The sequence below is a fragment of the Mucilaginibacter flavidus genome (assembly GCF_024055575.1).
Lineage (GTDB): Bacteria > Bacteroidota > Bacteroidia > Sphingobacteriales > Sphingobacteriaceae > Mucilaginibacter > Mucilaginibacter flavidus.
The window spans coordinates 1-230,686 of the sequence record NZ_JAMXOE010000008.1 but is presented as its reverse complement, the minus strand read 5'-3'; the positions used below and the strand labels follow the sequence as shown (position 1 = coordinate 230,686).

Below are 230,686 nucleotides of genomic sequence, written 5' to 3'. Positions count from 1 at the left end.
AACTGGGTGAGCATATCAGGGGTTACGATCATGTGCTGCTCTTTGGCCCCACTGATGCCAAAGTGGAGTTACTGAACAGTTTAAGAAAGGACCATCGTTTTGCAGATATCGTGATTGAAGTAGAGCAGGCCGATAAAATGACCCCCAATCAACAGCACGCGTATGTTAAGGCCTATTTTTCAAAAAGACTGGCACTCATTTAAAAGATAAGTTATTCATGCACATGAAAAAGGTTTCTTGTTGTAGGCGATGATTTTGATACGACTAAATTTTTGGATTTTCTTATGCGTGATTTGGGATATGAATTTATCCCCTCTCCCGCGTATGCAGCGACAGGTCACAGAGTTGAAGTACTAGTGCGCCGCGTTTAGGAATCACCGTGCAAAGTCGTACCCAGCTGTCCGAAATTTGCAAACTTCGGACGAGTATGCCGGTAGTCTGTGACTCCAATACTAAAACCCGAAGTTTTCGCGCCGGTAGATGAGGCGAACACCCGAAGCAGGTATTACTGGTAAAAACAGCAAGATGAGTATGGATATTATGAATTGATTATCTTAGCGTATATGAAGTATGATTTACCAGGAAATCAAGCAGAGGTATTGCCCAATATTCTTAATTTGACATCGAAGGAAGAGGTTGGATTATCTGAGTTTGAAGGTTTTTTAAGGACGGAAATTATTCTTTCAGAGCAGCTAACAAGCAGAACCAAATTTAATTCAAACTACATTCTTAAAATACACAGGCTTTCCCTGCAACATCTATACAGTTTTGCCGGAAAACTGCGCGATGTAAATTTTACGATTTATGTTAAGGCAATACAAAAATCGGCCGAAAAGGATTATCGGCTGATGATAAAATTCATCGGTTCTATTTTTCCAGGCTAAGGGATACTTTCTTTAAAGATGCAACGGCATCTGAATCGGAAATATTTATGCCTTCAATTTTGAATGAAGCAACCATCGACTTGAGAATTTTTTCTCTCAACAAAGCCGTGTCTTTAACAACGCTTTTTGATTTCTTGTTCATAATAACAAAAATACAGAAATTTTAAACAAATACCATCCCGAAGTCGCGTTGTATCGATTTATCCTCACATAGGCATTTTTCCTTTCCCAACTTATCACTCCCCAACATACCGCCAGATCCCGGCCCTCACATCCAAAATCCAGGGCTTCGGTTCCGGCAGCCACAGTTTACCGTCGCCAATTTCTACAGGTATCCACAAGTAGCGCGAATCCCACAATTTAGCCGGGTCCCATTTATCGCCCATAAAAATTACGGTGGTATCTTTTTTACCGGTTACTTTAATAAACATGGTTGATTGTGCCCCGTAAGTTTTGGCAGCAGGGGGCGCTATATCCGTAAACGCACTCCATGGCCCCGCCAGCGACGGCGCCGTAGCCACCTTATTCGGGTTTGGCGACCACCCGGTTAGCGCGGAACCCACCGCATAGTATAAGCCCTTATAATGTACTATGGCCCCGCCCTCCAAAGGCAGGTGTATAAACGAAACCTCTTTCTCCACATTCAAAAAATCGGCAGAAAGTTTGGCAATATAAAAACCACCCGAGGGCCGGCACTCAAACACCAGGTAAGCGCTGCCATCATCGTCGATAAACTGCCCAATATCGCGGCTCTCTTTTTCCAGCGGCCTGAACGAACGTACAAACTTAAACGGACCCGTCGCCTTATTGCTTACGGCAACTCCCACCCGGGCGTAATCATAGGCCCATTTATTATGCGATATCCCTTTAATGCCCCCGTCGAGGTGCATATACATCACAAACTTTTTGGTTGTGGCATTGTAAAAAACCTTGGGCCTTTCCAGCACCCACCGGCCGGTGAGCATGGAGTCGGGTTTGGCCAGCGCGATGGCATCGCCGTTAAACTTCCAGTTCATTAAGTCGGTTGATGAATAGCAGCTTACATAGCGGTAATTGGTATCCAACCCCTCCCGGCGTTCTTCGCCATACCAATACCAGGTATTTTTCAGCTTTATAATGCCACCACCGTGCGCCTGTATATGATGACCATCGTTATCGGGCCAAATTTCGCCGGGCCTTATCGCCTGTTGCTTTTGGGCTATAACGGGTAACACACACACCAGGGTAAGTAATAGGCAAAATATTCTTTTCATCTTCTTTTAGTTTGAGGGATGGAGATACGTTAACAAACCGTACCCCACAAAGATAGGGGCAGGGGGCATTACTTTATGTACTGTCTTTGTGACAATTAATAAAATAATTTACAGGTTGTTTCAACGCAATTTGTTTTGGCAGGGCCTTTCCGGTTGCAAATTACTCTTCTGCAGTCTGCACTTTTTTCTTCCGGGTGGTCAGTCTCCTGGCTAACTTGTTTTGTTTTTTTTCTTCGTCTCCTAAAATAATGCCCCAGGGGTGCAGGCTTTCCACCCGATCGAAAATGATCTTGAGCACCGCAATAACCGGGATGGAGAGGAACATGCCGGAAACGCCCCAGAACATTTCGCCGATGACCACCCCAAGGATAGTAACCAGGGCGTTGATCCGGACCTTGGAGCCCACCACCAGCGGCAGCACAATATTACTGTCGACCAGGTGTGTAATCACAAAGGCTATCAACACATAAATTACCACCGTGCTGTCCTGCGAAGTGCCCAGTGTTACGGTGGCGCTTAATACCATCGAGGAAAAAATACCGAAATAGGGTATGAGGTTAAAAATGCCGGTAATCAGTCCCAGTAAAATAGCGTATTTAACGCCCAATATAGAAAGCGTAACACTCACCGCTATAGCTACTATAGCCATTTCTATCAACAGGCCGGTAATGTATTTACGGATGATCATCTGTACCTGCTCTATAATCTCATGTACCTTTGCCTTATTTTCTTCCAGGAACACCGACTCCAGGAATTTCATGATGAGTTTGCGGTAGAGCAGGAAGAAAAAAGTATAGATAAATGTAAATACCAGGAATAAGATCATAGACGAAAGCGAAAGCAACGTGGTACCCACTGCGGCTGCGTCGGGTGCGGTTACTTTGCTGGTGGCGGTATTAACCACGTTCAGCTGTTTGCGGCGGGTGATATGAAAATGCTCGGACACCCAGCCCCTGAAATTATACATAGACCGGCTGATCTGCGCCTGGAAAGCCGGCCAGTCCCTTAACAAGTCTGCTATCTGCGAACCAATGACATAAATGATGAGCCCCACTATGGATAAAAATAATACCACGGCGATCATCGAAGCGGCGCTTCGGGGCAAGCGCATTTTTAGCTCAAAAAACCTGGCCAGCGGCAATAATAATATGGAGAACAAACAGGAAAATAACAAAGGCGACAGGATTTCCTTCCCCAGGATGACCAGGCAACCGATGGCAAAAAGGCTAAAGAGCACACAAGCCAGTTTGATATAAAACGGTAGTTGGGTAAAAGTTTTCAGGTCCATATAAATAATGTTGATGATGTATTACGCTTTGGTAATGAAATTGTTTGCCCGAATTTATAAAGCCGAACTTAGTTTGCCGTCGCAGAAATTTTCGCCAATAAACAAAGCGGGCTTAACCACTAGTAAATCTACCTGTTCTGCTCGCTCAGCCAGTGAAACTGCCTTTCAGCCAGCTGGAAATGCCGTTTTGTTCGTTTAAGCTCCACGTAACAGGCTGTCCCTGCCACGCAATCCTGCCAGCGTAATTGTGCTGCTATCCGGTGTTGTGTATTTAAACTCAATCATATAATTTTTGGCGTCAAATTTCTTTTTGAAGCCAAGCATATGTTTGGCGCTGTCTAATCCATATAAAAAATATCCCCGGTTATACCGCTGTCTGAAAAGCGTATCGTTTGATTTTACACTGCCTAGCCCGTCCTCAAATATCAGGTCCTGCCAGCGTAGTGTGTCAAGCGGCGAGAACGGTATGTCCTGGTTGTTCAGCCGATACCTGGTAACGGCGTACACGCCGTTTTTTACGGGTTGCTTAGCGACGGTATTTGATGTTGATTGGCTATAGCTTTGGTAAAAAGGCATTACTGCCGCCACTATAATAATCAGGCATTTTAAAACCACCCGGGTTACGCGCATCCACTTTTTTGTGTACCTGAAGTGGTATATGGCGCCGACAGGTGCGGGTTTGTTTAGTATAAAAAAATCAATGAGTCGCCCGCTTTCATTCGCCAATAAAAACAGGCAGGTAAATACCATCTGCATCGAAAATATTTTTACCGGAATATCGTAGCACAGGTTCAGCATCATTACATTCAGGAACACGCCGGTGGCCATCAACACACCCAGCGAAGTGGTGCGGCGATTAAGCAGCAATAGCGCGGCTATAAACTCCATCAATCCTGAAAAAAATTGGTATGGCTGCGAGTATCCTATAAAAAACCACGAAAACCGCATAGGTAACAGGTCGCCAAGCGGTGTGGCCAACTGGTGCAGGTTCGGGAAAATCATCTGCTGGCCAAACAGCTTAATGATGCCATAAGTAAACGCCACCAGCACCACGTAGTAGCGGGTAAACAGGCAAAGCCAATAGTTTAGATGGGTGTAATTACTCCGCTTTCTGTCAAATACCGACCAGATGATAGCCCCCAGAACTGCCAAAGCCAAATAAGTCCATAACCGGGCCCACCCCATGGACGTATCGCCGCTGCCATTTTCGGGCACCAACACCGGCCGCACATGGAAAAACAGCGCATTGGCCCCGGTTGTCAGCCAGTCAGTAAGTTTGCCATAGTACTGGGTTACAGTACTTACGAAAGGGATACTGTCGAACCAGTTGACAGGTGAAATTTCTAAAGCGAGGTAGATAAAAAAGAACCGGAAGATTATTTTTCTCCAAAGCGGCCAGCGCGTGTTTTCGGCAGTTTGCATAAATTGTAAAAGGTTTTATAGATAAATTAAATCTCACCCAAAATAGAAATTTATTTTAATAATAGTGTATTCGCTGTTAATGAGCTTTTTAGCAAAAAAAAAAGCCCCGCAAATCGCAATTTCCAGGCTTTAAAGATAATTTGATAGGGAAATCAACTGAGTCGGAGTTATTTGCAGGGCCTTCGCCGGGCTGTACCCTTTAACCAGGTGTTTTACAAGGTTCTACACAATGCCATTAATTGCCAATTTTAAAGTTCTTTTACATACATCGCTTTCACGTCGACAACCGTATATCGCAGCTTGCCGTGGCAAAGCTGGAGGCCTATATTACCATCCAAAAAGCCAGCATCATGAACAATGTCTATAGTTTTAACGCCATTTAGCCATGCCTGTATATAGTGGCCTTTTGCGACGATGTAATAGTGGTTCCATTCATTGGCTTTTACCAGTTTGGCAGCCAGTGAATCGGGGTATTTTTGAACCATTTCTGCACGGTGCTCTTCCCAAAGCGAGCCCCAGTAACCCTTTCCCATGTCTACCTGGTAGCCGGGTACAATATCGAAACTGGCCGGGTGTACCCGGATACAAACACCGGAGTTTGCTTCTTCGTTACCCGTCATTTTAATCAGCACGTTCAGTTCAAAATCCTTGTAGATTTTTTTGGTATAGCCATAGTGATGCTGGTCCTGCGCCTTAGTTTCGCCATGCAGCACGCCATTGGTCAACTGCCAGTATTGAGCTTCGGCATTCCAGAGCGTGGTGTCCAGTAAATTTACCCACCCCTTGCCCGCAGGTTTATCGTTATAGAACTTACCCGCAGCGTGCATGGTTATTTTTAAAGTGGTATCCTTTTGGGCAGACGCCGTAGAGCAAATGGCGGTGATAAAAAGGCTTATTGCACACAACTTTACAACGGCAGTTTTGATTGATTTATACATCGTTAAGGTTGAATTGGTTTACGATTTATGTTATATGTGTAAAATTACCCTTTTCAGTTGTTTTCCATCTCCATTTTTATCTTAAATCTCCTCTTAATTATCTTAAACCTTGTTTTTTGCTTTTTTGAGGGGCGACTAGTTAAATCCAGCTTTTCATGCAATTTGTCTATAGCTGCCCGATAGTCATCGAGTATGCCATTTAAAATTTTATTTGGAAAAGCATCCTTTATCGAGTAGTCTTTCCGGAGTTGTTTATCATTTACAAAATGTGCCGTATCAAGATAGTCATTTTCCCCATTGTGAGTGACACGGATTGTTACATTACAAGTGCCATCCGTTTTTTATGATGCTTGAAGATTTTAATGCCTACAGTGTCCATAATCAATGGTTTAAGGCGCAAGTCGTTGTAACGTATTTGTAACGTAGATGCGCTGAATTCAACAAAAAATTATGTAAAACCAGGCCCGGATCGAACTATCCGTCAAGCAATGCTAAAGTCTAAAAATTGCCTTTAAGCATAAAAAAAGGCCTTTTCTTTATGGAAAATACCTTTTGAATGTTGTGTCCCCGAATCTTGTATATCAATCAGTTGATTATCAATGTAATAAATGCGTTTCTTCTATTCTGGTACTCAGATTGGTATTCTGCTCGTTTGATATCTAAATATAGCGAATTCCGTAGTTTAAGTAAAATTATATATAAATTATTTTGGTATAAAATGGGGTCTTGGTACTTAGGAGGTAGGGATTTGAATCTTATCCGTTATTTATTTGATAATCAGAAACTTGTGTCAATTTTCTTTCACTAGTCTACAAATCACGCAATGAGATTAATAGCTCTACTTGTTAGATTAAAATATAAGCATAATTCCGTCAAAAAGGAACGTGACAGTACGTTAGCTGGGTATTTCGGCATGATTGACCATGGTATTCGGTGCGCATTAGATCAATGTTGTGATCAGGGTACAGTTTTGGCAAAGCTACTTTCCTGTTCTCCAGGAACCTGGAAACAGCCGGTGTTAACCAGCTAGTGAACTATTATGGTAATAACGGATTGCTGGATGCCGATGTCTGGAAGGTCAGCCACCATGCCGCGGTTATAATGGTACCAGTGCAGCCTTACTAGCTGCAATTACTCCCGGTACGCCGTTATCCTTTGTGGTCAATGGAATTACGGTATCGGGCCGCCGGTGCAGACTTTTTCTACGAACGCATACGGCCATCCGAGGATTGTGACGCTTGATGCGCTGCAACAAAGCATCCCAGGGTCAAGTCCGCTGCCGATTACCGTGAAAGCTGCCAGTGCGCAATATACCTTTAGCGATTACCAGGTGACTAAAAATATTTATGCGACGGCATGGGATGGGGATGTCATCAACAAAGCAACAAGTGCCGGGATGTATACTGTATTTACGAACAGTCAATAACCGGCTTTAGCAACTGCATTCATTTTGCCTTACCCGCTATCCAGGATTCGAATTCTGCCGGGCCGCCTTCTTTGCCGCAGCCGAAGCATTTAAACAGGTTCTTTTCGGGTGAGACCATGAAGGAATCGGATTGGTCGGGGTGAAAAGGGCAGGTGCCTTTCAGGGCTTTACGGCCTTGTTGAAGCTTAACGTGTTTGGATATGATGGCGACGAGATCTGACATTATATGGCAAACATAGTTAATGCATACATATGGTGAATGATTGTTGAAAATTACCTTAATGTTAATTAAGACAGACCGGCTGCTAAACGCGGCTTTACATTTACCTTTGACAATAGTTATCGCCTGAATCAATTATGCGTTTTTTAGGATATGCCTTTATTGTAGTATTGCTGTTTGGCATTCAGGCGGTTGACTTATAATGACGGTGGGTTGCGTGACTTGGGGCCGTTCTGGAACTTGGTGTTTGACCCGGTGCGTTTTGAGTGTGTTGAGCAATACAACGGTTATTATTGTGGTATAAACATCCTTCGCGAGGAAATGGTCGTGGAGCGTAAACCTTATGGTAAATGTGCAAGGTCTTTGACATAAAGGATTTCGGCAGTATGACACTGGTAACCTCGGCGCTGTGTACCAGAAGCGGCTGGCTACTGTGGTGGTATTGAAAGGTGAAGCAAAAAAGCATTTTTGAAAAGATGTCATTGATGGCAAAGCGCTTTACGGTTGTTGGTATAACGACGGCGTTTAAGGGAAAATCGCAGATTGTGATTACAGAGCGTAAGCAGTTGCCGGTGGGAGCGGAGTAAACCTCGGAGTTGAAAAGGCTCATGGCTGGTAGTCTCATTTATATTCGACTTTTTTTAATTTTTATACCACCGCGGTAATGCCGCCAGCGGAACTGTTGCGCCCTGCAACCGGGGATCCGGCAACTTGTGTCTTCAAGGGAATGAGCGGCTGCTCTAAACTTTGCCTTCGCCTTCTTCGTCTATTTAGTGGATCAGCAAGCAACCAGTACTTAGCATTGGTGGCTCGCCTGAGGTAATTTCTTTAACAGGGACGTAATTGAATAGCGGTGTCGCGAAATTCCTGTTAATTATTGAAAAACAATTACTTATGGTTTTGATTTTCCAAATTTTCACGCTAGTTTAGAGACAGCCAATAAATCTGATCTCCAAATTTTTGCCAATGAAACGTTTTATCACCATTGTGCTGGTTGCATTATCATTGCATGTATTTGGGCAGTCATACCCGGTAAAAAACATTAAAATTTCATTGCCGTCAAATCCGGACGCCAACACGTTGAATTGGGGTAATAGTAATTCATTTACAATTTCGGCGATGGCCGGCGAAATTGGCCCTGATGTACAGGTAAAGCTGCTGGCGGTGATTAAAAAGGATGGTGTTATAACTTGCGGCGCCTACAATAGCTTGTCTGCGCCTAAGGTGAGTTTTGACAAGCCGGTTAAAACATGGAATGGCAAGGACGCTGCAGCTTTACTAATGGAGGGGTGTACCCTGCCTCCCGGGGAATATGAACTCAGTGTGCAGTTTTTTGGTTACCGCGACGGCAAGACGGCCACGTTGAGTGAGGAAAAGATAAAGAAATTCTCTGTCAATGCCGGTGAGGTGAATAACGGCAAAAAAGGCGTAAGCTTAAATATAGGCGGGCTAGGCATCACTTTTGGCGGCCGGCAGCAAGCGGCAGATGCTTGCGGAACCATCACCAGTTTTACAAAGGTTGCTTGCGCGGGTATGGATGGTCAAACCGGGCTTCAGCAGTACGCCATAACCGTGAAGATGGTTAACAGGCCGGTTCAAAAGGACAAGGCCTGTACGTTTATTTTAAACTCAGTAAGCGCGTTGAGTAAGGGAACGACTGTACCTGGCGGCAGGCAGTCGCTGCCTTTAAAAATTGCGCCGAATGACAGCGCCGCTTATACTTTTATTTATACGCCGGTTGCGATAAGTTCACTGGATGCGAAATTCAATATCAGCGGCAACTGGAACGGCGACAAAAACTCCGGCATAGAAATGCAGCCCGCTATGACATTGCAGCCATGTGCGGTCTGCGGTTGCGGTAACTGGACTAATTTAATGGTGGATAACACCGCTGTTGCCGCAAGCCTCGAGTTTGAATGCGGCAACAATGTGCAACTACCCTGGAAGTGCGGGCAGGCCTTCAGCTTTACCAGCACTTACCAATGCGCAGGCGCCGTAAAATGCGATGCGGTAACTGCCTGGGAAATTCAAAAAGATGGCGTCAGGATTAAAATAGGCAATGGCGGGATCAAGGTAACAGATAGCTTTATACCAACAGGCAATGGCCTATATACTTTAACCTTAAATGCAACTTGTAACGGTGTAAAGTGTCCGCCCTGTACATATTCAATAGTTGTAGTAGATTGTAAAATCATTACCCCCCCGCCGGTAAGCGTACCCGAAGTGACAACTACGATAAGTGTAACGCCCGTGATAGTTGTAGTGAAAAATAAGGATACCGCCAAATCCGCACCTACAGGAGACAAATACTATTATGACCTGGATACCGACCCGACCCACACCACTACCGAAATATATGATAATACACTAAACGTGCAGTTTACCAACAACTATGCCTCAGTTGAAAACATAAAAGTAAATATTTACAATAGCTCATCCGGTGCCTTACTAAGACCGGCGGCCTCAAAAAATGCAAAGCTGATCAGTACTACCGGCTTGAACCGGATGACAGTTAACCTTAACGATTATAAGCTTGAGCCGGGCAGGCCATATTATTTCATGGTTTCTGTTTTTAGCCACAATTATCATTTAAACTTTAAAGTTATGGGCGATCATGAAAAATAAAATAGCCGTTTTATCGATTTTTATGTTATTCGCTGCCGGGCTGAAAGCACAGACAGGCGGACCGGGCCAGCCTGAATTTATGCAATTCCAGCAGGCGGGAACGTCCAATTTGGTTAATCCCTCGTCGGGGACATTCTCTTACCAGGTGCCATTGTTTAAAATTGGCGGTTACCCGGTTAATTTAACCTACCAGGCCGGGATACAAATGGAGGATGTTTCTACCTACGTGGGCCTTGGCTGGGCGCTGAACTTAGGCAGCATTGTGAGGACACAAAGGGGCCTGCCTGACGATTTTAATGGTGATGTAATTATCAAACAATATTCGGTTAAACCGAACGAAACCTACGGCGGAAAAGTTGGAGTAGACCTTGAAATTGCCGGATTGCCGCAACCCATGGGCGTTAATGTGGGTGCAAGCCTCGGTGTTTTTTATAATAACTACAAGGGATGGGGGCTTGAGCCTTCGTTAAACGGTTCGGTGGGCGTTAGCGCAAAGGCTAATTCGGGTGTTGGCGGCACTGCTTCGCTGGGTATGGGCATTTCTATCAATTCGCAATCGGGGGTGGATAAGTATCTAAGCCCAAGCGTTGGGCTTAAGCTGGGCAAGGGTAATGACAAATTGGCAATATCGCTTGGCAAAACATGGTCCGTTAATTCTAACGAGGGGTTAAAAACAAGCATGAACGTTGGCTTGAGCTATGTGCGGTCAAGCGATGTTACGCGCAGTGGTATAAAGGACGGATGGAAGGTTAGCGAACGGGCTACCGACCAAAGTTCGATGTCGCTGCTGGGCCTGGCCGTTAGGTCGTATCTTAATAACTCCTTTCAGCCAGACATAGATTACCCTTTTGAAAATAGTTCAGGCACCTACTCGGGCGCTTTCGGTTTCGATGGCTTTTATGTCGACCCCAGCTTTCGCGTAACCGGTTATTATTCAAAACAGGCGCTTGCCACGACCACGCAGCAATTTCCGGCTTATGGGGCGATGTATGAAAGCGCGCAGGTAAGCACAGGCGGGTTGATGGATATCAGCGAGGAAAAAAAACTGCCTTATTTTATCGGTGAATCGAAAATATTGCCGATCAGTTTTAAAACACCAGATATATTTAACCTTAACGCACAGGGGCTTTCTATGTCGTTTTCGGTCAGCAAAAATGATATCGGTTTAGTGGGTGACGCCGAGGCTATTATCAACTCCAACGGTACCCAGGGCGGAGCAGAGGTGAATTTAGGTGAGCTTTTTAAGGCAGGCGCCAATTTCGGCACCACCACTTCGTTTCAAAAGAGCGGGAGATGGAACCCGACGAACCTGGCGTTCAAAGCAGGGCAGGACATTATCGGGAACCAGCTGTACCAGCAATTCGTCTTTAAGAACCAGGGCGAAATAAATAAATTCGATTATTCTGCTTTTGCCCAGCTTGGCGGTTACAGCCCGGTAAACTTTACCCTGGCGAATGCATCAGCAATCACACAGTCTCTAAGCAACGGCAGCCAGCTTACAGCTAACGTTGTGAACACCAACCAGGCTGTGCGGCAATCAACCATCAGCTATTTGACGGCAGGCGAGGCAGCGGTAATAGGTTTCGACAAACAGCTCACTTATTACAGTTTTAGTAACAACGCTCCTGCTTTATTAAACAGAGTATCGGAATACCGCAGGGGGCATCACCTTTCCGAGGTGTCGGTAATACAGCCCGACGGGATGAAATATATATTCGGTATCCCGGTTTATAACAAGGTTCAAAAGGAAGTGAATTTTGCTGTAGGCGCAAACGCTATTATAGACCAGGCTAAAAACCTGGTTAAGTATATGCCGGGCCAGGAAAATTCGGCAGGAAATACTAAAGGCATCGACCATTTATTTGAAGCGACGACGACACCTGCCTATGTAACCCAATTTTTGATTACTGCTGTATTAAGCCCCGATTACCGCGACATGACCAATGACGGCATCACCGACGACGACTTGGGCAATTATGTGAAGTTCAGTTATTATAAGGAAGAGTCGGCTTATAACTGGCGGACACCGTTTGCAGAAAATATGGCAACTTACAACAGAGGGTTACGGAGCGATGACCAGGACGATAAAGGCACTTATGTATATGGTGAAAAGGAACTTTGGTACGTACGTTCGGTTGAATCAAAAACAGAGATTGCAGAGTTTCATTACAGCAAGCGGGATGACGGCTACGGCGCGGCCGGCGAGAACGGCGGTATCGATCATGGCAAATTTTTGAGAAAACTGGATTCCATCGTCGTTTATTCCCTTCCGGACCGCAGAAAGAACGGTAATAGTGCCACGCCTATAAAAACCATTCACTTCGATTATGGCTATTCTCTTTGCAAAAATATTGATAACGGTATTTCAGCGACCACCGGCAAACTCACCTTAAACAGGGTTAGCTTTACCTATGAGCGTTCCCGGAAAGGTAAATTTGCGCCCTATGTTTTTGGATATGGCATCCGGTCATTAATCAATACTGTCAACCCGCCTTATGACCACAGGAGCGTAAACCGCTGGGGGTACTACCAGGACAACGGTAATAATTACAGCGATATCCTTGACAGCTCGCCATTGTCGAACGTCGATTTTCCTTATGCCCTGCAAGACACTGCGGCAATGAACAATAATGCCTATGCCTGGAATTTGACCGATATTTATATACCCGGGAATGGCAAGCTGAAGGTAGATTATGAGGCCAACGACTATGGCTACATCCAGGATAAGACTGCCGGGCAAATGTTTATGGTGACCGGCCTGGGTGATGCAAATACCGCCAGCATTACGGACAATAAATTTTACTATCCCTTAGACCCGATCAATCCTTTAAATACCGGCATAAAGGATAGGTTATATTTCAAACTTTCACACCCAATCAATAATAGTAACCCTGCCGCGGCAAAACAGAAATTGGCAAGAGCCTACATACAGGATATAAAGGATGGCTTTTTGTATTACAAGTTTTATGTTAAGCTGTCGGGTTCCGGTAATTACGAATATGTAACCGGTTATACCAAGATAAGAGATTATGGCGTCGCAGCCGATTCCAACTATGCTTATATACAGCTGCCGACCGTAGCCATTGACGATGAAAACAATATCATCAAATGTAACCCGATATTAAAAGCAGCATTCCAGTACATGCGTATCAACCGGAATGCCCTGTTATTTGATAATACCGCATTGGGTACTCCGGCAACCTTTGCTGCGTTTGTTAGCTCCTTGCCGAGCATCGTCAGCCAATTGGGCAGCCAACTTGCTGCCTCGGCGATGGGGGTAAATTTATTTTGCCAGTCGCAGGGCTATTGCCAGGATGTAAACCTAAGCAAAAGTTTTATCCGCCTCTATACCCCGTCGAAAATGAAAATAGCGGGCGGCAGCAGGGTAAAGCAAATTAGTATTAACGATAACTGGGATGCGATGACAGGCAATACGCATCCGGGTAAATCGTATACCACTACTTATGATTATACCACTACAGAAACCGACCCGGTAACCAATGCCAAAATAAGTGTAAGCTCGGGTGTGGCGGATTATGAACCGCTGGTTGGAGGGGATGAGATATCCTTAAAGCAGCCGATATTTTATTCGGATGTAAAAAAGCTGGCGCCTGACAACGATTACTACGTGGAGGAACCGGTGAACGAATCTTTATTCCCGGGCCCGCATATCACATACGGAAAGGTAACCCAAATAACCAATCCAACCAGCTTTGACGTTGGTAAAACCGGCAAGGTGGTCAATGAATACTTTACAGCTAAAGATTACCCGGTAAAGGTGAACCGGACCGCTATCGACGAAAAGCGGGATAAATCCAACTTCAACCAATTTCAGCCGCCTTTTGTGGCGATAGACCAGCAGCACGATTTTGCTACGGTTTCCCAGGGCTATTCCATCGAATTGAATAACATGAGTGGCCTGGATAAAGCCATGTGGGTTTACAATCAAAACGGCGACCGGGTTTCCGGCGAAGTCTCTGAATATTTCCCTGACAACGACCATTTTACACTGATAGACCACCGGGGGAATATCAGCAAAAATAAAAGACTAGGGCTTTCGGTTGAATATACTGTTGCCGGGAAAAAGAGCTACGACCATTCGGTATCAACCAGCTACAATGCCAATTTGAACATGGCGATTTTTGGGATCGTACCTGTTCCGATTGTAATGCCGCTGTTTTCGCAGATGACGGAGGAAAAGCAATTCCAGTCAATTGTTTTTGACAAAGAGATACACCGGACAGGACTGTTAAAAAGTAAAACTGTTTACAGCCAGACGGCATCGGTAAAAACCGAAAACCTGGCTTTTGATGAGGTTACCGGCGAAGCATTGCTGACCAAGGCGCCTAATGAATTTAACGATACGCTTTATTCATTTAAATACCCCGCCTGGTGGATGCATGACGGTATGAGACCTGCCTATGCCAACGCAAAGCTAAATGTTAATATAACAAACCTGCCTGCTGTAAAGCAATTTTTAAATCCCGGCGATGAATTGCATTCCGTTAGTAACGGGACCCGGGTATGGGTACAAAGCGCCTTTGCCGGAACATTTGTGAATGAGACAGGCCTCCCCCAAACACTCACCACCGGTACTGACTATCAGTTGTATAACGCTGCGTCAAAAAACATGCTGTCGGATGCCGCCGGGAAGGTGGTTACATGGAAATACAACCCGCTTAGCCTGGGAACAAAGATCAGTTTTGGACAGTTTAATATCCTCAATAGCTCGGCTATTCAATATGACGATGCCGCAGTAGCCTATTGCGATTCCTGCGCAACCATTATGAGCAGGCTCGGCAAAAACGAGTTTATTTCGGGCAGGAGGGGGAATTTTAAAGCGAGGCAGACCTGGTTTTACCTGGCAGACAGAACGCCGGGCAACCTGACCACAGGGATTACTAATATTCAAGTTCAGGGTTTGTTTAAAACTTACAGCGACTTCTGGCAGCTGTCATCAAATACCGCAACAGGCTGGGTACCAAATTTTACCAACTGGGAGTGGAAGGAAAAAGTGAACCTGGTTGATGTTGAGGGTCAGGCTTTAGAAACTGAAGACAGGATAGGCCGAAAGTCGGCGAACTTGTTGGGTTATCAAAATACGCTGATTGCTGCGCAGGCTAATAACTCGGGTTATAATGAAGCTTATTTTGACGGGTTCGAGGATTATTATTGCGCTTTTTGCCCGATAAAGCCGGATAAGACCGGTCAGCGCGGTGTGTTAAGCGGCCAAACCGGGATGAAAAGGGTGAAAATAGTATCCGGCAATGTTATCATTTCGGTCGCCGAAGCACATACGGGCAAATATTCATTACAGGTGCCCGGTTGGCTCTCCTTCACGGTAGTCCCCCCGACAAATTGCAAGGACCGGCCGGGTTTGTCAGGAAAGACGGTTTGCACGGAATGTACCGGCGGATTTTATCCGGCAGGAAATAAAAAATATATCTTCTCCTGCTGGGTAAAGGTGAACAGCCAGCAGCCGGTTTTATCATGCAGCGATGCTTCAGTTGCCATTTCGAACATCAGTTCGGCGGTAACGCTGCGTTCTGAAGGCCCGGTTATCGAGGGTTGGCAAAGGGTTATGGGCTCCTTTACCACGGCCGCCAATGCCAACCTGGTAACAGTTCGATTAAACAAGGGTAATGGCGATACCTACTTTGACGACATTCGAATATTCCCGGCCAATGCCAACATGGTATCATACGTTTATGACGATGTGAACCTGCGGCATACTTACACACTCGACGAGAATAATTATTTCAGCAAGAACGAATATAATAACCAGGGCGAGCTGATTCGTACAAAAAGAGAAACAGAAAAAGGAATTATAACGACTAAGGAAAGCAATACTTCCCTGGCAAAAGTGCATTAACGATTATGGCAAAGCGAAAACACATCCTGTTATGCCTTATGCTGCTTTTGGGGCTTATTGCAGCCGCGAAAACCTATCCTAAAGTCAACTTTCCGCTATCAGGTACGGCATTAATGGGATATAACGGCAACGTCATAAACTTTTCTGCCACCTACCCGGGAATGACCCCAGGCAATTTAAGCCAGTTGAATACTGCGAACAGGATTACTGCCATTCAAAACACTGTCGAGCTGGTTTTAAAAAACAATTATGCGTTTGGCGCCAATGCAAAAGTAACGGTTACAGCAAGCATAAAGTACTATCCTATTGATAATTCGCAGCCGGTCGTAAAAGCGATAACACTGGAAATTGATTATAAATCCGGCGCGCTTACAAAGGCAGGTATCTCCAATATTTATGCTTTTAAAAATGCTTATAAAGTTGAGCTGACCGTCAGCAATGTTGTAGTTACAGGGGACGCTGGCGCGGATATTACGGCACTAAAAACTAAATTGAAGGATTTTGTGGAGTTGAATACCGGCTTTGTCCAGGACCGGACCACGCGCATAAATTATAGTACCATACCTGTTGCGATAACCGCTTGTGATGACCGGGCGACAGATGAGCTGGTGATCAGCTGGGATTCATTGCCTGATGCAGAAGCTTACGAATTAGAGTACACTTTTGCCGACGATTATGGCGATTACTACAACACTCCGCTAAACAGCAGCGCTATTACTTTTAATTTTAAAGACAACAGCACCAGGGTATCTTTAAAGGATAACTATTACCGGCTTCCGCTGGTTTTCGAGCGGGGATATATTTTGTACCGGGTGCGGGCGATAGGCTGGGGCAGCAGCAACCTTGATCAGAAGGTTTATTGCAAATGGAGCGGTGCGGAGCAGGGGCGGGTAAATACGTTTGCCAATGCCTGGTATCATAATGCAGGTCATGTAAGCGATGTGATCAACTGGCAGGCCTCAGTTACATTTGCCGAGGATGGTAAACGCAATGATGCCGTAAACTATTTCGATGGTACATTCCGTTCAAGGCAAACGGTTACCGCAATGAACCTGGAACGGCAATTGCCGCATGATTTGCCGCTGATATGGTCAGATTTACACTTAGGTACCCTGGCTTGTATCCGGCCTGGAAGCGACAAAGAACGCGAGGTAATAGCAGGCGAAACGATTTATGACTACCAGGGCCGGCCTGCCGTAAATATATTACCGGCTCCAAGCAATTCGTTAAAGCTGGAGTATCTGCCCTTGCTGAACATCAGCAATGCAACGCAAAAACCCTATAGCTGGCCCGATTTCGACAAGCCGAACTTTACCTGCCCGGCCACGGCCCCCCTTTCGAACCTGCCGAATTCAAGTACGGGAATTATGGGCGCTGCGGCCTATTACTCGCCCAATAATCCCAATAAACCAGGTTTCAATGCTTTTATACCAGACGCCGGGGGCTTCCCCTTTACCCAGATAAGTTATTTGCAGGATAATACTGGCCGCGTTGCTGCGCAAAGCGGGGCGGGCCCGGTGTTTAAATTCGGCAATAATCACGAAACGCGTTTTTATTATGCCGCACCTAACCAGGAGGAAATTGACCGTATGTTCGGGACGGAAGCAGGGGATGCATTAAGGTATCAAAAGAATGCAGTAGTGGACCCAAACGGGCAGGTATCGGTTACTTATATCAATCCCGAAGGAAAAACGATCGCCACGGCGCTGGCAGGCTTAAACCCAACCAACCTGGACCAGTTGGATAACCTGGGCAACAATACCATCGATGTTTCACTGATGAGTAAAAATGTGGTGAACATTAGCGATAAAACACTGATTGCGGAGCACCAGTTTGTGGTGACTACCGACAATACCGATTATACATTTGATTATAGTATCGACCCTAAAACTATTGATACGCTAACCTGCGCCGGTGTGCACGTTTGCCTGGATTGTATCTATGATATCGATATCACGCTTAACCATGTGGAAAGCTGTACCAGCACCACTTTACCAATCTACACAGGCACTATAGGTAATCTGCTTAGCAGCAACGGGCAGGTGGACCTGAATTGCGATAACAATAGCAGCACGGGAGCCTACCCGCGTCATTTTGTAAAAACGCTGGGCATAGGCACTTATGTGCTTACTAAAAAAATCACCGTAAACCAGCAGGCTGCGCTGGCTTATGTGGCCCAGGTATTTAAAGATACGTGCAAAGCAAAGTGGGACGACATTATGCACGACGAGCTGTCCCGCATCGACACCTTAAGCTGTTACAAAAGCTGCACCAGTTGTTCTTCGCCTCCCGCTCCAACTGCTACCTGCGATACCGCTTTTTGTAAACCAAACCCTAACCGCTGCGATAATATCCGTTCGATGATGCTAGCCGATATTTCGCCGGGCGGGCAGTATGCGCAGTTTGTAAGGAGAGCTGACGGTACTATTGATGCCAGCACTTACCCGCTGTCTGTATTTAACCCGGCAAACTTGCTGCCTGTTCAGGCCATCGATTTTTCTTTATTCCCCGGTATCAACAACATAAACGACCTGGTAAACCACTGGCTGCCTGAATATGCCGAAAAGCTGCTGCCCATGCACCCGGAGCATTGTATGCTGGGCTGGTGCAGCTCGCCCAATATAGATGCAACGCTGGATTTTGATATGAATATCCTCTCTACCCAGCATTTTACCGATGCCGTAGCTAAAGGATATATAACCACCGGCAGCATCCTTCCTAATAATAATACGAAGCCCTACGAGCAACTGCTGAACAACGACCCATGGTTCGCAAATAACCAAAACGCAAATATCAAAGCAACTTTGTTAGCAAAGCTGCAGCATTACGGTTGCTCCACCGCACCTTTGGGCGCCGACGAGCTGGCTATGCAAATGGCTTACTGCGCACATAATAATCCGCAAAACCAGCAGGGAACGCCTGCCATCAATGCCAGCGGCCAGCAGTGTTCCTTGCCGCAAGGGTACCTTGGCACACATGCCTTCGGCAGCGACCCGGCGCTCACAGATATTGAATGGACCTTTCTCCGCTCGCTATACCTATCGGCCAAAAATGAAGCTGTGCAAGCCAGCATGGATAGCTATGCCGATGCCAATAATTGTAATTCGCGTTGCATCGGCTCCAAGGATTACTACGACTGGGCGCAGTTTTCAGGCTCTTTGCCGCATTATGCAAATGTGCAGCCCTGCCAGTCTGCCTCGCAGCCTTTTGTATGGATGTTTTATAAAGAAAAGCAAAGCCGTTTTGGCTCAGGCATCGATAATGTTTTGAATGTGATGACCGATGCTGGTATCAATATTAGTACAAGCGGCGTAACCAATTATAGTGACCCTTGCCAGTTTGCCCAGGCCATAACCAGCCAGGCCACCGGCATTAACCAGCAGGCTGCGGCTAATTGCAGCGGCGGAAGTAGTTCAGGATGTGCGGTGGAATTGTCGAACGCACTTGTGGACTTATTAAACAACGTCATTACTTCGCTGCATACCAATTCGGCAGTTACGATCGCAGGTGCGCAATTACCGCCGCTAATAAGCGGAGCCGGTGTGTCGCAGGTAACGGGCGCCCGTATTACCGATGCCACAGGATTACCAATGCTGAATATCAGCCTGGACCGGTGTGCAAATTTTCAGATTCCTTGCAGAAAGACAGCGGCCGGGTATATAGCCCCTGCATCGGTATGCTGTATCAGTAATATTGTGTGCCCGGGCAATGCCAATTGCAGTTTCGATGTTAATGTTTTGTATCCCGGTAACTTAAGCAACACATTGCACATCGTTACCAAATGTAACCTTTTTGCTAAGTGCAAAGATACCGGGAAGCCTGTTTGCGCGCAGCCTTCGCCTTATGCCAGCGCCATAAAAGATTTTCTTGGCGATATTTTCAACTACCGGGCGACATACGCTGCTTACCCTAACCATGTACAATTGGTTAACATGCTGCCTGCCGTTCTTCAGCCTGGAAATGGTGTAACATTAAATATCAATGGCAATCTGGTTATCAGCCTGCCAGGACTAAGGAAGGACTGTGGGATCATCCTGCAAAATAGTATCGCTATCGGCAGCTGGGCAAATGTAAAAAATGTTATCAGTATCAGTCCTGATCTATCTCTTGCACAAAACGGCATTACCAGGAATTTTACGCTTAAAGTGCTTGCAGGAACCACGACCGCGAACCTGGTAGCTGTCGACATAAAAGGCAGCGCTACCTGCTGGGATATGAACCAATGTCCGCCTGCGGTAAACTTATGTACTACACCCCAGGTTTCGCCGCCAGTCACAGTTGTTAACGACTGCGTACAGAACCAGCTTGCTATAGCAAACACCAATACCAGCATCCGGTATAATGCCTGGGCCGACAGCATGAAAAACAACCTGCTGCAACGCTACTATGCCAAATGCCTCAGCGCCGTTGAAACGTTAAATATGCATTATGACGACCGCCAGTACCAGTACACGCTATACTATTACGACCAGGCCGGCAACCTCGCTAAAACAGTGCCGCCGGCAGGAGTTAAGCTTTTGGATCACGCACAGGTATCACAGGTAACGGCATCACGCGCGGCAGGATACAATATGGCTATCCCGGTAGGACACATTAAAACAACCACCTATCGCTACAATACACTGAATCAACCTTTATGGCAGCAAACACCCGATGCCGGCGAAAGTAATTTCTTTTATGACGGTTTGGGCCGCATAGCGGCTTCGCAAAATGCACGGCAGCACCAGAGCGGTAATTTTTACAGCTATACCCGGTACGACCTGCTTGGCCGTCCTGTTGAATCGGGCGAGGTAAAGCCAGCCGTTGTAATTAACAGCCAGCTTACCCGCGACTTTAACGCATGGACAAGCTTTATCAACACGGAGTCCAACCGTACACAGATCACACTTACCCGGTATGACGAGGCTTTTTCAACTGCGATATCGCAAAAATTTGGCGCAGCCGGGCAGCAAAACCTGCGCAAACGCGTGGCGTCGGTTTTTATGTTCGATAACAAGCCGCACCTCGATAACCTCCAATACAGCCATGCCACTCACTTCAGTTATGATATCGAAGGCAACGTAAATAAACTGGTGCAGGACTACCCCAACAACATTATCGGCGACAAGGTTGTTGATTACGACTTCGACCTGCAAAGTGGCAAGGTTAACCAGGTTACCTACCAACACGGCGCCGCCGACCAGTTCATCCATAAATACACCTACGATGCCGCCAACAGGATCACACAGGTTAAAACAAGCCCCGATGGCCTGGTGTGGGAGACCGATGCTACTTACAAATACTACCGGCACGGCCCGGTCGCACGCCAAGAACTCGGCACCGACAAAGTTCAGGGCCTCGATTATATGTACACCCTGCAGGGCTGGATAAAAGGCGTTAACGGCACGGCGCTTTCGCCCGAGACTGATATGGGGCAGGACGGTACCACCATGCCGATGCCGCAAGCAACGCAGCAAACCCCCATAATGGTTTACACGCTTAGCGGCATAGCCCATTACCTGTACCCGGCGATTCAGCTATCCGGCAGCAATTTTAACGGGCCCGGATATGGCGCTTTGAATAACCCGGTAGCGCGTGATGCATTTGGCTACGTGCTCGATTATTACCAGGGAGACTATACCGCCATTCAAGGTAATGGTAATCTTGACGGATTAAATCAGCAGGCAGGCTTCGTAAAGCCGTTATATAACGGCAATATCAGCCGGATGTACACCCAGATTCAGCCGCTGGGCAATAACGGGTATAATTATACCTACGATCAGCTGAATCGTATCCGGTCACAACAGGCCTGGAACCTAAGCGGGAACAACATGGCATTGCTCGCAAACGATGCTTATTTTGGTAAATACAGTTACGATCGCGACGGCAATATCGTTAATCAAACACGAAACGGCACAACTGCAATGCCCGCTATGGATAACCTAAGCTTTTTTTATTACGACGCAGCTAATAATGTTTACAATCCTGCAGTATCGATACCTTCCGGCGCAACTAACAAATTAGCTTATGTTACCGACCAGGTGCCTGCCGGAAATTATACAGAAGATATAGATAATCAATCGCCGAATAACTATAAATACGATGCTATTGGCAACCTGGTAAGCGATGTCGCCGAGCACATTACCAATATAGAATGGAACCTGAAAGATAAGATCAGCAGGATAACAAAAAGCACCGGGCTAAATCTCGATTTTCAATACGATGCCTTTGGCAACCGCGTAATGAAAGGATTAAGTGATGGAACAGCGACATTTTACATAAGGGATGCGAAGGGGAATATTATGGCAACTTATGCCTACAAAAGATACACTACTTCGGCGGAGCTTTATTGGAGCGAGGCCGAAATATATGGTAATAGCCGGATTGGTGCCTATCAGCCAAACGCATTAATACCGATGGCTAGTAGCACCGGAATTGCAACTACTAGTCCTTATATTACTGCGACCCGCGGTTATAAGCAATACGAACTAGTGAATCATCTTGGTAACGTATTAGCCACTATTACTGATCGGAAGCTCCTTGTTACAGGCTCTGCAGTTACGTATACTGCCGATATAGCCAGCGGACAGGACTATTATGCATTCGGTATGCAAATACCGGGAAGGAAGTTTACCGGCAGTCCGTACAGGTTTGGGTTTAATGGTAAAGAAAATGACAATGAAGTAAAAGGCGACGGAGACCAGCAGGATTATGGTATGCGGATATACGACTCAAGGCTGGGAAAGTTCTTGAGTACGGACCCGCTGACGAAGAGATATCCGGAGTTGACTCCTTATCAGTTTGCAGGCAACACACCAATCCAATCAATTGACCTTGACGGGAAAGAAGAAAAGAAACAAACAAAATCTCTCCCTTCAAATCCGTCAGACGGACAAGTGTTTCAGGTTGACGAAAAAAACAAACTGACTTATAATTCTGAATTGAAAAAATGGTTTCATGATGAAGTAACCGTTAGAGTAAATGGTGGTTATGCAGGCCCTCTCGTTTTAAGTCAGACAAATAAAACATGTCAGTTTATAGGGGCGGTGGCAGGCTATAGAAATTTTGACGAAACCGGTGGTTTTGCAGTAGAAGCCAGTAGTTTTAGAGGGGAAGTGTCAAATTTTACAGGAACAGGTAGCCTTCCCCTTGCTATAGTCGCAAGCGCAAAGCTTACCGCAATTGAGGCCAAAGCTAGTGGCAAAACCGGAAGTGAAGATTTTAACATTAATGGGAGCGGCCAGGCAAATGTTCTCAAAGCAGAAGGCAGTACAAATTTAGGGGTACTAACAGGCGAAGACAACAACTTTGGAGTTGCGGCTAATTTGGAAGGACAAGCAAGTGTGTTTAGCGCCAATTCGAGCCAGGGTGTTACATTATTTGGATACAATTTTAGTATTACGGAAGACATTTCTGCTATTTCAATAGGTATTAAGGCAGGAGGTCAGGTAACTTATAATAAAGAGACAGGAGGATTTAAGGCCGAAGGCAAAATCGGAGCTGCCTTAGGTTTTGGAGCGGGCGTTTCATTAAAAATAGAGAAAAAATAATAGATAAAATTAAAAATGCTTCGATTAAGTGAACATTCCTGGGCGATTGACCAACTCAATCCGAGATATCAAACAGTTTATTCCGTAACACTTTGGCCATTAATTGCATTTTTTAATTACTTACACAAGTCGGTGCTCCATGGAGTCCGGAATGCCTTGATCAAACCTCCCGATAAACAAAATGGAGTACTTAAGAATGCCCAAAATAGGGTTTGAAAATATTTATAAATGCCTGGTTTTTATTGAGTTAATAATATATATATTAATCAATCACATTATCTATTTACAATCAGCAAATGAGGCAAGTATTGTTTTTGATTTTGACTGTTTTTATCGCGAAGTACGGCCTTGCACAAAAACTTGCCTCTTTACAATTGCGCTTTGAACATATCACCGATAAAGACGGCCTGAGCAACAACTCGGTTAAGTGTATTTATAAGGATAAGGATGGCTTTTTGTGGTTCGGCACGCAGGATGGGTTGAATCGTTACGATGGCACGACCTTTAAAATCTATAGGCACGATAAAAACGACAGTACATCCTTATCGGGTAACCCGATAGATAATATTACTGATGACAGGCATGATGGCCTGTGGATAAGCAGTCATTGCTGGGGCGTAACTTTGCTGAACAGAAATACAGGCAGAGGATATTCCTTAAAAGTGGAAAAAGGGAACCCTAAAGCCTTACAGGCTAATTGCGACGTAGGGGTTTTTTACGATGAATATGGCCAACTTTGGATCAAGAACAAACAGTATTTATCCAAATATAATCCCGAGACAAAAACCTGTAGCCAGGCCTATCAATTGCCCAATAGCCAATCGCCAGTATTTTATTGTACTTTGTACCATAAAAATAATATATGGCTGGGTACTTCTCAGGGTATCCGAACCTATGACATCAAAACAAAAAAAGTTACCGATTTCAGTCAATGGGTTGATCGCGCGGATGCCTGCTCGCCCTATTTGTCTACATCTCACGACGATATTTTTGTTGGTACATTTAAGAACGGCCTTTATATTATTAATCCGAAAACTGGGCTAAAAAAGCATTTGCTCGTAAACAGTTGTATACACGATATTAAAACTATAACTATTGGCGGGCGGAACCAATTGTGGATTGCTACCCAAAACGGCCTTTTTGTAGCCGAATGGCCGGCTGATATTTCCCGGTTTACAGATGCTTCGTTTACGCGCTATCTACCAAATAGCGGCCAAGCGTACGCTTTATCCTCTGAGTCCATTTTTTGCATTTATCAGGATAATAATGGCATTATTTGGCTTGGTACCGATAACGGCGTCAATAAATTAAATCCGGCTTACTTAAGGTTTGAAAAAAAAGAATTTAAAAAGAGCCTTTTTAAAAATATCCAACTCGGTTACGATCCTGTAAATGTTTATATCCATCATAACGCGAATGGCTCATATAGTTATTGGTTCCCCTACTGGCATGGCAAGGGTTTAATTGAAAGCGATACCAATTTTAACATTATAAGCCATTTGAAGTTTAAACACTGGAAAATGCCGCCCCCAGCTAACAGCCATGTGTCAAATGTTTTTGCAGGGTCTGGCGATACACTTTGGATATGCACCTGGGATGGGCTATGGTCTTACGATGGCTTAAAAAAAAAACTACTACACAATAATAAATTAAAAGGTGACGATAAAGTCCCCCGGACTGTATCGGCATTTGATTATGCCGCAGCAGATAAAAGAGGTAAAATTTGGGTAGGAACCTACGGATTAGGCCTGTGTGTGTTTGATACGCGCACTGGTACATGGACAAGGTATAAAAGTGGCACTGGTTCGCTTGAAACCAAAGCAAGCAGATGCGATATCTTATTTCTGGATGCCGAAGGCAGGATTTGGTTATCCGAAATGTCATACTTTGATTTTGAAAAAAAGCAATTTTTTAAACTGCCGTTTGAGGCAGAAGCCCGAAAGATAGTTGAGGATAAACAGCATCATATATGGATGGCTACCGAGGCGGGGCTTGCTTTATATAACCCGGCAAAAAAAAGTTTTACAACCTTTGGCGTTAAGGATGGCTTTGGCAGTAACAATATACAATCTATTGAACTTGACGGGAATGATAAACTTTGGGCAACCAGCCTTGGCGGTTTAAGTTACCTGGATACTAAAACATTTCAGGTTCGTACTTTCACTTTATCTGATGGTTTGCCAACCAACCAATTAGGCGATGTTTTACAGCTGCTGCCAAATGGAAATATGCTGTTTAACTACAACACCTCAAATCGCGGCGGGTTTGTCACTTTTTCGCCGCGTAAACTTATAGCCGACCAGGTTGCTACCCCTTTTCACTTCACCTCATTTTGGGTATTGGGAAAGGAACTAATTTTCGATAAACCACTTGATAGCGTCGCCAACCTGCATTTAAGCTACGAGCAAAACCTGCTTACTATAGGTTTTAAGGCGCTGGCTTTTACTGGTAATATCAATATCCGCTACCGATACAAGTTAAACACTACTAATAGCCCATGGATTGACATTGGCCGCGAAAGCAGTATAACTTTCTCAAACCTGCGGGGTGGCAACTATAAATTACAGGTGCAATCAACTGATGCGGGGGGCAACTGGATGCCCCACGTACTACACCTCAATATCTTGGTCGATCCGCCTTTTTGGCTAACCTGGTGGTTTATTGCAACGGGTATTGTCCTATCAGGTTTAATCGTAGTTTACGGGGTGCGCTACCGTATTAATATCATCAAATCAAAAGCAAGCATTAAACAGGAAATGGCCGAATTGCAAATGAAAGCCCTGAAGGCCCAAATGAACCCGCATTTTATTTTTAACTCACTCAGCTCGATACAGGAGAGTATTGTGATGGGTAAAACGGCGGTGGCATCAAAATACCTCGGGATGTTTTCTAAACTCATTAGGATGGTGTTGGAAAATTCGGACAAAAAATTAATTACCTTACAGCAGGAAATTGACTACCTGCAATTGTACCTGCAACTGGAGTCGTTTAGGTTTGATGATCTTTATTTTGACATACAGGCCAATGATGTTGCCGACGCGCAGTTTATCAGGATCCCCGCTATGCTGATACAACCTTATGCAGAAAATGCCATAAAGCATGGTCTAAGCCATAAACAGGGCAGTAAAAACCTCTCGATTATATTAAATGATATAGGTGAAGGTTTCTTAGAAGTGGTTATTGAAGATAACGGCATTGGCAGGGAACAATCGGCAATTATTAACAGATCGGGCAATTTGTCGCACCAATCCATGGCAATGGATATTACCGCCGAACGCCTTCGCCTGTATGATAAACAAATAAAAGAAAGTGTTATTATTACCGATCTTTTTGATGGGGACGGCAAAGCAAGCGGTACCCGGGTTACTATTACCATCAGCATTAAAAACAAATGATAAAGTCCATAATTGTTGACGACGAGAAGAAATGCATTTCGCTTTTGCAGAAAATGCTGGCCGATATTTTTCCGGAAGTTGAAATAATTACGGCTACAACCCAGCCTGCCGATGCCATAAAAGCTATCCGCACCCAGCAACCTGATCTGGTTTTTTTGGACATTGAAATGCCCAACAAAAATGGATTCGAGGTTTTAAGCGCTACGCGCGATGTTGATTATACCGTAATTTTCACCACCGCTTACCACCAATATGCTATAAAGGCCATCAAATTTTCGGCGCTTGACTACTTGTTGAAGCCCATTGATGCCGACGAGTTACGGGATGCGATCATCAGGTTTAAGTTGAAACAAAAAAACGATCGGCACGATACCCAACTTAACCTGTTGTTTGATAATTTGAAAAACCAAAGCGGCAATTTTAAGCGCTTATCCTTGGCTACCAGTCAGGGGGTTATTTTTATCAATACTACCGATATTATTTATTGCGAGGCAAGCGGCGGCTATACCTACTTCCACATGAAAAGTGGCGATAAACTGATCACCTCAAAAACCATGAAAGATTACGAAGATGTGCTGACCGGTAACGATTTCTTCCGTATTCACCATTCCTATCTTATTAATACTGCCCAAATTAAACGCTACGTAAAAGGCGAAGGTGGTATAGCCGTAATGAGCAACAAAGCCGAACTGCCTGTTAGTAAACGCAAAAAAGAAGAGTTTATTAAAACGCTGGGATTGTAGATATTAACTTATTTTTCCTGCCACTTATTCCCACCATCCCGCCACTTGTTCCCCAGTTCCCGCTAACCAACAGATATTCGTTTTAAGCGTGTTATTAAACCTTAACTTGGTATTTGGCAAATATTAAAACCATATTATTATGAAACGGATCATCGTACTTGTTGCCTTGCTATCGGCCATGGCAACGCTTAATGCTAACGCGCAACTGCTTAAAAAATTTACTGATAAGATAAAAGACAAAGCCGCCCAAAAAGTTGATGCTGCCATGGATAAAGGTGCTCAAAAGGTAGTTGACTCGCCCGATTCGATAGCCGCAACTGCTTCACGGACTAAAAAGAATCCTAAAGCGGCAACTACTAAATCAACCTCTAATGCCCCAAGTCAGGCTGCGGCTTCGGCAAGCAATAGCTTAAGTCCATCGTCAGATCCCGGCGGTGTTGTTCCTGCGTTTAAGACCTATCAGAACTATGATTTTGTGCCTGGTGAGCAAATAGTTTTTGAAGATAATTTTACAGATGACACAAACGGAGAATTTCCGTCGCATTGGAAATTGGTAAATGGCCAGGCAGTAATGAATAGGGTAGATGATAAACCCAGTTTACTTATAACTGACGGCAATTATGGCGTAGTGGCCCCCCGAATGAAAAAAGATCATTACCTGGGGGATTCATTTACCCTCGAATTTGATTTTATTTATAAAAAAGTAACTGATATAGGTTATGGTTCATACAGCGATGCACCTGGGGTGGATTTTTATTACAAAGACCCGGCCAGCGGCAACGAATGGCAGTTCAGGGTGGTTATTGGCCATGATAACGTGCATGTTGGCGAAGTGTTAAAAACTTTCCCAGAAGCGCTGGCCACCAACTTCGACGATAAATGGCATCACGTCGCCCTTATTTACAAAGAGGGACAGATGAAAACCTATGTTGATCAGTACCGCGTTTGTGTGAACCCCAATTTGGAAAACAAGCCATACCGGTTGGTTTTTGATGGTATTGGAAGTGAAAATGCCCCTATAATTTTTACCAATGTTAAAATTGCCAACGGCGGCGGTATGAACATTATCGGTAAAAAATTCACCGATACCAAAATCGTCACCCACGGAATCAACTTTGATATTAACAAAGCCAATATCAAACCCGAAAGTATGGGTACGCTAAACGGGATAGTGCAGATACTAAAAGATAATCCCGAAGTGCGTTTTGAAGTGGGCGGCCATACCGATAGCGATGGCGATGACGTGGCAAATGTAAAACTATCGCAAGCCCGGTCTGACGCTGTTCGAGCGCAATTAATTACCATGGGGATTGATGGTGGCCGATTGACCTCAAAAGGCTACGGTAAAAGCAAACCTATTAGCGATAATACTACCCCCGATGGTAAGGCCAATAATCGTCGTGTAGAGTTTGTGAAACTATAACTTAACCTAAAAATAGTTTATATGAAAATGATGACAGTGTTTTTAATGATGACAATACTGGCTTTTGCCTGTAATAATAATAAGAACACCAATAGTGGCAATATCACAAATGAATCCGGCGCAAGTATAAGCAAAAGTGAAATATATGGTAAATGGAAACTTGATAACGCGTTAATAAAAGTTGGTGGTCCCGATGGCAAACCATTGATGACGGATACCATGAAAGGCGCGACGGGTGATTATTATTTAATTGATAAAGATGGCACAATTATAAGCCATGTGGGCACCAGGCAGGATACCGGTAAATTTCATTTTATTAACGATCATGAATTAGTTGGTGGCAAGCAAATGGAAAAAGACAGTGCCCATATTAATATCCTTTCACTTTCAACATCCGCCTGCACCATTTCTTTTAAGCAAAAAAAATCTACCGGAAGCGTGGATATGACTATGTACCTTACAAAACAGTAAAAGCACACTGTTATGAAAAATCTTAAATATTTGGCATCCACTGCCGCCCGCGCGATATCACCCAACAATGGATCACTGAGCTGAAATAAACCACCATCGCTATGAAAAAATTAATTGCCGCCCTGCTGATTGCCCTGCCAGGATTTTTACAGGCGCAAGTTTTAACCATTAACTTAGCGTTTAAACACGCCCAAAGTGTAGTTTTTCCGGGCGAAGAGTTGACCATAACGGTACAGACAAAAGAGAACGGTAAACCCTTGAACATTTTGCCCGATGCCCTGATGATAAATGGTGTAAACAATGGTAACGCCGAGTTTGGCACTGTCATCAAAACGGGCAATAGTACTTATAAATACGTAGCCCCGTTAACCATGCCATCCAAACCGGTAATAGCTATTGCGGCCAGTATTAAAGATGCAAAGGGCAAAAAAATTATCGCCACCAAAAGTATCAACGTGATTGCCCCAAAATGGGAATTAAAAACCATGGAGAGCACCATATATTCTTGCGGATCAACCAACGGCGGTGTTGCTTATACCATGGTGCAAATGGATATATGCAAATTTGAACTGGGCGCTGACCTGTTTGTTAAGGCTTCGACAACGCCATCTGCCAGGCTTCCGCCCAATATTCGTGATGTAAGCAGTTGCAACCCACAATTGTTTTCTTTCGAAATAACACCCGGCAGGGGTGAACTATTAACCATCACCAGCGGCAAACTGAATACAACAGGCGGTAGCATCAGCTTTATGCTAAATGGAAAAATAGAAACATCGGATATCGGTAAAAAAATATCGCTAGGCGGTGTTGTGAAGGAAGACAGCAAACCCGACGAGGATGTTACCACAGTTCCATTGTCATTTCCAACCCCGCCGCTTGACCATATGACCCCACATGGATTTGCTCCGGGTGCCGATGTGAATTTTTGGGACCAATACACCGATAATGTTTCGGGCAATATGCGTACCAGACATTGGGTTTATTTAACACCGTTGAAGTAACGTCAATCGTAAAACAAAAGGCAATTATCATAGCCGATATGAAAAAAATATTGTTTTCCTGTTTTGCGTCTGTCCGTACCTGCTATTGGCACAGATCAGCCCACCCATTTATACCGGAACCGTCCATGTGAAAATCACCATTAAAAATGGGATAACAGATGCCGATTTGGCACCAGGTGCTTACGAGGTTGAAAATAGCTATATCAACGCGCGGGGCGATCACTTCATTAACATAGCTATGGTAGGCAAACATGCAAATCGCACTTATACCATTTAGTACCTCTGTAGTTAATTTTCATCGATTTAGGCGATTCTTAATTTTTTACCAAGGTAAGCATTCACATATTATAAGTATAGATTAATTTGTAGCTGTCTTGTTCCTTTGAGTTCGCTCTTAAATACAGTATTTTTAAACTTTTAACCATTTTTAGACTAATTGCAATAGAACTCTAATTTTATGAAGAAAAGATTTATTGCGTTGTCCCCAATAGTGTCCCCTAAATAAAAGAACCACCTGTAAAGTATTAATTTACAGGTGGTTCTTTTAATGAAAAGTGGAGCCGGAGGGATTCGAACCCTCGTCCAAACATGGTATAAGGTAAGCTTTCTACATGCTTACTACTTTTTCTGTTTTTTCCTTGTCAATGTTTTATACCTGTATTTTTGTTGTTATTTCCCTGTTTTTCCCATTGTAATTCGGTATTTTGGCTGTCAATAAGGCATAACTCAAATAAATATGAGAAAATGTTTTACAAATGTTTTACAAAAACCATGGCCACATTCAACGTACTTGTACTCGAACATCAAGAAAAAAAGGACGGAAAATTTAATGTTAAAGTTCGGATAACACACAAGAGAGTTACTGTTTACAATAATACTACCTATTTTGTTACTAAGTCTCAACTGAAGGGTAACTTCGAGTTTAAAGATCGAAATATTATAAACACTAAGAACGACCTGGAAAAATCATATTACCAGGAAGCTAACAAAATGGGGGAGGAGATCAACCTTTATAACGCCAGGGAGCTTGCTGACCAACTTCAAGCAAGAGTATCTAAGGCGGGTGATGGTACCATTAATTTTATTGCTTTTGGTAAAACCTATATAGAAAAACTTATCAAGCTTGGACGAGGGAGTTACGCTGCAAAATTTACACGCGCTATAAATAACCTGGTTGATTTTTTTGGCAGAGACAATGTGTTGACAACCGAGATTAATCATAAAAACCTGGACAAGTTGGAAGAGTTTTTAAAAACTCCCCGCGATTACACTCGAATAAATCAATTCGGCAATGAGGTTACCTATCACTCTGACGGTGCTAAAAATGGTATAATTGATACAATGAGCTGTATTCGAAAGTTGTTTAATGAAGCTAAAAATGAATTTAATGATGAAGAGCATGATGATATAAAAATAAAAAACTCACCATTTAATAAATATAAAGTTGGTAAAGCTATTGGGGATCCAGAAGAGAAAAGTGTGAAACCCGCCCACATAAAAATGATTAGGGATTACAAAGATATTCGGCCAGGTTCCCGGATGGAACTCGGCAGGGATTTATTCATGTTGTCATTTTATCTCATAGGGATGAATACCGCTGATATGTTTAATGTTACTGAAGTTAAAAATGGCAGGATCGATTATATGAGGGCTAAAACAACAGGCAGAAGAAAAGATAAAGCGTTTATTTCTATCAAAATTGAACCAGAGGCACAAGAACTGATAGATAAATACAGAGATTTAACAGGCAAGAAAATATTTAGATTTCATGAAATGTACTCCACGAGTAAGGTATTTAACAGTATGTTAAATGTTGGATTACTACAGTTAGTAGCAAACCTGAAAATAGCAGAAGACGTTAGATTATATTATGCACGACACAGCTGGGCAACCATTGCCAGGAATGTATGTAGGGTTTCAAAAGACGATGTTTCATTAGCAATGAATCATGTTGATCGTGCCCACGCTGTTACCGACATTTATATCAAAAAAGATTGGGATATTCTCGACGAGGCAAATCTCAAAGTACTGCAGTTTTTTCGTGAGTCAGAAGAAAACTCAACGGATTTTTTAGCTCTACTATGAAAAAGATAGGTCAATCATTTTATGACTAGGTACACTACAGCTATTAATTTAATCTTTAAACAATTTTGATTTTGCACATTTGAAAAAAAAAACTATTTATCCCACACAGACTCACTAAATACAACTTATTATTCTCAACACAACTGGTAAATATACCACGTAATATTTGTCTGGTGCCGAACAAGGATATTGCAATGACGCTGAAATACGTGGATTCAAAACATAAAGTAACAGTTTCTTGTCTTGAAACCGCTGGAGTATTATTGATAAACCTTAAGGTGTTAAATTTATTTCGGCCAAAATTAGTGAAAAAGACCAAATCCAAACGTTGATCAATTTTTAGAGGACAATCCTGATGTATAAAATAACATTGATGAATACCTATAAAAGCCTTTTAGAAATTAAATTTTTCCTTTTAAATATGACGTTAATACTATACTCAATCGGTATTATATCCCTCGATCCCAAGTTCGATCAACCGAAGATTTGACATCTATGATCAATAACGATGTGATGTTGGGATGAAGTTTAACAGATCCAGAATATTATTATTAAGATAAATCTTCACTCAAACAATTTGTCTGTCGAAATTTAATATCTCCATTCCGTAATCTCACCTTCATAACATTTTTTTTAATTCAATATTTTAACCTTGCGCATGTTTGGCGCTTCCACCAACCAATATCCCTATGACAGAATTATCACCTTTAAGGTTCAGCGGTCCAATACTATTCCCTGGATTTGATGCCGCATCCACCTTAAAGAAACTGATTCCTTGGTAGTTATCACTGTTAATGCTATCTTTAGTAAAGGCACAACATCTTCGGGGTAGCATACTAGCAAAACTTCGGTCAAGATTATTAACCACGTTCGATCGGCCAAGTAGTCCGGGCCGGATCTCAGTTATTCACTCACGTCCAAGATGGTTATATCTGTCAAAATATATTCGACGGGTACAGTGTTATTCACCATATAAATCGCTGATGGACGAAAAAAATTACTTTTCGCCTTGGATTGTAGCTAAGATGATGAACGTTCAATGTTGGATTATCCACGTCTTTCGCATCTACAGGTCACTGATTTTCTACTGTAGTTTGATTTCGACTTCATCATGTGTCCGGGGATGTACAGTGTTTTCCCACACATATGGCGGGTGATGGACAATGAGTTTGTATTCTGGCCGGCGTTCTGAAGGCGGGATATTGATGTTGAATCGCCCGTCTGCATTCGTATAAAACACTTTGTCACCGATGCTAAGCTTAACTCCCGCGAGGTAACCTGTAGCATCCTTGACCGAACCAGTTATACAACATTCGCTGTCATCAGGTACCAACGGGATACTTATACCGACGCCATGTAACCGGATTTTGATCAGATTACTATAATTCTTAAAACGCCAGCCCTCCAATTGAAGTTGCAAGCTGATCACGGAATCGCGCAGCCCGCCGCTAATATTTTTAAACGTGGCCGAACCGTTCTCATCAATCGTGACGATTTTGGCCTCGCCGTTAACTTGTGTTAGCAACCGCCCTCCGCTCCCTGTCCTAACATTTCCCAAAGTGTCATGCAGGCTGACAGTAAACACAAAGTCATCGCAGTAATTGCTGTGAGCGATTACGGAAGGAGTATAAAAAAAGGTTAAAACTAGCACCCCCAGCGCGCCCCCCGCTTTGATTGTGTTACTATAACGTACGTTCAGGAAGCCAGGGATTACGGCAGCCAACGCAGCGACACTGACTGAAAGCACGATCCGTATGATCATATACTGATTGTCATTCAAACAAGGTTTGAAAAAGGTCAAGTAGAGGAGTAGTAGAATCAAGGAAAATCCTAGTACGGCGGTGATTAGATTTTTGTTCATTGGACTGGAATGGTTTTTAGTTTTTCGTTGATGCGGCGGATGGGGCTCGCATTCTTTTCTTTATGTCGCGTATAAACGGCAAGAGCCAAGCGATAGTAATTCTTCGCGGTCTTGTATGACTTATCCTGAAGCGCAATATCACCTCTGACGGCATTGATTCGCGCCGGTAAAGTTTCAAATTCGGGATCGTTGGCCGATAAACGTTGAAAGCTGGACTGCGCATGCTCAAGTGAAGTATTGGCGTGTTCGCGATTTTGTTGTTCGGTATAACATTCCGCCAGATTGCAATATGCCTTACCAAGGTGAAAAACGATATCTGGGTCTACTGATCCCGCCGCGTATGTAACGACTTGCTGATAATAGAAGATTGCCGAATCCAGTTTGTGTTGTTGCTGTTGGAGCCAGCCCAACCCATCATAAACGGTCATGTATTCAGACGGATCTTTTGTGGACTGGTGATTCGCAATGTTTAAATCTTTCATATAATAAGCAGTGCTTTTCTCAAAAGACTGATTTACAGAGTAGTAATTTGCTAATTCATTATAAGCCAAATCGGCATCGTCGGCAAATGCGCTGAAATCATCTTTCAGAAGTTGGTCAGACAAGCTTGCTGCTAATAATAAATGAGGCAATGCATCGGAATCCCGCCCTAACTCAATATAGCATTTGCCCAAGAAACAATGTGAAATATTTAATAGGGAATTATATATACCTTGCTGATCGCGGTTCATCCGTTCAAATATACCGATGGCGGTTTGAAAATACCTTATAGCCAAGGCATAATCCGAACGACGGTAACAGGTAATGGCATAATTGGTAAGTAATTTTCCATATAATTGAGCGTGGCGGATAGTGTCTTCCCGATAGGCCTTTACACCGGCAGCTAAATATTTCTCCTCGTAGAATTTCTGATCGGGTGTCTTCAACTCATCGGCTATATTGGCTAGCAAACCGTAAACAGTGCCTAATAATTCTGGTTGGTTCAAGCGGTGGGCGGTTTTGAGCCGGTCAAACCACTTTAAGCTCGACAATAAATAGGGCTTGGCTTTTTTGTAGTAACCCTGCCGAAAAAGGCTGTTGCCCAAACTATAATAATCGGATGGAAGATCCAGTTGAAAAGACTTTGGGTTTTTAACAGCGCTTTTTAAATGAGCGTCTAACACCAGGCGGGCATAGTGTTCGTTGGTCTTGTAATCATTTTTCAATATGGCGATTAACCCTAACTGGGAATAGGCATCAGCTGGATCAAGGGCTGATTGTTCTTTACTTATCGGTGTTTTAGCCTGAAACTGAAGCGCTGAGTTCGCCCAGTATAAGGCACTATCTGCTCTGTACTGGCACGCATAATACTGAGATATTCCCAATAGCAATTGATATTCTAGATCGGCAAAAGCGGGATCGTTCTGCTTCTGACATCTTTGGAGCGCTTGGAAATAATATCGTTTTGCGATAGGGAATTCCTGTCGGGAGAGGTAATTTTCAGCCAAGTGCCTTTCAATCGAAACCATCCTAGGTTGATAATAATAAGGGTCAATCAGCAGTACGTAGTGTGACAAACTTTCTGCGGCCCGATAGTTCGCTAAATAAGAAGTATCATTGGGTATTTGTTGATGAAGTTCACCTTTCAACTGATAATAAATCATCATTTGCACGCTATCTTTAACCAGCGGCCGGCTTCTTTCTAGCCATGTCAAGGCTTCTTGTGTGTCATTTTGGTCGTTTAAGAACATTGCGTAATGGTAGACAGAGCCAAAGCTATCTGGATCATAAGTGGCTATTGCCAGATAAACTTCTTTAGCTTTCGCATAGTCAAAATGTAGCAGATAATAACCGGCCAGAGATTTAGATTCTTCTAGGTGAAGAAGGAACAGTTTCCGCTGAGCGTCAACGACTTTTTGTGCCTGATCCATCGTATTACGTGCGATCTTCATTCCCTGGATCGGTTTGCCCTGTTCTAGTAAGGCAATGGCTTTAGGTAGATTACCTTGGAGGAAAAAATCAAGCGAACGTTTCTCTAACACGCTTGCTCGGTCATAGTTCTTGGTTGCATAGGATTCTGCATAAGAGAAGAGCTGTTGCGTCAGGCTGGCATATTCTTCGTCAATATTTTTTTTACGGGCCGCAAAATCTTTCCGAGTCGGGTCCAGCGCATTCAATCTTGCCTTATATGTTTTAGCGACACTGGCCACAGAAATATTATAATAGCTGGCGCGTTTTTCGTCTATTACCTTTTGTGAGCACATAAAATAACTGATCGTATCGAGGCGATCATCTGGTATTTTGGTGACTCGTTCTTTGTCGTTAATGACCCTCCAGTCGCCGTAGCTTAAAGAGATCATCACTGTTCGTCCAGGGGGAATCTGATCGAAACTCAGGTCAAAAACTCCTTTCGAATCTGTTGTTTTAGAATTGGCACCAGACGCAGACACCTGAGCAGCAAAAACCGGTTTATTGCCGCTGTTTATCTCGTAAACTTTACCCAAAATCTCATTGTTGGGCTTAGTTTGCGCAAAAATAACAGGCGATAAGCTCACCGCGCCCAATATTAACCAAGCTAATCTTCTGTTGTTCATTGAGTTAAATTGAAAGCAATATCCACATAACTTTCGGTTTTTCAAACACAAAGCATCGAAAAAATGGTCTTTGTATCCTTGAAATACAAGTTTACTTTTTTATTTCTGGTTTAGAAACCATCTTAATGGCTGTGTATGCCTCCGGTGGGAATAAGATAAACTTCAACAACTATTAATTTGTGAATCATTAGTAATGCTCCTGAATGAAAGTGTTAATTTTCAGCTCCTACACACCTTTGCAATCCCGTTAAAATCAGCTATCGCCTTTGCGGAAAAAAACGCTATTAACCTTCAAATACGTAGTTAAGTAAAAACTTCCGGCCAAGCCTACTGGAATATTGAATTTGGCGTTCGATATCTTTATCGGGAAAATGGGGATAACAAAATCTTAAAAAACTGTTATTGAATATTGTATAAAAATGTTCTAAAAAATAATCAGTCATAATTTATGAATAGATAAAATTGCATCGGGAACAAATTGTCTTTTTCTTTATTCGGAAACTATATTTATTAGGCTGTATTTTATGAAAGGATAGCTTTATGCTATCGATTTCTGCTGACATGCAGGCCCTCCCTCGTCCGGTAGGTAGGTAGGTAGGTAGGTAGGTAGGTAGGTAGGTAGGTAGGTAGGTAGGTAGGTAGGTAGGTAGGTAGGTAGGTAGGTAGGTAGGTAGGTAGGTAGGTAGCCAAAAAGTTAAAAAAGTCTGCCGAACCAACTTTATAGCTCGGCAGACTTAAGGATTAGTTTAGGTGAAAACTTCTTACCTTACCTACCGTCTATCCAAATAGCCCTTCAACAAGATTCTTTGTACTTAAGGAGTTAGTAGTTGGTAGGTTTGGTACATGGCATATTTCCTTTAAGGCGTATACATACCTGTCGCGACGTTTAAGCCGAAGAAACCCGCATGCCCTTAACGCTTTCCCCATTTTTATTTTTGAGCCTTCTGAAAGGCTGATTTTCGCTTTTAATCCGAGCCAGTTTATTACTTCTGTTGCGCTGTAAAAATAGTCAGCTTCATCTTCTGCACAGGATTCAAAATATAACGTTAACAGCTCTTCTTCAACAGCCAAACTTCTAAACTGTTCATTGTTTTTATTAATCTCCGCAATTTCAATCGGGTTAAACCAGTGCTGGAAGCCGCTATTAAATAACTGCAGGGCCTGAGCATACACATCCTCTAAGGAGATGTTATGTTTATAGTCAATAGAAGTCACTTCAAAAGTAAGGAACCTCCTGTTTCCCGATGTATCGCTTAAAAACTCTTTTCCATTAACGGAGCCCGCAAAGGACGCTCTTCTTGGCATGGTTTCATGGTTGGTGCCAAAAGATCGGCGTAGGCGGATGCTTGATTTTGTTATAAGCTCTTTTAAAGCACCGATTTCAGCTGACTTAAGTGTTTCTAACTCATCCATATTTATTAGTATAGTTTCGCTCAGGTTTATTACGGTGTCTTTGTTTTTGGCATCTATTGTACCGGAATAACAATACTGCTTTAATGCAGCTGGTAATAAATTCAATATCCAGGTTGTCTTGCCCAGTCCTTGTTTTCCTGCGAATACGATTGCCGTATGGTTAACCACGTCATCTTCTAAGGCGCAACCAACCATTGCCACTAACCATTTACGAAAGCAGGTATGCCATAAAAAATCGTCCGTGGTAGTTACTGTCTTTGATAGCTCCATTATATGGTCCGTGTGACCATCCCATGCAGGTAACCCATTAAAGTAAGTTTCGAACGGATTGTATATGGGTGAGTAATCAGATTTTAAAGTTTTACGTAACAACGTAACGTTACAAGGAATTCCATCCAGTATCATTTCCCGTTCAAGGCTATTGGTTACATAGTCCGTAATCAACACAAATTTGCTATCGCACTTGCGCTTGTATTCTACCATTCCTAATACCTCGTTATAACGAATGTCATAGTTAGTACTTAAATAGGTTTCGACTTGCACTTTAATGTTATCGGGCTGCGTGATCCCAACAGGCGCGCTGACGCCTGTTAATATAGTTTTAGTTGTTTTAGACATGTTTTTGATTGATGAGAGTTTTAATAAGTGTTATTCCAGCTTTAGAAAACAAAGGAACCGTAGCGTAGCTCCTAATCCCGCCGTTAAAATATAATATGGGTTTGTAAAAAACGTCACAATGTCCGGATACTATATATTCAGGATGCGGGGTGTTGTTTCCTGATAGGATGTTTTGGTCACGTAAAAAGGCTAGCAGCTTACTGCGACCTAAATTTTTCATGTTGAGCAAGTCTGAAACTTCCAGGGAGTTGTACCATATTTGATTTCTCATGCGGCATTCCTCCTGTTTGACCTGAGTTGCCTAACATAAGCATCTGCCTCAACACTAATGTCTGGGTTGTTATTCTGACGTGCGGTCTTAATCCAGATGTTTAAGACAGATTTTAAATTGTGCAATCGTTTTCTAATCTTGAAAACGGGTATTCCTTGGCGGTGATTAAGCCCATAGAGGGTGCTTAAAGCAAGGCTTAAATGTTCAGCCGCCTGTTTAGTGTTTAATAGGAGATCAGTTTTTGGACGTGTAAAATCTTGATGATTCTTTTCCTCTAAAAACGACCGCGACTTCTGCGGAAATAATTCTCTTATTTCTGCGAGTGATAGTTGGTTAGAAATTAAATTTGTCATTTTGTGTTATAAATTGATAAAACACAAATGTGCGGTTGCTTTTCAAGATTGGGGCACCCAATTGGGTGGGCCTATATTTTTAACTAAATATAAATCAGTTACTTAATTTTCCTTTCGGTGAGCAGTCTTGATTTCAGTTTCGATTAATTCAACAATTTCTGATAACTCAACATCTTGAAATAGAGTCTTAATTACCTCCAAATCTTGTATGAGTGGTTTGTTTGATCCGAAATTAGGTGCTTTATTTAACTTCTTATAAAATTCCGAGTTCGCGATTTTAGTAACCCTTTTGCCTACCACCAGGTGAATAAATTTCGCCAGTGTTGTTTTATCAATGATTACACTTTTAAGCTTGCAGTACTCGTAGAAATAATGAAATATTAAAACAACTTGTGCATTCGAAAAGTCATTTAATCGGTTACTTGGCGTTATCTCAGGATTGGGATTATTAACGGTGCCTATCCTTTCTAACTTTCTTATTTCCAAATCGTACTGTTTAACAACAGACTTGTCTATCGGAAAACCCTCATGTCCAAGATGTTGATATTCTGTTGATATTTCAATCAAGTATTTTATTTTTTCATCCCCGTGTGATAATTCTCCTAACTTTTTTGTTACCTCGCTAAAGTTGAATTTTCTATCTAAAAAGGGAGGAACATCCCTATATGGTAAAATACTTCGGTTAATCTTTCGGTATGGTACGAAAAACGCCTTCCCTGAAGTCGGAATAAAAGTTGGGTCTTCAAAAACAGTCGGAGATAGTTCTTCTCTAAAGGGAAATATCTTATTATCTATTTCATCATACAATTTTTGGATGATTGAAATGGACATTGTTTCATGGTCACCACAATAGTTATCTTCATTATAAAAATGTCTTTTTACAATTACAATTAAAGTGTGAAGTAATAAATATCGTTGTTTATCCTTTAGGGTAAGTTTGAGAAAGTGCTCTTTAACACTTAAATAATTGGAAGCATGTTCTATGAAAAATGAAACCTCTGAATACAGTTGATTAAAATATTCTAATGGGTCAAATATTCCATTCCAGAAGGGTTCGTCTGTTAACGCGGTATATAATATAATACTATCCCGATCCTGTAAATATTCCTTAATGTCAGTCTTAGCAACGAAAATACTACTCATGAAGAGTGGTTTTAATTATAGGGGTGAACGAAGTAAAAGGCTGGTGCAATTTACCATTAGTTAGTCTTCTTAAAGGCCTTCGCCATCGCTTTGTTTACAAAATCATCAATATTTGTAACGTGTTCCAGGGTGATATTGCTACCTGTTTTATTGGCCAGTTCTTCAAAGTGTTTTTTGCCACATTCTATTTTTCCCTGCTCTGATGGGCGAAGAAAGTCATATCCCATAGAGCCCTTGCTTTCAACTACAAAAAACAGCTTTTCTACACCTTCAAGCTCAAATAACACTGCCCAATCCGGATTGTATGTCCCCAGCGGTGTATCAATTTTAAACCAGCCGGGTAGTTTCGCATATACTTTAACATTACTATTTCTTTCGAACTCACTTGCCAGGTCTGATTCTATACCGCTATCGTAAACAACATATTCATAGGGGGACCTGGTTGAAGCAATCATATTGCTTTTTAAATAGCCTGATAACTCCGCTTTTTCAAAAAGTTCCTGGCTGTAAACATCGTGTTCACCAATCTTTGTGTACACAATGCCATCCACTATATGCAAGTGCATTTGTTCGTTGATGATTTCAATACAACCCTCTATAAACTTTTGGGGATTTATTTTAAAGTATTTGAGATTGGTGCAGCCTTTTAGGATCTGAACTATTGATTTTCGAGTTAGCTGAGTTTCATTCTGCAAATATGTGACAATGTCCGGCAAAATTTCTACCTCTTGATTGACCACGCCGTACTCAACATCGGGTTCGTTTAAAACATTGACCCCTCCAGTTGTGATACTTAAACTTGCTTTTTCGTACACCAGTTTTCCACGGCTTACAATTACCCGGTTACTAATCTGTTGTTGACAAGCTGCTGTAAGTTTATTGGAATCAAAATCCACTGCATATGTGGTTTTGTATTTTATTTTATCCCAAAGTTCTTTAAAATCAGGGCTTAGTAGTACCGCTTTGTTTACCTTTATGGTCTCCTTATCTTCGTTGCGCTTAATTTCAAGCTTACCGGCTGTTTGTTTCAATACAACAGTAACCTGGGACTTAATATGCTCCTCCAGATGTTCAGGAAGCGCTAAATTTCCTGTACGCAAATCGTCTTTCAATAAATCCTGGACCTTGCCATGTGGGTTAATATACCCCTTTAGCATTAAGTAATCAAAAAGGATAGCTGAGTTCTCCTGACCAAAAAATACAGGATCAGTTCCCTCCATGGCTACGATAATGTTATTGAAGCTGTGGGTCTGTAACAGGCCAAAAACTATTCCTGTTTCTTTCTCAAAATCCTTTTGGAGATTATCTACAAAACTTTCGTATGATTCACTGGCCATTACTGTAAGGGTATTAATATCGAAGCCCCTGACCCTTTCACCATCCTGATTCACCGCTAAACGCAATCCACGACCAATTTCCTGGCGACGTCGAATCTCGGATGATCCGGCTTCTTTTAGTGTACAGATCTGGAATACATTCGGGTTGTCCCACCCTTCTTTCAACGCTGAATGTGAAAAGATGAAGCGCAGTTTTGAATCAAAACTCAGTAGCAGCTCCTTATCCTTCATGATCAGGTTATAAGTGTCTTCATCAGCAGCTACCGTGCCCGATGTATCCTTATAGAATTCAAACTTTTCTTTTTTATTACTGGCTTTAGCTTTTTTATCAATTGAAAAATACCCGTTATGGACCTGGTGGGCGTTTTCGTCAACATCCTTGATCTCATTAAATAGCGACCGATATCTTGGGTGATTGATCAGCTTCTTGTATTCTTCTTCAAAAATGTTGGCGTAATCACCATTCTGCATATTGCCATCTTCGTCATAAATCCGGTAATGTTTCACCGCATCAATAAAAAACAGGCTCAGTACCTTAATCCCTAAGGGATTTAACTTCAACTCCTTATCCAGGTGTTCCTGTATTGTTTTACGGATCATCATCCGCTTTATTAAAGTTTCATCAACAGCGCCAACAGTTTCACCTAATTTTAATACCGTTCCATTAATAAATTCAACATATTCATTCCCTTCTTCGGTGTAAATATCGTTTACCTGGAAGCCATCATACTCCTGGATATGGGTGCTTTGCAACAGGTCCTGAGGTTTCTTTATCTCAATAACTTTTCTGGTCCGGGAGCCATTGTGTAAAACATCCACCTCAACTTTTGCGGAGATGCCTTTTTTGTTTTGAACCGAGATCAATTTTACATAGGCCCCATTGCTGGCCGCGCCTTCTACCTTTACCGAGGCTACCTCAATCTGTTTTACTAATTGCTTGTTATAGGCATCGATGGCATCCAGCTTGTACATCTGGTTAAGTTTCTCCTTGTGCGTAGCCGAATAGCGCAGAATGGCCATCGGATTTAAACCCTTCACTGCTTTTTTTGCGAGTGGGGTACTGATGGTTGATTGTGGCTCGTCAATAATAACGATTGGCCGGGTATCCTGGATCAATTGTAACGGCTTATAGCCTAACTTATCGTTATATCTGTGGATAATATTGGCCGTTTTCTTTTCATCCTTTTCATCTTCGAAACTTTTGCGAAATGCATCAATGTTGATAACCATGATCTGTAATAAGGGGTTAGTGGCAAAATCACGTATATCAACTAATTGCGAACTATCATAGATAAAATACTTGTAGGGGATGTTGTTATAATGCTCCTTAAAATGGGTTTCGGTGATCTGTAAACTTTTATAAACCCCTTCTTTTATTGGGATTGAAGGCACAACAATTATGAACTTGGTAAAGCCATATTGCCTGTTCATTTCCATAATGGTTCGCAGGTAAACGTATGTTTTACCTGTACCCGTTTCCATCTCTATCGAAAAATCAAGATGCTTAATATCCACTTCCTGTTTTACGGATGGCTTTAAACCGTTGCGGAGCTGGAGTTTTTGAACATTATCCAATATCTGCCCGTCGGTGAGTTGCATTTTATTGGCATAACCTATTTGGTTAAACTCCATGGTTTTTTGCTGGGCGAGGTAGGCTGGTGAGTAAACAGTAAAGTTGCTGGTACAAGTTTCTTGCCCTTTAAAAATATCGGCAATAGCATTTATAGCATCATGCTGGTAATCCAGTTCACTTTCAAATTTTATTTGCATGGATGTTTGCTGATATTTATATGGAGTTAACTTCGGTTATACCGTAACGTTTTAAGACCTGTACAGAATTGGTTTTGTCCACATCTGTAAAGCCGCTATCTTTAAATATCACTCTACAGGTTGATGGCTCCAGTTCGGCTTTCCATTGACCTATGTGTTCTGCTACCTCGGTATTTATATTGTCTGCCAGGCAAATAAAGAGCGCACCCAAACCTATGCTAAATATTTTTTTACCGGCAATTACTTTTTCGTCAATAGGCTGGGATAAATCTAAACCGGTTTTTAATAAAACTTCATAAAGTATATCATCTTCAGTCCGCCCCTCTTTGATATTGCTGGCCGAATTGAAAATATTTCGTTCAAAGTTTTCTACACTACCATCCCATGAATTTAAATTGGAAGTATCCAGTTTGAAACTCTTAAAACCAATATCCAACTTGAACTCAGAGACATTAAATAAGTTAATTTTAGTTCCAGATTTGATTTGATCACCTGCTTTCCGAATTCGATCCTTGGTAACATCCGCTATAGTATTATAACCAGCTTTTTGAGTTTGTGTGCCAGGTTTAACTTTTTCTGGCAATTGCACACAAATGAATTTACGGGTACCATTATCCTCGGCATTCAGTTGCATAGTAGCATGTGCTGAAGTACCTGACCCAGCAAAGAAATCCAAAACCGTATCTTCCTTTGTCATACCTTGTTTCAAGAATTCAACAATGAAATCTTTTGGTTTCGGAAAATCAAAATATTCATTGTCGTCGAATAGTTGCCTTAACTCTCTTGTCCCTTGCGTATTAAACACAGTGTTTAATATTGTTGAAAAACCTGTAAACTCGCTTTCCAAATCAAGCGAAAACTTCTTCCTTCGTGGTCGTCCTTCTTCTTTATTTGGAAATAAAATTTCATTTTTGCTGAGTAGTTCAGCCATTCTTGATTTTTCATACCTCCAACCTGTCGGTGGGCATTTATAAACAATGCCTTTTTTAGGGTCTATTAGATCGTAGTGCAAATTCGGGCGTTGATCTGCTGTTGCAAGTCCCGTCATATCAGCACTCATCCAATCACCCTTTGGATCATTGTCTGGATTAGCGTATTTGGTCATATCTTTGTCAGCGCCCCTTATGCCATTTTCTAAACGTGAGTAGGATAGAATATATTCATGATCAACGGATGCGCCGTTCTTGGAGCGGCTATCAACATTTTGCCTTCGTTTCCATATAAAAGTTGCTATGAAGTTTTCTTCACCAAAAATTTCATCACATAGCTTCCGAAGATTATGGTATTCATTTTCATCTATACTTATAAATATTACACCTGTATTTTTTAACAAATTTCTTGCCAATTTAAGACGCGGATACATCATATTCAGCCAGTTGCTGTGGTAACGTCCATCGCTTTCAGTATTCGTACTTAACTTTCGGCCCTCTTCGTCCGCCTGGCCACTAATGGCAAGATAATTAGCTAAATTATCCGCGTAGTTGTCTTTATATACGAAGTCATTACCGGTATTATAGGGCGGATCTATATAAATCATTTTGATACGACCGCCATAACTTTTTTGAAGCAGTTTCAGCACTTCGAGGTTATCACCTTCAATAAAAATATTTTGTGTGGTGTCCCAATCTTTGCTTTCTGCAGTATTAGGCCTCAAAGTCCCGGTACTTGGCTTATTGGCCTCTTGCCGGGCCTTGTTTTTTCCTGCCCAGGTAAAGCGATAAAACTCATCCCCGGTTTCTACTTCGTCACCCAACAAAGCCTTTAATTCCTCAATATCAACTTTACCTTCTTTCACGATAGTAGGGAACAACGTTTTTAAAGTTTCCAGGTTTTGTTTTACAATATCTTCACTTTGGCTTAGCGGATGGCCGGCTGTAATCTTTTCCATTAATATATTAAATTAACGCGGTTAAGCGTTCTATTTCTTTTCGTTTATCGTTTATCGCAACATTCAATTGAACACGTTGGTTCAGTTGAGTTTCCTTTTTAGCCCGATTTTGCAGGCTGATTATCTCTTTTTTTAACTCCTCAATTCGCTCTAACCTTTTTAAGTCTTCCTGAGTACGGTTATGCGTTCGTGGTATATATACACCCGAAAGGCTGGCTACCTGCAAAGATATGATACGCTGCGTATAGGCATTGTAATAGGTTTGCAGGTTAGTTTTGTCTAAGTTGGTGAAATTAATACTATTTAAAAAATCCTGCTGGTTTTTTGTTGGGGTACTTTGTGAAATATCCTCACTAAAATATCTTTTATCGATGGTTCGCCTGCTGCTATCATTTTGGTTTATCTTTTTATCGAAGGTGTTAAATACAAAAGCCTGGTCATTATAAATGCAAAGTATTATTGGATACGGAATATACTTTTGTATCAGTTCAGCAATTTTTTGCTTGTTGCGTACAAAATCATCAACAGTTGTTTGTACAGTGATCACCTGTACCTCTTCATAAATATACTGTTCGTCTTTCCAGGCTATAATATTTGAGTTTGCCGGGCTGATGGTGGCTACCCAGTTAATCGCCTCAATAACATTGTAGTCGTCTAATAATGATCTTTCGGCACTGGTAAGGTCAAAATTACGTTTAAAAAAAGCCTTGGTTATTTTTTTGTTTAAAAGGCATCTTTCAGGTAACTGCAATATCCTATTTATAACGTCCATTTATTTTATCACTAAAAAAGAGATCAGTTCAAAATAATTCTCCTTACTTAGTTTGCTCATTTTAGTGCCTCCAGGTATTGCCAGCGTATCCAAGCCAAGTTCATCTTCCACGCCGTTTAAGTTAGCTATAGCTGCCGTTAAAAGCACTGTATAAGCCTCCATTAACCGACTGTCTTTAGTTTCCTTGTTAAACGCGGCAATTAGGTCATTTAAAAGCTCATTATGACCCAAACATAGCTTTTTAAAATAATCGAGGCATTTTTTAGGATTGTTTCCCGGGATGAAAATTTTGCCGTCCGTACCCACGTAACATAAGTGGTATGGGTAAATGGCATTATTGCTGAAGGCATCGGAAACAGCCACACCGGTGTTCTTGAGGCAAAAAATCACGCCTTTAACAGCATCAGTTAAGTTTACCTGTGTTATTGCATATATGCCTTTGGGTAATAAGTTATAATTTTCCCTGTCTTCTAAAGTAAGGCGATCAGCATCAATCTTAAAGTCATTAAAAGTCAGGTCAGTAATGCTGATACCGCCTTCGATATCTTCCAGATCAAGCACTTTTTCTTTAAGCTGTTTGAGCTGCCGCTTGCGATATTCCAAGTCCTGATTTTGTCCGGATGTTTCATCGATTATATTGTCATCACCGGTTGCAGAAACATCCAGTATTTGCATGCGGCCTTGTACGCGGCTGATAAGGTCGATATAATTATCCAGGTCGAGATTAGGGAAAAAGTTAACGAGTTTGATCCGTTGGTTTTTTGAGCCTATACGGTCTATTCGGCCAAAGCGCTGTATAATCCTTACAGGATTCCAATGGATATCGTAGTTTACCAGGTAATCGCAATCCTGTAAGTTTTGCCCTTCAGAAATACAATCCGTGCAGAACAAAATATCTATATCTGTTTTATTATCCGGAAATACCTGATCCCTTCTTTTTGATAGTGGTGAAAAGTTGGTTAATACTGAACTTAGATCTGTCCTGCAATTAGGTAAATTGGTTCTATTGGTATCTCCACCGGTAACCTGAGCAGCATATAAGCCAAGATCGTCCCTGATCCATTGGTGCAGGTTATCATAAAGATAAATGATGGTATCTGCAAAGGCGGAAAAAATAATTATCTTATTATTACCGGGATTAATAGGGTTGCCTATTTTATCACCAATCAGTTTTTTAAGGTCTATGAGTTTTGCATCTCTATCTATATCAATCACTTTGGTTATTGATAACAATGCGGTGATCCTCTTTTTATCATCAATCAATTCTTCACGGCATCGGATTAGGTCAATATCCTGTAGTAACACCTTTACCTTTCCGCCAACCAGCAAATCCTCCAGCAGGTCATCATCAAAATCAATATCATTGATATCCAGATTGGCATCAAACAGGCTGTTGCTTTGGGCATGGTCAACTTTTTCAAGCAAATAGTTTATCTGTCGTAATAACGACTCCAGGGTAAGGTAAAAGGAATGAATTGAGCTCTCCAGGCGCTTTAACAGGTTTACCCGCATCAGGTGGATCAAACTGCTTTCCCGTTCTACCTGTTTAAATATGCTTCCCGTTGAAGTAGTAATATCATATTTAGCCGCATACGTTTCCTTACGGTCTTCCCGTACGTATGATAATGGTGAATAGAACTTTAGATTTAACGCATTAAGCTCGTTATTTACGATATCAATTGCAGGAAACTTTCCATTAATGTCAAAATCTGAGGTTTTTGTTTCAGGAGCCATCCGTTCAGGAAACTTTCCGATATCGGTAACATCATAGTATTTTTGGATGTGCTTCCTGGAACGGGCAATTGTAAGCAGGTCGAGTATTTTAAAATATGAACCGTCGAGACTCTCAATCAAAGAATCCCGGTTAAATTCGTCGCCATCTCTGGCTTTAAGCCATTGGTTAAACTTATGCTGCGCTTTCCGTAGGGTAATATCAATACTTCCTATGCCAAACGGCGCCAGGGCTGTATCATTTTGCTCAGTAATAAAGGCTATTTGATTTTTAATATCATTCATCCTGGTGTTCACCGGCGTGGCCGATAACATCAGTACTTTGGTTTTTACACCTGATTTTATAATATCGTTCATCAGCCGCTGGTAGCGGGTAATGCCTTCCCTTTTGGGCGGGTTATTCCGGAAATTGTGCGATTCATCAATCACAATCAAATCATAGTTACCCCAATTTACTGTTTCCAAATTTATATCACCTGAATAACCAGACTCCCTTGATAAATCAGTATGGTTCAAAACGTCAAAATTAAACCTGTCTTTTGTAAGGATATTCCGTACATCATTTTGGGCATATACTATCCAATTATCCCTAAGCTTTTTGGGGCATAGAACCAGGACACGGTCATTTCGCATCTGGTAGTATTTCATTACAGCTAATGCCTCAAACGTTTTTCCCAGGCCCACGCTATCGGCTATAATACATCCACCGTATGTTTCAATTTTATCAATAGCCCCGAGCACCGCATCCTGCTGGAAATTATAAAGCATACTCCATATGAGGGTGTCTTTAAACCCAATCTTTTTCAGCCGTTGTTCGGATGCTTCATCAATAGTCGCATTCTGAAAAATATTGTAAAGACTAAACTTGTAGATATCCTCCGGTTTGTGATTTGAACAGGCGTTTTGAATTATTGCAATTACAGAATCTTTAATATCCTTGGTGCTATTACTCCAGAAACGGTTAAAAAGACTATGATACTGATCACCTACATCCTCAAATGACGTAGTAATAACGGGAGATGTCGAAGGCAGTAATCCGAAACTGATTAAATTCAGGTCGTGTGGGGCTATTGAAAAACAATGTGTTGAATTTCCGTTTTTTATGAGAATAAACTTTTGTCCACCCATGTTGCCATAGCGAATCTCGCATTTGTCTTTTACTACAGCTAAGGTTCTTTCGGCTATATACTTCGCTCTCAGATGAAGGTAAGTGCTGAATTCTCTTTCATCATAAGCAAATCTGATATCCTGGTTTACATCACCGTCAATCAAAATTTGGATTTGCTTTACCTTATTCAGTTCAGGCACTAATTCAAAGATGGCGTTAACACTGAAATAAGAAGTACTTATAAAAACTTCAGATCCTTCAACCAGTTGTTTTTTTACTTCATCAAATAAGCGGGTTTCCTGGTTGTTTATAAGTTTCACGTTTGCGAATGTAATAAGGCTTTAAAGTTGGTTAATTAAATAAGAAGTTGGTTAATTAAATAAGACTTTTGGCTCTGTAAATATATTATTGATAACCGGATTTCAAAATAGGATTTTGCTTTTTGCGTTTGTTGGTTAACTATCACGTCTTCAATTATTTGTGTGATAACAATAGTTTTTTCAAAAAAATATCGCTGGCTTACTGAAAATTAAAGATTGAAATTCTATTGGTGTATCCGTTTCAGTATCATACTCGCCTACACCCACCGTTTTAATTATTTTGAAATTTTATCAAATCCTCCTCGCCTAATATAGGATTAGATAGCTATGAATGGTAACATTTGTCGACAAACCCCGTAAGTTTAGTTAAAGCCGGTAGGAGGGTTATCTTTGATAAAGCTTTTTTTTCAAGTTTCAGGTTCATTATACGGTGAAGACTCATAAATCTTCACATTGCTCAATTTTGAGCGACGTGTTTAGTGATTTTCTCGAAAATAAATTATCCTTTATAAAAGACACTAATTTAAACTTCTAACAATCTGGTCATCTGTTTTATAATAGCTGAAATGGCCTTTTCAAAAATTGTATTACATAGCTATAACTTTCAAAATATTTTTTTCAACCCAAATTTTCCACTTATACATCACACGCTGAAAGGTACTTCATTGAGTACCCCCCACTCTGTTCCGGCGCGCCCTGTACCCCATACCTTGTTAAAATCGTAATGTCTGAACAGCATTCGGTTTTTGTTTTCAGTCTTGCAACATAGTAGCTCATTTTTTAAAAAATCCGGGTACGTCATTATTAACAAAATATTTCACCTTAATCCACCCAAAATGGTATCATTTAAATCCGTAAACCTTCGCCACGATGAAGAAGGTAAAACAATCCTTGACCTTGAAGTAACCGTCAAAAAAGATTCTCAGACAATTATCCTGATGTTCAGTCTCCCAGCAACTGCCGATCTGATAACAGGGATCCTCAAACAAGCGCTAAACATCAATGAACACTTTGACACCGCAATCGAAAGGGTAGGAGTGGCAGCATCCTCCAGCGGCAATATGTAGTACGGTGGCCTGGCGATGTAACAGTGATTTAAACCCGTGAAGTTTAAATCACTGTATTAAACTTTAAACATTTATTAATCAAACTTTTAAAATTTATCAACAAAAAAACATGGAAACAATCGAAGACAACACGCAATTAATACCAAATGAGTTGTTTACAGCTGCATTTATTAAACATTTTAAGTGTAAACGAAAAGAATTTGAAATTGAGATGCTCCTGGATAACGAATCCGCATTTGTCATCTATCAGCAACAGGGGTATAAAATTGAAACCTTTGACTGCCTGAAGAAAGGAGTTGAGTATATGTTAACTGATAAAGATAGAGCCCAACATATTGATCTCTCGATCTGGAACGAAGTCTCCGCTCCAATGCTTAAGAAATCGAAATTCTACATGGAAGTTATTGATGCATTGGACAATCAGGAACAAGCTAATTTATTTAGACTTGCAGTTACATTTGGTTCCTATACGGAAAATGTAGAAGAGATTTTTTGGTATGCTTTGCAAGAATTGGATAGAACTGGTGAGGTATTTGGAAATGCAATAGTGGCGGCAGCAAAGTCACAGAACTTCGAAAGGTTAGCCGATGATTTGACTAACCACCAAATTATGTATGGTGACACTGTGTACAACGACTTCGTTGGGGGAATATTTGAGATAGTTTATTTGGAAAATTCGGACCACACATTCTATATTTATTCTGCGGATCATTACAAATTGAACCAGGCGCTAAAATAATCTACCTGGAGACGTGAAGTAGTTGTCCAGTTATGAAAATCTATGAAAGGGGATCACAGTGAAATCAAATATTCAAGGACATTCGGTTAACAGGTTTTGCTTTATATAACTGGATAATTAATAAGAGGCTGGTCATAAATGTGACACAGCCTCTTATTTTGCAAAACTATCTATGGCTGATTGCACCACGTCTTCTTTTTAAAACTCCCACAGACTATTTAAGTCCTGATCAAAACTCCTTAATCCTCATGACTACTCAAATTTGAGTAACTCCAGCCTCTCGCGAAAATAACCTTGCGCAGTGTGACTGAATGGGTTTCCAAAAGCATCGTCAATAATCGTTATTTGGTGGTCTGCTGCCGGATCGTGAATTAGCTCATTAACTGAGTTAAAGTAATGCCGAGCAATGTCCCCTTTGTCAGTACGCTGTAAGAGGCATATGGACGCCGCACATCCCAGGGTAAGTACATAATCAGAGATAGTTCTGCCAGCTAAACCTTTATATAGAACGTGCGAATATTCATTCGTTTCGTCAAAGCTAAACTCTGAGGTATAATCCCACCATTTATTAAAAGGCGTTTTAATGTCAAAAAAGTAGTGAAGTGTTCGTGCCGATACCATTTTCATACTCGGTTCCTCCTCTGAAAATTGAGTTGCATCTGTGTTTTTGTTATTCATTTAATTATTACTGTTGTGATTTTCTATACATCAAATATACAAATAAAACTTTGTATATCAAATAGTTATGATAATAAAATGTAATTATTTTATGCGCTAAAGTTAGTGTAGGAACACCTTGGTTGACAACCAACCCTTACGGGATTTTATTAAAAATGGGTGTATTCAGAGTAGATAGATTTGTCCTTTGGTTAGGCTGCTTATCATAACTAAAGGACTGTTAAATAGGGAATCTGGTGACGGACTTTTTTTAGAATTATTTATTAATAAACATGCCGCTATTCCGTTGATAAAAGATTTGAAGGGGCAACATCAAGAGCTTTTGCAAGAGCAAATATCACAGAAACGCTTGTATTTAAAAGCCCCCGTTCAATTCTGCTGACAGTACTTAGCTCAATACCGGATAAGTTCGCCAACGCTTCTTGAGAAAAATCACCAAGCAAACGGTATTTCCTTACATTTTTAGCAAGAAGTTGCATTGCATATGGATCGCGGAGCTGTGACACGCTCCAAATCTTGAATATATTTTTATTTTAGATATAGGCTAATTAGCCTAATAGTTATTATACCTTTACCGATCAGGAAGCCAAGCATTACTTAAACCTTTTGTCTTGCAAAAAAACTTTTATAATAATGTTACGTGAGCTGTGATTAAGCAACAGTTTAAGCAAGTAAAAACAAATTCAAAAATACCGTAATCGATCATGATTATTAATTTAACCTTCTTATCTCTAATTTATACATAATAGTTCTATAGGTAATTACTTGACTGTAGTTATCTAATCTCAAGTTGTGGGCTCTATACGAGGTGGGTAAATCTTTTTTACTATAACTAGGTGAGTTACTGTCCGTATTTAGATGTTTCAGGAATGTGATCTGTTACATCCATAGGGTACATACGCTTGGTTCTTGCAATCAAAATTCGAATGAAATATTTTGAGAAATAACTTTTGATAAACTCAAAACCAACTTATTTAGCCTCATTGTCGATTACAGGGTTAATCGACCTAGTTGTTTATTTTATTAATAACGGTTCTATATATGCTGTATTATTATCTTGAAGGGTTTGAAAAAAAAGGGCCATATACGATTAGTGATTTAAGAGCCCTTAATTTAGATCGAGAAACCTTGGTTTTTACAGAAGGCATGGATAATTGGAAACCTATTAAGGACTTGGAAATTTTTAATCAACTAGAAGAAAAAGCGGTTTACCAGAGTAAAAATGGTGTAAATGAAAACATTAAAGAAAATATAATAAATGCCGAGAACATTACTGAGAACGACTTTTTTCGTGGACCAAGTAAAATCGAAATTCCCTATATCATCGTACTGTTGGTTTTTTACTTTGTGATTGTTGGTGTGACTTTTTTATATATTACCCACAAAAAGGATGATGATTATACTCAGGTAAATGATAAAATTAGTAAGGTTTTTAATGGTAAAAACACTATTGCTGATTATAGTTATGAAAAACCACGAGGAGAATTATATAAAGTTTTTTATGATGACAGTTTTCTAAAAGGTAATTATTACTTAAAAAAGGAAAAATTACCAGGTAAAAGTGAGTTAGTGGAAGTTGAACACGTCCTTGGTTCGAAGCCTAACAACTATTATGATAAAGATTATCAAAAAGAAGAGGCTATAAGAAAATGGGACTTTTTTAAGCAATTTGTACATTATTACGAAATTGATACAACAAGCAATGGTTTTAGTATCCTTAAATTGGAGAAAATATCAAATGAGCATTTTAGATTATCTGAAATATGGGCGGAAAATGTAGCATATAAAGTTAATGACAGCATTTATTATCCTGGTAAAAATTATGATTATGGCTTTTCTACTCCAAGTTATAGTATTTCAACCTATCGGCCTTCAATTGATACCTGTTACCAGGTTGCCGCTAGATTTTTAATGACTAATAACAAGATAAGTTTTTACGAAGCTGCTTCAATGGATAAAATAAATGCTTTTGTAAATACTAAATCAGAATTTTTCGAACTTAACCATTTGGAAACTGATACATATGTACGCCGTTACCACACTGCTTATATAGACCACGGAAATAATTCGCAATATAAAGAAAGAGTCAACAAGACATATTATACAACCGGCGACCATTACCTCGAAAATCAAAAATTTATTGTATGGTATAATGATCTTGATAAAAACGATTATCATTTGGTAGAGATTAAAGGCGTATTCATTAAATACTGGATAATATACTCCATTAGCTTCATGACACTCTTTTCTCTGATTTTCTTTGCTGTAAAGTATGGACGAAGAATACAGCTTAAATGATTCTTATACTCTGAAAGTTCCAAACTCTAAGTTTTAATAAACACTATTTTAAGGTTAAATATATGTCTGATTTGATGGAACTTTTTCAACACTGGTTGAGTTATGGATTTATGTACGGCATAATCCTATTAGCAGGGTTTGGTCTTTACGTCATCGTTGAAGACCGGAAAAGACGGAAAGGATAGTAAGCACAGATAACTGTTAGAATAGATATTTTTTAAGATATGTAATGAACGTAAATCAAACTTTCTTGATGACTTAATTTTAGATTACAAACTTTTTCAGTTATTAAATTCATAGTTGCACAGCAAATCCAATCTCAAAAACGCCATGCGTTCAAAATCAGGGGAGTATACAAAATTCCATTATCTAAAAATGAAGGAATTTAGGTCCCGTTCAGAATGTATAACGCATGGTAGGACAGTTTCTCCAAGTCCTATATAAGAAAATGTTACTTTTCGGATAAATAATCACAATTTTGGTTTAAACCCTAGGAATACAATAGATGCCTCCAACTGAACATTTAAGATTATCCCAGCTTGCTGACAAGGTCGAACAGACATTAAATAACGCCTTTAACGGCATGCACTTTTGGGTAATTGCTGATGTAACCAACCATAACCATAAAGCAGATTCCAACTACCATTACTTTGAACTTGTTGAAAAAACGTCCGGTACGGATAAAATATTAGCAAAGTTTTCAGCAAAAGCATGGGGTAACGGGTCCCGGGAGCTGGCGCTGTTCGGAACCCGTACCGGCCAAAAGTTCACCAATAATATTCAGGTATTGTTGCAGGTAAAAGTTACATACCAACCGACTTATGGGCTCCAATTAGAAGTCACCAGCATAGATCCGAATTTTACTTTAGGAGTTATTGAGCAGCAGCGTCAGCAGACTTTGGAACGTCTGTGCATTAATAATCCTGAAAGCATCCAAAAGCGGGGAGAGGAATACTGGACCAGGAACAAATCTTTGTCCATGCCCCTGGTAATACAACGCATGGCAGTCGTATGCGCCACAGGGTCTGCGGGTTGGCAAGATTTTAAGCACACACTTGACAATAACCTATACGGTTACCGGTTTGAGATCAGCCCATATTTCACGCAAGTCCAGGGAGAAACAAATGCGATAGCAATGGAGGAAAAGCTGATAGCTATTTTTCAATCTCCTATTCGTTTTGACGTTGTCGTTGTAATTCGTGGGGGTGGTGCACAAACTGACTTTCTGATATTTGATCATTACCGAATAGGTCGGGCAATTGCTCGGTTTCCCATACCGGTCATAACGGGTATAGGTCACCAAAAAAACATAACGATTGCCGATCAAATGGCACATACATCTGTCAAGACACCGACAAAGTCCGCTGAGTTTATAATAAATCATAATCGTACCTTTCAAGAGCAGCTCCTAAATATTCGTAAAAACCTCCTCATTAAAGCACAGCAAAATTTATCGGCCCGGAACAGTGAGTTAAATATTACCAAGACGCACATCACCAATGCCGCTTACCAGATGCTCTCATCGGAAAAAACCTATATCAGCGACATCGTGCAGGTTATCACCGGCAAAGGCCGCTCTATACCATATTTAAATCGTATAGCACTGGCTAATATTTCGGCAACATTGTTAACCCGACCTAAAATTGTTGTTTCAGAGAAATCCAAAGACCTTCAGAACTTGAAAATAAATATTATTCATTATCAAAAGAGTTTGTTAACGAATACCAAGGGGTATCTTAATCATTCTATATCTATATTTAAAGCTTACTCGCTTGAAAATACACTTAACCGAGGTTTTGCCGTAGTCAGTTTTAACGGAAGGATAATTAGTGATCCGGGAGTTTTGCAGAAAGGTGATAACTTTACCGTGCGTTTAAAGAAAACCGAACTATCCGTTACCTTACAAAATAAAACGAGCTACGATGGAAATTAACATGTCATACGAAGATGCTTTTAAGGAGCTCAGACAGATTGAGGCAGACATTCAAAACGAAACAGTGTCTGTGGACGTTCTTGCTGAAAAGATAAAAAGGGCATCTGAGTTAATAGCACTCTGTCAATCGAAGCTTACAAAAACCGAAGCTGAAGTCAATAAGATCATCAGCCAGATGGAACAGAAACCGGCGAATGGTTAAACCTGTAGGGACAGATATTGCGAATTTCTCCTGTCGTAATGCAAATAAAATCCCGAGGACCTGTCAAAGCAACGTTGGTCTTTTCACGTCCACGCCCAATTTCGCATTTAGCTGTTGTATTAGATAGTCACACATCACTGGGGTTAATCTCTCATTATGCTGATGCACAAAGAACCATACCGACTTTAGACCTTGATCTCTCCAAACCTTCAATCGTTCCACCCATTCATCAATCCTCGTGTAGTCAACTTCGTGTGGCTTGCTACGTCCTAGACTGGTATCTCCTTCAACTTTAACATTTATTGGCGAAGCTCCGACAAATCTGATTATAGCATCAGTAGTAGATAAATTCATATGAAGAACATCCCTTCGACCTGGTGCATCTGTTATCACCCATGGTATATCTAATCGGCTCAATAAATTGAACAGATCTATCCGATTAGATTCGATTGCAAACCAATCTCTGTGACGCACCTCTACCGCTACTTTCAAATTTCGGGGCATTGACTCTAGATAAGCCTTGAGTTGAAGATAGCTTTTTGGTGTAATGTTGTCCGGCAGCTGCAACAACAACGGGCCCACGTGACTACCAAGCCCATTAAGGCTTTCGTAAAACTTTGTTGTAACTTCCTCTGCATTGACAAAACGTCGGATATGCGTTATGTGCTGTGGGAACTTAGGGAGAAATTTGAAATCAGGTGATCCTGAGACCTGTTCTTTCCACTTACTGAGTTCTTCAGCTTTATAGATATTATAGAATGTGGGACCGAACTCAATGGTATTAAAATTCTCGGAATAGACTTTAAGATATTCGTCTTCTTTCAGTGTATTTGGATAGACTACTCCCTTCCATCGTTTGTCAGCCCATTTAGCTCCACCGATACGTATTTCTAGGTTAGCACCATTCCTTTTATCTTGTAATGTCTTCGTTGTCGCTTCAGGGTCTGGCGGTAAAGCAAAATTAACACCTTCAAACTCGCCGTTTAAATTTCCAAATTCCATAAAGCAAAGTAAACATTTATTGCATGAAGTTGTGTATAGCGACGTCTAAAAATCCACATGCTTTTTATAATTTTAAACACGGGAATTGGTGCTCGTGCAATGTTAAAACAAGCAGTCGTCCGGTTTATCATTAAACCAGTCTCTAGACTTATTAGTGGCCTTTCCTACTGATTTACCTACTTCACGCTTGAGTATGTAGCTGTTCTCAATAGGCTGCAATACCTTCGCTCGCTCTTCATACGGTAAAGTAGTATCCAACCATATTTTCATTTGCTCTTTGGTCAAAATAACGGGCATTCGGTCGTGCACTTCACCAATAATTTCGTTCGGCTCTCTGGTTATGATGGTACAACTCAATACCGGCGGAATGAGGATTTTATTATAGTCCCATAATCCTGCAAACATCATTTGGCTTCCGTCTGCCATAGTGAAATAAAAAGAACGATTCTCACCTTTTCGTTCCCACTCGTAAAACCCATTGACAGCGACTATACAATGACGTTTGCCCAAAAGTCCCTTGTAAGCGGTTTTTTCGTGCATTTCTTCACTTTTTGCATTACTTGTGTTAAACTTTGGGTACTCCTTACTCCATGACGGGACCAAAGGCCAACCCATATGCATCAATTTGTTAGGATTCCTGTCAAGAATTCCGAATACTACGGCTTTACTATAAGGGGGTAAGTTAGGGTCACCATCTCTTAAGCCATCGGAATCTTCTACACCAAGCTTCGCAGCTACTTCAGCGCTGCTACCAAAGTCTAATCTACCACACATATTTTAGCTCAATTTATTTCCGGTTAGGCAGTCCAAATAAGTCTTGATCGCCTGGGTTAATAATTCTATTAATTCATCAGTAACAAACATTTCGGTATCCTGTTTGGCTACCGGGTGCAGATCATCAACGATATATACGCTCCACAATCCGTTTTTAAACATCATGAGCAAGATACATATACCGCCCTGTATTATCTCAAAGTTCCTCGTTCCGTCACTCGTGTAAGCCTCTCGAATATCGAGTTCACACAGAGTCCCCCGATATTGTAACTCGATGTTAAAGGTATTAAATAACATATTAACGAAGAAGTGGGCTTTCGTTCCAGTCTGTAAAATACTTAGGGCTTGGGTATTGTTGCCGCATTATGTAAGCTTCTAAGTTATCATGTTTCCACGCCTTTAAGTTGTTTGCGAAACAAACTTTACCCTTGCCCATTTGTAGGTTGATATCATCTATTACCCGACTTAAGCGGTTCTTTGAGCCTGCGGCATAGCTGTCATTAATGACAATCTGATTTTCGTTTTCGGGGAGGAGCCCGGATGCGAACACTTCAATCTTCATGTATTTATAGGATACCTTATTTCGTAAATTCTCATCAATAATAGATTTGATAGCATGCCTGGCATACCTCGTAACGTCAATCATATTGTTTATACCCGTATCCAGGTGAAATATTCGTCGGGGCTGATGCTGCGCAGTATCTACCTTCCATTTATTCGTACGTAATGAAACCTGTAAAACTGTGGCAACCAACTTTTCCTCTCGTAATTTCTCAGCTAGGCGATAGCCATAAAACGTTGACGCATCGATAAGCTGTTGGGCATCTGACGTGGTTTTCTTAAATGACCGGCCTACACCAATATTCTTTTTGGGGTCCATTACTTCTACTAATTTCAAGCAAACGTTACCTCGTAACTCCTGTTGAGTCCGCCAGCCTACAACAGTCATTTTTTTGCGTACCCACCATTCAGGTGTTATAGCTAAGCGTGCAGCGGTATGTATGCCATTACGGTGTAGCATATTTGCATACTGCCGGCCAACGTTCCACATATCTTCAACGGCAACCCGTTGTAACGCGGTATCAATTTCAGATTGATTGTTAATAATAAAGCTGTTGGTAGGATCCTGCTTCGCGAGATGTATCGCAACTTTAGCTAATGTCTTCGTTGGAGCAACCCCTATGCGAATTTGTATGCCAGTAAGTTTTTTAGTTTCATTGATTATAAAGGGTACAAGCGTGCTCAGATTCTGTACTCCCGACATATCCATCCAACATTCGTCGATACTGTAGGTTTCTAATCGCGGAACGAACCTCGCCAATATCTTCATTAACCTTTTGTTCATTGCCTGGTACTCCCGGTAATTGCTGCTGTAAGCAACCATTCCTAAAGGAACGTATTTATCCATCACAAAATGCCAGGGCTCCGTACGTGACGCGCCAAGTGCTTTAGCTTCCGGACTAAGCGCTATCATACAACCATCGTTATTGCTCAACGACACCACCGGTACACCTTGTAACCAGGGTTCTGTACTTTGATGCCAGGCGGCATAGAAACCGACACAATCTGCTATTGCTACCATTGTTTTACAAGGGGAAACATTCGGGGGCACAAGCATTTATTTGCCCACGTAACCACACCAATAAATTTTAATTCACTCTCTACTTGTATAGACGGATAACCAGGGGTAGCCGCGTACAATGTTATTTTTTGACCATGCTTTTCGTAAAACCTGATTAGCTTTTCATTGTCATACCATACGTAAACTATATCGCCATTCTTCGGATCAATGCCCCTGTCGAATAAAAGATACGAACCTTCCGCTATTCCAGCTTTCTCCATTGCTTTACCCTGCATTCTTGCCGGATAGGTTGCTTCGGGATCACGAATCATTAAATGGTCGAGCCGTAAATCGGGTACTGCATATTCTTCTGCAGGAGAAGTAAAACCACTTTGTATAAATTCCTTTGGGTCAACCAGCGTTCTGCGCATTCTTACCGTATTTATTTAATACCCAATTAATTTAAATTAGCGTTAACTAAGTCTTTACCATTTAAAACCCTCATTACCTGTGTCGTGTCGTTCAGTTTTGAGTAATCGTATTCATACCCATATGCATTTAACGCGTAAAGTGTTTTATTTAATTTCAGCTGGCTGTAGTACTCAATCGCATCCATCCACATATTTTTGTTGCATTCTGGTACATCATTGTCATCGAAAAAAATATCGATTCCTTCGAATTCATAATGATCCAATGTAAACTTTGAGCGGCGACCGGGTAACGCCCCCTCACATTCGTCATCATCTTTAAAATCTGAACAATCCGGCCACGCTAAATCTATATCCTCCAGGTAAATAGCTGCAACCTCTTTTCGTGGGGTATAAATGTGGCTTTCTTGTTTTCCTGGTGGGATTACCTTCAAGGTAAAGCCGTACTCATTAGAGACGATGTATTCATCGCCATCCCTTGTTTCGATACTAAACTTTTCCATAACATATTAATTTTATACAAATCTATGCTAAAAATATTAGTAAATGCAAGCACTTGTTTTAATTTTATAATTTAGCGTCATGGATGATACAGAACACCCGGTTTTTGGATTCGGCATAGAATACGCTAACGAGTTAGTATACTGTGAAGCTGTCATGCAAAACGATCACTATGAAGTTCTTTTTAACGGCGTTTGGATCGGTACAGTCGCCCACACAGAAAATTTCGAATGGATTCAAGCGTCAGGCGCTATATTACCACAATCAATAGTGGATGAGATAGGCTGCCGGATTGAGAGCCAATATAAATAACACTAATACATTGATATGCCAGAAATACCAGATCTAAATATATTCAGCAAAAACCTTACCAAGCGGCTTGTAGGGAAAAGGCTTAGTCATATAAAAATTATTATCAATAGGAAACTTAAGGTGCCGGAATCTGCTCTTATAGAAGCCCTTGAAGGTCAACGACTCGATGGAATTACCAGGGAAGGTAAGGAGCTACATTTTGCATTCGAAAACGGACATGTGCTCGGACTTCATCTCATGCTACATGGGACGATGTATTGGTATGAGGGTAATAATGAAAATCGATTTACTATCGCTGAACTCATGTTTTCTGACGGCAGCGGATTGGCGATCACTGACTGGCAGAAGGCCGTAACCCTCACACTTGATCCGATAAAAGCAAAAGTACCCGATGCAATGCGTATGCCGGACGGTTACCTGATAGGTGCATTGAAGCAATCGTCACACCATATTAAAACCGTTTTGACGGAAGGAAAGGTTATTCGTGGCATTGGTAATGCTTATGTAGATGAAATCCTCTACGCAGCTAAGATATCACCGTTTTCAAAAGCCGATAAAATTCCAGGGGAAACGATTGACGTCTTAACCAAAGCTATCACTAAGGTGCTCGTCGATGCCGAAAGACATATATCAAAAAACTTTCCAGATACCATAACGGAGAAGGAAAGAGACTTTCTCCAGGTGCACCTGCCCAAACATAAGCTGACTCCGGTTGGAGAAACAATCCTTAAGGCTGAAATTGGTTCACGCAAGACTTATTATACTGCCGATCAAGTATTATTTGAATAGGTTGTAAACCTCGCCGAAACTAATCTCTATCTTGCGACATGAAAAAACCTATTCTATTGTCTTTGTTTATTTTAGCCTCATTAATCTACTCATGCAAAAAAGGTGGAGTCAATCCCAAAGAAACATCCCCAACAATTTCCGGTTCTTATAAAGGATCTGTTAATGTATCATTAAATGGGACAGCAATGGCGACCCTATACGATCATATAATCACAATATCTTCAGGCAGCAATAGCTCAGCACTGATCCTCAATACAAATCTCATTCAGTCCGGTGCAGCGACTGTATCGGGTAACACACTAACTATTGCACGCCATACCGTCAACTCTAATTCAAGCTTCTACACAGTTGAATATGGAACCGGAAAATTCAACAACGGCACATTTACTTTTGATTTTCACCAGGATATAATCGTCTCATCAACCAACGCAGTAGGTGGTTCGGGAGAATGGACTGGTACTATGACTAAGGAATAACTTGTTTTAGCGAAGATTTACATCAGTAAAACTAACCTTAATTACACTTAATCTCGATATTTTATTATCCCAGACGTTTCATCGTAAATAGGATATACAAAGGTTGTCAACGCCTTTAAAGGTTTGGAATCATGCTACAGACGCTTTACAAATAGGAGTGAATCCATTTGGCTCGGACCGACAAACGGCTTATTGTAAGAAATTACCAAAATATGGCGGCTGAAGGTGATCATATTATTCTGCTAACAACTTTTTCTTTTGCGCATCGTATTCAGCTTGTGTAATGGCTCCACTGTCTAAAAGGCTTTTTAGCTTTTTAATCTTATCAAGATTGTCGCCAGATTGCTGGTTCACGACATTTACGTTGACTGGTTTACAGTCCACAATTTCACAAGTAGCAATAGCGTCTTCAATAAACAAATCGAAGTTAGTTCCATAACCTAAACTAACTGCGAAAATTACCTGCTGGAAGCCATGAGCTTTAGAGCTATGTATTTTCTTTATGAAAGCACCTCTTCCAGACGCGGATTTAAGCGTATTTCTTGAATCAGATCCTTTGTCGTTTGAAAGTAAAGCCCAACCCCCCATCTGAATGTATCTAAAGTCACCATTAGGAGCAGAGCCGCGACCCAGTTTAATTGTATCTCCAATATGGTACGTTTTCCCGTTAGACGCTTTGTATTCGTTAAGTTTTTTTCCGAAACCAAGAATTTGCCCATAACATACAATGGGTGATAGCAGTATAATAAACAATAAGGCTTTCATAAAAATAGGTTTAGAGGTTGACTAATAAAGATTTAGTTGATAAACAATCCAATTTACCGATATCGAATTGATTTCCAAATAAAAAGATTGTTTAGGCACTTGACTTATGTCGGTGAATAGGACGAAGAGGCCATAGGTCTCGAAGTTATGCTAACCCTTGGAACAAAAGTCGGCGAATGGTTAACCCTGTAGGGACAGATTTTTCGAATATTTGTTCTTGCAATAAAAACCCCCTAAGACTCGCTCCTCAGGGGTTTTAACCTAAACCTTATCACAATAGACCGACAGAAAGCCGGTCAATGAACTGCAAATATATTGCAATTGTAACATATTTGTTACTATTTCACAGGAATAGGAGAAATTTTGCGATCAGCAACGCCATTTTTAGGGATCTTCTGTCAACGCAGTTTTGCGTACACGCACCTATAGCCGATTGACAACATGATGATAACGTTATTCAGTTTTTCAGATGCAGGATATTCCTATTGTTTTACAAATGTTTTACAGAACCGCAAACAACAAAGGCATCACAATTATTGCGATGCCTTTGATTTAGTTTGCAACATACTGTAATTTAGTATGTTATGTGGAGCCGGAGGGATTCGAACCCTCGTCCAAACATGGTATAAGGTAAGCTTTCTACATGCTTAGCTTCTGTTTAATTGTAGGGAAGGGGAAGGCCAGTCGCTTGCCTGTACCGTCTTCCTTAGGTGCTCTATCTCGCCCGCTATGCACACCTTAAGCAGGCCAGTTTCATCTTTCGATGCCCCTGGTGCCGGCCCGATGAAACGGAAAACCGGCGGGACAAAAGCTAGCTAAATTCTAAATTAAGCAGCTAAGGCGTAGTTATTTTCGCCATTTGTGATTTTGAGTGTTCTGATTAGAGCGCTAATTCACCCAACGCGCTGCATGCTTACTTACTTATCTCCATCCTGTCAATTCCGGTCGACCCCATTTGGTGGAAGTCTTAAGTACTGAGTAGATAGTCTTAAGTCAACTGCAAATATAATATTAATTAGTGGCAGTGGGTAGTGGCAGTAGCAGTTTTTGACATAAACAAAGCAAAACTGCTATTCAACACCGTTACTGATACTATTTTCAAAGACTACTACTTCCAGCTGCTACAGCTACTAATCTACCCGGGTACACCTTCAGCGCTTCATCTAAACAAATCATGGCTTTTTCAATATCATTGATATTCAAAACGTAGGCCATCCGCACTTCGTTGAGGCCTGCGCCGGCAGTGCTGTAAAAGCCGGTTGCGGGCGCCATCATCACAGTCGAGTTATCATGGCTGAAGCTTTCCAGCATCCACTGGCAAAATTTGTCGGCGTTGTCAATTGGCAACTGGGCCACCACATAAAATGCACCGCCGGGGTTAGGGCAGTAAACGCCTTCCATTTTGTTTAACGCATTTACAATGGTATCACGGCGGGCGGTATACTCTTTGTTTACAGTTTTAAAATATTCATCGGGGGTATCCACGGCTGCTTCGCCGGCAATTTGTTCCACCATGCCGGGGCTAAGGCGGGCCTGGGCAAACTTTAATCCTGCGGCAATTACTTCCTTGTTTTTAGTGATCAAACAGCCTAAGCGGGCACCACAGGCGCTGTAACGCTTGCTTACGGTGTCCATCACGATGACGTGCTGATCCAACCCCTCCAAATGCATTGGCGAAGTAAATGTCTGCCCGTCGTAGCAAAACTCGCGGTAGGCCTCATCGCTGAATAAGTAGAGATCGTATTTTAATGCAAGTTCCTTTAGGGCTTCCAGTTCTTCGCGCGAATACAGGTAGCCGGTTGGGTTATTGGGGTTGCAAATGATAATCGCCTTTGTTTTGTCGGTGATCAGCTTTTCAAATTCGCTGATAGCGGGCAGGGCAAAACCGTTTTCGATGTAGGATAATATGGGCTTTACCACAATATCGCTCTGGCAGGCAAAGCCATTGTAGTTGGCGTAAAATGGCTCGGGGATTATTACCTCGTCACCCGGGTCGAGGCAGGCCATCATAGATATGGTTATCGCTTCAGAACCACCGGTAGTAACAATTATGTTATCTGGGGTGATGTTATAACCCAGTTTGTTATAATATTCAACAAGCTTTTTACGGTACGATAACGTGCCTTCGGATGGCGTATAAGCCCAAACTTTAAAGCTGATGTTCTTAATAGCATTCAGCATCCCTTCCGGTGTTTCAATATCCGGCTGGCCGATATTTAAATGGTAAACCTTTTTACCGTCCAGCTTTGCTTTATCGGCAAACGGCGTTAATTTACGTATAGGCGATGCGGGCATTTGTAGCCCTTTGTGCGATATTTTTGGCATGGGACAAAGGTATGAAAAGAGTCCGAGAGTCCGAAAAGTCGGGAAAGTCCGAGAGAAAAAAGGTCTATCTCATTTAGCGCAGGCCTGTGATCTGGGTTGACGGTAGTCGCCCCCCTGGGGCTGGGTGAATTCGCTTAATTTATGAAGCACAGAATCAAATTGTTAATTACAAACGTCGGCTTTTAAACTGGAGAAAACCTTCAGGCTCCAAAGGGGCGCTATTCATCAGCGCAGGTCGCAGGCCTGCGGTAAAGGTATTGAGTCAAAAATTTGTAAAAATAAAAAAGACACGATTGCTCGTGTCTTCAAATATTTCAAAAGATTCCCCTTTGGGGAGGATGGGGTTACTTACTGCTACTCGCCGGTTTTGCTACAACTTCGCCAACAATATTTAATGTTTTTTGCGGGATGGAAGCGTTAGATGTAACTACGATACCTTTATTAAACGGAGCTGCAACAGCTGCATTATAGGTAATTTTGATAGATCCCTTTTCATTGGATTTAACCGGGGTTTTAGTAAAGTCGGCAATGGTGCAACCACAGGTTGGCCTTACGTCGGTTATAATAAGCGGCTCTTTACCAACGTTAGTAAATTCAAACACGGTGGTTACAGGAGTACCCTGCGGAATTTTACCGAAATCGTGTTTTTCTTCGTTGAATTTAAATACAGCTTTTTCGCTATCTTGTGCCGAGGCAGTAAAGGCAAAGCCTAAAATTACTGCGCATACTAATAATATTTTCTTCATAATTACATGTTTGATAATTACAAATATAAAAGGTTTAACCTAATAATAAAACTATTATGCAAACTGTATGTTTTATAAGCAGACTTGCCAATTACAGAATAGAATTTCTTAATTTTACCGCCCTAACAAAATAATATATGCCCGAAAGCGCAATTAACACTACAGGACAGCTGACAACCGCCGAACTGAGTTTTGATGATTTTAAAAAGATTGTAATAAACGATTACCGCATTGGCTATGAAAGCAGGCAAGCGAGTTTGATTGGTCGCCGTGAGGTGCTTACAGGTAAGGCGAAGTTTGGCATATTTGGTGATGGTAAGGAAGTTGCGCAATTGGCTATGGCTAAAGTCTTTAAAAAGGGCGACTGGCGCGCAGGCTATTACCGTGACCAGACTTTTATGTTCGCCACCGGCATGAGCAACCTGCATGAGTTTTTTGCGCAACTGTATGCTTATCCCGATATAGAAAAAGACCCCGCATCGGCAGGAAGGCAAATGAACTGCCATTATGCAACCCGCTTTGTCGACGCCGATGGTAACTGGACAAACCAGGCCGAAAGCATGAATTGCTCGGCCGATATTTCTACAACTGGTGGCCATATGCCAAGGTTGCTGGGTTTGGCCTACGCATCAAAGTTATACAGGCAAAATAAACAGCTGGAATATTTAAATAATTTTTCGGTAAAGGGTAACGAGGTAGCATTCGGCACTATAGGCAACGGCTCAACATCTGAAGGCCTGTTTTTTGAAACATTGAATGCCGCAGGTGTTTTACAGGTGCCAATGGCCATTTCTGTTTGGGATGATGCCTATGCGATTTCAGTTCCTGCCCGGCTGCAAACTACCAAAGAAGATATATCCGAAATATTAAAGGGATTTCAACGCGCGCCAGGCACCAACGGCTACGAGATATTTAAAGTAAAAGGCTGGGACTATGTGGCCCTTTGCGAAACTTACGAGCGTGCCATAGCGGTCTGCCGTGCCGAACATGTGCCGGTTTTAATACACGTAATTGAAATGACGCAGCCGCAGGGACACTCTACCTCTGGCTCGCACGAACGTTATAAATCGAAAGAGCGCCTTGCCTGGGAAGATGAGCACGACTGCCTTTTACAAATGCGCAAATGGATGATCGCATCGGCAGTAGCTACAGAGGCCGAAATGGATGAGATGGAGGCCACGGCAAAAAAATATGTACGCGAGATTCAGCGCCAGGTTTGGAACGAATTGAGCGAAGAAATAGCCTATGAATTAAACGAAGCTTCGCGACTTATTGAGCAACTGGCCCGTGAATCGCAATTTCAGGATGAACTGTTGGAAGTTGTTACCGAGCTGAAGGAATGTATCGACCCCGGTCGTAAAGATGTTGTTGCAGCTATACGCAAAGCTTTGCGCATTACTGTGAAACAACCAACCTCACAGCGCGACGTTTTGATAGGCTGGCTGGCCAGCGAAAATGTTAAAAACGAAATACGCTTTAACTCTAAATTGTTTGGCGATACCCAGTATTCGCCGTTAAGAGTTCCGAATGTATCGGTAAGATACTACGAGGACTCGAAATATATTGACGGCCGCGAGGTGTTGAACGCCTGTTTTGATGCCAATTTTGAACGTGATAAAAGCATTGTTGCTTTTGGTGAAGATGTAGGTGCTATTGGCGACGTAAACCAGGGATTTGCGGGGCTCCAGGCAAAATATGGCGATTTGCGTTTAACTGATACTGGTATTCGTGAAGCTACAATAATAGGGCAGGGTATGGGCCTTGCCATGCGCGGCCTAAGGCCAATTGCCGAGATACAATATTTGGATTACCTGCTCTACTCTATAAACGTTTTGAGCGATGATTTGGCAAGCTTAAGCTATCGTACGCGCGGCGGCCAGAAAGCACCTTTAATAGTCCGTACCCGAGGTCACAGGCTCGAAGGTATCTGGCACTCAGGTTCGCCGCTTGGGTTGATATTAAACTCAATGCGGGGCCTGCATATTTGCGTGCCACGCGATATGACCCAGGCTGCCGGTATGTACAACGTACTGTTAAGAGGCGATGAGCCGGCGCTGGTAATAGAATGCTTAAATGGCTACAGGTTAAAAGAACGTTTGCCAGCTAACGTAGGCGAATACACCGTTCCGCTTGGCAAAGCCGAAATACTGAACCAGGGTACCGATATTACTGTTATCTCATACGGATCAACCCTTCGTATTGTATTGGAAGCTGTTAAAGAACTCGAAAAACTGGGGATTAGCATAGAAGTTATTGATCCGCAAACCTTGTATCCTTTTGATATCGACAACGTTTGTGGCAACTCGCTGAAGAAAACCAGTAAGCTACTGATAGTTGATGAAGATTTGCCGGGCGCAGCGTCTGCGTATATCCTACAGCGCGTGCTTGAAGATCAGAAAGGCTATTACTCACTCGATGTGCAGCCTAAAACACTTACAGCCAAAGCGCACCGGCCGCCTTATGGGTCCGACGGCGGATATTTCAGCAAGCCATCGTTAGATGATATTATAGAGGCGGTTTATAGTTTGATGAACGAAACAGATCCGCATAAATACCCTGCTATATTTTAATTAGTGAATTGTCAATGATGCAGATAATGTAAAGATTTGCTAAGTTTTCACACCTCTACAAATCTAAAACAACAATAATCTTACTTTTGCGTCCTGGTCATTTTGGCCGGGACGTTTTTATTTATAAAGATATGGATACCGAATTTTCAGCAATAGCAAATACAATTAAAAACCGCCGCAGCGTTAAGGCTCAGGCCATGAATGGCAATGAAATACCAAACGGGCATATAGCCGCTATATTGGAGCTGGCCAACTGGGCGCCTACTCATGGTAACACCGAGCCATGGCGTTTTATAGTTTACGAAAACCCAATTGAGTTTTGTCTGCAACACGCTGAACTATACAAACAAAACAGCATGGGCGACAACTTTTTGGCTGGCACTTACAATAAATTGTTACACCAGGGCGATAAGGTCTCACATGTTATCGTAGCCGTTATGAAACGCGGTAATTTGCCCAAAATCACACCTTTAGAAGAAATAGCAGCTTCATCATGTGCTATACAAAATATGCTGCTGGGCGCAACTGCTTTAAATATTGCCTCGTTTTGGAGTACAGGTGGCATGGCGTTAAAACCCGCTTTAAAAGAGTATTTAGGCTTTAATGAGCATGATTTGGTGATGGGAATTTTATATTTTGGTTATGCAAATGAGTACCCTGCCGGGAAAAGAAACACCAGTATTGAAGAAAAAATAACCTGGGTTAAATAATAAATTAACAATTGTGGAGTTTATTACCATAAGTCGTTAGTATTAAATGGTATAAATTGTTGTTTAATATTTTCAATTAAATTGTAATTAAAGATAAATTTTGTAATTATTAATTATAATTTCTTTTGTAACAAATTGGATTAGTGATAAAAAAGCAAAACCTAATTTTGTTTTTTACGTAGAAAAGGTCACTAATTAATTTATTGATTTAAATCCGGGAAACGAATGAGAAAACCTCTTGGCGGGCTCGTATCTATTTTATTGATACTTGCGATAACTACCATCAGCTGGAAAAGCGCGAAAATCACCAAAGAAAGAAATTTTAAAAATGGCTTTTCTGCCAGGGAATTACTGCAAAAATACATCAGTAATATCTACGAATCAGCCCATTTACAGGAATCAGGCCTTGGGCTTGAAGTGTTTAATAAAGCCGTAACCGGTTTTATGAACTTAAAAGCGGGCAACATGGTGCCCCAAACAAGTTTTATCCTTACTGTTGTCGATCTTGCAAAATCGAGTCACCAAAAACGGATGTGGGTAGTAGATTTACTTGATAAACAATTGATTTTAAACACATACGCCGCGCATGGCCATGGCAGTGGAGATGATATGGCAACCAGTTTTTCAAACAAAATTGATTCGCATCAAAGCAGTCTCGGCTTTTATATTACAGGCGAAGTTTACCACGGCGGCAATGGTCGCTCGTTAAAACTAGACGGTGTGGACGCCGGTTTTAACTCCAACGCCCGCGAACGTGCCATAGTTGTACATGGCGCCGATTACGTTGGCGAAAACGCAATATATTCAATTGGTCGCCTTGGCCGTAGCTATGGATGCCCTGCAGTACCGGTAAATATGGCGGAACAGGTTATCAATACCATTAAAGATAAAACGGTAATGTTTATTAATGGTAACGACAGCCGGTACACATCAAAATTTTTAGACGAAGAACAAGCTGCTAATTATGTTTTTCCTGAATCATCAAACGGGAACGTGTTGGCATCGATGTAGCGTATAATTTGTAACTGACTATAACGAATGCGCTTTATTGGTTTTACCAGTAGGCGCATTTTACTTTTAATAACAAGGGCGATTCGCCTTATCGTTCAAAAATCAATAAAGGTTCTATTAGCAGGCATTAAAGCAACCCGACTTAATTGTTTGTAGCCATGCGTGTCTCTATCTTTGCAGGATGGAGCAGCTTTTGTAATTGTTCATATAATACAATATCTTGGCCGTATACGTCATCCCTGAATTGCAGTTTGCCGTCTTCATCGGCCCAGCAGGTAACGTAAGTAATGTAAACGGGTGTCTTTTTAGGCACATTAATATCCGATGGGTCTGGATTATTGTCATCCATATCCTGTACAATTTCGTCGTATTTGTCGCCTGGGCCAAACAGGTTTAAAGCAAGTGCTTTAGGGTCGCCCAAACGAACACAGCCATGGCTCACAGCCCTCATCTTTCTAAAAAATGCCGACTTTACCGGTGTATCGTGCAGGTAAACGTTGCTCCGGTTTTTAAACAGGAACTTTATTTTACCCAGTGAGTTATCTTCGCCGGGTTGCTGTTTAAAATCATAGTCCGAGTTGTCTTTTGTTACCGTTGTCCAGTCGATGCTCTCGGGGTTCGGCACCAGCTTACCATCTTTAAAAACATTTATGCCTTTGTTGGCTAAATAATACCGATCATCAGCGGCCTCTTTAATAATCTCTTTATTGGCTATGCTCTGCGGGATGTTCCAAACAGGATTCACCTCAACATAGTTTATCATGCTGTTTAGCAAAGGTGTTTCGTGTTCATTTGGCCTGTCAATTTTACAAGTATCGTTATAGGCGGCCAGTGTATTGGCATTATTCATATTGCGGCCCTGGCCAACGCAAACCTTCATTTTAAGGACAGATCTGCCGCCGCTGTCAATCACATTCAGGTTAAAGTCGGGGATGTTTACGATAACATACTTCTCCTCTAAAGGCTTGTTGCGCCATCTTAAACGCTCAAGGTTAACCTGTAGCATTCTCCGGCATTCCTCGGCCGGTCTACCTTGCGCTACATATTTGTCATTCCACGCTTTTTGCAGCGCCAGGTATTGGGGGCTTTTGGGTTGAATGCTGTCAAGATAGGCGCGCATATCAGCAATATGAAATACTTTAAGCATAGCCGCACTGTCAGGCTGCTTTGTTACCAGGAAATACCGTTGGTAAATACTCTTTGGGTTAATAACGCCGTATTGCAATGCGTTTGAATAGGCAATTAACGAATTTGCAGCAGCAACTTCAAGCTCGGCAATCTCCTGATAGGCAGTATTAATATCTTTAATCTTTTGCTTGTCGTAAAACTTATAGACCAGGGCGCGTAGTTGGTCAGCGTTAAACATTTCAGGGTTGAGCCCGTGTTCGTCTGCCTTTAAGTAATAGTCGGATGCGGCAAGTAAATCATTGTTAAACAAATGATTCATTACCAGCACAGGCTGATAGTTGTTTTTTTTGTAGAATGCTGTTATTACTTCGGAATGAGAAAGATTAGTTTTTTCATTTCTCAATACTTTTTTCATCACCTGGGTAAACGCTTCGGGTGTGTAATCCTGGTAAATTTTATTGTGGGTTTTCTTAAAAAAGAAAGTTGCCTCTTCGGAGCGCTTTTTTTTACAGCTTTGAAAGGTGATAAGCAGGGCGCAAATTATTAACAGGGGCGCGGCAATCTTTTTTGCCGTTACAAGTTTAGTCATAATAATTAATCGCCTCAAAGATAACGCTTTGTTTGAAAATGCCATTTTTAAGTTAATAATAGATTTTTGTTAGTTTTGAAAAGCTATTCATTTGTACAGTTTAAGTCAAGACAAAAGCATGCCAACTAAAGGGATTTTCGCGTTTATTTTATTATTGTGTATAAGTTTCTATTCAAAGGCGCAAGGTTATAGGCCGGTAAACGAAAATGCATCAGCAGGAGCGAAGAAAACGCTTAAGCTACTGTATGATATAAAGGGCAGGTATATCATGTCGGGCCAGCAGAATTACAATAGCGACAGGAACGTGTTTTCAGATAGCGCCCATAACATCACCGGAAAATACCCGGCTGTATGGGGAAGTGATTTCATGAACTGGGGCGATAAGGACCTGGGGCTGCAGATAGTTGAAGAGGCGATAAAAAAATCGAAAGAAGGGTACCTGGTAACATTGATGTGGCACGAAGGAAACCCAACGCAAGATCCGCCATACGATTTTGAAAAAAATGTAAAGGGAAAGTTAACCGATGCCGAATGGAATGACCTGACAACCCCGGGGACTGATTTGTATAAAAAGTGGCTGGGGCAAATTGATGTGGTGGCGGGATACCTGAAGCAGCTGCGCGATGCTGGCGTCACCGTGTTATGGCGGCCTTATCACGAAATGAACGGGGTTTGGTTTTGGTGGGGTAATCGCAAAGGCGAAAATGGCATAGCCAAACTTTGGAAAATGATGTACGACAGGTACACAAATTATCATCATTTAAATAACCTGTTGTGGGTTTGGGGTGCTAACGGGTTGAGGGATATTCCCTACGATGAAGCTTATGATTATAAGGATTATTATCCCGGCGCTAACTATGTGGATATTTTGGGGGCGGATATTTACCATTTTGACTATGAGCAAAAGGACTATAATGACCTGCTTGCCCTGGCAAACGGAAAACCAATTGCACTAACAGAAACAGGCGAATTACCTAACCCGAAAATATTGAAGGTACAACCGCAATGGACCTGGTTTATGGTTTGGACAAGCTGGCTTTGGACAGATAACAGTCGCGACCATGTTCGCGAAATTTATAACCTGCCCCAAACGCTGAGCCATGATGAAGTGAAGGCTAAGATCGATTCAATTAAATAAAGATGGCAGATAAGGAACGAAAGCCCGAAGTTTGGTTACGCGGCCCATTAGCCGGCGTACCGGCACTGTTGCAGCCTGTTGCCCATGCGCTATTGCAGGCCCGCGAAGAAATTAATGAGTTGATGGCAGGATTTCATGATAGCTTATTGTGGGAAAAACTTGCCGGCATGGCATCGCCGGGCTTTCATCTGCAGCACCTTGCCGGGGTGCTTAACAGGTTGTTTACTTATGCAAAAGGGAAACAGCTTAATCAGGAACAATTAGATACATTAAAAGCGGAAGGGATACCCCTTAGCGGGGAATATATCGTCGATACACTAATAGCAACCTTTAATAACCAGGTAGATAATTGCATTGCACAATTAAAAGATGCCGACGAAGCAACGTTAACGGAAAGCAGGGGAGTAGGGCGGGCACAATTGCCGTCGACAGTTATAGGGCTGTACACCCATGCTGCTGAACATACCATGCGGCATACCGGGCAGTTATTGGTTACTGTAAAGGTGTTAATTGATAAATATTCGAACGATACAGATTCAAGGCTGATTACTTAACACTTTCACCACCATAACTAAAATTTTCAAAACGGTGTTCAACCCCGGCCGGTACAAAAAGTACATCGCCCGGACCGAAAGAGTTGCGTTCGCCATTATTTAAAAAATCGCCTTCGCCACTGATGACAACATACAACTCGTCCTGTGAATGCCGGGTTTGTCTGTATGTTTCAACCGGTCGATAAATCTCGACCGAAATAGACCCGTGCTCCATCAATTTGACGAACAAAGCACCGTCGCCGGCTGCTAATTTTTGTAACGCGTCATCTACCGTTGATTGCATAAATCAAAGGTAAATAATAAAATAACCGTCTTCTAAAATCCGTTGATTTTACGGGGCTGTTGCTGAACCGCTACAGGCTGAAGTTGCATTGAGCGGGGCTGTTTTTGAAAAAAGGCATTTAATTTTAAACGATGTCCAAATTTTTTGTACAAATAAGCCGTAAGTAATATTACCATAAGTTTGATTTTGTTTAATTGATATTTTTTAAAATATATTAATAGTAAACATTCGTGTTCGAAATATAACCGCGTGTTGATAACTGAGCTACCTAATGAGGGCAAAGGGAACGATACTGCGGCCAAAACCTAACAGATTGGCGCAACACCGGTTGCTCCGCTTAAAATGCAGGCAAACAGATTCAACAGGTTTAAATTTTTAGTTTTTATCTATATTCAATTTGTTAAGTAAATATTCAAGGCGTTAGGAATTGGTGGCTCTTATATTTTATCAATATAATCTGCTATGTCCAATAATTTTATTTTCAATTACTTATACGGTATATTTATAAAATAAGATGTGTTACAATTATCGATTATAATTGTCTGTATGGGAAAAGAAACTGTAGATGATTTAGTGAAATTTTTACTGACTTATCCCGACAGTGTTAAGGGAGCGGCACTATGGCTACGCGAATTTGTTTGGGATTTATACCCCGAAACCAATGAGCTTATTTACGACAATTATAACGCCGTAGCGTTTGGCTGGTCGCCCACCGATAAGGCAGGGGACGTGTTTTGCAGTATAGCCGTAGTTAGCGATCACGTTAACTTTGGATTTAACCGCGGGGCCGACTTTCCCGACCGGCAAAAACTATTGATAGGTAACGGCACACAATACCGCTATTTCCAGGTGCGGCAGAAAGACGATTTTCCGGCGGAGTATGTGAAGGAGTTGCTGGCTATGGCTTATGAAAATTCAGTGTCACGCCAAAAGCCGGTTAAAGTGCCGATAAAAGGGCAAACAATTGTTAAGTCAATTTCGCCGGTAAAAAGACGGTCGGGTATTAGTTAATTAGCGGTTAGGTCTCCTTCCTGATCTCTAATTAGACTTTGCCGCTGCTTTATCAAGTTGTGCCTGTTTCTTTGGATCTACGTACTCTTCATCGCGGGCCTCGGGCATATTTCTCAGGTCGATATTATCAACATAAACCCACCTTCCGTTTTTTAATTTATAGCCGCTGTAGGTTAAATCTGGGCCGTAGCTTGAATGTTGCGCCTTCAATTTAGGGTCGGGCGGAGCAAGATGATCAAAAACTATAGTGTTATTTTCAGGAACATATCTTAACAGCATGGAGACTTCGCGGTTGTATTCAAAAACAACCCGTGCCCGCGTTTTACCGTTACCATCGAAAACATGCAGGCCGAGTTCGGGCTTGTCGCCGGTAAATGACAGCACGTCAATTACTTTTTTGGTTGATTCAACGGTGTAACCTTTCCAGCCAACTAATATGTAATATGGCTTGGGCGCATAAACAGGTACTATTTTATAGTATTGGGCGCCATACCATTTGCGGTTGTCAGTAACAGAATCTTCAGGGTTTTTCAGTAAAGGCGAATAATCTTCAAGCGGGTACATTTTTAATTTACCACCGGTGTTAAGCTGTATGGTGCCATAAAAACGATAACTGCCATCATTGTGTTTTATATTCCAGGTGAATATGCGAAAGCGATTGTCGGGCGAGTTTATTACTTTGATGCTTTTTACAGAATCGAAGCCGAAAAGAAATGAATTTGGAATTTTTAATGCATTTACTAATGTTTTAATAAATGCGTAATTAGCATTTTTACGTTCGAGGTCGTCTTGGTCGTTTATAAACTTTTTGCCAAGTTCAATCAGCGTGTCCTGGTAAAGGTTTAATTGTTTAATGCGCCCGTTTTCGTCGGAATGCTGGGCGAAAATAAGGCGTGGCATTGCAGCCAGTAAGAAGCAGGTAACAACGAGGGATTTCATCACCCCTAATTAACGAAAATTTTCTATAATCATTGCGCTTGCACCACCGCCACCATTACAAATTCCGGCAGCGCCATATTTTCCATTATTTTGCTGCAACACGCTTAGTAATGTTACTATAATACGCGCTCCCGAAGCACCGAGCGGATGGCCAAGCGCTACGGCACCGCCGTTTACGTTTACCTTTGCCGGGTCGAGCTTTAAAAGCTGATTGTTGGCAATAGCAACTACAGAAAATGCTTCATTTATTTCGAAGAAATCTATTTCGTCTGAAGATAGTCCGGCGCGATGCAAAGCCAGCGGGATAGCTTTTGAAGGTGCCGTGGTAAACCATTCAGGAGCCTGTTGGGCGTCGGCATAGGCAACTATACGGGCCAGCGGTTTAATACCCAGTTCATCGGCTTTTTCTTTACTCATCAAAACAACTGCGGCTGCACCATCATTTAAAGTTGATGCATTAGCGGCTGTCACTGTGCCGTCTTTTTTAAATACCGGTTTTAACGACGGAATTTTATCAAACTTAACTGCTTTTGGCTCCTCATCATCGGCAAAAAGGGTTACGTCGCCTTTTTTGTCTTTTAATTCAACCGGAGTTATTTCCCTCTTAAATTTACCTTCGGATTGTGATGCCAGTGCTCTTTTGTATGATTCTATCGCAAACGCGTCCTGTTCTTCGCGACTAACATTGCATTCGACAGCACACAACTCTGCAGCCGAACCCATGTGGTAATCATTGTAAACATCCCACAGGCCATCTTTTATCAGTCCGTCGGTAATTTGCCCGTTGCCAAGGCGATAGCCGTTACGGGCCTTATCAAGGTAGTAAGGCACGTTGCTCATGCTTTCCATACCGCCAGCAACCACAATGTCATTTTGCCCCAGGGCTATACTCTGGGCAGCCAGCATAATTGCTTTCATGCCCGATGCGCAAACTTTGTTCACCGTAGTAGCGGGTAACGAAGGCAGGCCTGCAAATATCGCGGCCTGAGTAGCAGGGGCCTGGCCTATGTTGGCAGATAAAACATTGCCCATATAAACTTCCTGCACTTGCTCGGGCTGTAATCCTGCTTTCTCAACGGCTGATTTAATTACGATACTACCTAGTTGTGTTGCCGAAAGGCTGGCTAAACTGCCGCCAAAACTGCCGATAGGGGTACGGGTTGCTGCTACTATTACTACTTCTTTCATTTGGGATGCTTGTTATTTTTGGTGCCGCAAAATTAATAAATTTTATTATGCATGCATAGTTTTTTACTTGTAGAGACGCAATATTTTGCGTCTCTAATCTTTTTTCTTTCTATCCCCTCTTTTACGCGCGTTTAAAGCCTGCTGCAGTAAATACTCAACCTGGCCATTGGTGCTACGAAACTCGTCGGCGGCCCATTGCTCAATTTCTTTAAGCACTTCGGGATTGATGCGTAATATAAATGCTTTCTTTTCGGCCATAATTAATGCGCTGCTTGTCTTCGCCTCCTCAAAACTGTTAAAAACGAACCAAAAAAGATTAATAAAGGAATTAAATTCGTGGGTGCTTTATTTGGGTCTATATGTATAAAATCAGTTAAGCAAAAAGGATTGCTTTTAATATGCATTATTTCTCCATACCCGGTTGAGTTCCAGATACCCACCCGCGACCAAATCGACGGCCTGTTAAATTCGGCACTAAACCCGGTTTGCAATGTTAGTACCACTTTTCGGCTAAACAACGCCTGTGTTGCCCGACCTATTATGGCCATATCCTCGCCAGTAATTAATAACGTCCGGCTAAAAATGCCTTCGCGCTTAAATATCCATGTACCGGTTGCTGAAATCACGGTTGCCTTACACATTGAAAGCCGGTGATAAGTAATTTTACCGTAGCTGTAAATCTTGTCGGTCAATTCATACTCGTGGCTAAACCAACCCTTTCTCACCATGAAAAGGTCGTCCGTTTTGCTTGTATCAAGTGTGTTGAACATATTATTAATGATATAATGTACCTGTGTTAACAACCGGGTTTACGCTGCGGTCGCCACATAATACAACCAGCAGGTTGCTTACCATAGCGGCTTTGCGTTCCTCGTCAAGTTCAACTATTTTTTTCTCTGATAATTTGGCCAATGCCATTTCAACCATACCAACCGCTCCTTCAACAATCAACCTGCGGGCCGATATAATGGCAGATGCCTGCTGGCGCTGCAACATGGTGTGAGCAATTTCGGGCGCGTAAGCCAGGTGTGATATCCGGGCTTCCAACACTTCAATGCCTGCGCGGTCAAGTCTTTCGTTCAGCTCTTTTTCCAACAAAAGGCTTACTTGTTCGGCCCCGCCACGTAGGGTAATGTTTGCCCCTTCATCCTCCATATTGTCATAAGGAAATGAATTGGCCAGGTGCCTTACTGCGGCTTCGCTTTGTATGTTTACATACTGAAGGTAATTTTCAACCGCAAAAATTGCACTCGCGGTATCTTTTATCTGCCAAACAATTACCGCGGCAATTTCAATTGGATTGCCCACACTATCGTTAACTTTAAGCTGTTGTCCGTTTAGGTTAAATGCTTTTAAGGATACTTTCTTTTTAGCGGTAAAAGGGTTTACCCAAAAAAAGCCATCCTGTTTTACCGTGCCTACATACTTGCCAAAAAGGGTAAGTACTTTTGATTCGTTGGGGTTAACGATAACAAGGCCCGGCAACACGAAAATAAAATTAATTAAAATACTAGCAACGCCTGCGGCGATGTAATGAAGTGCAAAAGATACTATCGCTGCAGCAAGCAACAACAAGAACAAAAAGAACGCAAGGTAACCTGAGGGTGGGTTGATGGTTTTTTCGGTATTCATGGTTTTTGTGATTTTAAAATGATATCATAAAGATATCATTTTTGATTTGACAAAAGCAAGAAAAAAAACATTTAACCGAAACTTATATTAATTTTGGTGTAGAAACGTATAAATGGCAAAACTATCCACTTCGCGCCAAAAGGCTTTATTCCGCAAATACTCGCGTAATGTTAAGTTTTTAATGATGCTGGCAAGTATTTGCGTAATTGTATTTACCCTGCCCAAACAGGCTAAATTCAGCTACGATATTGAGAAGGGACGCATCTGGAACCAGAAGGAGTTAATCTCACCTTATAATTTCGCGATATTAAAAACGCAGCAGGAGATTGAGAATGACCAAAAAACTGCGCTGGCAAGTATTACGCCTATTTACCAGGCCGATGCTGATATGCCGGGGCATCAGCTTGAGGGATTTAAAAACGATTTTGAAATAAAATGGCACAACGCAGGTATTCCTGATAACAAGAAGGCGAAATACGAATCCGCAGGATATGATTTACTAAAATCAATTTATGATAAAGGCGTTTTAGCGCTAAATCCTAAGTATCAACAGAATGCCGAAAATTACAAGATAACGATATTAACCTTTAACCTGGCAACTGATAAAAACACTGCCGACCTTTATACCAAGCAAACAGCCCTGGCGTATTGCGACCAGTTTTTAAGTGCCAATAAAGATTTGGATAAAGCTTTTTTGCTCGACCTGATTAATAACCGGCTGCAGCCCAATCTAATTTTTGATAATAAGCTAACATCCAGATTAGAAAAGGAAGCTGTTGATAACCTTTCTACAACGCGGGGCATGGTCCAAAAAGGAGAGGTGATCATCGCGAAGGGCTCAGTCGTTAGCGATGAGACTTACCAGAAGCTACAATCGTACAAGAAGGCTTTTGAGGACAATGCCCGGATCAACGGCGACAGGCGGCTGGTGCTGCTCGGCCAGTTTTTGCTTGTGGGTATCACTATTACTTTACTTATTGTATTTCTATACCTTTTCCGCAAGGATATTTACGCTGATAACCGCCTGGTGACCCTGATATTGCTGGTTATTACCGCCATGCTGTTTACCTTATCAATAGCTATAAAACTGCAGCTGCCCAATTTATACTACATACCCTATTGTATTGTACCTATAATTATCCGCATACTGTTTGACACCCGATTGGCGCTAAACATTCACCTGCTGGTAGTGTTGATAGCGGGATTTTTTGTGCCCAACAGCTTTGAGTTCGCTTATTTTGAAATAACTGCAGGGATGGTATCCATCTACAGCATCAAAAACCTGATACGCCGCGAGCAATTTTTAATATCGGCGCTGATTATCACTTTTACTTATTTCGTTGCTTTCCTCGGTATTTCGTTTATTCGCGAAGGCAGCATCAGGAGTATCGACTGGATGGATTTTGTGCCGTTTATAGTAAGCGTATTGTTAACCTTACTGGCTTATCCGCTTATTTACATCTTCGAAAAAATATTTGCCATAACGAGCGACATCACTTTAATAGAGCTCACCAATACCAACGCGCCTTTGCTGCGCGAAATGGCATTTACTGCACCCGGCACGTTCCAGCACTCGCTGCAGGTGGCTAACCTGGCCGAGAATGCCATATACAGCATCGGTGGCAACGCATTACTGGTTAGAGCAGGAGCATTGTACCATGATATCGGTAAGATGGAGAACCCGCTGTTTTTTATCGAGAACCAAACATCGGGCTTTAATCCGCACGATAAGCTGCCGTACCAGGAGAGCGCCCAAATAATAATCAGGCACGTAAGCCAGGGTATTGAGATGGGGCGTAAAGCCAACCTGCCCGAGATTGTGGTGAACTTTATCCGCACACACCACGGCGACACAAGGGTGGATTATTTTTACCAGTCATTTTTGAAAAATTTTCCTGAAAAATTCATCGACGAGAACACTTTTAGGTACCCGGGACCTATTCCTTTCTCAAAAGAACAGGGTGTTTTGATGCTTGCCGACTCAGTTGAGGCCGCATCGCGTGCATTAAAAGAGCCGGACGAACAATCGATAAGCAACCTGGTCGACAGGATAGTAAAATACAAACTCGATCAAAACCAATTGAAAGACAGTGATATAACCCTTAAAGATATCGAAACCATCAAGGTGATTTTTAAGCGGATGCTGATGAGTATTTACCATGTGCGGGTAGATTACGATTAAAAAGAACTTTTTTTTTGAGGGATAAGCCTAATTGCTATATTTGCAATCCCGAAAAAAAGGGAATTATTGGAATGCCGGCCGAAAGGCTAAACATGGTGAGGTGCCTGAGAGGCCGAAAGGATCAGTTTGCTAAACTGACGTACGGGAAACTGTACCGAGGGTTCGAATCCCTCCCTCACCGCCAGTATAAAAGGTCCCGTAGGTTACGGGATTTTTTATTTCTGAATAAAAAAGGAGAGGTGTCAGAGTGATCGAATGTGCCTGATTCGAAATCAGGTGTACTGCAAGGTACCGGGGGTTTGAATCCCTCCCTCTCCGCCAAGTTCAATATGAAAAATAGATAGAAGCCTGCAAATCAAATGATTGCAGGCTTTTGTTTTTAGGTTAAATGACTATAATATTCACCAAATCGCTACATAAGAGGTTATGCCCTGAAATTCGGGGCAAAGACCATCTACTGTAGCCCGTTTTAACGGGCTATTTTTTTATACCCCGAACGGATGACTACTGGTAATCCGGTATAAAATCTTTTTCATTCTTATACAGCGTATAGATCAGTATCTGTAGTTTTCTCTCCAGTGAAACGATCCCCGTTTTTTCGGGTTTGCCATTGTCTTTAAGCCTGTTAAAATAAAGCTTCAGCGTTTTATTGTGAATAATAGAACTGACGGCGGCCATATATAAGCCAGCCCTGATATAGGTATTGCCCCGTTTGGATATGTGGGGCCGCCAGGAAAGGGTGCCTGACTCTTTCATAACCACATCGAGCCCGACATAACTGACCAGCTGGCGCCGGTTACCGACATTAGGTTATGAACAGTACCATGGAATAGACCGATAGAAATTAATAATCAAAGGAAGAATGGGCGATACTTTGCTTTGCTTTTGTGAAAATAGCACGACTTTATGATCTTTGCCACTGTAAGCGAAAAAACAATATTTGGTGGACTTGATGACCTGATTGCTATTTCGGCAAATCACTTTGAGTTGCTTTGTCATCCGCGAGAAGGAATGCCCTGATACGGTCAATATGTACCTGGGACAACTTTGCCCGCTCTGCCGCCGATCGGGCTTGAGCTCCGCTTTGATCTTTGGAAAGTGTGGTAAGAAGGTTTTTTCTTTCTTCAAACATCCGCAGTGCGGTCCACATTGTTTCTTCAATTTTTTTGGTTTGCTCGGCCAGCAGGGCGGCAGCTGTGTAAGCGTGGCCGGTGTGGCAACGATACCGTAATTGGGATCCCTTAGCTATCTTCCATAGAACGCCGCCGCAACCAGGACAATTGAACGGTACCTGTTCACCGAGGGCGTTTACCGACGCCAGATCGCTCAATACTCGCCCGGCAATAATCAGTTCCCGCTGAATATCCTTAGGAATCATTTTTTGCTTGCCAGGCTTCCCAGCGACCAATTTAACAAGAATGCCACCCATTTCTGCTATGGAGACACAATAATCCATCTGGAGCTGGTTGAGTGCGTTTTTCGGCATATCGGGATAATCAGCCTCATTGGGGTCTTGCACGATACAGGTTCCCCCACACCGTCGAATGGCAATCATTCCGGCCGTTCCGTCATCCAGGTACCCGGTCAGTATAATGCCGGTCACGCGGTTTCCGAAAGCGACTGCGGCGGAGCGGAAGAGCGGGTCAATTCCAGGTCGGGATCGGTTTTCCTGCGCCCCCTTTGTGACATGCAGCAAACCTTCCTTTTCCAGCAGCAGGTGATGATCCGATGGCGCCAGGTAAACGTTACCCGCTTTAACCGCCTCTCCATGAACAGCGTGCGCGCATTTTAATTTTCCGTATTTATTTAAAGCATTCAGTAGCACATCGCCCGTGGCATCCGGGGATATATGCATTACAATAAGCACAGGTGCTGGGAAATCTTCGGGTAACTGCTGAACCAGGGCTGTTAAGGCCTTAAGCCCACCGGCAGAAGCGCCCACAACAATGACTTGGCCGGTTTTAGGATGGAATCGGGCTGAATTGGTTTTCATAATATAAGGAGAACATAAATAAGTCGGAATAGTTCCTGATATTAAATAAATACTCGTAGGTTTGATTTATTATTATACTTACCTTCCTAGAATTTTCAAAGATTCTAGTTTCGCTCTTTAAAATCCTGCACTATTGAAAGCCGCCCCCCACCATATTATTGCTATTGGCGCCTCTGCGGGCGGCATGGAAGAGATCAATTCTTTTTTTGACCATACGCCTTTAGACGGAGTTTCTTACGTTATTGTTCAACATTTATCTTCTGATTTTAAAAGCAGGATGGTTGAGTTGCTGGCCAAGCACAGTAAACTTGTTGTCGAGGAAGCTAAAAATGGTATGCAGGTCAAAAGCAACCAGGTATACCTTATCCCCAGCGATAAGTTCATGACCATAAGCGATGATACGCTATATTTGACAGGTAAGGAAAAATCTCCAGGCCCTCACCTTACCATCAATACATTTTTTAATTCCCTTGCCGCTGATTGTGGCACAAAAGCGATTGCTGTGGTTCTTTCCGGATTAGGCAGTGATGGCACCCAGGGTATAAAGGCAATTAAAAAAGCAGGCGGAATGGTGATAGCCCGCAACCCGGAAACAGCAGAGTTCGCCAGTATGCCTTCTAACGCTATCGCTACAGGTATGGTAGATTTTATTTTAGAACCTGAATTAATGCCTGGTACTATTGAAGATTATGTAAAACACGAGCGGGAATGATTGCCTGATACTGCTGACGACCAAAAAAACCTTGAGGCTATTATACATCTGATCAATGAACAGCTACCGCTTGATTTTTCGGATTATAAGCAAACTACTATATTAAGAAGAATTAAAAGGCGGGCGGCCTACAATAATTTCACTCGATTAGAAAATTACATTGACTTTTTGAAGGCAACACCGGTAGAGATAGCCGCTTTGGCCAAGGATTTTTTAATCAGTGTTACTTCATTTTTCAGAGATAAAGAGGCCTTTAACTTTATTGAAAAAAAGGTATTGCCAGGCATATTGGAAAAGCTTGCCCCGGATGAAGAGTTAAAATTGTGGGTAGCTGGCTGCGCGACCGGCGAAGAAGCTTATTCACTCGCTATATTAATAGCGGAGCAATTAACTGGCAAACTTAAAAATACCGTTGTAAAGATATTTGCTACAGATATTGATACTGCCGCGTTAGTGCAGGCAGGCAAGGGGATTTACAACTTGAGCATTGCAAAAGATGTATCCGCAGGACGGCTCGAAAGTTTCTTTTCAAAAGAGGGGAACAATTATAGGATCAGCCCGGAAATACGTAAAATGGTAATTTTCGCAAAGCACGATCTGGTGAAAAATCCACCCTATTGCAACATGCATTTTATCAGTTGCCGCAACCTGCTGATCTATATGACACCTGTATTGCAAAAAAAGATATTTACCATGCTGCTTTTTGGGCTTAAAAAGGATGGTTATCTATTTTTAGGTTCCAGTGAAAACCCGATGCCTATCATCAAAAACCTGGAAATTGCTCATAAGAAATACAAGATATTTAAGAATCTTGAAACAAAACGGCTGTTACAATTTGATACATTTTCATTACCTGAACTAGTTGATCCAAAACGTAAAACGTCCTCTCTTTCTCATGAGGATACTTCCCAAAGTGCAAATAATTCACAGGCAGAAAGAATGCACATTAGTTTAGCAGAAGACCTGGATTACCTGGCCGTTTGTATTGACGAAAACAACAATGTTGTCAAATCATACGGGGATACGACAAAATATTTTTTACAAAAACATTATACTTCAAACCTGGAAGAGCTTTTGCCAAAACCGCTTGCCATTGCATTTAATACATTAAAAAACAGCGCCTTAAAAACAAACAAAAAAGCTGCCCTTACCGGGATAAAAATTAAAAACAGTCAGTCTGTAATTAAAGTAAGCTTATCCGTCCGTCTTTTGACCGGAAAGAAAGGTGAGCAAACATTATTAATGGTAACTTTTACTGAGGATAGATTGTTCAGTATTGAACATCAGGAAGATATGGTGTTTGATGAAAAAATATACCACGGTGAATACACCATGAACCTGGAAGAGGAGTTGAAGGAACTAAAAGATAAGCTTCTATCTGCTCATGAAAAGCTGGATGCTTCCAATGAAAATATGCAGTCTTTTAATGAAGAACTTCTTTCGGCCAATGAAGAAATGCAAAGTACCAATGAGGAAATGCAATCAGTTAACGAAGAACTGCACACCATTAATGCAGATTACCAGTTGAAAAATAAAGAGCTGCTCGAAATCAATGATGACCTGAATAACTATTTCCGGAGTAATATCAACGGCCAGTTGTTTATTGATAACGAACTGCGCTTAATGAAGTTTTCGCCCGGTACTGTAAAACAGATCAACTTACTGGAAACGGATATCGGCAGGCCGCTCAGTAATATTTCTACCAATATCAAATTTGCAACCATTATTGAAGACGTAAAAAAAGTATTAGCTGATGGAAGCATAATTATAAAAGAAGTTGAAACCAATAATGGCAAATGGTATCAGGTTATGACGATGCCCTACGTTCAGCAGGCCGATCATAAAAATACCGGCGCTATTATTACTTTTAATGATATTACGGAATTAAAGAAAATACAACAGGAATTAAATACCAGTAATAAAATGCTGGGCATAGCTATTGACTCTGCCGCAATGGGTATCTGGTCTATTGACCTCAAAACCCGTGAATTTGTTCCATCCCATCGGTTAAAGGAGATATTTGGCTTTCATCCTGATGAGCAAATGACCTATGAAGCGGCAATTGCCCAAATTGATAGTAAATACCAATCGTTAGTAACCGATGCCGTGGAAGCCAATATCAGCCAGGGTGTAAAATATGACATAGAATATCCCTTACGGGGATTTCACGATAGAAGACTTCGCTGGGTTAGGGCTAGTGGGGACATTTCTTTTGACCAGGAAGATAAGCCAACGTATTTTACGGGGGTACTACATGATATTACTATGCATAAACAGGATGAAATCCGGAAAAACGATTTTATCGCTATGGTAAGCCATGAACTTAGAACTCCGCTTACTTCACTCCTGGGCTATATACAGCTTTTAACTTCCAGAGCAAAAAAAGACGAGGATACCTTTAGCTTGGTTAAACTGGAAAAGGCCCAAACCCAGGTAAAGAAAATGACCGCCCTAATCAACGGTTTTTTAAATGTTTCAAGCTTTGAAGCCGGTAAGATTTATTTGAATGAGCAGACATTTGAGATGAATGCGCTAATGGACGAAATAGTGGAAGAAGTTACATTGGTAACCGCAAGCCACAATATTGTAGTGCTGCCGTGTCCAGCGGTATCTGTTAAGGGAGATAGGGATAAGATCGGCCAGGTGATCAACAACTTACTGAGCAATTCTGTGAAGTATTCACCGAATGGCAAAAATATTGAGATCTCCTGCAAAAAGGTGAAGGGGGATATACAGGTAAGTGTAAAGGATGAGGGGATGGGCATAAAACCACAGGATCAGGAAAAGTTATTTGATCGCTATTACAGGATAGAAAATATGGATACTCAAGCCGTTTCCGGCTTCGGCCTTGGCCTTTATCTTTCTGCTGAAATCATCCAGCGCCATAATGGTAAAGTATGGGTGGAGAGTGAAATGGGTAAAGGGTCAACTTTTTACTTCAGCTTACCTCAATTGCAATAGGCTTAACTTTAAGCGTTACAAATAATAATCGAAACAAACTTTTAAATAAGCTTGATACTGGCACCATATTAGCCATACCAATGGCTGCAAAGTCTTTGTACTACACTTATTTATGAGAAAAAAAATACTGATCCTTGACGATGATCCTGACATTTTGGAAATACTTTCTTTCCTATTAGTTGAAAACGGTTATGAAGTACGCACACTACATTGTGGCCATACCGTATTTGATGATATAAAAGACTTTCAACCACACCTGGTATTAATGGATGTAATGCTTGCCGAAATGGATGGCCGTGCGATTTGCAAAAATATAAAGGAAAATTATTTGACCTGTTTTCTACCTGTTATTTTGATTTCCGGGACACATAACCTTGCCGAATCAATGCACTTGCCCGGCGCTCCCAATGATTTTTTAGCAAAACCTTTTGATATGGACGATTTGCTTGCGACAATAGAAAAACAACTGGTTTCCTGACCAACGGGATTACTTAACTCACGCGCGATTTATTTAGGACCCGGCTTCGAGTTTAAAATCTGTTATAACATACATATCTGTCACAACATAAATGGATATATATTTCCTAATGCCTTACGTGTGCCGGGTTATCTTCTCCCGTTACGAATATTATCTGGGCACCTATAAATATGACAAGCGTGTGTTTTATTTAATCAGGGAAAATTCTTTTGAATATAAATATTCCGCGGGTGTTATTTATTCAGCGGTTAGGTTTTATTTAGTTTGTTGTTAAGCCTACGAAGCCCTACGGTCGTAATAGATATTGTGGAATTAAAATTGCAAAAATGCCATTGCCTTAATCACCAGTACCGCTGAGATAGCCCACCACCGTAAGACCCGTCTTTGACAAGGTATTAGTTAATTTCGATTTGTTGTCCTTTTGGAATAGATGGTTAGGATCCTTATAGCGAAATTGTACCGCATACTGCTCGGCTGTAAAATAATCACAACGTATTTAATTACAAATAATAAAGATTCGTTTATCAAGTAACAATAACCGGGAATAAATTAATGTGAAGTAAATACTTTTACGTAATCTACGTACATAGTTCCTGTTTGAATGTTTCCTGGGATGAGGTTCTCATAATAAAGACCACCTATAGGTACGCTCAATGCAATATTTTCTGATTTTCCAAAAAGGAACGGAACCAAATCGCTCGCTGTTTTGGATTCAACCAACTTGCCGTCGAGGTAGTAATTTAGCGAGTTCTGCGTCCACTCCGTCATGAAAACATGCCAGCAAGTAGATAAATCCTCGTCAGCGGGATTGGCATAAAACCCATTATTCACAAGGTTTTCACCGGTGTGTTTGCCATAAAAGTAATTGGTAAAGTACTCCTTTGTATCATTTCCTTCGACCTGAAAATAGTTAATCTGACCGTTGGTTGGCCAGTCGGTTCCGTACGACTCGAAAATAGAAACAAGCCCGTATCCCGAAGCTACCTTCACCCTGGCAATTATCCGCACTTTTGGGGTGGCTGAACTTGCCGAAAAAGTTGAATTACTTACAATAGACCCCGAAGTAAAGTTATAGGTTTTTTGCACGGTACTGTCTTCTCCTGACTGAGCGGTTACGGCTTGCTGTTTAACGGAAAGTTGTAAAACTCCATTAACTATCTGCGCATTGTCAGGCTTATAATATTGCAGCTCGTTTCTTACCGGGCCGGTGTAGGCGTACCAGTTCGACAAGTCACCGGTAAATTCATCGTCAAACACTTTCGTCCAGCCATTAGTACTAAGGGTTGTTTCATCAAAGTCATAATCACAAATGGTAGTTGCAATTTGAGGATTTACATCGGTTTGTGTCTTTTTTGGAGTGCCCGGGTCAACTGAAGCAACCTTTTTGCATCCCAGGAAGGATACAAAGGAAACACTCAATATTAAAAACAAAGATTTGGTAGAAGTTTTCATTTTGTTAGATATTATTATTTAAACTGTTTATCCGGTCAATGGCCGGTAATTGCATTATCACACATTTAGGAGGCGCTATCATCCGCCGGTGGCTAATCAGGCACCTCAGGCAGTAATCTCCTCAGTTGCTGTATGGAGTGATTCGTAAACGAATAACTTAATTTCCAACACAGGTTTCGAAATATATTCTTCACCACATACTGAGCACGACGCTTCCTCTACTAAAGCCTTCACAAGAGTCGTTTTAATACCCGAGAATGTTAGGGCATTAAAGATTGACACGCTGCAACACGGGTTGAAGCAATAACAATTGACATAATCGGGGTAATTCATTTTGTAACTTATTATATATATTAATTCATTAATTTATTAAGACCATATTGCAGTTTTACGGCAAAATCTTCAACGTTAGGATGCAAAAGCATTGATAGATGGTCGCCGGATACCTCACAGACTTCAACACCTTTTTTAGCATATTTTGTCCAACCGAGGAACTCGACGTCATCAACATAATGTGTACACGTCTTCGCTTTATACAAGTACACTTTATCGTCAAAAGGTTGAATTACATAATTTTTCAACGCAACGCGAAGCTTGTTCTGTATCTTCTTTATCTGCCGGTAAAATTCTTTCGAATCTTGTTTTAAAGCTCGCTTTGAATGTATTTTTTTGAGGGACTGCTGTAAAGTTCCCTTAGGGTCTGCCAATGTCGATTTTGCAAGGGAAATAATCCGCGGCAGATTCCTTTTTACTTTCCTTGGTATAAGATAGCCCAAGCTTTTGAATTCGGATTTCTCGGCATCACTATCAAAAATTATCACTTTCACATCTTTACCCATTACTTTAAGCTGTTTTCGCATCTCTATGGCTACGTAGCCCCCGAAAGAATACCCTGCCAGGCAATATGGACCTTCGGGGTTTTGCTCCAAAATCTCGTTAACATAATTTGCGGCTATTTCTTCCATAACTTCCAGGGGCTCTTCGCCTTTAAGGCCCCGTGCCTGCAACCCATAAACAGGCTGGTCCTTATCCATGTTTATTGCAAGATCATTGAAATACAACACATTTAAACCTTCCCCATGTATAATATAAATAGGAGGCTTAGACCCTTCCTGCCTGATGGCAATCAGCGAATTCCACCCGTTTGTAACTTCATCCGAATTGAGATATGATGCCAGTCTGGCGATGGTAGGGTTATTTAACAGGGTTGAAATTGGCAAACGTTTACCTGTGATTTTTGCAACCCGCGCCATTATCTGCACAGCGAGTAGTGAACGGCCCCCCAACGCAAAAAAGTCGCTATCTATACTAATTTGCTTTATTCCCATCGTGTCCTGCCACATTTCGGTCAACTGTTTTTCAGTTTCTGTTCCAGGTGCGACATACGTTTTTTTAAGCTCTATGTTTTGAGTTATCGGGTTGGGTAAAGCGTTTCTATCAATCTTACCGTTGGGTGTAACCGGTATTGACGATATAAAAATGATGTCATTAGGTACCATGTAGTCCGGCAACATTGATAACAACATTTGTTTTAATTCGATCTTAACGAACTCTTTATTGCAATTGTCTGCAGGTACGATGTAAGCAACCAGGCAGGGATCGCCGGTTTCGGTGTTGGCAACTGCAACAGCCTCTTTCACGTGGTCGCTTTTCAATAAAGCGTATTCTATCTCCCCCAGTTCAATACGAAATCCTCTTATTTTTACCTGGTGATCCAATCTGCCAAGGCATTGAATTTCTGCATTTGAGGTAAACCGGCCCAAATCGCCTGTACGATACATTCTGGCTCCGGGGCTGGTCGAAAACGGATCATCTAAAAATCGTTCGGCCGTGAGTTCCGGCCGGTTTAAGTAACCTTTTGCAACTCCTTTTCCGCCTATAAATATTTCGCCAACCACACCATCCGGTTGCATATTCAATGATTCGTCCAGGATATATACCTGGGTATTATCTACCGGTTTGCCAATGGTGATTTCTTCTTCGCTGGTAATAAGCTTTTGCGTTGAATACACCGTTGTCTCCGTAGGTCCGTATTGATTCCAAAGTTCGTTGCATCGTGATAAAAGTTTTTCGGCGAGTTCTTTGGATAAAGCCTCTCCGCCTGTAATTACCCTAACCGGCAGAAACTCTTCCCAACCGGCCGCAATAAGCATCCGCCAGGTATATGGAGTAGCCTGCATGATGGTTATTTTTTCCCGCTTCATCAGCTCCAGTAATAACCACCCGTCCTTTGCGGTTTCACTGCTCGCTAACACAATCTCTGCCCCGGCAGTAAGCGGCAGATATAATTCAAGCCCGGCAATGTCAAAAGAAATTGTTGATATTGCCAACAGGCGGTCACCCGGGTTAATGCCCGGCGCCTTTTGCATGCTAAGCAATAAATTAGCAAGGCTTTCGTGGGTGACCACAACACCCTTTGGTTTTCCGGTAGATCCAGAGGTATAAAGTATATAAGCTGCTTCGTCGCCAAAAATGACTGTATCCAACTCATCTGTACTTATGTGCTCAAATTGCGACCAGGCTTCTTCTATCAGTAACTCCTGGGCTCTGGAATTAAAATATTTTTGATATTTTTTTGATGTTATGAGCAAGCTAGCTGAAGAATCTGAGATCATGAATTCTATCCGGTCTTTTGGATATGTAGGATCGAGCGGAACATATGTAGCGCCTGATTTTAGAATAGCAAGCAGTGATACGATCATTTCAGGTGAACGATCCAATGCCAGCGCTATGATGTCTCCCTTCTTTATACCTCTATTTATCAAAAACCTTGCAAATTGGTTGGCATTGTCTCCTAGTTTTTGATATGACCAACAGGTTTCATTGAATTTAATGGCTGTACGATCTGGATATACCTGCGCACATTTATCTATAAGATAGTAGAACGGCTGAAATGAAATGTCTTCGAAAACTTGCTCAAGATTAACATTTTTTTCATCAACGTATAAAGATGTTTCAAACTTCATTTGTATCTAATAATGTATTTCAAACCCCGTTAACTTCCGTCAAAAGTCAGTAGTGCAAATTTCCAGCACTGATTTCCTTTGGTCATGTTGCAACACCTGATGCATCTCGCGGTACCCTTTGTCCGACTATAATACCGGTTCTTATGGGTGTTGCCTACAACTAATAGTTACCAAGTTTTATGCCGAATAATTCTGGGACAAGCAACCGGGTGATATTATTAATTACAGATTTATTTCGACTAACGAAACCATGCAGGGGAATTCATAAGGCCACAATTTTTAACAAGACGTAAACTTTTATGCGAAACCGGGATAGTTTAAGTCAATATCCGAATAGATAACGAGACAAGTATCTGATTAACAACAAATTGAATTTTACTCTTATCAATTACCTTGCGACTGTTTTCGGTAAGCCAGACAAACAAAAACCAACTCTAAATGTTCGAATAGATACGACCATCTTATTTTACTATGAGGAAATATTTACCAACTTATAATAAAAATTTCTCTCTTTATTTTTTTAAAAGGAGAAAGGTGGGTGCGTTTTGGAAAAATAAGAGATGCGAGCCCAACTTAGGTTTTAGTGCAATTACAAAATATGCACATTTTAACAGACAAATATTTTTCAATTTTAGTCATTTTGCAGTTTTGGTGCTTTTTTTGGTTTGCTCAACAGGGGCGGCCGCCTCATCAAGAACGCGGAACATAAAGCTTACGCCAACAATTAATGAAACCGGTGCCCCAAACTCAGTAAACACTGCCTATGGTACGGCATCGGCGTCTTCAAATTTTTCAATATCGGGATCCAATATGCAGCAAGGTATATTGGTTACATCGCCGGCGGGTTTCGAGGTTAGCACCAACAATGCAACGTTTTCGGCAACAGTCACTGTAGGCAGTGCCGGCAATATTCTACCTGCTACAATTTACATCCGGTTGGCGGCATCAACCGCAGCCAACAATTATTCCGGTAATATTATTTTGAGCAGTCCGGGAGCTTCAAATTTAAATGTCACGATGCCTAACAGTACCGTATCTCCCGCACCATTAACGGTAACCGCTACAGATGCCGTTAAAACCTACGGGCAAACACTTACGGCTGGGCCGGGCTCAATTGCATTTACTGCCATGGGTTTACAAAATGGGGAAACAATAGGAAGTGTAACCAGCGGTTATGGTCCGGGCTCAGCAGGTACGGATGTTGCAGGAACCTATGGGGGCTGCGTTACAGCTGCCAATGCAACCGGCGGAACATTTAATCCGGACAACTACAACATCAATTACGTGGGGGCGCAAATAATTGTCAACCCTGCACCTTTAAGTATAATTGCTAATGATGTGACTAAAGCTTATGGGCAAACACTTACCGGTACATCCGGTTCAGCCGCGTTTACATCTGTCGGGTTGCAAAATGGCGAAACCATTGGTTCTGTTACCATTGCATACGGCACAGGCGCCGCCGCAGTCGATGGTGTCGGCACTTATATAGATTGTGTTACCGTAGCAGCCGGTACCGGTGGGAATTTCAGGGGGCACAACTATACAATTATACATGTTTCAGCTAACATTATAGTGGAGCCGGCGCCATTGACCATTACAGCCGGGGATGTTACCAAAACTTACGGGCAAATACTCACTCAATATTCAGGCTCTACAGCATTTACAGTTACCGGTTTGCAAAACGGGGAAACCATTTCCACTGTTTCAATATATTATGGTACAGGCGGAGATGCAAGTTATCCACTGCAACCGTGTGACCAGTGCGTAACCGCTGCAAATCCTGTTGGCGCATTCAATCCGGACGATTACCTTATCAACTATATCCCGGGGAACATTTATGTTACTCCTGCACCCTTAACTATCACAGCTGATAACCAGTTGAAACTTTATGGCGCGCCCAACCCGGAACTCACCGTAACCTATTCCGGGTTTGTGAACGGCGAAGGGCCGGCGCAAATAACTGCGGCACCTGCCATATACACAACTGCAACAACGAATTCTCCGCCGGGCCAGTACCCGATTATGGTCACAAGCGCGTCGGATCCGAACTATATTATTACTTATTTACCGGGTGAACTCACGATAACTGCATCGTACCATATACCAAATGCCTTCACCCCAAACAACGATGGAATAAATGATACCTGGCATATCCAGTTTCTGGACAACTACCAAAATTGCGCGGTGAGTATTTTTAACCGGTTGGGTCAGCGCGTTTATTTCTCAAATGGCTACGGCATCCCCTGGGACGGCACCTACAACGGGCAAGCCATGCCTACCGGCACCTATTATTATGTCATCGATCTAAAAAACATCGATAAAGTACTATCGGGATATGTATCGTTGTTACGGTAGTTAACCTACTTTATCCCACTCTTTTGTATTGTACCGTCCATACCACCGGTTGAGTAAAGCCCCAGCTAATAGCGATGTTTTTTTAAACGGCCTGGTTTTAAAGAAGCTCAGCGTCTGTAGCAGCTCATTTCCCATATAATTAAAATCCATTTGGCTAATTAATTCAAGCGACTTTAAAGACATTTTCTTTTTAACAAATTCGGGCAACCTGATAAATTCCAGCAGTTTTTTCTGCAGTATGCCGGGCTCATAGGGATCAAACAGGTAGCCGTTTTCCCCATCCTTCAAAAGGGTGAATGCGGCGTTTATTTTGGTGCTCAATAAAACAGGCAGGCCCGCGGCCATGGCCTCGTTAACAACAAGTCCCCAGCTTTCATATAAACTGGGCGATACAAAGGCATCTGCATCAAACAAAATCTTTGGGATCTGTTCATTTGCGGCTACCCCCAAAAAATTCACGCGTTTTAACCCCTGGCTCTTTTGGTAGTCCTGCAACTCGCCAAGCAGGGGGCCGTCACCCACAATTATAAGGGCATAACTGTCATCATTATCCTCTACAAATTTCCATGCCTCCAGTAAGCTTATTACATTCTTCTTTTCAACAAGGCGCGACACAGTAATGATCTTTTTAGTATCCACGCGTTTAGCCCCATCAACCCGAAAAAGGTCATTGTCTATGCAATCGTACCCATATAGGTACTTTATTTTGTTTTTGCTATATAACAGGGTGTACTCTGCGTCATACTCGTCAGAGGGCAGCCACAGGGCGTCAATCTGGTTGGTGATCAGGTCTTTTACGCCTTGTACAATTAAATTTCTTTTCACCCATGACGGCTTTGCATCATCAAACATGATGAACTTCTTTTTATTGCGTTTTGCCCATCGAAGGCCTAATGCGCCCGAATAAAAAACGATTGACCCGCCAATCACCACATCGGGATCAATTTCGTCAAGCTTGCTAAATATCTTATCTTTTATTTGATGCTTTGTAAGATCGGCATCGCTCTGATCGGGAAAAAGGCAATCCCACCACGATTCTGTTTTGTTAAAAGATTCGAAATTGTAAGGTGAGCCTTTTCCAAATAACTCCACTGCGTAAAGTTCAATTCCTTTTGATCCAAGAAAATCCCTCAAAAAAAATAGCCGCCGCCGCCAGTATACCCGCAGGTCGTTGTGAATAATTAAAACTTTCATGTTGTTATCGGTTTTAAGCAAACCATGGCGCGGTTTAAATGTTTGCCATATAGACAAATATGGATCGAAACGTCAAAGCCTATATTCCCTTAATCGGTTTAAAAGATGTAAAACAATGTGATTAGATATTAGTTGACTGTTTGAAGTTTACACGAAAAATGATCGATAAGGACAAGAAAATCCTCTTAAATAATATTTCCAGCTTATTTTCAGTACAGGTAGCTAATTATGTGCTGCCTATGATAAGCATCCCCATAATAGTAAGGATAATCGGTCCGGATAAATACGGTGTTATCAACTACGCAAGTGCGATAGTAAGTTACTTCATACTGATAGTAAATTATGGCTTCGACCTTACTGCTACCCGCGAGGTAGCTCAAAACAGGAATGATAAGAAACACATCGAGGAACTTTTCAGCATAGTTTTATGGAGTAAAATATTACTGTTTTTGCTTACGCTAATAGCATTTTTAGCTTGTTTTGCCATTTTTCCATTGTTCAGAAATGAATGGAAAATAATGATATACAGCTATGTTGTACTTCTATCATGGGTTATTACACCCAACTGGCTTTACCAGGGCATGCAGGATTTGCACAAGATTGCGGTATTTGATGTTATAATAAAGCTGATTTTCACAGTGGTTGTTTTGTTGATGATAAGACAAAAATCTGACTATCTCTATCAACCACTGATAGCGGGTGTCACACAAATTATTATAGGCTATTATTCGTTCCACTATGCCATGCACAAATATGGCCTCAAGATAATCAGGATATCGTTAAACCAAATACTTACAGTTTTAAAAAACGAGCGTATTGTATTTTTCTCTTCGATAGTAATAAACCTGTATACCACTACCAACACGGTACTACTTGGAAGTCTGGCAGGAGATATGCAAGTAGGTTATTATACTGCCGCTATCAGGTTTATACAGATAGCCCAGGCCATTATCACGCTTCCATTGTCCAACTCATTTTTTCCTTATGTGGGCGCAGCATTTGGCAAAGGGAAAGACGAAGGCATTGCCGCAGCGCGAAAAGTGCTGCCAATAGTTACAATAGTAGGATTATTTTGCTTTTTGGGCATGATTATCCTGGGGCCGTGGGTGCTTGGCGCTTTTTATGGCGCTAAATTCGCCCCCAGTATACCCATATTTATTACCCTGTCAGTTACACCGCTTATAATAATAATCAGTAATGTGTATGGCATATTGGTTATGATGAACCTTAAAATGGATAAAGCGTTCCTGCGTATTACTGCGTGTGGCGCCGTTGTAAGCATTGCATCTAATTTATTGCTGGTGCCCTGGGCTGGTGGTTTGGGTTCGGCATTCAGCTTGCTGATTACGGAGAGCTTTATTATCGTGGCTATGGGTTTTATTCTGCTAAAACAAGGCATCAATTTATTTGACCCGGCAGGTTTTCATCCTAAAAAAATCATGTTACAGTTTCAATCCGTTTTTCCGCGGTTTAACAAAAATTAATGCATTTATAAATTAATAATGAAAAAATATTTAATAGTAGGGGCGGGATTTTCAGGCGCTGTAGTAGCCGAACAGCTAAGCAAAACTGATTGCGAAATACTTGTAATTGACGAACGGGCGCATATTGGCGGGAATTGCTATACCGAACGTGAAAAAGATACAGGCGTGATGATACACAAATATGGTCCTCACATATTCAATACGGATAATAAAGAAGTTTGGGAATACATCCAGCAGTTCTGCGAAATGATGCCTTATACTAATAGGGTAAAGGCGGAATACAAAGGCAATATTTACTCGCTGCCAGTAAATTTGCATACTATAAACCAATTCTTTGGTAAAACGCTGAATCCAAAGGAAGGCAAAGAATTTATTGAAAACCTGGGCGACAAAAGTATTGTTGAACCTAAAAACTTCGAAGAACAGGCACTCAAATTTTTAGGTAACGATTTATACAATGCTTTTTTTTACGGGTACACAAAAAAGCAATGGGGCTGCGAACCAACAGAGCTGCCGGCTTCTATTTTGAAGCGCTTACCTGTTCGTTTCAACTATAATGACAACTATTACGCTTCAACCTACCAGGGGATACCGAAAGACGGCTATACCGCAATTTTTGAAAAGATGCTGGACCGGCCCAATATTGAAATACAATTGAATACGAAGTTCAACAAGGATTTTGATACAAGCGAGTATGACCAAATATATTATACCGGCCCGATAGACGCCTTTTTTGATTACAAGTATGGACGATTAAGCTATCGTACTGTATTTTTTGAACGCGGAGAAGTTGAGGGTGATTACCAGGGGAATGCGGTAATCAATTATGCCGACCCTGAGGTTCCGTTTACAAGGGTGCACGAACACAAGCACTTTACGCCCTGGGAACAACATGAAAAAACGGTGTATTTTAAGGAGTACAGCAAGGAAACTGAGGAGCAAGATGTGCCCTATTACCCCAAGCGTTTAAAGGATGACATGGTAATACTGGAACAATACCAGGAAGAAGTTAAAACGCTGAACAATTATGTTTTCCTGGGCCGGTTGGCCACGTACAGGTATATGGATATGCACCATGTAATTGGTGAGGCGTTGGGGGTTATAAGAGATGCCGGAGATAATAAATAAAGTTAAATAGGAGTGTTTAAAAAAATGAGCGAATCAATAGCCATAGTAGTTGTAACTTATAATAGGTTGGAGCTATTTAAAAAATGCATAGATGGGGTACGGAGGCAGACGTTGAAGCCTGATGCAATTATTGTGATAAACAATGATAGCACAGACGGCACAGGTGAATGGCTAGCATCGCAAACTGATTTGATAGTTTATAATCAACCAAACCTGGGAGGTGCCGGCGGCTTCCACCGGGGGATCAAAGAGGCTTATGAGGGTGATTTTGATTGGATATGGGTGATGGACGATGATGTGGAACCCCTTGAAAACGGGCTTGAACTGCTAATGAACTATAAGCACGTTTCCAAATGCATTCATGGTTTAAAGGTTACAAGCGGCGGCGAATTGCAAATAATCGAACGATTCATGGATTTTAAAACCGCTTTTTGTTACGGCAGCGATGCTTTGTCAGACCTGGCAGAAAAAGAATACTTCTTTATAAGTGTAGCTTGTTTTGAAGGTATGCTGATCCATAGGTCAATAGTGGAAAAAATCGGCTATCCTAATCCCGATTTCTTTATCAACGGCGATGATACACTTTACGGATTTCTCGCTTCCAGGTACACCAATGTTATCAGTATTACTAAACCTGTATTAATCAAAGATTATTTCCCACCAATAATAAAATCCCGTTTTGGTCCCTGGGTCACGCCGTCTCCAACCAGTTATTACTATTATTTTAGAAACAAATTTATTATTCGAAATGAATTGAGAAAGAGATTAAACGAGCCGGTAGCGGATTTCGCCCGGGAGTATGGCTTTCATTCGTTTAAGTTTATTTTCAAGTGTTTATTGGCTGGTAAGTTTGCCTATGCACAAAATGTCATACTTGGAACTTATCATGGCATGATTAATCGGTTCGGTAAAAAGTGACCTGTATTTATTCCCCGAGTGAAAACCGATGTAAATGAAGACGCCCCGATGTGTCGAGGCGTCTCGTACGATTTCCTTCAATAATTTTCAAACAGGCCCTAAGGAGATAACTTAATCTTCTTATCTTTTTTAAATACATCGTACATAATCGGGAACAATGTTTTTACCCAAAGTTTAACGTGGGTTATGGGTACCGATAATGGAAAATGCCTTTTAACATACACCATATGCTCGTTATATGCCAGCCCTTTCGGGCTGTATAAATATTCTATTCTTTTTTTCAGCGGTGTGCGTTGCGGAAGCCAGGTAATTACATGGTCGTTATCGCAGATGCCATAGTATCCCGGGCCTATCCACACTTTTAGGCCATTCCTCAACGCGGTTAAAGTATAATCGTAGTCGGCAATGCCGTGTGTGTACGAGCTGGATAATATCCCTATAGTATCCACAGTTGTTTTATCCACCAGCATAATATTCGCATTGCCTATTTCGCAGGGTACAAGCATATCAGCAGCCGGAACTACGTTAGCCGTATCTCCGGTCATCCTGTTGATGATTTTTTGGCCGCCATAGGTAATCATGCTGCCTTCGCTATCCTGCACGGTTCCCAAAATAATATTGCCCGGGTGTTCGGATAAGCTATGCGCTTCAAGCAAACGCGCAACAGCACCGTCAAACAGCACAACGTCATCATTACAAAGCAGGAAGAAATCGTATGTTTCAAGGTTTAAAACATGTTGCCACAAGGTACGCATCCCCCCGGCCCAAAATAACGACCCGGATCCCCTAACGAGGTTTACAGAAGGGAATTCCGCCTCGACATAATCACCCGTTCCGTCCGGAGAATTATCGTCGAGCAGGTAAATATCCATCTTGTAATTTGAGGGCACTTCCTGGTTAACAAGGCTGGTTAAAAACCGCGTAGTCTTTTTCTTACGGTTATAGGAACAACCGAGCACGGCTATTTTCATTTGTTTTGACTGAAGTATCATTTACCCATCATTATTATTATCGATTTACCTTCTAAACCCATCAAATCACCAGTTGTTTTAAAATAGCGTTAATTTACTGTCGTATTTTCAAAATATTGAACCATAATCAATTATGAATTCCCTTTTAGTTCAAGAACTGCTGTTTCGTTAAGCACAGCATCATATATTTTTAACAAATCATCGGTAATTTTCTCCTGGTCGTGCCGAAGCTGTGCCTTCCGCCTGGCGTTTTTACCATAGGTAATAGCCTGGTCGTAGTTCTCATTCATTTCCAATATGGCGCCAGCCATTGCGTACGGGTCGCCATCCTGTATCAATATCCCATCCTTGCCATCCTCCAGTAAGGTATTGGTGCCGCCCGCATTGGTTGCTATACAGGGTAACCCCAACATCTGGGCCTCGCATAAACTATTAGGACTATTTTCTATATGCGACGCCATAACATAAATACCCGCCTCCAGCAACGCCTGGGCCAATGCCTCCTGGCTAAGCATTCCCATAAATTTGATATTCTTTGAGATCGGCCTTTTAGTGTTTTTAGCAGCAATCCTTACCACTTCATCGTTTGGGTTAAGGCCTGCAATGTGCCATTCGTAATCAAGGTTACTGGTATCAAGTAAATTTGCGCAATCCAAAATTGTTTCCAATCCCTTGTAAATATTTAGCCATGTTGTGGTAAATATAATAAGGCGCCCTGTTTTGTTGTATTCACCTTCATATTTGTAAAATGCATCTCTCAATATCTCATCATTGTGAAAATATTTTGCCGCTGGCGCTAAAATCTTAGTCACCCTTCGGTCCCACGCAGTGCGGCCGATAAAATTTTTGGAATGCGAATATATTTCCTGCTCTCTCTCCGCAACCTTCGCAAATACTTTATAAACATTCAGGAAGGATCGCGATAGCAGAAAACTTTTGAAATAGGAGTACCTAACAATATCTGTACGGGATATTCTCGAAAAAAACTTATATCGATAAACAATAATTGTCCCCTGTATCGATATCACCGTGGGGATATCGACATATTTTTGGATTAGGCCGAATGGACCTTCTGTGCCATGAATATGAATGATATCGGGCTTTGCCTCTTCAATTATTTTCAAGAATGCGTTTATATCGCTATCGGGTTCAGTACCATTTGTCAACCGCCTGAATATTTTTGACAGCTTACCGCGGCGGTATTGTTTAATGGGATAATACCTTGTTGCACCATAGGTAAATGGGGCTATATCAGCGTGGTGATAAAATGCGACTGAAAGCTCCACTTTGTCCTGAACATTGCGCTCGAGGCTTTTTACCCAGCCAATGCCTTCGTAATTGTTGTTCAGATAGGCATCAGCTAAACCCGGTGATAATGAGAACCATAAAACTTTCATAAAATATTAATTCTTAAAATTATAAGTTGTATGCCGGCCTTTCGGTGGTTGCGTATTCATAAGTATCGTTTTCTGAAACTTCTTCCGTAGTAGTTTCCGGTCGTGCGTAATGATATAGAAAAAGGAAGGCAAGCAAAAGCGACGATAAATAAATACACTCGCCAAACCCAAGCACCAATATCACGATTAAACAATATATTGCCAGTTCAGCTGTAATGTACTTTCGAAAGAACTTGTAGGCCCGATAAAAAAGACAGCCAAGGCCTACCACCCCGAACTGGGCGCAAAACGCAAAAATTCCATTAGAGATGCTGATATTATGCAATAGCTGGACAGTCTCTTTATATGAATTAGAGACACCGAAAAACAACTTATTACCAAATGTATCAATTAGAAAAAGCATACTGCCAAACCTGTTGAGCGGCATCACCCGACCCATTTCGATATAAGTTGCACTAAGTGTATGGATATTCTTAATATCCAGCATATCTTTATTATAGGTATCCAAAATCTTGTCGAACAAAAATGGCAGGGAAACAACGGCAACACATAAAAAAGGCGCAATAAAAATTAGCAGTGTAGTAATGCGAACGCCTTTTGCCCGGCAATAAATCAAAATCATAATAGCAAAAGCTATGTACGTTGTTGTTGACAGCGTAGTAATAATAGCTATGGTTACCAACTTTGCCCTGGTATCATATTTGAAATTATTATTAAGCCAATGCAGCATGAGCATCATTATCAGCATAAAGCCGAAGGCCCCCGGCTCCCACGAGAAGCCTGAATTGCGGATAGCATGATTTTTTACATAGGTAAACACAAACATATTAACATACCCGTTGAAGTGGGCATAAGGCAGGTTGATGGCTTTGCCAATGTTGTAAACCAAGTCGCCCGATATAAGCTGCAGGCAATATAGCGGCAAAGATAAAATGGCTAAATCTATCATCACCTGCGTTAAATAGTAAACCGCCTTTTCTTTTAAAACAGCGCAAAATAAAAAACTGGGAAGGATGAACTTAAAAAGAAATACGACATCGTTAAGCCAATATTTTATAGGCAAGCCGGTTAAAAAAAACGACCTGAAGGTACAGAAACCCACGTAAAGCAGCGCGAACTTAACAAATAGCTGCACATCATTTTTCGTTATGCGCTGTTTGTGGAGCCCTACCCACAGAATAATGCCTTCAATAATAAACCAACAGGCGTTAACGTCGTCGAAAAATGTGGCTTTTCCGGCAAGCAACACAAAAAGGAAGGTTATAAAGTAATACATCCTTAACTCGTCGGGCGTTTATAATAGTTTTCATACTTAAATCCCTCGCCGTCGCGCCCGTTTACCAGGCCATTAAAAACAATTTTCATGTTCGGCAAACTTTCATTTGCATTAAGTTTGTGTATAAAAGGCAAAAGCGAATTCGACGTATGGTTAAACCGTACAACATATAAAGTCAGGTCACAATGATTGGCAATAATATAAGCATCGTTAATAGCGTGAACCGGGGGAGTATCAAATAAAATATAATCGTACACTGTTCTAAGTTTAGTTACTAAATCGCCAAACAAGTCCTGGTCTAATAATTCGGAAAAATTATCGACAAATGCACCGCTGCCGATAATACTCAAATTAGGGTAAAGGGCCACAGGCTGCACCAGCTCTTTAAGGGTGGTGCGGCCACTTAAGTAGCCGGTTATGCCTCCTGACTGCGACAACCCGAATATTTTGGAGATGGCAGGTTTATAAATATCCATTTCTACCAGCAACGTTTTTTTACCGGTACTCGCCAGGGCAACGGCCAGGTTGCTGCCAACCATGCTTTTACCCTCATTTGCCACACTTGAGGTCAACAAAACAACGTATCCCTTATCGGACATATCATTCAGCAGGTTAATTTGTGTACGCAGATGCCTGTATTGCTCAATCAAGGGGAAACTTTCGGGATTTTCCCTGTTTGCGAAAGCGATTTCAGAAGGCAACTTTATGAAACTAAATTCAGCAATTACCGGCACCGCCGTAGCTTGTTCTATCACTTTGCGACTGGTAACACTATTCTTGATTAAATCCCTGCTATAAATAAAACCTGCGGGAAAAATCAATCCCATTAACAGCGCTATGCCAAATGGTATAAATCTTTTCGATGCTTTTACCGGCAGGATATGAGCTGCATCCACTAAACGAACTGCTGATGCGGACGATGCGTAGGTAAGCGAGATGGCTTCACGTTGCTGCAATAAATAATCGTATAACGATGATTTGGTTGACTGCTGGCGGCTCATGCCGGCCAACTGGTGTTCCTGTACAGGCACCGTTTTTATAGACGACTGAATATTTGACTTATATGATTCAACCGACTTTTGCATAGTGCCAAGTGAAGATTTAATTCCTGCTATGCCGTCTTTAATCTCCTGCTTCAAAAGCGTTATCTGCTTATTTATCGGGTCGAAGGACGGATTTTTTTCAGGAGTGGTAGCAAGCATTCTGTTTCTTTCCAACTCCACGTCAGATAATTTTTGAACCAGATCAGATAAATGCTGGTCAGCGATACCTACAGTCGATGGGATGCTGCTATTGTTATTTCCTGCGTCATTCAGGTAGTTTTCTAGTTTATTAATCACGTTTAGCTGCGTGTTAATCTCGTTCAATTTTTCGCCGTTTGATTGGATGCCCTGGAGATACATTTGCGATTGGGCATTAATATCAGTCAAACCATTTGCGCTGCGGAACCCTTCGATGTTAGTTTCGGCGCTATTTAGTTGCCCGGACAGTGAAGCAATCCTGTTGTCGATAAATTCGAGAGTGCTTTTTGTGATTTTACCTTTCTCGGCTAAATCTGCTTGTTTATAAAAATATATCAGGTAATTAATAAAGTCTTCTGCTTTTTTAACATTAGGGTCGCTCAGGGATATATTAACAACAGTAGCGGGTTTTTCCTGTGATTCAATTTTCAGGCGATTTTGGTAACCCAACACCGTTGCTTCCGGATCAGTAGCCTTTACCTGGATTTCATCGCCAATATAATGAACGAGATTAGGGGTTTTGGTTATTGTCCAGGTACATCCCAAGTTGCTTATGGTATCGCTGTAGCGATGTTTTGTTGTTTTGCCATTGACTCCTAAAAGTAAATAACCATTTGTATCCGAAACGCGCAGATTGATCTTTTGCGTGGGGACAGGGGTGCTGCCTTCAATTAAATTAATCTTTACCGGGCTTTTTCCGTAAAGGTCCTGATCCTTAATAATGCCACCTTTTAATTTATAGTCAGCCCACAATTGAAAATAATTTACAACGTCTTTTATCAATTGATTTGACCGTAACACTTCAATTTCGTTTTCAACCACTTTTGGTGCGTTAACCTGTTCAAGTGCCTGAAATTCGACAAGTGACGATTTTTGTTCATTGGGTTGTGCATTATGGTCCTGGATCATCAGCGTTGCCATGACGTCTGATGGGGATGCGTCATATTTAGTATAAGCAAAAGCAATTGCCAATGCAACCACCAAACAAATAGCAAACAACGGCCAATAACTAAAATATCGTATTAAAATCGCCCGTATATTTATAGGCTCATCGCCCGGCGCAGGTTTCGGCGCGGCATTATTTCCAGATTGCTTATTATTCATAACTTTTAAATTGAGGATATAGAATGATAATAAGCTATTTATGATATACAAAAAACGCAGATGCTAATATTGCCAGCACAGCAACGGCTGATGAAATAACGAAAGTGTTGGTTTTATAGCTACGCGCAACGTTATCATATTTCGTTTTGTCTGCATCTACATAAATAACATCATTGTTATGCAAGTAGTAATAAGGTGAGTCAAAAACATCCTTTTTCGTTAAGTCAATAGTAACAAAATGGCGTTGGCCATTCTCCTCGCGAACCAGCAAAACATTTGTTCTTTTAGCGGTAATGGTCAAGTCGCCCGCCAGGCTTAGCGCCTCGTTTATATTTATGTGTTCATTTTGTATGGTATAACTGTCGGGTTTCAGCACGTCCCCAAGAACGGATATTTTAAAATTGAGTACGCGTACATTTACAATAGGGCTTTTAAGGTAGTCTTGCAGCTTAGCTGTCAGATTCTTAGCTACATCATCAGTCGTTAAGCCCGCTACATGCATTCCCCCTACTAATGGTAATTGTACCTGCCCTGCGGCATCAACCCTAAAACCATATATGGGGTTTGCGGTGGCTGCATCAAGGCCATTACCATTCACGCGGTTTATGCTGGTGTTAAATACCGAGGAAGATTCGCTTAGGCTATTTACGTTAATTCCCAATAAATCTCCTGTCTGAATTTTCAGGGGCTGAAAATTCGTAATAGCTTCAGTAGTTTCAGTGCGGTTAACGTCTTGGTAATAAGAAACTTGTTTATATCCTTTATCCCTGTAAAGTCCACAGGACGAAATAAATAATATTAAAACGATAAGAGCGGGGAGCGGAAAATTCTTTTTCATAGGATTGTGCACATGTATTATTTTACTGAGATATATGGCGGTAATGCCTTATATCTTAGTAAGTAATTAAATAATTTTTATAAGTAGTTGTTGCCAATATGTTAAACAAAGGATGTGCCATGTATAGCGTGCTTGCACTTAACAGCCCTTTATCGACTCTATTGGGATTTATCATAATATTTGCCTGCCTACAATATTTTGTTGCTAAATGCTTTCTGCATTTTTTTATGTCATATGGTATTTAATTCTATACGTAGTCCTGCCTTTGAATTATTAACCTTGAAGTTGCTTAAACATAAAAACATATTGTTCTGCGGTTGTATATCCCGACTTATCATAAAATTTATAGGAGGGCATATATTTACTCGTCATTAACACAACTGAACTGATTTGATTGGCAGACGCATACTTATCGCAGTGCGCCAACATTTGCTGGCCATAACCCATCCTTTGTTTTTCACGTGAAACAAAAAATTCGTCTATCATAAGCTGTTTGTCAGTCCACCATGTTTTACCGTGGGCAAATACTGCCGCAACAACCGTATTTTCTTCGTATAAAGCAAAGCCCACAAATTGCTTACAACTCATATATTCCAAAAGGTACTCATTGGCCTTTTCGTGGGTCCAATGATAGTTCCATGGGGGGCAGTTATATGCCTTTAAATAAGCTAAAACACAGTCGTCAAAATTTCCTGTGGTAATGGGTACAATCATTTTGATTTAATATTATGCGTTAACAATGTGCATTCCATTATAGTGTTTCAGTTCGCGGCCAGCGCCATCATATTTGTCTAACGTTTTTTCTAATACACCGGCGAACTGTTCCACCTGAGGCGTTAACAACATGGAAAGGTGGTCGCCGGGTACTTCAAAAAGTTCCACGTCCTTTTTAGCGTAATTTTTCCAGCCAAGAAAGGCGGCATCATTAACATAATGAACGCAAATTTTTGCTTTAAACAGGTAAACTTTATTGTTGAACGGCTCCATTTTATAGTTCCGGAATGCTACCAAATGCTTTTCCTTTATTTTTTTAATTAGTTGAAAAAAGCCTTTTGAATCCTTTCTATAAAAGTAGTTTGACAGAAAACTGGGTGGATGGTTTGCAAACTGCCTTTTAAATGTTGCGACAGGGTGTTTCAAAACCGACTTAAGGAAGGATATGAAGATGGGAAAATTCCTTTTTACCTTTCTTGGAAAAAGATAATACCAATCTTTATATTCCGTCTTCTCAGCATCAGTATCAAACATAATAAGCATCTGGATAGTTTTACCCATAGCCTCCATTTGCTTTTCTATTTCAACCGCCACATAGCCCCCGAAAGAATAGCCTGCGATTAAGTAAGGGCCATTGGGATTATGTTGCAATATTTCGCCCAGGTAATATGCTGCTATCTGTTGTATCGTTTCCTCCGGCGCATCTTCGCCATTTAACGCTCGCGCTTGTAATCCAAATATTGGTCGTTCTTCGTCCATATATTCAGCCAGGCTGCTAAAATTGAGCACGTTTAAACCCTCACCATGGATGATGTACAAAGGGGTTTTGCTTCCTGACGGTTTGATAGCAACCAGGGATTTATAAATTATCTCCTTTTTTTCATTCTCTATAAAGGCTGCTAATGAACGGATATCCGGATGCTTAAAAAGAACTGCCAACTGCATTTTTTTTCCTATCTTTTTTTCAATTTTTGATAGGATTTGAACTGCCATCAGCGAGTGGCCCCCCAACGCAAAAAAGTTATCGTCAATACTGCATTCACTAATCCCTATGCAACCCTTCCAGATAACTGTCAGCATTTTTTCTGTTTCGGTGGCAGGCTCCAAAAGAATTTTTCTCGCATCATGTACTTCCCGGTGTTCGGGCAATGCTTTTCTGTCTATTTTGCCGTTTGAATTTAATGGCAGACTTTCCAATTCCACCCATGTACCTGGTATCATATACTCAGGCAGCTTGGTTCTTAAAAAATCCGCAAATAGCTGCTTTTCAAACCGTCCCTTGGGCATAACATAAGCTACCAATCTTTTATTGCCATCTGTTCCTTCATTTGCCAGCACTATAGCATTGTAAACGGCTTCACAGCTATTCAGAACGCTTTCAATTTCGCCTAACTCAACACGGAATCCGTTTATCTTAACCTGGTTATCTTTTCTGCCTAAAAATTCCATATTGTAATCAGGCATCATTCTCCCCAAATCGCCGGTTCGGTACATCATCCCGCCAGCCGTATCGTTAAACGGATCAGGCATAAATGACGCATCAGTTTTCTCGGGATCGTTAGCATAGCCGCAGGCAACACCTGCACCACCAATGTATAAGTCTCCTGTTTCGCCCATCTGTACCGGGCTTAAGTTGTCATCGAGTATGTAAAAGAAATTATTGTTTATAGGTCGCCCGTAAGGAATGCTTTTCCAATCCTTTTTTGTTTGTTCAACTATAAAATAATTTGACCAAACAGTTGCCTCGGTTGCACCGCCGAGGCTAACAACCTGGGTCTCCGGAAAAAACTTCTTTATGCGGGAGGGTAAGCTCACAGGGATCCAGTCGCCACTCATAAAAATTGTTTTCAACCCATTGTAGCGATACCCCTTTCGATCTTGTTCCAGGTTCCTGACCAGGTAGTCCAATGTTGTTGGTACTGAGTCCCAAAAAGTTATGTTGTACCGAACAAGCATATCCTGGAGTACCCTGACATCTTGAATCTCGGCATTTTCAGCAATTACCACCTTGCCCCCGGCCGCCAACATGCCAAAAATATCATATACCGACAGATCAAAACACATTGACGTAATAAACAAAAGACTGTCGTCGGAGCCAATGCTAAAACGCTCATTAACCCACGAAATTAAATTGATAGCCGAATGGTGCACAATCATAACGCCTTTAGGACGGCCAGTGGAACCCGAGGTATAAATAGTATAGGCCAGTTGCGAGCTATCTATAACCAGGTTCGGATTAGTATTTATAAACGTATTTTGTTCGCTTTCACCAATGAGCAAAAGTTTTTCGGGGCCAATTACATTTTTTAAGGGGTAAGCTTTGTCTGCTACTACAAGTCTCAATCCCGACTGCCTGACGATGTATTCCTGCCTGTCTACCGGGTATTCCGGATCGATTGGCACATAGGCAGCCCCGGCTTTTAATATACCCAACATTCCGGTTATCATGTCGAAACCGCGTGACACAAGAAGGCCTACGTTTGTCCCAGGGACTATACCATTCCCGATAAGAAAATGCGCTAAACGATTTGCAGCATGGTTTAATTCCTGGTAAGTAAGGCTGTGCTGGCCTTTTCGTAAAGCGATTGAATCAGGTGAACGAAGCACCTGCTCTTCAAATGGCTGGAAGATCGTTTTTTCTTTGGGATACGGAACGATGGTGTTATTGAAATCGCTTATAAGGTGATCGTCATCAGTGTTGGTATTTAAGATAGCAGTTAACATGCGTGTAAATAATAATGTAATAATTGCAGAAAAATAATTTGCGCGTTTTTTACTACTCGTATTGATTTTTAATAAGAAAGCCTGAATTCTTCAGCAATTTTTCTCTCTCAAATAACTCAACATCCGCATTGACCATTTCATTTACCAAACCTTTCAAATCGTACTTTGGCTTCCATCCTAATTTTTGCTGGCACTTTGTGGGGTCGCCAATTAAGAGATCAACTTCTGTCGGACGGAAATATTTGCTGTCCACGCAGATTACTTCTGTACCTTCGGCCAGTAAATAGTCAGGATTGCTGCAAGCGGCGACATAACCTTTTTCATCAACCCCTTCGCCCCGGAAATCAATAGAAATACCCAGCACTTCAAAGGCTAACCTTACAAATTCCCTTACGGTAGTTGTAATACCTGTTGCAATAACAAAATCTTCCGGTGTGTCCTGTTGCAGTATTAAATACATGGCTTCCACGTAGTCTTTGGCATGTCCCCAATCGCGTTTTGCGTCAAGGTTACCCAGGTAAAGCTTCTCCTGCAAACCCATCGCAATTTTCGCCGCGCCCCTCGAGATCTTGCGGGTAACGAAGGTTTCCCCGCGCAACGGACTTTCGTGGTTAAATAATATGCCATTACACGCAAACAAGCCGTATGCCTCTCTATAATTTACAGTAATCCAATAGCCGTAAAGTTTTGCAACCGCATAAGGTGAACGGGGATAAAACGGCGTTGTTTCGCTCTGAGGAACAGCCTGCACCAAACCATACAATTCAGAAGTGGAAGCTTGGTATATTTTGGTTTTTTTAGCCAACCCCAAAATCCTTACCGCCTCTAAAACGCGCAGCGTGCCTATACCGTCAACATTTGCTGTATATTCCGGCGTATCGAAACTCACTTTAACGTGAGACATCGCGCCCAAATTATATATTTCGTCGGGCTGCACTTGCTGAATAATCCTGATGAGGTTTGTCGAATCGGACAGGTCACCGAAATGCAAAATAAAATTCCGGTTGGGCTCATGCGGATCTTCGTATAAATGGTCAATCCTATCGGTATTAAACAGGGAGCTTCGTCTTTTAACGCCATGTACTATATAACCTTTCTGCAGTAGGAATTCCGCTAAATATGCGCCGTCCTGCCCGGTTATGCCCGTGATTAATGCTACTTTACTCATTTTTATTTTGTGTAATTTTTTCTATCTTAAAATAAATTATTTTATAAACAATACATATACCTATATACTTAGGTAATTGTTTTAACGTAAACAATATTATTTTTACAAAATCACTAATCGCCGGCTTTGCAATTCCACGTATGCAAAATTGGGGGATAAGCATGTTTTGATGATAAGGGAATAAACAATAATGGCAGTCTACTTATTAAAACGCATTTTCATCGCCGCTTAACGTTTTAAATGCGGTTAAGTAAACAATTTTAAAGTCAAGCCAAATATTCCAATTCTCGGCATACCACAAATCGTATTCGATACGCTTTCTTAATTGTTCAGGCTCCTTTATTTCGCCCCTGTAGCCGTTCACCTGGGCCCAACCGGTAATTCCCGGTTTTGTGTAATGACGGAGCATGTAATTATCAAAAAGCTGGGAATACTCCAGCGTGTGTTTTAACATGTGCGGGCGCGACCCGACAACTGACATATCGCCGACTAATACGTTCAAAAATTGCGGTAACTCATCAAGGTTCGATTTTCGTAAGAAGGCGCCAAGCCTGGTGATCCTGCTGTCGCCGCGGCTAACCTGCACGCTGTCAGCATCCGGGTTTACGCTCAAGGTTCTTAATTTCAGAACCTTGAAGGGAACGTTGTTCTTTCCAGAACGTAACTGGGTAAAGAATACCGGCCCTTTTGAGTCGAGCTTTATTAATATCGCAAGAATGGGAATAAGCCATGAAAGGATGAATATTGTCACCAAACTCGAAAATACCATGTCAAATAACCTTTTTACTACCTGGCCGGATACATCAGCTAGTGGTTCATTTCGCAGCGATATCACAGGTGTGTCTTCAATAAATTCGATTCGGCCTGTTTGTCCGGCAAATTCAGTCAAATCAGGTACGAATTTGAACCTAATAAATGATTTCTCTGCAGTTTCGGCAAGTTGGTAAAGGGCCGGATATGTGGTTGGCGACAAAGTGGAGTAAATTTCGTTTATTTTATTCTCCACTGCATAACTCACGCAATCCTTAATTGCTCCCAAAAGTGGTATACCCTGATTATTGTCGCTACTTTCGCCGAAAATACCGGCAATGACCGTCGAACCGTGATTTTCCCTGAAATGCTCGATAAGTCTTGTTACGTTTTTATTAGAGCCTATAAATGCAATCTTTTTCCTGTATTCACTAGTATTTAAAAGATAGTTCATAAATAGAATATATGACAAGCGACTTATGAGTAAGAATAAGGCAAAACCAAATTGATCAAAAATGATGTAGGTATTCGTAAATTTGTGCAACCCCACATAGGCAAAGACTATTAAAAAACAGTTATAAAAAATGAAGGCGCCCAACGTCTTTGTCGCTAACCGCCTAAAATTTGATAACTTGTTATTTTGATACATCGCCGATGAATAAGAACAAATCATCCATACGAGGTTGGAAAAGATGCAGAATATGGTAAAAAGGTAGAGATCTGTTGTGTGTTTGTTTACATAAAACAGTAAAGTAAGATTTAAGATATTTAATGCAACGAGGTCTGCTAACGCTAAAAACGATTTTTGCAAACTTTGATTCTTGGGGTTCATGACGATGTTTTGTTAGAATTTTTTTTAAAGTTTTATCATAATATTTTCAATATAACAAGACAGGCTATTTAGGTTCTTTGCTGTAAATCAATGGCATTTCTTGCAAATCAGCTGTTAACTTTTCTTTCAGCAACGCCCATGCAAAAATGGGACCGTAGTAAACGTATCTTTTCCACATTCTTTTTGGTTCTTTGCATAAACGTATAAACCATTCGAGCCCGAGATTGATCCAGAATTCCGAAGGCCGTTTAACCGTGCCCGCGTAGAAATCGAAAACCGCGCCGATAGAACAAATAATTTTCGCGTCGATTTCAGTTTTATGTGCTGTCACCCATTTCTCCTGTTTGGGCGCAGTCATACCCACAAATAATACGTCAGGCTTAAATGCATTTATAGCCGCTATCATTTCGCTATTTTCTTTTTCACTGAATTGATCTTTATAACTTGGGGAAAAGGTTTCGAATGTGATATTTGGATATTCAACCGTAAGCCTTTCTCTAATTTTATTCAAAGTATTCTCGCTAGATCCCAGATAAAAACATCTTCCTTTCCGGCCATCCATTCTTTCCAGCAGGTTTTCGTGAAGATCGGTGCCTGATATCTTTTTTAAATTGTAACCGGTGATGCTTTTTACTGCTGCTACTATTCCAATACCATCGGGCAAAAGGATGTCGGAGCTTTTAAGTGCTTTCATAAATTCCTCATCGCGTTCTGCAACACAAAAGGAATATTGATTAATAGTATTGATAACTGTTTTGGTTGAATCGGGTATGCTATTTAAATTACCGCTAAACAGATTATAGCCCATAAAGGAATTTGGTAGATAGTACATGGCAGATATAGTAGGTTATGTTAATGTAATTGGGTGATTGTTTTTTTAGTTTCATTTAACTCATCGTTTCATCGATTTGCTAATTTATTAACCCAATTATTAAAATCATTTTTATTATTTGAAATTATTATATCTTATTATTAAATGATTTTATATTTAGTTAATTATTGACACAGGAATACAAAAAGTGTTCCACAAAATTTCCAAATTTTCCCCCACAGCAGTTATCAACAGTTTCCATTGAAGAAAAGCGGCGTTAACGACGTAGCTGGCCGGGAAAAATTAACGGTAAACAATTAGTAAAACGAGATGTCTCGTATGAATTAAATAGCGCTGTCAGGCATCTGCTTCAGGCAGGCAGAAGGCTATAAAGAGAGCTTTAACCTTTCTGTAGTCGCTGTTTACAAGTTGAAAGCTATCGAGTTATCTTTTTCACGGAGGGAAGCTAATCATTTAGCGAACTTATTAACGACATTACTGGGTTGGGTTGTGTGGGATATTTGGTTTATAAAGGATAGCGCTAAAAAGCAGGCAAAGTATGTTGCGTAAAATAAAAATAGAAGAGTTTCTTTTTTTTTATTCACATTGGCGAATAATGGCAATGACTGTTGAATTACACCACACATATACGCTAAACAGCCAATAACCCAACAGGTCTTAATTACCCCATTGCGATGGCGGATCGAGCTGAAACATTAATACAAACCACGACAGACATAGTGCAGATAATGTCAGCAGCGGGCACTGTAAAAAGATGACCACGAAGGCAACAATAAATACTACAACCATTAAGGCCCTTAAAAATATTTTCAACATTAAAATTTTGCTCATATAATTATGCCTGTGTTATACGAAAGTTTGAAATATAATGTTCAAAAAAATAGAAATAGTGACCAATATTTAATACTAAGGAAAATCAATTGTGTAAAGATTAAGACAAATTCATTTCTGTTGTTTTAATTTCTAATAAAGTTAATTACCTGAAAAGCAAATACATTCGCAGTTAAAACCTGCGCGAAAACAAATTTTACGTATACATTTATAATATAATCAGGCAAATTAGCTGACAAACTGTTGTGGTATTGAAAAAATACCTGCAATACATACTTCACTTCCTGGATAGTTCAGGTTTTAAACTCAATCAATGGGCTCCAGCCTTCTGTGCACTACGCTGATGTTATCGTATTTTTCGTCCGGCTCGAAGCGAATTATTATTTATTACTGCATTAAAAAAACAAAAAAAGAGCTGTTGAAATTTGCGAGCAATTTTAGAACTATTTATTCAAAATAAAGCCGGGCTTGTACCCGGCTTTTAATTATCGTTCGCAAATAATTTTCTTTAAAACCGAGATTATAACCCTATCCCAGTTTCACAGGTCAACTTGGGTATTTATTGCCCCGGATCAGTCGCGGCCGTCCCTTATGGTCAAGCCGGTTTAAAGAGAAACTATGCTTGAAGGTAATACTGACTCGTCAATATCGGCTCCCCAGGTGTTTGAATCCCATCCGGACGGCGCGGGTTGCCCATCCGCCAGCCATTTATGGTTTTCGTAATTGCTACTATTAGTAAAATTGACCTTATTACCACTAACCACGCTACCTGTAATAGCGCCATTTTGCCCCCACACAAAAACACCCACATTGGTGAACGACTGCCGTTTGCCGTACACCGTGTTATTAGTAATCGACATATGACTACCGCCAATTATAGCCATTCCGAATTGTCCCGGGTCAGCCAAAATGTTATTTTTAGCCAGTTGGTATGATCCACCGCCTTCACCCAGGCAAATGCCGCCGCCGGAGCTATTTGGCCCGCCCCCTCTTATCCAGTTACCATCCAGTGTTATGGGATTAGTGGACGTACCATTACTGTTAACCAGGTCAATCTCGTTTTGCGAATCGCTGCTCCCCAAAACATTTTGAAGCTTGTTATAGCTGATATTATTGTTACCGCCATTTACGTTAACAAACTGAACAAAGGCGCCGCTATGCGCAGGGCCCTGCATGTTCTGCATTTGGTTGGTATAAATACTAATACCTCCACTCGGACAGTTGTTGGCGACGATTCCTGCCGCCACGTTTGAAATATTGTTTTTTTCAATTGTCACATTTGCGCAGTTATTCAGTTCGATACCTACATCGGTTGAATTTTGAAGATTACAAAGCGTTATGTAAACATTCATACAATTTGTTAATTTAATACAGGGGGAACTGCCACCGGTAATTGTAAGACTTGTTATGGTAATATTATTTTTACCGCTCATTACGATAGGTGCAGAGGCTGTTCCGGAAGTTAATGTCCCGGAACCTGATGTACTCCCAGTGCTGGCAGCCTGCAAAGGTGCAGTTGCTGCGGATGCCGAAATTATATTTGAAGGCAGAATAGTAGAACTAATACTTGCGCCCCATGAGTTTGTTCCCCATCCTGCAGGCGTCGGATTTCCGGAAGCTATCCAGTTATCATTTTCAACATTACTTGAATTTTTAAAATTAATTTTATTGCCACTAACCGTTGAATTGGTAACCGAAGAACCTGCCTGGCCCCAGACCACAATACCTACATTGGTAAAGTACTGCGCTTTGGCGTAAACTGTATTGTTAATAAACGAAATATGGTCGCCACCGGAAATTGACAGCCCCATTTGCCCGGGATCGACGATAATATTGTCGGAGGCCACCTCATATGAACCGCCCGTGTCACCCAACTGAATTCCGCCACTGGCGCCACCGGGGCCGCCGCCCCTTATCCAGTTACCAACCACTTCGATAGGGCTCGAGGCCGTACCATTAGACATGTACACATTTATCGCCTCCTGGCTGAAGCTTTTTCCTAATACATTTTGCAATTTATTGTATTTAATTTGGTTACCGTCACCCTTTACGGTGTTAAACTGTACGAATTGCCCGCGGGGAAAAGGCCCAACCATGTTTAACATTTGATTATTGTTAACAACGGTCCCGCCGCCGGTAGGATGATCGACATAAACGCCTGTTGAAACATTAGCTATATAATTATAGTCGACCGTGATGTTATAGCAATGATATAGGTAAATTCCAACGTTTGTAGAATTAGATAACGAATTTTGGGTGATATGTATGTCGTGACAGTTGGTTAGGGTGATAGCTGGGGCCGACCCACCAATGATTGTTTTGCCGCTAATAGTAATGTTATGCGCACCGTCTATATTAATCACACTCGATTGCGTGTAATAGGTTGCGTTAAGGGATTGTGCAATTGAAGGGAATGTGATGGACTTAAGTGACGAATCGGTTTGAGGATTTGATTTGGGACCGATTTGGTTTTTCGAGCAGGAATAGGTTGCTAAAACTGCGACCAATAGAAACAAGCATTTTCTTCTCATAAGTTACATTTAAGTTTATCAAAAATTTATCGATACAAATGTACCTTAAAATTGTTTTATTTCGTCATAATTATTTATTTTATATTTTTTGAGAAATTTTACGCTATTAAATTAACTATTTATTAATTACTTGCCTTAAACGGGTGAAATTTAAAAAAATTGTGTTAGTCCCAATTTTCCGGGGGATCAACGAAAAACATGAATGTAAGCCAAAAGACAAATATGACAACTATAGAGATAATCGGGTGGTACCATATTGCCGCTCCTGCTAAAAACAAAATAGTTGTAATAAATACCGCTCGTCCGAATGCTTTTAACATGCGCTTAAGTTTGAGGATAATTGGGTTAACGGATGGCAAATATCATTTAATAATTTATCATTAAATTATTTTCCCGATATTTATGGTGCTATAACGCAGTGGAATAACGGTTGTAGCTGGTTGAGAAACAGTTAAACTAAATCCATTTTTGTGTAAAACTTAAAAACCATCCTGGTGAGCCCCCAAAAAATATTCTTCAGACTTGTCCCGATTTTGGTGCTTTTTGCCGTAGGTGTTTTCTTTTTTTTATCAGGGGCGACTAATGCAATTCATCAAAAAGGCTCGAGGACACCGGTTGCAGCCAATACTACCCCCTCTCCACATACACAGGCCACTATTTTTCATCACCCCCGCGACCACTCGAAAGGAATTCGGCTTACAGGTGCGCATGACCTCATCATAAAAGGCGAAAATATTATCGGCGGGCCAATCCCATGTATCGTATTGTATAAATGTTACAATATTACAATTATCCACAATAAACTTTCCTGCTCCGCTCAAACGGGTATTAGTTTATTCAATTGCTACAGCGTTAATATACAGAACAACCAATTCAGGAATGTAAGCACCGGCGTGTATGTCGAGAACGTGTACCAGGGACGAATCATCGTCGACAACAACCAATTTCTTAACATGCAGGGACCCTATCCGCGCGGGCAATGCGTGCAGTTTAATAATGTAAACGGGCCCGGTAACGAAATTTACCACAATAAGTGTGAAAATATCGCTGGAAGAAGCAACCCGGAGGACGCAATTAATCTCTACAAAAGCAACGGCACATCCTTGAGCCCTATTATGGTGAAAGGCAACCGGATAAGAGGTGGCGGGCCGAGCAAAAGTGGCGGCGGCATAATGCTGGGCGACAGTGGCGGATCTTATCAAATCGCTCTAAATAATATACTTGTCGACCCCGGGCAATACGGAATCGCAATTTCAGGAGGCGACAGAAACTCCATAATTGGAAATATTATATACGGCCGTGCGCAGCGGTTTACAAATGTGGGACTATATGTAGCGGGATATAATGGCGCCGTATGCACAAATAGCACAGTAAAACTAAACAAGGTTAATTATTTTAATAGTAACCAAAAGTCAAATAACTCATGGATCGGGCCTAATACATCAACGCCGGCCGGCTGGGAAACAAATACCTGGGGAGCACCCATTGGTTCAAATATTCTTCCGAAAATAATAATCAATTAAGTTAATTCATTTTCTCAAAATTTAAACCATGTATACTGGTAAGAAAATTGATATGTCCTTTTTTTAGTTTTTATGTAGCTCAAACAATACACATAAATTTTTTCTCAGTTAACTATTCTCAATTGTTGTGAGAAATTATTTAACTCAAAATCAACAATTTAAACAATTTTTAAGAAATAAAATTAAAAAAAGTGATATTTTATTAACTTTTGGCATGGACAAATCGTAGAAGGTTCATTATATTTGTTAAACTAATTGATTTAAACATGAACCCAAAAAATCCATGCTGGCACCGCTTTGTGCCGTTAGCAGTCGTTTTTTTTACGACCTTTTTGTTCTCTTGTAAAAAAGAGGATGCGGTGGTTCCGCCAATTTCAACCGCAGTTATTTCAGACACCGGAAGCGCCGCCAAGCTATCGGTTTCCCTTGCCACCAGCAGCACAGGCACTCAAACCTATTTGGCATCACCCGTAATTACACTAAACAATGTAAGTAATATTACAATAAACGGTAAAGCGATAGTAGGAGGCAACGCTATAGCAATTTGTTTAAACAATTGTCACGACATTCAGATAACCAATTGTAAATTATACAACTCCACCAACGTGGGTATAAACCTTTATAATTGTTACAATATCACGGTCATGGGCAATTATTTCACTAACGTAAGCACCGGTGTTTATGTTGATCATGCGTCGAAAGGCGGTATTGTTGTTAACAGCAATCAATTTTTAAATATGAAAGGACCATCCCCCCGCGGGCAGTTTATTCAATTTAACAATGTAAATGGCGCTAATAACCAGATAAACAGCAATAAATGCGAAAATATATTAGGACAAAGCAATCCTGAAGACGCGATTAGCTTGTACCAATCTTATGGAACAGCCACAAGCCCTATTACTGTGTGCGGTAACCAGATACGAGGCGGCGGACCCAGCGCCAGCGGTGGCGGTATAATGCTTGGAGATTGTGGCGGTGCATACCAGAAAGCTGATGGCAACACCCTAGTTAACCCCGGGCAATACGGAATAGCAATTTCAGGAGGCAGCCTTAATGCTATTACCAATAACCTGGTATATGGTGTTTCGCAATCATTTACCAATATCGGCTTATATGTGGCGTCATTTAGCGGGGCGTTAATATCAAGTCCCACAGTTTCCGGTAATAGGATTAAATTTTACAATTCGTCGGGCGCTATCAATGGCGGCTGGTTCGCTTCTGCTTTAGTCATACCCGGCGGATGGAATACCAACAACTGGAACGCAAATATCGACGCTTCGATTTTGCCGGCCGTTTTGATTACCAAACACTAAAACTTAATCCCCAATAATCCAATTAAAGGGGAGGCGAAAGCCTCCCCTTTTTGCATTCGAAAATATTTAATATCGAAATTAACTTAATTTAAAAACAAATCAATCTATTCTACAGTTTTTATAGCACAACGGCGAAGTAATAGGGCAATCCTACTTGTACCAGCAAAATAAAAAAGTTAGGAAATGACAATTTTTAATACCAAATCTATATTAACGGAAAAACGCTGGGTGTGGATTGACACTGACAAAGGCATCAGTATACTGCTGGTGGGTTTCGGCCACTGTCTTTTAGTAATGCAAAACCATGGGCTGGACTTGAGTTCTTATCCGTTGATCAATTATATAAGTGTATTTTTATATGGCTTTAGGATGCCGCTGTTTTTTATAATATCAGGGATTTTTATTTCGGGCAGTTTAAAACGTAAAGGGCTTAACGGTTATGTATCGTATCGGGCCGACACAATATTATACCCGTTATTAGTTTGGGGATTTATTGAGGTATCATTCCAATTACTGGCTGGACGGGTCACCAACAATACTGTCAGCCCCATGAATTATATCAATTTACTTATTGACGCCCGGAAAACCGGACATTTTTGGTATTTAAATGCGCTGTTTTTTATAGGTGTAATATATTCATTTTTTAAGGCTTACGTAAAGATAAAACCCTGGCAACAACTCACGCTGGGTGTTCTACTATATGCTATATCACATATCAACAACCTGAATGCGGGTTCGCTCACAGATATTTGTGAATACTATTTATTTTTTGCAATAGGTGACGTAATATCCAACCTGGCGTTAAGCGAAAGAAATTTCAATCGCTTTGCATCGTTTAAAATATTCTTTCCTTTGTTAGCAGTGTTTTTAGTATTACAATATCGTTTCGCGTATTATAATTTGCACGGGGGGGGTGAAGGAATAAATTACGTAGAGCATAAGATGCCTTTTTTCTTTCTGCTCGAAGCGCTCGTTGGGTGTGCTATATCTATGAATTTTTCGTTCCTGCTTCAGAAATACGATGTCTTGCGTTTTCTGCGTGTTATAGGCTTTCACTCGCTGTATATTTATTGTATGCAGATCATCGTAATGACAATCGCCAGGATAGCTTTGGTAAACGCGCTGAAAATTACGTATGTGCCAGTTTTAATTGGGTGTATTTGGTCGGCCGGCATATTTATTCCAATCGTATTTTATAACTTTTGCTTGAAGCATAACATGTGGTGGCTATTTACTTATAAGAAGCCAAAGAAACAAAAGAAGGTAATGGCGGCGGTTACCGCTGCGCCGCCAGAAGTAGCCGAAAAAATGGCGATCTAACTATTTATTACACCCTGTTTGAGCGCATGCAATTCCTCATACAGCCTGATAATATATTCTTGCAGCTTATTGATCTTCGCGTCCTGCGTTTCCACAGTTTCCTTTGTCTTTTTTAACTCATCTACATATTCCTTGGAAGGAGTAGCATTGTCAGATAACAATTCGATCATCTCTACGCCGAAAATTGCAGCTATTTCCCTGAGCCGCGAAATATTAATATCTGTAATATCCGACTCAATCTTTGAAAACGCAGGGATCGAAATATTTAATTTTTTGGCAACATCGCCCTGTAGCCAATCCTTTTGCTGGCGTAAGGCTTTAATTCTTTTTCCGATTGAATCCATGCTCATAGTTGCATTCGCCACAGGAATGCCTACTGTCGTTTATCATTAAATTATTTAATTAGAAGGCTTCGCGAATTAAGCGCACCATCAAAGATACTTAAAAATTTATTTTCAATTGCACAAAGTTAGTTTCATGCAAATATTTTTTCCTCCTCTGCTTATACGTTGAAAAAAATCTTTTGTTGCACAAAAACCATTTACATGTGCAGCTCAAATTTAGCACCATGGCAAGCAATCGGCTTACATAATTTTTAATATATCAATTTATTATCTCAAATAGAATATTAATTTAATAAAAGTAAAACAATTTAATAACATATGTATTCCTATTTTAAGAAACCAGCTATAAACAATGTATAGTTCTATATAAAAAAAATCATGAAAGCGCCCTATTTACAGTTAAATGGCAATAAGTTTTTGTTGCTTTTTTTCATTCTGCTGCATATCCCCAATTTTTCATCAGCTCAAAAAAAGAAAATTGGCACGTTAGAATATTTAAAATACAGTAACGGAATCCAGGGCTTAACGTTAGGTGCAGATATAAATACTTTAAATTACTCAAATTTAAAATATTTGGATGATGATAATAAATTTGATGCAGACAGTTGTTTAAAATTCGCAATTGGCGACACTACTGTTTTAAAAATCAATGGTGATCTAAATTTAGATTTGATAGGTATTCGAACTTATAAAAATAAAATAGTAAACATATATCTTTTTTTCAGGAAGACAGATGCATACATACTGTTACATAATTTTCTTTCGACTTATGGTGTGTTCACATCTAAACCTGTTGAATATTCAAACATGTATAATTGGGATTCGGGGACTGTAAGCCTTTCTTTAATGTACCAGGCCGATGTTGACGATGGAGTGGCAGTATTTACATGTAATCCACTCGTCCATCGCATAGCCGAAGTAAAGGAATTGGCAGCAATGAAGGAAAAAACGAAGACGAACGACAAATCTACAATGCTGTTTTCGTCCACAAATCCGTAAGGTTCCGGCCGTTAATATCTGCGATTATATAATCGGAAAATCCGTAATAACATCGCCATTCTAATTGTTTTCAAGACTTATTTATCTAATAAATCAAAATTCACTGAATGGCTCGTGTAAAAGACTTAAGTGATTGCTCACAGGTTACATACCACGTCGGTTTATCTTAACATTTTTTTTCTAATTAAATGTGTTCAACCTGTCGATGCAAATAATCATTATACGCCAGCCGTATTCCTTCGGTTAATTCTATCTTGTGCCGCCAGCCGCGTCTGTGTAATTTGGTAACATCCATTAATTTACGTGGGGTACCATCTGGTTTAGCGGTGTCAAAAAGAATTTCGCCGTTAAAACCAGTAATTTCTTTTACCAGAACTGCTAAATCTTTAATAGCAATATCGTTGCCTGTCCCAATGTTTATTAATCCCGGTTCGTTATATTCCTGCATCAAATAATAGCAGGCATCTGCCAAATCATCGGCAAACAGAAATTCCCGACGTGGAGTACCGGTCCCCCAGATTATTACTGATGGAGTATTTTGTTCTTTACCTTCGTAAAAGCGCCTAATTAAAGCCGGTAATACGTGAGAATTTTGGGGATGGTAATTATCGTTGTAACCGTATAGATTTGTCGGCATAACCGAAATAAAATTGCAGCCATACTGAGATCGATAGGCATCACACATTTTTATACCCGCAATCTTTGCAATAGCATAGGGTGCATTGGTCGACTCAAACGGACCAGTTAGTAAATATTCCTCTTTCAATGGTTGTGGCGGCATTTTAGGATATATACAGCTGGAGCCCAAAAACATTAGTTTTTTCACTCCGTTTAGGTAAGAGTTATGAATGACGTTGTTCTGTATTTGTAAGTTATCATACAAAAATTCCGCCCGATAGGTATTATTAGCTACAATTCCGCCGACTTTGGCTGCAGCCAAAAAACATAATCTGGTTTTTCTATTTCAAAAAAAGACGAAACAGCTTGACTATTGCGGAGATCGAGCCCGTCTGATGTACGGGTTAACAAATTGCTGAAACCTTCTTTTAATAGTTTGCTGTAAATAGCCGACCCAGCCATACCACGGTGGCCAGCGATATAAATTTTTGAGTTTTTGTTCAACTGGTAAATTTTAATAACCATTAAACTTTCTCATCTTGAATTAGTTTTAAGAGAATCAAAAAAATTTAAAGATCGCTGCACCTTCGGTGTTCAAAATACGTTAAGTGGAAATCGGTTTACCACCTATCAATCATTGCAACATACACGGAGCTATCACTACGGCACACGTCAATTACCTTTTAAAAAATCGATGCCATCGTATTGTAAGCTCTGCATTTCACAGGATCATTTATTCGGTAAAATCATTTTTGAATTTTAATTAATGTAATGCTTATTGCATAGTTTATGAACGATATTGTAAATTCTTTTGTCCCAATCAAACTAAAGTAATTACCTTTGACCATTGAGATTTGCAATTATTCATTTTAGAAAGTGGTGAGTATTTCGGTGAGTAAGAAATAAAGCCCACATATCACATTGAAATTCAGCTAGCTTTGAGGATTATACAAATCCCTCCCTCTCCGCCAAGTAGTTTACAAAAAGGATTAAAAACGCTTTAAATCAATGATTTAGAGCGTTTTTTATTTTCAGGCATATCAAATTCGACCATAATTTCTCAATCTGATCGAGACCTCTTGCGAGGCTTATCCGGTATCTCTAAATTAGGTCTCGCTGAACCGATAAAAGTTTATTGTTTAACCTTTTAACCGCTAAATGCGATGATCAGAACACTTTGTATCAATTTCACCCTGAAGAAAACCAAAATCCTGGCAAATGGAACAGCGCCAATTTATCTGCGAATTACGATCAATGGAGGACGAGTAGAATTCACCACCAAAAGGTACATTCTTCCGTCCCGATGGAATGCCCAAATGCAAAAAATGACCGGCACCACAGAAGAAGCCCGGATTTTTAACACTTATTTAAAAACCCTGGAACAGCAGATTTTTGAAACGCACCGGCAAATGATGGAATCCAAAATCAATATTAGTGCCGAGGCTGTCAAAAATCGTTTGTTGGGGAAATCTGAAGCAGTACAATCGAGAATGCTGGTCCCGATCTTCAAAGAGCATAACCGCCGCGTGGCCGCATTAATTGGAAAAGAATATGCGGCAGGCACATTGGAGCGGTATGTTACCAGCCTAAAACATACCGTTGAATTTCTTAAATGGCAGTACAAAGTATTGGATATCGATATCCGGGAAATTGACCATGAATTTATTACTTCTTACGAATTTTACTTTCGTTCAGAAAAGAATTGTTGTAACAATACCGCCATTAAATATTTGAAGAATTTCAAAAAGATCATCAGGATCTGTTTAAGTAATGGTTGGTTGGATAAAGACCCTTTTGCAGCCTTCAAGCCTAAACTAAATGAAGTTATTCCTGCTTATCTAACTAAAGAAGAGCTCGAATCAATTTCAGCAAAACAGTGCACGATGGAAAGGATTAACCAGGTCCGGGATATATTTCTGTTCAGTTGCTATACAGGGCTCGCTTATGCAGATGTCAAGAAGTTGAAACGGTCAGAAATATCGATAGGGATAGACGGCCAGCAATGGATATTTACTAATCGCAAAAAGACAGATGTTGCTTCACGGATTCCATTACTTCCCATTGCGATGTCTATAATTAACCGTTATGATGGCCACCCGCAATGTGAAAATGAAAGCCGGCTGCTTCCTGTTTTAAGCAATCAAAAAATGAATGCATACCTGAAAGAGATCGCTGATCTATGTGGAATAAGCAAACTGTTGACCTATCATACTGCAAGGCATACCTTCGCAACAACGGTAACGCTTTCCAACGGCGTGCCGATCGAAAGCGTCAGTAAAATGCTCGGGCATAAAAATATCAAAACTACGCAGCATTACGCGAAAATATTGGATAGCAAAGTGAGTAAGGATATGGAAGCATTGCGGCAGAAAATGTTGTTTTAACAAAACCTGGTATATCTCTTTGCAGGCTTATAATTAACGAATGCTTTATATACCAGCGCATAACAAGCCGCTTCAACAAAGTACGGGTGGTAGAAGATTCAGCATTAGAGAAAATATTGAAGGTATTCGGTAATAAGCTTCCAAACTTGAGCGAAATCTGGAATGATTATGTCAAACTAAGGAGATATAAACGCTGCAATTCCCCCGCCGACCTTGCCACACCATTGCAATACGTAAACAACCGCAGCAGCAAGCAGGAAAACTGTCAAGGACAGGGCTTATCTTTCCAAAAAATAAAAGCCCTGTATATATCCTTTACTGTTTTCCTGCGGTGATAATTTTGTGAAAGTGGTGCAATGGTTCTGCCATACCGAAAATCCAAAAGCAGGTGTGCGGCGAGGAAGGAGCTGCACTCCTGCACTAAACAGGCAGCGAAGCTGGCGGCGCAATGGAACCCGGCGCATAGCGCGAGGGGCAATACAGCCGCCTGCCGCAGCTGCCCTTCCAACGGGGTGTTTATTTTAGATGCTATTTTAAAATTTAAGGCGTAGCAATCAGTTTTAAATAGAACACTTCAATCTTTTTCACCAAAAGCTGAACTTTCAGCAATAAGAGTTTTGCAGGCTGTTCATCCAGCCAAAAGTCGCTTTTATACCTCGCCTCCGAATAAGCGGACTGCAGCAAATTAAAAAGCTTTGCCTCTTCTGTTTTCTCCAGCTCCAAAACATCCATTATCTCATCTGTGAACAATAGCGTAAACCGCAACATCCGCATAAGGTTATGTGATGAAGTCCTGTATCCTGACAATACCCGCACAATCCCGATCAAACAACTTTCCGCTGCCTGGTGCAGCATAAAGGCAGCAATTCCATAATGCTCATCTTCCATAAACCGCTTAGCGCCCTTTAAAAATTGCAAACCCTGTTTCCCCCAACGGTTCCAGTCTTTTCCCGCCGTTTCCATCCATATATCCTTTCCAATCGCCCGATGTTCCGGCGACGTAAACCCTTCCGAGGTATATACTTCTGTACCGTTATACAAAGCATTGTTCCAAAAATGGTCCCCGGCTACGATCTCCTGGCTGGCCCATGCCGCGCTATGTACTAGCGCGAATACAGCAACCAGTTGCTTACAAATATCCTCGATCTTATTCGTTGCCTCATGTTCCGGCGTCTTATCTGAATCATCGATAACTACCAGCAGGTAATATGTATAAGGTTTAGGGTGCATCCCAATCAAAACTATCTTACGAACCGACGGTACCGCCTTTAGAATTATCGCCGTTACTTCATCAAGCCCTAATTCTCCGGCTCCCGTTAATCCTGAACATAGCGCACGCATTGTTTTGAAGAAATCCAGCTTTATTAATGGTTCTGGTTCTTTGGCCTCAACGGGAAGCGCTGACCTAAAAAAGATTTTTCATACAGAAAGGAGAATGGTCGCGCCGGAAGAGGCGGTTGCAGGACACCCGGGTATAGATTTCAAAAAGATTAACTAATTAAAAAAGACCTCAGCTATTGATAGCGAAATTTATGGTGCCGACATTGAGAATACGTTAATTCAGCGTTCCGCTTAAACCCGGCGTTTTTTTTATAATATATTTTACTTATAGTTTAAACTAACTAACGCAGTGGTTATTCATTTCTTGACAATTTATTGACATTGAATTAACTTTTGATAATTTGTATTTAATGTATTGATAATCAATAGATAAATTTTGGATTTCCCAACTCAAATTGTAATATTCTTAATACAATGCTAGAGTCAGTTTAATTTCACCTTTTTATAACAGTACGATAATATTCTTTTTTTATACTTTTAGTACGTAATTAAACTAAATAAATTTATGAAAAAACTTGTACTTGCATTTTTGTGCTTTAGTATGTTGTGTGTAACACAGATATTTGCACAAAGCCATTTAGTAACCGGTGTGGTTACAGGCAAAGACGATGGAAAGCCTATCCCCGGGGCAACCGTGCGGGTGAAAGGACAAACCACCGGTTCACAAACAGACGTTAACGGTAAGTTTTCATTAACGGTGCCGGATAATGCCAACTTATCTTTCTCTTTTTTAGGGTATTTAACACAAGATGTTAGCGTAGCCAGTAAATCATCACTGACGGTTGTGCTGGTGCCCGCCAATCGCGAGCTTGATGAAGTGGTGGTTACGGGTTACCAAACCAAAACCCGGGCAAATAATACTGCAGCGATCTCAACCATATCGCCCAAAGAAATCGCCGACAAACCCATCCCCGGTATTGATAACCTGCTGCAAGGCAAGGCAGCCGGTGTGCAGATCACTACTGAAAATGGCCGCCCGGGCGCAAATGCATTTATCCGGATCCGTGGCACGGGCTCAGTTAATGCCAGCCAGCAGCCGCTCTTAGTGGTTGACGGGGTGCAGATCCCGGATGCAGCCGCCCCTGAGTTTTACAACACCCTTAATGCCAATGATGTTGCCAACATCTCCGTTTTAAAGGATGCGTCAGCTTCTTCCTTATATGGCGCACGTGGCTCAAACGGCGTGGTGGTAATTACCACCAAGAACGGATCAGAATCTTCAAACCATATTTCTTATACCTTCCAATATGGTACCAACCGCAAAATTCCTGACAACTTTCAGATGATGAGCGCTGCACAAAAACTGCAGTATGAGTATGACCTTGGCTACACCAACGGCGATTTGGCCAATTATTTATCAGCCAATAACCTGCCAACTGACGTTACCCAGATTACTGACGCGCAGCGACAAACAGCATTTAATGCGCTGATTGCACAATCACATAACTGGCAGGATGATATTTTGCGCAGCGGTAAAATTAAGCAGCACCAGCTGGTGATCAGCGGGCACGAGAACAAGACCAACTATTACGCATCGTTTCAGAAATATGATGAAGATGGTATTGTTGTTGGATCAAACCTGAACAAATACAATGGCAAGCTTAACCTGAGCACAGAAGTTAAGCCTTATTTAACGTTGAGCAATAACCTGAGCCTGGGCGAAAGGTCAACAAACGAAACCAGGGACAGGTATAATGCACAGAACCCGTTTTATGCCATTTATGCTTATAATCCTTACGAAAAGGTTTACAACGCAGATGGCTCTTATAACTTAACCAGCCAGGGATTTCCTATTTTGGAGGCTTTAAAGAATAACCCCGAAAATCAGAAGTATTTAAACGGTTACAATACCACTACCGTTGATTTTCATCCTATCAAGGGGCTGAGCATCTCGAGCCAGATTGGTTTAACGCTTAATGATTATACCCGCGAGTATTTTATCAAACCCGGATCGATCCTGGATAACTATGTTGGCGACCCTGCGGCTCCAGGCGATAAAACGGATAATGGATCGCGTGATTTTAATTACGACTGGATCAATAAGGCCATTTATAGATTTGATGTCAACAGCGACCACCATTTCACCGTGTTGGGTGTTCAGGAATTTCAGAAGGATGTATTTACATCATACACCCTGGAAAGCAAAGGCTTCCCAAGCCCTGACCTGCCTACTCAGGATAACGCTTCGGCAAATTCAGGTAAAAACAGTACTTCTTATTCTGCATACACCATCGCCTCGTTGTTAGGTGAAATAGATTACAACTACAAAGGCAAATATTTTGTTACCGGAAGCATCCGTAATGACGGGTCATCGCGATTTGGGGCCAACAACCGTTATGGCGCCTTTGGCGCAGGCAGCATCGGCTGGCTGATCACTTCCGAAGATTTTGCTAAAAATATTACGTGGTTAAATGTATTAAAACTGCGTGCCTCAATAGGTAACACTGGTAATTTTAGCGGGATCAGCAATTACCAGGCTTTGGGATTATACGGCTTTGGGAACTATGGCGGTAAATCAACTGCAATACCTACCCAAATCCCTAACCCTAACTTAACCTGGGAAAAGAAGCTGAAACGCGATGTCGGTATAGATTTTGAACTATTTAACAGCCGAATTACAGGTTCATTTGAATATTATAACGAAACTACCAGCGGTTTACTGTTCCAGCTACCGGTATCACAAACCACCGGGTTTTCAGCAGTGTACAAAAACGTAGGTGGTTTATATAATAAAGGTATTGACCTTTCGCTAAACGGCGACATTGTTAGAAACAAGGATGTTAAATGGAGTGTTTACGGAAACATCAACTATAACAAAAACAAGGTAACCTCTTTATATAGCGGCGCAAATGAAATTGCTAGCAACGGCGTTGGCGTTGTTAAACCGGGCGAGGCTATTTACACTTATAAGGTAGTAAGGTATGCCGGGGTTAATTCACAAACCGGCGCTGCGCAGTTTTTAGATAAAAACGGTAACATTACAGAAACCTATAATTTTGATAATGCGGTGGTGGAATCGGGCAAAAGCCCTAACCCTAAATTCTACGGTGGCTTCGGTACCAGCGTATCCTATAAAGGATTTGAACTTACCGCCGACTTCACTTATTCTTATGGCGGATATACCTATAATAATGTGTACCAGAATTTAGATGCATGGGGGTCAAACTATTACCAGGCGCAATCAACCCTGGCGTTAAACTATTGGAAAAAACCGGGGGATGTTAATGTACTGCCAAAACCTGATGCCGCCGGTGCAGACCAAACCTACGTAACCGATCAATACCTGCAAAAGGATGATTATATAAGGTTTAGAACATTGCAGCTGGCTTATACCCTTCCTAAAGCTATTACACAGAAATTTAAAGTGTACTCTTTAAGGGTGTTTTTACAGGGCCAGAACCTGCTGACCATTAACCCGCACCATTTTTTCGGCGATCCGGAAGTTGGGATAGGAAGTGTTGAATCGGGCTTATTGATTCCCGGTCAGAACACTTTATACAGCTACCCAAGTACCCGCCAGTTTACATTTGGTGCCAACATAACCTTTTAATTGAACGCTAAAGGATAAAAAAATGAAGAGAACATATATATATGCATCGCTAATGTTGTTATCATTAGCCGGATGTAAAAAGGAATTGATACAAAACCCTACTAATGCTATCCCGGCGGGTAATGCATTTGTAACCCCTGCTAACTTTACCAATGCCATACTGGGCACCTATTCAGCGCTTAAGGGCGGCAATTATTACGGCGGTCAGGATGGCGGCTCAATGGCCACTACGCCTGATGTACTGTCAGACAACCTGATCATTTGCTCGCAGGGCCGTAAGTCTGAGCAGGTATTTTTTAATTTTACTTTTAACTCAAACAGTGTTTGGAACATGTGGCCCGACGCTTATACCACCGTGTTGCGGGCAAACTATATCCTAACCAACCTGGGCCACCTCTCGGCGGGTACTTTTAAGGATAACGTTCAGGGTGAGGCGCTGGCCTTAAGGGCGCTGTCGCACTTTGACCTGTTGCGCCTGTATGCCAAGTCGTACGCATCAGCGGGTGCGCAGGATCCGGGGGTGCCTTATGTAACCTCAACCGACCCAACGCTGCTGCCATCAAGAACGCCCGATAAGGCTGCTTATGATATGGTAGTTGCAGACCTGTTGCAGGCGCAGCCTTTAATAGCTGCTGACAATGGAGAGGGACGTTTAAACAAGGCGGCTGTAGAAGGATTACTTTCGAGGGTTTATTTATACCGCGGCGAGTGGCAAAAAAGTGCAGATGCGGCAACCGCCTGTATTAATGAAGCCGGCGCCAACGGGCACGTGCTTGCAAACACCGATAACTTTGGATCGATATGGCTTGACGGCGATGACCCGGCTACATCCGAAGTTTTGTTCAGGGTAAAAATTATTGATGCGGACGGAATTCCGATCGGGGTTGGCTATGAGCAATCAAGCCCGCAGGGCGTTAAGCCGGAGTACGTGGTTGACAATGCGTTTTATAACCTTTTTGCTGCCAATGATGTGCGTAAAGCAGCTTATACCGGCACCACGGTTTTTAACTCCGAAAACTTTGTTTACATAAAAAAATACTTCGGCAGGGCAACTGGTGCAGCAAATACGGTAGATTTTAAAGCATTAAGGCTGGGCGAGGTGTATTTGAACCGGGCCGAAGCATACTATAACCTGTCGCAGCCGGCAAATGCGCTGGCCGATTTGAATACGCTGAGAGCAGGCCGTTACACTGGTTTTGCTGCCGGTGCCGAAACGGGCGCTAATCTTTACAATGCTATTTTATTGCAGAGGCGGTTAGAGCTGGCGTTTGAAGGATCAAGGTTCTTTGACTTAAAAAGGCTCAACGCAGCCATCCAGCGGTCAGATTTTGGCGACCAGGCAGGAGGCGCAGGTCCGCAGGCCCCTGTTAAACTCATTCCGGCAGGCAGTAACCTGTTTCAAATGCCTATTCCGCAGTACGAAATCAACGCCAATCGAAATATTACTCAAAATCCATAAGTACCTTAGTTAATAGTTCATGTTAATACTTATGTTGATAGGTCCTGCCAGCAAATGCTGCAGGGCCTTTTTTCTTTATGCCGCCCGGTCAGGGTATTCAATCAAGTGTTGAAAGCCGATCAGGCTGCTGAATGGAAAAAGCTAAAAAGGACATCGAACCCGTCGGATTAGCGAGCCACTCGAACTTAAATTACAGATTAAAAGGCGTTTACAAAGTGTATAAAAAAAGCTAACTTTTGATAACCTTTCCCCTCTGGTAGCCCTTAGGTGAATAGCCCCCCTACATTAAGCCACCTTTAATTTACCCAGAATCCTTAAGTCTTCTAACAAGAGGTTCGAATTCCGTCCAGTCTGGGGACTATCCAAAAATGGAAAGTTAATCCAGCCCATAGTCAGTGTTTTCACCGCACTATTCAAATATAAAAAAAGGGCTCAAATCTTGCGGGGCGACTTCGGTTTAATTGAATATATTTCTTAAGTTCACGATAATTTATTGCCAAAAAAATCTCCTTAAAAATAAATGAAGAAGTTATTCCTATTACTTTTTATATCCCATAGGGTATTCGCGCAAGGCAATCATACTGACGGGGCAGTCAAGCATGAGTATGTTATAAATAATTTTAAAACTGAAAGTGGTGTTGTATTACCACAGGTGCATATTATTTATGGCACTTACGGCCATCTGAATGCCAAGTATGATAACGTTGTCTTACTGCCCTCGCATTATATGGCCGACTATCACGGTTATGAGTGGCTGATAGGGCCGGGCAAGGCGTTGGATACCAGTAAACTTTTCCTGGTCGCAAGCGAGCTTTTTGGGAACGGGCGATCTTCATCGCCCAGTAATACGCCCGAACCTTACCATGGCCCGCGTTTCCCGGTAATGACCATACGCGATAATGTGGAAGCGGTGCACCGGCTTTTAACAGAAGAATTTAAAATAACCCATTTACGCGCGCTCATCGGTTTTTCGATGGGGGCACAGCAGGCATTCCAATGGGCTGTGAGTTACCCGCAGTTTTGCGATCATATTGTGGCCACCTCGGGTACTGCTAAGACTTATGGGCATGGCGTGGTACGCCTGGAGGGCCAGATTGCAGCTTTAACAGCAGATGACGCATTCCAGAATGGCGATTATAAAACGGAACCTCAAAAAAGGATAGAGGCCTTTGCAGTGGTATGGACAGGATGGCTCTATTCGCAGGAATGGTGGAGAAAAGAACTGTGGCGCGATCCGGCAAAGCCAAACCTGACCCTCGAACAGGTGCTGAATGATTACAGGAAAAACTTTATCCCCGGTGCCGATGCGAACGACCTGATCTTACAAATGCGCACCTGGGAGCACCATGACGTGGGCGCGACACCGGGTTTTAACGGCGACGTGACCAAAGCGCTGGCCTCTATTAAAACGCCTATCTTGTACATGCCCTCGGCAACTGACCTTTATTTCCCGGTAGGCGATGCGCAATTTGAGGCCGCTTATATACCCGGTGTTGTGTTGTTGCCAATTCCCTCTCTCTGGGGGCATACCGCCGGTGCGGGCAGCAGCCCTGCGGATGAGAAATTTTTAAATGATTGCATTAGCAAATTTCTGAAATGAAATAGATATGGCTATTAACTTCAAGATAAAAGTTCCAAATCTTCCGACTTGAGAATTTTTATTTTCTGGTAGCCTGAATAGGACTAAAATCGAACCAATTTGAAGAAAACTTAGGATCTACATGGGCATTCCGGAGCTATTAATCACCTCATTCCGAAAAATACAAACAGGCGTATTCAAAAGGCGGTCGGCCAGCTTAAAGACTTTATCATTGAAAATCAATTTGCAGACCAGGAAAAGGAAATATACTTTTTTAAGTATGAAAAGCCCCGGTTTACTGCAGCGCATTTTTTCGCAATGGAAATGTTTACCATAGAGACTGCCCGGCCAATCAACGACACAATCTCATTAAAAGCTTTTTATGAACAGGAAATAAGATACATCAAACGTTTTCATGATACCAATAAGTTCTTATATGCTTATTATGAGTTTGATATGAAAGAGCTAGATCATTTGCTATTTGTAAGGGGTGCGAAGCCTGCGAATATTCCTGTGCCTGATATAATTGGTTTGGATCCTTTATTTACCACATGCTGCGATAACTTTTGGGGTGAATTTATGGCTTTCGAGCGGCTGGAGGGCTGGCTTCATGAAGAAATTAAATGCTTAGATAATCAAACATATACCAGTGGAGGAATAGGGCTTTCTTTTAAGGAAGGGTTTGCCGCAGACCTTAAATGGACAGGTGACAGTATTAACCTGGTAGAGTTAGCTTACGGAATTTGGCTAACCGGACAACTGAATGATGGGAATGCCGGGATTGCCGAAATTGTCAATTGGTTCGAAGTGCATTTTAAAACGAAGCTTGGACGGCCCTACCGCAGGTGGCAGTCGATAGCTAAACGGAAACGAGTTGCTGTGACAAAATATACGGATGAAATTAAAAAAGCGATATTAAGAAGGCTTGATGAGGAGAATGGGAGATGATTTGATCTTTTCATTTGTAAATTCGCCGTGTTATAAGTTACGGGAGCCGATTTCAAAAGTTCGCTATCAGCCAAGTATTTTCATAATATATTGGTGCATTTATCACACATCCGTTGAGTATTTGTATTTCTTCGTTGTCTATAGCAGTAAACAAAGTCCAATACTTTTAACAGTCTTCATCGGGGTTATCCGGTTGTTGCTTTTTTTCGTCAGGTCGAGTACAATAACAGGTCTCTATTGTAGTGCTAACGGTTGTTTTTATAAATTTAAGGGTACGACCCTCCTGCAAGTCTCTTGAATTAAATTCATCTCACCATCATTGTAGTTTTCACCTACAATATGAATACTCCTTTCAATAAAATCACACCCCAGCAGGCAGTTAAAATAGTAAAGAAAAATGGCATTGAAATAGATGAAAATGATTTCAAAAAAATTCTTGGAAATAATGTGTTTTTTAGCTAAATTGATTGTAAATCAAAACTTTAGTAATAAAAAACAACCCTTATGAAGGGTCTCGGATACAGCAGGTTTGGTACCCAAATCCAATCGGCTTTGGATCAGGATTATAACCCTCAGAAAACCGCAATTGAAGCCTACTGCCTCGAAAACGGCATTGAATTATTGTGCACCTTTAAAGACTTCGGAAGCAGCTTAGTTACTCAACAGGAAGGTTGTACTGAATTGATAACCTTTATTTCAGCCAGGAACAACGACATTAAGTTTTTAATTGTGTCGTCCATTCACCGGATAATTCGGAATATTGAACAGGTAAAGGCGCTCGTCTCATTCCTTGAAACTAATTATAATATTTCTTTAGTAATCCGTGATAGTCATTTGTGTGTTGATAAATTGCTAGGGGAGGTCGCTTTATGAAAATAGCAAATTTATATGTTAGAGTTAGTACCGACGAACAAGCCGACAAAGGATATTACCAGTGAAACCAGGAAGATGTACTGAGAAAATATTGCGAAAGCAACCGGATTGTGATCCGAAAGGTTATTTATGAAGATTATTCAGCAAAAACTTTTAAGCGCCCCGAATGGACAAAATTTATTTTGCATTTGCGTCGCTACCGGAATAAGAGTGAACTTGTGTTATTTACCAAATGGGATAGGTTCAGCCGCAATGCGCCGGATGCTTATCAAGTGATTACCACGTTAAAAAGTCTTGGGGTAGAACCACAAGCCATAGAGCAACCACTTGATATGTCTGTTCCGGAAAATAAGATGATGCTTGCTATTTATATTACTGCTCCGGAAATCGAAAACGACAGGCGGGCATTGAATGTGTTTTTATGGTATGCGTCATACAAAGAAAGAAGGGCGCTAAATGGCTATGGCACCTCTTAGTTATATCAACCGGACACTCTTGAATGGAAAAAAACAAATTGTATTGCGAGGGCCGCAAGCCAGTATTTTAAAATGTTTTTTTGAATCCATCAGCGAGGGAACCTATTCCACCGAATAAATTTGGAATGCCGCCACGGGGAAAGGGTTGACCTGTAGTAAGAACAATTTTGGACAGCCATTCGAAATCCCGCCTGTTGCGGTAAAATCGTTAGTCGTTAAGGTGATCCGGCAGTTTGGTATTCAGTTGATGAAAGAAGATGGCATTGATTATGACAGGCTTCACCAGCGATAAGGATATACAGGTCGTCTAAAAAATTGATCACATGTATCGATAATTCCCGTCACAAGATAAACCAGGCTGTAACCCCACTTAAAGGATTGTTCCGGATTCCTATTTCACCATGGTGGTTTTTAATAATCTGTGACGAAATATATAAGCCCAGTCCAATCCCGGCATAGTTTTGCGAGGTGTTTTCCGCCCTGAAAAAACGGTCAAAAACATGGTTGATTTTACCTTCCGGAATGCCGATCCCCTGGTCGGATACACTGAGCCTGATTCGGCCGTCTGTTAATTGCTCAAAATCAATCTCAACCTTGCTGTTTTCCGGAGAATATTTAAAAGCGTTCGTTAAAAAATTGCATAAAACCTGGTCAATGCGGTCATAATCAGCAAAAAGTGTCAGTGAATTGTCGCCCGTTATAACAACCTGATGTTTACCGTCCACCGAGCTGCATTGGTCAACGCATTCTACAACCATTTCCATCAAATTGAATTCCTTTCTTTTTACTTGAAGTTTTCCGGCCTGTATCTGCGCAACATCTAATAATTCATTGATAAGGCTGGTTAATTTGTTCACTTGTTTGGATGAGCGCATGACGAAAGGCTCAATGACCGCCAAACTTTCATCTTGAGAAACTATTTTCGCCAGCACTTGGAGTGATGCTTTGACTGTCGTAATCGGCGTTTTTAGCTCATGGCTGGCTATGCTCATAAATTCATCTTTTTTAGCCATCAATTCTTCGGTCGCTTGTTTAGATATCTGCTGGAGACGTAGTTCTTCCTCGGCTTTTTTTCGTTCAACGATCTCTGCTTCCAACTCATCCAGTGTGCGTAACCGATAGATAAGCGGCAATAGTTTATACAGGGCGAATACGGTGAACAGGGAAACGACACCGGTTACAAACCGTATCAAAGCACTCAGCCGGTAAGCAGGCCACCAGAAAATTATGGCGTCAAGCAGATGGGTGGTGCCGCACAACAGGATAAATGCAATGAACAGCCACAGAATCTTTGGAAAAGGAATATCCTTACGTTTACTGATGATAAGGAAAAGCAAAACAGGGATGGCAAAATATGCGAGCCAGATAGCAATGTCCGAAATAATGTATAACCAACCGTGGAACTGTGTCCAGTTGCCGCAATGCCACCTTGGGGGCCAGTCGGCCGTTTCAAATAATCGGGCAAAAAATCCTTTAACCTGGCCCCATAACCCCTCACCGGCGGTTTGGCCGGGAATACTTTTCGATCCGCAAAGGGGCCCGCACCTGGCGGGCACTTGTACCGGCAAATTCTTATTGTTCATCTCTAAAATATAAACCCAATATACAATTTGTCAAAAACTTCACGGCTAATAATGAATAGCCGGAACAACCGTAGCCTTACATTTAAACTATGAAATGCATATAAATATATATCATTTAATCCTGCGAATCCATAAGTGATTCGGGAGTAAATTGTAAAAGCAAGTAAGTTTTCCTGATAAAACTCCCGTCTAACAATTATTTACCTGTAAAGTTTTGTTATATTTTTGCTCTCGATGAACCAACGACTTTGAATTAATGGGCATAAGGTTCCTTCTGATGTCCGGTTTGTCCGGAACTATATATATTTTATCGACGGTGTAATTTTAATCGCGGTAATTACACTAATTGTGGACGAAAGTGTATAAGGATTTCGACTATTTGCGGAAAACTACCTGTTTGGCTGCGGGAACCAACAGGTTTTCCGCGACAAGGTTGCTTACGGTGCACAACCGGGTTGTAATTCGTACTTTAAAGCTGTGAGCGTGAGTGAAAAAGAGTTCTTACAACAAATCAGACAAAACCAGGGTATTATCTACAAACTGGTAGGCATCTATGCGCAGGACGCTGAAGAAAAAAAGGATCTTTATCAGGAAATTCTGCTTAACACCTGGAAAAGCTGGCCAACCTATAGGGGAGACGCCAAATTCAGTACCTGGCTTTACCGCATCTGCCTTAATACCATATTTGTTCACAAAAGAAAAGTCAGGCGTCTTGATTACCGGGAATCTTTAATTGAGTATGCATCGTTGCCGGATGGTGACGTACTCCTAAATGATGATGTTATCCGTTTGCGGCAGGCCATCCGAACATTAAGGGAGACCGACCGCGCTATAATTTCTATGCACCTGGATGGTTATGAAAATGGGGAGATTGGCGAAATTATCGGCATCAGTAATAACCTGGTAGCAGTAAAACTATTTCGCTGTAAAGAACAGCTGGCTAAACTATTAAAATTACATTTATGAGCACAGCAAATAAAAATTGGGAACAGCTGGAAGACTTCGTCGATCAAGATCTTTCAATCCTGATCGACAATGCCGTTATTCCTAAAATGCGATCACAAAATCCGCTAATAAAGATCAGGCGAAACCTGCTGATTAATTTGATATTGGGGGTATTAATCTGCTGTTTCTACCTCATCCTGCTGTTTGATCTTACCTACTGGGAGGTCCGCGGCTGCCTGGCATTGGTCATGCTGTTTTCTTTATGGGCATTAATTACTGCTTTCATCCGATATCAAAATTTAAATATCGCCGTGCTTGCCGATCGGTCGTTACTGGCGGAATTGAAAAGTCAACGGGAAAAAATAATCAACTGGATGAAATCACAGGCCAGGGTCGCCCTGTTCGTGTATCCGGTGAGTGCGGCCGGGGGCTTTATGCTGGGAGGGGCGATCGGTTCGGGGAAGCCTGTTGCAGGCTTTATGAGTAAGCCGCTGATCTGGCTGATTTTCGTGGTGGTTGTGGCCATCCTGGTTCCGTTATGCCACCATCTGACCAAATGGATGTACCGCCAAAGTTTTGGTAAACACCTCGATGACCTTCAGCGCTTTATTAGCGAACTGGAAAATGAAAAATAATATTGCCCTGTAATTTTTAGCGGCCAGATGATACTAATAGGTCAAAAACTTTTAAAAATGGAAACAACAAATCAAATCAGCACCCGCACTATTCAAATTAACCGTCCGTGTTATATCGCTTTTACCGCGGCAGGGATTATTTTTTTCATCTTGCATGACTTTTCGCAAGCTTCTGTTTTTTTCGGGCTTGGGCTTGTATTTGACCCGTTTGACCTGAAGCAGCCCTTTCCTCAGCGGCCTTTTTACCAGCGGGCATTGCTTGTCGTACAGCTCATTCTTGTGATGACTTTATTAATCCTGAGCATTATAAAATAACGCTATTATCATGTCGAGGCATAGTCCCCGGCTTTTTTTAAATTTAATCGGTTATATTAGAGTTGTCTAACAGAAATGATCGATAAACTAAGACAGCATATTATTAAAAGGTTGAGTAGTGATATTCCCAACCTTGAAGAAGTTTTAGGCTTTTTTGAAGAACAGCATTTTAAACGGGGTAGCCTTCTCTTAGAAAAGGGCCGAAAATGTGACCGGGGGTATTACATTGCGAGCGGTTGTTTACAGGTTTTTGTTTACGACGCGGACCTGAATGAAACAACCAGGGATATCGTAACGCAGGACAACTGGTGCACGGAACTAATTGCTTTTGGAAGCGGCCAGCCTGCAACCGAAAATATCAAAGCAGTTGAGCCCTGCATTTTGCTGTCGATAGACCGTAGCGGTTTTCAGTAACTGATGTCAACCATACCGCAGTTTAATAAAGTTTACAAACAAATACTGGAAGCGTCTTGTGCCAATTCAGTATACCGTATAAATACCTTTGTGTCGCTTACGGCGCTCGAACGTATTAAATGGCTCATGGATTACCGTCCCGGCCTGATGAGCCGGCTGTCAAGTAAATTGATTGCTTCCTACCTGGGGATCTCACAGGAAACGTTCAGCCGCTTAAGATCCCGAATTTAAAACGTTGACATTTGTCAACATCCCTCGGCTCGCCAATGATGAAATTTGTAATTCACCAATAAAAAATTCATCATGAAAGAGTACTTATTATTATTCAGAAACAGTACGGGCGACCAGGGTTATTTAACCACAACCGAAGAAATGGCCGGCGACATGCCGCTTTGGCAAAACTGGATCGGCCAGGTTGCTATGCAAGGCAAGCTCGTTTCTACAGCCCCGGTAGAATTTATGGGCGTGCATGTGTCCAAAGAAAGCCTGACGGAGGGGGCGCATAGAGAGGCAAAAAACGTTATGGTTACCGGCTACCTCATCTGCAAAGCTAACGACCTAAAAGAAGTTGAGGAACTGAGCAAATCGTGCCCCATATTAAAGTATCCGAACAGTAGTGTCGAGACCAGGCCATTAATTCCTTTTCCAACACATTAATTGGTACGTTATGGAAATCATTTTAAAATCAGGGAAATGGCTGTTTGTCTATTCCTTTTCATACTATGTTTTTCTGCACCTTTTCCTGGCTGACGTAGGAGTGAAAAAATATGTACCGGGCTATTTTCCGTTTCCGTATTTCATCAATTACCTCACCGGTATTTGCCTGTTGCTGTTCATCATCAGCTGCACGATCGGCAAACTTGACCAGCTCGCAGCATTGCTTCTGGCGATTTAACTGCTATTGGTCATCGTGCTTATTCATCTGCCGAAAGCCTGCGACCCGGTTGAATTGCTTAATGTATTCCACATCAAAAACCACGTTTTTTTGCCCGCCGTCCGGGGTTATAGCCAGGTAGAACCGGCCGCTCCTAACGTCTCCCTCTTTAAAATAATAATCCATCGTGAACCATTTGCCGATCGGAACTTTCACGGGATGGTCGTTCGCGTTCCAGACTTCCTTTTGGCCGGCGTCCTCGGCGTTTAAAATAAAAACAAGGTCGCCTTTCGCTGCGGTAGGTTTGCCAATGCCAAGTGTAACCCGGAAGCCGTACTTTTCATTTGCCACCCACCATTCATTATTCCAGACCTCCGAAATGGTGAGCCAGCTGATCTTACCGGGGTACTTCCGCAAAGCATTAAACGTAGCCGGTATAAATACCAGCTCGGACTGGTAGAACTCCCGGTAGCCTTTTTTTATCCCATAGATATCTGCCTGGATCCGGGCTTTCACCTGCCGTTCAGAAGCCTCCCATGAATCTTTTAATATAAAAGCAAGTACGTGATTATCGGGGTTTCCAGGTTCGGCGATAATACTCGCGGTTCGCCTGGTGCTATCGCCGCCCGTATATTCGAGCATAAAAGTGCCCGCATCCGGGTTATTATCCATATCCTTTAGCCAATCATTTTTTCCGGTCAGTTTAGTGTCAGCGCCGATAATGTCATCTACAGAATAGTGAGCGTTTACGTTTTCAAGCGCGTGATTAACATCCCGGATAACCCGGGATGTGCCTTCAAAACCGGTCTGGAAAACGAGTAAAGGCTTGTTGCTTTTTGAACTATCCGTACGCTGTGCCCAACCAGGCAAGGCCGTACAAGCGATACAGACCGACAACAAATAAGGAAGCATTTTCATAAGCCTACAAATAAGCTATCAAGATACGTTAAAATAACCGCGAAAGGTTGTGCATACAGTTTATGTTAAAACTCGAAAATGAGGCCGATGGTTGGCTGGATATTTCCGCCTTTCTGATCCAGGAATTTAGTTTGTACGCGGCTGGGATCTCCGGGCAGGTCCATTACTTTTCCATTGGCATCTCTGACAGGAACAATCACCGGCCGCTGGTTATAGGTATAGCCCGTTACATTCTGCATGTCGAAATAAAAATTGAAGGCATAATGTTTAAAATAGTACTTTTTATCGATGCGCATATCCAACTGGTAAAAAATGCCGGGAAGCTGGCTGTTCAACAAATTGTACGCCGGAATTCCCTGTGGATAGACATTGAAGTTTGATTTAAGAGATGACAAAGACTGGTCGTAAGGCGTATAGGGGCTTCCCCCGGTTAGCCTGAATTTTGCCCCGATCTCCCAATTTCGTTTCAGCAGCTTGCCGCCGGTTAAACTTAAAATATAACGGTTATTCCAGGATGACTGTACGTACGTGCCGTTTTTGTTCTGGAACTCGCTTTTGTACAATGTCAGCGCAATGATGCCGTAGAAACCTTTATTCAATCTTTGTTGCGCAAAAAGCTCGACACCGTAACTGCGGCCATGGCTTTCGCCGACGACCGGATCATTGCCTACCACTCCAAAATCGGCCCCCAGATTGGCCAGTGATACTGAATCGTTGAGCACTTTGACAATAGGAAAGTGCGAATAATATTTATAGAAGCCTTCTATGGTAAAGCGAGTGTTGGGCAGGTTATATTCCATGCCCAGAACCAGCTGCTTGTTTTGGATATATTTAACATTGGTGTTCGTCAGCACGTTTAAACTATCGCGATATCCCAGCACAGTATAAGCAGGTAACTGGTAGTAGATACCGGTATTAAAATTGAGGCTCAGCCGGTCGGTCAGGTTGAGCGCCGCTGAAAACCTCGGTGAGATCGTTTGCGATAAACTGCTGCCACCTGAAGAAAAAGTATTGGCATCGGCACGCAGACCGAAGGACAAAGTCAGAAAATTATCAAAGTACGGCCGGCTGACCTGTCCGAAAATATTGTATTTAAAAAAATTGATAGTCGAATTATAGACATGGTTCCCATACGGCAATACGTTAAAAGTTTGCGTGCTGTAATGCGCAGTCTCCTCCCCGGTGCCATAATTGATACGGTATTGCCCTTCCTGGCTGGTGTTTTCGAAGCGGAATTTATTTTCTGCTTCTATGGAATTATAATCGAGGATCGGCCCCAATGTCTCCTGATTATCTTTGAACTTTGTGGCGCTGTTGTCCAGGTAACTGCGGCTGGCGACCCATAGCGAATAACCTCTGGGTTTAAAGTGTTTGTAGGTAGCGCCGAGCGTATAGCTGTTTTGCGTATTTACCGGGATGGTGGCCAGGGTATATTGATTTTGTTCCGTATTTTCTGCCGACAGATTTAATTTGAACCGGTCTACCGCGCCCAGGCCTATAAGCGTCAGTTCGTCTTTGTTAACGAACTTTGTTTTAAGTTTGAACTGGAAATCCTGGTAAGAGGGCAAAAACGGTAGTTTAAGCAGTTTGAACAGCCCCTGTAGGTATGAATAACGATAAGATGCCAGGTAAGTGGTCCGGGTTCCCAGGGGGCCTTCCACGGTAGCGCTCAGGTCGCTGGAGCCAAGCGAGAGCGTTGCGCCCAGGCGGTCGGAGCGGCCATTTTTTTGGTTGAACTCAAAGACAGAGCTAAGTGTATTACCGCGGTCGGCAGGAAATGCGCCTGAATAAAAATTGACTTCCTTTATAAAATCCACATTGATCATCCCAACTGGCCCCCCTGAAGATCCCTGTGTGGCAAAGTGATTGATGTTGGGTATTTCCACCCCGTCCAGGTAAAACCGGTTCTCATTGGGCGCACCGCCCCGGATGATAATGTCATTCCGGAAGCTCACCGGCGAAGAAACACCTGGCAGGGATTGGATCACTTTGGAGATATCGCGGTTACCACCAGGATTTCTTTTGATTTCGGAAACGCCGATGCTCCGCAGCGATAAAGGGCTCTCCAGCGTCCTGTTTAAACGTTGACTGGCGACGATTTTAACTTCTGTTAAATTGTTCGGCTCTTCTTCAAGCGCCAGGTCTACGATCGTAGGTTTTACAGTGCCGACCTGTATATCATTAACTGCCCTGGTTCTATAGCCTATTTTAGAAAATGACAAATTGTAATTTCCAGGTAGTAAGGTTAGCGTGTAATTCCCAAGGGAATCGGACACCGTACCTGTGCTTGTGCCGGTAACTGCTACACTAACGCCATCCACCCCCCGATTGGAAAGCCCGCTGGTAATCGTTCCTTTAATTTGGGCCTGCTGCCCACGGGAAACCAAAGGGAGCATGAAAAGTACGAGTACGAAAATGCGGTATGCCATAAAAAGGTTTTGCCTGTTTTTTTGTAAAGATTAGCATTTTCCTTAAAAATTCTATTTTTAAATTAACCGTGCACCAGCCTCAGGCTTGTTCATTTTTACAAGTTTAGTTCGGGTGACAGGCCAAGCTGATATCAAGGTCAAATTCATTTTTGATTGCATAGTTTCCAAGGTCCTGAAAATAAGACTTTGAGTTATATTTGATATTGAATTTGGTGCGGTTAACTTTTAGGGTAGCTTTTAACACCATACCTTCATTTGTTTTGGTAATCATTACAGGTACCGCCACTTTTTGCGATATGCCTTTGATGGTCAGGATGCCACTGGCGATATTATTTTTCATAGACGATAGCGCGAATGTAGCCTCTGAATAAACTGCTACATCAAAAAAATCCTTGCCCTTCAGATGCTTCTCCATCTCCTGGTTGCCGGTACTTATGGTCGGCATATCGATAATGATCTTTCCCGAAATGAGCTGTTCGCTATTGAAGAAAATGGACCCCATTTTCAGTTTGACGGTACCTGTTGGAGCATAGCCGCCCGCTTCTGCGTAACCGGTCCACTTGATTTGGCTTTTATCAATATCAGCAGCATAACCAATTGGGGAAACCGACCGGAATGAAACCGTTAACAGGAAAAAGGGTAAGATTAGAACTTTTAGAGTTTTCATGATCAGTTATTTTTGAGATTTAATTCATTACGGGTAAACCAGCTTGAACTACCGGTATAGCAGACTTCTTTTTTACGGGAATAGCTGGTCTTGCCGATAAGATAAGTAAAACGATAGGCCGCATTCCTGTTATTATCTTTCCCGTTCTTGGTGGTTACGAAACGAAGGGTGCCATCGCTTAGCAAAGTCCTTTCTTTGACCAGCTCGTCATCAATATATTTGCCGTCTTTGCTGATTACCGTTTCATCAGTACTATTATGCGATGCTTCTTTCGGATAAGTAGTATAAAAGTTATAAATACCCGCTCCTTTAATGGAGTGAGCGACTGTTAGCTCCGTTTCAATTACCTCTGGTTTATTGGTCGTATAGTCCAGATAGGTTAACGTTCCGGTCCATTTCTTTCCGGTCATGCTATCAAAGTCATCAGGGTTTAACATAGCGTTTTGAAAAAAAGCAAAGGCCGTCAGTAATATTAGTTTGGTTTTCATATAATTATTGATTGGTTTTTAATGTACCTTCTGTTTCTACCACGGCAAAGCCCTTGTAGATTTTACCGTTTTTGTCTTTCGCCAGGACGAACCAAAGGGCATCACCGGCATATATTGCATCACCGTAACGGTAATTTTTAAGAAATGTATAAGTGCGGCCGGGTTTTAGGATACCGTCAGGGCAATTAAAATACCTGGCAAAATCCTGACGGTTGAGATCAATATTTGGCGTCCAACCCTTATCTTTCCACCAGATAAAGCTGCCTGCGGCAATCACGTCCAGGGTACCGGCTTCAGTGCTGACGCGGGTTGAATGCTTCCAGATGTATTTACCGGGATAGCCTGCCGTATCTGTGTTTAACTCAGGCCAAACCGGCGTGGGGGTGTGAAAGATCATGATACCGGTAGGAATATTTCTAAGCCGGTCCGGCAGAAGCCTGGTATGATCAGTCCAGGTTTCTTGTGCAAATAACCTGGTGGCGTTGCTTAGCAGAAAAAAAAATAAAAGTTTACGTTGCATGTGTTGTCTTGATTTGGATGACAGCACAAAGATGAATGGCTTAAAACAAAGTAAGGTGCCGGATCACGTTTTGGCACGTCCCATACCTTGATTTGGCACTAATCAGTTATAAATTCAGAGGGCGCATGTCCCGTGAAACTTTTAAAAATGCGATTAAAGGTTGTTTTAGAATTAAAACCGGATTCCATTGCTAACCCCATTATAGTCAATTTGGCAAGGTCTCCAGACTTTAACCGGCGCTTGACCTCTTCGACGCGGTAGGAGTTTACATAATCATTGAATGATTTTCCGAAACCTACATTGATATGCCGGGAAACGATCTTACTGTTAAGTTTCAGTGCTGCTGACAGTTCAAGCAGGGTAAGGGTGGGATTAAGGTAAAGCCGGTCCTGTTCCATCGACCGGGAGATCCGCTCCAGAATAGCGGGGTCGGTCTCATAAACCACCGTGGATTCGGGCTCGTAACTGACCTCCGAAAGGCTGGCTTGCTGCAAACCGGCCACACCTAAGACCAACGCAATTACACCCAATATCTCCACGGAATAATCATAGTTGAAATAAACGCCATAGACATCGCGCAAAATGATCTCCACAAACCATTGAAGACATAACAGTAGTAATATGCCTAAAATCACTTTGAGCCAATTTAGCCTGATCCTGGAAAGATCCGAGAAATTATTAGCGACCCATACCTGGTAATGACGCAGCAGGCGAAAGGACAAAACCAAGTATATCGTCATGGAAATCCAGGTGCCGTCAAATTCAATACGATAAGTATATTGACGATGCACATTTTCCCAGTACCAGGACTTAACGGGGTAGGAGCAAAAAGTTAGAAAAAAATATAATCCCGCCTGCAATGCGACAGGTATAAAATGTAGTAGATCAGCCCGTTTAAACCGGAAATTTTGTTGAATTAACGACTTTAGATAAAACCAGATCAGCGGGCCAAAACCAAATGAATAAAAAATAGGTAGAAAATACAGATTTGGCCGCTGCCGGTAAATCAGCCCGATCCGCATAAAATCATCCGAAAGCCACAGCGCTATGGCCGTTATTAATACCGTCAAAATCCGTCCTGAGCGGCGGTTAGTGGGGGCAAACCATAATAACCCCGCAGCAAATAAAGACTGCGAAATAACGACCGCCAGCAAAATGACAATAATATTCAATGAGAGCTGCACCGTGCTAAGGTAATTACCAGCAATCAACGATGCAAGCAAAAATTAATTCATGGAAATTAACCTGACATTGTTATTGCGGTCTGCAATTGAATATGTTCAAAAAACAGGATGCCAAATATTGTTCCTGACGAATGTTAATGTCATAAAATCAGCAATGTTTTAATATAATTATTGCCAGGTTTTAACAAACTGGTTGAACCCATCCTTAAAAGGTTCAGATACGGGAAAGCTTGAACTGCCGATTAAAACCGAGTTTTTTGTAACCGCAGTGATTTTATCAAGGGATACGATAAACGATTTATGAATCCGCATAAATTTTCCTTTTGGTAGGTTTTCCTGCAAAGCTTTGAGGGTGATCAGTGAAAGCATACTTTTTTCGGAGCTGGTAAGAAAAATTTTCGCATAGTCTTTAAAGCCTTCAATGTAAATAATATCACTGCAACGTATTTTTACTGTTTGAAACTCCACTTTCAGATAGATAAAATCTTCATTTTGGGGTAACAATTCATTGCGGTTTCTTCTCAATTCTGCCCACTTTACAACCTTCTGAACCGCTTTTAAAAAGTCATTGTAACCAATGGGTTTTAACAAATAATCTATTGCGTCCAGCTTATAACCTTCCAGGGCAAACTGATCAAACGCAGTGGTAAAAACAATAAACGCAGCATTACCCGTATTCCTGCCCGATAAGATGCGGGCCAATTCAATGCCGCTTAAATCAGGCATTTGGATATCCAGAAATATCAGGTCAACCTTGCTTTCGTTGATAAAATGCAAGCTTTCTACAGCATTCGAAAAACTACCTGTTAACTTTAAATACGGGGTTTGATCAATAAACCTGCACAACAAATCAAGCGCAGGTGGTTCATCATCGATAGCGATACAGTTCAATGTCATAGGGTAAGTATTAATTTGGCCTGGTATAATGTTTTATCCAGCATTCCGGTTTCCAACTTGTATTTTCCCGGGTATAAAAGTTCTAATCGCCTTGCCGTATTACTGATGCCAATGCCTGTATTAATTTGCTCATTGGAGCGCATTTGGTTATAAACTGTATTAGTTACAACTAAGGTGACTACATTGTCTTGCTGCGCAACCTCAATAATAATTGCACCTTCTGAAATGTTGCTGGTGCCATGTTTAAAAGCATTCTCCACAAAAGGTAAAAATAACATCGGAGCTATCATTATTTGCTCACGCAGGCTTGCAGGTACAAGATACGTGACTTTCGTTTTAGAACTTATTCTTAAACGCATCAGCTCAATATAATCCTCAATAAAGGCGATTTCTTTTACGAGGGATGTTACGCCGCTTTCCGCATCATATAGTACATAACGCATCATTTTCGAAAGGTTAGTTATGGCTGTCCTTGCCACATCGCCATCCGAAAGGGTATAAGAATAGATATTGTTTAATGTATTAAAGAAAAAATGGGGGTTGATCTGCGCTTTCAGCAGCAATAGCTCTGCCTGGAATTTTTCTTTCTCTAATTGTTCTCTCAGGCTCACCTCCCGCTGCCATTTTTTGTTAAAACTAATCGTTGTGCCCAATCCTATCAATAGCATGTTTACAGCCGGTATGAAAGTTTCGGTGATCATCCCGTTTTTTCTGGCTGGCCGCTCCGGCCGGTTCGCCATCAATTGATATATATTAAAGGCGCGATTGGCAGATTTATTTAACCAGGTGGAAATAAAAACCATAATTACAACGGCTATAACATACAGAACACGCTGCTTTTTAAATAATAATTTAGGAATTAACGCATAGATGTTGAGATAAAAAACCGCCATCATGATACCCAGTAAGATGAGTTGCTTTAACCAGAACCGCAGGGGCAGCGAAATCCCCCAGGTTATTGGATGGTAGTAGAGCACCGCAAACCATAAGAGCAGCCAGCCTATAATGTGACCCAATAGCGTTGCATGTTTACGAAAGACAGTGTTTAGCATAGACCGATCTTTTGATATACAATACTACGCCTAATAGGAGAATTTATCATTCAACATCGGCCAAAGAATAAAACTTGACGACCATAGAATGGTATTAATCGACAAAACCTCAGTACGGCATTAGCTGATCACCTTTAAAGTTGGCTGTCGATAATTTTTAGCATATGGACGATAACCTGAAGTGAATGGTCTAACACATTTTTTTGGCTTTGAAATTATGAATTAATTTGGGTGATTGATTAAAGCGCTCTGACCGCAGCAATCAGCAAATACGCTTGTGAGCCGCTTCAACTGCTATCAGAACCATCTGAAAAAGATTAGATAAACAGCCTGTTTTTTATAAACCTGAAATTATGATCCTTGTAAAAATTGCCACTTCAGCTATTATTTTATCCTCACTATTTAATCTTGCCAGCAATGCCCAGTCTTTGCGGTCCGGACTGGTGGGAATGCAGGACGGCCACAAGCCGGTATTGTTAATGAACCGGATTGGCCCTTCATCATCAGCGATTTTTGTAGCAAATGCAGACGGGACAGATGAGCACCCGCTATTAAAGGAATCGGGATTTGATTACCATGCATCTTATTCCGGAAATGGGCAATGGATATCGTTTACTTCAGAGCGAAACGGTTTCGGACAGGCTGATATTTACCGTGTACACCCCGACGGGACAAGTTTAGAAAGACTAACCGATGATCCCTCTTTGGACGATCAGTCAGCATTATCGCCGGATGGAGAAAAGCTGGCATTTGTTTCAACCCGTGTTACCCATACAACCAATATCTGGATATTAGATATTAAAAGCCATAAGTTGACCAACCTTACCGGACGGGCGGAAATTCAGGGAGATCCGGCCAAGCCGGATGGCTTTTTTCGCCCGGCTTGGTCTCCGGACGGCAAATGGATCGCTTTTTCTTCTGACCGCAATACGCAGTGGCTCGGCCATGGAAACGGGTCCGGTTGGGAACATGTTCAGGAGCTGAGCGTCTACATTGTCCATCCGGACGGCAGCGGGTTGCGACGGCTATCGCAACCGGGAATCTGTGCCGGTGCCCCAAAATGGTCGCTTGACGGGAAAAATATTGTTTTTTATGAAATTCCGGTGGAAGATACCTGGGCGGCACGCAGGCCGACTTTGGCAAAAAAGGCGACCTCGCAAATTGTGTCAGTCGACCTGGCTACCGGTAGTCGCACAGAACTGACTTCAGGGCCGGGCCTTAAACTGTCGCCGCAGTATCTGCCAGGCGAACAGGTGGCCTATCTGGCTAAAGGCGGTGACAATTCCGGCTTGATGTACATTGGGAAAACTGAAGTAGTTAAAGGACGCTTCCATTCGCCGGCATGGGCCCCGGATGGTAAAGCGGTTGTTTTTGAAAAAGTAAGTTTCAGCCCGAGACCGCAAAATCAAGTGTTGTACAACTGGGATAAGAATTACGATTACCGTTATACAGATGTGTTTCCAAATTTTTCGAAATACGGTGAACTGGTTCTTACCGATAAGGGCACCGATTCGGGTATTTCAATTATGGATGCCGGAGGTACAAACAAGAAGAAAATATTTACACCCACCGGCGGCGCAGCGTTTATGCCTACGTGGTCGCCGGACGGGCAATGGATCGCGTTTGGCTATGGTGCTTTTCTGCAAGCGCGAAAAACAGGCACGGCAAGGATAATGATGATGAAGAAAGACGGGACAAATTTAGTTGCACTGACAGACAGCACCATAAATTCCGGTTTCCCCAGTTTTTCCCCGGATGGAAAAAATATTGTTTACCGTACCTGGGGCGGAAAGGATGATGGATTGCGCATCTTAAACCTGATTGATCACAGCATAAAGGTGCTCACCAAAGACTACGATAACCTCCCTTTTTGGTCGCCGGATGGCAAACTAATCGCGTTTACAAGAAAGCACGACGGTAATAACTTTGACATTTTTACGATTCATCCGGACGGCACACAATTAAAGCAACTAACCACTTCTCCCGCCAATGATGCCCATGCAATGTGGACAGATGACAGCCAGCACCTAATGTGGAGCACTGGTATCTATGGGTTTAAAGATGAAGCCGCATTGTACGACGATACATTTCAGCCTTATGGAGCCATTTTCATCATGAATGCAGACGGATCCGGTAAAAGGCAATTGACGGATAGTCCCTGGGAGGATTCTATGCCTTGCTTCGTGCCCTCAAAAAACGTTGAAAGTCAAATTTCACATTGAGCCACGGGGCATTATATGGCTATTAATTATAAAGGCTCTCTTATACTTAGCAAATGAGATTTTCAGGCATTTTGAAATGAATTAAGCGAAATTCGATCCTCCTATAATTGTAACTAATGCAAAGTTAAAGCTGAAAAAATAGTGCTTTTTTCAGTAGCGAGGAAAGAAAAAGGCTGTTATCAGAATCACTACTTGATAAATTTTATCTACAATGATTTTTACTTATATCTGTCAAAAGACAACCATATCTATAGCTTAGTTTTTCGAATTGAGATATGTCCCTGGATTTCGAGTATTTCATCTCCAGGATCTGGCCCGGCCAATAACTCAATGACCTCCTGCCTGGTTTTATTAAGATCTGAGATCTTTTGTTCAATGGCTTGTTTGTCTCCCTGGCCACTTTCAGAAGCTGTCAGCAATTCGAGATTATGAAAATTTATTTTTGTATTAAAAAAATTCAGCACGATAGACCTTCCGTCTTCGATATTGAATTTTCCTTTGATCAAGGTGAATTGTTTAATATTTTCCATATTATTTATACTAGTTTATGTGTTATTCTATATTTCGTTGCTATTGAACCTGCCCAAGTGAATACGCCGCTGCCCCGTTAAAGTTGTACACGTATTTAGTCTTGATTACCTCCCAGGTAACCTTCTCCCCGACATCAATATGATCGATATCGATCTCGGCTCCGGAATCCTGGAGAACCGGGATTGTTAGATCCATTATTTCCGGACCGATGCCGTCATCCTTAGCTGCTGTTATCCTGGTCATCTGATTTGTTGGATATTTGTGCTGTAAATTTCAAACTCTTATTTCATATATTTTCATTTATATTTGCGATACTAAACATAAAATTAATTTATGCAATATACCCTGCACCAATTACAGATCTTTCTGAAGATAACGCAGACGCTGAGCATCACAAAGGCTGCGGAAGAACTTCACCTGACACAGCCCGCTGTATCCATTCAGCTGAAGAACCTGCAGGACCAGTTTGAAATACCGCTTACAGAGGTCATTGGAAGAAAGTTATATGTAACGGATTTCGGTGCTGAGATCGCTATAGCTGCTGAAAAGATCCTCGGTGAGGTTCACGCGATCAACTATAAAACCCAGGCCTACAAAGGGCAGCTGACCGGCAGGCTAAAGCTGTCGGTGGTCTCGACCGGCAAATACGTTATACCTTATTTCCTTTCTGATTTTTTAAAACAGCACCAGGGCATAGAATTGGTGCTGGACGTGACCAATAAGGCGCGGGTGATTGAAAGCCTGGAAAAGAACGAAGTTGATTTTGCGCTGGTGTCGGTTTTGCCCGAAAAGCTGATAGTAGAAGCTACAGAGCTCATGCAGAACAAACTGTACCTGGTCGGCGGAAAAGATACGGTAATATTAAAAGGCAGTACGCATCATATACTGGAACAACTTCCGATCATTTACCGCGAGGAGGGCTCTGGCACCCGGTATACCATGGAAAGATACATTTCGGCGCACAACCTCCATGTCAGGAAAAAAATGAAGCTGACGTCTAATGAAGCGGTGAAGCAGGCTGTCATCGCCGGCCTCGGCTATGCGGTCATGCCGCTGATCGGCATCAAGAACGAACTGATCAACGGCGAAGTTAAGATCATTCCGGTCAAAGGGCTTCCGCTGAGTTCGGTCTGGAATATAATATGGCTGAAAAGCAAAGCCTTTTCCCCTGTAGCAGCCGCATTTTTGCTGCACCTGCAAAAGGAAAAGACCCGGATCATCCATGAGAAATTTTCCTGGTTCGAGCAGTATGTTACGCAGCAGGAGGCCTGAGCTGCTATCGGACCTTTTCAAAATGAAGACGCATCCCCCTGACATTCTGGTCAAACTTTTCCTTATTGAAAACCAGTCTGCCATTCACCCAGGTATGGATTACACTGCTTTGAAAGGTTTGCCCCTCTAAAGGCGACCATCCGCACTTATAATAGAGGGTATCCTTTGTAACCGTGGCTGGCAAGCCTGGGTCAACCAGCACCAGATCTGCATAATATCCCTCACGGATATAGCCCCGGTCAGGTATGCGGTAAACTTCAGCAACATGGTGACTTGTCTTCTCCACGATCTGCGTCAGACTGATCTGACCCTGGCGGCATAATTCCATCAGCATCTGCAGTGCATGCTGTACAAGCGGCCCCCCGCTTTTTGCTTCCAGGTAGCCGCCTTTTTTTTCCGCCGGCAGGTGCGGCGCATGATCGGTCGCGATGATGTCGAGGTGACCCGTCAGCAGCGCATACAAAAGGCCCTGTTTATCTCCAGAGGTTTTGATGGCCGGGTTCCACTTTATGCTGTTCCCCAGTCTCTGGTAATCTTGATCAGAAAAATATAAATGGGGCAGGCAGGCCTCTGCAGTGACACGCTTGTTACGTACAGGGCGTTTATCGTCCAGCAGCAGCGCTTCCGCCAAGGTAGAAATGTGCAACAGATGTAACCGGTTAGCGTATTTTCCGGCAGCGGCAAGTACCCTTTCAGTCGCTGCTGCACATGCTTCCTGGCTGCGGATCCTGGCATGTAACCGGCAGGGGTCCTTATCGCCGACTGTGCCCCATCTCATCGTATTGCGTGCGATAACTGCATGGTCTTCGCAGTGCAGCGCAATAAGCGTAGGGCACCGTGCAAAAAAAAAAGTCCAGGAAGGCAGGGTCATTAGAGAGATTTGCTTCGCCGTCATCCAGGTAAAGCCCGTCGTCGCTGAGCCCGCAGACTGTTGCCGGATCAATGCTCAGGGCTTCCTCCCAGTTGTTCCGGCTTACACCCATGAAAAATGAATAATTGGCCAGCGAATGCCGGGCCGCTATCCTGAACTTTTCCTCCAGGTGTTCTTTAATCAGTACTGCTGGTACCGTATTTGGCATGTCCATGAAGGAAGTGATCCCGCCGGCTACCGCCGCCCGGGATTCTGATGCCATATCTGCCTTGTGGGTAAGCCCCGGCTCCCTGAAATGTACCTGCCCGTCGATCATACCCGGCATAAGGTATTTCCCTTCGCAGTCGACGATGTCAGCATTTATAACACTTATCTCCGGGGCGATTTTGGCGATACGTTCACCCTCGATCAAAAGGTCGGTAACCCATATCCTTCCCTCGTTGATAACCCGGGCATTTTTCAGGATCGTTTTCATACTGATTCGTCAGTTGATGCCCTTTTAAGCCGGTCATTGATCGCCATGCCGATTCCTACAGACGGCACCCTTTCAGCTATAATAACATCCAGCTTCATGGCGTCCAGCCGGTGAAGTGCGGGGTAAAGGTTCCTGGCGGCCTCGGCCAGATCGCCGGTGGGAGAAAGGATCTCAACCGGACCGGCACTTACGCCTCCCAGAGGACGGTCAAAAAGCAGCAGTCCTGTCCTGCTGCTATTCAGGGAAGATACCAGCGCCGCCGGATCTGCCGTAAGCAATGTTCTTGTCTTGGGTGCATAATGTTTTGAAAGCATTCCGGGGGCTGCCGGCGAAACGTCATCGGATGTGTGGGTCTTTATTTTACCGCATATTTTTTCAATGGCTTCAATTGGAATCGCCCCATAGCGGTACACTACCGGCTCATCACCTGTAAAACCAATAATAGTTGATTCCACACCCCGTTCGCAGTTTCCCCCGTCCAGGATATATGGTGCCTTTGCTCCGAAAGACCCGGTAACATGAGAAGGGTTCGTCGGACTGATGGAGCCGGACGTATTGGCACTCGGCGCCGCCAGCGGATAGTCCAGGCGGTTCAAAAGTTCAAGCGCCAGGCGATGTCCCGGCACCCGTACCGCTACGGTTGGTTTCCCGGCGGTTACAATATCTGGTATTAAAGGAGTTTTCTTCAAAACCAGGGTCAAAGGTCCGGGCCAGAATGCTTCTGCCAGTTTCATCGCAAGCGGGGGGACTTCAACCGCTACGGTTGCCAGCTCCGACAAGGAAGCGATATGAACGATCAGGGGGTTGATAGCCGGCCTTTGTTTCAGCCTGAAAATTTCAGCAACTGCCTTTATACTGAAGGCGTTGGCTGCCAGCCCATACACTGTTTCAGTTGGAATGGCAATGATACCGCCATTATTTAAGATTTCGATGCCCCTGGCTATTGCCGGAAGGACGGGTGTCGTATGGTTTGTCTTGAAACTATTCATTGGTTATGATTTTTTTAACGGGATGATCAGGGATTACAAAAGTCGCAGTACTGCGGATCTTCAGTTTTTGGTCCATGGGGATAAAGTTGTATAACGGAATGGCGGCATTTTTTGCATTTGTAACGGTAGGAGAGTGTGTTATTTGTGGGCATCCCGCATTGGCGGCATGGCAGCCCGGGGTTTACCTTGTCAACATCAAATCCGGGAAATTGGCACCGGGGGCAGGCCCTCAGAACGATTTCAATCAACTTTTCGGCGACTTCGGCAATAACCTCCATGCGCTTTGGGTTATACATGGCACGCATATCGGTCTCCAGAAACACCTCTCCGTAATTTTTCAGACGGGCCTCAAAATTTGCTTCAAGCACATCCCAGTCCTGGATTCCCTTCAGCGGATCAGATCGCTGTGGCCCCCTCAGGATAAGGCCATGGTCAGGAAAACCGGCCGCGTGGGCAAATTTAACCGCGCCCGGCCAGTCTGTAAAATTGCCCCCCCCTGAAATTTGTTTTAGTACTCACCACCCTTGCCCTGACGTAGATGTCGTTCTCAAGGTCCATAAATACCATGATCTCATCATCGGCTGGTATAAAATAGATCGTCGGGTGCGCACCGAACGAGCCTTCACTTGCGACCGCCAGGGTGCATCCTGTAATCCTGCAGGCATCTATACATTTGCTCCTCGCGGTTTCGAGCGGGTCTTTTTCCCGTTCAATCTCGGCGGAAAATGTACCGTACCAGTCAGTATTGAATCCGTCAGGCAGTACGGTTTCTACACCCAGTGCCTTCTCAAATATCGGGGAAATGACTTTTTCCTTGCCATGCATGGTCGCTATGACCAGTTTCCTTCCCCTGAATATCGCAGGTGATTGTTTATTCATTCATTATGTTAATATTTAAGCAACCGAATCCGGCCATTCCTCATTACTCAAGACCATCTAGTCGCAGTTATGGTGATATAGGCTGATCTGGTTGCCGGATAAAGGATCCATGACCATCAGGTAGATCCATTCGTTGTCTACCAGTTTCTTCACATGATTATTTCTCAATAGTATTTCCTCTATCCTGGCGGCAGGTGCATGTATGAGGACCGACAATCGCAGGGGATGGTGATAGATCGCGTTATCGGAACTATTGACTGACTGCAGGGGCAGACCGGCTTTCAGATCTCCTCCGTTTCCCTGTACGACACCGAAATTGCCGGTGACATTATGCGTAATCTTTGAGCCCCCGCCAAACCGTTCGTTATCAACGGTTGAAAAATAGTAATGGTTGTTGATCCACTGGGCGACCACCATAGGACCCTGCATGATCATCTCAAGGAACAATCCCTTGTCATCGGTTTCCCAATCATAGGAATGCAAAAAGCACCTGCTTTCAAGATCTATATTCCTGGTCAGTGCGCGTGGCGCGATGATAAAGCCGGCATTGCCGGCCAGTCCCCATTCGGGCCTGGTTTCTGCCCAGTTCACCGCTTTTTTAAGGGCTATATCCGGTCCGTTCAATGATCCCAACCGTTCGCTGACCGCTGATCGCTGAACATCGGCAAGATACAACTTCACCTGCCGTATTATCGAAAGGTGAGATGCGGGTGCTCCGGCATCGAAAATAGCGAGTTCATCGGTCGCCGTATTGTGTTCGGCGCCAAGGAAAAACGTCCCGGCCGGAATGCAGATGGCGTAATCGCTTTTTAATAAAGCCCTTAATTCGGCCTGATTGGCCATTTCAGCCAGCATCCGGGCATTATGCCGGCCGGGACTTGCAGCACAAGCACCACAGTCGAGGCTCGATTTAAACGGGTTATTAGCTGATTGGCCTGCGTGACCGGCAAAGATCACCAGTGGTGCAAATTCCTTCCAGCCGAGCAGGTCGAAAGCCGACTTAACAATTGCCGCCTTTTCTTTCAGGTTTATCCCGTCTCTGCCGGCTATTCGTTGATTTTCCTTTAACTGCGGTACGCAGCTGTCTTCATGTTTATCAGCGGTATTGTCTTTACCTAACTTGCCGACGGCTGGAAAAAATGTTCTTCGAAGAAGGCTAAAACCATAAAAAAGACCTGTTCCCTCCACATAACCGAAAGCCGAAGGCAACATGTTTTTAAGGCGTTGATTCAGGAAGTTTATAAAACCCTGGTACTTCTTTCGCTGCTGATATTGTGCCAGGGCTGCTGCTTTTTCCGTTAGCGCCGATTCTGTAATCGTGTACGCGGAGTCCAGAATCGGCGGGCATGACTTGCGGATCAGGCCGCTTACCGGGTCGCAGTAATCGGTGGCGATGCCAAAAAAGCCGGCATAGCCGAAGGTTTCGTAATGTCCTTTGGCTTCAATATGCCTTCTGATCAGTTCCGATCTGGTGTCGATGCAAAATACCATTTGCGCCAAAGTGCTTTTCCTTTGTTTAGGCGCAGATTTAAGACTCTTCAGATTTTCCTGAAGTCTGCCGGCCAGCTTTTTCTGCCATGTGCTTTCCCAGGCCCTGAGCCAGATCAGCTCCAGCTTGGAATTCGCGTTTTCTTCTTCCACAATTGTTTCGTTCGTTTGAATTCCGCGGTTGATCTGTCCGGCAAACCAAAGGCGGACAGCCAGGTAATCTTCAAGCGTAATGGGATACTGCTGCTGCCAGGGCAAGCATTCACTCATCCGGTACTTGATATAGCCGGTCCAGCCTGGCAGCGCCGACAGATGATACTTGAAGATAGCCGTCTGTTCCTCCTTGCTGCGCCCCTTTAACATTAACCTGATCGTTTCAACAGCGGTATGGGGCATCGAATGAATTGAAAAATAGCGTAACTCCCTGTCATGTACCGCCAGTCTCCGCCAGGATGTAAAGAAGCCTGCCGCTCTGCCCGGCATTTCCCATTCCGCCATGCCTTCATCCATATACGCGCTGAGCCATTTGGATATGATCCTGTCCAGCTCATGGGTTTCGTTCGTATGGGCCGCACACTTGGTTACTTCCATTTCTTCCAGGTAATAGTCCGGTTGCTGGTAACGGCCGCTTTCTCTCAGCTTTTCAGTAAGGGTTTCGTGGTCAATTTCCCCTACCATAAAGGCCTGGCGGAACATGGCCGCACTGGGCAGTGCCGACGCCCCCAAATTTATTTTAGCCTCCCGGACGGCCTGCCCGAACGGCAGGTGCTCATATCCGGACAGCGGGTTAGCGGTCACAAAGCCGTATAAAGGCCAGGTTTTGTCAACAACAGTGGCGGCTTCTTCAATTGCGGCCGTAAATTCAGATATGATCATAGAGATTGATTTTTGGATAGGAGGATGGTTTTTTTATAGGGCTGGGTAGCGTTCAATAAATTTACGTAAAGCCAGGACCACTTTTTATATATGCCGAACTTCATGATTAAAAAGCCTGACAGGAAAATTACGCCAAACAGGATCTGTACGGGCGATAGCAACATCGGGCGCTCGGCATCCGGTATATCGCGCATGATCCTGCTTACACCATTATAGATCAGGGCATAGCTACAAATCCCGGCTGAAAACAGCAGCAGCGGCAGGTAAATTTTATGACCAACGGACAGTGCTCGCTGCTTGACAATATTATAAGTTGCCTGTCCTACGGTTATAGCTACGACGAGCGTCAGAAAAATACCGCTATTGATAGCGGTAGCTTTTCCAGTAAGCACCGCAAAACAGGCTGCTCCAAGGATGCCGGTAATTAACACAGCGATTGCCTGCAGGGGCCTGATCTTCATCGGCAATGGTTTGCCCGGGGCGGAAGCCTGTACCTGTTCTCCCGAAGAAAGAAAGAGGTATGCCTTGTAAAAGCCGTGCAGGATCAGATGAGTTACCGCAGCATTGAAAAAGCCAAGACCGCATTGCATGATCATAAAGCCCATCTGTGCAATGGTAGAGCAAGCCAGTTTTTGCTTGATACTGGTCTGCAGCAGTTTGGCGAACTGAGCTACGATAGCGGTTATTCCTCCGATCACAAAAAGGAGCGAAAGTGTTTCAGTTTTTAAAAGCAGGGAGGCAAACATAGTCAGCAGGATACCAGAACCGTTAACAAAACCTGCGTGCATCAGTGCTGAAGCTGGGGTCGGCGCGGTCATCGCTGAAAGCAGCCAGCGATGAAAGGGGTAAATAGCGGATTGTACCAGGGCCGCAGTGATAATCAAAAGGGCTGATGGGACCAGGACAGCATTTGAAAGACCGCTTAACTCCGCTGTAATACCACTTAATGTAAAGTTGTTTGATGCAAAAGCAAGTATCAGTACCCCCGCGCTTAGGGCTGCGCCGGAGCACAAAAAATATCTTTGTGCAAACCCCGATGCTTTCCTGGCTTCGTGCCAGCCGTTCACTACGCCGATCAGCCTTGCCATGAAAAACCCCATCATTAACCATGCGGGTAAAATTGCGACGATGTGATCACTTGCGATAAATATCATTACCGATAGGGTAAACCCCAGGCACAGGGCCGTAAAGCGTGAATGATACCTGAATCCCATAAGGTACGTCGCACTGTAGACGCTGACAATGGCGCTGAAAAAACTGACCACCGACCATATCAATAGGGTGAATCCATTAATCTTAAATATTCCGAAATAACGCCATGGGAGATTATTACTCGTACCTGTCGTCAACAGAGCGATCGAGGACAGGCACAAAACCGATAAGAAAATACTTATCAGTTGGTTGAAGAAATGAGAGGATGGTTTTTTAAGATGTTTTACGTTAGTGGACGGGGCATTTGTTGTTGATTGCATTTCCTTTTCGTTTTGATAATTTACGCTGCAAAACTGGAAAGAAAAGTTTATTAATTTTTATTTATATATTAAATGTTATATATAAAAATTTTTTATGAAAAAGTTATTGGCAGAGAAACCTTTTTAAGAGAGGCTGTCGATTCCATTCGAGCGTTTTGATGGTATCGATCAATTTGACTTGGCTTGAATCGGTAACAAACGGTCTGCAATAAATTAGTTTTGTTGGAACGATATCTTGCCAGATAGCAGTAAGGAAATTTATCTCAAACCCAAATCAGATAACACTTATTTTACTAAAGTACCATCAAAGTAAATCATTAACTATTGCTAAACAATCACAGCAGCACCAAACTTTAGCTTTGGCATGACCCAGATGAAAGCAGCGTAAGAAATAATTTAGTAAGATATGTTTTCAATTATCTAGATTCAGTGATTTGATAGGGACCTATTAAAAGTTTTTAAATATTCATAACAACCATATAAAAGTAGTTTTTGTAGCTTACAGCTTAACCAAAAAATTTAATTTTAGCGTATGGATAAACAGGTATTTGAGCAACTGATCCCTAAATACTCATTAGAGCAGGTAAGCAGAAACAGGAGTTATCTGCTCGATATTTTAGAATTAGACCGATTTCACGACCAGGATATAACGTTTGCCTTAACGCCACACCGTAATGATTTTTATATACTTCTTTTAGTTAAAGAAGGCGGTGGCCGACATTGGGTCGATACGGTGCAGTACGCTTTGAAGCCGGATACTTTTTATTTTTCAACACCTCAGCAGGTACTTATAAAGGAAGAGACCCAGCCCCTAAATGGTACTTTACTTCGGTTTACTAATGAATTTCTAGCTATTGAAGATAATCAACTTTTGAAAAAGTTGCTGGTAATCCAAAATCCACATAACGGACATGAACTTACATTATCAGCTGAAAATGTAACTTTTATTGAAGATATATTCACCAAAATGCTCGTGGAATACAATCAACGTCATGATTTGCGAAATGGGATGCTTTTTTCTTACCTACGTGTTTTGCTGATCTATTTAAGTCGGCTTTATACTGAGCAGCTTATTAATAATATACCCAACGATGAACGTCGGCTTTTAAAAAAATTCGTCGATTTAATTAATGAGAAGTACAACCAGCTGCATGACGTGTCGGCCTACGCTGATTTGCTTTGCATTTCTGCCGGGCATTTGAGCAAAATCATTAAACAGCAAAGCGGTAAAACAGGTATACAGCATATCCATGAACGATTGATGCTGGAAGCTAAACGCCTTCTGCTGCACACTGAATGCTCTGTAAAAGAAATAGCCTTTCAGTTAGGATTTGATGACGCCCCTTATTTTAACCGCTTTTTCAAGAGGTTAGCCAGGCATACACCCGCGGAATATCGTAAAATGACGCGCAAAATGTACCATTAATACATGTGAAAGTGCAATTTTCCTTTTAGTCATCCGGCTAACTTTGTACTGTATTCAAAATCAAAAATAACACGATGACAGAACAGGAAAAGTTAAACAAGGAAGTAGTACTTCGTTATAACAGAGAGGTGCTTGAAAAAGGTAATATTGAAGCGATACATGATATTATTCACCCCGATTTTATTGATCATAATTTGCCGCAAGGCGCTGTCCAGGGGCCGCAGGGAATAATTAATTTCGTAATTGATGTATTTCACAAATCATTTAAAGATATTACGGTGAAGACATTCGACCAGGTCGTAGAAGGTCATAAAGTGGTTACCAGGAAAACCATTTATGGTACTCATATTGCCCAATTTATGGGCATTGCCCCCAGTAATGAGCAGGTTGCAATACCTCTTATCGACATTATAGCTTTTGAAAATGGACAATTCCTAGAACATTGGAGTATAATAAACATGCAGGATGTAATCTCCAAATCAGCACATCAAGAGTCATAAAAAAGGTTCAAAAATCAGAACGATTAAAAATATTGACAACTATTTGGACGTCTGACACGAAAGCCCCTGACATCGAGTGTTAGTGGCTTTCATATTATAGTTTACTCTTAACCTCGTTCGATCTTAAAAAACCATCCGTGACCAGATAAAAAACAATAGGGATTTCCTGATAAGATCGTTCCGGACAGTTGGAGAAGGATGGTAATGGGTGTTATAGAAGCTGCCAACTTATAGATGCAGCAAATCAAATCCAGATATGGGGCGCCTTTCATCCGGTTTGTAAGGAATTATGATATCGTGGCAAAGGCCATAGTCTTTTATTGGGTACCGACGATCTTCTTCAAAAATAATTTGGGGCTTTCACATGTGAGAGATTTAAAATCCTTGATCATATGTGCCTGGTCAAAATACCCTGCGCGGTAAGTAATATCTGTCCAACTTAAGTAGGGTTGAAGTTTTTTTAAATTTATTACGTGGTTAAGACGGGTTTTCCTGATGAAGGTTTTCGGCGATATGCCCAATTGCTGGTTAAACTTTCGCTCAAATTGCCTGATACTCAGATTGCTTTGATTTACAAGCCAGTTGATATCAACTATACCATGTTGCGCATTGATATGATTGATGATTTTATCAAAATTGTCAGCATAACCCTGGCGGGATAATAATTTCCTGATCAGGAACCTTTCAACTATGCCTGTCATATCTGTAAAGCATTTGGCATTGCTTAATTGCTCATGCATCTGCCTTATTTCCATGTGGATAAAACTTTCAGGATCAAGCGCCTTATTGGTAAATTCCTTCATAGGAATGTTGAATATTTTAAAAAATCCATTCGGCGTAAAGTGTATAAAAAACATCCGGTAGTGGCCTTGCAGCTTAAGGTCCCAATTAGGCGTAGTTTGATGCCCGATAAATATGGATGCCGGGGACAGAAACTCACCATTGCCTTTTTTGTCAACAATAGTATACCGTCCGCTTAAATAAAATTCTAGGAACTGGTCGGTATGCGCAGGCATAATTAGCTCATTTGTTATAGCTAACTCCTTGTAGCAGTATTTTGAAACACAGCTATTTAATATGCCGGATGAAATTTGCTCCTGTATGGTCTTCATGTAAGTAACTGTCTGTCAGTCGCGTTGTTTAAATCATAAAACTAATATACTCTAATTTTATAAAATTGTAAAAAAACGACATTCCTTTCTTTATTCTTTGTTGGCCCCCAAAGCGGAAAAATATAAAAAAATGGCATCCGGTAAAGGTACATGGCCTTTACCGGGTATAACCATTTCCGAAACATTTTTATAACCATGTTCTGATGCCAATCTCTTTGCATTTTCCCATTGAACATGCGCAGCTCCTCCCGGGCCCCATACCTTATCCAACCCTCCAACCAGGCCTTTAACCGCGAGGGTGGTTTTTGAAGGATCTGAAGAAAATGCTCCGTTGTCCAGGCAACGGCCAGTATAATTACCCGCCACCGGCACAGCCGCCCGGAGCATTTCAGGATGTTGAAAAACCATTGCCCAAACCAGGTGGGCACCTGCCTCAAACCCAGTGATAAAAAAATGATCATCGCCATTGTACTTCTTCTTAACCTCTCTAACCGCTGCTATTACCCCGTCTGTATCAAATTTGCAATCTGTCATCTCATCAATCTTGTCCCATGTCCCTGGTGAATATGGATAGACGGCAGGATTCCTGCGCCCATAGTTCCCATTGGTGACTATCACCGGAGAAACAATGATAAAGGGCTTTTGACCGCGCACTTTTATAAAGCGTAAAGTATTCTCTTTGAATTTTTTATCCGCAGCCCCGGCAATAACTATGACCGGCCATCTTTTAGCCGGACTCCAGTGGGCAGGCAGCGAAACATAATATTGCATCAAGCCTTTATCCACGGTTTGTAATATCAAACCTTCCGGCTCCTTATTTTTAGCGGACAAATTAAGGCCCAAAAGGATCAATACGATCAGTTCAGGTATGGTTATCTTGATTCTCATGATCTTCGGACGTTTTTAGGAAGAAGCCAACATTGCGGTTTTTTTTTCTAATTGGTTATAAATAGATTCCCACCTTATCTGCGATAGCAATTGAATCGCTTTATCAGCCATATTTTGAAATTCAGGATCAGGCAATATCGATTTGATGCCACCCAGCCAGCTGGTCAGCTCCGCATCATTACAGGCCTTTAACATCCAGTAGCAGGCCACCTGTTTTTGATCCGCTGTACGGCTTGCACCAATTTCCATATGTACATTGATTAATTCTTTATCCGTGTAATGCGGCCATATAGCCTCATTAAAAATCGTCTCCTCTTTGTTCATATGATCAAGGTTAAAAGTGATAAAGGAAATGAAATTATAAAAAAGTATATTTCCAGATAATATCCTTGCGTCATCATCTGCCGCTTCGTGATAATTTGCTATTGCTGCGTACAGATTATGGCTAAGGCTGCGGTCTTTTGCATGTTGATCCTCAAATTCAGCCAGTAACCGGGGGTGATTTTTTTCGGCCAACGGAAGAATGTACTCGTCCTCCAGCTCCGAATGTTCATTAAAAACTTTCAGCAAGTGTTCAAGATTGGCCAGTAAGGGTTCCATTGCCTTAGCATCTTTAAAATCGGCCTGTTGCAGTTCAATCGTCATATCGAATAACATCATTCTCATTCCTTTATGGCTCATGGAGAAGCCATTATATCTTATCGTAGTCATTTTTTGTGTGAATTTGATCACATTCCGAAAGCAAAAGTATTCCCAGGCTCCTTAATAGAATTGTAAGGACACGACATTATGCAAATTGCTAAACCGTAATGCCTGTTTTGACAGCAATAAAGTCGTTTTCTTACAATTCAGGGGTATTTGCTTGATCTAATTTTGGCATATATTCTTTCCGGTAAATGGAACTATAAACCAGCCCCTAGGGGAATCGAACCCCATCAATTAAAAGGATAATCTATGCAAATTTTTTAATAAATATTTTGAGAACTGTCCAGTAAGGGCTGACGAGTTTGAAGAGAAGAAACGCGCTAAATGACAAACTTTTTGGAGGATTTGCGGGCGATTTAACGGCTGGAAGATCATCGGCGTTTATTGGTCACAAAACCTACAGAATACAAGTCCTGGACCAAAACGGCACTAATTGTTTTTCGAACTATTAAGTGAATGTGATTTCGGTGCCCTTCTGGCTCTTTCATTCCGTTTTCTTCGCACCGTCGGAATAGCTGTTATGGTTTGTAACAAATCGGACATCGGTCTTGATGGTTGACCCGCGGGGGCAGCATTTGATCTTGCAGGGCCGGTACAGGGACCTTTCGGAGGGAAGCCTATGCGTAAGAAACTAAAATAGCGTTTTTGATTTTGCAGCGGCAAGGTCGGTAGCTCGCGGTATTCCTTTTGGCTCTTTACCCATTTCAGTAATGCCAAGTCTAAAAAAAATGGTTATGCAATATTAGCTGGCACCATCCGTAAACCGGTCTCTTTACTTAACTCGCCAAACGCTGATTCGGCTTGCAGGACTTCTTTTCCAGTTTTTTTTTCCTGTAAATCTACCTGCCGTTTTTATCTTTTCGATACCGTTCTCTGCCCCGGAAAAATTCTCCATTTGTTTACCTCGTTTATCCATTTTTCCGCATTTCTTGAAGCTGCACCTTTGTAATGTCAATAAGGACATAAAAAAAAATCAATATGAAAGATTTCAAAGTTCCAACCAGAGAAGAAGTAACACCAGAAAACCAGGCTATTTTTGATACACTTCAAAAAGCATTGGGTTTCGTGCCAAATTTATATGCTACCATTGCCTACTCAGGAAATGGACTGGCTAAATACCTTGCATACCAGGGCGCAAAAACAAGCTTAAGCAACAAAGAAAAAGAAGCGGTTAACCTGATAGTAAGCCAGGTAAATGGCTGTGTTTATTGCCAGAGCGCACATACACTTATCGGTAAAATGAACGGTTTCACCGAAGACGAACTTCTTGATATACGCCGGGGTAAGGCGGCAAACCCACGTTTAAACGCGCTGGTAAAATTAGCAGAGAGCATTACGGCAAGCCGCGGAAACGCAAAACCAAGCGCAGTAGAAGAATTTTTCGCGCAGGGCTTCACCAATGAGAACCTGGTCGACCTGATCCTGCAGATCAGTGATAAAGTTGCGATGAATTATCTTCATAATTTAACGCAAATACCGGTTGATTTTCCTTTAGCTCCCGCAATTTAAAAACGTTGTCCGGTCGGATACTCATTGGCGGCGCCTTTCACCTGTTTACAAAATCAGCAGGTGGGGCAGCCGCTGATTAGTTTGCAATATTCCTGAAATATTTTGGCAGGTAAGCGGCGGGGGATCGAATACATCAAATAATGCTAAGCAGAAAGAATCAACCTAATATCAAATTCATGAAAATATTCAAAACACCCGCGCTATGTGCTTTATTATTGGTTTTAACCTATCAATCCAGGGCACAGGCCAACCGCGATAATGTGCCGGTAGATTACCTTAAAATAAGCATAAAGCAGTTGCTGTCAAAGCAAAAACATACAGGTAAGGACAGCATCACCTTTTTATCCGAGGCCACGATGACCGGAAAGCTGATCCGCATCAATAAAAATAAAGAATTTACCGATGTATCCATGTTTAACCTGATATATTACGTTGTCGAGGGAAAAGGTAAACTTAAAACAGGGAACAATGAATGCGATCTGGATAAAGGTTCGGTCGTGTTTGTTCCGCGTAATATCAAGAGTTCATTTGAGGACGTAACAGTTCCCCTAGATATCATTGAACTTGTTTCATTAGAAGATAAAAGCAAGGGGGACTCTGCCAGTACCAGTTTCTCTTTGGATCATCTCAGCGCCGCAAAACTGCCCGGAAAAAATGTATTCAAGGTATTTATAAATAACCAATCCATGCTTTCGGGTTTGTATTTGCTGCCTGAACAGCTTAAAGGCGATAGTACAATCTATACCCACCGATTCGACGAGATCAACGTGATTACCAGTGGTTCAGGCAAATTCCAGGCAGGTAACAAAAACCTGAAAATCAAGCCCGGCGATATCGTATATGTAAGGAGAGGTGCCGGACACGCATTTAATTCCCTGAAACAAGACATGGAGATCCTTATATTTTTCGAAAAAAGATCGGTACAGTGACCGTGTGTCCTTTAAATATCTTCCCTGAAATAACATCAAAGTATTTTACACGCCCAAATACAAAGGGGGCTTTTTCACATCGATAAATACAATAAAATGAAAAGAATAGCAATTAACGGATTTGGCCGGATCGGCCGGGCCGCATTAAAAGTGATCATGAAAACACCCGGGCTAAAACTGGTTGCTGTTAACGATCTGATGGCTTTAGAGAACGCCGCTTATTTATTGAAGTATGACAGTATCTACGGAAAATATGAAAATGAGGTAAGCACCGGTTCAGGCCATCTGCAGGTCGGGGAACAACAGATCTCTTTTTATTCAGAAAAAGATCCGGCTGATCTGCCCTGGAAAAATTTAGCAATAGATATCGTTATTGAAAGCACTGGTTTATTTACCAGCCGGGAAGATGCAGGGAAACACATTTTCGCGGGTGCTAAAACAGTGGTCATAACAGGGCCGACAAAAAGTAAAGACACCCCAACCGTCGTCTATGGCGTAAACTCAGCAGACGGACATACCAGTATATTCAGTTGCGGCAGCTGTACGACCAATAACATTGGACCAATAGTAGAGATACTGGAAAGAAGGTTGGGCATAAATAAAGCCGTACTCAACACCACGCATGCTTATACCGCGTCACAAACACTGGTGGACTCTCCTTCAAAAAAAGAACCGAGGATGGGCCGTGCGGCAGGGGTAAACCTGGCACCTGCAGCCACAGGGGCCGCGGTAGCAGTAACAAAAGTACTTCCGAAATTTGACGGGAAATTTGACGGGATCGCTGTTCGCACACCTGTACCCGTTGGATCCATATCGGATATTACTTTTATCGCATCAAGAAACACCTCGGTTGAAGAGATCAATGCGATTTTAATGGATGAATCGAAAACCGAAAGATACAAGCTGGTCTTAGGGGTAACAGATGAACCCTTGGTTTCTTCAGATATCATAAAATGTTCTTTAGCATCTGTGGTGGATCTGGAAATGACCAGGGTAGTAGATGGCGACCTGGTAAAAGTAATGGCCTGGTATGACAATGAATGGGGCTTTACCAATCAAATGATTCGCCAGATCAATGAATTATAAACAACTGTTTCAATTACAATTATTAAAATTAAAATAATGAAAAAACTAATTTTTAAAACAAATGATGATTGGACAGGTGTAATCACCCGTCTGACTTTGGGACTAATTTTATTACCACATGGCGCTCAGAAAGCTCTGGGTTTGTTTGGCGGCTACGGCTTTAACGGGACAATGTCGTTTTTCACAGGCACATTACATTTGCCGTGGTTAATCGGGTTGTTAGTAATTGTTATTGAGTTCGCCGGATCAATCGCAATCGTAGCTGGTGCAGGCAGCAGGATATGGTCGGCGCTAACGATCATTTTAATGACCGGTATTATATTCACTTCCCATATTCACAATGGATTTTTTATGAACTGGTTGGGTAATCAAAAAGGCGAAGGCTTTGAATATCATATATTGGCGATAGGGCTTGCACTTGCAATATTTGTAAATGGCAGCGGGAAATATTCCGTGGACGAAGTCATTGATCGCCGCAACAAATAGTCTAATAGAATTTTTGATTACCGAACAACTGATATTAATCACAAAATTCCATATTTAATTCTCAAAGGCCAATTAGTTATTAAATAAAATAATTAAATTTCCAGACAATCAGCACATTACATTAACGCAAATTCTAAAATCAGCATCATAAACCTCCATTAAAATGACAACTCAATTTGAATTAATCCGTCAGCAACAGAAAGACTCCTGGAATAAGATATCATCCGGCTGGAAAAAATGGGACGGGATGACGATGGATTTCTTAAAACCTATGGGCGACGAGATCATCCGGGTCCTGCAACCATCCGGTGGAGACATCGTGCTTGACATTGCTGCGGGAACGGGCGAACCTGGTTTGACTATAGCAACAATGCTTAGTGGTGGGAAAGTTTATGTTACCGACATTGCTGAGAACATGGTCGAAATTGCCCGTGAAAATGCAATGCGAAGGGGAATCAAAAACGTAGAGACCATCACCTGCGAGGTTAGTGAACTGCCATTTGCTGATAATACTTTTGATGCGATAAGTTGTCGTTTTGGCTTTATGTTCTTTCCTGACATGGATTTAGCGGCTAAAGAGATGCTTCGTGTACTAAAACCTGGAGGAAGAATGGCTACTTCTGTTTGGAATGTACCCGAAAAGAATTTTTGGGTTACAGCAATAATGGGATGCATTGGTAAAAATATTCAGATGCCCGCGCCTGTTCCGGGCGCCCCAAGTATGTTCCGGTGTGCGGCGAACGGGTATATGTCCGAATTGCTTCTGAAGTCGGGTTTTAAAAATATCTCCGAAACCGAAATCTATGGTAAATTAGATTGCGGGAACGCCGAAGGCTACTGGAATTTCATGAACGAAGTAGCAGGGCCGGTGGCTGCGGCATTAAGCAAAGTTGACCCGGAAGTTAAAGCAAAAATAAAGGCCGAGGTCATTCAGTCGATCGATCAAAAATACCCCGAGGGCAGCACGATGGTTGATTCAAATGCCTTTATTATTTATGCTGAAAAATAGTCACAGTACCCGCCCGGGGATATGGTGGATTTGCAAATATGTTTTCGGTGATTTATCCATGCAAATAGCTATTAAACAATATTTTATAAAAAAAATCATCCATCTCTTTGCGTCGTTTATCCATTTTTAAGGATAGTAAAGTACCGCATCTTTGACGTGTCAATAAAGGCATAATTAAAAAAACAAAGATGAAAAAGCTTACTAAACTATTTACAATAACAGCATTGTTATTTGTATCTGTGGCATCATTTGCACAGGTATCCTACAAAAGCATTAAAGTAGACGGATTGAATATCGCTTACCGCGAGGCGGGCGATCCGGCAAGTCCCAAACTGGTTCTCTTGCATGGCTTCCCGGCCGGTTCACATCAGTACCGCGACCTGATCATATCGCTTTCTGATAAATTCCACGTAATATCACCGGACTACCCCGGATTTGGTTTGAGCGATATCCCTGACCCGGCGACTTATAATTATACTTTTGAAGGCATTTCTCAAATTGTTGAACATTTCCTGAAACTAAAAGGATTCGACCATTACGGCTTATTTGCCCAGGATTACGGCGGCCCGGTTGGTTTTAGAATTGTTGGCCGTAACCCAAAAGCGCTTGATTGGCTGATCATTCAAAATACCAACGCATACGAAGTTGGCTTTACCGCAGCCTGGGATGGTTTCCGTGGAGCATTATGGAAAAACAGATCGGCAGAAACAGAAAAGCCTTTGGCCGCATTTTTAACGCATGATGCCATCAAAAGCATTTATTTATTCGGCGCCAAAAACCCCGAACTGATCAGCCCTGATAACTGGGAATCTGATTATGCCTTTATGCAAAGGCCGAATGCCGTTCGTGTTAATTTAAATCTATTTTACGATTACCGCACCAATGTAGAATTATATCCGGTGTGGCAGGAATTCCTTCGCAAGAACCAACCCAAAACGATCATTTTCTGGGGTCAAAAAGATATTTTCTTTACCCCGGCCGGTGGCGAAGCATTTTTAAAGGATCTTCCCAAAGCGGAAATGCACCGCCTTGATGCAGGGCATTTCGCCGTTGAAGATAACCTCGACTATATTTCTAAAGAAATTCACCGGTTTTACACAGAAAATGTTGCCGGTAAAATGTAATCCTGTTGATCAAAAGCTGGAGATAAGGCCGGAGGATACCTTCGGTTTTATCTTTTAGCTTTACGACGGGAATAACTTACAGCTGTTAAAAATAATAAAATGACCATATCCGTAATAATGTTCGGCAACTTCGAAACACTTGACGTGTTCGGGCCGGTAGAAATATTCGCGAGGCACAAAGAACACTATCAGGTTTTGTTCTATTCGCTGACAGGAGGCCTGATCACCAACGATCATGGCGTTTCCATCATGACAGAGCGTTTGTCCTCCATAAAAGAAGAAATTGATGTTTTCCTGATTCCCGGAGGTTATGGAACGAGGGTAGAAGTTGATAACCCTTTACTGATCGATGAAGTCTGTCGAATATCAAAATTGAGCACCTATGTACTGACCGTATGTACCGGTACCTCATTACTTGCAAAAACGGGGCTTCTGGATGCTAAATATGCGACAACCAATAAAAGAGCCTATGATTGGGTGTTAACGCAGGGCCCGAATGTAAAATGGATAAAAAAGGCCCGCTGGGCGGTCGATGATAAATATTATACATCGTCCGGCGTAAGTGCGGGCATGGATATGACGCTGGGTTTCATCAGTGAACAACAAGGTGTTGAATTCGCGAGAAAACTGGCTTATACCATCGAATACAATTGGGTGGAAGATAAGGACGACGATCAGTTTTCTGAAGAATATAAAATCAACACGAAAGTTTAAAACCCACCTCTCTTTTAGGCGCTAAATAGCGGAACGCTCATCCCGACCACTCAAAAAGCCTATGTGGACAACAAAGATCATATGATAGAAAACAACAAGCCAATAATGATTTTGGCCATACCCGGAAGTTTAACAGCAACGTCTTCCAATCTGAATATTTTAAAAGCAATTGCCAAAATAGCAGCACCAAATGTCGTGATCGATATCTTTCAGGGGCTTGACAAATTACCTCATTTCAACCCTGAAATAAAGGATCCGATACCAACGGTCACTTACTTTAAACAAAGGATTAAAGACGCGGATGGTGTCATATTTTCTACCCCGGAATATGCTTTCGGCGTACCTGGCGTATTAAAAAATGCGTTGGACTGGCTGGTCTTCACCGGGGAGTTAAACGAAAAGCCGGTGGCCGCAATCAGTGCGTCTCCGCTTTATTCTGGGGGAGATAAGGCATTAGCCTCGCTGTTGCTCACGCTTTCTGCGCTGGGCACCAATATGGGTACAAATTCCGCGTTAAGCATCGCTGATATTAAAAATAAAATGAGCAGTTCGGGAGCGATCATAGCTAGCGAAACAACATCAGCCTTACAGGTGATTTTAAACGACCTGGTAACGCGAATCGTGCTGGGTTCTCCCCTGATCTGAATAGCTATAAAAAATATACTTTTATGCCGTGGATGATTTTGAGCCGATTAAAAAGCATTTTGCAAAATATATTGAACTAACCAGTGAGGAAGAAGCCCGGTTGATCTCCTTTTTTAAAGTGAAAAATGTCAGGAAAAAGCAAATGATCGTTCAACCTGATTTTACCTGTAAGTACAGGACTTATATCGTTAAAGGTGCGATGAGGGCATACCTGGCCGATGACAAGGGGCAAACGCATACGATCGCTTTTGCGATCGAAGATTGGTGGATCAGTGACTTTAACAGCTACATTAATCAAGTCCCCGCAACATTGTTTGTTGAAGCGTTGGAAGACACCAGGGTCATCCAGATCGATTACCATTCCGAACAGCTTTTAATGGACACAATTCCCAAATTTGAACGTTTTTTTAGAATTGCCGCCCAACAGTCGTTTGCCTTTCTTCAAAAAAGAATGTTGTCTAATTTAAGTAAGACCGCTGAGGAAAGATATGATGAATTTTTTCAAAAATACCCTTCCATTGTAAACCGGGTACCGCAATACACGCTGGCTTCCTACCTTGGCTTTACGACAGAATTCCTCAGTAAGATCAGAAGCAGGAAGAAATAAAGTTGAACCAGTTCAACTTTATTTCCTAATCCAATTCATTTTTTCCCATTCGAGATCGTTGCATTTTTGTGTTGTCAATAACGACGCCTTAAAATAATAAACGATGTCAAAATCAAACCAAATACCTGTTTACGAACAGGAAAAAATTCAATTACAGGCAGTTCTTGCCGCAATGATCCCTAAAGAATCCTTAGCCGTATTTAATGACGATGCCGACCAATTAGCTTTGGATTACGTGTCTACACTGAAATTATCCGTTGGCGACCAAGCTCCGTTGTTTCAACTTCCCAATGCGGTAAATAAAATAATTGCACTTCAGGATCTGCTCAATGAAGGACCGGTAATAATAACATTTTACAGGGGCAACTGGTGCCCTTATTGTAATCTGATCTTAAACGCGTATCAAAGGATCTTACCTGACATTAAGGCTTTGGGCGCTAATTTTATAGCCATTTCATCGCAGAACCCTGATAGCTCCTTAGATATGCAGGCCAAACACGCCCTGCAATTTGAAGTGCTGAGCGACAGCGGAAATCAAGTGGCGAAGCAATTTACGACGATCATTCAAAACGCTGTTGAAGCTGTGGATGAAGCACAAAAACTGGGCGTGGATTTTTACAGTTTTTATGATGACCAATCAAGGGAGGTGCCCGTACCTGCCGTTATTATACTTGATAAAAATGGAAAGGTCCTTTTCGCTAAATCCGAGGGAGGTGATTACCGGCTCAGGGTGGAGCCATCTGAAATTTTAACTGCCTTAAAATTAAGCCTAAGCAAATAAAAAAAATGAAACTTAAAAAGATCACAACAAGCATCTTGGTATGGCTACCCGCTTTACTATTGGCATTAAGCGCTACTGCAAAATTTGCAGGTGCTGCCATCATCGTAAGTAATCTGACAAAGGCGGGTATTATCCCCTATTTTCCATTACCTTTATTAGGCTTACTTGAACTGACATGTGTAGTCTTATATTTAATTCCGGCAACCTGGAGAATAGGTTTTTTCTTATTATGCGCATACCTTGGTGGTGCCGGCGCAATAGAGATTTCGCAACACCTAATGCCAACGGCATTTATTCTGCTGAGCTTAGTTTGGATCGGTGCCTTTCTTAAAGACAGCTCCCTTTTTAAAAGAATGGCAGGAATTTTGTCAATTGGCGCAAATAACGGAAAAAATTAGATACCCTTTCACCGCCTGAGCTTCCCCAGCAAATGCCTTACTAATTTTTTCTGGTTCAGATCCGCCTGGCGATGGTCCTTTAGATCGGATTTGATGCCATACGCTATTATTACGGCAACGTCGGCTTTTAAATATAAAGCTGGTTTGTTTGTGATCTTTGCCTATCGCTATACCGCCGCAGATCGTTATGCTTTACACCATTGGATTAACTGATCCCGGCCAGAGTAGGTCGGGATATTAGTTCTCCCTCTTTATCTCAAGCTTTTTCATCCTGGATTCAAGGGTATTAGGGTTTAAACCCAAAATCTTTGCCGCACCTTTTTCTCCGCTTACTTTCCAGTTCGTTTTGTTCAGTATATTAAGGATGTGCTCTTTTTCTACCTCATCCATCTTGAGCAGAGCCGTTCTTTTGTTTTCATGCCCGCCGGCTGTTTTTCCAACCGGAACCCAACTCCCATATTCAAGCGTATCACCGCTTGACAGGATCAACGCTCTTTCAATGATGTTTTCCAGTTCCCTGATATTGCCTGGCCAGTTATAGTCCATTAACGTACTGATCACCTTGTCCGGGATTTTTTTGATCTCCCGGCCCATTTTGCTTTCATATTTTCTGACGAAGTGTCTGACAAGTAGTGGGATGTCCTCTTTACGGCTGCGTAAAGGCGGGGAAAAAATCGGAAAAACATTGAGGCGATAAAACAGATCTTCCCTAAACTCTTTTTTTTCAATAGCTTCTTCCAGGTTTCGATTGGTCGCTGCGATTACCCGTACATCCACTTTGATGGTCTTAGGGTTACCAAGCCTTTCAAATTCGCCCTCTTGCAATACCCTTAACAATTTGGCCTGCAGGCCAAGCGGGAGTTCTCCAACCTCATCTAAAAAAATGGTGCCGCCGTCAGCAAGTTCGAAGCGCCCGATCTTTTTCTCCATAGCACCGGTAAAAGCGCCTCGTTCATGACCGAATAGTTCACTTTCAATCAATTCAGCGTGTAAATTTGCGCAGTTGATCTTTATCAGCGGCCGCTTACTTCTTTTGCTGATATTATGGACTGCTCTTGCCAGTAACTCCTTTCCGGTGCCGGTTTCCCCCAATATCAGAACGGCTGCATCCGTCGAGGCAACCCGTTCAATTTGCTGTAATATCTTATGAAATTGTTTGTTATTGCTCACAATTTCTTCAAAATTGTGATTCAACTTTATCTCTTCCTGCAAATACTGGTTTTGCGCCTGCAACTTTGCCTGCTCCCGTTCCAATAACACCCGGTCGGTTATATCGAGGAACATAGTCCGGGTAAACCCTCTGTCATCCGGTTTTGACCACCATTGTATCCATACGGGCTTACCATTATCTTTTCTTCGTAATTCCAACAAAACACCTTCTGATTCCACACCCTTCCCAAGGGAATCCAATGCGGCTTTGATTCGCCGCTGCGCCTCGGGAAGGTCGGGAATGAAGGATACGCCGTAGCAGTTAGGGACATCTTCGGGTTTTATCCCTAAGATTCTCTGTGCCGCTTTATTTGCTTTAATAAAACGGGAGTCTATCGCCTCATGAAGATAGGCTATCGGGGCTTCTTCGAAAAGATCCCGAAAACGCTCTTCACTTTCTTTTAATAAGAGCTGTAATTGGCTATTCCCAAGTTTTAAATGCTCCTCTGCAAGTTTACGTTCACTGATATCCCTAACAAAGATGCAGGTTACTTCACGGTCGTTATGCACCTGGTAATGGCAGGTAACCTCAACGTCCAGGAGGATGTCGTTTTTGTGTTTTTGTCTGGATTCGAAGGCCACTATTTTCTGCGCTCTCAATTTTTTGCCAAATGAAGAAAGGTCGTTTAAAATTTCCGAGGTATCAATATCTGCCAGGTTCAACGCTTGCAATTCATCCCTTGAATAGCCTAACATTTGACAGGCGGTGTCATTTACTTTTAGAATATGCCCGTAAAGGTCTGTCCAAAAAACCCCCTCATACAAATTGTGAAATGTGTAGTTGGCGAGCCTGGGGGCGTTATCAAATTCTAATTCGTTCTCTTTTCCCATCAGGGATCATTAATTAGGAAAATTTATCAATCATTAAAGTTAAGGAAAAAGCTGAATTAACAGTGAATTTCAAACCGGCTATCAAAGGTGCGGAATAACCGGAAACAATCGGCAATTGCACGCTGCAGTTACCTGATAATTTTTCCTGAAATAAAGTGAATCTTTTTAAATATCAACAAGCATGATCTAAATAACCGGATTAGCCATTTTAGCAAATACTTATATATGAGTTATTTATATGGAATTTATCGCCGCTATTTCAGCAGTAAATTTTCGGCACCAGATTTGGCTATAAGAATTGTGCCAAACAAATGAACACAGATGATAAAAATAACGAACAAAACGAATTTCAGGAAAAAGGTTATCAATGGTCCGGGCTTGCAAATCGCAAGATTCTGTGCAACGTGGAGCGGCCCGTGCCAAATGATGGGGCCGATTTACCACGAGATGTTTGACCGGTATAACGGTAAAGCATCATTTTATAAGATCGATGTGGACGAATCGCCCTTATTAAAAAAAGAGATGGGCGTAATTGAATTACCCACATTGTTCTTTTACAAAAATGGGCAGGTTATCGGGACCGTAACGGGTATGATCACGAGAGATGCCCTGGTGGAGAAAATCGAAGGGGCATTAAGTAATTGATCTAAAAATAAAAAAGTAGTTCGGCCAGTGAATGGTTTACTCACAGGTACCAGGTAATTAACCACAAAGATTTCAATGCTATTTCAAAACGACAACGATGATCAACCGACCAGAATTAACATTAAATAACCCTCAAACCGGTGAGGTCGCTTTGAAAATAATATCACTTGAATATACAGATCTTCCTAACGATATCCAGTGCCAGAATTGCTTTACATTTATCTGGATACGGAACGGGGCGGGGAAAATTAATACTGATTTTAATGAGTATGATTTTGAAAGCGGCAGCCTCTTTAATTTCGCCTGTAATCAACCATATAAGCTAAAGGCTGAGCCCTCCGTTAAAGGGATCGCAGTTTATTTCCACGCTGATTTTTTTTATATGTACAAGGATCAAAAGGAGTTGCAGTTCAACGAAGTACTCGGCAACGATCCGCGCCGGTCACCATTTACGAAGGTTGATGAGAAAGGGGCCGGCGTTTTTAAAATGATATTCGAACAAATTGCAGCCGAAATGCAAAATTGCGGATTGGCACAGCATGAATTGCTGGTATCCTATTTAAAAATATTTTTGGTCGCGGTTTCCCGTTTAAAACAGGAGCAGCAATCAATGAATGCCGGCCTGGCGAAGCCGGGCAAAGCCCCATTTATTCTCCAAAAATTAAAAACGGCTATTGAGGAAAATTTCAGAACCAAACACTCCTCAGGTGATTATGCCGAATTACTCCATACGTCCCCTAAAGTTTTGGCGAAGATCATCAAAACCCATTTTAACAAGACCCCTTCCTGCCTGATCAATGAAAGGATCATTATGGAAGCTAAACGAAATTTGCATACGCAGTCCAAAAGGGTAAAAGAAATAGCCTACGAACTTGGTTTTGAAGATGAATATTATTTCAGCCGCTTTTTTAAAATAAATACCGGGATGACACCGCAGCTCTTCAGAGAGCAGGTTGGCTACCGCAGGGCCGGATAGTCATGAATCAGGAAAAATTGTCCATCGGTTTGCGTCATTCCTCCATTTTCTCAGGGCTTTTTTAACGGCATCTTTATAATATCAAAGAAAACAGGATTAAGAACATTGGTGATGATCACGCACAGGGATATCAATGGCCGCAACGGTCATAACAATAACGAAATTTAAACTCATGTACCAGCAAGCTTAATCCGCAACGATTCTTATTATAAATAAATATTAATAACATGGAACAAAAACATCCACTGCCACCATTTACAATGGAAACGGCGTTGCAAAAAGTACAACTCGCTGAAGACGCCTGGAACAGCAGGGACCCGGAAAGAGTGTGCCTGGCATACACCATTGATACGGAATGGCGTAACAGGACCGACTTCATTAACGGGCGTGAGGCCGTAAAAGAATTCTTAAAGCACAAGTGGGAAAGGGAACTGAATTACAAACTGAAGAAAGAGCTCTGGGGTTTTCGCGAAAATCGCATGGCTGTCCGGTTTGAATACGAATACCAGAATTCCGATGGACAATGGTTCAGAGCTTATGGGAACGAAAATTGGGAGTTTGATGAAAATGGTCTAATGGCCAGGAGATATGCCAGTATCAATGATTTAGCGATCAGCGAGTCTGACAGAAGATTATAAATAACGGTAACCTTAACATAGATTAGCATGGCCAGGAATTTTGGTGAAATTGCATTTTCAGCTCCTGTGCAGGAAATGCAGGAAAAGCTGGGCAGCAGGGCTGCTTATGCCAGGATGGAGCGGGATACCTATTTAGATGGATTAACACCCGTAGAGGCGGATTTTATTGCCCGGCGCGACAGTTTTTACATGGCCAGTTTCGGGGAAAATGGCTTCCCATACATCCAGCATCGGGGAGGACCAAAAGGTTTTTTGAAAGTGTTGGACCCCAAACGCCTGGCTTTCATTGATTTCAAAGGGAACATGCAATATATCACGGTGGGGAACATGGCAACAAAAAATAACGTTGCGCTGATACTGGTAGACTATCCTGCAAAAGCCCGGTTAAAGATCTATGCCAGGGCGGAAATATTGGAATTTAAAGATAACCACGCATTGTACAGGCAACTCGATCTCGATGGTTATAAGTTTAAACCAGAGCGCATGATGGTGCTCCATGTGGAAGCCTATGACTGGAACTGCCCCCAGCATATCACACCAAAATATACCGCCGAAGAGATCGAACAGGCATTCGCACCGCAGCGCAAACACATTGAGCAATTGGAGGCTGAAGTAATAAGGCTAAAAAATGAATTAAAAAATACAAGAGGTGATCAATAGTGATCGGGCTTTTGTGCTAATTGGAAGGTTGAAATGATAAAAGAATTAAAACGGGTGGTAATAACAGGAATGGGGGTAATAACACCTCTGGGGAACAACGTTCCTGAATTCTGGGAGAATATTATTACCGGTCAGAGCGGTGTCCGGTCGATCACGAGGTTTGATACAACAAATTTTAAAACAAAAATTGCGGCTGAAGTAAAAGGCTTCAATCCGTCACTATATTTTGAAAGGAACGAGAGCAGAAAGTTTGATCTTTTCACCCAATATGCGATCGCTGCTGCTGAAGAAGCTATAAAAAACGCGCATATCAATTTCGATATCCTCAATAAAAATAAGGTCGGTGTTATCTGGGGCTCCGGAAATGGTGGTATTCAAACCTTTCAGGACCAGGTAGAGGAATTTGTTACCGGGAATAAGCAGCCAAGGTTTAACCCCTATTTTATCCCCAAGATCATTGCCGACATTCCATCAGGAGCGATTTCCATAAGGTATGGCTTTAGGGGCCTTAATTTTTCGACAGTGTCAGCATGTGCCTCCTCAAATAATGCTATCATTGATGCATGCAATTACATACGGCTGGGGAAAGCGGATATGATCATAACCGGCGGCTCGGAAGCTCCGATCAACGAAAGCTCGATAGGTGGCTTTAATGCTTCAAAAGCGCTGTCAACGAATAACGAAAATCCCAAAGCAGCATCGATGCCCTTTGATGTGAAACGGGATGGCTTTATATTGGGGGAAGGCGCAGGGGCATTGGTCGTAGAAAGCCTTGAATGCGCGATAAAGAGAGGTGCGACCATTTTAGCGGAGATCGCAGGGACCGGGATGGCCGCGGACGCTTACCATTTAACCGGTACCCATCCTGATGGCGAGGGTGCCTATTTGGGTATGTTAGACGGATTGGAAGATGCAGGGATCGGCGCCGCTGATATAGATTATATAAATGCGCATGCTACATCGACCCAAATGGGAGATGAGAGCGAGTTAAGGGCCATATTCAGGGTATTTGGTAACAGGCCTGACCTTAATGTAGGCGCCACAAAATCCATGACCGGGCATCTGCTGGGTGCCGCAGGGGTTATAGAAACGATCATCTGTATCAAAGCAATAACAGAAAGCAGGGTCCCACCTACGATAAATACAACCGAGGTCGAACATGATTATTCGGACAGTTTTAATTTCACTTTGGGATCGTTTCAGGAAAAGGAAATTAAATACGCGATGAATAACACTTTTGGTTTTGGCGGCCATATCGCAACGTTAATTCTAAAAAAATACGAAACAGGTCATTAAATTAACAATTACAAGCCCATATATAACTTAAACAACTTAACCATGCTAAATCAATCTGTATTCACGCTCGTAAACCCGCAAAATAGCAAACTCGCCCTAAGGTATTTTACAATCGAAGATGACTGTTTTTTTAAGGGGGTACAACGTAACGATTTCTTTTCCCTGATCTGGATCGTAAAGGGTAAAGGCACCGTCGATACCAACTTTGACAACAATGAGTTCGGGGATAATACCTTTTTTGCCTTCGCACCTTATCAGCCGTTCTCTTTTACTTTTGATGAGAAAATAACGGGGTTCGCCCTTTACTTCCATCCCGATTTCTTTTGCATTTATAAACATGATAAAGAAGTTGAGTCAAATGGGGTTTTGTTCAACAATGTTTACAGCCAGCCCTTTGTAAGCATAAGCGACGATCTGACAAATACCCTGACCATGCTGTTCGATCAGGTTAAAGAAGAAATGCAAAATTCGGCCATGGCACAACATGACGTACTTGTTTCCTATTTGAAGATCATCCTCATCACTGCATCACGCTTAAAGTTAAAGCAGACAGTTCAACCTATTGAAACAGGGAAGGCAAATAAGGACCTCTTTATACTTCAAAAATTAAAGAACGCTATTGAAGAAAATTTCAAAATAAAACACTCGCCGAGTGATTACACCAAACTGCTAAATATCTCTGCCAAAACGCTTGCAAGTATCGCAAAGTCCAACTTTAACAGACCTGTCTCTAATTTGATCAATGAACGGATCATTATTGAAGCAAAAAGGGAGTTGTACATTACCGATAAGGCCGTAAAATTAATAGCCTACGAGCTCGGGTATAAGGACGAATATTATTTCAGCAGGTTTTTTAAAATCAACACGAGCGTTTCACCGCAATACTATCGGGATACGGTAGGATTTGCCAAAGGGGTACAGCCGCAGCCGTCCCTTAACTGAGTACCGGTAGGTTTCCTGATCATATCAGGGTCACGAAATTAACCGGCTGGATTTTTATCAATATTTAATAAATAAAGGTATGCAAAACTTAGAGACCATCAGTACCCCAATCAGTAATAGATGTAGCCTTGAGCCTCAATATTGGGTTGAGCGACATGCGGACTTTATGTACAATTATGCCCTTATCAGGATTAATGATAGTGATCTGGCACAGGACCTTGTGCAGGAAACATTCCTTGCGGCGCTGGAGCGGACCAGTACTTTCGAGGGGAGAAGCTCGGAAAGGACCTGGCTTGTCTCCATCCTGAAAAATAAGATCTTCGACGTTTACAGAAGGAGGTCCTCAGGCCTTACTATCCGGATGCCTGCAAAAACGCCATCGGAGGTAGAGGACTTCTTTAATCCGGACGATGGGCGCTGGAATAAGACAGATCAACCGGTCTATATGAGTTTTGAAGAAAATGACCCGCTCAGAGAAAAGGAATTCAACCAGGTCCTGGAAAAATGTATGCTGAAACTGCCGGAGCTTTGGCTGGCTGTTTTCCGGATGAAACATATAGATGACCAGTCTACCCAGATCATTTGCAATGAACTGAGGGTTACGCCTTCAAACTATTGGGTTATCATTCACCGGGCTAAACTTAATCTTCGCGCCTGCCTTCAAAAAAACTGGAATTAATGCAAACCGTATATGGGCGTAAAGATCAGTAACAGGTGCGAAAAAATAACACTATTGTTAGAAAAAGGTCGATTTGCAAAAATAACGTATAACGAAAAATTGGCTCTGGGAATTCATTTGATCCAGTGCCGGGCTTGCAGGCAATATCAAAAAGACAGCCGCTATCTTAATAAAGCGATGGCACAATGTTTTAAAACATCAAAAATTAAACCGGCAAAACTAAATACCATTTTTAAAGACAGCTTAGCGGAACAAATCAGATCAAGATCAGGAAATCAATAAAAAACAAGCACAAAGGCAGGCGGTAATTTAAACGGGTAAAAGCATTCATTAAATCAGCATCAGGATGAAAAATATCACAAAAACGATCACCCGAATCAGGGAAAAAGAAGATGTTTCTTTTGTTGTTTTTATCAGCCTTATAGTCGGCGACGTCTTGCTACATTTTTTTTTATTTATTACCAATTCTAATTTTTAGGCGATGTTGCACCAACAAAATAAAACCGATATTATCATCGACCTGCAGAAAAAGGGATATGACCACGATTTTATTTTAGACAATAAAGATATCCGTTGTTTGCAATTTAACCGGGTGATCGTTGCGGACGATTTTGATATTATAGAGATACACCACTGTAAGGTCAATCCAACCAGCAAGTCGCCCTCGGCGATCTATGCAATACAACTCAACAACGATGATCTCAAAGGGATTCTGATGAGCGAAGGTAAGCTTTTCGATAATAAAGTAAATATTGGTCATTAAACTACCCCGATCCTGGGGCGGCTTTCCAAATTGAACCTGATCCATTCATCCTCAAAATATTCATTGACCGTTTTTGCCAAGACCCTGCAATTGCAGGTAGTGCCGGTCCTGCGGACTTACCTGCAAACGGGAAACGCTTAAAGACTTATACAAAGCTTTCCAAAATGCGACGAGCGTTCCAATAAAGTTAAAGCCTCTTTTGCGTCCTCAAAGGCGTAGGTTTTGTCTATTATCGGGTGAATATTATGTATTTCCAGAGCATTATTCATTCTGTTAAACATTTCTTTTGACCCTACATTAATGCCTTGCAGCCTGATTTGTTTGGTCATAATTTTCACAGTATTGATATCCCCCTTTAAGCCATTAATTAATCCTATTATAGATATAGTACCGTCCAAAGCCACAGTATCAATCGATTTATTAATGTGATCGCTTCCCACCACTTCAACTACGTGATTAACCCCATTACCACTTGTTATATTCAATACCTCATCTTCCCAATTGGGAAGGCGTTTATAATTGATCAGGTGATTTACGCCCATTTGTTTAGCAAGGTGTAATTTCTCATCACTGCCTGATAACAGGATGACTTCGGCACCTGCCATAATTGCAAATTGAATAGAAAATAAGGATACGCCACCCGTTCCTTGAATAAGTACAGTGTTCCCTGGTTGTATCTTACCCTTTTCAATCAAACCATGCCATGCAGTAAGTGCGGCACATGGAAGCGTTGCCGCTTCTTCGTCAGAAAGAAAAGCCGGTACTTTGATCAGTTCATTTTCATTTAAAACATACTTTATAAAACCGTTAACCCTTACAAAAAAGCGGTGAGTATTTCAGTCGGTAAGAAATAAAATCCGCCTAATATATTAAATAGCCAAGTGGTTTGAGAGGTGAACAAATCCATCCCTCTCCTTTTATAACGTTTAAGCCTTTCGATATTTAGTTAGACTGGTTTATTCTCTTAAATTTTTATTTTCGATGTTGTTGTACATGTGGCGCTTCTTGCTTTGGCCAGGAAATTTGCGGTAACAAGCGACATGAGCAGTAACATACCCACAAACTGGTGTAAAACGGAGAGATAAATCCCAGAGCGGAATATACTATTTATCAGCGCCAGTATACCGAGTATTACCTGTGCAATGACGAGCAAAAAAGGCACCCACCTGAACTGCCTTAGCGGCATGCGAAGGGATAATTTCCCCGACTGGTAAAAAAAGATAATAATTAAAATGGCAACAATGTAAGCCAGGCCGCGGTGAATAAACTGAATCATCATCGGGTTGTAAAGTAAATCATAAATGATGCTACGGGAGGTAAACAGGCCCGGGGGGATTATTGATCCGTTAATATCGGGCCAGGTTGGCGCTTGTAAGGCAGCGTGGGTGCCTGCCATAAATGCACCGTAGGTAAGCTGACAGAACACTAAACCCAACAGTAGCTGCAGTAGCCTGTTTGGCCGGTTAAAGCCTACGGACTTACGGGCAGCCATCCCAACGTTAAGCGCAAACCACAGCAGATAGCTCAGCAAAAACAGTGCGCAAACAAAATGAATTGCAAGCCGGATGTGACTGACGGCCACATCAGTGTCGTTTAACCCGCTTTGTACCATCAGCCAACCAATACCACCCTGCAGCCCTCCCAATAAAAATAGTATGATAAGCGGGCCTTTCATTTTATCGCTGATCTTTTTTTTGATTAGGAAAAATATAAATGGAACGATAAATACGAGACCCATAAAGCGCGCCCATTCCCGGTGCAGCCACTCCCAGAAGAAAATGGCCTGGTAGTCGGCCAGGGCAAAATGGCTGTTCAGTTTCTTAAACTGGGCTATCTGTTGATATTTTTCGAAACTTTTCATCCATGCCTGGTCATTCATAGGTGGTAAGGCACCAAGTAGCGGCTGCCATTCTGTTATTGACAACCCGGAACCGGTAAGCCGGGTAATGCCGCCGAGCAACACCTGCACCATTAATATAACAACGCCCACTGCAAGCCAAATGCTTACCCACCGGTTATTTTTATTGTTTGAGACCATGTAGTACGGATAATATAGCTGGCAAAATTGACCATACGGCCTGGTTTTTTATATGAAGACAATCAGTTTCCTAACTGACGAGGGTCATTTTTTGCACCATTGTTATTTCGCACTTTCGCAAAAAACAGCAAGGGTGTTCCTGCTGTAAGGCCGACCACACGTGGATGGTTATGTCTTGCGGACTAAAAAGCCCCGGACTTAACTATTTACAATTACTGTTGGGGCGGGAAATAACTATTATGATTATATACAAACAATTTACTTTCGATTCGGCGCATTTTTTGCCGAATGTGCCCGAAGGGCATAAGTGCAGGCAAATGCACGGGCATACTTATCTTTTAACAGTTTACGCACAAGGCGAATTAAAGCAACCGGATGGATGGTTGCTGGACTACGGCGATTTAAAGGCAATTGTCAAACCCATTGTTGATACCCTTGACCATGCTTTGCTTAACAATATTACGGGACTGGAGAACCCGACTGCAGAAATGCTGGCCAGCTGGTTATGGACTAATATTAAACCATTACTTCCGCAACTGAGCCGGATTGAGTTGAAGGAGACACCAACATCCGGCGTAATTTATGAAGGATAGCAAATCAGCTGTCGGCAAAAACAAAAAATTAAAAAGTGAGGCTGATTGATATTGTGCTCTGCTATTATTTTCCTGCTTCCCCATGTAACGCGATCTTATTGCTGCCGTAATTAAAACTATACGCTACATCTGCATCCAATTGTTGTTGATTGAAGTGAAATGTAATTGTTTCCGAGTGCGGGCTTTCGGTGTAGCATAGTTTTATTTGTAACGTTTGGCTGCCCTGCCAGGCGAAACTGCCCGCTACTTTATAAGGTGCCATGAAGGAAAAATCTTCCCGGGCTGCTGTTACCAGGCCAGGGCCCTGCAGGTTTGTTTGGCCCGGTAACCATTTGGTGTCCCCAAAGTTAAGTTCGTAGTTCGCCGAGTCCTTTTTTAATGTAACGTGGCAAACATTACCGTTAACGGCAAAAGCTATTGAGCTAATGTGTAAATTATTGGGTTGTATCGAAAAGGTCTTTTTGAATTCCGTGTTCGCAGCATTCCCCGTGTTTTTCAAGGGCGGTAAGTTCAACGCGACTAAATGGTTTTGGAGCCTTGTGTCACTCCCTGGGTCGGCAGGCAAGGCAGCCGGATGCATGGCCGGCAGTAAATATTTCCACACAAGGTCAAGTTCGCCCTGCATATCGCTTGTTTCGGAGGTGATGGCGATCACGGCGTCCTGGTCGGGCATTACCACAATATACTGTCCGAAAGCGCCGTCGGCCCTGAATGCATTGTGGCGGCAGCGCCAAAATTGATAGCAATAGCCCTGCATCCAATCACTTGCGTCTTTTTTACTTTGATCTGCCCCCGGCGCCTGGTCTATTTTGAAAGTGGTGGCTTCCTCAATCCATTCTTTTGGTAATAACTGTTTCCCGTTCCACACGCCTTTTTGCAGGTAAAGCTGGCCCATTTTAGCCAAATCTTCTGTTTTCAGCCGTAACCCCCAGCCACCTGTATTAATCCCCTGTTTGTTAATTTCCCAATCCATACCCTGTATTCCTAACGGATCAAACAGGCGCGGTTTAAGGTAATCGACTACCTTTTCCCCGGTTATTTTTTGTACAATTGCCGATAGCATAAATGTTGCTAGTGTATTGTATAAAAACTGGCTGCCCGGCTTGTGGACAATAGGTAAGGCCATGAATGATTTTACCCAGTCGTCTTGGCTAGCTACTACACTAAAAGTAGGGTCGGGGTCTTGCCCGGCGGTCATAGTTAAAAGGTCTTTTATTGTGAGCGCCGCAAGGTATGGCTTAATAGAATCCGGCAGGCTGCCCGGAAAAAAAGAGGTTACTTTATCGTTTACCGTGATTCGTTTTTCACTTACCGCGAAACCTATGGCCGTAGAGGTAAAACTTTTACTGCAGCTGTAAAGACTGTGCCTTAGCGTTGCCTGGTACGGGTTCCACCAGCCACTGGCTATTACTTTGCCATGGCGCAGGAACATAAAACTATGAAACTCATGTTTGCTTTTCGCAACTGCATTTAGGAAACTGTCAATACCGGCGGCTGAAACGCCTGTTGCTTCGGGGCTGCCAGTGGCGAATGCGAGTGTTTTTTGCGCGTATAGTGCGCTGTTGAAAAACAAAAATAAAGCTGCAACAAACAGCAGCTTTTTACCGGTAATTTGGACCAGAGATAGATAGTAGGTATGCATTACGATAATTTAAAGCGTTTATAATCAAGGTGAAAATAGGCTTTTTTGGCCGGAAGTCATCAAAAATATCGAATTTCGTTTGCTTGATATTATCGTGTTTGAGAATTGGTACATAACGCAACTTTTGCGAAGTTCACGTGGCAGCCCAATCGAAATCCACTGAACAAAAAAACCGGGGATCACCGGCCCTTGTTATTTTTACTTTTTTGCTTAAATCTAATTTTTAAAGTAGTCGCTGGCTTTATAAACAGCTTCCACCCATATTCCTGAATTCGCGTTTAATACAAATTCGCTTACCCCAACCCGGTTGGAGCCCGGCGCCCAATTGTAGGTGTAGCCCATGCGGGTCCACGGATAATAGACCTGTGTACCTGTAAGCGGTTGGAAATATGACGAGATAATTTTGTTGTTAAACCAAAGTTTGTATCGCGGGGTCGCATTTAAAGACAACGTCCCCGAAGCTTTTGGTGCCGTAACGATCTGACTCCCGGCAGGCCTGAAAACGCTGTCGACCTGCACCCAGTATTGTGCGATATGGGTGTAACCAGATACCGGGGGAAGGCCAAGCATTTCATTTAGCTTCAAAATTGTATCGGTTTTTGGCCGCATAATATTACGTAGCCGGCCCTGCATCTGGCCAGGGATAAACATCCAGGTCTCCCTGGTAGTCGTTGTTGAATCGCCTACGGGGTAGGCTTTTAGGTAATTGGTAAATGATGCCATTAATACATAGTTTTTGCCGTTGATTGTTTTCCACTTTAGCACGGGGTTCGACGGCGTTAAAGTCATTAATGTATCGATGTTTTGGGTACTATCGGCAATCATCGAGAGTTTTGTTGCTGCGTCGTAAATCTTTGTAAGGTTATTTTGTGCACTCAACAGGGTGGTTTTACATACAATTACAAGCAACAGGGTAATAACAGGCAGTTTTTTCATGGTAAGGTTGTTTAGGGTTAATTTATACGATAGATGAGTTTTTTGCTTGATTTTCACCTACCGAGATTTCACAAGCTAATTTACTAAAATTAATTTTAAAACAAAAAATTTCGTGGTAAGTAACACAACAGCAAATCTTTTTTTGGCTACAACAACCGCAGATTAGGCTACATCACCCCATTTATTCCTGTCCACCTTTGTGGTATCAAAAAACAGGAATATGAAAATCATAGTAACAGGTTCATTAGGACACATCAGCAAGCCACTTACCGAAGCGTTAGTGCATACACGACAAGTTAATGCAGAAAGCTAAGGAAAGATTATCCACAACTGCCTTATCGGTAAGCGAAATTGTATATGAACTAGGGTTTGAACACCCGCAGTCGTTCTGCAAGTTGTTTAAAACGAAGACAAATCTTTCGCCTTTGGAGTTCACGCGATCGTTTAACTAATCTATTGAAACAAACGTCTGCGGGTAACGGATTACCCGCAGACGTTTATATAATTTATATTGAAACCACTAACCGCCGCCCGTCAGGGACATCAAGATTCCAAAGTTCGGCTATATTCTCCAGCTTAACTTCAATGGTTTCAACCTTTAGGTTCCCGTCAGCAGCCAGTTGAAACATTTCCGGTAAAATTTCCGAGAAAAGTTTAGCTACTTGCGGCTTTGACCAACTGCCCAGGCCGGAGCCTGTCAACTGTAAATCAACACTACGCAGGTTTGCAGCAGATAGCTGGATAATGTCACCACTCATGCTGCCTACCGAAACAAACCGGGTTTTGTTTGTAAAAGAGCCTCTGCCGGCCAGGCTGGTCAGTATCATTTCGGCTGTATGGCCCCAAAGGTAGTCGATGATCACATCAATGGGTGTTGCTTTGTGGATAGCTTTTATCAGGGTAATAAAACTTTCACCATCCTGTTTAACAGAAATTATTTCATCGGCGCCGAGCGCCAATAAATCCTGCAGCGATTGTTGATTTCTCCCAGTCGCAATTACTTTTTTTGCGCCGTAGTGCTTTGCAATTTGAACAGCTACCCGGCCGGTAAACCCGGTAGCACCATTAATTAACACGACATCTCCCGGTTGGATATCAGCTTTAAATTTCAGGCCCATAGCCGAACCAATAACGGCATTGGCCAGTGCCGCTGCGGCTGCATCGCTTACTCCAGCCGGAAGTTTTACAATTCTATCTTTTTCAACGAGGGCCTTTTCGGCAAGCATCCCGCTTACACCCATTCCATATACCCGGGTGCCGTCGTCCATCAGGCAAACGCCATCGCCACCAATTACGCGCCCGTCGTCCCGGGGTGTATAGCTTGAGTAGTGTTTGCCTGTTGCCCTGCCTTTATCAAAATGTTTTATAGCAACGGCCTTCACGGCTACTAATACTTCGTCGTTGTTTTGAGCGGTTGGCTCCTGGAAATCTGTATATTGGGGTAGTTCTCCTTTTTGGTACATTACTGCTGCTTTCATTTTTTTTTGATTTTTTGTAGAGACAAAATTAGGCTGATGCGGAAGGGCAGACGATAACATATGTTACCAAGTGAAGTCAAAAATCCTGAGCCGAAAACCCCAAGTCGCATTTCGGAAAATCTTGATTAAAGATTTTAACTCAAGACTACCGCTTCCTGGCAAGTGCGCTTTTTATCCTGCTTAAATGTACCCGCTGATACCGAGGTAAGAGGCGATATAATGCTGTGGAACCCGTTGAACGATATGCGGCCGCTCATTTAAAAGGTTTTGGTACCGTTGTTCGGGCGTATCTTTTATAAACGAAACAAATTCGTGCATATAATGGAGTTGTCGTTCGGCAAAGATATTTAAAATTATATCCACAAAACCGGGTTCGCCACTTAATTCAGTCATCAAATCCTGGAAGTGCTTTTTGGGTAGAGCGTATATTACTGATGGTTCAATCGTTTCGATAGTAAAAAGGCTTGGTGTGTTTTTCAAAAAGCTTTCAAGAGAAGTAAGTCCTTCGTTCTCGAAAAAAAATTGTACTGTTTTATCGGTGCCGTTATTGTTAAAAGCTAGCCGTACGCAGCCTTTTTCTATGAATATGTAATTGGATGATGTTTTTCCCTCCTCCAGCAATACTGTTTTCGCCGGTACTTCCATCCGCTTTTGCAGCGGCAGGTATCTATCCCAATATGCAGTTAGTTGCGGAAATTTGTCTTTGAAATGGAATAGCATAGTGGATGGTATGATTTGCTAAGTTAATTTAGTTAAGCAAATAGAAGAAACGTTGGCGATAAAGATGTAATTATCATTTCTTATTAAAAATCAGGTTGGTTTCACAAAATATTATTATTTTCAACTACTAAATAATATCATTTTTATGAGACTAAAACTAGTCCTTTCAATTGCGCTCAACTTCCTGCTTTGTAGCGTTTTCGCCCAAAATTACAACAACAGGGTTACCGTTTACCGCGATTGCGGTTTTAAAGGTCAGGCGCAATCGTTTGAGGAGGGGTGGTATACGGTTAACCAACTGGGTATTGGCAACGATGAAATATCATCCATATGGGTGCCAAAAGGTTGGATAATAACCATTTACGAGGATGATGGTTTCCAGGGCGAGCGACGGTCGTATAATACAGCGGTTGATTGCTTACCCGATGATTGGAACGACGAAATATCAAGCATACACATCAGGCGCGACAATAGCTTCGGGAATTATCGCGAGGGGGAGGTTGTGGTTTACCAGGATTGTTATTTTAAGGGGCAGCGCGCAGTATTGGGCGAGGGCTCATTCCGTAATTACCAATTGGGTATTGGCAATGATGAAATCTCCTCGATCAGGATACCGATGGGCTGGACAGTTACTGTTTACGAGCACGACAACTTCCAGGGACAGAGCCAGGTGTATACTGGTACCATTGATTGCCTGCCGCCGAACTGGAATGACCGGATATCGAGCATAAAGGTTAGCAGAAGAGGCGACTACAATAATTATAATAACAACAATTATAATTACAATAATGACGACCAGGTTGTTGTTTACCGGGATTGTAATTTTCAAAGTGTAAGCAAAGCTTTTGGCGAGGGTAATTTTCGGGCTGACGAACTTGGGGTGGGCAACGAAAAAATGTCGTCGTTAAAGATACCACGCGGCTGGATAGTTACAGTTTACGAAGACAATAACTTTGGGGGCGCTAGCCGGGTATTTACCCATACGGTTGATTGCATGCCTCAAGGCTGGAACGACAGGATATCGAGCATGCGCATCAGCAGGTTAAGCAATTACTATGTTAACAACCCCGTTGTTGTTTACAAGGATTGTAACTATAGAAGCGAAAGTCAATCATTTGGCGAAGGTTGGTACCGCGATTACCAGCTTGGCGTTGGTAATGATAAAATATCCTCGTTAAAAATACCGTGGGGTTGGTCGGTTACCGTTTACCAGGATGATAATTACAGGGGAGCCAGCATAACTTATACCAATGATATCGACTGCCTGCCGCCTGACTGGAACGACAAGATATCGAGTATGCGTGTGATGAAAAACAGGTAGCAACACAGTAAAAAATAAACGAGGCCCGCATTATTTTGCGGGCCTTTTTTGATGACTTTATCCTGAATTACTGATTTACCCCAAACGCTTCCCACCCTGCGGCGGTGGCGCGGTTACAGGTCATGGGTTGTGTGCCGTTTTCGCTGGAGATAAACTTGCCGTTATTGCCACGTAGCGTAACCTTACCATCGGCGGTTGTTATCCAATCGAATTTTTCCCAGTCGCTAAAAGTGGCGCGGTTACAGGTTATGGCCTGTGTACCATTTTCCGACGATACATATTTGCCCTGGCTGCGTAACGCAATTTTGCCGCCACCGGCATCAACTACGGTAAATGTTTCCCAGGCTTGCGGGGTAGGGCGGTTGCAATTCATGGCCTGGGTGCCGTTTTCGCCGCTTACATATAGGTTATTGAAGCCTTTCAATGTAATGTTTTGGCCGATAGGGGCACCTGTGCCGCCGCCTGAATGAGCCACTATAACATTATGAATAGCCGATAACAACGAGTTGGCGCCCGTAGCATCGCCGGCCAGTTCCCAAATCATCATGCCTCCAATTCCATTGGTAAATGCAAGGTTTGTTTTGCTGGTGATAGTAGGAATGCCGTTGTAGCCGATGGTTTGAAAGGTATCCGAATTGGGGCTGCCGCCTTGCGACAAAATCACATTGTAGTTAACGGTTGCGTAATCGTAGCGGTTGTCGCGGCCATAAAACGGAATGCCCAAAATTGTCTTCTCAACAGGCAAACCCCTGCCGGCCCAATAATTCAAACAATCAACGGCTGATTGGTAGGTGGAGTGCTGGAAATTATTGTCGTCGTAATCCATTATATTCAACCAATCAAGCGCCGTAAACATGCCGCTGGTGATGTACGTTGCGCCGGTTGAGATAACGGCAATAGTGCAAAGCTTGCCATTGTTATGCATAGCGGTGGCTAATTGCTGCATCATCAATAAAAAATTACTGGCCTCGGCACCGGCAGACGGGAACTCCCAGTCTACGTCCACACCATCGGCGTTATATTGGCTCACAAAACTCACCATGTTGTTTACAAAAACGGTGCGCGTGCCGGAGCTGGCAACAATTGTATGGAAGGCATCGCCGCCGCCACCTCCGCCCACGGATATCATCACCTTAACACCGTTGTTATGAGCAGTGGTGACAAGGCTGGTAAATTTAGGTGTGTTATCCAGCGCTTGCAGGCTGCCATTGGTATTTGGGATAAGGAACGCGTAGTTAATGTGTGTGAGCTTACTGTATTGAACTGTATTTACATCGCCTTCCCAACTGGGCATATAACCTATTACTTTAAAAGTTGCTGCAGTTACCGGCAGGGCCGTTTCTGTGTTTTTTGATGATAGATCCACTGGCTTTGGCCCATAGTCGGCTTTGTTTTCCTTTAGGCACGAGGATAAAACAAACAGCACTGCGGCAAAGGCCATCAACAAGTAAGAGTTGAATTTTGATTTCATAATTTAGTAATTAAAGGTTAATAATATGTATTAGTTATTGGTTAATATTTTCAATCAAACCACATCAGGGCAAATAGCCCGCAACCCGTATTTATGGGGTGTGGAAACTTTTAAGTATGTGGTAAACTAATTAAGGTTTATGCATGTAAAGTTATATAATGTGTATAAATAATTGATTATAAATAGGTTATATGTGTTTTGATACGAACTGCTCACATTACACGAGCGTTAAAATAGAGGTTGCTTTGGTTTAAAAGCGATAGTCGACTAAAAGCATTATTTGTTGCGATACGGTTAATTCACAGGATTTTTGGTTAATTATTATGAAAAAGAGTTTCGCGCGTAAAGTGGGTTGATATTTTACACAGGAAATACGAAATTTTGTAGAATTAATGTAGGGGTGCGCAACGGTAGTGGATATTTATTAGGATCAAGCTGTATATTTGAAAAATGAAGCTAAATTCTATTTACCTGTTAATTGCGTCTTTGTTTATAGCGCAGTTTGCTTATGCCCAATCTCTGCTGATAAAAAATCTTGCGGCCGGTAAACACCAGTTGTTGGTAACCTACGGTACAAGTTTAACCGCCGGTGAGGGTGGCAGGGCATGGGTAAATGCCGTTAACGATTCGCTGAATAAGAAATACAACAATAATTTAACAACGGTTAATGCCGCTAAAAGTGCAATGTGGTCGGGGTGGGGAGTACAGAACTTTGAAGACAGTGTAATTAACAAAAAACCGGATGCTGTGATAATTGAATTTGGTATGAATGATGCCTTCCTGAAATACAAAACATCGCCCGATTTGGCAAAGCTGAATCTTAACTATATGATTGACAGGCTAAAGCTTTATAATCCGCAATGTGAAGTGATATTGCAAATTATGAACATCCCCATTAATGTTCATGCCGATGCCCGCCCCAATATTTTAGCCTATTACGAAGTTTACCGGCAGGTTGCTTCAGAAAGAAAGCTATTGTTGATTGACCATTACCCACGCTGGAGGAAAATACTTGACCATGGAAAAAATGAGTATTTAAAATATGTTCCTGACGGCATCCATCCGGGCATTGAAAGTGCAAAGGCCGTTATTGCGCCTTACGTGTTACAGCGATTGCAGAAAGGAAATTGAAAGCCCAGGGGGAACAATTTACCATCCGGGATAATATAATTCCGCTTCAGCCGTCAATAAATAAATAATAGTGCTTTTATCCGCCAAGTTATTATATTTGAACCATCACTGTTTTATGATTTATGGTTAAACTTTTTTTCGGCGGTTTTCCGCTTGAATTTACGGAACTTGACATCGCGATGCTTGTTGGTTTCCATGGTGATATAAGCACCATCAAAATTGTGCGGGACAAAAAGACAAGAATATGCAAAGGTTATGCGTTTCTTGAAATGGCCGACAAAGAGGGTGCTGAACGCGCTGTTGAAGCACTTGACGGTACCAAAGTAAGCGGCAGGCAAATCAACGTAAAAATAAGGGAAGACAAACCCGTTATTCCGCCACGCTCTAATTATGGCTCCCGCAATACTGGCGGTGCCGATATGCAGCGTATAAAAAGGCCGCGCAAACAATTCTAACGCTTTCATTCCCCAACGTTACCAATTGCTATTATTTGTTCGGATATTTACCTGCAAACAGGTACAACAAATTCTTTTGAGCAATCCATCTACTAACAAGTCCGCCGGCCCCGAAAAACATGCAGTTGTTTTAAAAGGCGTGCGTATTGATACGTTAACGGATGTAGGCATTGCTCAACACAGCTATGCCGGAATATACTCGGACCTTACCAATAGCCGGCATATATTTCCGCTGCTGCTCGAGGTCGACCACGGTGTTTTTATCAACCAACACAGCAAAGTTGTTTTTCCTGACGTTACCGTTGTGCAGGAGCATGATTATTTGACCTTAACCTGCGATTGCAATACCGAAAAAGACAAATTATGCGAACACCAGGCGGCAGTATTATCAGCTATAATTAAGCGCGACGAACTGCAGATTTTTTTTGACGATAAGCTGCGCCACGGGAAACTAAAGAAATTTGCTGTTGATTACGGGTTGGAAAATGAAACCAACCTTGACGATTACTTCAAAATAGAGTATACCAACAAACAGGTTGAGATCAAGCCGCGATTATCGTCGCTGATAGCGGTAAATAAACAAAGCCTGGCCCTGCTGAATAATGTGGTTGCTGCAGAAAATGCTCCGGCAGGCAGTAATGATGAAGGGGCGGTTTGTATAGTACTTAAGCAGCACAAGTATTACAAATACCTGTTCGTTGAACTTTACAGGGCCGAAATAAGCAAAGAAGGCAAAATAAAAAACCCGCTAACGACCCTGCCGCCCCTGGATTTTATATGGGAGACGGAAGATGCACAGTTACTTAAGTTTTTTACGGGTATCCACAAATTCCAAAATCACGTTAATAAAACGCTGAGCGATGCGGATATAATGGCTTTGCGCGCGATTATCAAAAATCCGCCTGGTTACTATTTTTATTATCACAACAATGAGATTTCGGAAAAGGTTACTGCCTCGTCCATTTTTCCGGTAAAGGTTGGGCTGATTACCCGTGAGCTAAAACTGGAAGTTGAGCCAAAGGACCAATTTTTTGAGTTGTCGGCTACGTTGGGGATCGAAAACAGGCTTTACGATTTAAAAGACCTGAAAATAAAATTCAGCTATTTTGTAGATACAGGCGAAGGACTTTACCTGGCCGATAACCTGCAGCAACTGAATGTGATTAACCTTTTAACTAAACAGCCGGATAACCTGCTGGTGCATGCCTCAAAATTTAACGAGTTCAAAAAACAGCTGCTGCACAAGTTGGAGGAAAAAGTTAAGATAGACTATAAACATATCCCGATTGCCACCCCGGTGCAGTTAAAACAGCAGGGCTTTACCAACGAAACGGAGCGGATAATTTACCTGTCGGATTTTGGTGCGCATGTAATGATTATCCCGGTTATGCGCTATGGTGAAGTAGAAATATCGGTACGGACAAAAAAGCAGATTTACTCGGTTGATAATACCGGCAAGGAGTTTATGGTATGGCGCAATGATGAGGCCGAAATTGATTTTACGGCGCTGCTAGTTAAGCAACACCCATATTTTGAAGAACAACTGGAAAACGACCTGGCCTATTTTTATCTGCATAAAAAGCGCTTTTTAGACGAGGACTGGTTTTTAAGCGTGTTTGATGATTGGCAGCAACAAAACATTACCATTCTTGGTTTTAACGAGCTGGAAGGCAATAAGCTGAATCCCAACAAAGTAAAAATTAGCATTAAGGTGTTAAGTGGCGTTAATTGGTTTAATGTGGTGGCAAATGCTAAATTCGGTAAAACAAGGGCATCGCTTAAGCAAATTTATCGCGCAGTAAAAAATAAGACAAAGTATGTTCAGCTGGACGATGGCACGATGGGCATAATGCCGGCTGAGTGGTTGGAAAAATTTAAAGGCTACTTCAATTCTGGTGAGATTGTGGATGATGAAACGCTTCAGATAGCCCGGAGCAACTTTACGGTTATTGAGCAATTGTTTGATGAGGTAATGCTTGACGAGCAGGTGAAAAATGAAATCAGCATTTATCACCAGCGATTAACAGATTTTAGTTCCATTAAACCAATTGACACACCGGCGGCATTTGTTGGCAGCCTGCGACCATACCAACAGCAGGGGCTAAGCTGGTTGAATTTTCTGGACGATTTTAATTTTGGCGGCTGCCTTGCCGATGATATGGGCCTAGGGAAGACGGTGCAGGTTATTGCCTTCATCCTGTCGCAACGTGAGAAACATCAGCATAACACCAACCTGGTTGTGGTACCTACTTCGCTTATCTTTAACTGGCAGCAGGAAATTGAAAAATTTGCGCCATCGATAAGGGTTCGCACTATTTACGGCGCCGACCGCATTAAAAATATTCATGATTTTGACAGTTACGAAGTGGTACTTACCTCGTATGGTACCCTGTTGGCTGATATTGTGTTTTTGAAGGATTATGTGTTTAACTACATCTTTTTAGATGAGTCGCAGCAGATTAAAAATCCTGAATCGCAGCGTTATAAGGCTGCAAGGCTGCTGAAATCGCGCAATAAAATAGTGATGACCGGGACACCGATTGAAAATAACACCTTCGATATTTACGGGCAATTGTCTTTTGCCTGTCCCGGTTTGCTGGGCAGCAAGTTGTATTTTAAGCAGATATATTCATCGCCCATTGATATGTTTAAGAGCTCCAAACGGGCTATGGAACTGCAAAATAAGATAAGGCCCTTTGTACTGCGCCGCACCAAACAACAGGTAGCCACCGATTTGCCGGAGAAAACCGAAATGGTTGTGTATTGCGATATGAAACCCGAGCAACGCACCATCTACGATGCTTACGAAAAACAGTTCAGGGATTACATTTCAGCAACTACGAGCGAACAACTGGAGAAAAAATCCATGGATGTACTGAAAGGCATTACCCGTCTGCGGCAAATTTGCGACTCGCCGCTGCTGATAAAAGGGGAGAAGATGCCGGGCAATGCATCCTCAAAAATTGATATGCTGCTGGAGCAAATTGATGGTAAAATGCACCAGCATAAAATATTGGTGTTTTCGCAGTTTGTGTCTATGCTGGATTTGATCAGGATAGAGTTAAAAAGCAGGCAGATCGGATTTACTTACCTTACCGGCCAAACCCGCAACCGGCAGGCAGTTATAGAGGAATTTCAAAATAACCCTGATGTTAGGGTTTTCCTGGTGAGCCTGAAAGCGGGAGGCACAGGTTTGAACCTGACCGAGGCTGATTATGTCTACCTTGTAGACCCATGGTGGAACCCGGCTGTTGAAAACCAGGCGATAGACCGTTGTCATCGTATTGGACAGGACAAACCGGTTGTAGCCGTACGTTTAATTTGCCCTGCTACAGTCGAAGAAAAAATCATGCTGCTGCAGGAAGCTAAAACCGATCTGGCTAATGATTTGATTAAAACGGATACCTCGTTTTTAAATTCTTTAAATAAAAATGATCTGTTGGGTTTAGTTGGCGGGAAATAAAACGATGCCCGGAAAAGTTTATTACATTAACGTCAGAGCGTTTAGAGATTAGACAAAATGCCTTCTCCGCATTTCGTCTAATCACCAACCTCCAATTAACTAATCTCTACTTCACCACCTCAACCCATTGCCCTTTTATCAATGCCGTTATCGAATTATTGTACATCGCCTCGCAATACGTTGCCGGTAAATAATACTTGCCGGCGTAGGCCGCATTCAGCATCACATAATAGGTTACTTCTTTTCCTTCGGGCAGGCTGAAATAGGTATTCACGCGGTCGTCCCGGATATCGCGATAGTCTGACTCGGACGAAGTCAAGGCTTCAGCGCCGTTCATCATCCGGGTATTCAGTATCTCCCAACCGGACGGGAATATCTGTGTAAGTGCAAGGTTATCGTAACGGCCGCGTTTGCCTGGGTTTTTAATATTTACCTGGGCAACAAAATCTGTCCCCTGTTTCAGGCTGGCAGGGTCTACCGGTTTTCCGCCGAGCGTGAAATAACCTACTCGAAGGGTTAATACATCAGGATCAACACGGGTTTGTATATCCTGTCCTGATGAAGGTTGACCCTGTTGTATCAGCCTAATGTATAACCTGTTATTGCCGTTGTTTTTTAGCGACACATTGCCGCCCCTTGCATCAACAGGCAACTGCCACATATACGACTGCGAATTAACGGCAGCCTGTGCATTACCCGCTTTGTAGTTAAAGGTAAGTTTGGCTGCTGATTTGTTTTGACCACAATATTGGGCAACAGCAATCAGCGAATAGGCTGTAGTTTGGGTGCTGTACCAGCTATCTTCCGATAAATGGGTTGCAACCAAACGTAATTCGCCTGCTGCCTTTTGTTGCTGTCCGAGCAGGGTGAGTGTTTCCAAAATCATCGCTTCATCACGCAAATCAGAACCATAGGTGCCATACATTGAATTATACGGTTTGATGGTTAATGGCAACCCTGCAATCATTTTCAAACCAGTTTCGGGTTGGCCAGCCAATTTGTAGGCCGCAGCTAATCGCCAGCGGGCTTCAATACTGAGGTATTTAAACTCACGCAAACGATTCATGGCGCCAAGTTCGGGCGAACGTGCCAGGGCCAGCAGGTATAAGCGGTAGGCCTGTGTTAAATCGGCCCCATAAAAGCTGCGCGAATCTGGCGCCCAGGTTACTGCTTTTAATTTCTGGTATTTTTTCCATTGTTCGATAAACCCAAGCGGAAGGCTGTATCCTTTGGCTTGTGCCTCGAGCATAAAATGACCGGCGTAGTTGGTGCCCCATTCATCGGCCTCGCCAACACCAGGCCAATAGCTTAAACCACCACTGTTAACCTGGAAGCCGTTTAACCGGTTTATAGTTGCCTTTATGTTTCGTTCCGTTTCGGCTTTTTGCCTGGCGCTCAAGTCGAGCAACTGGCCCAAATACAACTGCGGAAATGCAGATGACGTAGTTTGCTCAACACAGCCGTAAGGATATTCAATTAAATAATTTAAACGTTTGGTAAGGTTTAGCGGTGGGATGGAAGCAACCTCCAGCACAGCCTTGTTGGTGCCATTTATCCCTATTGCAGCGTACGAAGTATTCCAGCTTTCGCCCGCGGCCAGTTCCTTTTCTGTTATTTTAGTAACCGGTGGGTTAGGGTTGCGCACATTCAAATCAACATCATAAGCAGCAGTCTCGCCGCCACTTTTGGCAACTATATGCACTTTACCCACGCCCACAAAATCTTTAACACTTAAATCAAAAGTTACAAGCTGGTCGCCGGTTTTTGTAAAGGTGATGGTCTTTTGGTTATTACCAGCCATGTTGCTAAATGCATTCGACTGTACCTGGACAGTAACCGTTTTGATGTTGTTTTCCATGGCAAAAACAGTAACCGGCAGCTGCACTTTTTCCGACGGGCCTAAAACACGTGGTAGTGTAGCAAGTATCATCAAAGGTTTTTTAACAGCTACAACTTTCTCTGCACGGCCGTAACTGCCGTTATGCCCGGCTATTACCATCGCTTTTACCGAACCGATGTACTGGGGCAGTGTAAACGCATGGGTTTGCTTTTCGCCGGCATCCAGGTGATATGGGCCTAAAAACTTCACAACAGGTTTAAACCTGTTTACCGATACATTGCGGTTGGCGCCACCGGTACCGTCACCACCTATGCTTAAAATTCGCTCAAGCCCGCCGCCAAATGCGCCGATAACATAATCGAATAAGTCCCAGGTTTTTACACCGAGCGCCTCGCGGGCGTAAAATGTCTCATGCGGATCAGGTGTTTTGTAGTTGGTGATGTCGAGCAAGCCCTCATCAACAATAGCAACCGTGTAAGTCATCTCCTTGCCCGATGCTTCAGATACGGTGATAGACGACTGTGTTTCAGGCTTTATTTTATCAGGCATACTGATAACCGGTTTCAGGATAGTCTCCGGGTTATCAACAGAAAGCGGTATCGCCCCATACATCCGGATAGGTAAATCGTTAACCGTTTGCGAGTGTCGCTGTAGCAGTGTAACGTTTACAAACACGTTTGGCGCCATGTTTCCATCAACTTTAAAGGTATAACGGGTTTGTCCTTTTTTGGTATCAATCCAGGTGGTTTTTAAAACCTTGCTGCCATTTTCAAAGCTGATTAGCGCGCGGCCGTCCGACATGGTAGGGATGGTCAGGGTCGCATCTTCGCCAACTTTGTAATTGGTTTTATCAGCAGTGAACGAAAGCATCGCAGCCTCGGTAGGGTTGGTTTGCTGCAACCTTTCCGACCAATTTGACCAGTCGACATATAATATCTTACCGGTTGAGTGCCCGGTAGTTTCGTCTTTAACACGGATAAGGTAACGCCCCCAATCGGCCTGGTTGATGTGCAGGTTCCATTTGCCGCGACCGTTGACCAATTTTACACTTGCTGTTTTTACCAGTTTGTTGTACTTATCCTGGGTAAAGTTGCTCATTTGGTTGCCTGTTTCGTCCCACCACCAGCGCCATTGTATTTTGTAGAGTTCCAGTTCAACGTTGCGGGTGCCTTCAAACGGTTTCCCATTTACGTCTACGTCGGCAATATCAATATCATGATCTTTACCAGTAACCAGCATACCTGAAAGGTCGCTGCCTTTTTCTGTCTTAATGCCCACATAGCCCGGGTAGACATTGTAAGGCATGCTCAGCGCTTGTATACTAAAATTGCCGCCCGGTTCAAATACTTTTACCAGGAAGTTGGCATTCAGCTGCCCAGGCGCTTGTTTTTCGATATTGATATTGGTGTTTACCGATGCTTTGCCATTTTCGTCGAGCCGGCCGTCGAATATGGTTTGGGTTTGCGTGGTAAAGGCTAAGGTAGGATCATCAAATACATAATCTTCGTAACCTTTGAAAGCTGTTGTTTTTGGCGACAAAAAAGCGTCAACCTTAGCTTTCAGATTTTGCGCCGTTCCGCCAAACAACCATTGTGCAGTGAGTGCCCCGCTTACGTCGCCGCCTTTGGTTAATTCTTTTGCCCCGCCAAAGGTTAAGCCTATTTTAAGGCGGTTAGGCATTATGGTTTCAATCTTCACGCTCTTTTCAAACACAGCGCCGCCAACTTTCACTTTAGCGCTCCAGTTACCGGTAGGCGAGGAGGTTTCGGTTGCTGTGTGGAAGCTATAGAAGCCATCTAAGGACTTTGTTTGGGTAAGCCTCCTGTAGAGTTTGCCATTGGTATCAAACAGCTCAAACTGCACCGGAAGGTCTGCCGGGAGGGTTTTAAGCTTGTCCTCCAGGATAAACGACATAAATATCGAGTCACCAGGCCGCCATACGCCGCGCTCGCCATAAATAAAGCCTTTGAGTCCGCTTTGTATCTGCTCGCCGCCCACGTTGAAACGGGAGAGCGGCAATGAACTGCCATCGTCCAATTTTAAATAGCCGCGTTCTTTACCGATTTTGGCAACGAGCAGGTAAGGTTTGCGCTTCATATCAAACTTAGCCATACCGTCACCATCTGAGGTGGTTTTGAGTATTACCTGCTTTTGGTAGTCCAGCAATTCCAGCTCGACGCCGCTCATAGGTTTAGCGCTTAAAATATTGGTGACCGCAACCAGCATGCTGTTATCGCTGCCCCGTTTGGCAATAAGGCCTATGTTTGATGCAATAATGTTCCGTACAGCCCATCTATCCTTGGTGAAATAAGAGTTGGTGCATGGGTCGTTGCGCTGTTGCCAGTTGTATTCTTCCGGGTAATAATTATCATACTTCGCCCAAAAATCGTCGTCTTCATCACTTATAGTACCTGTATTGGTGCCAAAGCTGCTGCCCTCGCCGCCATAGCCTTCGTCATCATCCGCATTTTTTTGAACCGGCGAACCGGCTTTGCAATTGTATATCGAGTAATCTTTCCGGAAACCAATGATTACGCGATAAATTGCGCCGGGTTCGGTACGTAAAAGCTGGTCGATATCCAGCATAAAACGGTTTTTTTTACTCAGGTTGAGGCTTTTGTCTTCATCAAGCCGGATGGTTTTTTGGACTACAGGCTTGCCTACATGCCGTAATTCCTCGCCGCCATCAAACCCATTATTCTGGAAATACTGTGGTACGTTGTTTTCATAAATCTTTACGATGCTTACGTCAACCGCGTTTAAATTGGTTGCCTCAAAAGGCATCATCAGTTTTCCGGAATCGGGCAAAATAACGCCTTTGCCGGGAATAGTGACTGATGGCAAACGGTTTTCAAAAAAAACATTGCCTGTATAGGCTTTGGTTATTTTTTTGTGCGATATATTTTCAACACCTTCGTTTACAAAAACGCTGTAATTACCCTGCAAATGTTCGGGCGAATAAACCTTAACGGTGCTTCCCTCAATGGTATAGGCGGCATCGGTTACGTTGCCCATGCCTACGAGGCCACTTAGTTCCTGGCCAATCATTATGTTATCCGAAAATTGAACCAAAACATATTGGTCGTTATCCTGCACAGCCTTTATGTCAAGCACCCTGAAATCGCCGATGGCTGGTATATCAAACTGCTGGCTGCCTTTTTTGTCGATATTGAGGCTACCGCCATCCCAGTTAACTGTAACCTGATTTATCAGACCATTACCGCGTGTAAGCTGGGTCACCACAAAATGGTGTGTTTTGGCAACCGGATTGTGCTCCCAACTGATGTGTACGGGGTTTACAAAGTTTGCGGTAATGATTTTCTCAATTTCGCCCGAATCTTCGTTGTCGGCGGTTTGGATAAGGCCGCTTAACTTCATTTTATCAAGTGAAGTATTGGTGGCGGTTTGCAAGCCGACGAATGATACCGTATAGTCGGGCTTTATAGTTTGAAAGCTAAACTTAAAGTCTTCGAATTTACCGGGTACATCAATTATTTTATTCAGCTTGAAATCGCCGCTGTAGTTTTTATCTGGGTCGAGTTTTCCTTCGGGCCTGAATTCGACGGTGCGGGCATCTATCCAATAGGCCTTGCCTTTTATGGATGGTGAAAAGCTGAAAAGTTTATCGCTTAGCTGCGCATTTTGTTCGTGACTAACCTGTACCTCGCTCGCCAGCCGGATTTTAATAGTACTCCCCTTGGATATTATCCCGGTGGTGTACGATTCGATATACTTACTAAATTCCGGGTCGATGCCTGGTTTTTGGCGGTGTCGGAAAATAATAAAAATGGTTAAAACCACCAGTATCAGAAAAACACCGGTGCCGATTAATCCTTTCCGGGTACGGAAAAGGCTGTAGAAAGTATCCATGGTTAGGCTTGTTAATTACCTTGTAATTTAATTCTTTATTTCGGAATTTCTCAGGTTTTTTTGTTTTGTTTTAGAAGGCCTTCGAGAAGGCTTCGCCGTTCGGAATTTCGATTTCGGAATTATTTTTTGGATACTACGATAGGTAGCAGTTGGAAATTGTTGATAGCAACTGAAAAACAAAAAGTAGGTAGGATAAATTATCACCTAATCATCACCCCAACCTTGTTAATCACGGGTAACCGGGTAAAGTTCATTTCAACAATACTTTCGGGTAAAAAGATAAATTTTTTGTCGTAAATCTGTGTGCCGATGTAGTAGCTTAACCAATATTCGTTGTTGAGGCCGAATGTTTGCTCATCAATCGGCTCGATAATTTTGAACGAATTGCCTTCAACTAAGGGGAACATGTGGCGGAGGGTGGAAGTCTTAACTTGTTCACCATCCTTTTCGCCATAGCCTTTTGAGGTTATCAGCACATTTTCAATCGGTTCGTTTTTAAGGTTAATGATATAAACGTACCATATTTTGCTCTCCACGCTTTCTTTCTCCAGCGCCACTGCAATTGCAATATCTTTTACGGTGTTATCGGGGAGGTCTTTTATCATTGTTAGTTGATTGAGTTGATTGGGTTGGATTAAGTTGATTGAGTTTTGAAAATTAACTTAATCAACCACTCACTCAATCAACCTAATCAACTAATCTATTTTTTCTTCACCGCTGCCTTCTTCTTCGCAGGAGCCTTTTTTGCAACGGCTTTTTTAGCAGGTGCGGCCTTTGCTGCCGGTGCTGCTTTGCCGAAACGCCCTTTTTTTACATCCTTCGGCATTGCATCGGCCAGGGCCTTGCATTCCTCGTAGGTAAGCGTTAAGGGGTCTTTGTCCTTTGGTATTTTAACGTTCAGTTTGCCAAATTCAATATAAGGGCCCCAGCGGCCGTTTAATACTTTCATGGTAGCATCTTCGTCGAACGCTTTTATCAGCCTGTCGGCATCCTTCTGGCGTTTTTCCAGTATCAGCTCAATAGCTTTCTCTTCGGTAACATCGTGTGGGTCGATACCTTTTGGAAGCGATACAAAAGCGCTGTTATGCCTTATATAAGGACCGAATTTGCCTATAGCAACCGTCATGTCCTTATCTTCGAACATTCCCACCTTTTTAGGTAGTTTAAACAGTTCAAGCGCTTCTTCAACGGTTATGGTTTCAATGCTTTGCCCGGCGCGTAAGCTGGCATATAATGGCTTTTCCGGTTCTTCGTCGGTAGCGTTCTCGCCAACCTGTACAAACGGACCGAAACGGCCGATACGCACCGATATCTTCTTGCCGCTTTCGGGGTGCACACCCAACTCACGCTCGCCGGTTGCCTTGTTAGCCGTTTGAGTGGTGTTCTCTACTTCTTTATGGAATGGGGTGTAAAAGCTATGCAGCATATCCGTCCATTCCTGCAATCCCTGGGCTATCTCGTCAAACTGTTTTTCAACGCTGGCGGTAAAGTTAAAATCAACAATATCTTTAAAATGTTGCACCAGGAAATCGTTTACTACGGCGCCAATATCTGTAGGGAACAGTTTGCCGCGTTCAGCGCCGGTGTTTTCCACCTTTTCTTCTTTGGTAATTTTATCGCCCTTAAGGGTTAGCACGCGGAAAGCGCGTTGTTTACCTTCACGTTCTTCTTTAACCACATAACCGCGGTTTTGTACGGTTGATATAGTAGGGGCATAGGTTGACGGTCGGCCAATGCCCAGCTCTTCCAGTTTTTTTACAAGGCTCGCTTCGGTGTAACGTGCAGGCGGTCGCGAAAAGCGCTCCGTTGCCGACATTTCCTGCAGTGCCAAACGCTGGCCTTTAGTTAAAGGCGGCAGCATGGTATTTTCACCATCCTGGAGATTATCTTCCTCGTCATCGCTCGATTCGAGGTAAACTTTCAGGAAACCATCAAACCTCATTACCTCGCCATTGGCAACCAAATCCTCATTACGTGTTGATACGTTGATTTTTGCGGTGGTTTTTTCAAACTGCGCTTCGCTCATTTGCGAGGCGATGGCGCGTTTCCAGATCAGGTCGTACAGGCGCATCTCGCTCGAGTCGCTGCTAATAGTATGCTTATTAAAATAAGTAGGCCTTATCGCCTCGTGCGCTTCCTGTGCGCTGGCGCTTTTGGTTTTATAAATCCTGTGCTGGTGGTACTTATCGCCCCAGGCCGATACAATCTCGGCAGCTGCAGCATTTAACGCGGTATCTGATAAATTAACCGAGTCAGTACGCATATAAGTAATATGCCCGGCTTCGTAAAGCTTTTGCGCCACCTGCATAGTACGCGACACAGAATAGCCCAATTTACGGCTTGCTTCCTGTTGTAGGGTCGACGTGGTAAAGGGCGCGGCCGGCGAGCGTTTTGCCGGGCGGGTTTCTAATGATTTTACGTCAAAGTCGGCGCCAAGGCAATCCTGCAGGAACTTTTCAGCATCTTCCTGTTTGGTAAAACGCTCAGGCAGTTCAGCTTTAAATGCGTCTTTACCTTTGCCAAATATGGCAACTATTTTAAATGCCGCTTCAGATTTAAACTTGTTTATTTCCCGCTCGCGGTCGACGATCAACCTAACAGCAACCGATTGTACCCGGCCGGCAGAAAGAGATGGTTTTACCTTCTTCCATAAAACAGGAGAAAGCTCAAAACCAACCAGCCTGTCGAGCACCCTGCGGGCCTGCTGTGCATTAACTAAATTATAATCTATTTTTCGCGGTGTTTCAATTGCGCGCAGTATAGCGGGCTTTGTAATCTCGTGAAATACAATCCGCTTTGTTGTGGCATCTTTAAGACCCAATGTTTCAAACAAGTGCCATGATATAGCTTCTCCCTCGCGGTCCTCATCGGACGCTAGCCATACCATATCTGCTTCTTTTGCTAATTTCTTTAACTCGCTCACTACCTGCTTTTTATCAGCAGGAACCTCGTAGTTTTGTTTGAAGTTATTAGCAACATCAATGGCATCATCAGATTTAACCAAATCCCGGATATGCCCGTAACTCGACTTTACTGTAAAGTCTTTGCCAAGGTATCCCTCGATGGTTTTGGCTTTCGCCGGAGATTCTACAATGAGTAAATTTTTAGCCATTTAAGCAGTTTTTTTGCAAATAAAACATAAAGAAAGCGAAACGCAAATTTGTTTTTTGGAAAAACGTTGGAATGTTTGAATGTTTGAAGGTTGAAAAGTTGTGGAAATTGTTGTAAAGTTGGAAAGTTACAAGGTTGAAAAGTTGGGAAGAATTTTAGAAAACAACATTCCAACTTTACAACATTTCAACCTTGCAACGGCGAAGCCGCTACATTAAAAATCCGCCGCCAAGTAAATCATTCCCTTCATAAAATACAGCAGACTGCCCCGGCGCAATGCCCGAAACAGAGTGGTGGAAATCGACCATCATATGTTCGCCCATTTGCTGGATCGTGCTTTGGGTGCCGGCGTCTTTGTACCTTATTTTGGTGATGGCTTCCAGCGGCTCGGTAATGGTTTCGTATTTTACCAGGTTAAGGTTTTTAACCCAGGCTTGTCTGCGTTCCAATTCGTCAACAGTACCTAATACTACAGTGTTGGTTTCAGGCTGTATGTTGGTTACAAACATGGGGTGGCCCAAGGCAATACCCAGGCCTTTACGCTGGCCTATGGTATAAAACGGGTATCCCTGGTGCTTGCCTACTACTGTGCCATCGGTTAAAACAAAATTGCCGCCGGCAACGCGTTCTTCAAGGTCGCCCACTTTGTGCCTTAAAAAGGCGCGGTAGTCGTTATCGGGTACAAAGCATATTTCATAGCTTTCGCTTTTCGCGGCAAGCTCCATTTGGCCCATATCTAAAGCCATTTGGCGTATCTCGGGTTTCGAGAAACTACCCAACGGGAATTTGGTACGCGCCAGGTTTTTTTGCGATACACCCCAAAGCACGTACGACTGGTCTTTATTTTCGTCTTTACCTTTTGATATTACATAGCGGCCATTGTCCTGTAAGCGGATGTTGGCATAATGCCCGGTTGCAATAAATTCGCAATCCAGCTTATCGGCGCGCTTCAGGAGGGCTTCCCATTTAATATGAGTATTGCATAGTACACAGGGGTTTGGGGTGCGGCCGGCGAGGTATTCATCAACGAAATTGTCGATAACAAAATCGCCGAATTCACTCCTTATATCCAAAATATAATGCGGGAAACCGTAGCCAACAGCTAATGCTCGGGCATCGTTAATACTGTCCAGGCTACAGCAGCCGGTTTCTTTTGAGCTACCGCCAGACGAGGCGTAGTCCCAGGTTTTCATGGTGAGCCCGATAACTTCATAACCCTGCTCGTGCAGCATAACTGCCGCCACCGAACTATCAACCCCGCCGCTCATTGCCACTAATATCCTGCCGTGCTTACTCATAATTTTGCAAAGATACCAATTGTACGCCTTAAAATTAGACGATTGTAGAATTTGACGGTTTTGTTATAATCGAAAAGGTGTTATCGGGCGTGTGTAAAGGCGTCTCCCGCTGACAGTTAGCAAATATGGTTTGTTGCCTAATCATATATCAGGCGCAATGCATCGTGTTTTCACAATTCCTTCTTATAATCCGCTAACCCCGCCCGAAATAACAAACTTCATCATATCTGCCGCGCTTTTGTCAATTGGTTTTACCTTATCGGCAGATATGATGATCACTTGCCCGGCAAACGAGTAAGACCATGGGAAATACACCGCCACGTCGCCCGGCAGGTTCAGTGCCGAAAGGTCTTTTTGGGTTACAAAACCTATTTTCTTTACGCCAAATTCGTTTATCTCGACTAAAACAGGCTCGTTAAACTTCTTTTCTTCGCCAACAAATGCTTCTGTTAAATCCTTGATGGAAGAATAAAGGAATTTAAACAACGGCAAACGGTTAAGCCAGCGGTAAAACCAGCGTTTTATCGGGTCGGTAACTACATTGGTAACCAGTATGCCGGCTACTAAAATAATTACTACCACGTTTACAATACCCAGGCCGGGTATGTACATCGGCTTGCCGGTTTTTGGGTCGGTCCATAAAAAGTCGCTTAGGTTAAGCGCATTATCCAAAGTTTTAACCGCCCAAAAGATCAACAGGAACGCAGCCCCAAGCGGGACTACTACCAATAATCCTTTAAAAAAGTACCGTAAAAGCGCGCGGAACAATTGCTTCATCTTTCAACCTGGTTTCTATTCGTAAAAGTACACCCTTTTTACCCGTTGCGATACATTTGTTAATATTTCGTAGGGGATGGTGCCAATTTGCGTGGCAAGCTCATTAATACGTTGTTCTTCATTAAATATTATTACTTCGTCGCCTTCGCGGGCGTCGATGCCTGTAACGTCGATCATGCACATGTCCATGGTTATATTGCCAACGGTAGGCACCAGTTGCCCTTTAACCAGCATTTTGCCCACACCATTACCAAAGGCCCGTAAATACCCATCAGCGTATCCAATGCGGACGGTAGCAATTTTGCCATCCTTTGGCAGGCTGCCGCTGCGGCTGTAGCTGATGGTTTCGCCGGCTTTTACTTTTTTAACCTGGGCTATGCTGGTTTTCAGGCTGGCAATGGGTTGCAGGCCGGTATCGGGTGTTTTCATCCCCGTATCTATACCATAAAGGCCTATACCCAGCCGCACCATATCATACTGCGCGCCAGGCCAGCGTATAATGCCCGATGTGTTGCTTAAATGTTTAATCACCTTATAGCCCAGTGTGTTTTCAACCTGTTTAAAAGCCGATTCGAACTTTTTGATCTGGGTTTTGGTGAATTCGTCGTGCTTTTTGTCTTCGCTGGCAACCAGGTGCGAGAATATGGATTCAACGCGCACGTAGCGGTTTTCTTCCAGCATATCGCACAGTGTTTCTATATCTGCGCTTTCAAAACCCAACCGGTGCATACCTGTATCAATTTTTAGGTGGATAGGGTAGTTGAGCACATTTTTTTCGCGGGCGTATTTAATGTAATCATCAAACAGGCCGAAGCTGTAGATAACGGGCTCCAGGTTGAATTCTGTCAGTTTATCAAATGCTGAAGCTTCGGGGTTTAATATCATTATGGGCAGACTTATGCCGGTATTACGCAATGCCACACCTTCGTCAATGTAGGCCACTGCCAAATAATCAACCTTGTTGTATTGCAGGATGTTGGCTACCTCGAACGTACCGCTGCCATAGCTAAAGGCCTTAACCATAGCCATCACCTTTACACCCGGTTTTAATTTGGAGCGGTAAAAGTTAAGGTTGTTCAATAAGGCATTCAGGTTAATCTCCAAGATGGTTTCGTGCGCTTTTTGTACCAGCACCCGGCTTATCCGCTCAAACTCAAAGCTGCGCGAGCCTTTTATCAGGATGGTTTCGTCTTTGAAGCTTAACGCGCGCAAATGCTGCAGCATACTTGCCGTATCCGGGTAAAAGTGTTTTTCTGCCGTATCAAAAAAATCCTGGTGGCTTAATAGTGACTGCCCAACACCGATAAACTTATCTACCTGCTTTATCTTTATCAAATCGGCCACCTGTTTGTACAGCACGTCGGCCTGCAGGCCCGATTGGTAAATATCCGACAGGATCACCGTTTTTTTACGGTGCTGATTTTGCTGCGTTAAAAAGTTCAGGGCAATCTCCAGCGATTGCAGGTCGGAGTTGTACGAATCATCAATAACTGAGCAGTCATTTATCCCGGTTTTTAGTTCCAGGCGCATGCTTACTGCGCTCAGGCGCTCTATACGGTTATCGGCCTCTGCCGGCGCATAGCCCATGGCCAGCATGGTGGCCCAGCATACGGTAGCATTCTCAACCGAGGCTTCATCCAGGAAGGGGATAAGGCACTCAATTTCCTGGCCTTTGTACATCGCCCTTAGGTACTGGTTTTTCGAAATTACTGTTCCGCTAAAAACGTATAGATCTGCCTGCTTAAAGGTAGTGCTCCAGGTAAAGCAGTTTTCCGCAGGGATATCTTCTCCATAGTCGAGCAATTGCTCATAGTTGTGTATGAGCAGGCGGCAGTTTTTAAAAAGCTTTAACTTTTCCAGCATCTTTTGGCTGCGATCTTCGAAACCTTCGTCGTGCGCCGGGCCGATGTGGGTTAGTACGCCTATGGTTGGCTTTATGATGGTTTCCAGCTTGTCCATCTCATCAACCGTTGAGATACCGGCCTCGAAAATGCCCAGATCGTTTTTCTCATTGATCTGCCAAATTGAAAGCGGAACGCCAATTTGCGAATTATAGCTTTTGGGGTTGCGCACAATGTTTTTATCGGGCGACATTAACTGGTACAACCATTCCTTCACAATGGTTTTGCCGTTACTGCCTGTTATGCCAATTACTTCCAAATTGAAGCGGCTGCGGTGGTAAGCAGCTAAATTTTGCAGTGCTGCCAGCACATCGGCTACCATTAAAAAATTTGCCTCGGGTGCTTTGATGTCGCTGCCCTGCCTCACCACAAAATTACGGACACCCGCTGCGTAAGCCTCGGCAATAAACTCGTGGCCGTTGCGGCGGCCGCTTAAAGCAAAGAACAGCCCGGCGGTAGCGCTGCTGATGCGGCGGCTGTCGGTTAATAAAGTGCTGATAGTGTAATCTTTAACAATATCTCCATCGGCGTTTAGTATCTGCTGTATTTCAGTAATGGTGTATTGATTGCTGAGCATGGTACGAATTTGCTTATATTTCTGTAGATAGAAGAATTTTTAACGATTTTTGGTTTTAATGGACAGCCCGAAAAAAACAAAAATAACCGATCCGAAAGTTGCGCTTACCAAGGCCGAGCACTATTGCGCCTACCAGGAACGCTCGCAGCAGGAGGTTAGGGACAAGCTTTACGAGTGGGGGCTATGGCCTGATGCGGTTGAAAATATCATCAGTGAACTGATTGGCGGCAACTATTTAAACGAAGAACGGTTTGCAAAAGCATACACCCAGGGTAAGTTTAAACAAAAGGGGTGGGGCAGGATTAAGATAAAACAGGGCCTTAAGTTTAAAAAAGTGCCCGATGTTTTGATAAAAAAAGCGCTGCTCACCATTGATGGCGACGACTATATGCGGATGCTGGAGGCCGTTTTGACCAAAAAGGCCCGGACTGTTATAGAAAAAGATAACTTCAAACGGAACTATAAATTGCAGAATTACGCTGTGAGCCGTGGATTTGAAGCGGATTTGATCGCAGACCTTTTGAAATCCAATGACTTATAAAAAACTTTAAAAAAAATAAAAATTTTCCTTGCAGGAAATCCTTTTCTGCCTATATTTGCACTCCCGCAAACGAGGTAAGGGCTTCAGCGATTGAAGGCCGGTTAAAAGCGGAAAAAAATGCGAAAGTAGCTCAGTTGGTAGAGCACGACCTTGCCAAGGTCGGGGTCGCGAGTTCGAATCTCGTCTTTCGCTCAAATCCCTTCCATAAGAAGGGATTTATTGTTAAAGGTTAATTATTGGCAAGCAATGATTATCTTTGACAAGGCCGGGTCGAATCGACCCCGGCTCTGGGTACAAAGCCCAATACCATGCTCAGATGGTGGAACTGGTAGACACGCAGGACTTAAAATCCTGTTCCCGTAAACGGAGTGCGGGTTCGATTCCCGCTCTGAGTACTGAACGGGAAAGTTGCAATGGCTTGCAATCTTTCCCGTTTTTTTTATGCCTTAAAGTATTGTTAATCTGATAGATAAGTTCGGCCGCTTCATTGAGTTTCGGGGTTCGATAATCCTTACCATCAAAGCACAACTTTTCCCTATAAATCGAACCCAATACCTGTTTTTTAACAAAAGCATCGCCATCACTATACAAACTATCTAATCTCGAAAGTGCCTCTAATGCCTCCAGTAGCATATTATCTATGCTAACGGTGTTCGATTTCTGTACCGCTGCTTCCGACAACTTCAATTCAAGTCTTTTTATCTTTTCTTCGCAGTCTTTCTTCATTATTGCATAGTCATCTACCTCCAGCCGCCCGTCAAATAATAGCTCCCTGGCATTGGCTAACTTCCCATTAATATCTTCGATTTTTTCGACAATACTTTTCCGTTCAGAATTGGTTTCCCCTCTAAAAGTTTTATAGACGTCCAACAGCACCAACTTATATAACTGGTTCAAACCAGGCAAGGGGATAAATTTTTTGAGTTCTTCAACAATTCCCTTATGTATATCATCTGCTTTATAACGACAACCACAGCCATAAGAAGCCTGGGAATGGTAATAATAATAGTATCCTCCTTTTTTACCTCTTGAAGCGCTGCCTGTTAGGTTCCTGCTACAGGTGGCACATTCCAACATACCCTGTAATGGTAAACATTCATTGTTCTTTACCGCTTGGAGACGCAATACTTTAGAACGCCCGGTCAGAATATCCTGAACTTTATAAAATAACACTTCCGATATGATCTTCTCATGCAATCCCTTTACCCATTGTTCGTTTTCTTCCTTGTAGGCCTTAACGACAATCTTACCACAGTATAGCGGATTTCTTATTTCTCGGTAAAAGTTCATTCGACTAACCGGAAAACCCCTATCATTAGCCATTTTCCGAATTTGGTCTGGCATAAAAATTCCTTCCGCAATCGTTTCAAATATCCATTTGAGATGTGAACTCTCAATTTCATTAATTACTATGTACTTACTGCCATCTTCTCGCGTTTTATTATCGTACCCAATAGGTGCTCGTCCCATAAAACGCCCTTCTTTGCGCGCTCGCCTCATCCCCTGTTTTACGTTCAAGGCACGGCGGTCATTTTCCACCTCCGGTGTTGCAAGGTAGAATGCCAGCATGATTTTACTTTCCGGAATCTCCATGTTTAAGGGCTGCTCTATCGCTTGCGGCTCAATTTCCATTCTTTTCAAAATAGAAATCATTTGATAAGCATCCCCTGCATTACGGCTAAACCGATCCCATTTTGTAAACAATATCAAATCAGCCCCCCGTCCTTTTTGTTTGCGTATTTCTGCCAAATATCTTGTCCATTGCGGCCTGTTAAATGTTTTGGCAGAATAATCTTCAAACATCACTTTTCTAACTTGTATCCCGTTCTTTTCGCAATACTGCTTTAACCTATCATCCTGGTCGCGTTGAGAATATCCCTTATCCGCCTGCTCATCCGTACTTACCCGGATATATATATCTGCTGTTCTCATCCTGAAAAATTTAGACTTTTATGTATTGATCGAGGGATAATTTAGCAATTTTATACATGAAATCCAAAATTATTTTCGCTTCTTCAAGACTAACAATTGTTCCATATTCCTGAAGAATTTTTACCGCTTTTTCCGGTGTTATCGAACGTTTCTCTTTCTGCATATCAACCTGTCTTTCTCTAATCAAAAGACAAAACTGCCCGAATTAAAATTATTCTATTCGCAAGAATAACGTGATATGCGGGAAATAATTAATACTTGACAACTGTCCTCTTTTAATGATATAACCAGCAAATAATTAATAGATCAATAATAAACATCCAAAGAAACTATCATCCCGCAAACAAATAAATCGTTCGCACCTACCGTCCCACTTGCGAAGTCTAACAAATTAACTCCGCGACTTTTGGCTATCAATTCAGATAGTCATGAAAAATACACGCACAATACCCGAACTCAAAGGTCGTGAGTTTAACGGCACTTACTTCCCGAAAATCAGAAACTTCCGGCAGCAGCCGCGGCAGCGGATACGCCAGCTATTACGCTCTTTTATCCCGCTGGATCTGCCGGATCGAAAGCCGAAAGGCAATTAGTAAATCCGACCATAACCTCCAAGGGTTTTGAAGAACTTAACTACTATTTATCAAGTACAAACCAAACTGCGCAGCGGTTTCGGAACGTCAGTTCCGGCATCCGTCAGGATGCAGCAAGATGTATTTTTGTCCCCAAAAATTATCTTGCCCCGCTTGAGCGGGGGACTTCGCTCGGAACTCGCGAAGTCTGGAAACTTTTAAACGATGTATCAAATGTCAAGGAAAAAAGCAATAAACCAGCAAGAACTTTTTACCTGTTCCATCAGGACAAGAGTAACTCAAAAAGACCTCGAAAAACTGGAAAAAATTAAGGCATCAAGTGATTGCGGGTCCATTGGCGAAGTCGCCCGTAAAATATTGTCAAACGAAAAGATTAACTGCTTTTACCGTGACATATCCCTTAATGCGCCAATGGAGGAAATGGCACTAATAAGGAAAGAACTCAAAGCCATCGGCATCAATATCAACCAGCAGACCCACCGTTTCCATATCAGCGGAAGTGAATCACAAAGGGCCTTCTATGTGCTGAAAACCGCCGAGCTGTATAAAAAGGTGGGGGAACGGGTTGAACAGCTATTAATCATCATATCACAGCTTGCAGAAAAATGGTTGCCAAGATCGTAAGCGGTAAAAGCATCCGGGGTATGCTGCATTATAATGAAAACAAGGTAGCGGCACACGAGGCACAACTGATGATGGCCAGCGGCTTTGCCACTGATGTTACCGGAATGAACCTGGAACAAAAGTTGCACCGCTTTGAAAATCTGACGATGCTGAACGGCAAGGTAAAAACCAATGCTTTGCATATCACCCTGAACTTTGATAACCTGGACAACCTCACTGATGAACGGCTACAACAGATCACCGCATCATATATGGAAAAGATAGGATTTGGCGACCAGCCTTATTTGGTTTACAAACACGCAGATGCCGCGCACCCACATTTACATATTGCCACGACTAATATGAAAGCAGACGGCAAACGCATTGACATACATGGTATAGGCAGGACATTATCTGAAACAGCAAGGAAAGAATTGGAAAAAGAATTTAAGCTTGTACAGGCCGAGGGCAGGCAATTAAGTAATGCCCTGGGCATTAAAGCAGCGAATATTGAAAATGCTATTTATGGCAAAATGCCAACCAAACGAACAATTACCAATATTGTAAATGCTGTTATCCGTACCTATAAATTCACTTCGCTTGCCGAAATGAATGCCGTACTGAAGCAGTTCAATGTGAAAGCAGACCGGGGCGGGGAAACTACAATGATGTATCAGAAAAATGGGTTAATGTACAGTATCACCAATGAAAAAGGTGAACAGGTTGGCGTACCGATCAAGGCCAGCGCCATCTATGATAAACCCACGTTAGCTAACCTTGAAAAGGAATTTGAAAAGAACATCGAAAAACGTAAGCCATTCCGTGATAACTTAAAAGAACGTATCGAAAAAGTATTCAGTAAGTATGAAAGCATCACTAAAGCAACGCTGATAGCAGAACTGCAAAAGCAGCAAATTAACATGGTATTCCGGCAAAACGAACAGGGCTTTACCTATGGCACTACCTATGTAGATAATAAAAATAAAACTGTATTCAACGGCAGCGACCTGGGCAAAGCTTACAGTGCAAAAGCGATCACCGAACGGTTGACTACAACAGACAAGTTGTTACAACCTGAACGACAAACCTATCTCAAACCGGCGCAGCAAACTAATTACCTGAAAAAAGCGCAGTCTGTTAAAACCTATCTCAAACCGCCGGAACACAACCAATTCCTGAAAGGATTGCTAAATAAAACCGCAACAGAGGTGGCACCAGCTATTTCAGGCAAAAAGAGAAAGAAGAAAGCGAAAGACCAACAACAAGACCAACAACAATCATTATAAATAATCATCATGCAAACAGGGGAAGATACACAAGGACTACGCAAGATCATCGATTTTACAAGACTGATCAGCATTTTTATTTTAGCTATCCATTTTTATATCTGCTGTTACCAGGCATTTAGCCACTGGCACTGGACAGCAGGTATTACTGACCGTATTATCGGCAATATTGCCAAAACAGGTTTGTTCAGCAATATGTGGAAACCCAAACTGGCGGCATTGCTGTTTCTTATTATTTCATTAGTGGGCGTTAAAGGGAAAAAGGATGAAAAAATGAACTATTGTAGCATTTCCGCCTACCTGATTACGGGCCTGTTAATCTATTTTATTAGCGTGTTATGCTTTTACATACATACATCGGTAACAATGATTGCTATTTTTTATATAGCATTAACAGGAACAGGCTATTTGCTTATCATGACAGGCGGCACTTATTTATCACGTTTACTCAAAGACAAGCTGAACAAGGACATATTTAATACGGATAACGAAACATTCCCGCAGGAAGAAAGATTACTGGACAACGAATATTCCGTTAACCTGCCTGCAATCTATAACTTAAAAGGCAAGCAGCGTAAAAGCTGGATAAATTTCATAAACCCCTTCCGGGGCATATTGGTAGCCGGAACGCCGGGAGCAGGTAAATCTTACTTTGTTATCCGTCATATCATAGACCAGCATATCAAAAAGGGGTTTACCCTGTTTCTGTATGACTTTAAATATGATGATTTGACTAAAATAGCATATAACAAGCTGTTAAAATACAGTAAGAATTATGCAATCAAACCGGCCTTTTATGTGATCAATTTTGACGACCTGACCCGTACCCACCGCTGTAACCCGCTTGACCCGCAAAGCATGGAAGATATAACCGATGCTACAGAGGCCAGCCGTACCATCATGTTAGGTTTAAACCGCGAATGGATTAAAAAACAGGGCGACTTTTTTGTAGAAAGTCCAATAAACTTTTTAACGGCCATTATCTGGTATTTAAGAAAGTACCAGGACGGTAAATATTGTACCCTGCCCCATGTAATCGAACTGATGCAGGCTGATTACGATAAGCTATTTGCCATATTGGAGCAGGAAGAAGAAATAAAAGTATTGATCAATCCCTTTATTTCCGCTTATCACAATAAGGCAACGGCACAGTTAGAGGGCCAGATTGCCAGCGCCAAGATTGGCTTAGCAAGGTTATCTTCACCGCAGTTATATTATGTACTTTCCGGCAATGATTTTACACTGGATGTAAATAACCCAAAGGAACCTAAAATAGTCAGCATTGGTAATAACCCGCAAAAATTACAGATATATGGAGCGGTGTTATCCTTGTATATCTCCCGCATGATTAAGTTGGTTAACCGGAAAGATCAGCAGAAATGCAGTTTGGTATTTGACGAGTTTCCGACTATTTATTTTAATAATATCGACAGCTTAATCGCTACGGCCCGTAGCAATAAAGTAGCCACAACTTTAGCGGTACAGGATTTCAGCCAGTTAAAGAAAGATTATGGCGCAGAACAAGCGGACGTAATTACCGGCATAATCGGCAATGTCATCAGCGGGCAGGTTACAGGGGATACGGCAAAAACCTTATCAGAGAACTTTGGCAAGATCGTGCAGAATAAAAACAGCATGACGATTAACAGCAGTGATACTTCTACGACCAAAGCTACCCAATTGGATTATGCGATTCCAGCAGCCAAAATAGCCGCCCTTTCATCCGGAGAATTTGTAGGCATTGTGTCGGATAATCCTAATTGCAAAATACAGCTTAAAGTATTTCATAGTGAGATTCAGAACGATCATGCGGCTATCAAAGCCGAAGAAGATAGCTATAAACCTATGCCTATTATTGCCAAAGTGACTGAAGAAGATATACAAGAAAGTTATTTAAGGATTAAACAGGATATTTCAGACTTGTTTAAAGAAGAACTGGCCATATTAAAAGCAAAGGAGATTTTTGGAGAAGCTGCACAACCGCCCTCCGGGGAGCCTAAAGAGGAAGAAGAAAAACCTAAAGAAAATGGGGAAGAATGTGATCAAACGATATCTATGTGAGAGGTATGTTAATTATTTAGACACATTTTTCAATTGCATCTGTGCTAATTTTGAATTACAATATGACTTTGCTTTTATTATCTTCGTCAATCATACAAAACCGACTACTACGAATGTCAGAAGATCAAAAAAAACAACTTGAACAACAGCTTTGGAATATAGCTAATACCCTACGTGGTAAGATGGATGCTGATGAATTTCGCGATTATATATTAGGCTTTATATTCTATAAGTACCTATCTGAAAAAATGCATCTCTATGCCAATGAGATATTAAAAGAGGATGGTATAAAATATGAAGATATAAAAGAAGACACCAAAGACGGGAATGCGTACTTAGAGGCAATTAAGGAAGAAGCCCTTATAAAACTGGGATATTTTTTAAAACCATCGGAATTATTCAGCGAAATTGCCAAAAGAGGCAATGCTGATGCGGAAGATGATGACGCAGAAATAAAGAGCAATTTTATATTAGAAGACCTTGCGCGCATATTAAACAATATCGAGCAGAGTACAATGGGTACAGATAGCGAAGATGAATTTGATAATCTTTTTGAAGACCTTGACCTCACATCTACAAAACTTGGACGTACCGAATCAGCTAAAAACGCATTGATTTCTAAAGTATTAGCACACCTTAATAAAATTGATTTTAAATTGGAGGACGCTAATTCCGATGTATTAGGTGATGCGTATGAGTACTTAATCGGCAAATTTGCAAGTGGTGCCGGTAAGAAAGCCGGTGAATTTTATACCCCGCAAGAGGTTTCAAAGGTCTTAGCCAAGCTGGTGACAACCGGTAAAAGCAAACTTAAATCTGTTTACGATCCAACATGCGGCTCAGGCTCTCTATTATTAAGGGTAGCAAAGGAAGTAACAGAAGTTGGTAAATTTTATGGACAAGAATTAAATCGTACTACTTACAACCTGGCACGAATGAACATGATTTTGCATGATGTCCATTACCGTAAATTTGATATCAGACAAGAGGACACGTTAGAACAGCCTCAACATTTAAGTGAAAGGTTTGAAGCGATTGTCGCAAATCCACCTTTTTCGGCACAATGGAGTGCCAGCCCGTTACATTTGACAGATGATAGATTTAGCCAATACGGAAAATTAGCGCCTCGTTCCACTGCCGATTTTGCTTTTGTGCAACACATGATCCATCACCTATCAGATAATGGAATAATGGCAGTTGTTGTTGCCCACGGTGTGCTTTTTCGAGGGGGAGCGGAGGCTCATATAAGGCAATATTTAATAGAGGATCGCAATTATTTAGACGCTGTTGTTGGCTTACCTCCAAATATTTTTTATGGAACGTCAATCCCAACAAGCATCTTAGTTTTTAAGAAATGTAGGGAGCAGCCAAATAACATAATTTTCATCGATGCTAGTAAAGATTTTGAAAAAGTAGGAAATCAAAACGTTCTTTCCGATGATAATATTGATAATATTATTAACGCTTACAGAAGCCGAAAAGATATTGAACGGTATTGTCAGGTGGTTGATTTAACTATAATTTCTAAAAATGATTATAATTTAAACATACCTCGTTATGTGGATACCTATGTAGTTGGGGAGGTAATAAACTTAAATCAGATTTCAGATGAACTACATGATCTAAATAAAGAAATTGAAGTCACGGATAAAGCACTATTGTCTTTCTGCGAACAATTGAATCTAAAAACACCATTTTAAATCATGGATCAATTAAATAAAACACCCAAATTGAGATTTCCGGGTTTTGATGGTGAATGGCAATTAAAAAACTTAGAGCATTTTTTAAGTTTCAAAAATGGAATAAATGCTGATAAAGAAAGATATGGAAAAGGCATAAAATTTATTAATGTTTTAGATATAATCAACAACGACTATTTAACTTATGAACGTATTCTTGGAAGTGTTGATATTGATGATGAGACATTTGCAAATAATGAAGTCAGTTACGGTGATATTTTATTTCAAAGAAGTTCGGAAACCAGGGAGGAAGTTGGCCAATCAAATGTTTATTTAGACAAACATAGGAAAGCTACGTTTGGAGGCTTTGTAATCAGGGGAAAAAAAGTCAATGACTATAACCCTTTTTTTATGCACTCTCTTTTGAAAACGGATTTAATACGGGAAGCAATTACCACCAAATCTGGAGGTAGTACAAGGTATAATATTGGACAAGAAACCTTAAAAACAATATCAATCTATATACCCAACTTAGTTGAACAAGAGAAAATAGCTCAATTTCTTGGCGTTATAGATACTAAAATTTTGCAACTTTCTAAAAAGAAAGCATTGTTGGAGAAATACAAAACTGGTGTATTGGAACAAATATTTACTCAACAAGTACGATTCAAGCATAATGGAAATGAATATGCTTCCTGGAAAATTGTAAAACTTGATTCTATTTGTTCCATAATAAAAAGCGGGGGAACGCCAACTTCCACAAATAAAGAATACTATGATGGAGAAATTCCATTTTTAGCAATCAGTGATATGACCCTTCAAGGAAAGTATTTGAATCGAACCGTAAAAAAAGTTTCAACAATGGGTATTGATAATTCATCATCGTGGATAGTACCTGCTAATTCAATTATATATTCAATGTATGCATCTGTCGGATTCGTTTCGATAAATAAAATCCCAATTGCTACATCACAAGCTGTTATTAATTTGATATTAAAAAAAGGTATTTACATTGAATACATCTATTATTATTTACTGTACTTTAAAAAGTTTTTACCAAAATATATTGAAAAAGGCACACAAGGTAATTTGAATGCACAATCTGTAAAAAACTTCGACATTGAATTACCAGAATATGAAGAGCAACTTCAAATAGCAAATTTTTTATCTGAAGTTGATTTAAAAATCGCACAAGTAAATCAGCAAATTTTAAAAAGCAAAGTTTTTAAAAAAGGGTTACTACAAAAATTGTTTATCTAATTTGAATGAAATTAGTAAGGGAACTAATTCTGTTAAATAAAGATAACCACGAGCATTTTGGTTATTACAATTCTATAATTGAAGTTATAGAATTAAATATTAACTCAAATCCTGATATTTCGATTGAAAGCTGTAAATCACTGGTTGAGGGTCTTTCAAAGGCAATTTTAAAACAATTAGACAATACTTATAGCAATTTAGAAATTGACAAATTAGATTTCCAACCGCTTTTTAAAAGAGCATTAAACAAACTTTCTGAAAAATGCGCGGAAATTGAAATAGATTTTGTTACCAGGTCGAACTCTCTAATACTAACTCTTGGTGAAATAAGAAACAAAAGAGGCGACATATCTCATGGGAAACTTGCCCCGAAAACTATCTTTAGCAGCTCAAAATATGCTGAACTAATCGTAAAGATGACCGAAAGCGTCGTTTACTACATATTGGAACATTTTTTCGCTATTGAGTTAGAAGTTGAGGCTATTACGAAATATGCTGAAAATAAAGGGTTCAATGAAATGTTAGATGAGATAAATCCATTTAATGGATTGAGTTATAGCAAGGCCCTATTTGAACAAGATAATCTTTCATACGCAGAGCAATTAGCAGAATATGAAGCGGAAAAATCGAATCTCCTAACTACATTGAATACTAAACCACAAATTATCAGTGAACGTATTCAAACTGAAATTAGTTTAATCAACAACGTAATGAGCACTCAACCCGAACAAGTATTAGAAGAAAATCTAATAGATCAACTGAAAGCACTGGGCTATGAATTTTTAATTATTAAAAATGAGCAGGACTTGCTTAACAATCTAAAAAGTCAATTAGAAAAACATAATCAGGTTACAATTTCTGATAAAGATTTCGACAAAATACTAAATCACCTAAATAAAGGTAATCTCTTTGAACGTGCTAAAATTTTACGCGACAAGGTGCAATACACAAAGGAAAACGGAGATAGTGCTTACATCGAATTTATTAATCAAGATCATTGGTGTCAAAACCAGTTCCAAGTTACCCATCAAGTAAGCAACGAGGGAGCATATAGAAATCGTTATGACGTAACCATTCTGATAAATGGTCTACCCTTAGTGCAAATAGAATTAAAACGCCGGGGATTGGAACTGAAAGAAGCATTTAACCAAACTAACCGTTATCACAGACATAGCTATGGGGCATCTAATGGTTTGTTTTTATACATTCAGTTGTTTATAATCAGCAATGGCGTTAACACTAAATATTATGCTAACAATCCGCACCAGTCATTTAAACAAACTTTCTATTGGTCGGATAAGGAAAATAAAATCATAACCCAATTAGAACAATTTACCAAGGAATTTTTGGAGCCTTGCCATGTGTCTAAAATGATCACCCGTTACACGGTGCTCAACGAGGCACAGAAAGTCCTAATGATCTTGCGTCCGTATCAATACTACGCTTCCGAAGCTATTATCGACCGGATAAAAACGACAACCAAAAACGGCTATATATGGCATACTACGGGTTCGGGTAAAACCCTCACATCTTTTAAAGCCAGTCAGCTTTTAATTAAGCTTCCACAGGTTTATAAGGTGGTTTTTGTAGTTGACAGAAAAGACCTGGATTACCAAACCACCAAAGAGTTTAACAGCTTTAGTAAAGGCAGTATTGATGGCACTGATAATACACAGGCTTTAGTAAAACAGTTAGGCGACGATACCAAACTAATTGTAACGACAATCCAAAAACTAAATACCGCGATTAGTAAACAAGGGTATTTAAGCAGGATGGAAAAATTAAAGGACAAACGCATTGTTTTTATTTTTGACGAGTGCCACCGTAGCCAATTTGGTGAAACACACAACCGTATAAAGGCATTCTTCAATAGCCATCAGCTATTTGGCTTTACCGGAACGCCTATTTTTGCGGATAATGCCGTAAAAAATGAATTAGGCAAACGCACTACAAAGGAACTTTTTGATGACTGCCTGCATAAATATGTAATAACCGATGCCATCAAGGATGAAAACGTATTAAAGTTTTCAGTTGAGTATGTAGGCCGTTATCAGCAAAAGGAGGACAGCAAAAACAATATTGATATTAAGGTTGAAGATATTGACACAAAGGAGTTATTGGAATCGCCCGACAGGTTAAATAAGATCACCAATTATATACTCGAAAACCACGACAGGAAAACATATAGCCGGTCGTTTACAGGCATGTTTTGCGTAAGCAGCGTTGATACGCTGATAAAGTATTACGAATTGTTTAAAGCCAAGAAAACAGCCGGTGAACATCATTTGCGTATTGCTACCATATTTTCTTATGGTGCAAATGAAGACGATAAAGATGCCAACGGTTTTATACCTGATGCTGAACTCGAAATAAGCGAAACCGCCCCTATTAATAAACACACCCGCGAAAAACTGGATGAATTTATTGCGGATTATAATGTAATGTTTGGTACCAAGTTTTCTACAAAGGATAGCCAGTCTTTTTACAATTATTATAATGACATTGCTAAAAGGGTTAAAAACAAGGAAGTAGATATTTTACTGGTAGTGAATATGTTTTTAACGGGTTTCGATAGCAAATACCTCAATACACTGTACGTAGATAAAAATCTGAAGTATCATGGCCTTATACAGGCATATTCACGCACTAACCGTATTTTAAATGAACAAAAATCACAGGGTAACATTATTGCTTTCCGCAATCTAAAAACCGCTACCGATGAAGCTATAACATTGTTTTCAAACAAAGATGCTATTGATGTTATCATTATGCAGCCTATTGAGGATTATATCGCGTTGTTTGATAAAGGTGTCGAAGATTTGTACGCTATAACCCCAACGGTGGATAGTGTAAACGACCTGCAAAATGAAGATGAAGAATTAGCCTTTGTTAAAGCCTTTAGGGAACTGATGCGTGTTAAAAACATCTTGGCTACTTTCGCGGATTTTAACTTCGATAGCCTGGCCATGAGCGAGCAAACTTTTAACGATTACCGCAGTAAGTACCTCGACCTATACGACAAGGTAAAAACCGATAATACTATAGAAAAAGTTTCTATTCTAAACGATGTTGATTTTGAACTGGAATTAATCCACCGTGATGAAATTAATGTTATTTACATATTAAAGCTGTTAGCCAAACTAAAATCGGGAACAAAAGAAGAACAAGATCAGCAACGGAAAGCAATTTTGGATTTATTGACCGGCGAAGTACAATTAAGATCTAAAAAGGAATTAATTGAAAAATTTATCAATGAAAACCTGCCGCTAATAGATGATGCTGAAGATATACCAGCAGCATTTGACGCTTTTGTAGATGCCGAAAAGCAAAAAGCATTAGCCGAATTGTGCAAAGAGGAAGGACTAATCCCGGAAAAGTTAAACGAAATTATAGGTAATTACTTGTTTACTGAACGGAAGCCATTGCGTGATGATATATTTAACATCCTTATAGAAAAACCAAAGCTGCTTGAACGGAAAATTGTTGTGGAACGGGTTATTGAAAAGGTGCTTAAATTTATAGATACTTATATTAACGGTTTGCCGGATAATGAACAGGTTTAATATTTTTATCCAACAGGCATTAACTCGCCCTTTTTGATGCTTTCCAAAAGACCTAAAAGTGGTTCATCTTCATTGCCAAAAGGAAAAGCAGCTAAGTAAGTATTGTTCAGCAGTGTTTAATGTTTCTTCAACCGAACGGTATTTTGCTAAGTACAGATACACCCAAAAATATAGGAAACTATATACATGTTGGGAGTGACTCAAATTAGTCAATCTGTCCTGTAAGATTATTCAGTTTCAGGGTTTTGTTTATTTCATCATCAATAATCAAAACGCCTCTTAATCTTTCAGGATTTCCAGTCCAATTTACAATGACATAGCTATTTGATTTATTGATTTTTTCGCACACGGATGCATATTTTTTATTTGCCCGGTTCTCAAATTCAATTTTCATTTCTTCTGGAACATTTTTGGCTTCGTATTCAAAATTTAACTTGCACATTTTAAGGTATTTAATTTAAACAAAGATAAAATAATTGCACAGGTTTAGTATCTAAAAACTAAACCATTAGGACTGCCGGCCAAATAAACCAAACGGCTATTGATTACCGGGGAAGATTTTATTAAGAGGGTTAAGATCACACTAAAAAGTTTAAGAAAGCGACAATTTCATCCTAATGAAGTTTGAAACGGTAATGAAATTTAATAAGAAAGTCCCTAACACTCGCTGCCGGGGACTTTCAACCTAAACCTTATTACAAAGGCATGCGGGTTGCCTGCCTGTAATTGAATGTGAAGATAAAAAAATAGTGGTAATAATTATGATTCTGCTCCTGCTTTACTTAGACTTTGTTAAAAGCCAATAATTCTTGGCTCCGCCACAAGGGCAACGTTTTATTACATAGTTCCAAAAGGCAATTAAAGTTAAACAAACTTTCGCCAATATTAATTATTGGTTATGATAAGCTATGACAGTATAAAGTTGTAGGGTATCAGGGTAGTAAAATATTTAAGGAATTTTACATTCAAAAAGAGACTAAACACTTTAATTCTCTATAGCCCTCATTTAATCTCCGCTTAATTATTAATTAAAACATAAAATTCAATCAAAATGTTTACTACCCATTTACTACTGTTTTAGAGCTTTAAGTTGTATTTACTTTGTAGGACAGAATGTAAAAATCATGGATACCGTGAACTATTTATTGCAAATTAAAAAAACAAAATATAAACATATCCTTGTGGTGTTGATAATTGCATTATTGGTTTTGTTATTTGCTTATACAGGAATGAGCAAGTTTTTAGACTATGATAAATTTGTTTTTCAAATGCGACTTGCTCCTGTGCCATTAATGAAAAAACTGGCCCCATTCTTAGGCTGGGTAGTGCCTTCTATTGAAATATTAATTGCCATGGGGTTTGCCGTTGGTGTATATCTCCATTCAATCAAAATTAAGGCTCTGTACGCATCCGTTATCTTATTGTTAGTATTTGAGTTTTATATTGCTGCAATGCTTTTGTCAGGCTCAAATCTTCCTTGTACATGTGGAGGCATTGTCTCTCAGATGGGTTGGAAACAACATTTATTCTTTAATGGATTCTTTATACTGACAGGTATCCTCTCAATCAAATATTTACAAAAACAAAAAACAACATCACCAATAGAACATAGGGGCAGATGAATTTAAAATACTTTCACGCGCGTAAGTACAGGTGGTGCCGTTGCCTGTAATTTTAACCAATGGCGTAATTAAAAACAAATATAAAAAATTATGAAAACTTTAAAAATTAGCCTATTGGCTTTGGTATTTACTATCGGTATTGGAGGCGCAGTTGTTCAAAAAATACAGGCAGCACCAAAACATTTTGACCTTCAATACAATTGGACTAAAACAGGGTCGGCGCCATTTACCGGCACAATAAGTGATGCCCAGAGTAATTATGGTTGTCCAAATTTGGGTGTTGGTTGTGCTCATGGAACAGAGGTTGGTCATCCATCAGTGACAGCTGATATAAAGCTTTAATTGGTTTTATTTATCAAGGAGTAAAGATTTAATTCTTTACTCCTTTTAAGTGGTGAGAATAATGGCGATCTAACTTATACATATAGTGTTTGTTTTATTACCCATGTGGTGGCTCATATTTTAATCTGTCTTATCATTTCAGATCAATTTCAAAAGCCCTTTTGATTGGCGGCGTGCAATGATCTGCTTCACATAACATATACTCGATGGTACCGGATATAGGTGCATGGGCTCCATCTTTTAATTTTAGTTTTTGGACAAAATCAACGCTATCTGTATAGTATTTTACATCCATATCAAATACTTTCACATGTTCGGTTACCAGTTTTCCTTTTTCTTTAATTGTTCCGATCAGCTCAATATTAGGATTATGATTTAAAGTAATTGTTGTTGGCAATGGGCCGCCTGAATCCATATACTGGGAATAAATATGCCAGGGATTTTGAACCATTGCTGTTAAATGAATTTCATATATATTCTTTTGAATTTTTTTTGTACTGTAAGTCCATTGAACAGTTTGTTGTGCACTGCACTTTATAGAAATGAGCAAAGCAATTAGTAGATATATATATTTCATGTTGTGTTTCAAATTTTCGGTTATTACTGGACATTTTTAAGTATAATACATTGCACCTCTCTTTGTATTTTATTAATTGCAAGGCCATACGAGGCAAGGGATTTTCGTATCTCTTCTTTGCTATTGTCGAAATCAGTATTGATTTTGAAATTCACTCCCATTTTGTGATCTATGCCTGTTTCATCAATAAAAGGAGTGTGTACATTTGATGATAGGTCATATATCTTATTCAATACTTCTCCCCAGGAAACATTGTTTACGGTTAATATATTGTTTACCATTACAGGATAGTTATCTGTTTTACCAACACCTTTTAATCGGTCGATTTTACCTATTCTCGTAATTACATAACAGTCGATCTTTCTTTTTTCTAAAGTACTTTGGATATTAAAATAAGTGTCCAGTTCCTGCTGCATTAGATGGTAAAACTGTTTAGCTGTCGTTTCTTTTCTTTTGACGGCTAATTCATAATCATAAAAATTACTCATTGACAAAGTATCCCGTTCATATTTTTCAGGGTGATTATACTCTTTAATTACAGGAGTTTTTGAAAAAGTATGGCCGAAATAAGCTTCTCTATAGAGCGTATTTATATCTAATCGCAACATAATTACACCCTTTATTCGATCCGTATCCGAAAAGCCCCCGAGGTAAACTCCATAGAAATATTTTTCAGATTTATGTGGCACAAGAAAAGAGGATATACCGAAATCTCCTCTTTGTATAGGTTCTAATGCTATTGCAAGTGGGCGGGCATAACTTAATGATAGAACAGTGTCTTTTGTATCTCTGATGTCCATACGTTTGCCAGACAGAAAATCCCTTATATGCCGTTCGGAAGCAATAGGCGTTTTCGTAATATATTTGACAAAGCCACTTTCATCAATCCATACCTGTGTTGGTACCTGGTCATATTCAAATAATGAACCTAACACATTTTCACCTGTTATAAAAGGCAGCTTGGTTTCGCGTACAATTTTCACATGTTTTTTTAGCAGTTCGACCTGTTCGCGGCTATCTCTTGTTACCATTATAATTTGTACCTGATTTCCAAATTTCTCCTGCAACTTTTCAAGTTCGGGCATCGCCTCTATGCAACCGGCACAGTTAATATTCCACATATCAAGTATCAAAAGCTTCTTTTTAATATCAGCCAATTTGATATTGGTTTTACCGTGATAGTTAGTAATCGCATACGAAGAATCTGGCAGTATATCCCCAACATGATAGTATCTGCCTTTATTCTTATTGCGCTCAACATATCGTGAATTGGCTATCTTTCGTTCTTCAAGATGAAGCACCATTGTCTTTTTATCACCACCGTAATCTAAAATCCAGTAATCTTTACAAATATTCTGTTTGGCTAAAATTGAATCCATTGCTTCATCAAAAGTTACGTTATGAAGATTAGCAGTAACAGGTAAAGACTTTTCGTATATAAGGTTGCTTCCCCACGAAACAGCCATTCCATGAGATTGCGTTTTCGTTAATTTCATTATAGCATCTCTAAAAGGCTCATTTACAAATGAAATACTGAATCTTTTTTCAAATTGTTCCTGCGCCAGTGCATTAAGGGAAAACAATAAGCATAACGCGGTAAAATATGTTAATTTATTTTTCATATTTATTGACCTCTCATTGTGAGATAATGTATTTATATGTTCAATATCCTGGGTTTTGAGTAAGATTTGGATCAGTGGCAATTTCGCTTTGCGGAATAGGCAACAAGGCCGCTGTTGATTTCCAGGTTGTTTTAAATGCACCCATAACTGCATTAATCCGCCCTATCCTTTTTAAATCCAGAAATCGGTTTCCCCACTCGACAAACAATTCTACCTGACGTTCGTGTATCAGCGCATCTAAACATGCGCTGGAAGAAATTGAGTTAGCCAACGGCAGCAGTCCGGCTCTTTGCCGAATAATATTCAGGTCGTCCACAGCACCACTGATATTATTTTGCTGTAACCTGGCTTCCGCACGTATCAAATATTGTTCACTGATACGCAATGCCGTGAGGTATTCAGGTGCGCCAGTGTTGGTTGAACGATTATGGTATTTATAGGGGTAATAGTAGGTCGTAATTGTACCTCCTGAAGTTACTGTTGATTTATTGGTCCAGGCTATTTTACGCAAATCACCCGTTTCAAAAGAACTTAAAAGGGCATTAGTCAATGGATAAGATGGTTTTCCTGACCCTGGTACTAATAGAGCACCCTCAGCTGTGTATCCATACTGTGTATAGAATTGCAAGATGCTCTCTTTGCTTCCCGATAAGAAAACCGAAGCAGGTGATTCTAAGGGCGTATATAAACCCGAATTAATAACTGCAGCAGCCGTTTGTTCAGCTTCTGCATATCTTTTTTGATACAAATAAACCCTGGCTAACAAAGCTGTCGCAGCCCATTTATTGGCCCTTACTTTCCCTGAACCTGTATAAGCTTCTGCTAAACCAGTCTGCGCATCATTCAGGTCTTGTATTATTTGTTTGTAAATAGTTGCAGAATCCGCTTTTGCAGCTGTAGCGGTTTTGTTAACATCAGTTTCTAATATCAACGGTACTGCGCCATAAAGATTAGTCAGATAAAAATAAGCATAGGCTCTCAAAAATTTAACTTCAGAAATAAATTCCAGTTTAGTTGCAGGTTTAATTCCGTTGTAGCTATTTAAACCTTCAATAATGTCATTGCATTCATATATGGCAAAATAGTTTCGTGACCAGATATTGAAGTTAGCGCTATTTGCGGGGGAGACAGTACTTTTTAAAAACTCAATTGTCCCTGCATTAGTACTTGTATAAGTTAATTCATCTGAATAATAACCCATTTCAGGGGTATAGGTGCCATCAATATTTTGATTGAAAAGGGCATAGGTATTATCAAGCAGTGCAATAGTAGAGGCGCTGTCTATAAAGATTTTATCTTTTGTCAGCTGGTTAACTGGCGAATCTACAGCAATCAATTTCCGACAACCGGCCAGACCGATCATCAGAAAGAAAAGGCTGAATATTAAATGTTTAACTTTTTTCATGATTTTTAATTTAAAATGTGATTTGAATACCAGCTATAAATGATCTCGTTATCGGAAATGGTATCATCCCTGTTGTATTATCTCCACCGGTTTCAGGATCGTACAGGGCAGTGTTTTTATATCTTATCGTGAACAGGTTTTGCCCTTCCAGATACAGCCTTAAGCGATTTATATTTTTATTCTTTAACCACTTATCTGGAAAAACATAAGAAATTGAAGCGTTTTTTAGACGAAAGTAAGAGGCGTTAAACCAATTGGCTGTGGAATAAGCGTAGTATGGATCATAAAAGGTTGAGGCCTTTGGAATATTGGTAATGTCCCCTACGTTTTGCCAGCGGCCCATCGCATTCGTAAAATCATTAAAATTGGCTCCCGGAACGTAATATGTGCTTCCTTTAGCAAATTGCTTAGCGAATTGACCGAAAATATCAAGTTGCCAATTTTTGTAAGTCCATGTGTTGCCAAATCCACCATAAAAATATGGGCTCGTTTGTCCCCATTTATCAAAATAGTTTGGGCTTGAGCTACCTGTTGGGGTATCATATTGTGGAGTTCCGGTTGCCGGGTCTACTCCTGTTAGAACATAACCGTAAGCCTGGCTGATGTCTTTGCCTATAACTAAGGTATTTGCATAGCTTGATGCAGCCAGCCCGGGAAAACTTAACAATCGATTTTTAGGGATACTGATATTAAAAGTGGTTTTCCAGTTAAAGGTATTTGTTCTAATGTTAACTGTATTCAATTCAAATTCCCATCCTGAATTTTGTACTACAGCCGGCAAATTGGCCTGGTAATTAGCGAATCCAGTTATAGTAGGTAATGTGTAGGATATTAACTGGTTACTACTCCTATTTTGGTAATGATCTATGGTTATTGAAATCCGATCTTTGAAAAAGCCGAGTTCCATCGCCACTTCAGCTTTTTTATTCGTCTCCCAATGCAGATTGGCATTGGAAATCTGGTTGGATTTTAGACCCGCAACATCCTGATAAACATATCCCGATGATGCATAGGTGGAAAGGTATTGGTAGTCCTTGATTTGATCATTACCTGTAATGCCATAACTTGCCCTCAATTTACCAAAACTCAAAAAGGTTAAATGATCTTTGATAAGCGGCTCATTACTGAACAGCCAAGCTGCACCAACTGCACCGAAATTTCCAAATTGATCACCTGGGCCAAATCTTGATGATCCGTCTCTTCTCGCGCTTGCATTTATAATATACTTTTCATCAAAATTGTAGGTAATTCTGGCAAAAACGGACTCATATTTATAGTTAGCAGCACTATTATTAACGGAAACGATACTCGCTGAACCAGCATCTTCTATAAGCGCATCATTGCTAAAATTACTGGCAGACGTGTATTGAGTATTTTTTAAACTGTTCTGATAAGTACCACCGAGCAAAACATTTAGATTGGATCGCTTAAAACTTTGAGTGTATGTAATTTGCGGTTCAATGATAAGAGTGGATATTCCGCTGATATTGACCACCTGATTCCGGGATAGGTTGACACCCGATTCCGCTGCAAATTGACCACCCCATTCCGGGCAAATTGACCAGGGTATTCCGGGCCAAACT

Annotated in this window: 186 protein-coding genes, 4 tRNA genes, 1 other RNA gene and 3 pseudogenes (1 of these 194 cut by a window edge); 98 read left to right on the top strand and 96 right to left on the bottom strand. The window is 41.8% G+C overall.

The genetic code is table 11. The features are described from left to right. Positions 1-203: the 3' portion of a hypothetical protein gene (locus NAF19_RS14615; RefSeq protein WP_252790803.1), read on the top strand. The gene continues 193 nt to the left of window position 1, outside the view; the window shows 203 of its 396 coding nt (coding positions 194-396); its start codon lies beyond the left edge, outside the window; the stop codon is at positions 201-203. A 360-nt stretch (positions 204-563) separates the two neighbouring features. Next, positions 564-884, top strand: coding sequence for a hypothetical protein (locus NAF19_RS14610; RefSeq protein WP_252790802.1), 321 nt, complete (start codon positions 564-566; stop codon positions 882-884). Here NAF19_RS14610 and NAF19_RS14605 read toward each other — a convergent pair. From NAF19_RS14605 to NAF19_RS14585, 5 genes are all read right to left on the bottom strand, one after another. Continuing rightward, a complete protein-coding gene (locus tag NAF19_RS14605) occupies positions 868-1,026 on the bottom strand; it encodes a hypothetical protein (RefSeq protein ID WP_252790801.1) in 159 nt (52 codons plus the stop codon). The genes NAF19_RS14610 and NAF19_RS14605 overlap by 17 nt on opposite strands. Before the next feature lie 94 nt (positions 1,027-1,120). Then, entirely contained in the window at positions 1,121-2,137 is a 1,017-nt protein-coding gene (locus NAF19_RS14600; RefSeq protein ID WP_252790800.1) for a family 43 glycosylhydrolase, read from the bottom strand. Between the two features lie 160 nt (positions 2,138-2,297). After that, positions 2,298-3,425, bottom strand: a complete 1,128-nt coding sequence (locus tag NAF19_RS14595; protein ID WP_252790799.1) for an AI-2E family transporter — start codon at positions 3,423-3,425, stop codon at positions 2,298-2,300. 195 nt (positions 3,426-3,620) lie between these two features. Next, positions 3,621-4,847, bottom strand: a complete 1,227-nt coding sequence (locus NAF19_RS14590; protein WP_252790798.1) for a hypothetical protein — start codon at positions 4,845-4,847, stop codon at positions 3,621-3,623. 248 nt (positions 4,848-5,095) lie between these two features. Continuing rightward, complete coding sequence (locus NAF19_RS14585; protein ID WP_252790797.1) at positions 5,096-5,785, bottom strand: 3-keto-disaccharide hydrolase; 690 nt, start codon at positions 5,783-5,785, stop codon at positions 5,096-5,098. 1,288 nt (positions 5,786-7,073) lie between these two features. Between NAF19_RS14585 and NAF19_RS14580 the strand changes: the two genes are divergently transcribed. After that, positions 7,074-7,211 (top strand): hypothetical protein, encoded by a 138-nt coding sequence (locus NAF19_RS14580; RefSeq protein ID WP_252790796.1) that lies wholly within the window; start codon positions 7,074-7,076, stop codon positions 7,209-7,211. Between the two features lie 19 nt (positions 7,212-7,230). Here the strand turns inward: NAF19_RS14580 and NAF19_RS14575 are convergent, their stop codons facing one another. Beyond that, positions 7,231-7,434: a CHC2 zinc finger domain-containing protein gene (locus tag NAF19_RS14575; RefSeq protein WP_252790795.1), complete on the bottom strand. Its 204-nt coding sequence runs from the start codon at positions 7,432-7,434 to the stop codon at positions 7,231-7,233. 963 nt (positions 7,435-8,397) lie between these two features. Between NAF19_RS14575 and NAF19_RS14570 the strand changes: the two genes are divergently transcribed. The 10 genes from NAF19_RS14570 to NAF19_RS14525 all read left to right on the top strand — a co-directional run bounded on the left by NAF19_RS14570 (position 8,398) and on the right by NAF19_RS14525 (position 32,575). After that, positions 8,398-10,056, top strand: coding sequence for a hypothetical protein (locus NAF19_RS14570; protein WP_252790794.1), 1,659 nt, complete (start codon positions 8,398-8,400; stop codon positions 10,054-10,056). Next, complete coding sequence (locus tag NAF19_RS14565) at positions 10,046-15,928, top strand: hypothetical protein (RefSeq protein WP_252790793.1); 5,883 nt, start codon at positions 10,046-10,048, stop codon at positions 15,926-15,928. Before NAF19_RS14570 ends, NAF19_RS14565 begins: the two co-directional genes overlap by 11 nt. Positions 15,929-15,933: 5 nt before the next feature. Beyond that, entirely contained in the window at positions 15,934-23,457 is a 7,524-nt protein-coding gene (locus NAF19_RS14560; protein WP_252790792.1) for an RHS repeat domain-containing protein, read from the top strand. 296 nt (positions 23,458-23,753) lie between these two features. Then, the gene (locus NAF19_RS14555; protein WP_252790791.1) at positions 23,754-26,852 is read left to right on the top strand and encodes a ligand-binding sensor domain-containing protein; all 3,099 of its coding nucleotides are present in this window, start codon (positions 23,754-23,756) and stop codon (positions 26,850-26,852) included. After that, complete coding sequence (locus NAF19_RS14550) at positions 26,849-27,595, top strand: LytR/AlgR family response regulator transcription factor (protein ID WP_252790790.1); 747 nt, start codon at positions 26,849-26,851, stop codon at positions 27,593-27,595. The genes NAF19_RS14555 and NAF19_RS14550 overlap by 4 nt, the downstream gene beginning before the upstream one ends. Positions 27,596-27,734: 139 nt before the next feature. After that, positions 27,735-29,018 (top strand): OmpA family protein, encoded by a 1,284-nt coding sequence (locus NAF19_RS14545; RefSeq protein WP_252790789.1) that lies wholly within the window; start codon positions 27,735-27,737, stop codon positions 29,016-29,018. A gap of 21 nt (positions 29,019-29,039) precedes the next feature. Then, the gene (locus tag NAF19_RS14540; protein WP_252790788.1) at positions 29,040-29,489 is read left to right on the top strand and encodes a hypothetical protein; all 450 of its coding nucleotides are present in this window, start codon (positions 29,040-29,042) and stop codon (positions 29,487-29,489) included. 101 nt (positions 29,490-29,590) lie between these two features. Next, entirely contained in the window at positions 29,591-30,490 is a 900-nt protein-coding gene (locus NAF19_RS14535; protein WP_252790787.1) for a hypothetical protein, read from the top strand. 85 nt (positions 30,491-30,575) lie between these two features. After that, entirely contained in the window at positions 30,576-30,767 is a 192-nt protein-coding gene (locus tag NAF19_RS14530; RefSeq protein WP_252790786.1) for a hypothetical protein, read from the top strand. A gap of 494 nt (positions 30,768-31,261) precedes the next feature. Then, positions 31,262-32,575: a phage integrase SAM-like domain-containing protein gene (locus NAF19_RS14525; RefSeq protein ID WP_252790785.1), complete on the top strand. Its 1,314-nt coding sequence runs from the start codon at positions 31,262-31,264 to the stop codon at positions 32,573-32,575. A gap of 1,084 nt (positions 32,576-33,659) precedes the next feature. Here NAF19_RS14525 and NAF19_RS14520 read toward each other — a convergent pair. From NAF19_RS14520 to NAF19_RS14480, 9 genes are all read right to left on the bottom strand, one after another. Continuing rightward, the gene (locus NAF19_RS14520) at positions 33,660-34,436 is read right to left on the bottom strand and encodes a peptidase associated/transthyretin-like domain-containing protein (RefSeq protein ID WP_252790784.1); all 777 of its coding nucleotides are present in this window, start codon (positions 34,434-34,436) and stop codon (positions 33,660-33,662) included. Further along, a complete protein-coding gene (locus NAF19_RS14515; RefSeq protein WP_252790783.1) occupies positions 34,433-37,009 on the bottom strand; it encodes a tetratricopeptide repeat protein in 2,577 nt (858 codons plus the stop codon). Before NAF19_RS14515 ends, NAF19_RS14520 begins: the two co-directional genes overlap by 4 nt. Positions 37,010-37,786: 777 nt before the next feature. Further along, positions 37,787-39,040 (bottom strand): VapE domain-containing protein, encoded by a 1,254-nt coding sequence (locus NAF19_RS14510; RefSeq protein ID WP_252790782.1) that lies wholly within the window; start codon positions 39,038-39,040, stop codon positions 37,787-37,789. A 267-nt stretch (positions 39,041-39,307) separates the two neighbouring features. Further along, the gene (locus NAF19_RS14505; RefSeq protein ID WP_252790781.1) at positions 39,308-39,664 is read right to left on the bottom strand and encodes a helix-turn-helix domain-containing protein; all 357 of its coding nucleotides are present in this window, start codon (positions 39,662-39,664) and stop codon (positions 39,308-39,310) included. Between the two features lie 102 nt (positions 39,665-39,766). Beyond that, a complete protein-coding gene (locus NAF19_RS14500; protein WP_252790780.1) occupies positions 39,767-40,807 on the bottom strand; it encodes a hypothetical protein in 1,041 nt (346 codons plus the stop codon). 56 nt (positions 40,808-40,863) lie between these two features. Beyond that, on the bottom strand, positions 40,864-43,914 hold the full coding sequence (locus NAF19_RS14495; RefSeq protein ID WP_252790779.1) for a type III restriction-modification system endonuclease: 3,051 nt from the start codon (positions 43,912-43,914) through the stop codon (positions 40,864-40,866). 16 nt (positions 43,915-43,930) lie between these two features. Beyond that, positions 43,931-45,802, bottom strand: a complete 1,872-nt coding sequence (locus NAF19_RS14490; protein WP_252790778.1) for a site-specific DNA-methyltransferase — start codon at positions 45,800-45,802, stop codon at positions 43,931-43,933. Positions 45,803-45,809: 7 nt separating this feature from the next. After that, a complete protein-coding gene (locus tag NAF19_RS14485; protein WP_252790777.1) occupies positions 45,810-46,574 on the bottom strand; it encodes a DUF4391 domain-containing protein in 765 nt (254 codons plus the stop codon). Continuing rightward, positions 46,575-49,733 (bottom strand): helicase-related protein, encoded by a 3,159-nt coding sequence (locus NAF19_RS14480; protein WP_252790776.1) that lies wholly within the window; start codon positions 49,731-49,733, stop codon positions 46,575-46,577. Positions 49,734-50,569: 836 nt separating this feature from the next. On the opposite strand from NAF19_RS14480, the gene NAF19_RS14475 reads away from it, so the two are divergent. Continuing rightward, positions 50,570-50,800, top strand: a complete 231-nt coding sequence (locus tag NAF19_RS14475; RefSeq protein WP_252790775.1) for a hypothetical protein — start codon at positions 50,570-50,572, stop codon at positions 50,798-50,800. A 109-nt stretch (positions 50,801-50,909) separates the two neighbouring features. Continuing rightward, positions 50,910-51,539 carry a hypothetical protein gene (locus NAF19_RS14470; protein WP_252790774.1) on the top strand — a complete coding sequence of 210 codons (630 nt, stop codon included), beginning with the start codon at positions 50,910-50,912 and terminating at the stop codon, positions 51,537-51,539. A 252-nt stretch (positions 51,540-51,791) separates the two neighbouring features. Here NAF19_RS14470 and NAF19_RS14465 read toward each other — a convergent pair whose 3' ends face one another. Together NAF19_RS14465 and NAF19_RS14460 are read right to left on the bottom strand one after the other, a co-directional pair. Beyond that, positions 51,792-52,217 (bottom strand): antA/AntB antirepressor family protein, encoded by a 426-nt coding sequence (locus NAF19_RS14465; RefSeq protein ID WP_252790773.1) that lies wholly within the window; start codon positions 52,215-52,217, stop codon positions 51,792-51,794. Positions 52,218-52,495: 278 nt separating this feature from the next. Further along, positions 52,496-52,696 (bottom strand): helix-turn-helix domain-containing protein, encoded by a 201-nt coding sequence (locus NAF19_RS14460; protein ID WP_252790772.1) that lies wholly within the window; start codon positions 52,694-52,696, stop codon positions 52,496-52,498. A 562-nt stretch (positions 52,697-53,258) separates the two neighbouring features. Here NAF19_RS14460 and NAF19_RS14455 point away from each other — a divergent pair. The 3 genes from NAF19_RS14455 (at position 53,259) to xseB (ending at position 56,650) form a co-directional block, all read left to right on the top strand. Beyond that, positions 53,259-54,515, top strand: a complete 1,257-nt coding sequence (locus NAF19_RS14455; RefSeq protein WP_252790771.1) for a DUF4339 domain-containing protein — start codon at positions 53,259-53,261, stop codon at positions 54,513-54,515. Between the two features lie 505 nt (positions 54,516-55,020). Then, a complete protein-coding gene (gene xseA, locus NAF19_RS14450) occupies positions 55,021-56,448 on the top strand; it encodes an exodeoxyribonuclease VII large subunit (RefSeq protein ID WP_252790770.1) in 1,428 nt (475 codons plus the stop codon). After that, on the top strand, positions 56,438-56,650 hold the full coding sequence (xseB, locus tag NAF19_RS14445; RefSeq protein ID WP_252790769.1) for an exodeoxyribonuclease VII small subunit: 213 nt from the start codon (positions 56,438-56,440) through the stop codon (positions 56,648-56,650). The genes xseA and xseB overlap by 11 nt, the downstream gene beginning before the upstream one ends. A 63-nt stretch (positions 56,651-56,713) precedes the next feature. Here the strand turns inward: xseB and NAF19_RS14440 are convergent, their stop codons facing one another. The 6 genes from NAF19_RS14440 to NAF19_RS14415 form a co-directional block, all read right to left on the bottom strand. Further along, positions 56,714-57,652 (bottom strand): DUF72 domain-containing protein, encoded by a 939-nt coding sequence (locus NAF19_RS14440; RefSeq protein ID WP_252790768.1) that lies wholly within the window; start codon positions 57,650-57,652, stop codon positions 56,714-56,716. Between the two features lie 102 nt (positions 57,653-57,754). Beyond that, positions 57,755-58,426 (bottom strand): SOS response-associated peptidase, encoded by a 672-nt coding sequence (locus NAF19_RS14435; RefSeq protein ID WP_252790767.1) that lies wholly within the window; start codon positions 58,424-58,426, stop codon positions 57,755-57,757. Between the two features lie 3 nt (positions 58,427-58,429). After that, a complete protein-coding gene (locus tag NAF19_RS14430) occupies positions 58,430-58,591 on the bottom strand; it encodes a hypothetical protein (RefSeq protein ID WP_252790766.1) in 162 nt (53 codons plus the stop codon). Positions 58,592-58,724: 133 nt separating this feature from the next. Continuing rightward, complete coding sequence (locus tag NAF19_RS14425) at positions 58,725-60,008, bottom strand: Y-family DNA polymerase (RefSeq protein ID WP_252790765.1); 1,284 nt, start codon at positions 60,006-60,008, stop codon at positions 58,725-58,727. Further along, complete coding sequence (locus NAF19_RS14420; protein ID WP_252790764.1) at positions 60,002-60,418, bottom strand: LexA family protein; 417 nt, start codon at positions 60,416-60,418, stop codon at positions 60,002-60,004. Before NAF19_RS14420 ends, NAF19_RS14425 begins: the two co-directional genes overlap by 7 nt. Positions 60,419-60,444: 26 nt before the next feature. Beyond that, positions 60,445-60,918, bottom strand: coding sequence for a hypothetical protein (locus NAF19_RS14415; RefSeq protein ID WP_252790763.1), 474 nt, complete (start codon positions 60,916-60,918; stop codon positions 60,445-60,447). A gap of 79 nt (positions 60,919-60,997) precedes the next feature. Here NAF19_RS14415 and NAF19_RS14410 point away from each other — a divergent pair, with 79 nt between their 5' ends. The 3 genes from NAF19_RS14410 to NAF19_RS14400 are packed head-to-tail and all read left to right on the top strand — an operon-like array spanning position 60,998 to position 62,493. Further along, the gene (locus NAF19_RS14410) at positions 60,998-61,228 is read left to right on the top strand and encodes a hypothetical protein (RefSeq protein WP_252790762.1); all 231 of its coding nucleotides are present in this window, start codon (positions 60,998-61,000) and stop codon (positions 61,226-61,228) included. Between the two features lie 15 nt (positions 61,229-61,243). Further along, positions 61,244-62,017 (top strand): DNA-formamidopyrimidine glycosylase family protein, encoded by a 774-nt coding sequence (locus NAF19_RS14405; RefSeq protein WP_252790761.1) that lies wholly within the window; start codon positions 61,244-61,246, stop codon positions 62,015-62,017. Positions 62,018-62,055: 38 nt separating this feature from the next. Beyond that, positions 62,056-62,493, top strand: coding sequence for a hypothetical protein (locus NAF19_RS14400; RefSeq protein WP_252790760.1), 438 nt, complete (start codon positions 62,056-62,058; stop codon positions 62,491-62,493). 234 nt (positions 62,494-62,727) lie between these two features. Here the strand turns inward: NAF19_RS14400 and NAF19_RS14395 are convergent, their stop codons facing one another. The 4 genes from NAF19_RS14395 to NAF19_RS14380 all read right to left on the bottom strand — a co-directional run bounded on the left by NAF19_RS14395 (position 62,728) and on the right by NAF19_RS14380 (position 66,329). Further along, complete coding sequence (locus NAF19_RS14395; RefSeq protein ID WP_252790759.1) at positions 62,728-63,258, bottom strand: SHOCT domain-containing protein; 531 nt, start codon at positions 63,256-63,258, stop codon at positions 62,728-62,730. Positions 63,259-63,842: 584 nt separating this feature from the next. Beyond that, positions 63,843-64,211: a transfer-messenger RNA gene (gene ssrA, locus NAF19_RS14390) on the bottom strand. Between the two features lie 145 nt (positions 64,212-64,356). Next, the gene (locus NAF19_RS14385; RefSeq protein WP_252790758.1) at positions 64,357-65,583 is read right to left on the bottom strand and encodes a pyridoxal phosphate-dependent aminotransferase; all 1,227 of its coding nucleotides are present in this window, start codon (positions 65,581-65,583) and stop codon (positions 64,357-64,359) included. A 344-nt stretch (positions 65,584-65,927) separates the two neighbouring features. Next, a complete protein-coding gene (locus tag NAF19_RS14380) occupies positions 65,928-66,329 on the bottom strand; it encodes a DUF1573 domain-containing protein (protein ID WP_252790757.1) in 402 nt (133 codons plus the stop codon). Positions 66,330-66,466: 137 nt separating this feature from the next. On the opposite strand from NAF19_RS14380, the gene NAF19_RS14375 reads away from it, so the two are divergent. The 3 genes from NAF19_RS14375 to NAF19_RS14365 all read left to right on the top strand — a co-directional run bounded on the left by NAF19_RS14375 (position 66,467) and on the right by NAF19_RS14365 (position 70,620). Further along, positions 66,467-68,899, top strand: a complete 2,433-nt coding sequence (locus NAF19_RS14375) for an alpha-ketoacid dehydrogenase subunit alpha/beta (RefSeq protein WP_252790756.1) — start codon at positions 66,467-66,469, stop codon at positions 68,897-68,899. 131 nt (positions 68,900-69,030) lie between these two features. Continuing rightward, on the top strand, positions 69,031-69,609 hold the full coding sequence (locus NAF19_RS14370; protein ID WP_252790755.1) for a nitroreductase family protein: 579 nt from the start codon (positions 69,031-69,033) through the stop codon (positions 69,607-69,609). Positions 69,610-69,834: 225 nt separating this feature from the next. Continuing rightward, positions 69,835-70,620: a murein L,D-transpeptidase catalytic domain family protein gene (locus NAF19_RS14365; protein ID WP_252790754.1), complete on the top strand. Its 786-nt coding sequence runs from the start codon at positions 69,835-69,837 to the stop codon at positions 70,618-70,620. Positions 70,621-70,762: 142 nt separating this feature from the next. On the opposite strand, the gene NAF19_RS14360 is transcribed toward NAF19_RS14365, so the two are convergent. Further along, the gene (locus NAF19_RS14360) at positions 70,763-72,337 is read right to left on the bottom strand and encodes a L,D-transpeptidase family protein (RefSeq protein ID WP_252790753.1); all 1,575 of its coding nucleotides are present in this window, start codon (positions 72,335-72,337) and stop codon (positions 70,763-70,765) included. 118 nt (positions 72,338-72,455) lie between these two features. On the opposite strand from NAF19_RS14360, the gene NAF19_RS14355 reads away from it, so the two are divergent. Next, positions 72,456-73,475: a glycosyl hydrolase gene (locus tag NAF19_RS14355; RefSeq protein ID WP_252790752.1), complete on the top strand. Its 1,020-nt coding sequence runs from the start codon at positions 72,456-72,458 to the stop codon at positions 73,473-73,475. 2 nt (positions 73,476-73,477) lie between these two features. Then, positions 73,478-74,029, top strand: coding sequence for a DinB family protein (locus NAF19_RS14350; RefSeq protein WP_252790751.1), 552 nt, complete (start codon positions 73,478-73,480; stop codon positions 74,027-74,029). Here the strand turns inward: NAF19_RS14350 and NAF19_RS14345 are convergent. Further along, a complete protein-coding gene (locus NAF19_RS14345; RefSeq protein ID WP_252790750.1) occupies positions 74,022-74,312 on the bottom strand; it encodes a cupin domain-containing protein in 291 nt (96 codons plus the stop codon). The genes NAF19_RS14350 and NAF19_RS14345 overlap by 8 nt on opposite strands. Before the next feature lie 546 nt (positions 74,313-74,858). On the opposite strand from NAF19_RS14345, the gene NAF19_RS14340 reads away from it, so the two are divergent. Continuing rightward, positions 74,859-75,323 (top strand): DUF1801 domain-containing protein, encoded by a 465-nt coding sequence (locus tag NAF19_RS14340; protein WP_252790749.1) that lies wholly within the window; start codon positions 74,859-74,861, stop codon positions 75,321-75,323. A gap of 27 nt (positions 75,324-75,350) precedes the next feature. On the opposite strand, the gene NAF19_RS14335 is transcribed toward NAF19_RS14340, so the two are convergent. From NAF19_RS14335 to NAF19_RS14315, 5 genes are all read right to left on the bottom strand, one after another. Further along, complete coding sequence (locus NAF19_RS14335) at positions 75,351-76,262, bottom strand: hypothetical protein (protein ID WP_252790748.1); 912 nt, start codon at positions 76,260-76,262, stop codon at positions 75,351-75,353. Between the two features lie 9 nt (positions 76,263-76,271). Next, a complete protein-coding gene (locus NAF19_RS14330; RefSeq protein ID WP_252790747.1) occupies positions 76,272-77,450 on the bottom strand; it encodes an acetyl-CoA C-acyltransferase in 1,179 nt (392 codons plus the stop codon). Between the two features lie 93 nt (positions 77,451-77,543). Then, complete coding sequence (locus NAF19_RS14325) at positions 77,544-77,708, bottom strand: type II toxin-antitoxin system antitoxin (protein WP_252790746.1); 165 nt, start codon at positions 77,706-77,708, stop codon at positions 77,544-77,546. Positions 77,709-77,710: 2 nt separating this feature from the next. Continuing rightward, complete coding sequence (locus tag NAF19_RS14320; RefSeq protein ID WP_252790745.1) at positions 77,711-78,220, bottom strand: hypothetical protein; 510 nt, start codon at positions 78,218-78,220, stop codon at positions 77,711-77,713. Positions 78,221-78,224: 4 nt separating this feature from the next. Beyond that, positions 78,225-79,082: an SPFH domain-containing protein gene (locus NAF19_RS14315; RefSeq protein ID WP_252790744.1), complete on the bottom strand. Its 858-nt coding sequence runs from the start codon at positions 79,080-79,082 to the stop codon at positions 78,225-78,227. Positions 79,083-79,194: 112 nt separating this feature from the next. Between NAF19_RS14315 and NAF19_RS14310 the strand changes: the two genes are divergently transcribed. From NAF19_RS14310 to NAF19_RS14300, 3 genes are all read left to right on the top strand, one after another. Continuing rightward, positions 79,195-81,264 (top strand): HD family phosphohydrolase, encoded by a 2,070-nt coding sequence (locus tag NAF19_RS14310; protein WP_252790743.1) that lies wholly within the window; start codon positions 79,195-79,197, stop codon positions 81,262-81,264. A 94-nt stretch (positions 81,265-81,358) separates the two neighbouring features. Next, positions 81,359-81,448: transfer RNA gene (locus tag NAF19_RS14305), tRNA-Ser, on the top strand. Positions 81,449-81,497: 49 nt separating this feature from the next. Next, a tRNA-Ser gene (locus tag NAF19_RS14300) sits at positions 81,498-81,585 on the top strand. Positions 81,586-81,768: 183 nt separating this feature from the next. On the opposite strand, the gene NAF19_RS14295 is transcribed toward NAF19_RS14300, so the two are convergent. Next, the gene (locus NAF19_RS14295; protein ID WP_256484301.1) at positions 81,769-82,050 is read right to left on the bottom strand and encodes a transposase; all 282 of its coding nucleotides are present in this window, start codon (positions 82,048-82,050) and stop codon (positions 81,769-81,771) included. Between the two features lie 178 nt (positions 82,051-82,228). Continuing rightward, on the bottom strand, positions 82,229-83,257 hold the full coding sequence (locus NAF19_RS14290; protein ID WP_252790741.1) for a chemotaxis protein CheB: 1,029 nt from the start codon (positions 83,255-83,257) through the stop codon (positions 82,229-82,231). Between the two features lie 133 nt (positions 83,258-83,390). On the opposite strand from NAF19_RS14290, the gene NAF19_RS14285 reads away from it, so the two are divergent. The 3 genes from NAF19_RS14285 (at position 83,391) to NAF19_RS14275 (ending at position 87,408) form a co-directional block, all read left to right on the top strand. Next, positions 83,391-83,969, top strand: coding sequence for a chemotaxis protein CheB (locus NAF19_RS14285; RefSeq protein ID WP_252790740.1), 579 nt, complete (start codon positions 83,391-83,393; stop codon positions 83,967-83,969). Then, entirely contained in the window at positions 83,970-86,930 is a 2,961-nt protein-coding gene (locus NAF19_RS14280; protein WP_252790739.1) for a CheR family methyltransferase, read from the top strand. Positions 86,931-87,042: 112 nt separating this feature from the next. Further along, the gene (locus tag NAF19_RS14275; RefSeq protein ID WP_252790738.1) at positions 87,043-87,408 is read left to right on the top strand and encodes a response regulator; all 366 of its coding nucleotides are present in this window, start codon (positions 87,043-87,045) and stop codon (positions 87,406-87,408) included. Between the two features lie 549 nt (positions 87,409-87,957). On the opposite strand, the gene NAF19_RS14270 is transcribed toward NAF19_RS14275, so the two are convergent. Together NAF19_RS14270 and NAF19_RS14265 are read right to left on the bottom strand one after the other, a co-directional pair. Then, positions 87,958-88,860: a glycoside hydrolase family 16 protein gene (locus NAF19_RS14270; RefSeq protein WP_252790737.1), complete on the bottom strand. Its 903-nt coding sequence runs from the start codon at positions 88,858-88,860 to the stop codon at positions 87,958-87,960. A gap of 353 nt (positions 88,861-89,213) precedes the next feature. Continuing rightward, a complete protein-coding gene (locus NAF19_RS14265) occupies positions 89,214-91,826 on the bottom strand; it encodes a non-ribosomal peptide synthetase (protein WP_252790736.1) in 2,613 nt (870 codons plus the stop codon). 810 nt (positions 91,827-92,636) lie between these two features. On the opposite strand from NAF19_RS14265, the gene NAF19_RS14260 reads away from it, so the two are divergent. After that, entirely contained in the window at positions 92,637-94,181 is a 1,545-nt protein-coding gene (locus NAF19_RS14260; RefSeq protein ID WP_252790735.1) for an MBG domain-containing protein, read from the top strand. Here NAF19_RS14260 and NAF19_RS14255 read toward each other — a convergent pair whose 3' ends face one another. Beyond that, positions 94,182-95,375 carry a glycosyltransferase family 4 protein gene (locus NAF19_RS14255; protein ID WP_252790734.1) on the bottom strand — a complete coding sequence of 398 codons (1,194 nt, stop codon included), beginning with the start codon at positions 95,373-95,375 and terminating at the stop codon, positions 94,182-94,184. It abuts the gene before it with no gap. Between the two features lie 158 nt (positions 95,376-95,533). On the opposite strand from NAF19_RS14255, the gene NAF19_RS14250 reads away from it, so the two are divergent. Genes NAF19_RS14250 through NAF19_RS14240 form a run of 3 tightly spaced genes read left to right on the top strand, consistent with a single transcriptional unit; the run spans position 95,534 to position 98,905 of the window. Next, positions 95,534-96,859, top strand: a complete 1,326-nt coding sequence (locus NAF19_RS14250) for a flippase (protein ID WP_252790733.1) — start codon at positions 95,534-95,536, stop codon at positions 96,857-96,859. 18 nt (positions 96,860-96,877) lie between these two features. After that, positions 96,878-97,987: a UDP-galactopyranose mutase gene (glf, locus tag NAF19_RS14245; protein WP_252790732.1), complete on the top strand. Its 1,110-nt coding sequence runs from the start codon at positions 96,878-96,880 to the stop codon at positions 97,985-97,987. A 24-nt stretch (positions 97,988-98,011) separates the two neighbouring features. Next, complete coding sequence (locus NAF19_RS14240; protein ID WP_252790731.1) at positions 98,012-98,905, top strand: glycosyltransferase family 2 protein; 894 nt, start codon at positions 98,012-98,014, stop codon at positions 98,903-98,905. Positions 98,906-99,003: 98 nt separating this feature from the next. Here NAF19_RS14240 and NAF19_RS14235 read toward each other — a convergent pair whose 3' ends face one another. The 12 genes from NAF19_RS14235 to NAF19_RS14180 form a co-directional block, all read right to left on the bottom strand. After that, positions 99,004-99,897: a glycosyltransferase family 2 protein gene (locus tag NAF19_RS14235; protein WP_252790730.1), complete on the bottom strand. Its 894-nt coding sequence runs from the start codon at positions 99,895-99,897 to the stop codon at positions 99,004-99,006. Positions 99,898-100,007: 110 nt separating this feature from the next. Beyond that, entirely contained in the window at positions 100,008-101,273 is a 1,266-nt protein-coding gene (locus NAF19_RS14230; RefSeq protein ID WP_252790729.1) for a glycosyltransferase family 4 protein, read from the bottom strand. Positions 101,274-101,292: 19 nt separating this feature from the next. Then, positions 101,293-102,549, bottom strand: coding sequence for a hypothetical protein (locus NAF19_RS14225; protein WP_252790728.1), 1,257 nt, complete (start codon positions 102,547-102,549; stop codon positions 101,293-101,295). Between the two features lie 2 nt (positions 102,550-102,551). Then, positions 102,552-104,894, bottom strand: a complete 2,343-nt coding sequence (locus NAF19_RS14220; RefSeq protein ID WP_252790727.1) for a GumC family protein — start codon at positions 104,892-104,894, stop codon at positions 102,552-102,554. Positions 104,895-104,928: 34 nt separating this feature from the next. Beyond that, positions 104,929-105,732 carry a polysaccharide biosynthesis/export family protein gene (locus NAF19_RS14215; protein ID WP_252790726.1) on the bottom strand — a complete coding sequence of 268 codons (804 nt, stop codon included), beginning with the start codon at positions 105,730-105,732 and terminating at the stop codon, positions 104,929-104,931. Positions 105,733-106,005: 273 nt separating this feature from the next. Continuing rightward, positions 106,006-106,446, bottom strand: a complete 441-nt coding sequence (locus tag NAF19_RS14210) for a GNAT family N-acetyltransferase (RefSeq protein ID WP_252790725.1) — start codon at positions 106,444-106,446, stop codon at positions 106,006-106,008. 12 nt (positions 106,447-106,458) lie between these two features. Beyond that, the gene (locus tag NAF19_RS14205) at positions 106,459-109,170 is read right to left on the bottom strand and encodes a non-ribosomal peptide synthetase (RefSeq protein WP_252790724.1); all 2,712 of its coding nucleotides are present in this window, start codon (positions 109,168-109,170) and stop codon (positions 106,459-106,461) included. A gap of 52 nt (positions 109,171-109,222) precedes the next feature. After that, positions 109,223-110,338, bottom strand: coding sequence for a GDP-mannose 4,6-dehydratase (gmd, locus tag NAF19_RS14200; RefSeq protein WP_252790723.1), 1,116 nt, complete (start codon positions 110,336-110,338; stop codon positions 109,223-109,225). Between the two features lie 205 nt (positions 110,339-110,543). Then, positions 110,544-111,920: an undecaprenyl-phosphate glucose phosphotransferase gene (locus tag NAF19_RS14195; RefSeq protein ID WP_252790722.1), complete on the bottom strand. Its 1,377-nt coding sequence runs from the start codon at positions 111,918-111,920 to the stop codon at positions 110,544-110,546. 64 nt (positions 111,921-111,984) lie between these two features. Beyond that, the gene (locus NAF19_RS14190; protein ID WP_502213789.1) at positions 111,985-112,728 is read right to left on the bottom strand and encodes a WecB/TagA/CpsF family glycosyltransferase; all 744 of its coding nucleotides are present in this window, start codon (positions 112,726-112,728) and stop codon (positions 111,985-111,987) included. Between the two features lie 681 nt (positions 112,729-113,409). Then, positions 113,410-113,583 carry a hypothetical protein gene (locus tag NAF19_RS14185; protein WP_252790720.1) on the bottom strand — a complete coding sequence of 58 codons (174 nt, stop codon included), beginning with the start codon at positions 113,581-113,583 and terminating at the stop codon, positions 113,410-113,412. A 605-nt stretch (positions 113,584-114,188) separates the two neighbouring features. Further along, positions 114,189-116,114 (bottom strand): right-handed parallel beta-helix repeat-containing protein, encoded by a 1,926-nt coding sequence (locus NAF19_RS14180; protein WP_252790719.1) that lies wholly within the window; start codon positions 116,112-116,114, stop codon positions 114,189-114,191. A gap of 494 nt (positions 116,115-116,608) precedes the next feature. On the opposite strand from NAF19_RS14180, the gene NAF19_RS14175 reads away from it, so the two are divergent. From NAF19_RS14175 to NAF19_RS14165, 3 genes are all read left to right on the top strand, one after another. Continuing rightward, positions 116,609-117,637: a right-handed parallel beta-helix repeat-containing protein gene (locus NAF19_RS14175; protein WP_252790718.1), complete on the top strand. Its 1,029-nt coding sequence runs from the start codon at positions 116,609-116,611 to the stop codon at positions 117,635-117,637. A gap of 266 nt (positions 117,638-117,903) precedes the next feature. Continuing rightward, positions 117,904-118,950: a right-handed parallel beta-helix repeat-containing protein gene (locus NAF19_RS14170; protein WP_252790717.1), complete on the top strand. Its 1,047-nt coding sequence runs from the start codon at positions 117,904-117,906 to the stop codon at positions 118,948-118,950. A 183-nt stretch (positions 118,951-119,133) separates the two neighbouring features. Then, positions 119,134-120,270: an acyltransferase family protein gene (locus tag NAF19_RS14165; RefSeq protein WP_252790716.1), complete on the top strand. Its 1,137-nt coding sequence runs from the start codon at positions 119,134-119,136 to the stop codon at positions 120,268-120,270. Here NAF19_RS14165 and NAF19_RS14160 read toward each other — a convergent pair. Further along, positions 120,267-120,614 (bottom strand): helix-turn-helix domain-containing protein, encoded by a 348-nt coding sequence (locus NAF19_RS14160; RefSeq protein ID WP_252790715.1) that lies wholly within the window; start codon positions 120,612-120,614, stop codon positions 120,267-120,269. The two genes, NAF19_RS14165 and NAF19_RS14160, sit on opposite strands and share 4 nt — an antisense overlap. Positions 120,615-120,992: 378 nt before the next feature. On the opposite strand from NAF19_RS14160, the gene NAF19_RS14155 reads away from it, so the two are divergent. Beyond that, positions 120,993-121,613 (top strand): hypothetical protein, encoded by a 621-nt coding sequence (locus tag NAF19_RS14155; protein ID WP_252790714.1) that lies wholly within the window; start codon positions 120,993-120,995, stop codon positions 121,611-121,613. A gap of 184 nt (positions 121,614-121,797) precedes the next feature. Here the strand turns inward: NAF19_RS14155 and NAF19_RS14150 are convergent. Beyond that, a pseudogene (locus NAF19_RS14150) lies at positions 121,798-122,735 on the bottom strand (GDP-L-fucose synthase family protein). 659 nt (positions 122,736-123,394) lie between these two features. On the opposite strand from NAF19_RS14150, the gene NAF19_RS14145 reads away from it, so the two are divergent. Further along, a complete protein-coding gene (locus NAF19_RS14145) occupies positions 123,395-124,615 on the top strand; it encodes a site-specific integrase (RefSeq protein WP_252790713.1) in 1,221 nt (406 codons plus the stop codon). Positions 124,616-125,155: 540 nt separating this feature from the next. Here the strand turns inward: NAF19_RS14145 and NAF19_RS14140 are convergent. Further along, positions 125,156-125,956, bottom strand: coding sequence for a HEPN domain-containing protein (locus NAF19_RS14140; protein WP_252790712.1), 801 nt, complete (start codon positions 125,954-125,956; stop codon positions 125,156-125,158). A gap of 505 nt (positions 125,957-126,461) precedes the next feature. On the opposite strand from NAF19_RS14140, the gene NAF19_RS14135 reads away from it, so the two are divergent. From NAF19_RS14135 to NAF19_RS30785, 7 genes are all read left to right on the top strand, one after another. Beyond that, positions 126,462-129,506 carry a SusC/RagA family TonB-linked outer membrane protein gene (locus NAF19_RS14135; protein WP_252790711.1) on the top strand — a complete coding sequence of 1,015 codons (3,045 nt, stop codon included), beginning with the start codon at positions 126,462-126,464 and terminating at the stop codon, positions 129,504-129,506. A gap of 22 nt (positions 129,507-129,528) precedes the next feature. Beyond that, a complete protein-coding gene (locus NAF19_RS14130; RefSeq protein ID WP_252790710.1) occupies positions 129,529-130,965 on the top strand; it encodes a RagB/SusD family nutrient uptake outer membrane protein in 1,437 nt (478 codons plus the stop codon). 520 nt (positions 130,966-131,485) lie between these two features. Further along, positions 131,486-132,565 carry an alpha/beta fold hydrolase gene (locus tag NAF19_RS14125; RefSeq protein ID WP_252790709.1) on the top strand — a complete coding sequence of 360 codons (1,080 nt, stop codon included), beginning with the start codon at positions 131,486-131,488 and terminating at the stop codon, positions 132,563-132,565. 138 nt (positions 132,566-132,703) lie between these two features. Further along, positions 132,704-133,492 (top strand): RteC domain-containing protein, encoded by a 789-nt coding sequence (locus NAF19_RS14120; protein ID WP_370362885.1) that lies wholly within the window; start codon positions 132,704-132,706, stop codon positions 133,490-133,492. Between the two features lie 339 nt (positions 133,493-133,831). Further along, positions 133,832-133,954, top strand: coding sequence for a hypothetical protein (locus tag NAF19_RS30580; protein ID WP_256484296.1), 123 nt, complete (start codon positions 133,832-133,834; stop codon positions 133,952-133,954). A gap of 42 nt (positions 133,955-133,996) precedes the next feature. Next, a complete protein-coding gene (locus tag NAF19_RS14115; RefSeq protein ID WP_252790707.1) occupies positions 133,997-134,365 on the top strand; it encodes a recombinase family protein in 369 nt (122 codons plus the stop codon). 110 nt (positions 134,366-134,475) lie between these two features. After that, a complete protein-coding gene (locus NAF19_RS30785; RefSeq protein ID WP_370362883.1) occupies positions 134,476-134,841 on the top strand; it encodes a recombinase family protein in 366 nt (121 codons plus the stop codon). 341 nt (positions 134,842-135,182) lie between these two features. Here the strand turns inward: NAF19_RS30785 and NAF19_RS14105 are convergent, their stop codons facing one another. Next, on the bottom strand, positions 135,183-136,424 hold the full coding sequence (locus tag NAF19_RS14105; protein ID WP_440347863.1) for a sensor histidine kinase: 1,242 nt from the start codon (positions 136,422-136,424) through the stop codon (positions 135,183-135,185). Between the two features lie 483 nt (positions 136,425-136,907). Between NAF19_RS14105 and NAF19_RS14100 the strand changes: the two genes are divergently transcribed. The 7 genes from NAF19_RS14100 to NAF19_RS14070 all read left to right on the top strand — a co-directional run bounded on the left by NAF19_RS14100 (position 136,908) and on the right by NAF19_RS14070 (position 139,628). Beyond that, a complete protein-coding gene (locus NAF19_RS14100; RefSeq protein ID WP_252790705.1) occupies positions 136,908-137,390 on the top strand; it encodes an RNA polymerase sigma factor in 483 nt (160 codons plus the stop codon). Then, positions 137,387-138,004: a hypothetical protein gene (locus NAF19_RS14095; protein WP_252790704.1), complete on the top strand. Its 618-nt coding sequence runs from the start codon at positions 137,387-137,389 to the stop codon at positions 138,002-138,004. The genes NAF19_RS14100 and NAF19_RS14095 overlap by 4 nt, the downstream gene beginning before the upstream one ends. A 57-nt stretch (positions 138,005-138,061) precedes the next feature. Then, positions 138,062-138,319: a hypothetical protein gene (locus NAF19_RS14090; protein WP_252790703.1), complete on the top strand. Its 258-nt coding sequence runs from the start codon at positions 138,062-138,064 to the stop codon at positions 138,317-138,319. 75 nt (positions 138,320-138,394) lie between these two features. Beyond that, complete coding sequence (locus tag NAF19_RS14085) at positions 138,395-138,733, top strand: Crp/Fnr family transcriptional regulator (protein ID WP_252790702.1); 339 nt, start codon at positions 138,395-138,397, stop codon at positions 138,731-138,733. A gap of 3 nt (positions 138,734-138,736) precedes the next feature. After that, positions 138,737-138,964 carry a cyclic nucleotide-binding domain-containing protein gene (locus NAF19_RS14080; RefSeq protein ID WP_252790701.1) on the top strand — a complete coding sequence of 76 codons (228 nt, stop codon included), beginning with the start codon at positions 138,737-138,739 and terminating at the stop codon, positions 138,962-138,964. 72 nt (positions 138,965-139,036) lie between these two features. Then, positions 139,037-139,390 (top strand): YciI family protein, encoded by a 354-nt coding sequence (locus NAF19_RS14075; protein ID WP_252790700.1) that lies wholly within the window; start codon positions 139,037-139,039, stop codon positions 139,388-139,390. Positions 139,391-139,400: 10 nt separating this feature from the next. Further along, the gene (locus NAF19_RS14070; protein ID WP_252790699.1) at positions 139,401-139,628 is read left to right on the top strand and encodes a hypothetical protein; all 228 of its coding nucleotides are present in this window, start codon (positions 139,401-139,403) and stop codon (positions 139,626-139,628) included. 3 nt (positions 139,629-139,631) lie between these two features. Here NAF19_RS14070 and NAF19_RS14065 read toward each other — a convergent pair whose 3' ends face one another. The 8 genes from NAF19_RS14065 to NAF19_RS14030 all read right to left on the bottom strand — a co-directional run bounded on the left by NAF19_RS14065 (position 139,632) and on the right by NAF19_RS14030 (position 147,762). Then, positions 139,632-140,525: a hypothetical protein gene (locus NAF19_RS14065; protein WP_252790698.1), complete on the bottom strand. Its 894-nt coding sequence runs from the start codon at positions 140,523-140,525 to the stop codon at positions 139,632-139,634. 65 nt (positions 140,526-140,590) lie between these two features. Next, positions 140,591-142,954, bottom strand: coding sequence for a TonB-dependent receptor (locus tag NAF19_RS14060; protein WP_252790697.1), 2,364 nt, complete (start codon positions 142,952-142,954; stop codon positions 140,591-140,593). 103 nt (positions 142,955-143,057) lie between these two features. Further along, a complete protein-coding gene (locus tag NAF19_RS14055) occupies positions 143,058-143,621 on the bottom strand; it encodes a YceI family protein (protein WP_252790696.1) in 564 nt (187 codons plus the stop codon). Between the two features lie 2 nt (positions 143,622-143,623). Beyond that, complete coding sequence (locus NAF19_RS14050; RefSeq protein WP_252790695.1) at positions 143,624-144,109, bottom strand: hypothetical protein; 486 nt, start codon at positions 144,107-144,109, stop codon at positions 143,624-143,626. Between the two features lie 4 nt (positions 144,110-144,113). Further along, the gene (locus NAF19_RS14045) at positions 144,114-144,629 is read right to left on the bottom strand and encodes a hypothetical protein (protein ID WP_252790694.1); all 516 of its coding nucleotides are present in this window, start codon (positions 144,627-144,629) and stop codon (positions 144,114-144,116) included. A 98-nt stretch (positions 144,630-144,727) separates the two neighbouring features. After that, a complete protein-coding gene (locus NAF19_RS14040; protein ID WP_252790693.1) occupies positions 144,728-145,852 on the bottom strand; it encodes a helix-turn-helix domain-containing protein in 1,125 nt (374 codons plus the stop codon). A gap of 129 nt (positions 145,853-145,981) precedes the next feature. Next, positions 145,982-146,710: a LytR/AlgR family response regulator transcription factor gene (locus NAF19_RS14035; RefSeq protein WP_252790692.1), complete on the bottom strand. Its 729-nt coding sequence runs from the start codon at positions 146,708-146,710 to the stop codon at positions 145,982-145,984. Then, the gene (locus tag NAF19_RS14030; RefSeq protein ID WP_252790691.1) at positions 146,707-147,762 is read right to left on the bottom strand and encodes a sensor histidine kinase; all 1,056 of its coding nucleotides are present in this window, start codon (positions 147,760-147,762) and stop codon (positions 146,707-146,709) included. The genes NAF19_RS14035 and NAF19_RS14030 overlap by 4 nt, the downstream gene beginning before the upstream one ends. A gap of 353 nt (positions 147,763-148,115) precedes the next feature. Between NAF19_RS14030 and NAF19_RS14025 the strand changes: the two genes are divergently transcribed. Then, complete coding sequence (locus NAF19_RS14025; RefSeq protein WP_252790690.1) at positions 148,116-149,984, top strand: TolB family protein; 1,869 nt, start codon at positions 148,116-148,118, stop codon at positions 149,982-149,984. A 248-nt stretch (positions 149,985-150,232) separates the two neighbouring features. On the opposite strand, the gene NAF19_RS14020 is transcribed toward NAF19_RS14025, so the two are convergent. Both NAF19_RS14020 and NAF19_RS14015 read right to left on the bottom strand, forming a co-directional pair. Further along, positions 150,233-150,514, bottom strand: a complete 282-nt coding sequence (locus tag NAF19_RS14020; RefSeq protein ID WP_252790689.1) for a hypothetical protein — start codon at positions 150,512-150,514, stop codon at positions 150,233-150,235. A 40-nt stretch (positions 150,515-150,554) separates the two neighbouring features. Continuing rightward, positions 150,555-150,758, bottom strand: coding sequence for a hypothetical protein (locus NAF19_RS14015; protein ID WP_252790688.1), 204 nt, complete (start codon positions 150,756-150,758; stop codon positions 150,555-150,557). 90 nt (positions 150,759-150,848) lie between these two features. Here NAF19_RS14015 and NAF19_RS14010 point away from each other — a divergent pair, with 90 nt between their 5' ends. Beyond that, a complete protein-coding gene (locus tag NAF19_RS14010; protein WP_252790687.1) occupies positions 150,849-151,787 on the top strand; it encodes a LysR family transcriptional regulator in 939 nt (312 codons plus the stop codon). Positions 151,788-151,791: 4 nt separating this feature from the next. Here NAF19_RS14010 and NAF19_RS30780 read toward each other — a convergent pair whose 3' ends face one another. From NAF19_RS30780 to NAF19_RS13985, 7 genes are all read right to left on the bottom strand, one after another. After that, complete coding sequence (locus NAF19_RS30780) at positions 151,792-152,565, bottom strand: amidohydrolase family protein (RefSeq protein ID WP_370362882.1); 774 nt, start codon at positions 152,563-152,565, stop codon at positions 151,792-151,794. After that, positions 152,540-153,133, bottom strand: a complete 594-nt coding sequence (locus NAF19_RS30775; RefSeq protein WP_370362881.1) for an amidohydrolase family protein — start codon at positions 153,131-153,133, stop codon at positions 152,540-152,542. Before NAF19_RS30775 ends, NAF19_RS30780 begins: the two co-directional genes overlap by 26 nt. Next, positions 153,130-154,122, bottom strand: a complete 993-nt coding sequence (locus NAF19_RS14000; RefSeq protein ID WP_252790686.1) for an L-threonylcarbamoyladenylate synthase — start codon at positions 154,120-154,122, stop codon at positions 153,130-153,132. The genes NAF19_RS30775 and NAF19_RS14000 overlap by 4 nt, the downstream gene beginning before the upstream one ends. A gap of 26 nt (positions 154,123-154,148) precedes the next feature. Then, positions 154,149-154,541, bottom strand: coding sequence for a DUF6671 family protein (locus NAF19_RS30770; protein ID WP_370362884.1), 393 nt, complete (start codon positions 154,539-154,541; stop codon positions 154,149-154,151). Between the two features lie 40 nt (positions 154,542-154,581). Then, positions 154,582-154,947 carry a DUF6671 family protein gene (locus tag NAF19_RS13995; RefSeq protein WP_252790685.1) on the bottom strand — a complete coding sequence of 122 codons (366 nt, stop codon included), beginning with the start codon at positions 154,945-154,947 and terminating at the stop codon, positions 154,582-154,584. Between the two features lie 111 nt (positions 154,948-155,058). Next, complete coding sequence (locus tag NAF19_RS13990) at positions 155,059-157,365, bottom strand: DUF2309 domain-containing protein (protein WP_252790684.1); 2,307 nt, start codon at positions 157,363-157,365, stop codon at positions 155,059-155,061. Further along, the gene (locus NAF19_RS13985) at positions 157,362-158,837 is read right to left on the bottom strand and encodes a proton-conducting transporter transmembrane domain-containing protein (protein ID WP_252790683.1); all 1,476 of its coding nucleotides are present in this window, start codon (positions 158,835-158,837) and stop codon (positions 157,362-157,364) included. The genes NAF19_RS13990 and NAF19_RS13985 overlap by 4 nt, the downstream gene beginning before the upstream one ends. A gap of 532 nt (positions 158,838-159,369) precedes the next feature. On the opposite strand from NAF19_RS13985, the gene NAF19_RS13980 reads away from it, so the two are divergent. Continuing rightward, a complete protein-coding gene (locus NAF19_RS13980) occupies positions 159,370-160,263 on the top strand; it encodes a helix-turn-helix domain-containing protein (protein WP_252790682.1) in 894 nt (297 codons plus the stop codon). Positions 160,264-160,337: 74 nt separating this feature from the next. After that, positions 160,338-160,763 (top strand): ester cyclase, encoded by a 426-nt coding sequence (locus tag NAF19_RS13975; RefSeq protein WP_252790681.1) that lies wholly within the window; start codon positions 160,338-160,340, stop codon positions 160,761-160,763. A 317-nt stretch (positions 160,764-161,080) separates the two neighbouring features. Here NAF19_RS13975 and NAF19_RS13970 read toward each other — a convergent pair whose 3' ends face one another. The 3 genes from NAF19_RS13970 to NAF19_RS13960 form a co-directional block, all read right to left on the bottom strand. Further along, positions 161,081-161,875 (bottom strand): helix-turn-helix domain-containing protein, encoded by a 795-nt coding sequence (locus NAF19_RS13970; RefSeq protein WP_252790680.1) that lies wholly within the window; start codon positions 161,873-161,875, stop codon positions 161,081-161,083. A gap of 90 nt (positions 161,876-161,965) precedes the next feature. Further along, on the bottom strand, positions 161,966-162,763 hold the full coding sequence (locus tag NAF19_RS13965; RefSeq protein ID WP_252790679.1) for a hypothetical protein: 798 nt from the start codon (positions 162,761-162,763) through the stop codon (positions 161,966-161,968). A gap of 15 nt (positions 162,764-162,778) precedes the next feature. Next, positions 162,779-163,474 carry a hemerythrin domain-containing protein gene (locus NAF19_RS13960; RefSeq protein WP_252790678.1) on the bottom strand — a complete coding sequence of 232 codons (696 nt, stop codon included), beginning with the start codon at positions 163,472-163,474 and terminating at the stop codon, positions 162,779-162,781. A 972-nt stretch (positions 163,475-164,446) separates the two neighbouring features. Between NAF19_RS13960 and NAF19_RS13955 the strand changes: the two genes are divergently transcribed. From NAF19_RS13955 to NAF19_RS13905, 11 genes are all read left to right on the top strand, one after another. Continuing rightward, the gene (locus NAF19_RS13955) at positions 164,447-164,977 is read left to right on the top strand and encodes a carboxymuconolactone decarboxylase family protein (RefSeq protein ID WP_252790677.1); all 531 of its coding nucleotides are present in this window, start codon (positions 164,447-164,449) and stop codon (positions 164,975-164,977) included. Positions 164,978-165,153: 176 nt separating this feature from the next. Continuing rightward, positions 165,154-165,906: a cupin domain-containing protein gene (locus NAF19_RS13950; RefSeq protein WP_252790676.1), complete on the top strand. Its 753-nt coding sequence runs from the start codon at positions 165,154-165,156 to the stop codon at positions 165,904-165,906. A 96-nt stretch (positions 165,907-166,002) separates the two neighbouring features. Further along, a complete protein-coding gene (locus NAF19_RS13945) occupies positions 166,003-166,992 on the top strand; it encodes a type I glyceraldehyde-3-phosphate dehydrogenase (protein WP_252790675.1) in 990 nt (329 codons plus the stop codon). Positions 166,993-167,028: 36 nt separating this feature from the next. Then, entirely contained in the window at positions 167,029-167,478 is a 450-nt protein-coding gene (locus tag NAF19_RS13940) for a DoxX family protein (RefSeq protein ID WP_252790674.1), read from the top strand. A 163-nt stretch (positions 167,479-167,641) separates the two neighbouring features. Then, on the top strand, positions 167,642-168,487 hold the full coding sequence (locus NAF19_RS13935; RefSeq protein WP_252790673.1) for a class I SAM-dependent methyltransferase: 846 nt from the start codon (positions 167,642-167,644) through the stop codon (positions 168,485-168,487). Positions 168,488-168,675: 188 nt separating this feature from the next. Continuing rightward, positions 168,676-169,611, top strand: a complete 936-nt coding sequence (locus NAF19_RS13930; RefSeq protein ID WP_252790672.1) for an alpha/beta fold hydrolase — start codon at positions 168,676-168,678, stop codon at positions 169,609-169,611. Between the two features lie 99 nt (positions 169,612-169,710). After that, positions 169,711-170,325 carry a DJ-1/PfpI family protein gene (locus NAF19_RS13925; RefSeq protein ID WP_252790671.1) on the top strand — a complete coding sequence of 205 codons (615 nt, stop codon included), beginning with the start codon at positions 169,711-169,713 and terminating at the stop codon, positions 170,323-170,325. A 105-nt stretch (positions 170,326-170,430) separates the two neighbouring features. Beyond that, the gene (locus tag NAF19_RS13920) at positions 170,431-170,970 is read left to right on the top strand and encodes an NAD(P)H-dependent oxidoreductase (protein WP_252790670.1); all 540 of its coding nucleotides are present in this window, start codon (positions 170,431-170,433) and stop codon (positions 170,968-170,970) included. Positions 170,971-170,998: 28 nt separating this feature from the next. Next, positions 170,999-171,577 carry a Crp/Fnr family transcriptional regulator gene (locus tag NAF19_RS13915; protein ID WP_252790669.1) on the top strand — a complete coding sequence of 193 codons (579 nt, stop codon included), beginning with the start codon at positions 170,999-171,001 and terminating at the stop codon, positions 171,575-171,577. A gap of 103 nt (positions 171,578-171,680) precedes the next feature. Then, positions 171,681-172,358, top strand: coding sequence for a peroxiredoxin-like family protein (locus tag NAF19_RS13910; protein ID WP_252790668.1), 678 nt, complete (start codon positions 171,681-171,683; stop codon positions 172,356-172,358). A gap of 5 nt (positions 172,359-172,363) precedes the next feature. Further along, on the top strand, positions 172,364-172,756 hold the full coding sequence (locus NAF19_RS13905; protein WP_252790667.1) for a hypothetical protein: 393 nt from the start codon (positions 172,364-172,366) through the stop codon (positions 172,754-172,756). 237 nt (positions 172,757-172,993) lie between these two features. Here NAF19_RS13905 and NAF19_RS13900 read toward each other — a convergent pair whose 3' ends face one another. Continuing rightward, entirely contained in the window at positions 172,994-174,796 is a 1,803-nt protein-coding gene (locus NAF19_RS13900) for a sigma 54-interacting transcriptional regulator (protein WP_252790666.1), read from the bottom strand. A 321-nt stretch (positions 174,797-175,117) separates the two neighbouring features. Here NAF19_RS13900 and NAF19_RS13895 point away from each other — a divergent pair, with 321 nt between their 5' ends. The 9 genes from NAF19_RS13895 to NAF19_RS13855 all read left to right on the top strand — a co-directional run bounded on the left by NAF19_RS13895 (position 175,118) and on the right by NAF19_RS13855 (position 181,395). Next, positions 175,118-175,441 carry a thioredoxin family protein gene (locus tag NAF19_RS13895; RefSeq protein WP_252790665.1) on the top strand — a complete coding sequence of 108 codons (324 nt, stop codon included), beginning with the start codon at positions 175,118-175,120 and terminating at the stop codon, positions 175,439-175,441. Between the two features lie 97 nt (positions 175,442-175,538). Next, a complete protein-coding gene (locus tag NAF19_RS13890) occupies positions 175,539-176,417 on the top strand; it encodes a helix-turn-helix domain-containing protein (RefSeq protein ID WP_252790664.1) in 879 nt (292 codons plus the stop codon). Positions 176,418-176,644: 227 nt separating this feature from the next. Then, complete coding sequence (locus NAF19_RS13885) at positions 176,645-177,055, top strand: nuclear transport factor 2 family protein (RefSeq protein WP_252790663.1); 411 nt, start codon at positions 176,645-176,647, stop codon at positions 177,053-177,055. Between the two features lie 27 nt (positions 177,056-177,082). Then, positions 177,083-177,715, top strand: coding sequence for a pyridoxamine 5'-phosphate oxidase family protein (locus NAF19_RS13880; protein WP_252790662.1), 633 nt, complete (start codon positions 177,083-177,085; stop codon positions 177,713-177,715). A 33-nt stretch (positions 177,716-177,748) separates the two neighbouring features. Beyond that, complete coding sequence (fabF, locus tag NAF19_RS13875) at positions 177,749-179,011, top strand: beta-ketoacyl-ACP synthase II (RefSeq protein ID WP_252790661.1); 1,263 nt, start codon at positions 177,749-177,751, stop codon at positions 179,009-179,011. Positions 179,012-179,053: 42 nt separating this feature from the next. Beyond that, entirely contained in the window at positions 179,054-179,953 is a 900-nt protein-coding gene (locus NAF19_RS13870) for a helix-turn-helix domain-containing protein (protein ID WP_252790660.1), read from the top strand. 79 nt (positions 179,954-180,032) lie between these two features. Next, a complete protein-coding gene (locus tag NAF19_RS13865; protein ID WP_252790659.1) occupies positions 180,033-180,632 on the top strand; it encodes a sigma-70 family RNA polymerase sigma factor in 600 nt (199 codons plus the stop codon). 12 nt (positions 180,633-180,644) lie between these two features. Next, positions 180,645-180,914, top strand: coding sequence for a hypothetical protein (locus NAF19_RS13860; protein WP_252790658.1), 270 nt, complete (start codon positions 180,645-180,647; stop codon positions 180,912-180,914). Positions 180,915-181,113: 199 nt separating this feature from the next. Further along, the gene (locus tag NAF19_RS13855) at positions 181,114-181,395 is read left to right on the top strand and encodes a hypothetical protein (protein WP_252790657.1); all 282 of its coding nucleotides are present in this window, start codon (positions 181,114-181,116) and stop codon (positions 181,393-181,395) included. Positions 181,396-181,532: 137 nt separating this feature from the next. Here NAF19_RS13855 and NAF19_RS13850 read toward each other — a convergent pair whose 3' ends face one another. After that, positions 181,533-182,090, bottom strand: a complete 558-nt coding sequence (locus tag NAF19_RS13850) for a zinc-dependent alcohol dehydrogenase family protein (RefSeq protein ID WP_252790656.1) — start codon at positions 182,088-182,090, stop codon at positions 181,533-181,535. Between the two features lie 269 nt (positions 182,091-182,359). Further along, on the bottom strand, positions 182,360-183,433 hold the full coding sequence (locus NAF19_RS13845) for a COX15/CtaA family protein (protein WP_252790655.1): 1,074 nt from the start codon (positions 183,431-183,433) through the stop codon (positions 182,360-182,362). Positions 183,434-183,672: 239 nt separating this feature from the next. On the opposite strand from NAF19_RS13845, the gene queD reads away from it, so the two are divergent. Beyond that, on the top strand, positions 183,673-184,026 hold the full coding sequence (gene queD, locus NAF19_RS13840) for a 6-carboxytetrahydropterin synthase QueD (protein WP_252790654.1): 354 nt from the start codon (positions 183,673-183,675) through the stop codon (positions 184,024-184,026). A gap of 64 nt (positions 184,027-184,090) precedes the next feature. On the opposite strand, the gene NAF19_RS13835 is transcribed toward queD, so the two are convergent. Next, positions 184,091-185,668 (bottom strand): serine hydrolase domain-containing protein, encoded by a 1,578-nt coding sequence (locus NAF19_RS13835; RefSeq protein ID WP_252790653.1) that lies wholly within the window; start codon positions 185,666-185,668, stop codon positions 184,091-184,093. A gap of 216 nt (positions 185,669-185,884) precedes the next feature. After that, the gene (locus NAF19_RS13830; protein WP_252790652.1) at positions 185,885-186,604 is read right to left on the bottom strand and encodes a hypothetical protein; all 720 of its coding nucleotides are present in this window, start codon (positions 186,602-186,604) and stop codon (positions 185,885-185,887) included. 284 nt (positions 186,605-186,888) lie between these two features. On the opposite strand from NAF19_RS13830, the pseudogene NAF19_RS13825 reads away from it, so the two are divergent. Further along, positions 186,889-187,056, top strand: a pseudogene (locus NAF19_RS13825) (helix-turn-helix domain-containing protein); the annotation flags it as partial. Positions 187,057-187,110: 54 nt separating this feature from the next. Here NAF19_RS13825 and NAF19_RS13820 read toward each other — a convergent pair. Beyond that, a complete protein-coding gene (locus NAF19_RS13820; RefSeq protein ID WP_252790651.1) occupies positions 187,111-188,082 on the bottom strand; it encodes a quinone oxidoreductase family protein in 972 nt (323 codons plus the stop codon). Positions 188,083-188,262: 180 nt separating this feature from the next. Further along, positions 188,263-188,802, bottom strand: a complete 540-nt coding sequence (locus NAF19_RS13815) for a Crp/Fnr family transcriptional regulator (protein ID WP_252790650.1) — start codon at positions 188,800-188,802, stop codon at positions 188,263-188,265. A 145-nt stretch (positions 188,803-188,947) separates the two neighbouring features. Here NAF19_RS13815 and NAF19_RS13810 point away from each other — a divergent pair, with 145 nt between their 5' ends. Beyond that, positions 188,948-190,123 (top strand): beta/gamma crystallin-related protein, encoded by a 1,176-nt coding sequence (locus NAF19_RS13810; protein WP_252790649.1) that lies wholly within the window; start codon positions 188,948-188,950, stop codon positions 190,121-190,123. 67 nt (positions 190,124-190,190) lie between these two features. Here NAF19_RS13810 and NAF19_RS13805 read toward each other — a convergent pair whose 3' ends face one another. Next, positions 190,191-191,594, bottom strand: coding sequence for a glycosyl hydrolase family 18 protein (locus NAF19_RS13805; protein ID WP_252790648.1), 1,404 nt, complete (start codon positions 191,592-191,594; stop codon positions 190,191-190,193). Positions 191,595-192,044: 450 nt separating this feature from the next. On the opposite strand from NAF19_RS13805, the gene NAF19_RS13800 reads away from it, so the two are divergent. From NAF19_RS13800 to NAF19_RS13790, 3 genes are all read left to right on the top strand, one after another. Beyond that, on the top strand, positions 192,045-192,725 hold the full coding sequence (locus tag NAF19_RS13800; protein WP_252790647.1) for an SGNH/GDSL hydrolase family protein: 681 nt from the start codon (positions 192,045-192,047) through the stop codon (positions 192,723-192,725). Between the two features lie 122 nt (positions 192,726-192,847). After that, a complete protein-coding gene (locus tag NAF19_RS13795) occupies positions 192,848-193,180 on the top strand; it encodes an RNA recognition motif domain-containing protein (protein WP_252790646.1) in 333 nt (110 codons plus the stop codon). A 76-nt stretch (positions 193,181-193,256) separates the two neighbouring features. After that, positions 193,257-196,643: a DEAD/DEAH box helicase gene (locus NAF19_RS13790; protein WP_252790645.1), complete on the top strand. Its 3,387-nt coding sequence runs from the start codon at positions 193,257-193,259 to the stop codon at positions 196,641-196,643. 106 nt (positions 196,644-196,749) lie between these two features. On the opposite strand, the gene NAF19_RS13785 is transcribed toward NAF19_RS13790, so the two are convergent. From NAF19_RS13785 to NAF19_RS13760, 6 genes are all read right to left on the bottom strand, one after another. Then, positions 196,750-202,353 carry an alpha-2-macroglobulin family protein gene (locus NAF19_RS13785; protein ID WP_252790644.1) on the bottom strand — a complete coding sequence of 1,868 codons (5,604 nt, stop codon included), beginning with the start codon at positions 202,351-202,353 and terminating at the stop codon, positions 196,750-196,752. Positions 202,354-202,553: 200 nt separating this feature from the next. Next, positions 202,554-202,958 (bottom strand): hypothetical protein, encoded by a 405-nt coding sequence (locus NAF19_RS13780; protein WP_252790643.1) that lies wholly within the window; start codon positions 202,956-202,958, stop codon positions 202,554-202,556. 95 nt (positions 202,959-203,053) lie between these two features. After that, positions 203,054-205,465 (bottom strand): type I DNA topoisomerase, encoded by a 2,412-nt coding sequence (gene topA / locus NAF19_RS13775; RefSeq protein ID WP_252790642.1) that lies wholly within the window; start codon positions 205,463-205,465, stop codon positions 203,054-203,056. Positions 205,466-205,673: 208 nt separating this feature from the next. Beyond that, positions 205,674-206,762, bottom strand: a complete 1,089-nt coding sequence (gene mnmA / locus NAF19_RS13770; RefSeq protein ID WP_252790641.1) for a tRNA 2-thiouridine(34) synthase MnmA — start codon at positions 206,760-206,762, stop codon at positions 205,674-205,676. Between the two features lie 183 nt (positions 206,763-206,945). Then, the gene (locus NAF19_RS13765) at positions 206,946-207,539 is read right to left on the bottom strand and encodes a DUF502 domain-containing protein (RefSeq protein WP_252790640.1); all 594 of its coding nucleotides are present in this window, start codon (positions 207,537-207,539) and stop codon (positions 206,946-206,948) included. Between the two features lie 15 nt (positions 207,540-207,554). Then, on the bottom strand, positions 207,555-210,017 hold the full coding sequence (locus NAF19_RS13760) for a bifunctional UDP-N-acetylmuramoyl-tripeptide:D-alanyl-D-alanine ligase/alanine racemase (RefSeq protein ID WP_252790639.1): 2,463 nt from the start codon (positions 210,015-210,017) through the stop codon (positions 207,555-207,557). 58 nt (positions 210,018-210,075) lie between these two features. Between NAF19_RS13760 and NAF19_RS13755 the strand changes: the two genes are divergently transcribed. The 3 genes from NAF19_RS13755 to NAF19_RS13745 all read left to right on the top strand — a co-directional run bounded on the left by NAF19_RS13755 (position 210,076) and on the right by NAF19_RS13745 (position 210,953). After that, a complete protein-coding gene (locus NAF19_RS13755) occupies positions 210,076-210,558 on the top strand; it encodes a regulatory protein RecX (protein ID WP_252790638.1) in 483 nt (160 codons plus the stop codon). Positions 210,559-210,677: 119 nt separating this feature from the next. Next, positions 210,678-210,750, top strand: a tRNA-Gly gene (locus tag NAF19_RS13750). Positions 210,751-210,868: 118 nt separating this feature from the next. After that, a tRNA-Leu gene (locus NAF19_RS13745) sits at positions 210,869-210,953 on the top strand. A 538-nt stretch (positions 210,954-211,491) separates the two neighbouring features. On the opposite strand, the pseudogene NAF19_RS13740 reads toward NAF19_RS13745, so the two are convergent. Together NAF19_RS13740 and NAF19_RS13735 are read right to left on the bottom strand one after the other, a co-directional pair. Then, positions 211,492-212,490, bottom strand: a pseudogene (locus NAF19_RS13740) (recombinase family protein); the annotation flags it as partial. 10 nt (positions 212,491-212,500) lie between these two features. Beyond that, the gene (locus tag NAF19_RS13735) at positions 212,501-212,653 is read right to left on the bottom strand and encodes a hypothetical protein (protein ID WP_252790637.1); all 153 of its coding nucleotides are present in this window, start codon (positions 212,651-212,653) and stop codon (positions 212,501-212,503) included. Positions 212,654-212,918: 265 nt separating this feature from the next. On the opposite strand from NAF19_RS13735, the gene NAF19_RS13730 reads away from it, so the two are divergent. From NAF19_RS13730 to NAF19_RS13700, 7 genes are all read left to right on the top strand, one after another. Then, positions 212,919-213,083, top strand: coding sequence for a hypothetical protein (locus NAF19_RS13730; protein ID WP_252790636.1), 165 nt, complete (start codon positions 212,919-212,921; stop codon positions 213,081-213,083). 213 nt (positions 213,084-213,296) lie between these two features. Beyond that, positions 213,297-213,707 carry a mobilization protein gene (locus tag NAF19_RS13725; RefSeq protein WP_252790635.1) on the top strand — a complete coding sequence of 137 codons (411 nt, stop codon included), beginning with the start codon at positions 213,297-213,299 and terminating at the stop codon, positions 213,705-213,707. Next, on the top strand, positions 213,689-214,972 hold the full coding sequence (locus tag NAF19_RS13720; RefSeq protein WP_252790634.1) for a relaxase/mobilization nuclease domain-containing protein: 1,284 nt from the start codon (positions 213,689-213,691) through the stop codon (positions 214,970-214,972). The genes NAF19_RS13725 and NAF19_RS13720 overlap by 19 nt, the downstream gene beginning before the upstream one ends. 9 nt (positions 214,973-214,981) lie before the next feature. After that, the gene (gene mobC / locus NAF19_RS13715) at positions 214,982-217,033 is read left to right on the top strand and encodes a conjugal transfer protein MobC (protein WP_252790633.1); all 2,052 of its coding nucleotides are present in this window, start codon (positions 214,982-214,984) and stop codon (positions 217,031-217,033) included. Between the two features lie 113 nt (positions 217,034-217,146). Then, on the top strand, positions 217,147-218,733 hold the full coding sequence (locus NAF19_RS13710; protein ID WP_252790632.1) for a type I restriction-modification system subunit M: 1,587 nt from the start codon (positions 217,147-217,149) through the stop codon (positions 218,731-218,733). 3 nt (positions 218,734-218,736) lie between these two features. Beyond that, the gene (locus tag NAF19_RS13705; RefSeq protein WP_252790631.1) at positions 218,737-219,972 is read left to right on the top strand and encodes a restriction endonuclease subunit S; all 1,236 of its coding nucleotides are present in this window, start codon (positions 218,737-218,739) and stop codon (positions 219,970-219,972) included. A gap of 5 nt (positions 219,973-219,977) precedes the next feature. Next, positions 219,978-223,535 (top strand): type I restriction endonuclease subunit R, EcoR124 family, encoded by a 3,558-nt coding sequence (locus NAF19_RS13700; protein WP_252790630.1) that lies wholly within the window; start codon positions 219,978-219,980, stop codon positions 223,533-223,535. Positions 223,536-223,740: 205 nt separating this feature from the next. On the opposite strand, the gene NAF19_RS13695 is transcribed toward NAF19_RS13700, so the two are convergent. After that, positions 223,741-223,977: a hypothetical protein gene (locus NAF19_RS13695; protein ID WP_252790629.1), complete on the bottom strand. Its 237-nt coding sequence runs from the start codon at positions 223,975-223,977 to the stop codon at positions 223,741-223,743. Positions 223,978-224,659: 682 nt separating this feature from the next. Between NAF19_RS13695 and NAF19_RS13690 the strand changes: the two genes are divergently transcribed. Together NAF19_RS13690 and NAF19_RS13685 are read left to right on the top strand one after the other, a co-directional pair. Next, a complete protein-coding gene (locus NAF19_RS13690) occupies positions 224,660-225,157 on the top strand; it encodes a MauE/DoxX family redox-associated membrane protein (RefSeq protein ID WP_252790628.1) in 498 nt (165 codons plus the stop codon). A gap of 90 nt (positions 225,158-225,247) precedes the next feature. Next, positions 225,248-225,499 carry a hypothetical protein gene (locus NAF19_RS13685; RefSeq protein ID WP_252790627.1) on the top strand — a complete coding sequence of 84 codons (252 nt, stop codon included), beginning with the start codon at positions 225,248-225,250 and terminating at the stop codon, positions 225,497-225,499. Between the two features lie 133 nt (positions 225,500-225,632). On the opposite strand, the gene NAF19_RS13680 is transcribed toward NAF19_RS13685, so the two are convergent. The 4 genes from NAF19_RS13680 to NAF19_RS13665 form a co-directional block, all read right to left on the bottom strand. Continuing rightward, positions 225,633-226,076 carry a protein-disulfide reductase DsbD domain-containing protein gene (locus tag NAF19_RS13680; protein ID WP_252790626.1) on the bottom strand — a complete coding sequence of 148 codons (444 nt, stop codon included), beginning with the start codon at positions 226,074-226,076 and terminating at the stop codon, positions 225,633-225,635. Between the two features lie 23 nt (positions 226,077-226,099). Beyond that, positions 226,100-227,698, bottom strand: a complete 1,599-nt coding sequence (locus NAF19_RS13675; protein WP_252790625.1) for a TlpA family protein disulfide reductase — start codon at positions 227,696-227,698, stop codon at positions 226,100-226,102. A gap of 40 nt (positions 227,699-227,738) precedes the next feature. Continuing rightward, positions 227,739-229,103, bottom strand: coding sequence for a RagB/SusD family nutrient uptake outer membrane protein (locus NAF19_RS13670; RefSeq protein ID WP_252790624.1), 1,365 nt, complete (start codon positions 229,101-229,103; stop codon positions 227,739-227,741). Positions 229,104-229,113: 10 nt separating this feature from the next. Further along, the coding region (locus tag NAF19_RS13665; protein ID WP_252790623.1) for a TonB-dependent receptor domain-containing protein at positions 229,114-230,686 on the bottom strand (1,573 nt) is incomplete at its 5' end.

Excerpts from the sequence above, each read along its gene's own strand:
- NAF19_RS13685 (WP_252790627.1), top strand. The coding sequence starts at position 225,248 with ATGAAAACTTTAAAAATTAGCCTATTGGCTTTGGTATTTACTATCGGT.
- NAF19_RS14290 (WP_252790741.1), bottom strand. The coding sequence starts at position 83,257 with ATGAAAACCAATTCAGCCCGATTCCATCCTAAAACCGGCCAAGTCATT.
- NAF19_RS14405 (WP_252790761.1), top strand. The coding sequence starts at position 61,244 with ATGCCAGAAATACCAGATCTAAATATATTCAGCAAAAACCTTACCAAG.
- xseB (WP_252790769.1), top strand. The coding sequence starts at position 56,438 with ATGGAAATTAACATGTCATACGAAGATGCTTTTAAGGAGCTCAGACAG.
- NAF19_RS14000 (WP_252790686.1), bottom strand. The coding sequence starts at position 154,122 with ATGAATAGTTTCAAGACAAACCATACGACACCCGTCCTTCCGGCAATA.
- NAF19_RS14075 (WP_252790700.1), top strand. The coding sequence starts at position 139,037 with ATGAAAGAGTACTTATTATTATTCAGAAACAGTACGGGCGACCAGGGT.
- NAF19_RS30580 (WP_256484296.1), top strand. The coding sequence starts at position 133,832 with ATGAATACTCCTTTCAATAAAATCACACCCCAGCAGGCAGTTAAAATA.
- NAF19_RS13735 (WP_252790637.1), bottom strand. The coding sequence starts at position 212,653 with ATGCAGAAAGAGAAACGTTCGATAACACCGGAAAAAGCGGTAAAAATT.
- NAF19_RS14065 (WP_252790698.1), bottom strand. The coding sequence starts at position 140,525 with ATGAAAATGCTTCCTTATTTGTTGTCGGTCTGTATCGCTTGTACGGCC.
- NAF19_RS14145 (WP_252790713.1), top strand. The coding sequence starts at position 123,395 with ATGATCAGAACACTTTGTATCAATTTCACCCTGAAGAAAACCAAAATC.
- NAF19_RS13820 (WP_252790651.1), bottom strand. The coding sequence starts at position 188,082 with ATGAAAGCAGCAGTAATGTACCAAAAAGGAGAACTACCCCAATATACA.
- NAF19_RS14400 (WP_252790760.1), top strand. The coding sequence starts at position 62,056 with ATGAAAAAACCTATTCTATTGTCTTTGTTTATTTTAGCCTCATTAATC.
- NAF19_RS13805 (WP_252790648.1), bottom strand. The coding sequence starts at position 191,594 with ATGAAATCAAAATTCAACTCTTACTTGTTGATGGCCTTTGCCGCAGTG.
- gmd (WP_252790723.1), bottom strand. The coding sequence starts at position 110,338 with ATGAGTAAAGTAGCATTAATCACGGGCATAACCGGGCAGGACGGCGCA.
- NAF19_RS14010 (WP_252790687.1), top strand. The coding sequence starts at position 150,849 with ATGCAATATACCCTGCACCAATTACAGATCTTTCTGAAGATAACGCAG.
- NAF19_RS14270 (WP_252790737.1), bottom strand. The coding sequence starts at position 88,860 with ATGAAAACTTCTACCAAATCTTTGTTTTTAATATTGAGTGTTTCCTTT.
- NAF19_RS14185 (WP_252790720.1), bottom strand. The coding sequence starts at position 113,583 with ATGAGCAAAATTTTAATGTTGAAAATATTTTTAAGGGCCTTAATGGTT.
- NAF19_RS14170 (WP_252790717.1), top strand. The coding sequence starts at position 117,904 with ATGAACCCAAAAAATCCATGCTGGCACCGCTTTGTGCCGTTAGCAGTC.
- NAF19_RS14550 (WP_252790790.1), top strand. The coding sequence starts at position 26,849 with ATGATAAAGTCCATAATTGTTGACGACGAGAAGAAATGCATTTCGCTT.
- NAF19_RS13845 (WP_252790655.1), bottom strand. The coding sequence starts at position 183,433 with ATGGTCTCAAACAATAAAAATAACCGGTGGGTAAGCATTTGGCTTGCA.
- NAF19_RS13995 (WP_252790685.1), bottom strand. The coding sequence starts at position 154,947 with ATGCATGGCAAGGAAAAAGTCATTTCCCCGATATTTGAGAAGGCACTG.
- NAF19_RS13970 (WP_252790680.1), bottom strand. The coding sequence starts at position 161,875 with ATGAAGACCATACAGGAGCAAATTTCATCCGGCATATTAAATAGCTGT.
- NAF19_RS14515 (WP_252790783.1), bottom strand. The coding sequence starts at position 37,009 with ATGAACAACAGAAGATTAGCTTGGTTAATATTGGGCGCGGTGAGCTTA.
- NAF19_RS14545 (WP_252790789.1), top strand. The coding sequence starts at position 27,735 with ATGAAACGGATCATCGTACTTGTTGCCTTGCTATCGGCCATGGCAACG.
- NAF19_RS14230 (WP_252790729.1), bottom strand. The coding sequence starts at position 101,273 with ATGAAAGTTTTATGGTTCTCATTATCACCGGGTTTAGCTGATGCCTAT.
- NAF19_RS14435 (WP_252790767.1), bottom strand. The coding sequence starts at position 58,426 with ATGTGTGGTAGATTAGACTTTGGTAGCAGCGCTGAAGTAGCTGCGAAG.
- NAF19_RS13675 (WP_252790625.1), bottom strand. The coding sequence starts at position 227,698 with ATGAAAAATAAATTAACATATTTTACCGCGTTATGCTTATTGTTTTCC.
- NAF19_RS14195 (WP_252790722.1), bottom strand. The coding sequence starts at position 111,920 with ATGAACCCCAAGAATCAAAGTTTGCAAAAATCGTTTTTAGCGTTAGCA.
- NAF19_RS13955 (WP_252790677.1), top strand. The coding sequence starts at position 164,447 with ATGAAAGATTTCAAAGTTCCAACCAGAGAAGAAGTAACACCAGAAAAC.
- NAF19_RS14080 (WP_252790701.1), top strand. The coding sequence starts at position 138,737 with ATGTCAACCATACCGCAGTTTAATAAAGTTTACAAACAAATACTGGAA.
- NAF19_RS14560 (WP_252790792.1), top strand. The coding sequence starts at position 15,934 with ATGGCAAAGCGAAAACACATCCTGTTATGCCTTATGCTGCTTTTGGGG.
- NAF19_RS14510 (WP_252790782.1), bottom strand. The coding sequence starts at position 39,040 with ATGTCTAAAACAACTAAAACTATATTAACAGGCGTCAGCGCGCCTGTT.
- NAF19_RS13940 (WP_252790674.1), top strand. The coding sequence starts at position 167,029 with ATGAAAAAACTAATTTTTAAAACAAATGATGATTGGACAGGTGTAATC.
- NAF19_RS13950 (WP_252790676.1), top strand. The coding sequence starts at position 165,154 with ATGAAAATATTCAAAACACCCGCGCTATGTGCTTTATTATTGGTTTTA.
- NAF19_RS14375 (WP_252790756.1), top strand. The coding sequence starts at position 66,467 with ATGCCCGAAAGCGCAATTAACACTACAGGACAGCTGACAACCGCCGAA.
- NAF19_RS13885 (WP_252790663.1), top strand. The coding sequence starts at position 176,645 with ATGGAACAAAAACATCCACTGCCACCATTTACAATGGAAACGGCGTTG.
- NAF19_RS13710 (WP_252790632.1), top strand. The coding sequence starts at position 217,147 with ATGTCAGAAGATCAAAAAAAACAACTTGAACAACAGCTTTGGAATATA.
- NAF19_RS13945 (WP_252790675.1), top strand. The coding sequence starts at position 166,003 with ATGAAAAGAATAGCAATTAACGGATTTGGCCGGATCGGCCGGGCCGCA.
- NAF19_RS14345 (WP_252790750.1), bottom strand. The coding sequence starts at position 74,312 with ATGCAATCAACGGTAGATGACGCGTTACAAAAATTAGCAGCCGGCGAC.
- NAF19_RS14475 (WP_252790775.1), top strand. The coding sequence starts at position 50,570 with ATGGTATCATTTAAATCCGTAAACCTTCGCCACGATGAAGAAGGTAAA.
- NAF19_RS13965 (WP_252790679.1), bottom strand. The coding sequence starts at position 162,763 with ATGAGAATCAAGATAACCATACCTGAACTGATCGTATTGATCCTTTTG.
- NAF19_RS14370 (WP_252790755.1), top strand. The coding sequence starts at position 69,031 with ATGGATACCGAATTTTCAGCAATAGCAAATACAATTAAAAACCGCCGC.
- NAF19_RS14095 (WP_252790704.1), top strand. The coding sequence starts at position 137,387 with ATGAGCACAGCAAATAAAAATTGGGAACAGCTGGAAGACTTCGTCGAT.
- NAF19_RS14505 (WP_252790781.1), bottom strand. The coding sequence starts at position 39,664 with ATGACAAATTTAATTTCTAACCAACTATCACTCGCAGAAATAAGAGAA.
- NAF19_RS14440 (WP_252790768.1), bottom strand. The coding sequence starts at position 57,652 with ATGGAATTTGGAAATTTAAACGGCGAGTTTGAAGGTGTTAATTTTGCT.
- NAF19_RS13670 (WP_252790624.1), bottom strand. The coding sequence starts at position 229,103 with ATGAAAAAAGTTAAACATTTAATATTCAGCCTTTTCTTTCTGATGATC.
- NAF19_RS14315 (WP_252790744.1), bottom strand. The coding sequence starts at position 79,082 with ATGAATACCGAAAAAACCATCAACCCACCCTCAGGTTACCTTGCGTTC.
- NAF19_RS14395 (WP_252790759.1), bottom strand. The coding sequence starts at position 63,258 with ATGAAAGCCTTATTGTTTATTATACTGCTATCACCCATTGTATGTTAT.
- NAF19_RS14180 (WP_252790719.1), bottom strand. The coding sequence starts at position 116,114 with ATGAGAAGAAAATGCTTGTTTCTATTGGTCGCAGTTTTAGCAACCTAT.
- NAF19_RS14265 (WP_252790736.1), bottom strand. The coding sequence starts at position 91,826 with ATGAAGTTTGAAACATCTTTATACGTTGATGAAAAAAATGTTAATCTT.
- NAF19_RS14360 (WP_252790753.1), bottom strand. The coding sequence starts at position 72,337 with ATGACTAAACTTGTAACGGCAAAAAAGATTGCCGCGCCCCTGTTAATA.
- NAF19_RS14575 (WP_252790795.1), bottom strand. The coding sequence starts at position 7,434 with ATGTCAGATCTCGTCGCCATCATATCCAAACACGTTAAGCTTCAACAA.
- NAF19_RS14330 (WP_252790747.1), bottom strand. The coding sequence starts at position 77,450 with ATGAAAGAAGTAGTAATAGTAGCAGCAACCCGTACCCCTATCGGCAGT.
- NAF19_RS14565 (WP_252790793.1), top strand. The coding sequence starts at position 10,046 with ATGAAAAATAAAATAGCCGTTTTATCGATTTTTATGTTATTCGCTGCC.
- NAF19_RS14590 (WP_252790798.1), bottom strand. The coding sequence starts at position 4,847 with ATGCAAACTGCCGAAAACACGCGCTGGCCGCTTTGGAGAAAAATAATC.
- NAF19_RS14235 (WP_252790730.1), bottom strand. The coding sequence starts at position 99,897 with ATGATACTTCAGTCAAAACAAATGAAAATAGCCGTGCTCGGTTGTTCC.
- NAF19_RS14140 (WP_252790712.1), bottom strand. The coding sequence starts at position 125,956 with ATGCGTGCGCTATGTTCAGGATTAACGGGAGCCGGAGAATTAGGGCTT.
- NAF19_RS13700 (WP_252790630.1), top strand. The coding sequence starts at position 219,978 with ATGAAATTAGTAAGGGAACTAATTCTGTTAAATAAAGATAACCACGAG.
- NAF19_RS14485 (WP_252790777.1), bottom strand. The coding sequence starts at position 46,574 with ATGGACGTTATAAATAGGATATTGCAGTTACCTGAAAGATGCCTTTTA.
- NAF19_RS13900 (WP_252790666.1), bottom strand. The coding sequence starts at position 174,796 with ATGGGAAAAGAGAACGAATTAGAATTTGATAACGCCCCCAGGCTCGCC.
- glf (WP_252790732.1), top strand. The coding sequence starts at position 96,878 with ATGAAAAAATATTTAATAGTAGGGGCGGGATTTTCAGGCGCTGTAGTA.
- mnmA (WP_252790641.1), bottom strand. The coding sequence starts at position 206,762 with ATGAGTAAGCACGGCAGGATATTAGTGGCAATGAGCGGCGGGGTTGAT.
- NAF19_RS14050 (WP_252790695.1), bottom strand. The coding sequence starts at position 144,109 with ATGAAAACCAAACTAATATTACTGACGGCCTTTGCTTTTTTTCAAAAC.
- NAF19_RS13795 (WP_252790646.1), top strand. The coding sequence starts at position 192,848 with ATGGTTAAACTTTTTTTCGGCGGTTTTCCGCTTGAATTTACGGAACTT.
- NAF19_RS13905 (WP_252790667.1), top strand. The coding sequence starts at position 172,364 with ATGAAACTTAAAAAGATCACAACAAGCATCTTGGTATGGCTACCCGCT.
- NAF19_RS13835 (WP_252790653.1), bottom strand. The coding sequence starts at position 185,668 with ATGCATACCTACTATCTATCTCTGGTCCAAATTACCGGTAAAAAGCTG.
- NAF19_RS14355 (WP_252790752.1), top strand. The coding sequence starts at position 72,456 with ATGCCAACTAAAGGGATTTTCGCGTTTATTTTATTATTGTGTATAAGT.
- NAF19_RS14160 (WP_252790715.1), bottom strand. The coding sequence starts at position 120,614 with ATGGATTCAATCGGAAAAAGAATTAAAGCCTTACGCCAGCAAAAGGAT.
- NAF19_RS13705 (WP_252790631.1), top strand. The coding sequence starts at position 218,737 with ATGGATCAATTAAATAAAACACCCAAATTGAGATTTCCGGGTTTTGAT.
- NAF19_RS14570 (WP_252790794.1), top strand. The coding sequence starts at position 8,398 with ATGAAACGTTTTATCACCATTGTGCTGGTTGCATTATCATTGCATGTA.
- NAF19_RS14090 (WP_252790703.1), top strand. The coding sequence starts at position 138,062 with ATGGAAACAACAAATCAAATCAGCACCCGCACTATTCAAATTAACCGT.
- NAF19_RS14210 (WP_252790725.1), bottom strand. The coding sequence starts at position 106,446 with ATGATTGTACCCATTACCACAGGAAATTTTGACGACTGTGTTTTAGCT.
- NAF19_RS14130 (WP_252790710.1), top strand. The coding sequence starts at position 129,529 with ATGAAGAGAACATATATATATGCATCGCTAATGTTGTTATCATTAGCC.
- NAF19_RS13800 (WP_252790647.1), top strand. The coding sequence starts at position 192,045 with ATGAAGCTAAATTCTATTTACCTGTTAATTGCGTCTTTGTTTATAGCG.
- NAF19_RS14465 (WP_252790773.1), bottom strand. The coding sequence starts at position 52,217 with ATGAATAACAAAAACACAGATGCAACTCAATTTTCAGAGGAGGAACCG.
- NAF19_RS14470 (WP_252790774.1), top strand. The coding sequence starts at position 50,910 with ATGGAAACAATCGAAGACAACACGCAATTAATACCAAATGAGTTGTTT.
- NAF19_RS14225 (WP_252790728.1), bottom strand. The coding sequence starts at position 102,549 with ATGTATTACTTTATAACCTTCCTTTTTGTGTTGCTTGCCGGAAAAGCC.
- NAF19_RS14105 (WP_440347863.1), bottom strand. The coding sequence starts at position 136,424 with ATGAACAATAAGAATTTGCCGGTACAAGTGCCCGCCAGGTGCGGGCCC.
- NAF19_RS13765 (WP_252790640.1), bottom strand. The coding sequence starts at position 207,539 with ATGAAGCAATTGTTCCGCGCGCTTTTACGGTACTTTTTTAAAGGATTA.
- fabF (WP_252790661.1), top strand. The coding sequence starts at position 177,749 with ATGATAAAAGAATTAAAACGGGTGGTAATAACAGGAATGGGGGTAATA.
- NAF19_RS14320 (WP_252790745.1), bottom strand. The coding sequence starts at position 78,220 with ATGTTCAACACACTTGATACAAGCAAAACGGACGACCTTTTCATGGTG.
- NAF19_RS13895 (WP_252790665.1), top strand. The coding sequence starts at position 175,118 with ATGATAAAAATAACGAACAAAACGAATTTCAGGAAAAAGGTTATCAAT.
- NAF19_RS14500 (WP_252790780.1), bottom strand. The coding sequence starts at position 40,807 with ATGAGTAGTATTTTCGTTGCTAAGACTGACATTAAGGAATATTTACAG.
- NAF19_RS14540 (WP_252790788.1), top strand. The coding sequence starts at position 29,040 with ATGAAAATGATGACAGTGTTTTTAATGATGACAATACTGGCTTTTGCC.
- NAF19_RS13930 (WP_252790672.1), top strand. The coding sequence starts at position 168,676 with ATGAAAAAGCTTACTAAACTATTTACAATAACAGCATTGTTATTTGTA.
- NAF19_RS14385 (WP_252790758.1), bottom strand. The coding sequence starts at position 65,583 with ATGCCAAAAATATCGCACAAAGGGCTACAAATGCCCGCATCGCCTATA.
- NAF19_RS14215 (WP_252790726.1), bottom strand. The coding sequence starts at position 105,732 with ATGAAAAAGAATTTTCCGCTCCCCGCTCTTATCGTTTTAATATTATTT.
- NAF19_RS13975 (WP_252790681.1), top strand. The coding sequence starts at position 160,338 with ATGACAGAACAGGAAAAGTTAAACAAGGAAGTAGTACTTCGTTATAAC.
- NAF19_RS13725 (WP_252790635.1), top strand. The coding sequence starts at position 213,297 with ATGTCAAGGAAAAAAGCAATAAACCAGCAAGAACTTTTTACCTGTTCC.
- NAF19_RS14135 (WP_252790711.1), top strand. The coding sequence starts at position 126,462 with ATGAAAAAACTTGTACTTGCATTTTTGTGCTTTAGTATGTTGTGTGTA.
- NAF19_RS14365 (WP_252790754.1), top strand. The coding sequence starts at position 69,835 with ATGAGAAAACCTCTTGGCGGGCTCGTATCTATTTTATTGATACTTGCG.
- NAF19_RS13855 (WP_252790657.1), top strand. The coding sequence starts at position 181,114 with ATGTTGCACCAACAAAATAAAACCGATATTATCATCGACCTGCAGAAA.
- NAF19_RS14610 (WP_252790802.1), top strand. The coding sequence starts at position 564 with ATGAAGTATGATTTACCAGGAAATCAAGCAGAGGTATTGCCCAATATT.
- NAF19_RS14425 (WP_252790765.1), bottom strand. The coding sequence starts at position 60,008 with ATGGTAGCAATAGCAGATTGTGTCGGTTTCTATGCCGCCTGGCATCAA.
- NAF19_RS13870 (WP_252790660.1), top strand. The coding sequence starts at position 179,054 with ATGCTAAATCAATCTGTATTCACGCTCGTAAACCCGCAAAATAGCAAA.
- NAF19_RS14430 (WP_252790766.1), bottom strand. The coding sequence starts at position 58,591 with ATGATGTTTAAAAACGGATTGTGGAGCGTATATATCGTTGATGATCTG.
- NAF19_RS30780 (WP_370362882.1), bottom strand. The coding sequence starts at position 152,565 with ATGAGATGGGGCACAGTCGGCGATAAGGACCCCTGCCGGTTACATGCC.
- NAF19_RS14535 (WP_252790787.1), top strand. The coding sequence starts at position 29,591 with ATGAAAAAATTAATTGCCGCCCTGCTGATTGCCCTGCCAGGATTTTTA.
- NAF19_RS14060 (WP_252790697.1), bottom strand. The coding sequence starts at position 142,954 with ATGGCATACCGCATTTTCGTACTCGTACTTTTCATGCTCCCTTTGGTT.
- NAF19_RS14340 (WP_252790749.1), top strand. The coding sequence starts at position 74,859 with ATGGGAAAAGAAACTGTAGATGATTTAGTGAAATTTTTACTGACTTAT.
- mobC (WP_252790633.1), top strand. The coding sequence starts at position 214,982 with ATGCAAACAGGGGAAGATACACAAGGACTACGCAAGATCATCGATTTT.
- xseA (WP_252790770.1), top strand. The coding sequence starts at position 55,021 with ATGCCTCCAACTGAACATTTAAGATTATCCCAGCTTGCTGACAAGGTC.
- NAF19_RS13730 (WP_252790636.1), top strand. The coding sequence starts at position 212,919 with ATGAAAAATACACGCACAATACCCGAACTCAAAGGTCGTGAGTTTAAC.
- NAF19_RS14410 (WP_252790762.1), top strand. The coding sequence starts at position 60,998 with ATGGATGATACAGAACACCCGGTTTTTGGATTCGGCATAGAATACGCT.
- NAF19_RS14205 (WP_252790724.1), bottom strand. The coding sequence starts at position 109,170 with ATGTTAACTGCTATCTTAAATACCAACACTGATGACGATCACCTTATA.
- NAF19_RS14250 (WP_252790733.1), top strand. The coding sequence starts at position 95,534 with ATGATCGATAAGGACAAGAAAATCCTCTTAAATAATATTTCCAGCTTA.
- NAF19_RS13760 (WP_252790639.1), bottom strand. The coding sequence starts at position 210,017 with ATGCTCAGCAATCAATACACCATTACTGAAATACAGCAGATACTAAAC.
- NAF19_RS13880 (WP_252790662.1), top strand. The coding sequence starts at position 177,083 with ATGGCCAGGAATTTTGGTGAAATTGCATTTTCAGCTCCTGTGCAGGAA.
- NAF19_RS14585 (WP_252790797.1), bottom strand. The coding sequence starts at position 5,785 with ATGTATAAATCAATCAAAACTGCCGTTGTAAAGTTGTGTGCAATAAGC.
- NAF19_RS14495 (WP_252790779.1), bottom strand. The coding sequence starts at position 43,914 with ATGCAAATAAAATTTGAAAGTGAACTGGATTACCAGCATGATGCTATA.
- NAF19_RS13890 (WP_252790664.1), top strand. The coding sequence starts at position 175,539 with ATGATCAACCGACCAGAATTAACATTAAATAACCCTCAAACCGGTGAG.
- NAF19_RS13865 (WP_252790659.1), top strand. The coding sequence starts at position 180,033 with ATGCAAAACTTAGAGACCATCAGTACCCCAATCAGTAATAGATGTAGC.
- NAF19_RS13910 (WP_252790668.1), top strand. The coding sequence starts at position 171,681 with ATGTCAAAATCAAACCAAATACCTGTTTACGAACAGGAAAAAATTCAA.
- NAF19_RS14325 (WP_252790746.1), bottom strand. The coding sequence starts at position 77,708 with ATGGCCGAAAAGAAAGCATTTATATTACGCATCAATCCCGAAGTGCTT.
- NAF19_RS14255 (WP_252790734.1), bottom strand. The coding sequence starts at position 95,375 with ATGAAAGTTTTAATTATTCACAACGACCTGCGGGTATACTGGCGGCGG.
- NAF19_RS14240 (WP_252790731.1), top strand. The coding sequence starts at position 98,012 with ATGAGCGAATCAATAGCCATAGTAGTTGTAACTTATAATAGGTTGGAG.
- NAF19_RS14605 (WP_252790801.1), bottom strand. The coding sequence starts at position 1,026 with ATGAACAAGAAATCAAAAAGCGTTGTTAAAGACACGGCTTTGTTGAGA.
- NAF19_RS13720 (WP_252790634.1), top strand. The coding sequence starts at position 213,689 with ATGGTTGCCAAGATCGTAAGCGGTAAAAGCATCCGGGGTATGCTGCAT.
- NAF19_RS14030 (WP_252790691.1), bottom strand. The coding sequence starts at position 147,762 with ATGCTAAACACTGTCTTTCGTAAACATGCAACGCTATTGGGTCACATT.
- NAF19_RS13780 (WP_252790643.1), bottom strand. The coding sequence starts at position 202,958 with ATGATAAAAGACCTCCCCGATAACACCGTAAAAGATATTGCAATTGCA.
- queD (WP_252790654.1), top strand. The coding sequence starts at position 183,673 with ATGATTATATACAAACAATTTACTTTCGATTCGGCGCATTTTTTGCCG.
- NAF19_RS14260 (WP_252790735.1), top strand. The coding sequence starts at position 92,637 with ATGCAGCAAGGTATATTGGTTACATCGCCGGCGGGTTTCGAGGTTAGC.
- NAF19_RS14085 (WP_252790702.1), top strand. The coding sequence starts at position 138,395 with ATGATCGATAAACTAAGACAGCATATTATTAAAAGGTTGAGTAGTGAT.
- NAF19_RS14420 (WP_252790764.1), bottom strand. The coding sequence starts at position 60,418 with ATGCGCAGAACGCTGGTTGACCCAAAGGAATTTATACAAAGTGGTTTT.
- NAF19_RS13815 (WP_252790650.1), bottom strand. The coding sequence starts at position 188,802 with ATGCTATTCCATTTCAAAGACAAATTTCCGCAACTAACTGCATATTGG.
- NAF19_RS14220 (WP_252790727.1), bottom strand. The coding sequence starts at position 104,894 with ATGAATAATAAGCAATCTGGAAATAATGCCGCGCCGAAACCTGCGCCG.
- NAF19_RS14525 (WP_252790785.1), top strand. The coding sequence starts at position 31,262 with ATGGCCACATTCAACGTACTTGTACTCGAACATCAAGAAAAAAAGGAC.
- NAF19_RS13920 (WP_252790670.1), top strand. The coding sequence starts at position 170,431 with ATGATTTTGGCCATACCCGGAAGTTTAACAGCAACGTCTTCCAATCTG.
- NAF19_RS14555 (WP_252790791.1), top strand. The coding sequence starts at position 23,754 with ATGAGGCAAGTATTGTTTTTGATTTTGACTGTTTTTATCGCGAAGTAC.
- NAF19_RS14125 (WP_252790709.1), top strand. The coding sequence starts at position 131,486 with ATGAAGAAGTTATTCCTATTACTTTTTATATCCCATAGGGTATTCGCG.
- NAF19_RS13785 (WP_252790644.1), bottom strand. The coding sequence starts at position 202,353 with ATGGATACTTTCTACAGCCTTTTCCGTACCCGGAAAGGATTAATCGGC.
- NAF19_RS14115 (WP_252790707.1), top strand. The coding sequence starts at position 133,997 with ATGAAGGGTCTCGGATACAGCAGGTTTGGTACCCAAATCCAATCGGCT.
- topA (WP_252790642.1), bottom strand. The coding sequence starts at position 205,465 with ATGGCTAAAAATTTACTCATTGTAGAATCTCCGGCGAAAGCCAAAACC.
- NAF19_RS14035 (WP_252790692.1), bottom strand. The coding sequence starts at position 146,710 with ATGACATTGAACTGTATCGCTATCGATGATGAACCACCTGCGCTTGAT.
- NAF19_RS14350 (WP_252790751.1), top strand. The coding sequence starts at position 73,478 with ATGGCAGATAAGGAACGAAAGCCCGAAGTTTGGTTACGCGGCCCATTA.
- NAF19_RS13860 (WP_252790658.1), top strand. The coding sequence starts at position 180,645 with ATGGGCGTAAAGATCAGTAACAGGTGCGAAAAAATAACACTATTGTTA.
- NAF19_RS14595 (WP_252790799.1), bottom strand. The coding sequence starts at position 3,425 with ATGGACCTGAAAACTTTTACCCAACTACCGTTTTATATCAAACTGGCT.
- NAF19_RS14275 (WP_252790738.1), top strand. The coding sequence starts at position 87,043 with ATGAGAAAAAAAATACTGATCCTTGACGATGATCCTGACATTTTGGAA.
- NAF19_RS14335 (WP_252790748.1), bottom strand. The coding sequence starts at position 76,262 with ATGAAATCCCTCGTTGTTACCTGCTTCTTACTGGCTGCAATGCCACGC.
- NAF19_RS14165 (WP_252790716.1), top strand. The coding sequence starts at position 119,134 with ATGACAATTTTTAATACCAAATCTATATTAACGGAAAAACGCTGGGTG.
- NAF19_RS14070 (WP_252790699.1), top strand. The coding sequence starts at position 139,401 with ATGGAAATCATTTTAAAATCAGGGAAATGGCTGTTTGTCTATTCCTTT.
- NAF19_RS14155 (WP_252790714.1), top strand. The coding sequence starts at position 120,993 with ATGAAAGCGCCCTATTTACAGTTAAATGGCAATAAGTTTTTGTTGCTT.
- NAF19_RS14055 (WP_252790696.1), bottom strand. The coding sequence starts at position 143,621 with ATGAAAACTCTAAAAGTTCTAATCTTACCCTTTTTCCTGTTAACGGTT.
- NAF19_RS13695 (WP_252790629.1), bottom strand. The coding sequence starts at position 223,977 with ATGTGCAAGTTAAATTTTGAATACGAAGCCAAAAATGTTCCAGAAGAA.
- NAF19_RS14025 (WP_252790690.1), top strand. The coding sequence starts at position 148,116 with ATGATCCTTGTAAAAATTGCCACTTCAGCTATTATTTTATCCTCACTA.
- NAF19_RS13690 (WP_252790628.1), top strand. The coding sequence starts at position 224,660 with ATGGATACCGTGAACTATTTATTGCAAATTAAAAAAACAAAATATAAA.
- NAF19_RS14455 (WP_252790771.1), top strand. The coding sequence starts at position 53,259 with ATGCTGTATTATTATCTTGAAGGGTTTGAAAAAAAAGGGCCATATACG.
- NAF19_RS13830 (WP_252790652.1), bottom strand. The coding sequence starts at position 186,604 with ATGAAAAAACTGCCTGTTATTACCCTGTTGCTTGTAATTGTATGTAAA.
- NAF19_RS14045 (WP_252790694.1), bottom strand. The coding sequence starts at position 144,629 with ATGCAACGTAAACTTTTATTTTTTTTTCTGCTAAGCAACGCCACCAGG.
- NAF19_RS13980 (WP_252790682.1), top strand. The coding sequence starts at position 159,370 with ATGGATAAACAGGTATTTGAGCAACTGATCCCTAAATACTCATTAGAG.
- NAF19_RS13755 (WP_252790638.1), top strand. The coding sequence starts at position 210,076 with ATGGACAGCCCGAAAAAAACAAAAATAACCGATCCGAAAGTTGCGCTT.
- NAF19_RS13680 (WP_252790626.1), bottom strand. The coding sequence starts at position 226,076 with ATGAAATATATATATCTACTAATTGCTTTGCTCATTTCTATAAAGTGC.
- NAF19_RS14380 (WP_252790757.1), bottom strand. The coding sequence starts at position 66,329 with ATGAAGAAAATATTATTAGTATGCGCAGTAATTTTAGGCTTTGCCTTT.
- NAF19_RS14020 (WP_252790689.1), bottom strand. The coding sequence starts at position 150,514 with ATGGAAAATATTAAACAATTCACCTTGATCAAAGGAAAATTCAATATC.
- NAF19_RS13935 (WP_252790673.1), top strand. The coding sequence starts at position 167,642 with ATGACAACTCAATTTGAATTAATCCGTCAGCAACAGAAAGACTCCTGG.
- NAF19_RS14600 (WP_252790800.1), bottom strand. The coding sequence starts at position 2,137 with ATGAAAAGAATATTTTGCCTATTACTTACCCTGGTGTGTGTGTTACCC.
- NAF19_RS14310 (WP_252790743.1), top strand. The coding sequence starts at position 79,195 with ATGGCAAAACTATCCACTTCGCGCCAAAAGGCTTTATTCCGCAAATAC.
- NAF19_RS14460 (WP_252790772.1), bottom strand. The coding sequence starts at position 52,696 with ATGCAACTTCTTGCTAAAAATGTAAGGAAATACCGTTTGCTTGGTGAT.
- NAF19_RS13960 (WP_252790678.1), bottom strand. The coding sequence starts at position 163,474 with ATGACTACGATAAGATATAATGGCTTCTCCATGAGCCATAAAGGAATG.
- NAF19_RS14190 (WP_502213789.1), bottom strand. The coding sequence starts at position 112,728 with ATGGGCTATAATCTGTTTAGCGGTAATTTAAATAGCATACCCGATTCA.
- NAF19_RS14415 (WP_252790763.1), bottom strand. The coding sequence starts at position 60,918 with ATGGAAAAGTTTAGTATCGAAACAAGGGATGGCGATGAATACATCGTC.
- NAF19_RS14490 (WP_252790778.1), bottom strand. The coding sequence starts at position 45,802 with ATGGAAAAGATTACAGCCGGCCATCCGCTAAGCCAAAGTGAAGATATT.
- NAF19_RS13810 (WP_252790649.1), top strand. The coding sequence starts at position 188,948 with ATGAGACTAAAACTAGTCCTTTCAATTGCGCTCAACTTCCTGCTTTGT.
- NAF19_RS14520 (WP_252790784.1), bottom strand. The coding sequence starts at position 34,436 with ATGAACAAAAATCTAATCACCGCCGTACTAGGATTTTCCTTGATTCTA.
- NAF19_RS14015 (WP_252790688.1), bottom strand. The coding sequence starts at position 150,758 with ATGACCAGGATAACAGCAGCTAAGGATGACGGCATCGGTCCGGAAATA.
- NAF19_RS30775 (WP_370362881.1), bottom strand. The coding sequence starts at position 153,133 with ATGAAAACGATCCTGAAAAATGCCCGGGTTATCAACGAGGGAAGGATA.
- NAF19_RS13925 (WP_252790671.1), top strand. The coding sequence starts at position 169,711 with ATGACCATATCCGTAATAATGTTCGGCAACTTCGAAACACTTGACGTG.
- NAF19_RS13990 (WP_252790684.1), bottom strand. The coding sequence starts at position 157,365 with ATGATCATATCTGAATTTACGGCCGCAATTGAAGAAGCCGCCACTGTT.
- NAF19_RS13985 (WP_252790683.1), bottom strand. The coding sequence starts at position 158,837 with ATGCAATCAACAACAAATGCCCCGTCCACTAACGTAAAACATCTTAAA.